The following is a 220,535-nucleotide window of genomic DNA, read 5'->3' on the forward strand; positions in this document are numbered from 1 at the left end:
ACGAGGATCGCCAGGTGGTCGAGGAAAACCAGCGCGGCATCCTGTCGCCCGCCTATCAGCCCGGACCCTATTCGCCGACGCAGGAAGCGGGCGTCATCCACCTGATCGATTGGTATTGCGGGCTGATGGCGCGCAGGCTGACCCCCACAAGCGTCGCGGCGGAGTAAGACAGGCATGAAGAAGCCACGCCTGAACTGGGCCGCCGAGCCGTGGTCCGACGACGAAATGCTGGAATGCACGATGGTGGTGCCGGAAACGCCGGACACGGCCAGCTTCACCTTCCGGGCGCCGTCGGGGGCGTGGTTCGATTACCAGCCCGGCCAGTTCATCACGCTGGACCTGCCCGTCGATCCCGCGCGCGGGCCGGCGGGCAATGTCCAGCGGACCTATACCATCTCGTCCTCTCCCTCGCGGCCCTTGTCGATCTCGGTCACGGTCAAGGCTCAGCCGGTGTCGGTGGGGACGCGGTGGATGCTGAACAACCTCAGGCCCGGCGTGCGGATCAAGGCATACGGGCCAAGCGGCATCTTCACCTTCCACAACCATCCGGCCCGGAAGTACCTGTTCATCTCGGCCGGGTCAGGCATCACGCCGATGATGTCCATGGCCACCTGGGCCTGGGATTCGGGCCAGGCGCCCGACATCGCCTTTGTTCATGCCGCGCGGCGCCCGTCCGACATCATCTTCCGCAGCCGCCTGGAACAGTTCGCCAGCCGCACCCCCGGCCTAGCCCTGCATTTCACGGTCGAGGAACAGGACAGCTTCGGCGCCTGGCCCGGGTATCGCGGGCGGCTGAACCAGATCATGCTGGGCCTGATGGCGCCCGATTACCTGGAACGCGAAGTGTTCTGCTGCGGCCCGGAACCCTTCATGCTGGCAGTGCGCGAGATGCTGGTCTCGCTGGGCTTCGACATGGACCATTACCACCAGGAAAGCTTCGGCGCCCCCATCAGGACCGAAGCCGATGCCCCGGTCATCGACGACATCGCCCCCGAGGAAGGGGCAAAGGCCCAGATCACCTTTGTCAGCAGCGGCGTCACCGCCCCTTGCGCGGAAACCGACACGGTCCTGGCTGTCGCCAAGCGGTCGGGGCTGAACATTCCGTCAGGCTGCACCTTCGGGCTGTGCGGCACCTGCAAGATCAGGAAACTGTCGGGCGAGGTTCACATGGTCCACAACGGCGGCATCAGCGACGACGATATCAACGAGGGTTACATCCTGGCCTGCTGTTCCCACCCCATGGGCCGGATCGAGGTCGAGGTCTGAGCGCAGCCGCGTCGCGGCCCGCGCGTGCCTTCTGGTTCCGATAACGGAAAAGTTGGATAAATCCTCCCGCTGCGGGCAATCTGGTCTTGATCTTGCTTGGGGCGAAAGGCATTCGGGTTCTTGTTCCCGAATGCCTCGTGCAGCTTGTCCTCCGTGCCTGGAAGGTCAGGGCTACGCGGCCATGTGCCGGGAAAGGCGTCATATTTACTGAGGTGAGGGCAAGGCGACAATGGCCGAACACAATCTGTTCCTGTTGCTGGCTTGCCTTCCCTTCGCGACCTCGCTGATCCTTTGGACCCTTCCGCAATCCGCGCGCGGCGCATCGACCTGGCTGTCGGGCCTGTCGCTGGCGGCGGGGCTGGCGATCCTGGCGGGGTTCCTGCCGGGCATCCGCGGGGGCGGCGTCCTGCGCGCCAGCATGGAATGGGTGCCCTCGCTGGGGATGAACCTGGCCCTGCGCATGGACGGCTTTGCCTGGCTGTTTACCACGCTGGTGCTGTCCATCGGCATCCTGGTGGTGATCTATGCGCGCTATTACATGGGTCCGGGCGATGCCCTGCCGCGCTTTTTCGCGCTGCTGATGGCCTTTACCGGGGCAATGCAGGGGATCCTGATTTCCGGCAACGTGCTGGGAATGGTGGTCTTCTGGGAACTGACATCCTTCATGTCCTTCCTGCTGATCGGCTTCTGGCACCAGGGGGCTGCCGCGCGGGACGGGGCGCGGACCGCGCTGATCATCACCGCGCTTGGCGGGCTATGCCTGTTGATGGCCATGCTGATGCTGGGCCAGGTCGCCGGCAGCTATGACCTGGGGATCATCCTGCGGTCGGGCGACGCCATCCGGGCGCATCCCTGGTATGGTGCGATCCTGGGCCTGTTCCTGCTGGGCGCCTTTACCAAGTCGGCGCAGTTCCCGTTCCATTTCTGGCTGCCCGGTGCCATGGCGGCGCCGACGCCGGTATCGGCCTTTCTGCATTCCGCGACGATGGTGAAGGCGGGCGTGTTCCTGCTGGTGCGGTTTTCCCCCGTCCTGGGCGGGACCGAGGCCTGGTTCTATGTCGTCACCAGCATCGGCATGGCCACGCTGATCCTGGGGGCGGCGGTGGCGCTGTATCGCCACGACCTGAAGGGGCTGCTGGCCTATTCCACGATCAGCCATCTGGGCCTGATCACCGCGCTTGCCGGGATCGGCGGGCCGGTGGCGATCCTGGCCGCGATATTCCACATCTGCAACCATGCGGTCTTCAAGGCATCCTTGTTCATGGCGGCGGGCATCATCGACCACGAAACCGGCACGCGCGACATGCGCCGCCTGTCCGGGTTGTTGCGGCCCATGCCGATTACCGCAACACTGGCCATCGTCGCCGCCGCGGCAATGGCCGGGGTGCCGCTGCTCAATGGCTTCCTGTCCAAGGAAATGTTCCTGGCCGAGGCGGTGGACTGGCACAACGGCACCTGGCTGGACAACGCCCTGCCCTATTTCGCCATTGTTGGCAGCACCCTGTCGGTTGCTTACTCGCTGCGCTTCATCGCGACCGTGTTCTTCGGCCCGCAAGCAACCAACCTGCCGAAAACCCCGCACGAGCCGCCCGCCTGGATGCGCCGCCCTATCGAGCTGCTGGTGATGATCTGCCTGTTGGTGGGTATCGTCCCGGCACTGACGCTTGGTCCCGCCGTCAATGCGGCGGCGCGGTCGGTGGCGGGTCTAGATATGCCTTACTACAAGATTGCAGTCTGGCATGGGGTGAACGCGCCCCTGATGCTCAGCCTGGTGGCCTCGGGGGTCGGGGCGCTGATCTATGCGTTCAGCGCGAAATCCATCCCTGCCGGTCCCGAAGGCCCGTTCCTTTTGCACCGGCTGCGCGGGCAGCGCATCTATGACTGGCTGCTGTTCCGCCTGACCTGGCGGCTGCCGCGCCTCGCCCACGGCCTGCTTTCGACCGAGGCGTTGCAGCCGCAACTGCGCCTGCTGGTGCTGATCGCCATCGCGGTCGCGGAGGCATCGCTGTGGACGGGGCTGACCTGGGCGCCCGAACTGCGGCTGCTTGCCCCGAACCCGGCATTCGCGATGCTGTGGACCGTCGGCGCCGCCTGCGCCATCGGGGCTGCCTGGCAGGCCAAGTATCACCGCTTTGCCGCCCTGGTCCTGGTGGGCGGCGCGGGGGTCGTGACCTGTCTGACATTCGCCTGGTTCTCGTCGCCCGACCTGGCCCTGACGCAGTTGCTGGTCGAGGTGGTGACGACGGTCCTGCTGCTTCTGGGCCTTCGCTGGCTGCCCAAGCGCCGGTCCGAGATCGCCGAGGACAAGCTGCTGCCCGCCAAGATCCGCCGCAGTCGCGACCTGGTAATTGCCGTCGCGGGCGGCTTGGGCATGGCCTCCATCGCCTTCGCCGTGATGACGCGCCCGGTGGTCAGCAATGTGGGCGACTGGTTCCTGGGCAACGCCTATTACGAAGGCGGCGGCACCAATGTCGTGAACGTGATCCTTGTCGATTTCCGGGCCTTTGACACCTTTGGCGAAATCGCCGTGCTGGCGATCGTGGGGCTGACCGTCTATGGCCTGCTGCGCCGGTTCCGCCCCGCCCCCGAAAGCGTAGAGGCCCCCTATCAGCAGACTGTGGACGACAGCCCGTCGCTGGACGATTACCTGTTCGTGCCCTCGACCGTGATGATCTGGATGTTCCCGATCCTTATCATGGTGGCCGGATATTTCTTCTTCCGGGGCCATGACCTGCCGGGCGGGGGCTTTGCCGCAGGCGTGACATTGGCCATCGCCTTCCTGATCCAGTACATCGCCACGAACGTCCGCTGGGTCGAGGCGCGCATCACCGTTCTGCCGATCCGCTGGATGGGCTTTGGCCTGCTGGGGGCGGTGTCCACCGGCATGGGCGCCTGGCTGTTCGGCTATCCATTCCTGACGGCCTATGCGCGCTATGTCCATGTGCCGCTGGTGGGCGACGTCCCGGCGGCGACCGCGCTGCTGTTCGACATCGGGGTCTTTTCCACCGTGGTCGGCGCGGTCGTGCTGATGCTGATCGCCATCGCCCACCAGTCGCTGCGTGCCAGCCGCAGGCGCGAAGCGGACGAGATCGCCGCCAAGAAGGAAGCCGCCTGATGGAGATCATCCTGTCCGCGGCCATCGGCATCCTGTCGGCATCCGGCATCTGGCTGCTGCTGCGGCCGCGCAGTTTCCAGGTGGTCATCGGGCTGTGCCTGCTGTCCTATGCGGTCAACCTGTTCATCTTTTCCATGGGCCGCCTGACGCCGGGCGCGCCGCCCATCATGCCCAAGGGGGGCTTCGTCGATCCCACCCTGTATGCCGACCCCCTGCCCCAGGCCCTGGTGCTGACGGCCATCGTCATCAGCTTTGCCACCACGGCGCTGTTCCTGGTGGTGATGATCGTGTCGCGCGGGCTGACCGGCACCGACCATGTCGACGGGAAGGAGCGCAGCCAGTGATCGGCGAACATCTTATCATCGCGCCCATCCTGATCCCCTTCGTCGCGGGCGCGCTGATGCTGCTTTACGACGACCGGCAGCGGCAGGCGAAATTCTGGCTGAGCCTGATTTCGGTCGCGGCGCAACTGCTGATCGCCGTCGAGCTGGTGGTGCGCGCCAAGACCGGCGGCGATATCAGCGATGCCGAGGGGATCAGCTTCTATCTGCTGGGCGACTGGTCCGCGCCCTATGGCATCGTCTTGGTGCTGGACCGGCTGGCGGCAATGATGCTGGTCCTGACCGCGCTGCTGGCGATCCCGTCGCTGGTCTATTCCGGCGCGGGGTGGGCCAGACAGGGTCCGCATTATTATTCCTTGTTCCAGTTCCTGCTGGTCGGCCTGAACGGCGCCTTTCTGACCGGCGACATCTTCAACCTGTTCGTGTTCTTCGAAATCCTGCTGGCCGCGTCCTATGGCCTGCTGCTGCACGGATCGGGGCAGTTGCGGGTTCGGGCGGGGCTGCATTACATCGCGATCAACCTGGCCGCATCCCTGCTGTTCCTGATCGGGGTCAGCCTGATCTATGGCGTCACCGGCACACTGAACATGGCGCATCTGGCGAACCTGGTGTCGTCGATGCCGGGCGAGGATCGGCCCCTGCTGCACGCGGGCGTGGCGATCCTGGCGGTGGCCTTTCTGGTCAAGGCGGGCAGCTGGCCGCTGAACTTCTGGCTGCCTACCGCCTATATGGCCGCCGCTGCCCCGGTCGGCGCGATGTTCGCGATCATGACCAAGGTGGGCGTTTACGCGATCCTGCGGCTGGCGATGCTGCTGTTTGGGGAAACCGGCGGCGCATCGGCGGGTTTCGGGGCAAGCATCCTGATCGTCCTGGGGATGATCACGGTACTGTTCGGGCTGCTGGGCATCCTCGCCTCGCAGGGCCTGGGGCGAATGGCCGCGCATTCGGTGCTGATCTCGTCGGGGACGGTGCTGGGAATCACCGGATTTGCGCTTGCGGGCGGCGGACAGGCGATGCTGGCGGGCGCGCTGTATTACATGGTCGGGTCGGTGCTGGCGACCGGCGCGCTGTTCTTGCTGATCGAGCCGATGAACCGCGAGGACGGCGGCATCGCCGCCATGCTGGCCTTGACCGCCGACGCATACGGCGTCGACGACAGCGACCTGGACGAGGTGCCGGACGTGGGCCTGGCGATCCCGGCGACGATGACCGTTCTCAGCATCTGCTTTGCGCTGTGCGTGCTGATGCTGGCGGGCTTGCCGCCGCTGCCGGGCTTTATCGGCAAGATCGCGATGATCCAGCCGCTGATCGCGCAGTCCGCATTGCCGGCGGGCCTGGCCTGGGCCTTTGTCGCGCTTCTGATCCTGTCCGGTTTCGCCACGCTGATCGGCATGGCGCGGATCGGCATCCAGACCTTTTGGGCCAATGACATCCCGCTGCCGCGCGTCCTTGCCCTGGAGATCGCCCCGGTGATCGCGCTTTTGGTGATCCTGTCCCTGATCAGCTTCCGGGCCGAGGCGATGCTGCGCTATACCACCGGCACCGCCCATGCGCTGCACGATACGGCGGCCTATGCCTATGGCGTCTTTGCCACGCCCCGCGCCGCCGACCGGCCCGAGGACGAAACGGATGCCGGGGAGGACCAGCCATGAAACGGCTGTTCCCCCATCCGGTCCTGTCGCTCTGCATGATCGGCCTGTGGCTGATGCTGACACGCTTTTCGCTGGGCTATCTGATCCTGGGAACGGGTTTGGCTCTGATCGCGGGCTGGGCCTATGCCGCGCTGCATCCCGCCACGCCCCGGATCCGGCGCTGGCGGACGATTCCCCGGCTGTTCGTGACCCTGATCGTGGACGTGATCCGGTCGAATATCCAGGTCACCCGGCTGCTGCTGACCGAAGGACGCGGCACGCGCAAATCGGCCTTTATCCAGATCCCCCTGACGGTCAGGGACGAAAACGCCCTGGCGCTGCTGGCGATCATCCTGACGGCGACGCCCGGCACGGCCTGGCTGGAATACGGATCGGACACCGGCATCCTGACCCTGCATATCTTCGATGGCAGCCAGGCCGATCATTACCACGAGATGGTCGGCCAGACCTATGAACCCATGCTGATGGAGATCTTCGAATGAGCGAGATTATCCTGTCTCTTGCCCTGGCTTACGCCCAGATCGCCCTGGCTCTTGCGGGCTGTCTTGTCGGCACGCGGCTGTTGCGCGGCCCGCGTGCGCAGGACCGGGTTCTGGCGCTTGATGCGCTGTATGTCTCCATCATGCTGCTGTTCCTGGTGACGGGCATGCAGCTTGGCACCGCCTTTTTCTTCGAGGCGGCCATGGTCATTTCCATCATGGGTTTCGTGTCCTCGGTCGCGCTTGCCAAGTTCCTGTTCCGCGGCGAGGTGATCGAATGAGCCCGCTGCAAGCCGTCCCCCTTGTCGTGGCGATCCCGGTCGCCTTTTTCGTCGTGCTTGGCGCGACCTTGACCCTGATCGGCGCGCTTGGCTTTGCGCGGCTGCATTCGTTCTATGACCGGCTCCACGCTCCCACGCTGGCGACCAGTTGGGGAACGGGCAGCCTGATCATTGCATCCGCGCTGATGTTCAGTTTCATCGACGGGCGGGCGATCGTGCATGAATTCGTGATCGGCTTCTGCATCGTCGTGACGGCGCCGATCACGCTGATGATGCTGGGCCGGGCGGCCCTGGAACGCGACCGGGCCGAGGGGTCCGACATCCTGCCCCCCGAAATGCGGACCCGCCCCGAGCAGGGCGACAAGACGGCCCAGGGCTGACATGCGCGCCCTGTTTGCAGCCGTCGCCTTGTCCCTGGCCACCGCCATGGCCCAGGCGGATGCGCCGCTGATCGTGCTGGACCAGACCCGATTGCCCTTTGACCTGGGTCCGGGCCATCCGGCCAACAACCCGGCAAGCCCCGCCAATTCCCCCAATGCCGCCTGGAATTCGTCGGGCAATACCGCCAATGCCGGCACCACCTGGCAGAACCGGCCCGGCAATCCCGATAACGAACGGCGCCTGATCATCACCGCCGACGGCAATGTCCTGGGATATTACGCGGCCAATCCCGGCGGCGTCCTGAACCTGTTCGACGTGAACGGCCGGCGCATCGCCTATCGCCCCGCCACCGGCACGCGCAGCCTGTTCACCGTGACAGGCCAGTGGTGCGGCACGGTCGATGGCGGGCGCGCCGATTTCGTGCTGGCCGTCACGCCCGCCTGCGCCGCGCGGTTTTCGCGCTGACCGACGCAAATCCGACACGTTCCTGCCCTAGACGAACCCTGCATTGCCCGGAGTTGAGACCATGACCGACGCACCAAAGGACTGGCTGGAAGCCGAGCTTATGGAAACCCTCGACGAGGATTACGAGATCGAGTTGGAAGACGCCGTCCTGTCCGAGGAAATCCGCCGCATCTATCGTGACAAGCGGCCCGAACAGATGGACCGGAAACTGTATTTCCGCGAATTGCTGCGCCTGCAGACCGAGCTGATCAAGCTGCAGGACTGGGTTTCCCATCACAAGGAAAAGGTCGTCGTTATCTTCGAAGGCCGCGACAGCGCGGGCAAGGGCGGCGCGATCAAGCGCATCACCCAGCGGTTGAACCCCCGCGTGGTGCGCACCGTGGCCCTGCCCGCCCCGTCCGACCGCGAAAAGACCCAGTGGTATTTCCAGCGTTACGTCCCGCATCTGCCCGCAGGCGGCGAGATCGTGCTGTTCGACCGCAGCTGGTACAACCGCGCGGGCGTCGAACGCGTGATGGGCTTTGCCACCGACGACGAGGTGGACCAGTTCTTCCAGGACGTTCCCGAATTCGAACGGATGCTGGTCCGGTCGGGGATCCGGCTGGTGAAATATTGGTTTTCCATTACCGACGAGGAACAGCAGATGCGCTTTCTGATGCGCATCCACGACCCGCTGAAGCAATGGAAGCTGTCGCCCATGGATCTGGAATCTCGCGTCCGCTGGGAAGCCTATACCAAGGCCAAGGAGGATATGCTGGAACACACCAACATCCCCGAGGCGCCCTGGTATATCGTCCCCGCCAACGACAAGAAGCGCGCCCGCCTTAACTGCATGAGCCACCTGCTGGATCTGGTCCCCTATACCGATGTCCCGTCGGAAGAGGTGACCTTGCCCGACCGAGTGTTCAACCCGGACTATGAACGCGACGTGCTGTCACGCGAACTGTATGTGCCGCAACGATATTGACGCGCCAGAGGCCGCCGATCCTCTTGCCCTTTGGTCAACGTGCGGTACAACAAAAGAATAGTTGCGTCCTTAATCCTTGAATGTTGTCCATGGCATCGTAAGGTGGGGAATGTTTCGCAATCTGTTGAACCGCCTGTTCACGGAAGACCCCGATCCGCGGCCCCTGGTTGCGGAAGACGCCGAGGTTGCGGTGGCCGCCCTGCTGGTACGCGTGGCGCGTTCGGACGATCATTACAATACGGCCGAAAAGCGGCGCATCGACGAAGTCCTGGCCCGGATCCATGGCCTTGGTCCGGTGGATGCCGCCGAACGCCGGGCCGTGGCCGAGATGATCGAGGCCGAAGCCCCCGACACCGTGCGCTTCACGCGCCTGATCAAGGAGCGTGTTTCGATCGAGGATCGGGCCGCCATCATCGGCGCCCTGTGGGAAGTCTCGCTTGCCGACAATCACCGCTCGGCCAATGAGGAAACGGCGATACGCCTGGTTGCCAGCCTTTTGGGCGTGACAGACCGCGATTCCGCCGTCCAGCGCCAACGGGTCGCGGGCGGGCGCTAGAACCCCAGCCTGTCGCGCAGCCCGTACCAGGCCATGCCGGCCACCAGCAGGGGGCTGCGCAGCATGGAGCCGCCCGGAAAGGGCCGGGTCGGGATCGCCGCCATCGCGTCGAAACCGTCACCCTGCCCCGCCACCGCATCGGCCATCAGCTTGCCCGCCAAGGTTGCAAGCGCCACCCCATGCCCGGAATAGCCGCCCGCCGACAGGCAGTTCGCAGCGGGCCGGGCGAAATGCGGCATCCGGTTCATGGTGATCGCCAAGGTGCCGCCCCAGGCATGGGTGATGCGAAGATGGGCCAGTTGCGGATAGACCGACAGCAGATGCGGGCGCACCAGGGCGGCAATGTCGCTGGGAAAGCGATAGCGGACAGTCTCGCCCCCGCCGAAGATCAGGCGGCGCTCGTCGTCCAGCCGCCAGTAATTGACCACGAACTTGGTATCGGCGGCGGCCGTGCGCCGGGGCAGAATCTCGGGGAAGTCCCTGCCCAGGGGTTCGGTCGCGACGACATAATTGTTGATCGGCATGACCCGCGCCGCGACCCGCGCATCCAGGCGGCCCTGATAGCCGTTGCCCGCAAGGATGACGTGATCGCAGACGATCCTGCCCGTGTCGCACAGCACGCGGCTTTTGGTCGTTGCCGTCCCATGTTCGATCCGATGGACATGGCTGCCCTCGTGGATGCGCACGCCCGCCGCCGCGGCCTGACCCGCCATGCCCAGCGCCAGGTTCAGCGGATGCACGTGTCCAGCACCCCAATCCACGTCACCACCGGCATAGGCCGTGCTGCCCAGATGCGCGGCCATGCCTTCGCGGTCCAGGGGCTGCACGCGGTCGTAATTGTAATGCGCCGCAAGATGCGCGGCCATATGGGCGCTGTGAGCAACCTCGGACAGGCTGCGGCAGGCATGGGCCACGCCGTCGCGAATCGACACATTGGACTCGGCCGCTAGGGACCGGACAAGCGTCTTGGCATCCTCGGCCAAGGCCCACAGCCGCCGGGCGGTGTCTCGGCCAAAGCGGCTTTCCAGCCAATCGACTTCTTGGCGCTGGCCCGATCCGATCTGCCCGCCATTGCGCCCGGATGCCCCAAATCCGACGCGATGCGCATCCACCAGCACCACGTCCCGACCCGCCCGCGCCAGATGCAGGGCGGCGGACAAGCCGGTATAGCCCGCGCCAACCACAGCCACGTCCGCCCGCGTTTCCCCCTTCAGCGGCGGGAAACGGTCCAGGGCCGTGCAGGTTTCGGCATAAAGGCTGGGCGGATATTCCCCGCGCCGGTCGTTGGCGTAAAGCAGCTTCATACGTTCAGCAAAAGGTGTTCGCGTTCCCAGGGGCTGATGACCTGCAGGAATTCCTTGTATTCGTTGCGCTTGACTGATTCGTAAACTGCCGTGAAATCCTCGCCCAGGACGCCGCGCATGGGCGCGCTGTCGGACATGATGTCCAGCGCATCGCCCAGGTTATAGGGCAGTTCGTCCTGCGACGACATATAGGCGTCGCCCAGGCATTCCCCGCGGGGGTTTTCCCCCTCCACCAGGCCCAGGTAACCGCAGGCCAAGCTGGCTGCGATGCCCAGGTACGGGTTGCAATCCATCCCTGCCAGCCGGTTTTCGACGCGCCGCGCCTCGGGTGACGAAATCGGCACGCGCAGGCCGGTGGTGCGGTTGTCGCGGCCCCATTCCAGGTTGATGGGCGCGGCAAAGTCCGGGACATAGCGGCGATAGCTGTTCACATAAGGCGCCAGCAGCGCCACTGCGGCGGGCAGGTGTTTCTGCATCCCGGCGATGAAATGCAGGAACTGCGGGGTTTCCGCCCCCCTTTCATCCGAAAAGATGTTCCGGCCCGTCGCCACGTCGATGATCGAATGATGCAGGTGCATGGCGCTGCCCGGCTCGCCCTCGATGGGCTTGGCCATGAAGGTGGCAAAACAATCATGGCGCAGCGCGGCTTCGCGGATCAGGCGCTTGAAATAGAAGATCTCGTCGGCAAGGGCGACGGGATCGCCGTGGTTCAGGTTGATTTCCACCTGGCCCGCGCCGCCTTCCTGAAGGATGCCGTCGATCTCGAACCCCTGGGCTTCGGCGAAATCATAGATGTCGTCGATGACCTTGCCGTATTCATCGACCGCGGACATGGAATAGGCCTGCTTGGCCGCCGCCCGCCTGCCGGTCCGGCCCATGGGCGGGATGATCGGCTGGTTGGGGTCGATGTTGCGGGCGACCAGGAAGAATTCCATCTCGGGCGCGACGACAGGCTTCCAGCCCCGTTCGGCGTAAAGACCGACGATCCGCTTCAGCACATTGCGCGGCGCGATCGGCACCGGGTTGCCTTGCTGGTCATAAGCGTCGTGGATGACCTGCAGCGTCCAGTCGGCCGTCCAGGGGGCGGCGGTCGCGGTGCTGAAATCCGGGGTCAGGATCATGTCGGGTTCGGTGAACGCGCCCGCCGGGTTGTCGGCCCATTCCCCCGTGATCGTCTGCAGGAAGATCGAGTTCGGCAGATAGAACTTGTCCTGGCGCGCGAATTTCGACGCGGGCATGGCCTTGCCGCGCGCCACGCCAGCGATGTCGGCCAGGATGCATTCAACCTCGTCCAGGCGGCGGCCGGCCACGAAATCGCGGGCGGCCTGGGGCAAGCCATCGATCCAATCGCTCATGCGGCACCTTTGGCGATAGGGCGGGGCTGCTTGAAGAACGCCTCGATCCGGTCGGCCACCGCGCTTGATCCCCCGGCCTCTCCCATGCGGTCGATGGCACGGTCCATCAGTTCCTGCGGAACCCTGCCCTTGCCGCGCTTGTCCATCAGCCCGCGGATGAAGTCGTCGGTAAATTCCGGGTGGGCCTGCACGGTATAGGCCCGGTCGCCATAGATCAGGGCCGCGTTCTCGCAAAACTCGTTGCGGCCCGCCACCTGTGCGTCCTTGGGCAGCACCACCACCTGATCCTGGTGCCAGGCATTCAGCCGCACGGTTTCCCCGCCCAGATCGTAATCATGCGTGCCAACGGCCCAGCCGCCCGGATGCTTGACCACCGTGCCGCCCAGAGCCTGGGCGATGATCTGGTGGCCAAAGCAGATGCCGACCAGCGGGACGGCCGCGTCATAGGCGTCGCGGATAAAGCGTTCCAGCGGGCGGATGAAGGGGTGATCCTCGTATGCGCCATGGCGCGATCCGGTCAGCAGCCAGCCATCGGCGTCGTGGACAGATGCGGGGAACTCCATCGCCTCGACGTGAAAAGTGCGGAAATCAAAGCCGCGCCCGTCCAGAAGCCGGACGAACATATCGGGATAGTCGCCCATGTCCTGCTTCAATTCGGCGGGCGCCTGGCCGCATTGAAGAATGCCGATACGCATGAAGAACCTGCGGTGTTGCTGTCGGCCATGAAGGTAGTCGCCCGGACGGGGGGGCCGCAAGGGGGCGTTTTTCGCGGTTTCCCGGCAAGCCCCGAATAAGGATCAATAAATAATAATATTAATTTTCCATGTTTGATTTAATATATTCAGGTCCGACAGGATTTTTAAAATGGACTTTTTATCGAGTATATTTGTGGTTTCGGGATTGCATCTTGCCGTGGCAATGACGCCCGGTCCCAGCACCTTTGCAATATGCTGCGCGGCCAGCACCGGATCGCGCCGGGACGGGTTGTCCGCGGCTGCGGGCGTCGTGACGGCAACGGGCCTGTGGTTCGGCATCGCGCTGTTCGGGGCGGGCACGGTGATTGCGTGGAACAACCAGCTTTTCCTGGGACTTCGGGTGGTTGCCGCGTTGTATCTGATCTGGATCGGCTTGCGGATGCTGCTTGTGCCTGCGGTTCCGGGCAGGGCCAAGGTCGGGGAACGGCCGTTCCTTGTCGGGCTTGTGACGGCGCTTGCCAACCCCTTTGCCATCGCCTTCTGGCTTGGCACGTTTCTGACCGCATTGCCCGCGACGGCGCCCGACCATCTTTATGCGCGGATATTCGGGCTGATAATCTTGCAAAGCCTGATCTGGTATTCATCCCTGGCAATCCTTTTTTCAACTGCCATGCGCGGCAGGACATTCGGGACGACGCGCCTTTTGCGGGGCATCACGGCGGGGGCGATGATCGCGGCAGGGCTGAACGCGCTGATCCCCGGCTGATCCGCCTGCGGCCTTTGGCTGTCTGGCGCGGGCCGCCGCAGGGCGCTAGGCTGGTTCCGGTTTGACAGGAGGACGCGATGCCCCATCTTCACCCCGACATCGACCCCGAGGGCTTGGACGAATTCTCGGTCGTGTTCACCGACCGGTCGCTGAACCATATGTCCCAGCGGTTCCAGGGGGTGATGCGCGACCTGTCGGCGACCCTGCGCCAGGTTTACGGCGCCCATCAGGTTGCCATCGTGCCGGGCGGCGGCACCTTTGCGATGGAATCGGTGGCCCGCCAGTTCGGCACGGGGCATGCGCTGATCGTCCGCAACGGCTGGTTCAGCTATCGGTGGACCCAGATCTTCGACATGGGCGGCTTTGCGCGCGACACGACCGTGGCAATGGCCCGGCCCGTCGGGAACGAACCCCAGCCCGCCTATGCGCCCCCTCCGATCGACGAAGTGGTGGCGAAAATCCATGAAGCACGGCCCGATGCGGTCTTTGCGCCCCATGTGGAAACATCGGCCGGACTGATCCTGCCCGACGATTACATCCGTGCCCTGTCAGAGGCCGCGCATGACGTGGGCGCGCTGATGGTGCTGGACTGCATCGCCTCGGGCGCGGTCTGGGTGGACATGGGGGCGACGGGCGTCGATGTGCTGGTCTCGGCCCCCCAGAAGGGCTGGTCGGCATCCCCTGCCGCAGGTCTGGTGATGCTGTCGGAACGGGCAGCCCAACGGCTGGCACAGACCGACAGCAACAGCTTTGCCCTGGACCTGAAGAAATGGCGCGCGATCATGGCGGCGTACGAGGACGGCGGCCACGCCTATCACGCGACCATGCCGACCGATGCGCTGCTGGGCCTGCGCGACGCGATGGAGGAAACGCGCGCGATGGGATTCGATGCCGCCCGCGATGCGCAATGGCGGCTGGGCAATGCGGTGCGGGCGATGCTGGCCGAACGCGGGGTCCGGTCGGTCGCGGCACAGGGATTCGCCGCGCCGGGGGTGGTGGTCAGCTATACCGACGATCCCGATATCAAGAACGGCCGGAAATTCGCCGCCGAGGGGATGCAGATCGCGGCAGGGGTTCCCCTAGCCGTGAACGAGGGCGACAGCTTCTCAACCTTCCGTCTCGGCCTGTTCGGGCTGGACAAGTTGAAGGACGTGGACGGCACCCTGGCCCGGCTGCGGGCGGCAATGGACAAGGTGATCCCCGCCTAAACATTCCCTGGTTTCTGGCAAAGGCCCGCCCTGGTGGCGGGCCTTTTGGTTTGCCCGGGGAATGATCTTCTCCTCTGCCCCCTCATTTCAGCAAATATATGCTCTTGCTAAACACGACTTTCCCTGTCGTTATTTGTGGAATAAGCGACCGACGAGTCAAAGGAGCGATCGAGATGACGATCCAGGGCCAGAACATCGATGCCAAGGCACGCCCGCTTTATTCCGTCCGGCTGATCGACCGCCGCACCGGCCAGGTCCATCGCGTGAACGGGGCGCCCCTTCTGGCGCTGAGCCGGGAACCCCAAGCGGCAGCCGCATCGCTGCTGGAAGGCCGCGACCCTGCCTTGTGGGAAGCCCGGATCGAATCGCTTTCCACGCATACCACCCGTTAACCATCGGCCCCGCCGACGCAGTTCTTTTCAGGAGACGGTCCATGTCGAAATCCAACACCAGCCGCATCGGCGCAACGCTGCCCGCCATCCTGCTGGCCCTGGCGATCGCAGCCCCGGCCCAGGCCGAGACGCTGCTGAACGTCAGCTATGATCCCACCCGCGAACTGTATCGCGACGTGAACGCGGCATTTGCCGAAAAATGGGCTGCCGACGGCCACGAGGCGCCCACAATCGAAACAAGCCATGGCGGGTCGGGCGCGCAGGCCCGTTCGGTCATCGACGGGCTGAACGCCCAGGTGGTGACGCTGGCCCTGGCCTCCGACATCGACAAGATCGCCGAGGCAGGCAAGCTGCCCGCCGACTGGCCGTCGAAGCTGCCCCACAATTCCAGCCCCTATACCTCGACCATCGTGTTCCTGGTCCGCGAAGGCAATCCCAAGGGAATCGCCGACTGGGGGGATCTGGTCAAGGACGGGGTCGAGGTGATCACGCCCAACCCCAAGACCTCGGGCGGGGCGCGGTGGAATTACCTAGCGGCCTGGGCCTGGGCGGAAAAGAACGGCCAGAACCCGCAGGACTTTGTGGGCCAGTTGTTCACCCATGTCCCGGTGCTGGATACCGGCGCGCGCGGATCGACCACGACCTTCGCCCAACGCGGCATTGGCGACGTGCTGCTGGCCTGGGAAAACGAGGCCTATCTGGCGCTTGAGGAAATCGGCGAGGATCAGTTCGACATCGTCGTGCCCTCGGTGTCCGTGCTGGCCGAACCTCCGGTCGCCATTGTCGAAGGCAACATCGCCAACGATGCGCAGCGCGAACTGGCGGCCGCCTATCTGGATTTCCTGTATTCGCCCCAGGGTCAGGCGCTGGCCTTCAAGCATTTCTACCGCGCCTGGGACGACAGCGCCGCCGCCCCCGAGGACGTGGCCCGCTTTCCCAAGCTGGATCTGGTCAGCATCGAGGATTTCGGCGGCTGGAAGAAGGTTCAGCCCGAACATTTCGGTGACGGCGGCATCTTCGACCAGATTTATACGACGAAGTGACGGCCATGACTGCGCGCCCCCTGGTCCACCGAACTGCGATGCCCGGCCTTGGCCTGTCGGCCGGCATCACCCTGACGATGCTGTCCATCGTCGTCCTGCTGCCCATCGGCGCCCTTCTGTTGAAGGGCGCCAGTTTCGGCCTTTCCAACGTGCTGGAGGTTATGGCCCGCGAACGCGTCCAGGCGGCGCTGTTCCTCTCGTTCAAGCTGTCGCTGCTGGCGGCGGCGTTCAACCTGGTCTTCGGCGTGCTTCTGGCCTGGGTTCTGGTCCGCTACAGCTTTCCCGGCAAGCGCATCCTGGACGCCGCCGTTGACCTGCCCTTTGCCCTGCCCACTGCCGTGGCGGGTATCGCGCTGACCGCGCTTTATGCGCCCAATGGCGCCTTTGGCGAACTGTTCCAGCAAATGGGGCTGAAGATCGCCTATACCCAGGCGGGCATCTTCATCGCCCTGGTGTTCGTGGGCCTGCCCTTCGTCACCCGTACCGTCCAGCCCGTGATCGAGGAAATCGACCGAGAGGTCGAGGAAGCCTCGGCCACCCTTGGCGCCAGGCGCCTTTACACGCTGCGCCATGTGATCCTGCCCATGCTGACGCCCGCCGCGCTGACGGGCTTTGCCTTGTCCCTGGCCCGCGCGGTGGGCGAATACGGGTCGGTGATCTTCATCGCGGGCAACATTCCCCTGCGCACGGAAATCGCGCCCCTGCTGATCGTGATCCAGTTGGAGGAATTCAACTATGACGCCGCAGCCGCCATCGGCATCGCCATGCTGGTGATTTCCTTCGCCATGCTTCTGGCGATCAACCTGATCCAGATCATCAGCCGAAGGAAAATGGGCCATGTCTGACGCCACCCTTCACCCCGCGCGCGCCTTTCGCGCAGCCACCCAGGAAGCGCCCCTTTTGCGCGCAGCCCTGATCGGGATCGCGGTCGCGGGCCTGGCCGTTCTGGTGTTCGCCCCCCTGGCCGTCGTCTTTGCCGAGGCCCTGAAGGACGGCTGGCTGGCGGCCGTGGAATCGCTGGGCAACCGGGATGCCCGGTCGGCGATCCAGTTGACGCTGCTGATCACCGCCATCGCCGTGCCGCTGAACGCCGCCTTTGGCATCGCGGCGGCCTGGCTGATCACCAAGTTCGACTTTCGCGGCAAGGCCTTCCTGATCACGCTGATCGACCTGCCCTTCTCGGTCAGCCCGGTGGTCGCGGGCTTGTGCATCGTGCTGCTGTTCGGCGCCAATTCGGTCGTCGGCGGCTGGCTGATCGCCCATGGCTGGCCCATCGTCTTTGCCATTCCCGGCATCGTCCTGGCGACCGTCTTTGTGACCTTTCCCTTTGTCGCGCGCGAACTGATCCCGGTGATGATCGAGCAAGGCCGGGCCGAGGAGGAAGCCGCCCTGACGCTTGGCGCATCCGGCTGGCGGACCTTCCGCACGGTGACCCTGCCCAACATCCGCTGGGCACTGCTGTATGGCACGCTGCTGTGCACGGCCCGCGCCATGGGCGAATTCGGCGCGGTCGCGGTGGTGTCGGGCAAGATCCGCGGCCAGACCGCGACCATGCCGATCACCATTGAGATGCTGTACAACGAATACCTGTCCGTCGCGGCGTTCAGCATGGCCGCGCTGCTCACCGCGCTTGCCCTTGTCACCCTGCTTCTGAAAACCCTGCTGGAACTGCGCCACGCCGACCAGCTTGCCGCCATTCGTCGCCATTGAAGGGAAACCGATCATGCATATCGACATCGACGAAATCGCCAAGACCTTCGGCGCCACGACCGCGCTGCGTCCCGTGTCCCTGAACATCCCATCGGGCGCCCTTGTCGCGCTTCTGGGTCCATCGGGGTCAGGCAAGACCACGCTGCTGCGGATCCTCGGGGGGCTGGAATTCCCGACCTCGGGACGGGTGCTGTTCAACGGCCAGGACGCGACCGGCATGACGGTCCAGGACCGCCGCGCGGGCTTCGTGTTCCAAAGCTATGCGCTGTTCCGGCACATGACGGTGTTCGACAACATCGCCTATGGCCTTCGCGCCCGACCCCGCAGCCAGCGTCCCACCAAGGCGGAAATCACCCGCCGCGTCACCAAGCTGCTGGACCTGATCCAGTTGCCCGACATCGCCACCCGCTATCCCACGCAACTGTCGGGCGGCCAGCGCCAGCGCGTGGCCTTGGCCCGCGCCCTTGCAATCGAGCCGCGAATGCTGCTGCTGGACGAACCGTTCGGCGCACTGGACGCCAAGGTGCGGCGCGAATTGCGCCAGGGCCTGCGCGACATCCATGACGAAACCGGCCTGACCACGGTCTTCGTGACCCATGACCAGGACGAGGCGATGGAGCTGGCCGACCTGGTGGTGGTGATGTCGATGGGCCGGATCGAACAGATCGGCAAGCCGCAGGACATCCGTGCCAAGCCCGCGACCGAATTCGTGCGCGACTTCATCACGGCCTGACCGGCAGGCGTCAGCCTTGCAACAGCGCCTTCGCGGCCTGCGTCGCCGCGTCGGTGATGCGATCGCCCGACAGCATCCGCGCGATTTCCGCCACGCGGTCGTCAGGACCAAGGGCCGTGACGGTGGACGTGGTCATGTCGTCCTGGACCGATTTCGACACCTGGAAATGGGTGGCGCCCAAGGCCGCGACCTGCGGCGAATGCGTCACCACCAGAACCTGCGCGTCGTCGGCCAGGCGTTTCAGCCGCCGCCCCACGGCATCCGCCGTGGCCCCGCCCACGCCCCGGTCGATCTCGTCGAAGATCAGCACAAGCGCGTCGTTGCCGCGCGCCAGGCACACCTTCAGCGCCAACAGGAATCGCGACAGTTCCCCGCCCGACGCGATCTTGTCCAGGGCGCCCGCAGGCGCACCGGGATTGGTGGCCACTGTGAAGGCCACGTCGTCGCGCCCATCGGGTCCGGGCTCGCCCCGCGTGACAAGCGTCTGGAAGACCGCGCGTTCCATCTTCAACGGCACCAGTTCGGCCGTCACGGCGCGGTCCAGGGCAACGGCCATGTCCGTGCGCGTGCGCGTCACGGCATCGGCTGCGGCGTCATAGGCGGCGTCGGCATCGGCCACCTGCCGTTGCAGCGCGGCAATCTGCGCCTCGCCCGCGTCGATCTGGCCCAAGCGGTCGCGCAATTCATCCGCCAGTCCGGCCAAGTCATCGGCCAGGACATTGTGCTTGCGGGCAAGCGCGCGCAGGGCGAACAGACGTTCTTCGGCCGCCTCAAGCTGGCCGGGATCCACGTCCAGGGCTGACAGCGCATCCTCGACCCCGCGATGCGCCTCGCCCAGTTCGACAAGGGCGCGGGACAGCGCGGCCAGCGGTTTGTCCAACCGCCCCTCGGCCCGGTCGGCGGCCCCCTCCAGCCAGCGGGCGGCATCGACCATTGCGCCTTCGGCCCCGTCGCCGCCCAGCATCTTCAAGGCGCGGGCCACATCCTCCCGGATGCGGATGGCGCCCTGCATGGCGCGGCGGCGGGTGTCCAGGGTCGCTTCCTCGCCCGCTTGGGGGGACAGGTCGTCCAGTTCGGCGACCGCATGGCGCAGGAAATCCTCCTCGGCCCGCGCGGCGGTCAGGCGGGCCTCGGCTTCGTCCAGGGCACGGCGGGCAGTGCGGCGGGCCGCCCAGGCATCGCGCACGGGACCAAGCGGGACAGCGCCGAACGCATCCAGCAGCGCGCGATGGCCGCGCGGGTTCAGCAGCCCCCGGTCGTCATGCTGGCCGTGGCGTTCGACCAGCACGTCGGACAGTTGCCGCAACACCTCGCCTGAAACGCGGCGGTCGTTCACAAATCCGGTCTTGCGCCCGTCCGCGCCGTTCACGCGGCGCAGGATCAGATCGTCGTCTTCCAATTCGATCCCGGCATCGGCAAGGATATCGCGGGCAGGATGGTTGACGGGCAGGTCGAACACCGCCGTCACCTCGCCCTGGGCGGCACCCTGGCGGACCAGATCGGCGCGGCCGCGCCAGCCCAGCACGAAGCCCATGCAATCCAGCAGGATCGACTTGCCCGCCCCGGTTTCCCCGGTCAGCACGTTCAGGCCGGGACCAAAGCCAAGCTCCAGCCGGTCGATCAGCAGCATATTGCGGATGTCCAGCGAACGCAGCATCGGCCGGTCCCTATCCCACGCGGGTGGGGGTCACAGCCACCGTCCCTGAATCATCTGGCGATACACATTCGTCAGCCAGTTGTCGCCCCGAACCTCGGGCGCCAATCCGCGCCCGCGCAACTGGCCGTAGGCATCCCCATAGAAGGGCGACGACTGGAAGTTATAGCCCAGGATCGCACCGGCCGTCTGCGCCTCGTCCGTCAGGCCCAGGGCCAGATAAGCCTCGACCAGGCGCAGCAGCGCCTCGGGTGTCTGGGTGGTGGTCTGGAATTCCTCGACCACGACGCGAAAACGGTTGATGGCGGCGGCATAATGCCCACGCTTGAGGTAATAGCGCCCGATCTCCATTTCCTTGCCGGCCAGGTGATCAAAGGCGAGGTCGAACTTCAGGATCGCACTGCGGGCATATTCGCTGTCGGGATACTGTTCGATCACGCTGCGCAGCGATTGCAGCGCTTGGAAGGTCAGGCCCTGGTCGCGCCCGACCTCGTCGATTTGGTCGTAATAGGACAAGGCCAGCAGATATTGCGCATAGGCCGCATCCTCGTCACCCGGATAGGTGTCGATGAAGCGTTGGGCAGCGCCGCGCGCTTCTTCGTAGTTCTGGGCGCGGTGATTGGAATAGGCTTGCATGATCAGCGCGCGCTTGGCCCATTCGGAATAGGGATACAGCCGCTCGACCTCGGCGAAATAGAACACCGCGTCTTCGGGCTTGCGGCTGTTTTCCAGCTCGAATTCGCCGCGCTTGTAGATTTCCTCGGCGGTGAAGCGGTCCAGGTTCCGCTTGTCGGAATCGGTTCCGCCGCGCCCGCAGCCCGTCAGAACCAGACCCGCCAGAACCGCCGCCATCACGGAAGCCGAGAATTTCGAGCGCGCCATCTTCACCCTGCCTGTGACTTCTTCCTTGCAGCCGTCCCATGCCGGACCGCGCTGCCCGGACCCTCTAGCACAGAACATCAGGGGGCGCAAAATGGCAATCCGTTGAATTTCACGCGCGTTTTCCACCACCGCTTGACGTGGCGGAAGGCCGCGCGGTCACGCAGCGGCCCAAGCCGTGGGGGCAAGGTCGTATGCCGCCACGCCCGCGCCCGGCAGGCGGTCCTCCAATGCAGGCGAACAGGTTTCCCACTGCCATGCCGTCGGATCGGCGAACAACGCACGCAGCAGACGGTTGGTCATGGCATGGCCCGCGCGGTGCCCGGTGTAACGCGCCAGCAGCGGCGCACCCGCCAGAGCCAGGTCGCCCATCGCGTCCAGCATCTTGTGGCGCACGGCCTCGTCCCGGTGGCGCAGACCGCCGGGCGACAGCACGCGGGCGCCGTCCACGACAACCGCGTTCAGATAGGTGCCGCCCAGGGCCAGCCCGTTCTTGCGCATCGCGTCCACATCGGCCTGGCGGCAGAAGGTGCGGCTGTCGGCCAGTTCGCGCAGGAATGCGCCATTGGCCATGTCCAGGCGCTTTTCCTGATGGCCGATGGCCGCATCGGCAAAGTCGATCTCAAAGTCGATTTCCAGGTGATCGGCGGGGGTCAGGCGGGCGAAAGCCTCTCCCTCGCGCACCTCGACCGGGCGCAGCACGCGGATGGCGCGCAGGTCGGCCTGCTGCAACGCGATTCCGGCGCGCAGGATGGCGCGCACAAAGGGGGCGGCGGATCCGTCCAGGATCGGCACTTCGGGGCCATCGGCCAGGATGCGGGCGTTGTGGATTCCCGTTCCGGCAAGGGCGGCCATCACGTGTTCGACGGTGGACAGGGTCGTGCCCTTGCCATCATCCAGCAGCGTGCAAAGCCTGGACGGCGTGACGCGATCCCACCGGGCGGGGATATCCACGGCAGGCGACAGGTCGGTGCGGCGGAAGACGATGCCGTGGCCGGCAGGAGCGGGATGGATCTCCAACCGGGCGGGGGCGCCGGAATGCAGCCCGACCCCCTGGAACATCACCGCTGTTTTCAACGTCGCCTGCATGACAACCTGCCTTCATCTGTATCGCAACGGGATTTCCCTTTGCTGTAACGGATGACCTAGGCCCAAGGGGGCAAGCGTTCAATTAACGAATTGTGACGGGGTGAAACATTCACCGTGGGACTTTGCCGCGGCAAAAGAAAAAGGCCGCATGACGCGGCCCTTTCTTGTCAGATGGGTGACCGGTTCAGTTGGCCTGGCGGCGCAGGAAAGCCGGAATTTCAACATTGTCCCCGGATGCATCCGGGCTGGCCAGATCGTCGAAATCGGCGTCCTGCTGGCGGGCGCGCACGGCCACGCGTTCATTGACGCGTTCTGAAATCGAACCGGCGGCAGGTTTCGGCGCGGCTTGGTCGGAATGGCCCGCCATCCGTTCCAGCATCCGGCCCAGACCCGCCATGCGGCTTTGCGCGCGCACGGGTTCCTGGGGCGCGGGCTGAGGCTGCTGGCGTTCGCCCTTGTTCTCGACCGCGCGGCGCAAACGCTCCAGCGTCTCGGGCGAGGCTTGGCCACGGGACGCCCCCTGCGGGGCACGCGGGGCGATAAAGCCTGCGTCCTCCTTGACGTTCAGAGCCATCGGCTGCGCGGCTTCCTTGCGCTGATAGGCCGGGGCCGGCATCTCGTCCTCGATCCGGGGGGCCGGCGCGACGGGCCGGGATTCGGCCAGCGGCGTGCCAACGCGGCGCGGCGGCAGGTCGTCACCCTGAGGCCCTTGGGGCGCGATCTCGACCCTTTGCGAAACCTGCGGGTTCTGCGTCAGGGGTTCGGCCATGGTGCGGCGGGGGGCCGGAACCTCGGCCATGGCGGCGGCGGCGTCGATGCCGGTCGCCACGACCGACACGCGGATGGAACCGTCCATGTCGGGGTCGAGCGTCGAGCCGACGATGATGTTGGCGTCGCTGTCCACCTTGTCGCGGATGACGTTCGCGGCCTCGTCCAGTTCGAACAGGGTCATGTCATAGCCGCCGGTGATGTTGATCAGCACGCCCTTGGCGCCGTTCAGGCTGACCTCGTCCAGCAGCGGGTTGGCGATGGCGCGTTCGGCGGCTTCCTGGGCGCGGTTCTCGCCCGATGCTTCGCCGGTGCCCATCATCGCCTTGCCCATCTCGTCCATGACCGACCGCACGTCGGCGAAGTCGAGGTTGATCAGGCCCGGCTTGACCATCAGGTCGGTCACGCCCTTGACGCCCTGGTACAGAACGTCGTCGGCCAGGGCAAAGGCTTCGGTAAAGGTGGTCTTTTCGTTGGCGATGCGGAACAGGTTCTGGTTGGGGATGATCAGCAGCGTGTCGACGACCTTGTGCAGCGCCTCGATCCCCTCGTCGGCCTGGCGCATCCGCTTGGTGCCTTCGAACTGGAAGGGCTTGGTCACGACGCCGACGGTCAGGATACCCATTTCACGCGCAGCCTGCGCGATGATCGGGGCCGCGCCGGTGCCGGTGCCGCCGCCCATGCCGGCGGTGATGAAGCACATATGGGCGCCCATCAGGTGATCGACGATATCCTCGATCGTTTCCTCGGCGGCCTTGGCGCCGATGGCGGGCTTGGCGCCGGCGCCCAGACCCTCGGTCACCTTCGGACCCATCTGGATGCGGTTGGCCGCGCGCGAAGCCGACAGCGCCTGCGCGTCGGTATTGGCAACCACGAACTCGACCCCGTCGAGGTTCTTCTCGATCATGTTGTTGACCGCGTTGCCGCCCGCGCCGCCCACACCGAAGACAGTGATACGGGGCTTGAGTTCGTCTTCGTCGTTCATCATCAGATTGAGGTTCATGGTTCCGCCTGTTTTTTTGCTATGTCGATCGGGTCATGACCTGCCGCCCGTCGAATCCCTCGTAATCAGTCTTCAATCCTAGCGGCGGACCGCCGCTGCGTCACTGTAAAAACGCGGGCAAACCCCAAAATCTGGTGGTGTTTGCAGGCCGTTTCGGCGGTATCTTGCCAATGCGGTTGAACGCGGTGCCGCGCCCGCGCCACCCCAAATTCCACCCCAGATCACCAGTTGTTCCTGAACCAGCGATACGCGCGGCGCAGGCTTCGGGTCGGGTAACTGTTGGCAGGCATTTCGAAATCCCACCATTCGTCCTGGGGATGGGCGGCGAACAGCGCCAGCCCCACGGCACTGGCAAAACCCGGATCGGTGAACTGATGGGCCAGCCCGTCGATGCGCAGGGGACGGCCGCAACGGATGTTCGGACCCAGGATGCGCGCGGCCAATCCGTCCAGGCCGGGGATCTGGCTGCCCCCGCCGGTCAGGACGATCTGCTGGCTGGGCATCGAGTCGAACCCGGCCGCGTCCAGAACCTCTCGCACGCCTTCCAGGATTTCCTCGACCCGGGGGCGCATGATGCCGATCAGGTCGGCGCGGCTGACAGACCGGCGATCGGCGTCCCATTCGCCCGTCCCCGTGCCGATTTCCAGCATGTCGCGGTCGTCGCGGCCTGTCGCCTCGACCCCGCCGTTGAGGGTCTTCAGCCGTTCCGCAACAGGCAGCGGGATCCGCAAACCCTGGGCGATATCCTGTGTGACCAGATGGCCACCCATTTTAACATTGTCTGCGAAGATCATGTGTTTCTTGACGAAAATAGACACGCCCGTGCCGCCGCCGCCAAAATCGATGCAGGCCGCGCCCAGTTCCTGTTCGTCTTCCACCAGCGACGCCCTGGCCGAGGCATAGGAGGCCGAGGCCACCCCCGCCAATTCCAGGTCGCAGCGACGGATGCACTGGACCAGGTTGCCGATCACGTCCCCATCCACGGTCAGCACGTGCATGTCGCAGGCCAGGCGGTTGCCGACGTGATCGCGCGGATCGCCAAGCCCGCTGCGGTTATCCACGGCAAAATTGACCGGCTGGGCGTGCAGCACCTCTCGCCCCCGGCCGAAATCGGGCGCGTCGCAGGCGGCCAGGACCGATGCCACGTCGTGATCATGGACCCGGCCCGCATCCAGAGAGATTTCCCCGGCCAGGCCATAGGATGCGGGGCGGCCGCCCGACAGGCAGGCGATGACGTGATCGACGCGCACGCCCGCGACCTTTTGCGCGGCGGCGACCACGGTGCGGATCGCGCGTTCGGTTTCGGCCATCACATCGATCTCGCCCCGGCGCATCCCGCGCGACCGGGTCGAGGCGGCACCGATCACCTTGAAGTTGACCTGCCCTGCCATTGGCCCCACGCCGTCGGTTTCCCGGAACGTGCCCGTGCCGTCGAAACGCAGCACCAGACAGGCGATCTTGGACGTGCCGATATCCAGGATGCCGATCACGCCGCGTTGCAGGGCCGCCCGGCGGATGTTCCGCATTGCCCGTTGCGTTTGGTACAGTTCCGCCATCGCCTAGCCCCCCTTCTTTTCGTCTTCCTGAACAACCTTGCCGTCCGGTCCCAGGACCGGCTGGCCGCGTGCGGCGCGAATCGTGTTGCGCGCGTCGATCCCCAACCGCATCACCGGGCGCGACGGATTGCGCAGATCCACGGCGGCAATGTCGCGGCCCAGCATATCCTGGGCGCGGTCCAGGGCGATCACTGCCTCCATCGCGATCACCGCGCCTTTCGCGGGCAGCATGATCCGCTGCCCGTGATCCAGCACCAGATCCCAGCGGCGCTCGCCCCGGCGGACCAGCCCGCGCACGCGGGGCAGGATCGGGCCGGCCGCGTCGATCAGGGCCAGGGCCTCGGGCACGGCCAGGTCAGCGCCATCGCCCGCGATCAAGGGCAGTTCGGGCCGCACATCGCGCGAGGTGACCGACGCGACGCGGTGGCCGGTCTTGTCCAGGATCTCGATCCCGCGGGCATGACGCCACAGGATCGCGGGTTCGCGTTCCTTGACCACGGCGGACAGGATCCCGCCCGGCTTGATGCGCAGGTCGATGGATTCGATCACGTCCAGCTGCATCACCTGCAACCGCAGGGCCGTCAGGTCGATGTCAAAGCTGGAGGCGGGCAGATCGACCGGCAACATCGCCCGCAACGCCGTGTCCACCACGGGGGACGCACCCTCGACCGTCATAGTGCGGACCTGGAATTCCTCGCGGCTTTGCACCTTGGTCATGATCTGCTGGACGCCATCGGACAACAGCGCCCGGCGGTCCTCGTCGGACAGCCAGATGCCTGCGGTCATGGCGACCAGAAAGGCCGGGACGCCGATCCGGACGGCACGGCGCCAGATCGGGCGCAGCCACATCCGTTCCAGACGGTATTGCAGCCGCGACGGCGCCGGGTCGCGCTTGACGCGGTCAGCCTGCAGCAAGGCCCGGTTCGGGCGGTGGTCGATCACTTCGGGCACAGCGCGTCCTCGACCATCCAATGCATCAGGTCCGGGAAGCCGATCCCGGCATGGGCTGCCTGTTCGGGCGCAAGCGAGGTCGGCGTCATGCCGGGCTGCGTGTTCACCTCGAGGATGATCAGCCCGTCCAGACCGCGCGCATCGTCCCAGCGGAAATCGGTGCGCGACAGCCCCCGGCAGCCAAGCGCGCGGTGCGCGCGGATCGCATAATCCCCGCAGGCCTGCGCGATGTCGGCAGGAATGTCGGCGGGGATCACATGGCGCGACCCGTCGACCGTGTATTTCGCGGCATAGTCATACCAGCCCTCGGTCACGATCTCGGTCACGCCAAGCGCCCGGTCGCCCATGACCGCCGTGGTCAGTTCCCGCCCGGGCGCATAGGTCTCGACCATCACATGGGCGGGCATCGTATCAGAAAGTTGCGGCGGCTGGTTGGCGCCGTCATGGACGATATAGACGCCGACGGACGACCCTTCGTCGTTCGGCTTGACCACATAGGGCGGTGTCAGGACGTGCCGCGCGCGCACCTCGTCAGCAGCGGCGATGACGCTGTCCACCACCGGCAGACCGGCCACGCGCAGCGCATCCTTGGCGCGGGTCTTGTCCATCGCCAGGGCGGATGCCAGCACGCCCGAATGGGTATAAGGCAGGCCAAGCCCTTCCAGGATCCCCTGGACGCAGCCATCTTCGCCAAACCGGCCATGCAGGGCATTGAAGACGACATCGCAGCGCAGATCCGCCAGCCGCGCGACCAGGGGGCCGCCGCGGTCAGGCCCCAGTTCGACCTCGATCACGTCATAGCCCGCCACCCGCAGCGCATTCGCGCATTCGCGCCCCGATGACAACGACACCTCGCGTTCAGCCGAGGGTCCGCCCATCAGAACGGCTACGGTATGGGCTGTCCTGCTCGACCTGCCCGCCACGTTTTGCCTTTCGCCCCGGTTGGTCCCGGGATTTCCTGTCCCCGCGCGGCCGGGTTGACCCCCGATCCTGCGCTTATCGGGCGAGGATAGCGGATGCGTGGAAATCGCAAAAGGACAATTTTAGCTATCCGCCAAAGATTGTTGGGAAATTCGTTAATCAATTCCCGGTTGATCCGGGCAACGGGTCGCCGATGCGGATCACCTCCCATTGCAGGGAGTGGCCGCTGTGTTCCAGCACGCGGCGGCGGACCAGTTCGCCCAAGGCTTCCAGTTCGGCGGCAGTCGCGCCGCCGGTGTTCAGCAGGAAATTCGGATGCTTTTCCGACATCTGCGCCCCGCCCCAACTGTGGCCGCGCAGCCCCGCCCGATCGATCAGCGACCAGGCCTTGAGGTCGTGGACATCATCCGCCCGACCTGTGGAACTGAACCCCGCCGGGTTGCGAAAGGTCGAACCGGCGCTGCGGTCCCGGGTGGGCTGGGTTTCGTCGCGGCGGGCCAGTTGATCGGCCATCATCGCGTGCAGGACGTCGGGATCGCCGGGTGGCGCGTGAAACACCGCCTCGGTTACGACGCAGCCTTGCGGCAGGTCGGCATGGCGGTAAGAAAATCCAAGCTCGTCACGGGTCAGGACGATTCGCTTGCCGGTCCGCGTGACGGCCCGCACCGAAATCAGGTGATCGGCGACATAGCTGCCATAGCAGCCCGCGTTCATGCACACGGCGCCGCCGATGCTGCCGGGGATCGTGCGCAGGAAGGTCAGGTCCAGCCCCGAATCCGCCGCCCGCCGCGCCACATGGGCATCCAGTGCGGCCGCGCCTGCGGTCACGCGGTCGCCTTCGACCGTGATGGCGTTGAAACCCCGGCCCAGGCGGATCACCACGCCCCGGATGCCGCCGTCGCGCACGATCAGGTTGCTGCCCACGCCCATGGGAAAGACCGGCACGGCAGGGTCCAGACCGCGCAGGAAATCGGCCAGGTCGTCTTCGTCGGCGGGTTGAAACAGCCAGTCGGCGGGGCCGCCAACGCGCAGCCAGGTCAGCGCGTCCAGGGGCCGGTCGGGGGTCAGGGTGCCGCGGGGGGTGGGAAGATCAAGGGTCATGGCACAGGGTCGTAGCCAGCGGTTCCCACCCCGTCAACGGGCGATGCCCGGGGGCGGCGCGATCAGGGGCCGGTCACTCAGCCGGCGGCACCATGTGCTTGGACACCCGGCGGCGCGGCGCGCGCAGCAGGACCCCGATGCCGATGGCAAGCCCCGCCACGCCCGCCATGGGACCGCCGTTCAGGGTCAGCCAGCCGAGGACAGGGATACCGATCAGGATCAGCGCCCAGAAGGCGCGGTTGCGGTGGCGTGCCTGCAACCGCCGCTGGATCGCGGCCAGGACTATCCAGCCCAGCACCACCGCAATCGTGATCAGCACGCCCTGCGTCATGCGGCCCGTCCCTGCAAGCGTTCCGGCAGGCTGTTGGCCCAGGTCGAGATCGTGCCCGCCCCCAGGCAGACCACCATGTCGCCGGGCCGAGCCTGTTCGCGCACCAGCCGTTCCAGATCGTTTTCGTCCAGGATGGCGCGGGCGTGGCGGTGGCCATGGGCGATCAGGCCCGCCACCAGGTCGTCGCGGTCGGCGCCGGGGATCGGATCCTCGCCCGCGGCATAGACCTCGGCGATGGCGACCACGTCGGCCTCGTTGAAGCAGGTGCAGAAATCGTCGAACAGGTTCGACAGGCGGGAATAGCGGTGCGGCTGGTGGACGGCGATCACACGGCCCTTGGTGGCCTGGCGCGCGGCCTTGAGGACGGCGGCGATTTCCACCGGGTGGTGGCCGTAATCGTCGATGATGGTGACGCCGTTGATTTCCCCCACGTGGGTAAAGCGCCGCCCCACCCCGCCGAACTTGGCCAGCGCCTCGCGGATTTCGGCCTTCTTGATGCCCAGGTGACGGGCGACGGCCACGGCGGCAAGCGCGTTCGAGACGTTGTGATCGCCCGGCATGGGCAGGCTGCATCCCTCGATCATCTCGATATCGCCTGTTTCCGTCGGCCCCTCGCCTTGCAGGGCGATGTCGAACAGCGCAATGCCGTTTTCATAGTGCAGGTTCATGGCCCGCACGTCGGCCTGGGCGTTGAAGCCGAAGGTCACGACACGGCGGTCGGTCAGCTTGCCCACCAGGGCCTGGACCTCGGGGTGGTCGGTGCAGCAGACGGCGAGGCCATAGAACGGGATCCCCGAGGCGAAGTTGTAAAATCCCTGGCGCAGCGCGTCGAAGCTGCCCCAGTGTTCCATATGCTCGGGGTCGATGTTGGTGACGATGGCGATGTCGGCGGGCAGGCGGTTGAAGCTGCCGTCGGATTCGTCGGCCTCGACCACCATCCACTCGCCTGCCCCGGCCCGCGCATTCGATCCATAGGCATGGATCACCCCGCCGTTGATGACGGTCGGATCCAGCCCGCCCGCGTCCAGCAGCGTCGCCACCATGGTCGTGGTGGTGGTCTTGCCATGCGTGCCCGCGATGGCGATGTTGGATTTCAGTCGCATCAGTTCGGCCAGCATCTCGGCCCGGCGGACGACCGGCAGGCCACGGCGGCGCGCTTCCTCAAGCTCGGGGTTGCCCTTCTTGATCGCGGTGGAAATCACCACGACGCCCGCCGCACCGATATTCTCGGCCCGTTGGCCCTCGAAGACGCGTGCGCCCAGGGTTTCCAGCCGGTCGGTGATCTTGGATTTCTTCGCGTCGCTGCCCTGCACGTCGTAACCAAGGGTCAGCAGCACCTCGGCGATGCCCGACATGCCGATGCCGCCGATGCCGATGAAATGGATCGGTCCCAGTTCGTGCGGCAGTTTGGTGGCGGCGTTCATCGGGCAATCTCCGTGACAAGGTCGTACAGGCGCCGTGCCGCATCGGGCCGGGCAAGAAACAGCGCGGCCGCAGCCATCTGGCTGGCGCGCGGGGGATCGTTCAAAATCGCGCGGATGTCGCGCGTCAGGCCCGGCGCGTCAAGCACCGATTCGGGATGGATCAGCGCCGCGCCCACTTCGGCCAGGGCCTGGGCATTGGCGGTCTGGTGATCGCCCGCGGCGGCTGCAAAGGGAATCAGGATCGCCGGGCGGCCGATCACGGTGATATCCGCCAGGGACGAGGCACCCGACCGGCTGATGACCAGATGGGCCGCGGCCAGTCGTTCTGGCACATCCGCGAAGAAGGGCTGCACCTCGGCGGCGATGCCGGCATCGGCATAGGCGGCAATGACGCGGGCCGCGTCCTCGGCCCGGGCCTGGTGGCTGACGCGCAGCCGGGCGCGCAGGTCATCCGGCAGGGCGGCAATGGCTGCGGGAACCACATCGGACAGGATCCGCGCGCCCTGGCTGCCGCCGATCACCAGCAGGTGCAGCGCCCCGTCGCCCGGCGGGGCATAGGGGGCGGCGGCATGGTCCAGCACGGTCTGACGGACAGGATTGCCGGTATGGACGCCCTCGACATTGGCAGGAAGATCGGTGGGCCAGGTGCCGCAGGCGATGCGCTGCACGCGGCCTGCGAACATCCGGTTCACCCGCCCCATGACGCCGTTCTGTTCATGGATCATCCGAGGCAGGCCCATGGTCACGGCGGCGGAAAGGGCCGGGATCGTGGGATAGCCGCCAAAGCCGATCACCACAGCGGGACGGTCGCGCCGCAGGCCCGTCCGCGCCGCCACGACGCCGGCGGCGATCTTCAGGGGCGCGGTCAGCTTGCCTGCCAGCCCGCCGCGCGCGGTCGTGGCGGACCGCACGATGCTGCGTTCGACGCCATCGGGAAAGCCGCCCGCATAGCGCGCGCCCCGGTCGTCGGTGGACAGGCGGACGCGCCAGCCCTCGGCCAGCAGCAGTTCGGCCAGGGCCTGGGCGGGAAACATATGGCCGCCCGTTCCCCCGGCGGCGATCAGGGCCAGCGGTGCGCTCATCCCCGGCCCCTTCGCAGGATTTCGGCCAGTTCGCCCTGCGGGCGAGTGCGGGTCAGGGCCAGCAGCATCCCGGCGGCAATGCCCGATGCGATGACGGATGACCCGCCATAGCTGACAAAGGGCAGCGTCATTCCCTTGGCGGGCAGCAGGCGCACGGCGACCCCCATGTTGATCAAGGCCTGGACGCCAAAGGCGCAGGCCAGGCCCGACCCGGCGATGCGCGCAAAGGCGTCGCGTTCGCGCAGCAACCGCAGCAAGGACCGCACGACGATGGTGCAATACAGCGCAATCACTGCCAGGACTAGGACGGTGCCGTATTCCTCGGCGGCCACCGCGATGATGAAGTCGGTATGCGCATCGGGCAGCGACCATTTCACGCTGCCCTCGCCCACGCCGACGCCAAAGAAGCCACCGTCCTGGATGGCCTTGGTGGCATAGCCGATCTGAGTGCGGGGGTCGATCTCGGGGTTGAGGAAGCCATTGATGCGGCGGGCAAAGTGTTCGGACGCGCCATAGGCGAAGACGCCCCCGGCTATTGCCAGTCCGGCCACGCACATCAGCAGCAGCATCGGCGCGCCTGCGATGAAATACATCACCAGCCAGGAAAACAGCACCAGCGATGCCTGGCCGAAATCGGGCTGCAAGGCCAGCAGGATCACCACCGCCATCGCCGTCAGAAAGGAATAAAGCCTGCCCGGCGGTCCGCCGATCGTTTGCGCGGCGGCCATGAACCAGGCGCAGATGGCCACAAAACCGGGTTTCAGGAACTCGGACGGCTGCATGGAAACGCCGGCAATGGACAGCCAGCGCGTGGCGCCCTTGCCGTGATCCTCGCCGATGAAGGGCAGCAGCATGATCAGCACGAAGGCCGCCGCAAAGCCCAATACCCCGATGCGCCGGATCTGGCGCGGTGACATCATCGAGATCACCAGCATCGTGACCAGGGCCATGGCCCCGAACACCCCCTGCCGCTGGACATAGTAGAAGCGCGGCAGATCGTTCTTTTCCGCCAGCGGCACAGAGGCCGCCAGCCCCAGAAGGATGCCGATGGCAAACAGCCCCAGCACGCAGGCCAGCGACCATTTGTCCAGCGTGCGCCACCAGCGTGGAAGAATCGGGTCGCCCGCCCCAACGGGCGTCGTGCCAAAGACCATCTCGGTCATGGGAATACCGCCGTCACTGCCTCAGAGAATCCGCCCGGTTTGTCCGGGTCTGCCGATTAGCATAGCGGGAAAATCGGGTCCGCGCTACTGGCGATTGGGTACAGGGTCACCCCAACATCGCCAGCCCCGGAAAGGTTTCCAGCAACCAATAGGAGAATGCCGAAAACGCCCCGGTCAGCAGCATCACGCCCACGACCAGCAACAAGGCGCCCATCACGCGTTCGATGACGCGCAGCCAGGGCTTGATGCGGTTCATCAGGCCGATGGCGCGGTTGATGAAGATCGCGGCCAGCAGGAACGGGATCCCCAGGCCCAGGGCATAGACCGCCAGCAGGGCGGTGCCCCGCGACAACTCTCCCCCGGTCGCGGCCAGCGACAGGATCATGCCCAGTTGCGGGCCGATGCAGGGCGTCCAGCCAAAGGCGAAGGCCAGCCCCAGCACATAGGCGCCAAAGGCCCCCCCGTCCTGCTTGCCCGCATTCACCCGCGCCTCGTGATCCAGGATCGGAATGCGGATGACGTGCAGGAAATGCAGGCCCATCACGATCACCATGACGCCCGCGGCCTTGGCCAGAAGATCCTGGTATTGCAGAAAGGCCCGCCCAAAGGCCGATGCGGCAAAGCCCATGATCAGGAATACCGTGGACAGGCCCAGCACGAAGAACAGCGCGGGCAGCACGGCGCTGCGTTCGTGCGTTTTCAGCCCGTTCACACCGACCCCCGTCATATAGGCCAGATAGGGCGGCACGATGGGCAGCACGCAGGGCGACAGAAAGGACAGGATCCCCGCCAGCAACGCGACAAGGGCGGCGGGCAGAAAGGCGGCGGTGGCAAGTTCGATTCCCAGCATGGCGGGCACCTTACCCGTTCGGGCGGCGCAAGCCATGGGTCATTGCGTCACGCCTTTGCGAAAGGGGCGCGGTGTGACCCGCGCCCCTTGCACCATCAGCGGTTGCCCGACCACCAGCCCCGGCGCTTGGGGCGGTCAGGGTCGGCTTCGGCCATTTCCGGCTCTCGCTCGGCCGGGCGGTCGTCGAATGATTCCGCCGGTTCGGAACCGGCGATTTTCGCCTCGACCGGGATGCCATGCGGCGCTTCGTCCTCGGCCTCGCCCTGCGCCGCCTCGGACGGCGCCGATTCGACAAGGACCGCTTCGATCACGGTTTCCTCGACCCCTACGGCGACCACACCGGCCGGCAGGAAATCCTCGGCCTGCGGTTCGGGCTGGGCCGCCTGGGGTTCGGTGGCGATTTCCGACAGGGGCACGATCTCGCCTTCATCGGGGGTTTCCGCGGGTTCGCGACGGGCGTTCAGGCCGGGCATGGCTTCGACAGGCTCGTCCGGCTGATCTTGCAGATCCACGACCTCGGGCAGACCCTCGGCCTGGGGCAGATCGCCGTTGCGGCGACGGTTGCGCGACCGCGACCGGCGGCGGCGGCCGTTTTGCCTGGAGTCGCCGGAGTCGCCCTCGGCGGCGTCCGCGTCGCCAAACGCCTCGGCGGTTTCGCCAGCCTCGGCGTCGTCCCCGTCCGTTTCGCCCGCGTCGCCATCGCCCGCTTCGCCTTCGGCCCGTTCGCCCGGCTTGCGCCGGCGGCGGCGGCGGCGGCGGCCCCTGCCCTCGCCAGTCTCATCCTCGGCCGACGCGGCCTCAGCGGCGTGCCCGGTCGTCTCCTCGGCACGCTCCTCCTCGGCCTCGGCTTCGATCTCCTCGGGCAGATCCTCGTCCTCGTCGTCGATCTGGGCCATCAGGTCGGCATCCACCGACAGGACGGGGGCCGTGACATCGGGGACGTTGCGGGTCGCGGTCTTGAACTTCTCGATGGCGAAATCGGGCGAGATCAGCGACGGATCGGCCTCCAGCCGGATCGACAGGCCATAGCGCGCCTCGATCCCGGCGATGTGTTCGCGCTTCTGGTTGATCAAGAAGTTGGCGACCGCGATCGGCGCCTTGACCAGCACCTCGCGCGAACGCTTGCGGGTGCCCTCGTCCTCGATGGCGCGCAGGATGGTCAGCGCCAGGCTGTCGTCGGACCGGATCAGCCCGGTGCCGTGGCAATGCGCGCAAGGCTGGGTCGTGGATTCCAGCATCCCCGGACGCAGCCGCTGGCGCGACATCTCCATCAGGCCAAAGCCCGAGATGCGGCCCATCTGGATCCGCGCGCGGTCGGACTTCAGCTTGTCCTTCATCCGCTTCTCGACCGCGGCGTTGTTGCGCCGTTCCTCCATGTCGATGAAGTCGATGACGATCAGCCCGGCCAAGTCGCGCAGGCGCAACTGGCGCGCCACCTCGTCGGCGGCCTCCAGGTTGGTCTTCAGCGCCGTTTCCTCGATCGAGCCTTCCTTGGTGGCCCGGCCCGAGTTCACGTCGATGGCGACCAGCGCCTCGGTCACGCCGATGACGATATAGCCGCCAGATTTCAGCTGCACGGTTGGGTTGAACATCCCCGACAGATAGCTTTCCACCTGATAGCGCGCGAACAGCGGCATCTGGTCGGTATATTGCTGCACGGACCCGGCATGGGTCGGCATGATCATCTTCATGAAGTCCTTGGCGGTGCGATAGCCGCGCTCGCCCTCGACCAGAACCTCGTCGATTTCCGAATTGTACAGGTCGCGGATGGTCCGCTTGATCAGGTCGCCTTCTTCATAGATCGCGGCCGGGGCCACCGACTTGAAGGTCAGGTCGCGGATCTGTTCCCACAAGCGCAGCAGGTATTCGTAATCGCGCCGGATTTCGGTCCGGGTCCGCTGGCTGCCCGCCGTGCGGATGATCAGGCCTGCGCCTTTCGGCACGTCCAGTTCGGACGCGATGTCCTTGAGCTTCTTGCGGTCGGCGATGTTGGTGATCTTGCGACTGATGCCGCCGCCGCGCGCGGTGTTGGGCATCAGGACGCAATAGCGTCCCGGCAGCGACAGATAGGTGGTCAGCGCGGCGCCCTTGTTGCCGCGCTCCTCCTTGACGACCTGGACCAGCATGATCTGCCGGACCTTGATCACTTCCTGGATCTTGTAGCGGCGCGGACGGGGCTTTTTCTGGACGCGGATTTCCTCGGCCACGTCCTCTTCGGCGACAGACTCAATTTCCTCGTCCTTGTCGGACGCGTCGGTCACGGCGGTTTCGCCGTCGTTGTCGTGATCGCCGGCGTCGGCCTCGTCGGCTCCGGTATCCTGGTCGTCCCGGGTGTCGTCTTCGGGCGCGGCATCGGCCGTGGCAACCTCGTCGCCCGTTTCGGCGCGTTCGGCCTGCGGCTTGCGGCGGCGATTGCCGCGCGTCGCCTCCTCGGCCTCCTGCGCCTCGGCATAGGCGCGTTCCTCGGCGATCAGGGCCGCGCGGTCGGCGGCGGGGATCTGGTAATAATCCGGGTGGATTTCCGCGAAGGCCAGAAAGCCGTGGCGGTTTCCGCCGTAATCCACAAAGGCCGCCTGCAGCGAGGGTTCGACCCGCGTGATCTTGGCCAGATAGATGTTGCCCGAAATCTGGCGCTTGTTTACGGTCTCGAAATCAAATTCTTCGACCTTGGTTCCGTCCACCACGACCACCCGAGTTTCCTCGGCATGGGTGGCGTCGATCAGCATTTTCTTTGCCATTGCTATGTCTTTCGCGCAGAAGCGCGCCCGGCGGCGCCAGCGGCACCCCCGAACGCAGACTGCGATATGATGATGGGGACACGGGCGCGGCAGGGGCTACGGCGATGCGGCGGGAAGGGCTGAATGCCCCCCCGTCCCGATCCTGTCCGTCCCGTGCGCGCGTCATCGCGTCTGTTCCTTACGGTTGACGCGAAGGCCAAAGCCTGTTGCGCCGCTGTCCGATATCGCCCGGCCGCATCGTGATGCGCCCCGGACGGGCTTTCCCGCATGACACGTGCCGCCTTCCGAAACCCGGTGCGAAAAATGCCACGCTGCGAAACTGTGGGCGTCGCGCAACCCCCGATTGCGGGCAGCAGGACGCATAGCCGCAACATAGAGGGCTAAGGGTGGAAAATTCAATGCCGAAAACGGCATGGCGCGGAATACGCGGGTTCTGGCCTGCGTAAACGAACCGCGCGCACCGTGCGTCACGCAGGCTTAACGCTTCTTTCACGCCGGTGTTGCACCCTGTGCCTATGCCCCGTGGCCGGGAGATCAGGAGAAAGCGTCATGCCGGTGGTCAAGGTCGATGCGGATCGCGCGCTGCCCGAGGGGCTGATCCCCGCCGCCCGCGCCCTGCCCGGCCATGCGCCCCTGATCGTGATGATCCACGGTTTCCGTTACTCTCCCGCCGCCGCTCATTGCGACCCGCACCGCCACATCCTGTCGCTGGACCCCGATCCTGCGGATCGCCGGGTGCTGTCCTGGCCCCGCGCCTTGGGATTTGGCGCAGGCGCGCCGGACGAAGGCCTGGCCCTTGCCTTCGGGTGGGAAGCACGCGGGATGCTGGGCCAGGCTTATGCCCGTGCCGGGGACGCCGGGCGGGCGGTCGCGGCCCTGGTATCGGATCTGGCCCAGCAGGCGGGTCGACCGGTCGCGCTGATCGGACATTCGCTGGGCGCACGGGTGGCCTTGCAGGCCCTGCATCATGCCGATGGCGGCAGCATCGGCCGGATCGTCCTGTTGACGGGGGCAGAGTTCCGCGACACCGCCGCCGCCGCCCTGGACAGCCCCGCGGGCCGCCGGGCCGAGGTGCTGAACATCACGTCCCGGGAAAACGACCTGTTCGACTTCGCGATGGAGATCTGGCTGGACCGAGGGCGCAGGCAGGCGCTCGGCTTTGGGCTGGACCGGCCCGCGGCGAACTGGGTGGACGTGCAGATCGACGACCCGGCGACGCTGTCGGCACTTGACCGGCTGGGCTTCGCGACCGAGCGTCCGTCGCTGCGCTTGTCGCATTGGTCGCCCTATCTTCGGCGCGGGCTGTTCGATTTCTATCGCACCGCCCTGGCGCAGCCCTGGGCCTTGCCCTTGTCGATGCTGCGCACCCGCCTGCCGGGACGGATACAGCCTCGCTGGTCACGGCTGCTGGCCGCGCCCGCGCAGATCGGCGGGGTGCGCGCCTGAGTCACTTCATGGCGTCGTCGGTCGGCACCTCGATCGCATGGGCGCGATACAGGCCCGCATTCGCCATAAGGAAGACAAAGATCACCAGCGGCATCCCGAAGGTCTTGAAGTAAACCCAGGTTGTTTCGGACATGGCGCGCCAGACCACCTCGTTGGCGATGGCCAGTCCCAGGAACAACAGCGCCATGCGCCCGGTCAGCTTGCGCCAGCCTTCGGCGTCCATGGGCAGGGCCTCGGACAGGATGGCTTGCAGCCAGTCGCGGCCCGCCACGAAGCTGAAGCCCAGAAGGCCCGCAAACAGCAGATAGATGATCGTGGGCTTGATCTTGAAGAAACGCGGATCGTTCAGCCAGACCGACAGCCCGCCAAAAACCACCACCAGGACCAGGGTGGCGATCTGCATGGGCGACAGCTTGCCCGTCAGCCGCCAGCGGACCAGCGTGGCAAGCGCCAGGGCCGGGATGAAGACCAGCGTGGCAAAGACCAGCGGCGTATAGGACTGGCCCCACAGCGCGACCGGGGTTCCCCGGTTCAGCATGAAGACCGCGAAGAACAGCAGCAGCGGTCCCCATTCCAGCACTTGCAGCACCCAGGCTTTCGGTTCCTTCATGGCGTCCTGTTCCCTTGCCCGTCAGACAGCGTCTTGTCCCGCATTGCAGGCGGGCGGTCAATCCAGCCGGATCGCCGCCAGGATCGGACCGGGCATCCCGTCACCGCCCTGTTCCCGCTGGACCAGCAGGGCGTGGCGGGTATCGGCGGGGAAACGGTCGTCCGCAGGCCCGTCGGGGCTGATGGTCACGCGCAGGGCGGCGATCCCGTCCCATTCCGCCAGCCGGTCCAGCGACAGGACGACATTGGTATAGGTGATGGCCTTGCCGCGATTTTCCCCCGCGGTCATGTGTACCTCGCGTTCGGGGGCATAGCGGACCAGCAGGATATCGACCCCTCCACCCAGGTCGGACAAGGGCATCAGTTCGATCACCTCGCCCCGGGGGGTGGTGTCGCGCTGGACGCTGATGGTGGCGGGGGATACGCGGCTGGCGTCGATCAGGCCCATCAGTTGCGCGGGCCCCAGCGCCACGGCGGTATCCTGGCCATCTACGATGACCTGCGGCGTATAAACCGACCGTTCCCCTGCAACCAGGGCATAGCGTTCTTGGCGCAGGGTGAATTCGGGCCGCGCGAAACTGTCGGCCCAGCCCAGGTAATCCCAGTAATCGACGTGAAAGGACAAGGGCAGGATGTCGGGTTCGTCCGACAAGCCCGCCAGCATGGCGTCGGCGGGCGGACAGGACGAACACCCCTGCGAGGTGAAAAGCTCGACCACCACGGGCAGCGCGTCGGGGTTCAGGCCAAAGGTCTCCATGGGCGGCACGCCGTCGCCTGCGGCAAAGCTGTTGAAGCCGCCCATGTCGGAGGGGACATGGGTGGACAGGGGCGACGGCTCGACCCGGCCCGCATCGTCGGGCGCGGCAATGACCGGCGCGTCGTCGCCATGGTCCCCACTGCCCGTGCCGGGGCCGGAGGCGCTTGCCGCCATGCCGCCGCCCTCAAGCGCGCCGGGTGCGGGATCGCCCCCTTGCGCGCCCGCGGACCCGCCGCCAAGCGCGATGGCCAGGCTGCAAAGGGATGCGGCGACAAGGGTTCTGGTCTTTGTGGCTGCCGTTCCGGTCAGCATTCCGGGGTCCGATGCGTGATTGATCTGTCCCCCTGCATAGCCCCCTGCGTGCGCCGCGAACAAATCAACGCTTCGTTAAGCAGGATGTGACCGTCATTCCGTGCCCCTTGAGCAACAGCCCGGCTTATGGTATGCGATTGCATACAATTCGCCGCGTGACGCCCTTGCGCAGCCCCGCCGCTTGGGGCAAAGCAGGGGCCATCCATGCCCGACCCATCCATTTCGCAGACAGGGAGGCCACCATGCCCATCCAGATCGGAACCGACACCGCCAAGACGCGCCGCAAGCTTTCGGCCGGCGGCAAGGATTACGCCTATTATTCCATCGCCGCCGCGACCGAGGCGGGGCTTGGCGACTTCTCGAAACTGCCCGCCGCGCTGAAGGTGGTGCTGGAAAACCTGCTGCGCTTCGAGGACGGCGGCTTTTCGGTGTCGGTCGATGACATCAAGGCCTTCGGCGAATGGGCCAGCCTTGGCGGCAAGAACCCGCGCGAGATCAACTATCGCCCCGCCCGCGTGCTGATGCAGGACTTTACAGGCGTTCCGGCTGTCGTTGACCTGGCGGCGATGCGCGACGGCATCCTGGGCCTGGGCGGCAATGCGCAAAAGATCAACCCGCTGAACCCGGTCGACCTGGTCATCGACCATTCGGTGATGATCGACGAATTCGGCAATCCGCGCGCCTTCCAGATGAACGTGGATCTGGAATACGAACGCAACATCGAACGCTACCAGTTCCTGAAATGGGGCCAGAAGGCGTTCCAGAACTTCCGCGTGGTCCCGCCCGGAACCGGCATCTGCCACCAGGTGAACCTGGAATACCTGGCCCAGACCGTCTGGACCGACACCGACCAGAACGGCGACTTGGTTGCATACCCTGACACGCTGGTCGGCACCGACAGCCACACCACGATGGTCAACGGCCTCGCGGTCCTCGGCTGGGGCGTCGGCGGGATCGAGGCCGAGGCCGCGATGCTGGGCCAGCCCGTGTCCATGCTGATCCCCGAGGTCGTGGGCTTCAAGCTGACCGGCCGCATGGTCGAGGGCACCACCGCCACCGACCTGGTGCTGAAGGTCGTGCAGATGCTGCGCAAGCACGGCGTAGTGGGCAAGTTCGTCGAATTCTATGGCGAAGGCCTGGACAACCTGCCGCTGGCCGACCGCGCGACCATTGCCAACATGGCCCCCGAATACGGCGCCACCTGCGGCTTCTTCCCCATCGACGACGAAACCCTGCGCTATCTGCGCAACACCGGACGCGACGAGGATCGGATCGCCCTGGTCGAAGCCTATGCCAAGGAAAACGGCTTCTGGCGCGGCGCAGATTATGCGCCGGTCTATTCCTCGACGCTGGAACTGGACATGGGCAGCATCGTGCCGGCGATTTCCGGCCCCAAACGCCCGCAGGACTATCTGCCGCTGACCGATTCCGCCCAGAGCTTCCGCAAGGTGGTCGCCGATTATCGCGGCGGTGCGCAGGATGATGGCGAGGTGATGGTCCGCGACGCCGTGCGCACCGTTCCGGTCGAAGGCACCGACTATAGCATCCGCGACGGATCCGTCGTGATCGCGGCGATCACAAGCTGCACCAACACCTCGAACCCTTATGTGATGATCGGGGCGGGCCTGGTCGCCCGCAAGGCGCGCGCGCTTGGCCTGAACCGCAAGCCCTGGGTCAAGACCTCTCTGGCCCCCGGTTCGCAGGTCGTGGGCCAGTATCTCGAGGCTGCCGGCCTGCAAGAGGATCTGGACGCCCTGGGCTTCAACCTGGTGGGCTATGGCTGCACCACCTGCATCGGCAACTCGGGTCCGCTGGGCGATCCGGCGATCACAAAGGCGATCCACGACAACGACCTGGTGGCGACCGCCGTGCTGTCGGGGAACCGCAACTTCGAAGGGCGCATCAGCCCCGACGTGCGCGCGAACTTCCTGGCCTCGCCCCCGCTGGTGGTGGCCTATGCCATCGCGGGCGACCTGAACATCGACCTGACCAAGGATCCGATCGGCCAGACGCCCGAGGGCCGCGATGTCTATCTCAAGGACATCTGGCCCACCAACCAGGAAATCGCCGACCTAGTCCACGCCACCGTCACGCGCGAGGCGTTCCAGTCGAAATACGCCGATGTCTTCAAAGGCGACGAACGCTGGCAGGCGGTCGAGGTCACCGACTCCGAGACCTATGACTGGCCGCCGACCTCGACCTATATCCAGAACCCGCCCTATTTCCAGGGCATGGCCAAGGAAGCGGGCGTCATCAGCGACATCGACGGCGCGCGCGTGCTGGCGATCCTGGGCGACATGATCACCACCGACCACATCAGCCCGGCCGGGTCGTTCAAGCCCACCACGCCCGCTGGCCAGTACCTGATCGAACGGCAGGTCGCGCCGCGTGATTTCAACAGCTACGGATCGCGTCGCGGCAACCACGAGATCATGATGCGCGGCACCTTTGCCAACATCCGCATCAAGAACGAGATGCTGGACGGGGTCGAGGGCGGCTATACCAAAGGCCCGGACGGCCAGCAGACTTCGATCTTCGACGCCTCGATGGCCTATCAGGACGCGGGCGTGCCGCTGGTGATCTTTGGCGGCGTCGAATACGGCGCAGGCTCCAGCCGCGACTGGGCGGCCAAGGGCACCAACCTGCTGGGCGTCAAGGCGGTCATCGCGGAATCGTTCGAGCGTATCCACCGGTCCAACCTGGTCGGCATGGGCGTCGTCCCGTTCGAGTTCCTGCCGGGCGAGAACCGCAAGACGCTGGGCCTGAAGGGCGACGAGACCGTGTCGATCCACGGCCTTGCGGGCGATTTCAAGCCGCTGTCGCTGGTGCCCTGCACCATCACCTATGGCGACGGCACGGTGAAGGAAATCCAGTTGAAAGCCCGCGTCGATACCGAGGTCGAGATCGAATACCTCAAGAACGGCGGCGTGCTGCATTACGTTCTGCGCAACCTGGCGAAAAGCTGACCCGTAGGGTGCGTGCTTGCACGCACCTTCGCGGCAAGACCAACGCCCCCGGTGCCGGCCAGCGGGGGTTTTTCATTGACGCAGGGCCACATCGCGGCCATATCGCGCCTTGCGCGGAGGGCTGGATGACCGCGGCAGCAATGTCGAGGAAAGTCCGGACTCCATGAGGCAGTGGTGCCGGGTAACGCCCGGCGGGGGCAACCCCAGGGAAAGCGCCACAGAGAACAGACCGCCCATGTCCGCATGGGTAAGGGTGAAACGGTGGGGTAAGAGCCCACCGGGGGGCTGGCAACAGCGCCCGCATGGCAAGCCCCACCAGGAGCAATGCCGAATAGGGACCGCGCGCGGGGGCAACCCCGCAGGGCCGCCTTGCCCCAGCAGGTCCGGGTAGGCAGCTTGATCCGGCGGGCAACCGCCGGGCCAGAGGAATGGTCATCCAGCCGCGCAGGCGGTGGACAGAATCCGGCTTACAGGCCCTCCGCGCAAATCACGGCCTGGCTTGGGGCGATTCGGGTTGACTTCGGCCCGCCCATGGCTAAAAGGCGGGCTTCAAACGAATTCCACGGGGTCTGCGCCGCGCGATTGCCCCGAAGCAGGAGCAATGACATGGCGAAGCCGACCACCATCAAGATCCGGCTGAACTCGACCGCCGGCACCGGCCACTTTTACGTGACCAAGAAGAATGCCCGCACGATGACCGAAAAGATGACCGTGCGCAAATTCGACCCGGTCGTCCGTCAGCACGTCGAATACAAGGAAGGCAAGATCAAGTAAGGATCCTGCCCGACGGGCTGGCCCCTTTGGGGGTTTTGGCCTGAACTGAAAGGGTGCCCTCGGGTGCCCTTTTTTCGTTGTGCGGCAGACCCTGCCCGGCCCTCGGAACCCGAAGCCCTTCTTTGCGCTATAGCTTTGGCGCCCCCGCTTTGGGGCTTGAACGCGAAAGGGCCTTTCGATGGTCAGAACGATGCTTTCCGCGGCCTTTGCCGCCGCTGTCACCCTGACGCCCGTCCATGCACAGGATCTGGGCGATATCGTGGGCGGGGTTGCCCTCCAGTATCTGGAACAGGAACAGGACCGCGCCGCCTTCGCGCAGGCGCAAGGCACCGATACACGGGCAGCCTATCAATCCTATCTGCGGCAGTTCCCGAACGGGGCCTATGCCGCGCAGGCGCGTGATCGCGTCCAGCAGCTTGGCGGAACGACAACCGCGCCAGCCGCCCAGAGCCAGGGCGACACGGCAGGGCTGTCCCGCCAGCAGCGCGTGCAGGTCCAGCGGCAACTGAACGGGCTGGGCTATAGCACGAACGGCGCGGACGGCAATTTCGGTCCCGGAACGCGCCGGGCCATCGCCTTGTGGCAACGGGACCGCAATTACGCGCAGACCGGCACCCTGAACGCCGCCCAGGCGAACGAGATCCTGCAAGGAACGGCCACCACCCGGCCCGCCGCGACGACCACCCCGTCCGTCGGCCCTGCCGGGAACGAGGCCGACCTGGGCCTTAGCCTCCAGCAGCGCCGGGCGGTGCAGGCCGGGCTGACCCAGCGGGGTTTCGACACCCGTGGCGTGGACGGCGTCTTTGGCCAGGGCACACGCAATGCCATCGCCTCGTGGCAGCGGGCCAACGACCTGGAGGCGACCGGCTATCTGACCGCCGCGCAATACGACCGGCTGGTGGCGCGCTGACCGCCCTTAGGGCAGGATGAACTCGACCCCGGGAAGGACCGCGATTTCCGCCACATCGGCGCGATACTGGTCGGTGACGCGGTCCACCAGATCCTGCGTCCATCCCGGCAGGTCGATCACCTGATCCAGCGCGGCGGGCAGGGCATGGGCCTCGATCATCTGCGCCGACAAGGCTCGACGCCTGGCGATGGTCATCTGGTCCTGCGCGGCCAAGGCTTCCTTCAACTGCCCCAGGCCGGTCTGGTCCAGGATCTCTTCCAGATACATCATTCCGCCTTTCAGCGGCGCGTCCGGGGGGATGCTGCCCACAAGGCGCGCGATCTCGGGCCAGATCAGGGGCACGTCCTCGTGGCACCAGATGACCACGCGGCGGCCGGGCACCGCGCGCAGCAGCGCCTGGATCGGATCGCGCCATCGCAGGTCCAAGGGACGGCGGCCCTGCATCAGAACGTGATAGCCGCCCCCGGTAAAGACCGGCAGCACCTCGGCGATCAGGGTGGCGGGGTTGCGGATGGCCAGAAAGAACTCGGCCTCGTGGTCGGGAAACAGGTTGGCCAGCGCCGCCGCCCTTGCGCCCATCTGCGGATACAGCCCCGTCTGCCCCACCACCCGGCCCGGCGCGCCCATGAAGGTCGGCGTGGAAAACACCGCGCGGTCGGGGGATTCGCTGTGCAACACCGCATCCAGCATGATCTGCTGCATTTCGGCTGTGGCGCGCCCCCCCTTCAGGGACATCAGCGCCTCCTCGAACAGGCCGCGGTGGCGGTTGGGGGTGACGATGTCGGTTCCGTGCTGCATCAGCCAGTCGCGGTTGTTCAGAAGCGTCTTGAGCAGCCTGTCCCCGTCCGTGCCATGCACCCCCAGGTGGAACACCATCTGCATATCGGCCCTGCCCCTTGTCTCACCTCAACCCTTGCGGGTGCCGTCGCACAGTAGCGAGGCGATCCGCACAGTCAAACCGCTTTCACCGCTTGCGGAAACCGCCCGCAGGGGCTAGGCAGAAGACGCCGCCCTTGCGCGTCACGCCGGTTTAGCTCAGCTGGTAGAGCAGCTGATTTGTAATCAGAAGGTCGCGGGTTCGATTCCTGCAACCGGCACCAATTCCAAAAGATCATCCCGAACGCACCCTCATGGGGCCTCACCGCATCATGCCCTGGTAAAGGATGCGGCGCGACGTCTTGGCTGACCCGTCCCCCTTGGACATCGCCCCCCGCACCCCCTATAACGCGCGCGACATCCAGACGCTGCGAAGGTGCATCACATGATCAAGGTCTTCGGCCATACCGCCCCCGATACGGATTCGACCGGTTCCCCCATCATCTGGGCCTGGTATCTGAACGAGGTCCGCAAGTCCCCCGCCCAGGCGGTCCTGCAAGGGGAACCCAACACCGAGGCCCTGTGGATGCTGAAGCGGTGGAACCTGGACAAGCCGCAGATCATCGCCGATGTCGCAGCCGGCGATCAATGCGTGATCGTGGACACCAACAACCCCGCCGAACTGCCCGCCAGCCTGGATCAGGCCGAGGTGATCGAGATCATCGACCATCACCTGCTGGCAGGCGGCATCAAGACCCGCACCCCGATCAACATCACCGTGCGCCCGCTGGCCTGCACCGCCACGATCATGCACGACCTGATGGGGGCGGACATGGCCCGCGCACCCGAAGCCATCAAGGGCGCGATGCTGACCTGCATCCTGTCCGACACGCTGGAATTCCGCAGCCCGACCACAACCGCCCATGACCGCGCCGTGGCCGAAAAGCTGGCCGCCGACCTGGGCGTCAACATCACCGACTATGCGACGGAAATGTTCGCGGCCAAATCCGACATCAGCGCCTTCAACGATGAAACCCTGCTGCGCACCGACAGCAAGGAATACGAACTGGGCGGCAAGCAACTGCGGATCACCGTCCTGGAAACCACCGCGCCGCAGGTGCTGCTGGCGCGCAAGGCCGCGCTGATCGCCGCCATGCCCCGTGTCGCCGCCGAGGATGGCGCGGACGAAGTCCTGTGCTTCGTCGTCGATATCCTGCGCGAGGAAGCGACCCTGCTGATCCCCAACGACTTCGTCCGCCGGCTTGCCGAACGCAGCTTTGGCGTGGCTGTCACCGGCGACAGCGTGGTCCTGCCGGGCGTGATGAGCCGCAAGAAGCAGATCATTCCGGTTCTTGCCCTGTAATGAGCAAGATCATCCAGTCGCTGTCCCAGATCGGCGCCGATTACGACGTGCTGTTCTGCGACCTGTGGGGCTGCCTTCACAACGGCAAGCAGCCCTATCCCGCCGCCGTCGCCGCCCTGCAAGCCTTTCGCGCAGGCGGCGGCAAGGTCGTCCTGATGACCAATGCGCCGCGTCCCAACCAGTTCGTGATTGCCCAGCTTGACCGCATGGGCGTGCCCCGCGACGCCTGGGACATCGTCGTCAGTTCGGGCGATGCCGCGCAAGAGGCGATGTTCGCGGGCGCCGTGGGCCGAAAGGTCTGGCACATCGGCACGGAAAAGGACGACGGTTTCTTCGACGACATTCCTGGCGAATTTGCCGACGCCCCGCCGATCCACCGGGTATCGCTGGAGGAAGCGGAAGGCATCGTCGCCACCGGCCCGTTCGACGAACTGACGGAAACGCAGGGCGATTACCACGACCGGCTGATGGCCGCGCGCGACCGGGGGCTGCCGATGCTGTGCGCCAACCCGGACGTGATCGTGGACATGGGCGAGACGCGGATCTATTGCGCGGGCGCCCTGGCGGAATATTATGAAGGCTTGGGCGGGCGGTCGCTTTACTTCGGCAAGCCGCATCCGCCGATCTATGACCGGGCGCGGCGGTTGCTGGACCTGGGGCCGGATGCGCGAATCCTGGCCATCGGCGACGGCGTCTTCACCGATGTGAAGGGCGCCCTGGACCAGGGGATCGACGCCTTGTTCGTGACGGGCGGCCTGGCGGCGGACGCGCTTGGGCCTGATGTCGAAAACCCCGACCTTGCCCTGCTTCTGGACTGGCTGGGCGGCCACGCCCTGGCCCCACAATACAGCATCGGCCGGTTGCGCTGACCGATCAGCCCTGCCGTCACGCGCGGCAGGAAAAGACGTGCACGGACGAGGGGATGCGAACCGCGTCCCCCTGTCCGAATGGGGCAAAGGCTGTTTCGATATCGGCGGCAATCGCCGCGCGATCCTCGGCGGTGGCGTTGCACAGCCTCAGCAGACGCGCCGCAGGTCCGACATGGGTGGCCAACCTTGCCGCGCCCGCAACCCCGCCGGGCGGGGTCAGGTCGATCTGCCAGGTCTCCCACCGGCCATCCGACAGGCCGGCCCGGTCCATCAGGTCCAGGACATGATGGGGATCGGCGAATGCCATCGGCCCTGGCGCAGTGGAGACCGGATCCGGCTCAGCCGCCAGCCGCTGCCCCGCCACCTGTTGCGGAATGGAAAACCAGGGATTTCGCTCCAATCCGTCCCAGGACACAAAGACCATCCGCCCGCCCTCCTGCAATGATGCCGCGAGGTTGCGGAACGCGGCCACGCTGTCGGCGAAAAAGCTCATCCCGAAGCGGGATATCAGGACATCGTGGCGTTTGGGGGAAAGACGCTCGACTTGGGCATCGCCCAGGCGAAACGTCGCGTTCGTCACGCCTTGGGCCACGGCGCGCTGCCGTGCGCGCTCCAGCATGGGCGCGGCGATGTCCAGGCCCAGCACCCTGCCCGCCGGAACCCTTCGCGCCGCCGCGATCGTGCTTGCCCCGGTTCCGCAACCCACGTCCAGGACATCCTGCCCGTCGGCGAATGCGGCCGCATCCAGAAGGACCGCCATGATCCCCTCCATGGTGGCGTCCAGGCTTGCCTCGTGATCGACCCAGGCCCGACCGGCGGGCGAGGTCCAGAATTCTGCCTGTGACTGGTTGCCGCTTTCCATCACTGCCGATCCTTTGCGAAAGGATATTATACTTTGGTGCTGTATATCAGAAATATTCTTGCGCGCAAAAAATTTCGCTGCTATGCAGCATCATTGCCCTGCTATCGGCCAAGCCCATGGAACGCAGCATGTTCGACAACCTTCCCCGCGGCACCATCGTCATCGAGGATCTGGAGGTGGGCATGACCCGCTATCTGCAAAAGCAGGTGACGGATCGCGACATCGACTTGTTCGCCGAGGTGTCGACCGACCGCAACCCGGTGCATCTGGATGATGATTACGCCCGCGACACCATCTTCGAGGGGCGAATCGCGCATGGGATGCTGACGGCGGGCCTGATCTCGGCGGTGATCGGGGAACAACTGCCGGGGCATGGCACCGTCTATCTGGGTCAGACGCTGAAATTCATGGCCCCCGTCCGCCCCGGCGACACTGTCCGGGCCGAGGTGACGGTGGAAACCATCGATCATGCGAAACGGCGGGTCACGCTTGCAACCCGCTGCCTCGTGGGTGATACGGTCGTCCTGAAAGGCGAGGCGGTCGTTCTGGCGCCAAGCCGCAAGTTCGACTGACGGGGCTCCTGGCAGCCCCAGTGGGGGCACCCTTTGCAAATCCACCGCGACTGGACTGGACTTCCGGCAGGCGCCCGCGGCGCATCCGTCGCCATGGGCAATTTCGACGGTGTCCATCTGGGCCATCGCGCAGTGATCGAGGCCGCGCGGCAGGCGGCCGACGCCCCCCTGGGCATCGTCACCTTTGAACCCCATCCCCGTCAGTTCTTCGCGCCCGACGCGCCGCCCTTTCGGCTGATGAATTCGGAATCCCGCGCAAACCGCCTGGCCCGGCTGGGGGTGGAGCAGCTTTACGAGCTGCCCTTTGGCGCGGTCCTGGCGGGCCTGTCGCCCGATGCTTTTGCGCGCGACGTGCTGGTGGGCGGCCTGGGTGTCGTTCATGTGACCGTGGGCGCGGATTTCGTCTTTGGCAAGGACCGGGCGGGCAATGTCGCGACCTTGCAGGATCTGGGCCGCCAGCTTGGCTTCGGCGTCACCGCCGTGCCGCTGGTTGGCACGGGCGGCCAGGATTACAGCTCCACCGCCATCCGGCAGGCCTTGGCGGATGGGCGCCCGCGCGACGCGGAACGGATGCTGGGCCACCTTCACCGGATCGAAGGTGAGGTGATCCATGGCAACAAGCGCGGCCGCCAGTTCGGCTGGCCCACCGCGAATATGCAGATGGACGACCTGCACCTGCCGCGCCTGGGCGTCTATGCGGTGGTCGTCGATGTCCTGACGGGGCCTGACAAGCTGTCCTGCCAGGGCGTGGCCAGCCTGGGCGTTCGTCCCATGTTCGGCCGCAACGCCCCGAACCTGGAGGTGCATCTGTTCGACTTTGACGGCGATCTTTATGGCCAGCACCTGTCCGTGGGCCTTGTCGAATTCCTGCGCGACGAGGCGAAGTTCGACAGCGTGCAGGTTCTGATCGACCAGATCGCGGCCGACGCGGACCAGGCCCGCGCGGTGCTGGCGGGCGCATGATGCGCGACCGGTTCTGGGAACTGCCCCTGCCCCAATTGCAGCCCGACGAATGGGAAGCCCTGTGCGACGGCTGCGGCAAATGCTGCCTGAACAAGATCGAATACGAGGATACGGGCGAACTGGCCTTCACCCGCGTGGCCTGCAAGCTGCTGGACGGTGACAAGTGCCAGTGCAGCAGCTATCCGAACCGCCACAACTTTGTCCCTGATTGCGTCGTCCTGACCCCCCGCAAGCTGGCCGAGATCGCCTGGTGGCTGCCCGCCACCTGCGCCTATCGTCTGCGCCACGAAGGACGGCCGCTCTACAAGTGGCACCACCTGGTCTCGGGCGACCGCGAAACCGTCCACAGCGCCGGCGCCAGCGTCCGCGGCTGGACCGTCAGCGAGGTCACCGTCAGCGAGGAAGACTGGGAAGATTACATCATTGAGGACTTGTCCTGACGCGACAGCCGCAGCTTTTCGCATAACGGTCGACAAGACGGCAGACGGCTAGCTTTCCTGCTGTCCCAGGCGTTCGAACCAGCCGGCATAGGGGGTATTCTTCACCATCCTGCGGTTCAAGTCCGGCGCGCCATCGTCCCACCAGACAGGCCCGCGCTCGCCCAGGGCGATCTTTGCTTCGTTGACGTCGCGATGCGCGCCGTCCTCGGCCGTCTTGTCGCCTGACATCCGCGCCGCCCCGACCGCCCGTCGCGCCGCCATCAGCGCCTTGACCAGCTGTTCCCGTTCCGCACCCGGCAAATGGGGGTTTGCTGCCCGCCACAACCGACCGCGGACGACGATATAGCGATTGTCGGGCGTCAAGGGCGGCATTTTAGGCAGGCTTGGATGGATGTGCAATCTGCGCCAATGCCCAAAGCCGCGTCACGGTTCCACGAATGGATCGCGAGGCTTGGGGTAGCTGATCTTTTTCAGGATTTGGCTCCGGCGGTAGGGATCGAACCTACGACCAATTGATTAACAGTCAACTGCTCTACCGCTGAGCTACGCCGGAACACGGGGGCCGTATAGCAATGGCACGGGGGGGCGTCCAGAGGGGGAAGAACGATTTTTTCACAAAGACATGAATCGGGTCTTCGCACCCAGCACATCAAGCGGGACCACTGCGCCAAGGTCGGCCAGGGCCAGCAGATGCGCCAGGACGTTGCGGGCGGCCGCGGGCATCAGCGCCGGGGCCACCTCATAGATACGGGCCGCAAGCGAGGCGGCATCCGCTGGGCCGTCGCGCAGCGCGGTCAGGATCTGGGCGCTGCGTTGGCGGCGGTGGGCGGCCAGGTCGGACAGGCGGGCCTGCGGGTCCGTTATGGCCTCGCCATGGGAGGGCAGCAGGCGCCGGGGCCGGTGATGCGCCAGCCGGTCGAGCGAACGCAGGTAATCCGCCAGATCACCGTCGGGCGGCGAGATGATGGTCGAGGACCAGCCCATCACCACGTCGCCGCAAAAAATCTGGTCGTCCCACAGCAGGCTGACATGGCCGCCGGAATGTCCGGGCGTGTGCAGGACTGTCAGGTGCCAGCCGTCCCCCTCGATCACCTGCCCGTCGTGCAGGACGATGTCGGGCGCGAACGACAGGTCCAGCCCCTCGCCTCCGCCGACGCCTTCATCCGCCAGCCGCCGCATCATCGGGGATCGCCCCGACAGCGCGCCGCCAAAGGCCAGGACCGGCGCCCCCGTCATCTGCGACAGTCGTGGCGCGCCCGCACTGTGGTCCAGATGGGCGTGGGTGACGATGATGTGGCTGATCCGGCCCTGCCCCGCTTCCGCGATCGCCGCCAGGTGGCCGGGATGGTCGGGGCCAGGGTCGATCACCGCGACATCCCTGCCGCCCAGCAGAAAGGTCGTCGTCCCCGGCCCGGTCAGCGGCGAGGGGTTCGGGGCCAGGATGCGCAGGGGGTCTTTCGTCCGTTCGTCCATGTCATTAGCCTTAGCACGACAGGCAGGGGTTTCCATGGCAAACCAGGCAGAGGGCGGCTGGCTCAAGGGGTTTCTGCCGCGCGGGCTTTACGGGCGCGCGGCCCTGATCCTGTTCCTGCCGGTCGTGGTCGTCATGCTGGTGGTCAGCGTCATGTTCCTGCAACGCCATTTCGAAGGCGTGACCCGGCAGATGACCACCAGCATGGCGCGCGAGCTGGCCTTTGTCGCGGCACGAATCGACCGCGCGGGCGGCCAGCGGGATGCGGGCTGCGAAATCGCCGTGCCTCTGGAAGTGACCATCGGTATGCCCACGGGCAGCCCCGAGGGCGACAGCCGCCTTTTCTATGACTTCTCGGGGCGCGTGGTGATCGAGGTCTTGCGCGAAACGCTGGGCAATATCCGCGCCATCGATCTGGCAAGCGACGACAAGCGGGTGATCGTCACGGTGGACGGCGCGGCCGGTCCCTATACGCTGGCCTTCGACCGACGCAGGGTCAGCGCGTCCAACCCGCATCAACTACTGGTGCTGATGGTCTTCACCTCGCTGCTGATGACCGGGATCGCCACGGTGTTCCTGCGCAACCAGTTGCGCCCGATCCGCCGCCTGGCCGAGGCGGCAGAAGAATACGGCAAGGGCCGGATGGCGCCCTATCGCCCGTCCGGCGCGTCCGAGGTGCGCAGCGCCGGCACGGCCTTTCTGGATATGCGCAACCGGCTGGAACGCCAGAACGAGCAGCGCAAGCTGATGCTGTCTGGGATCAGCCACGACCTGCGCACGCCCCTGACCCGGCTGCGGCTTGGCCTGTCGATGATGTCCTCTGACCAGCCGGTGGATGACGAGGAAATCGGGGCGATGGAGGCCGACATCGCGGAAATGAACCGCATGGTCGATGCCTTTCTGGATTATGCCCGCAACGATGCGCAGGACAGCCCGCCCGAGCCGACTCCGGTTGCCGAGTTCATGGACGCCATCGTGGCCGATGCGCAGCGGGCGGGCCAGCGGGTGACGCTGCGCAGCCTGGACGGCGACCGGGCGGGGCGCGCGACGTTCCGCCCCGACACGCTGCGCCGCGCCCTGGAAAACCTGCTGGGCAATGCCGCGCGATACGGCACCCGCGCCGAACTGGATGCGACCCTTGGTCCGCGCAGCCTGCGCATCGGGGTCGAGGATGACGGCCCCGGCATCCCCGACGACAGCGTGGATGCGGCGATGCGGCCCTTTACCCGCCTGGATCCGGCACGCGGGCAAGGCGGGGGCGCGGGTCTTGGCCTGGCGATTGCCGCGGATGTCGCCCGCGCCCATGGCGGACAGTTGCGGCTGGGCCGGGGGCAGCGGCTGGGCGGGCTGCGGGCCGAAATCGTCATCCCGCGATAGGCCGGGCGGAAATAGCGGGCATTTTGCGCGTCATATTGAATGCGGGGGGCCACAGCCCTAGATTGACGAAACGCAGGGGCCGTGTGCCGCCATGACGGGGCCACGGCTTCGGGCAGAAAGGAACGCCTAATGAACGAATTCGCATCTTCGACCTATCCGGTGCTGCCGCTGCGCGACATCGTGGTCTTTCCGCACATGATCGTTCCGCTATTCGTGGGCCGCGAAAAATCGGTCCGCGCCTTGGAAGCCGTGATGGAATCCGACAGCCCGATCCTGCTTGCCGCGCAAAAGGACGCTTCGGTCGATGAACCCGCGGAAGACGGCATCTTTCGCGCCGGTGTGCTGGCCAATGTGCTGCAACTGCTGAAGCTGCCCGACGGCACCGTCAAGGTGCTGGTGGAAGGGCGCGAACGCGTCCAGATCACCGAATTTGTCCCAAACGACGATCACTTCGAAGCGACCGCCATTATCCTGGACGAAACGCCCGGCGATTCCGCCACCGTGACCGCCCTTGTCCGCACCGTGGCCGAGGAGTTCGAGCGTTACGTCAAGGTCCGCAAGAACATCCCCGAGGAGGTCGTCTCCGCCGTGGCCGAGGCGAAGGAGCCCGGCAAGCTGGCCGACCTGGTCGCGGGCCACATGGGCATTGCCCTGGACCGCAAGCAGGATTTGCTGGACACGCTGGACGTGGCCGAGCGTCTGGAAAAGGTCTATTCCCATATGCAGGGCGAAATGTCCGTCCTGCAGGTGGAAAAGAAGATCAAGTCCCGCGTCAAGACCCAGATGGAAAAGACGCAGCGCGAGTATTACCTGAATGAGCAGATGAAGGCCATTCAGAAGGAATTGGGCGACGGCGAGGACGGCCAGAACGAGATTGCCGAGCTTGAGGAAAAGATCGCCAAGACCAAGTTCAGCAAGGAAGCCCGCGACAAGGCGGATGCCGAGCTGAAGAAGCTCAAGTCGATGTCTCCGATGTCGGCCGAGGCCACGGTCAGCCGCAACTACCTCGACTGGCTGCTGTCGCTGCCCTGGGGCGTGAAGTCGCGCACCCGCAAGGATCTGGTCGCCGCCGAAAAGGTGCTGGACGCCGATCACTATGGCCTGGAAAAGGTCAAGGAACGGATCGTCGAATACCTGGCCGTGCAGACCCGCAGCCAGAAGCTGAAAGGCCCGATCCTGTGCCTCGTCGGCCCTCCGGGCGTCGGCAAGACCTCGCTCGGCCGTTCGGTCGCCAAGGCGACGGGACGCGAGTTCATCCGCATTTCGCTGGGCGGCGTGCGTGACGAATCGGAAATCCGCGGCCACCGCCGGACCTATATCGGCTCGATGCCGGGCAAGATCATCCAAGCCCTGAAAAAGGCCAAGACGACCAACCCGCTCATCCTGCTGGATGAGATCGACAAGATGGGCCAGGACTTCCGCGGCGATCCTGCAAGCGCGATGCTCGAGGTGCTGGATCCCGAACAGAACGCGACCTTCGTGGACCACTATCTGGAAGTGGAATACGACCTGTCGAACGTGATGTTCGTGACCACGGCCAACAGCTACAATATGCCGGGGCCGCTGCTGGACCGGATGGAGATCATCAGCCTGTCCGGCTATACCGAGGACGAAAAGCGCGAGATCGCGCGCCAGCACCTGCTGCCCAAGCAGATCGCGGCGAACGGGTTGCGCAAGGGCGAATTCGAGGTGACGGACGACGCGCTGACCCACATGGTCCGCTATTACACGCGGGAAGCCGGGGTGCGTTCGCTGGAACGCGAGATCGCCAAGCTGGCCCGCAAAGCCGTGACCGAGATCCTGAAGGGTCAGGTCAAGTCCGTGACGGTCGATGCCGCCAAGGCCGAGGAATACCTGGGCGTGCGCCGCCATCGTTACGGCCTGGCCGAGAAAGAGGACCAGATCGGCGTGGTGACGGGCCTGGCCTGGACCTCGGTCGGGGGTGACCTTCTGCAGATCGAGGCGCTGCGCCTGCCGGGCAAGGGCCGGATGAAGACGACCGGGAAGCTGGGCGACGTGATGAAGGAATCGATCGACGCGGCATCCAGCTTCGTTCGTTCGATCTCGCCGGAAATCGGGGTGAAGCCCCCGGAATTCGACAAGCGCGACATCCACGTCCACGTGCCGGAAGGGGCGACGCCCAAGGACGGACCGTCGGCGGGCATTGCCATGGTGACCAGCGTCGTGTCGGTGATGACCGGCATCCCGGTCCGCAAGGACGTGGCCATGACGGGCGAGGTAACGCTGCGCGGCAACGTGCTGGCCATCGGCGGCTTGAAGGAAAAGCTGCTGGCGGCATTGCGCGGGGGCATCAAGACGGTGATGATTCCGGCCGACAACGAAAAGGATCTGGCCGAGATCCCGGACAACGTGAAGACCGGCCTGACCATCATCCCGGTCAGCAACGTCCGCGAGGTGCTGAAGCACGCCCTGGTGCGGATGCCAGAACCCGTTGAATGGGACGAGGCCGCCGAGGAAGCCGCCGAGGCCGCAAGGACTGCCGCCATGCGCGACGACCGATCTGCCGGTGGGGCCGTCGCACATTAAGCGATCCAGCAGGGCCGGGTAACACCGGCCCTGTTTTCATTGGATCTGCCGACCCCTGAATTGCGCCTTCCGTCCTAACCGTTACACCATGGTCATCCGATGAAACCTGCTGTCGCCCTTGCCCTTGCCACACTGGCCTTGTCCGCCGCCCAGGCCTGGGCTGCCGATCCCCTGGCCGGCACCTGGCGCACCCAGCCCGGCAAGGATGGCGGCTTCGGCCATGTCGAAATCCTCCCCTGCGGGGAGGGCCTGTGCGGCACCGTGGTTCGCACATTCAACGCGGCGGGTCAGGCGGTCGCGGCCAGTGACCTGGGTGCGTCCATCCTGGCCGATGTCCTGCCCACAGGCGGCGGCACCTATGGCAAGGGACGCATCATCAACCCGGAAACCGGACGCGGCTATACGGCGCGCTTGACGCTGCGAGGGGATCTTCTGGATGTCGGGGGATGCGTGATGATGATCTGCCGCAATGCCGGGACGTGGCAGCGGGTGAGGTAAACACCATCGCGCGGCGCAGGCCGAACGCTTGGAAATACGGGATGATTTTGGTGGAGCCAAGGTCCACCTAACTCCTGTGCCGCGCAGTTCCATCCCGTTCCAGTTTATCCAGCAATACCTGCACTTTTAGGCGAAACCTGTATCAGTCTGTTGCAATCCATTTCATCCTGTCCCACCATTGTTGGCGGGACAAATGGTGGGACAGGATATGCCTAAGCTATCGGTGAAGTCGATTGCCGCCCTCAAGCAGCCCGGCATGTATTCCGACGATGATACTCCTGGCCTTTATCTGCGGATCGGACCCACAGGCGCCAAGTCATGGATCCTCCGCACGCTCGTTCACGGAAAGCGCCGCGAAATGGGTCTTGGTTCGGTAAACGTGGTGGGGCTTGCCGAGGCGCGCGACCTAGCCCGCACTCACCGCAAGTCAGCCCGGCAAGGGGGCGATCCTCTTGCAGAACGCAAGCGCTCCAAGGGCATCCCGTCTTTCCACGATGCGGCGAAGTCCGTCCATGAGGCGCTATTGCCTACCTGGCGGAACAAGAAGCACGCGGAAACCTGGCTAGCGACGGTTGAAGCCTATGCTGTCCCGAAGATTGGTTCACGGCCGATCGACACAATCACCAGCGGCGATGTGCTGGAGATCCTCTCGCCGATCTGGACCACGACGCCCGAGACAGCAAAGCGGCTCAAGCAGCGCCTCAGCACGGTCATGGATTGGGCAAAGGGCAAGGGCTTCCTGACCTCAGGCAATCCTGTCACCGGCATTGAGAAGGCGTTGCCAAGGGTGGAGCGATCGAAGGTCCACATGGCGGCGCTGCCCTGGCGCGAGGTTCCGGACTTCATGGCCGATCTGGCAGGCCGCGAGGGAATATCTGCCCGGTGCTTGGAATTCATCATCCTGACCGCTGCGCGATCTGGCGAGGCCCGTGGGGCGCGCTGGGAGGAAATCGACTTCGCGCAAAAGGTCTGGACCGTGCCGGCCGAACGAATGAAGCGGAAGAAGCCGCATCGAGTGCCGCTCTCAGAGGCTGCGCTGGCCGTACTTGAGGGGGTTAGGGGTATGGACCCCATTTATTGCTTTCCCTCGCCCCAGCGCAGCCATACAGCGGGCGGGAAGCCGCTTTCCGACATGGTGTTCAAGTCGCTCTTTGCGCGGATGGAGCGCAATGGCTTCGTGACCCATGGTTTTCGGTCCTCATTCCGAGATTGGGCCAGCGAGAGCGCCCACGCCCCACGGGAGGTTGCCGAGGCCTGCCTGAGCCATGCAACGGGCAACGCCGTCGAACAATCCTATGCGCGGTCGGATCTTCTCGAACGGCGCCGCGGGCTCATGGATGCTTGGGGCCGCTTTGTCACCGGTGCGGCTGGCCAGGTTGTGGAGCTTGTCAGGGCGTGAAGCGGGATCAAGTAGTTGCTGAGTTGAAAAAGATAGGTCTCCAGCAAGCGTTGGCTAAGTCACCAATGCGAGCCCAAGCATTGATTGCCCAAGTTCTTAAGTCAGCCCAAATTCCAACAACGGATCAGCGGAAGGAAGAGGTCAAGCGGCTGTTAAGATTTCGCAAAGCGGTTCAGAAATTGCAGTCCGCTACTGCAGCATTGTCCCCTGGGTCTATGCAAATGCTTGATTGGGGAGGGGAGCCCAACCTTCTCAAGCTCCAATCAGCACTAGAGGCGCTTGAGCCGGGCTTCGCACTGGCACTTGAGGCCGCAAAGCATGACGTCGGACCTGAAGGCAAGAGAGGGCGGAAGCCTCTTGCCTCAGCGCAATCAGTGGCGGCGGCATGTGCAGAAATCTGGGTTCTCGCCTACGGAGAAACGCCAGGATACGGCAGGCATGCAGAGCGACATAGCGAGGCCACGGGAGAGTTTTGTCGGACAGTGGGTCGCATCCTTAAGATCTTAGGCATCCAAGTCGGTGATGTTGCTCACCAATGCCAAATTGCAGTTCAACAGGCAGATGTGAACGGGATCCTTCTCGGGGCGATGAATGAACGCAGGTGGGGCCCCTCGATCTTTGATTTTGCTGCCGCTCAATCCGAAAAATTGCGGTAGTCTTCTTTGAATTGTTCCATTTGGCCGAGATGGCATTAATCGAGAGATGGTGTGGGCACCGATATGGAGAGTGCCCATGCAAACCCACAACCGTCCTGAACTTCTGACCGTCCGCGATGTGGCTGCGATGCTGAGCTTAGGTGTCAGCACCGTATGGAGGCAGGTGAGAAAGGAGCAGCTACCCCGTCCAGTTCGGGTAGGCGGCTCCACTCGTTGGCGCCGCGTTGACATCGAAGCGCTGTTCGCCCCCGCTGAATAAGAACCGCCACCCTCGGGCATAAGGGCGGCGGCGGTATTGCTATCCAGGGCATCGAACACCTTGGAACATAATGCCCAGCGCCCTTGCCTGCAACGAAGAAGGCAAGAGCAATGGCTCATCCCAGATCTTCAAACGTAACAGCACCCAGCCCCCAGGGGGTTTCGGAGGGGCGCCCGATTGAACTTGGAGCGATCCCGAAAAACAGCCGCGAGGTGATCCGCATCACAGCGGAACACTTCAAAGGGCGGGACATCATCAACTTTCGCGTCTGGTATCGCGACGATGCAGGGGAGATGCGACCAGGCAAACAAGGGCTCGCGTTCCGCACTGATTTGCTACCGGCCGTCCTAAAGGCTCTGGGCCAGGTTCATTCAGGGGGCGATCATGCGGATTGACCTTCCTGTGAAACCGGCCTTGCTGTCCTATTGCCGCAAGCTGGTGGCCGAGGGTGCCGATCCCTGCGAACTGGTTCACGTCTACCGAGGCCGAACCCTATGCTTTCAGCCCGTTCAGCTTGCCACGTTCGCCAAGCTGGCCACGGAAGAACGTAGTGACGGATCCATCCGGTTCGTCCGCCACCGCGAAACCGCCCCTCAAAGTTACGTATACGCCTCAGCCACGGCTATAACGGAAGGGTGCGCCCATAGGTGACGCCCACGTTCTGTCCGTTGATGCGCGCAAGCTCATGCGTCGGATCGTGGCTGAGTGCCTAAAGGCGCAGGGCCTTCCCTCGCATCGCCAGAGTGTATCAGCCGCTATCGAGCTAATTGAGGCAGGTTTCGCTGTCATCAGGTCCGACGGCGAAAACCACTGGCTGGAGGCGACCAATGGCTAAAAGGAAGAAGGTTGGTACCCTGCCGCAGTTCGTGCCGATGCTGCATCAGACAATGGACTGCGAGGCATGGCAGGCCCTGACCCCGCCTGCAAAGGCTCTGTATCCCTTCATCAAGCGCCGCGCCGGTCACCATGGCGCGAGCAACGGGGCGGTGATCTGTAGCGTCAGGGAGGCAGCCGGGTATCTGGGCGTTCACAAAGACACCGCCGCACGCGCCCTCCAGGACTTGCAACGCAAGGGGTTCATTGTCGCCGTCCATGTAGGCTGCCTGGGCATCAATGGGGAAGGCAAGGCGACAACTTGGCGACTGACGGAAATGGGCGCCTTTGGGGAGCATCGTCCATCAAAGGAGTTCGAGAGGTGGTCTCCCGGCAATGACTACCCGGTCGCGGAGGGTAAACGCCATGCAGCCTTAAAACAAAACCCTGTCCTATAAAACCGACAGGCCCGTCCTAAAAAAGCGGACGTTTTGGGCGAGCCTGTCCTGCAATTTAGGACAGCCTGTCCTAATAAGCCGGACGTTTTGGCCGATTTTCAGGCTGAGCCTGTCCGGGTTCCTAGGACACTATAGAGATCTTACCACATCCCCCCTCGTCTTTTGGGCGTCTTGTGTCCTGCTTTGGCAGGCTTCGCCCGGTTTCCCCCATCAATCACCTCCCAAAGGAGCCAAAAATGGCACGCACATTCCCCACCTATGAAACCCCGCAGGGGCCAGTCAGAGATTTCATCAGATACTTGGCTGAAGACACAGAGCCGCCGAAGGACCAGCCGCTTGCCGAGGCAATAGCTCACGCGCGCCAGACCATAGCCGAGGGCGGAGACTTCTTATGCGACATGGGCGACGGACTTGGTCCTCGTCACGCCTCGAAGATCCTTGACGAGATGGAAGCTCCTGCCCGCTGTGCTTTGCTGTTCGAGCGGATCAGGACGGACCTGCGGCAGAAAGTCCAAATGCTGGAGGCGGCAAATGACGTTCTTCATTAACCCCCCGCCCAGCACCGTTTCTATCAAGGCGCGCGGCACCGATACGCCGCTCACAGGCTTCTGGGGTGGCGTCAGCGCGGCAACGGAACAAAGCTTGCTGCAGGCCAATGCCAACTTTCGGCGCGGCCGCGAAAGGATCCAGCAACGGGATATGCTTGCGGTCGAGGCCGCGCGCCACATGGGGGCAGACCGGATTAGTCAGATGGTCGAGGGGTTCAACGAGCGGGCGCGGGCGGCGGGAATGCAGGAACGCCAAATGCCCGAGGACTTGGCGGACCTCCCCAGCATCTTCGGCCCGAACTTCAGCAAGCAGGTTCTGGACGAGGCGCGCAAGGATCCCGAATGGGGCGGGCCGGACGTATCTGACGAAGTGGTCGAGCAGCGGCTGAACGACCAGTTCCAAAAGGAAAGGCGCGATCTGGCTGAAACCTTGGCCACGATGCCAGGCGGGGCAAATCGTCCGATCGCGGAAATCATCGGCGCCTTTGGTGCTGATCTTCTCGACGTGCGCAACTGGCCGTTCCTTGTCGCTGGAGGTGCCCCCGGCTCCCTTGCCCGCATCATGGGCCGGGAGGCGATGCTGAACGTCGCGGCCGAGGGCGTCACCATGCCGGATCGGTTTGACATGGCGAAGCGGCTCGATATCCCTGAGCCTGATGTTGCCATGACGCTGGCCTATGCGGCGGCGGGCGGTGCGATCTTTGGCGGCGCTGTTGAGGGGCTGGCGCGGGGGATCACCTATTGGCGGGGGACACGGACAGGGAAGCCGTCGGATCGCGTGGCGGACTTCGATCAGCAACTGAACGTGGACATCGTGGAGGACGCGCTTGCCGATCTGCGCCACCCATTCGAGTATGTTCGGGACACGGTTGTCGAAACGCCGCCGCCCCTAAACCTGCGGCTGGAAGATTTCGCGGATCAGTCGCCCCTGTCGGGGTTGCGTGTGGAGCGTCCAACTGGAGAACGTGTCGCCCTTGGTTTCGACGACTGGTGACGCCCCCCGCTGCAGGGGGAGATGTGAGGTTGCCCCGCGCATCAACAGCCCTTCCCCCGGCGCCGTCCCGCCCTAACATCGGCCCTGTGGTGGAGCAGTTAGAGGTCCACCGGATCGACGCTTTCGCGCGCAACATTGACGCGGAAGCCTTTGCTCAGCGAGACGCCTTGCTGGACCTTGCGCGCCGCCGCAGGGCGGAGGCAGGAGAGGCCGTCCCAAGCTACGAGGCGGATACGGTTGCCACCAGGGATGGGGCTGTTCAGGAAGTCGACCGGCTGGAAGCAGAACTCGCCCAGACTTAGGGCAAGAAGGCCCGCTCAGAACTCCGCAGCAGGATCCAGCGGGCGCGGGCTGACCTGGGGGAGATCGGAGGCCTGCAAGGACAGGGCGCCAGCGTGACGGATAAGGCCCGCCTACCCGCTCTTGAGGCAGATCAGGCACTCATCGTCGGGATGGGGGAAATAGGCCCTCGTATCAACGCTGCCCGCGCACAGGCTGCGGCACAGATCGGTGACACTCCATCGCCTCCGGGAGGACAAGTCGAACCAGCTTTGGAGCGCGCGGACTATGACACCGCAGTGGCCGAATACGAGGCTTCGCGCCGGCATGCGGCTGCCTATGGCCGGGAACTAGACGAAGGCATTGTTTGAAATGCCTGCCGCTCCTGGCTGGGTGGACACGCCCAAGGAGCGCGAAACCATCGCGGCCTATCAGACAGATGATCTACGCACTTGGGTCGAGCGCAACGGTGACAGGATGATCGGAGATCGCAGCGTGTCGTCAATCCTTGACGAACTGGACGCTGATGACGAATTCGTCGCAGTCGCCGAACTGTGCGGCCGGCGCTCCGCTTAGGCATATCGGCTGCTGTGGTGAGAGGCTGCGCAGAGGGCGGTAAGGGGACGGGAGCCATCCTTACCCCCGGAACCGCTTAACCCGGCCCAGCGCAGCCCCAGACGTAATGCTGCTGCTGACTGTGCAGGGCGACTGATAGGTGGGTTTGCAGACAGGGGGACTAATGAGAGCATGGGAATGCCTCCCGCAATGCCGAGTGGACGAGGCTAAATGCAGGCTCGTGTCGCTCCTGTGGATTGCGCGCGAGATAGTCGACCACAACATCCATCAACTGAAAGAACGTGCCGCCGCTGACCGGGGCGCAATACCCCGTTGCTCTATACGTCAGATCGACGACGTTTCTCTCATCCGCGTGTCCCAAGGTGGTCAGGCTGTAAGCGGTTCCTGCTTGGATCCCCATCCTTACGCCCGTTACAAAGCCGTAGCAGAAGCCTTGCCCCTTGGGAGAAATGCACTGCTCATACAAGGTGTTCCCACTCAGTTCCTGTGCATAGGCAGAGGACACAGCCAATAGCGCCACAGCTATTGAAGCCCACCTCATTTTCCTTCCTTCAGCGCTACGCCGGGGCCATTTGCCAGATCGCCGTTGTCCAGGAACTGCGCCCCGCGCTGTTCTAGGGTCATTCGCACGAGCTGAACCGTAGATGCCTTGCCCTCCCCCCTGTCCAGCTTGTTGACGGTGTTCCTGTGCAGACCCGTCATCTCAGCAAGATCAGGATTGCTCAGGCCAAGGATCGCCTTTGCCGCTTTGAACTGTTCTGGGGTCATCACTAAATCCGTGTGTCATTAGCATATTTTCAGTGTTGACAACATGTATCAACAGACCTCATTTTATGCTGACGATACACGTTGTCCATGCCTTTAACCTCCACCCACCTGAAAGGGAAAACCATGACTGTTCACACCGTCAATCTGGCTGACGAAGCTCAGACGGAAATCCTGCGCCTGTTCCGGCGGCATCAGGCCCTCACCGAAGAAGCCGAACGTCACATCCAGTCTGGCCACGATGATGAAGACGGACAGCGCTTTGCTGCCCAGATCGCGGACCTTGAGGACAAGATGCAGGCGCTGCCCAGCACGTGCGCCGCTGACTTCGCTGCCAAGGCGATCGCACTCACGGGCATCGGGCAATCTCTCCCTGACACAGAGACGGATCCGTTCTGGGTCGAGGCCCGGGCGCTGGTGGAGCAAGGCGCGGCGCCCGCAATGCCGGCCACCCGGCTTGGGCGGTTGAAATTCGCAGCCGACACGCTGGGGATCGATATGCCCGACAATCTCACCCCTGATCTGTTGGCGGAGGATGCCGCCCCGCAGGCCGAGGTTCTGAAATTCTGTGCCGCCTCCGGGGTGAGCCTGGATTTCATCTATCTGGGCGACATCAGGCCGATGCTGTGGGTCAACTTCAACCGCAGGTTTGATCAGCAGGGAGCCGCGGCATGACACCGTATGTGCAACGGTTTGCAGGCAACGACGGGATAACGAGCGAAGATTTTCTTGGCCTCGTCGCACAGGCGGACGACGACCTGAAATTTATCATCATGCTGATGGGGTACGCGCATAGGCGTGGAGACAACAAACTCTTCGATGGGCTGATGGCGCTCGGTCACATGAAGGCGACCACCGCTCATCAGGAAAGCCCAATCGTTGTCAGTTCTGCAGGCCTACCAAGCATGGACGCAATCGCACAGGAACGCGAACGCGTTTGGTGGGGTCGGCTTGCTTGGCAAATCCTTGAGGCGAACGACAGGCCGCGATGGGAATTTCTGACCGGCCTGATGCAGCGCCGAATGGCTTGCTAGAACCCGCGCCCGGCTTTGGTCGGGCGTTTTCATTTGACCCAAGCAGCGTAGCAACATGGACGGATCATACGTCACGAATAGAAGCTGGTCCGACCGCTTCATCCCGGAAATCCGCAGGATCGTGGGTGTCCATCTATTGCAGATCGCGCCCGATCATCTGGACATGCGCCAAGTCACCGATCTGCTGATGCTTGATGGCAGGGACGTGCGGATTGCTGCCCGCGTTCGGCGCCATGGCTACGCCGGCCGATACCCCTACGATTTCACAATCCGTTCGCGCCTCCCTTCCGGCAACCAGACCGAAGTAGCCAAGATCGTGAACGGAGAAGGGGACTGGCTGTTCTACGGCCACGCCAACGCTGCCGAGACAGGCTTTGACCTGTGGTGGCTGCTGGACCTTCGCTCCTTCCGCGCTGGGTTGATCCGCCAGGCGTCTAACAGCTTCCCGATATCGTCAGGCGATCGCCGCAACCAAGACGGCACCTGCTTCAAGTGGTTCGACATCAGATCCTTTCCTAACGAACCGCCCCTCGTGCTTGCAACATCGGGGCCTGGGCCCGCGGTTATGGCAGCACGCGCGTGCTGATTTTTTGATGCCCCAAAGAGGGGCGCAGCAGCATCAACCCGGTCGGCCAGACCTTTCCAGAAAGTCAGGGCTCCTGTTCCTTAAGCGCCCTAAGCCGCAAGTAATTATAGGCGAATCATTGCCTGCCCATTTAGGAATGAAATTGTATTCTCCGAGTCCGGTTTGGTTATGCGTCAATTCCTTGCAGCGATTTTCATTTGCTTTTGCCTTCCAGCATTTGCCGACGGTGAACCGACCGCAGCAGGCGAACCAGCCCTCGCGGTTGGTGCCCTCACAGCAGAAGACATCGCCACAGCACGACAGCGGCTTTTGAACTTGGCAGACTTTCGACTAGAGGCGGTGCTGCTGGACGCCGCTTGCTGCAAGGTGTGCAGCAAGGGTCAGGCTTGCGGGGACAGCTGCATCAGCCGCAGCAAACAGTGCCGGAAAGGGCCAAGGTGTACCTGTGACGGATGAGGGAGGCAGCGAACCCGAAGAGGCATCAGCGCCGCACGCGGGGGAGGTTGATGCCCTCCGAGACGCGCTGCTGAACACGTTAATCGAGTTTCCTCTTTGCATACATGTGGACGGAGAGGGGTTGGCCGATACCATCTGGGAATACGAGAAAGCCGCCGCCCGGGCACATCCGGCTGTGGCGGAGGTTGTTCGCGAGGCCGTGGCAAGGCTGAGGGGATGACCGCTCCGCCCGTGCAGGGCTTTTCATGCCTGCTAGGAACAATGCGGTCTAACGCGTGTTGACCCGCACTCCCTGTTGGACTCACGCCCGCCCTCACCGGCGGGGCCTTTTCATGCGCTGGACAGACTTACGGACAGCATGTCCTCGTCGCGCTGTGTACTCCCCACATCCGGCCCCGTAGTCGCGTGTTTCCAGTTGGCGGGGCTGCGCCAATCCATCTGCGCTGATCCCCCCAGTCGCGACTCGGCCGCATTTGCCGCCTATCTGTGTGGCAGATTTACCCTCACCAGAAAGCAACGTCGCTGCCGGCACGGATCGTTATTTACAGAACGTCTAACCAAGGCCTATCTGCGGTTGAGGCTGCGTAAGCACTTCAACCCAGAAAGACCTCCGGCGCCACGATACGCCGGAGGTTTAACTTTTCTCAACTGGAACTGTTCAACAGAATGGTTAACGCTCCCGCTTGCCCCACCCACGACGATGGGGCTGTGGTAGAGAGTAGTGCCCCGCTTCGGCGGGGCTTTTTGCTGCGCATGTGGGCTATCGTTAGCCTCCCCTTAACCTCGCCGCAGTAGCATGACGAACAAAGAGGAGAGGATCATGACCCATCGCATAACGACATTTGAGGTCCTTCGGGCCAATCTGTCGGCAGCCGGAACAACACTGATGCTGTGCCGCGCGAACATCGGCCGGATGAACCTTTCGGACGAAGAGAAGGCAGACACGCTCTGGCGGATCGAACGCCAGATCACTGAGTTGGAAGGCATGCGCCTGGAGATGACCCGCCCGGCAACCCACAAGCGGTGCGCTCCAACAACGAGGAAACCCCACCTCTGGTCTGTGGATTGATCCTGTCTGACCTTCTGCCTGCTTTTCTTCGTCTCTACGGCACCTGCCCTTCGACAATCGCGGAAATCGCAGCACCCTGGGGCGCGCTGGTGGTGATCTGGTGGCAACGAGGGAGGGACGTCGGACAGAGGTCACGGCAACTGCAATGCGGCGCAAGGTGATCAAGGCAGTGGAACTTTTGCAACCCTTGGCTAGCTCCAAGCCCTGTCCGCATTCGTACCAATGCCGCTGTTACTAAAGTGCTGCGATAGGCGGTGAAAATTAGCAACAAACGTCGCCGCAGCCCCGGTCACCTTGACGTGAATTTCCTCCTCCGCGCAAACAAGGCCAACAGCGGAGGGAAAAGTGACAGACGTATTCATAATCGGCGGCTCCAACAGCCTGATGAACAAGGGTTGGACGGCTCATGTCAATGAAGCCGCGTTGGGCGCCATCTCGAACATGTCGGTCGGCGCCGCGACCTCACTTATGGGTATTTTTCGCCTGCTGCGAGAGGAGGTTCCTGATGGGTCGACTGTCGTCTGGGAGTATGCGCTGAACGAGTCTAACCATTTCAGGTCTGGTCAGTCCTTGGAGAGTTTGCTGTATCACCTGGACTGGTTCATGGAGATCGCCCGGCGCAAAGCTATTCGTGTGCTGCCGCTGCTGCTGTGGACCAGAGCGGAGCAGGTCTCCGGGAAGCGAAACAGATACCGGCAGGCGTTGGAGCAGCGTTTAGAGGCTCATGGGCTGCCCATCATTGATGCGTTTCAGCCGGTGCAAGATTTGGCCGCGCAGCATGGCGTGGAGGTGGTAACCTACTTTGACGGAAATATGCATTACTCGTGCGAGACGCCATTTCCAAAGTATCTAGCTGGCCTCGTTCTTGCCGGAATAGAAGCCGCTGTTGTGCCATCTGCTCTTCGGCCCCTTCAAGACCTTGAACTTGCGCTTTGCACCCCAGAGGGAGAGGGCAGAGATTTCTCAAATAGCGTGTTCCGGGCCACAGTTTTTACGTCGTCCTGCCCTCTCCGGGTAAACGCTAGTGGGAAGTTGCTTGCTTCCTATGTTATCGCGGCAATGGATGCGGGAGCGGTGAGGATCGAAGCCGACGGTCTTCATGTTGGAACATATTCGTTGCAACGACCAACAGGCGGAAACGCCCGTATGCTACTCTTGAAGCATCTTGTTCATTGGCAGGCGGCCAATGAGATTGCCCAAGTCCAAAATACGCTTGCGATTTCCGGGGATGCTCCTGACGACGCGCCTATAGTACAGAACACCTTCGACTGGCGTGGTCAGTCTGACAGCTTGGAGCGCGCCGATGCGTATGTTTGTGCACTGATAGAGAGGGCTGTCTAGGGTGTGTTGACGTTCACCGGAGCCGAATGACGGTTGCGGCGAGAGCAATGAAGGCGCTGAAACTTTCATCAGTCTTGCAGCAGCGCATGGCGATGCCTCTGTATTCCTTGAGCCTGCCGTCCCTCGCGGCGCCAGAACGATTCGGGATCGCTGACCGATTCGGCATAAAGGCGGGCGTAATCGGCTGGCCCTACATGGGCCTTTTCAAAGCCCGCCGGAATTGGATGCTTTTCAATCGCTTCAGTCATCGTGGTCCCCTCCTCGCTGTCCTGCCGGTTCTTTCCCCTGCGATCTTTGCCAATCTGTTTTTAAGATCAGACGGCACACGCCGGTACAAAATAAATGTTAATGTTAATGCGCTATATACCTTAAATCCTTTTTTTAAAGGAAAAAATTAGTAAATATATTATCGAGTAAAACTATATGTTCGTAAATTCTTTACCTTTAGACCCCCTGATTGGGCTGTCATGTCTTCGTTGAAGCGTTTGTACTTGCCGCGGCGGGAGCACCTCGACAATGTCTGCGGCTGAGGTCAACGCCATCTGTGGCTGCTTCTGGCAAGGCATTACCAATGACGCGCATGAGCCGTATTTCCAGACCACTCGTCTTGGCGAGGGTGCTGGTCGGCCCCCGAAGATCGCAAGGAAGCGACCACCTGCTTGCGCTGTTTCTTGCGGTCGTTGCAGGGGCTTCCAATGCAGGGGGCTTCTTCGCGCTCGCGCAGTATACTTCGCACATGACGGGTTATCTGTCCCAAGTCGCCGATAATCTGGTAGTCGGCAACTTCCTGGTCCTGGTGACGGCACTCCTTGCAATCGTCTCCTTCATGTCGGGTGCTGCCGTCAGCGCCTTCCTGGTCAACTGGGCAAGGCACCAAAGGAACGGAAAGCATTTTGCACTTCCGCTGGCGGTAGAGGGGACATGTCTAGCATGCTTCGCCTTCGGCGGGGTGTTCACCAATGAAGCAGGTCGGATTTTTGCCTTGGCCTGGCTCTGCTGCATCATGGGAATGCAGAATGCCACGATCACCAAGATATCGGGTGCCAGGATACGTACCACCCATGCAACCGGGATGATCACGGATATCGGAATCGAAAGCGGGCGCGCCGTCTATGGCCTGCTCCGGCCAGAGAGCAGGGTGAAAGCCGACCGAGGGAAACTGCGCATTCTGTTGTCCCTGGTCGGGGCCTATGTCCTCGGAGGGGTGGTGGGCGCCACAGGCTATCTCCTTTTGGGTTTCTGCTTTGCCCTTCCTCTCGCCGCCCTACTGCTTGCCCTGTCCTTGCCTTTGCTCCTCACCAGGCCACCTCTGTATCAGCAGCGGTAACTGCACGACCATCTGCCACGAGGCGCTGCTCCTGTCTGCTGCCAGTCCTCATCAACTGCAATCGGCGAGATCCAAGCGCGTCAATGCAGCGCGGCGAATGACCGGAACGTCCCGTATAGCCACACGTACCCCAGGTCTGCGGATCACCCCTTCGGATCCTTTCCGGCAGCGTCCGAAAGGGATCGTCCAGAGGACAGTCTATGCGCTTTCCAAGTATACGTCAGGGCGTCGCCAGCGGCAGTTCTGTAGGCTTGAACTGCCGTTGCTAGTTTAATCTGATCCTAGTCAGCTTTTTGGGATTCCGGGTCATGTAGATGTTGATGATCTGCTCGGCTTCCACGTCGAGCGCAGTCGTTTGGAGTTCGCCGCCGATACGCCAGATGAACCCCGGTAGGCCGTCGATCATGGTGAAGTGAAGATACTCCATCTCATCTCCCCTTTTGCGCGACAGACTCTCGAACATCCGCATCAGCTTGTCGGACCCTTGTATGACATTCAGCACGTTGTAGACTTTGCCCCCGCCGTCGGAGTGCAGCGTTGCACCTTCTGCCAGTATGTTCGAAAGAGCAGTGCCATTCCCGGTCTTGCAGGCCTCGAAGAAAGCCTGGGTCAACTGCTCGCCGGTTTCACGCGGCACCGTGTAACGGGGACGGTCGACATGAACACGCCCCTAACGGGTATTATGGTTCGGCCCCGATGGCATCTGGCAGCTTGGACGGCGAGCGCGCTTCCAGCACTTCCTTGTCCCGCAGTTCCTTGGCCAGGCGGGCTTCGTAGAGTTTCCGTGTCTATTCGGCCCTTGGTCCAAGGGGCTCCACATGGCCGTTCTTGCCTCGACTGCTATGGCACCCGCTCCCACCGCCAGACCTGACCAGCCTCTTCGTCGATTGTGTCCCCGACCTGCCGGAAGCCAAGGTGGATGAGCACGGACGTGATGCGTTACGCTCGGGAAGCGTATGCGCGAAGATCTTCGGGAAAGGAGCATGTGACTGGGCAATGGAGATGAGCCCTGCTGCCATCGATCTTGCAATGCCCCGCCCCTCGGCATGAGGGAAGGTGAAATAGGCGATCTCAGCGAAACCCATGCGAGGGGGGCCGACGAAGCTGCAGCAGCCGACAACCTCCCCGTCGTCTGCCTTGATTCCGAGATAGCCGATCCAAGGCTCTGACGCCCCGGTGCGGTCGTATAACGCAAGTTGCGCGCGAGCGATGTCGCGAACCACCACGGCCACCTTGTTGTCAGGCAGGATCGGCCCCGCGTTGCCAAGGTCTTGACCGGCTCGCAGCGCCAGGGTCCGCGTCAGGGGCATGAGGTTGATGTCAATGGGCATGGCGTCTCCCGCTAGGAGTCTGAAGCTGTGCGAAAGGGTCTGCTTGTGGCCGCGGGAGGTTCGTCACGTCACCCGGAATGAGTCAGGCAGCGCCGCCAGGGAGGGACAGCCAGCGCAGCTGCAGCAAGTCTCCGGTAAAGCAGACGGCCACAAACATGAGGATTGCAGCAAAAGACCTATGAAGCGATTCTCACGTTTGCCAGACGAAACGGCCTTGAGCTTGACCCACGGCACCAAACCCACTCGCGCGGTGCAATGATCGAAGTCCTAGAGGCTGAAGTCAGCTCCGGTGAGGGTGATAGCGTAGGAGGCATCCGCAATGTCGATGGCGAAGTCAGCCCTGCCATCACCGTTCACGTCGCCCTGCACCCGCAGGCCGGTGGAGGTGTGGACGGCTCTCAGCTCCCCAGCCTGACCACGGAAAGCCACATCGGTGCCGATGAAGGTAAAGGCGTCGTTGGCGGCGATGCCCACCTTGGCGTCGATGCGGTCGAGCGCGATCGCATCCCAGCCGTCTTCGAAGTCGGTGACGAGGTCACGCGCGTCGGCGGTGGTGCCGCTGTCGGTGCTGGTTGTGAAGTGGAAGAAGTCGGCCTGCGCACCGCCAACTAGGACGTCGCGCCCGGTGCCGCCCACCAGGTTATCGGAGGAGGCGCCTCCGTTAAGTCTGTCGTTGCCGCCATAGCCGAACAGGAAATCCGAGCCCCCGTTGCCTTCGATGACGTTGCCGGCGGTCGAGCCGTAGACGATGTCGGCGCCTGAGCCGCCCTTGACGTTCTCGATGCTGATGACGGTGTCGGCGCCCGCCCCGGCGACATAGTCGCCGTCCACGGTACGGGCCGCGACGCGAAAGGCGCCTGGTGCGAAGGGCGCAAGGTCGTGGGCGACGCCGTCGAGGTTGATCTCGATGCCTGCCGTGGACCCGGTGGCGTCGTAGGTGTCGAGGCCCGTCCCGCCGTTGATAACGTCGAGCCCGTCGCCACCACCGGGGCCGGTGGTGGCCCCGACGCCGATCCAGGTATCGTCGCCGTCACCGAGCACCACAGTGTCGGAGCCGTCGTTGTCCTGGACCGTCTCGGCGCTTGCGCCGCCCGTAAGCTTGTCGTTACCGTCGCCGAGGTCGATGGTGCCATGGACAATGCCGCTTGTCGTGAGGCCACCCACAGTGCGGACGTTGGTGAAGGTGTCGTGGCCGTCACCAAGGGCGACGGACCCCATGATTGTGCCGGAGTTCGTCACAGTGTCGTTGTTGGGGCCGCCCTGATCAAGGATCCCATAGGCGCCCTCGAGGATCCAGGTATTGGTGATGGTGTGTGCGCCGGTTCCGACCAGGTAGATGCCGGCAAAGGTGCTTCCCGAGATCGTACCAGCGTTTTGAATGATGGCAGAGCTGCCAACCAACATACCAAAGTCGCCGCCCCGGACGCTTCCTTCCGCGCCCACGGTGATCATCGAGGCCCCAGTGTTGCCGGTATCGAGGGTCAGACCAGCGTCGTAGGAGGAAACGACGGAGCCGTTGACTCTGACGGTCCAGGCGCCGGTGTTGGCAAGATGCGCGCCGCTGGCGCGAAAGCCACCCGCCGCGACCAGAAAGGCATCGGTATCCACGGTAAGCGAGTCCGGGCCACTGCTGTCGGAGTCAAAGGCATGGTCACCATGCCATGACGCAGTTCGGCCGCGCTCTGGCGGAACTGAACATCGAGATCCTCTGTGCCAACTCCTCGCAAGCAACGGATGAGATTGACGGATGAGATTGAATAGACCCTTTCTGTGTGTACGTGCTATCTTCTGCACTGCAGGCGACCACGGGGCAAAGGACGGGGTGTGAGGTTCAAACCCCGGCGCGTGGCCAGATCATTGACGTTCCTCGTTTGTGGCGCCTGCACCGCGATCCGGCCCTCGCTTTCGCCACCCTTGGGTCAGGTGCCGATAGTCACACTCGGCCTGATCCGCAACGGCCCGATCGGCTTGTCGGCGTTCCGGGAGGTTGTACGCATAGGTGGCCCCGCGTTGGCCACGCCGCGCGGGAAGACCGGCCGCCAGTTCCAATGACCGCATCTTTCGAGTCATCAGCGCCGGCCGCGCCCAGGTGTAGTCTTCGCCTTTTGTCAGCATGTGCCAAATCAGAACGGTCAATTTCCGAGCCACTGCCACAACCGCAATGTGGGTGCCGCGGCGTGCGCGGATACGGTCGTAGAAAGCCCGCAAGGGACCCGGGACGCGAATGGCTTGCCACGCTGCTTCGACCAGGAGGTGACGGGCGCCCGATGGCCCACGCTTGGTGATCCGGCCATGATACGCCGGCCCTTCGCCGGATTGGCGGACGCTTGGGTTCAATCCGAAGTAGGCGACCAGCTTGTCGGGGTTGTCAAAACGTTCGATCCGGCCGATGGCCGCCATCACGCCGATTGCCACAACCATGTCGATGCCGGGCGCAGTCATGATCCGCTTGACGTCCTTATCGTCCAAAGCGGCGCGGGCGATGTCCTTCTCGACGCCTTTCTGAGCCTCGGTCAAGCGGTCATACTCGTCGATGTGGCGCGCAATTGCCTCGCGTTCGTCTTCAGGCAGATACTGCGCCTTGAGCCAGGCTCGACCCTTGATGCCAAAAAGATCCACATGGGGGCAGCGCGGGACGAGATGGGCGTGCAGGATGGATTGCACGATCCCTTTCAGGCGGACCCGCTGTTTGACGAGCTGGCTCCGGCGTGTGACCTGGCGCCGTCGCGCCAGTGTGGCCTCGTCCGGCACCCATACCTCCGGCAGGAAGCCTGCGGCGTAGAGCTGTGCCAACACGCGGGCATCAATCTTGTCAGTCTTGGTCTTCGCTTTGGCGATCAGGTATACTGGCAGCGGATTGGCGACCGCCACACGTGCGACATATGGCGTCAGGATTTCCACGAGCGCCGTGGCGTTCCCTGTCGCCTCGACAATCACGTGATCTGTTTTCTTCAGTGTCGCAGCGAAAGCGGCCAAGTGCTCGCGCGTCATCCCGATCCGCCCAAGACGCGTGAATTCCGCACCTTCAAGCGCCACCGCCTCCGCAAAGACCCGGTGAATGTCCAAGCCGATGATTCTCATGCTTTCCTCCCGTTTTTGGAACGAATGAGTCTTCATTCACGGGAGCGGCGGGCACGCGGCACCTACAGATCCGCGCTCGCAGCGCATCCGGGCAAGCCGCAGGGGCGACCACTTAAAGGCTCGGGCTCGCGGCCCATGCGTGTTGATCGGTCTGTCCGCACTCACGTGCTCCCCGCGCCCCAGAACCCGGATGGTCTCACCATAACGCCAATCGTGAAGAATCGGCAGGGCCTCGAAGCGCCGCTCTCATCATGCCGGATAAGGGCCGCGTCGAGCGCGCCAACCGCACCCTGCAGGACCGTCTGGTCAAGGAACTGCGGCTGGCCGGCATCTCCGACATGGAGACTGCCAATGCCTTTCTTCCGGGCTTCATGGCACGCCACAACGCGCAGTTTGCCAAGGTGCCACGCCGTGCGGACAACCTGCATCGGCCACTGAATGTCGAACCGGATCAGCTGCGCGACATCCTCTGCTATCGCGACGAACGCTATGTCAGCAACCAGCTGGCCTTTTCCTACGACCGGCTGCGGATCATCCTGGCCCCAAACGAGATCACCCGCGATCTGCCGGGCAAATACGTGGACAGCTATGAGTTCGCGGACGGCCGGCTGGAGTTCCGCTGGAAGGGTGTTTCGCTGCCCTACTCCGTCTTTGACAAGGATCAGCGGGTGACCCATGCCGCCATTACCGAGAACAAGCATCTGAGCGCGGTTCTAGAATACATCAAGGCCGAGCAGGACAAGGCTCCGCCGAAGGTGCACCGGGTTGGCAAGCAGCGGACCCGCTACACGCCCACGGGACGGCGCAACAACGGCTGGAACTCGCTGGCCGACCGCGCGGCAAAGGCGCGTGCCGCTCCACCCACGGAATGACGCTTCATCGGCCCATTGACGGTGGTATCTTTCGAAAAGGAAGGCGTGCGCGCCTTCTACTCGCCAAAGGAACGTCGAAAGCTGCGGCTCTGAACGCATGGCCGGTCACGGCTGCGATGGCGGATGTCTCCGCCCTGCCCGGCCATGCTTGGCCACCCTCGGTGAGACATTTCTGCTTTGCGCAGCCAAGGACATTTCAACTTGGTTGCAACAGGAGGCTACCTGCGGGGCATGACCCGCGCCTTCCAGCAAGGCCAGCTCAACCTGATGGGAAGCCTGATCGGCTTGAGCGAGCGGCGACGCCCAGAGCAAGCACCGTGATTGCCCCTCTTGCGGTGCTGCAGCCGCCTTTTTCATGGACCAATTTCCTAGCATTACAGTTGCATTCTCCTCTTCTGTCTGAATCCATGCGCTCTCATGATTGATGGAGGCTTGTGGATGGCGGGCTTGTCGGTCGAGGAGACACTGGAGCTTTGGGCCTCGTCGCTTCGTGCTGCGAAGGCTCGCATGCGCCCGCTGTTCACGCAGGCACGGGTTGCGGCATCGGCCGAACGGTTTCTCGACGGTTTGTTGGGCGAGGAACGGCGCAAGACGGGCTGGATGCGAGCGGAGGCGGCTGGAGATCCGGGTCCTTGGCGGCAGCAGGCCATTCTGGGACGCGCCCCTTGGGATGCCGATGCCCTGCGCGATATTGTTCGGGACTACACCTTGGACACCCTTTCTGATCCCGAGGCGGTGCTGGTGATCGATGAAACCGGCTTTCTGAAGCAGGGCCACGCGTCCTGTGGAGTAGCGCGCCAATACACCGGATCCGCAGGCAAGATCACCAATTGCCAGATCGGTGTTTTCGCCAGCTATGTTTCGCGCCATGGACATGCCTTTATCGATCGGGCGCTTTATCTGCCAAAAGCCTGGACTGATGATCTGGAGCGGCGAACCAGAGCCCATGTCCCCGAGGCTGTGCAATTCGCCACAAAACCTGCTCTTGCCCGCGCCATGATCGAGCGTGTGCTGTTGGCTGATGTCCCCTTCTCCTGGGTGGCTGCCGACACTGTTTATGGCGTCGGTGACATCGAAATGGCGCTGCGCCGTGCCGGCAAGGGCTATGTGCTGGGCGTGAGCGCCAGTCATTCCTTCACGTCCTGGGGCAAACCCCACGCGGTCCGCGGAACGGCAAGGGACATCGCGGAAGACTTGCCTCCAAAGGCTTGGCAGCGCCTTTCGGCAGGCTCGGGCACAAAGGGCGAGCGCCTCCACGACTGGGCCTACCTTGATCTGGCCGATCTTGATGCTGGCGACTTCAATGCCGATTTCCGCGGGGTCTGGACCCGAGGCCTGCTGATCCGCCGCAATATCTCTGATGGCGAGTTGACGTTCTTCACCACCTGGTGTCCGCAGGGCACGGGCATGGATACACTGGTGCGCGTCGAAGGACATCGATGGGCAATCGAGGACAGCTTCGAGACCGCAAAGAACGAACTCGGCCTCGATCACAACGAGACCCGCTCCTGGCACGGGTGGCACCGCCATGTGTCGTTGGTCATGCTGGCCTTTGCCATGATGGCGACCATTCGCCATCACGCCAATGCCGAACCGCCCAAAAAAACCATGCGCAGGATGCCAGCAAACCCAGGCTGATCAGCTGGTCAATCCAGGAGATCCGACGCATCGCCAATCGCTTGGCCCAACGTCAGATCGAACCGGCTCATATCATCGCATGGTCGATGTGGCGAAGGGCCCATCAAGCCGCGGCAAGGCAGGCCCACCTTCGACGAAAGGTGCAACTGTAATGCTAAGCCGGAATGCGTGCCAGTTCCCCCCATTGCGGGAAGAGGGCTTTCGCGCTGCAACCGAGGCTTCTATATGGGAGCACCGCCGCGACAGCGATTCCGCGCAGTGGCTGCGCTTGATGCGGACAAGAATGGGGACAGCCGGTGAAACCGGCGCGAAAGGATACGGGCATGGCATTCGGCGGGTTGTTTTCGACCGACATCGCAATCGACCTGGGGACGGCGAACACGCTGATCTATGTCAAGGGCAAAGGCATCATCCTGAACGAGCCCTCGGTCGTGGCCTATCACGTCAAGGACGGCAAGCGGCAGGTCCTGGCGGTGGGCGAGGATGCGAAACTGATGCTGGGCCGCACGCCCGGTTCCATCGAGGCGATCCGGCCCATGCGCGAAGGCGTCATCGCCGACTTCGACAGCGCCGAGCAGATGATCAAGCATTTCATCAAGAAGGTGTTCAAGCGCACCTCCTTTTCCAAGCCCAAGGTCATCGTCTGCGTTCCCCACGGCGCGACCCCCGTTGAAAAGCGCGCCATCCGCCAGTCGGTCCTGTCGGCAGGCGCGCGTCGCGCGGGATTGATTGCCGAACCCATCGCCGCCGCCATTGGCGCGGGGATGCCCATCACCGAACCCACCGGGTCCATGGTCGTCGATATCGGCGGCGGCACGACCGAGGTGGCGGTCCTGTCGCTGGGCGATGTGGTTTATGCCCGGTCCGTCCGCATCGGCGGGGATCGCATGGACGAGGCGATCATCAATTACCTGCGCCGCAACCAGAATATGCTGATCGGCGAATCCACGGCCGAGCGCGTCAAGACCAGCATTGGCACGGCGCGGATGCCCGACGACGGGCGCGGCGCCACCATCATGGTGCGCGGCCGCGACCTGCTGAACGGCATTCCCAAGGAAATCGAGATCAGCCAGGCCATGGTCGCCGAGGCCCTAGCCGAACCCATGCAAGCCATCTGCGAGGCCGTGATGGTCGCCCTGGAAGCGACACCCCCGGACCTTGCCGCCGACATCGTGGACCGCGGCGTGATCCTGACCGGCGGCGGGGCGATGCTGGGCGATCTGGATCTGGCGCTGCGCGAGCAGACCGGCCTGTCGATCACCCTGGCCGACCAGCCGATGAACTGCGTGGCGCTTGGCACCGGCAAGGCGCTTGAATACGAAAAGCAGCTGCGCCACGTCATCGACTACGACAGCTGAGCGGCGCGGCCGGGCAGGGGTCGCCTGAATGGCACGCAAGGGTCCAGACTTCACCACACCGGTGCGGCGCGTGCTGATCGCGCTGATGACCCTTGTGCTGGTCGCGCTGTTCCTGTTCTGGCGCATCGACAGTCCCCGGGCCGAGGCGATGCGCATCGCCATCATCGACCGGGTGGTGCCAGGTTTCGGCTGGGCCATGGCCCCCGTGACGAAAGCCAGCCAGATGATCGGCGGGTTCCAGTCCTATGCCCGGATCTATGAACAGAACCAGGAACTGCGCCGCGAATTGCAGAAGATGCAGGCCTGGAAGGAAGCCGCCGTCCAGCTGGAACAGGAAAATTCCAAGCTGATGGCGCTGAACAATGTTCGCATCGACCCGGCCCTGACCAGTGTCACGGGCATGGTGATGGTGGACAGCGGGTCGGCCTTTCGCCAGTCGGTGCTGCTGAACGTGGGCACGGATGACGGCATTGTCGAAGGCTGGGCCACGATGGACGGGCTGGGGCTGGTTGGCCGGATTTCCGGCGTGGGCAAGCGCACCAGCCGCGTGGTGCTGCTGACCGACCCGTCGTCGCGCATTCCGGTATCCGTCCAGCCTTCGGGCGAAAAGGCGCTGCTGACCGGGGACAACACGTCGTTGCCGTTCCTGGATTTCATCGAGATGCCGGACAACGTGCGCCCCGGCGACCGGGTCGTCACCTCGGGCGACGGGGGCGTGTTCCCGCCGGGGTTGCTGGCAGGGCAGGCGGTCCAGGGCAGCGACGGGCGGATCCGGCTGCGGCTGGCCGCCGATTACGGACGGCTGGAATTCCTGCGCGTGCTGCGGTCCCATCCGGCTGAAACCGTGGTGGACAGCGGGGCGGTGATCGCACCCGGCGACCGGGGCCTGATCGGCCCGCAGATGCCCGCCTCGCCGGTCGAGGCGGCGGCCTCCGATCCCCTGGCGACGGGCACCGAATGATGAACCGGCAGATGCTGATTGGCACGGTCCTGTTCTGCGCGGCCACGGCGGTGCTGCTGTTCCTGCGGCTGCTGCCCTTGTCGGCGGGGGCGACTCGCTGGCCGGGCGCGGATCTGGAACTGTGCCTTGTGCTGGCCTGGGTGCTGCGCCGCCCCGACCAGTTGGCCGCACCGGTGATCGCCCTGGTCTTTGTCCTCCAGGGCATCATCCTGTTCCAGCCCCTTGGCCTTTGGGCCGCCATCGTCCTGGCCGGATCCGAGGCTGCACGCTTGCGTGAAGCCCGTTGGCGCGATGCGCCATTCATGGTTGAATGGCTGCGCACAGCCATCCTGATGGGCATGATGATGCTGGCTTATCGTATCATACAGGTGCTGTTCATGATGCCGGTTCCGGCCCTGGGTCAGGTGCTCCTGCATTTCATCGCCACGGTCGCCGCCTATCCGCTGGTCGTCCTGGCCGCGCGGATCCTGTTCGGGCTGCGCCGCACCACCCCCGTCCTGGCCGAGCAGATGAGGTTCGCGCGATGACCAGAACGCCGCGCCAGACGGGCGAAACGGGTGGGGGCATCGGCCGCCGGGGGCTGTTGCTGGGGGGTATCCAGTTGGGCGTGGTGACGACGCTGGCCTTGAAGCTGCGCTCGATGCAGGTCGAGCAGGCCGAGCAATACCGGATGCTGGCCGACGGCAATTCGATCAAGATCCGCCTGCTGGTGCCCGCGCGCGGCCTGATCCATGACCGCAACGGCATCGTCATCGCGGGCAACGAGCAGAATTACCGTGTCACCCTGACCCGAGAGGAAGCGGGCGGCGATGTGGAACCCGTCCTGCGCCGGCTGGCCCGGCTGATCCCCATCAGCGACGACCGCATGGCCGAGCTTCTGGAAGAATTTTCCAGGCGCAGCGCGGTCACGCCCATCGTCCTGGCCGACCGGCTGACCTGGGAACAGTTCAGTTCCATCGCCGTCAACGCCCCGTCTCTGGCCGGAATCACGCCGGAATCGGGCCTGTCGCGCGTTTATCCCCGCGCGGGCGACATGGCCCATGTGCTGGGCTATGTCGGGCCTGTGTCCGATTACGACCTGTCCAAGATCGAAGATCCCGATCCCGTCCTGATGCTGCCCGAGTTCCAGTTGGGCAAGGTCGGCTTCGAGGCCCGGCTGGAGGATCACCTGCGCGGCAAGGCCGGTCAGCGCCGAGTCGAGGTGAACAGCGCGGGCCGCGAGATGCGCCAGCTGTCGCGCCAGGAGGGCGACCAGGGCGCCACCGTCCAGATGTCCCTGGACGCGCGGTTGCAGAATTATGCCGCCCAACGCATGGGGCAGGAAAGCGCGGCTGCCGTCGTGATCGACGTGCATTCGGGTGACATCCTGACGATCTGTTCGTCGCCCAGCTTCGATCCCAACAAGTTCGTGCGGGGAATTTCATCGTCCGACTACAAGGCGCTGATGAACCACGACCACCGTCCCTTGGCCGACAAGACGGTGCAGGGGGTCTATCCGCCAGGCTCGACCTTCAAGATGGTCACGCTGCTGGCAGGGCTGGAATCGGGCGTGATCAATGCCGGAACGCGCTTTTACTGCCCCGGCCATACCGAGGTCGGCGGGCGGCGCTTTCACTGCTGGCGCCGGGGCGGTCATGGCAGCGTCGATGCGGTGACCAGCCTGTCGCACAGTTGCGACGTTTATTATTACGAACTGGCCCAAAAGGTCGGCATCGACCGGATCGCCGCCATGGCCCGCAGGCTGGGGCTGGGCCAGCGCCACGATTTGCCCATGTCCGCCGTGGCCGAAGGCATCGCGCCGGACCGGGCCTGGAAACAGGCGCGATATGGCCAGACCTGGCAGGTGGGCGACAGCCTGAACGCCTCGATCGGCCAGGGCTATGTCCTGGCCTCGCCGCTGCAACTGGCGGTGATGACCGCGCGCATCGCGACAGGGCGCGAGGTTCGGCCCCGGCTGGTGCGCGCTATCGACGGGGTGGCGCAGCCGGTCCCCGATTTTCCGGACCTGGGGTTGGATCCGGGGTTCCTGCGTATCGCGCGGATGGGAATGGACGCGGTGATGAATTCCGAAAGCGGCACCGCCCGCCGGATGCGCATCACCCGCGAGGAGTGGCGCATGGCGGGCAAGACCGGCACCAGCCAGGTTCGCAACATCACCGCCGCCGAACGCGCGCGGGGGGTGGTGTCGAACGATCAGTTGCCCTGGAATCGGCGCGACCACGCGCTGTTCGTCTGTTACGCGCCGTTCGACGCGCCGCGCTATGCGGCGTCGGTGGTGGTCGAACATGGCGGCGGCGGATCGGCGGTGGCGGCGCCGGTTGCGCGCGACATCATGCTGTTCGCCCTGGCGGACGGGTTGCCGCCGCTGGACGCCGTGCCCGGCGATCAGCGCGATGCGATGGAAGAACGCCACAACGCCATGCACCTGTTCACGCCGGATGCGCCCCGGCTGACGCGGGCCTGATCGTCATGTCCTATCTTGGCTACTCCGTCGCCCAGACACCGACCGGCATCCGCAAGATCCTGTATCTGAACTGGCCGCTGGTCTTCCTGATCGCCGCCGTGGCCTCGATCGGGTTCCTGATGCTGGTTTCGGTCGCCGGGGGCAGGGTGGACACCTGGGCCGAGCCGCAGATGTATCGCTTTGCCGCAGGCATGGTGATCATGATCGCCCTGGCCTTTGTGCCGATGTGGTTCTGGCGCGGCATTTCCATCCCCGCCTATGTCTGCTGCTTCCTGCTGCTGGTCGCGGTGGAACTGGTGGGCGAAATCGGCATGGGCGCGCAACGCTGGATCGACATCGGCCCGATCCGCCTGCAACCGTCCGAGCTGATGAAGATCTCGCTCGTGCTGCTGCTGGCGGCCTATTACGACTGGCTGGCCCCCCACCGGGTTTCACGGCCCTTGTGGGTGCTGATCCCGGTGGTCCTGATCCTGGCCCCGACGGCGCTGGTGCTGATCCAGCCCGACCTGGGCACCTCGATCATGCTGGTGGCAGGCGGCGGCATCCTGATGTTCGCGGCAGGCGTGTCCTTGTGGTATTTCGCCGCCGTGATCGCTGCCGCCGTGGGGCTGGTGGTGACCGTCCTGAAAAGCCGCGGCACGGACTGGCAGTTGCTCAAGGATTATCAGTTCCGGCGCATCGACACCTTTCTGGACCCGACCGCCGACCCTTTGGGCGCGGGATACAACATCATCCAAAGCCAGATTGCCCTGGGATCGGGCGGCTGGTCGGGGCGGGGCTTCATGCAGGGCACGCAATCGCGGCTGAACTTCCTGCCCGAAAAGCACACCGATTTCATCTTCACCGTCCTGGCCGAGGAATTCGGCTTCGTGGGGGCCATGTCGCTGTTGGGCCTCTACACCCTGATCATCGGCTTTTGCCTGTATTCCGCGCTGACCAACCGCGACCGTTTCGCGGCCCTGATCACCGTGGGCATCAGCGGGACGTTCTTTCTGTATTTCGCGATCAACATGGCGACCGTGATGGGGATGCTGCCCGCCAAGGGATCGCCCTTGCCGCTGGTCAGCTATGGCGGGACATCCTTGATGATCCTGATGCTGGGCTTTGGTCTGGTTCAGGCCGCCCATGTCCACAGGCCGCGATGATGCGCGTCCTGTTCGCCGCCCCCGATTCGCTGTGGCCCGACTGGGCGCCCGTCCTGACCCGGCTTGCCCCCGAGATGGACCTGGTGCGCGAGGCCGATCCCGCCAGCATCGACGCGATCATCTTTGCGCCGGGTGGCCCGGTCGGCGATTTGTCGCCCTTCGTGAACGCGCGTCTGGTGCAAAGCCTGTGGGCCGGGGTCGAACGCATCGTGACAAACCCCACGCTGACCCAGCCCCTGGCGCGGATGGTCGATCCCGGGCTGGCGCGGGGCATGGCGGAATATTGCACCGGCTGGGCGATGCGCGCACATCTTTGCATGGACGCCTATGCCCAGGATGGCGTCTGGCGCAACGACCTGACCCCGCCCCTGGCCGATGCCCGGCAGGTGACGATCCTGGGGATGGGAGAGCTTGGCCGCAGCGTGGCGGCGATGCTGGGCGGCATCGGCTTCCGGCTGGCTGGGTTCAGCGCCTCGGGCCGCGCGGTGCCGGGGGTGCGGGTCTTCGGTTCTGACGGCCTGGATCAGGCCTTGTCGCAGGCCGAGATCCTGATCACCCTTTTGCCCGATACACCGCACACCCGCGGCCTGCTGGATGCCGGCCGGCTGGCCCTGCTGCCCAAGGATGCCTGGCTGATCAATCCCGGACGGGGCACGGTGCTGGATGACGACGCGCTGCTGGCGGCCTTGGACAAGGGTCATCTGGGCCATGCGGTGCTGGATGTGTTCCGCGCCGAGCCGCTGGGCCCCCGCCATCCCTTCTGGTCCCATCCCCGCGTGACCGTCACCCCCCATATCGCCGCCGAAACCCGCGTGGAAACCGCCGCCCCCGTTGCGGTCGAAAATCTGCGCCGCGCCATGGCAGGCCGGCCGGTCCTGCATCTTGTGGACCGGCAGCGGGGTTACTAGGCTTCCCAACCAGTTAACTTTCGTTAACCCCCTGTCTGGATTTGCCTATTGCAGCATTTCTGCAAGGACCGCTATGTCTGGGCCATATGAACCTGCAACCCGGCTCCCTCATGACAGACGGCTCCCTCCGCCGCGTTCTGATGATCGAAACGCGTGATCTGCATGACCGCCTGGACCAGGCGATCGGCGTTTTCGACGAACCTGCGGACTATTGCGCCTTTCTGTCGGGCAGCTATGCCTTTCGCGCGGCCATCGAACCCGTTCTGGCCGATCAGGGCTGGCAGGTGCAGCGGCTTGCCCCCCTGATCGCGCAGGATCTGGCGGATCTGGACCAGCCGCGCCCCGACGTTCCCGCACCGCCTTCCCTTGCAAGCCCCGCCGCTCAGGCCGCCGCCTGCTATGTGCTGGAGGGATCGGCCCTGGGCGCGCGGCTGCTGGCGCGGCGCGCGGTAGACCAGGGGTTCACGGCGGATCACGGTGCCCGCCACCTGGCGGCGCAGACGGCATCGCCGCACCGCTGGCGGCAGTTCCTGGCCTGGCTGGAAGGGGCCGACCTTCCCGTGGCCCAGGCTGCATCCGCCGCGCGCGATGTCTTTGGGCTTGCGCTGCGGGCTTATGGCGTAAAGGCGCTTGCATGAACGAAAGCGCCGCCTTTGACGCATCCCTGGTCGGCAAGCCCATCGACCTGACCAATTGCGACCGAGAGCCGATCCACATTCCCGGCAGCATCCAGCCCCATGGCTGCCTTCTGGCCTGCGACAATGCCGCGCGCCGGGTGGTTTACCGTTCCGCCAATGCGGCGACGATGCTGAACCTGCCGGCCGATCCCCTGGGCCAGTCCCTGACCGAGGTGATCGGAGCCGATCACGCGCACAGGCTGCTCAACGCCCTGGCGATGTCGGGCCAGAACCCGCGCCCGGCCCTGGTTTTTGGCGTGCTGCTGAACGAACAGGTGCTGGACGTGACCATTCACCGCTTCCGGGGCCAGACCCTCATCGAGTTCGAGCCTGCCTCGGACCGGCTGGGGACGATCATCAGCCTGTCGCGCACGGTGATCGAACGGTTGCGCCGCACCGAGGACACCGAACGGCTGATCGCCCAGGCGGCGATGCTGATGCAGGCGCAACTGGGATACGACCGGGTGATGGTCTATCAACTGGGCGAGGACGGTGCGGGCAAGGTCGTGGCCGAGGCCAAGCTGGACGAACAGGAAAGCTTTCGCGGCCAGTATTTCCCGGCGGGCGACATTCCCCAGCAGGCCCGTGCCCTGTATCTGCGCAATCCCATTCGGGTGATCGGCGACGCGTCCTTTGTGCCGGTGCCGATCCTGGCCCAGGGACCGCAGGCCGAACCGCTGGACTTGTCCTATGCCCATCTGCGCAGCGTTTCGCCCATCCATTGCGAATACCTGCGCAACATGGGCGTGGCCGCGTCCATGTCGGTGTCGATCATCATCGACGGCGCCTTGTGGGGGCTGATCGCCTGCCATCATTACTCGCCCAAGGTGCTGACCATGGCCGACCGCGCGGCGGCGGAAATGGTGGGCGAGTTCTTTTCGATGCATCTGGACGCACTGACCCGCAAGCAGGCGCGCGACGCCGAACTGGCCGCGCGCCGGGCACTGGACGACCTGCTGGTCAATGTCACCCGGAACGAGGATGCGGGCCAGACCCTGCAAAGCCGGATGCCCGACCTGGCGGAACTGATCCCGGCCGAAGGCATCGCCATGTGGTTCGACGGCTGCTGGACCGCCCTGGGCCATGCCCCGGACGCCGCCCAGGCCGCGCCGATCCTGGCCCTGGCCGAAGGCTTGTCCGAGGCTCAGGTGTTTCATACCGACTGCCTGTCCGACCTGCTGCCCGATGCAGGTCCGTTGGATGTCGCCGGGGTGATGATCGTGCCCTTGTCGAAGCGGCCGCGCGATTTCCTGTTCTATTTCCGCAAGGAAGCCGTGCAGACGCTGGACTGGGCGGGCGATCCGAACAAGATCTATGCCACCGGCCAGTTCGGCGACCGCCTGACCCCGCGCAAGAGTTTCGCGATCTGGAAGGAAACCGTCCGCGGCAAGAGCCACCCCTGGTCCGAGGCCGACCGCCGCTTTGCCGAGGCGCTGCGCATCGCCGTGGTCGAGGTGCTGTTGTTCAACAATGAGGTTCTGGCCGACGAACGCACCCGCGCCGCCGTCCGGCAGCGCGTGCTGAACCAGGAACTGAACCACCGGGTCAAGAACATCCTGGCGATCATTCAGTCGCTGGTCAGCCGCAAGCCCAAGGACGACGAGGTTCTGGGCGATTACGCCGACGCCCTGCGCGGGCGCATCCAAGCCCTGGCCTTTGCCCATGACCAGGTGGTCCGCGACGACCAGGGCGGCTTGCTGGCCGACCTGCTGGGGGCGGAGCTTGGTCCCTATGCGGGCGACGGCAAGCCGATCCGGCTGGACGGGCCGGCGGTCGCCCTGGACGGTCGGGCCTTTTCGGTCATGGCGCTGATCCTGCACGAGATGGCGACCAATGCCGCGAAATACGGCGCCTTGTCGCGGCCAGGCGGTCATCTCTCGGTGGACTGGTCCCTCGACGGCGACGGTCATTGCCGCATCCGCTGGACCGAGGATGGCCTGGAAGGGCTGACGCCCCCGCAGCGGTCGGGCTTTGGCACCGCGCTGATCGAACAATCGCTGCCCTTCGACCTGGGAGGCAAGGCCCATATCGACTATCGCCCGCAGGGGATCGCCGCCGTTTTCACGCTGCCCGCCGATTTCGTGCGCCTTGCCGATCCGGGCCCTGCTGCCCGTGCGCGGCCCCAGGCGCCGGTCGTGGCGGCTGTCGGTCCCTTGTCCGGGCGGCGCGTGCTGCTGGTCGAGGATCAAACCCTGATCGCCATGTCGCTCGAGGCGGAATTGCAGGACAACGGCCTGCAGGTCACCGGACGCGCGGCCACGGTCGCTGCCGGCCTGGCCCTGATCAAGGCCGATCCGCCCGAACTGGCCGTCCTGGACGTGAACCTGGCGGACGAAAATTCCCTGCCCGTGGCCGAAGCCCTGCGCGCCCGCGCCATCCCCTTTGTCTTTGCCACCGGCTATGGCAGCGACATCGGCCTGCCCGACCGCTTTGCCAACACCCCCATTGTCAGCAAACCCTATCAGATCGGCGACATCCTGCGGAAACTGGCCGAGGCCGAAGCGCAGGCCCACTGACCCCCGGCGGGCGGGCAATCCCTGAACGCAAACCCGCCATGCGCACGCAATTATCGGGCTGTCTCGCATTCTCTTTCCGCAGTCTTTGCGATAGCGCAGGGTCTTTGGCGGGCATCTTCCGCGATGCCGCGCCGTTCCTGAACAAGCGGATCGACGAACCATGACTGATCAGACAATCCCCGCATCCCATGTTGCGCGTGCTGCCCCCGCCAATTCCCCGGCGCGGGTGCTGCTGGCCAGCCTGATCGGCACGACCATCGAGTTCTTTGACTTCTACGTCTATGCAACGGCCGCCGTGCTGGTCTTTCCGACGCTGTTCTTCCCGGCCAGCGATGCGACAACGGCGCTGCTGGCATCCTTTGCCACCTTTTCCATCGCCTTCTTCGCCCGGCCTTTCGGCGCGATCGTCTTTGGCCATTTCGGCGACCGGATCGGGCGCAAGGCCACGCTGGTCGCGGCGTTGCTGACCATGGGAATTTCCACCGTCATCATCGGCCTGCTGCCGACCTATGCCCAGATCGGCGTTGCCGCGCCCGCGCTGTTGGCGCTGTGCCGGTTCGGGCAGGGCTTCGGCCTGGGCGGCGAATGGGGCGGGGCCGTGCTGCTGGCGACCGAGAACGCGCCTGAAGGCAAGCGAAGCTGGTATGGGATGTTTCCGCAGCTTGGGGCGCCGGTCGGGCTGTTCCTGTCTTCGGGCTTTTTCTGGGTGCTTTTGCATTTCATGTCCCAGGAGGACCTGCTGGCCTGGGGCTGGCGGCTGCCTTTCCTGGCCTCGATCATCCTGATCGTCCTGGGCCTGTGGGTGCGCCTGTCGATCACCGAGACGCCGGAATTCGCCGAGGCCGTCAAGCGCGACCAACGCGTATCCGTTCCCGTGGTGGAACTGTTCCGCAATCACAAGCGCAGCCTGTTCCTTGGCACATTCGTGGCGCTTGTGACATTCGTTCTGTTCTATATCTGCTCGGCCTGGCTTTTGTCCTATAACGTCAAGGTCCGGCAGATCGCCTTCATGGACGCCCTGCTGATGCAGCTCTATGGCTCGGTCATCTTCGGGCTGGCGATCCCGCTGGCTGGCAAGATCGCCGATGCGACAGGGCGGCGTCCGTTCCTGGTGGTGGTCACGATCCTGATCGGCGGCTTTTCCTTTTTCCTTGCGCCGCTGATGGGCGGCGGGCAGGGCGGGCTTTATGCCTTTGTTACCGTCGGCATGTTCCTGATGGGCCTGACTTATGGAGTGATCGGCGCCGCCCTGGTCGCGCCCTTTCCGACGCGGGTGCGCTATACCGGGGCGTCGATCACCTTCAACTTCGCGGGGATCTTCGGGGCCTCGCTGGCACCCTATGCCGCGACCTGGTTGCAGCAAACCTATGGGTTGTCCCATGTCGGCTATTATATGCTGGCGGCATCGGTGATCACGCTGGCCTGCATCCTGGCCTCGGGACGCGACGAGGTTTGAAGCCGAGCGCGGCAGGAAGCCTGAGCGACTTGCGCAGGCGGCAGGCGTTCACGGTGCCGATCGGAGTTATCGGCGTCGTGCTGTTCTGGCTGTTGCACCTGCCGCTGCCGTTCCTGTTCGGGCCGATGATCGCATCGCTGGTGGCAGCCATGGCGGGCGTGCGGCTGGCAGGGCTGGGCCAGGCCACGGTTGCGGCGCGGTCGGTGCTGGGCGTGGCCATCGGCGCATCAGTCACGCCCGCCCTTGTGGCCGAACTGCCCACGATGCTGGCGTCGGTGGCGATCATCCCCTTTTATGTCGCGGCCATCGGTCTGGTCGGGGTGCCGTTCTTTCGCCGTTTTTGCGGCTTTGACCTGGTCACGGCCTTTTATGCCGCCATGCCCGGCGGGGCCGCCGACATGACCATCTTCGGGGCCGAGGCGGGGGCCAATATCCGCCAGGTGTCGCTGGTCCATGTCACGCGGCTGCTGGTCATCATGATCGTCGGGCCGCTGGTGCTGGTGGGCATCTATGGGGTCGAACTGACGCATCCGGTGGGCCAGCCCGCCGCCGACATCCCGTGGCGCGAACTGGCGGTCATGGTTGCCGCCGCCCTGCTGGGCTGGAAGGCGGCGGAACGCGCAGGACTGTTCGGCGCGGCGATCCTGGGCCCGCTGATCGCCGCCGCCGTCCTGTCGCTGGCGGGCGTGTTGCATATGCGCCCCCCGCAAGAGGCGCTGCTGGCCGCGCAATTCCTGATCGGGATGGGCATCGGCGTAAGTTACGTCGGCGTCACGATGCGCGAACTGCGCGAAACCGTCGCGGGCGGTGCGGTCTTTGTGCTGATCCTGGCGGTGATCGCGGGCGCGGTGACGGAATTCGTGACCCTGACCGGCCTTGCGCCCCCGGTCGAGGGCTTTCTGGCCTTCATGCCCGGCGGCCAGGCCGAGATGTCGATGCTGGCGCTGATCGCGGGCGCCGACCTCAGCTTTGTGGTGGTTCATCACATCACGCGGGTGATCCTGGTGCTGACCGGCGCGCCGATCCTGTTCAGGCTGCTCCGCCGCCGCGGGCGCGGCTGACCCCAGCGGATACCCCGCCCCCTCAGGCCAGCGTTTGCCGCAGCACCGCGATTAGATCGTGGAACCGGTCCCCTTGCACGATCACATGATCGCGCAGCGCCCGTGCCGCGCCATCGCCATCGCCCTTGCCGATCGCCGCGACAATGGCGTCATGTTCCGCGAACGACCGGCCCATGCGATTGCGAACCTGCAACTGCATCCGGCGATAGGGTTGCAGCATGGCGTGCAGGCGCGCGGCTTCCTGCATCAGAAAGGCATTGTGGGTGGCACGATAGATGCAGTGGTGGAAATCCGAATTGCGGGCGTAATAGGCCTCGATCTCGCCCGCCTGGGCCAAGCGGCGGCAGTCGTCATGGACCTGCCGGAAGGCGTCCAGTTCCGCGTCGTTGATGCGGCGGGCGGCCAGGCGGCCGCAGCTTGCCTCGACCTCGGCCATGACCTCGAAGCGTTCGGCCAGTTCCGCAGGCGTCCATTGGCTGACGAATGTCCCGCGCTTGGGCATGACGCGGACCAGGCCCGAGGCTTCAAGCTGCTGGAACGCCTCGCGGATGGGGGTGCGTGAACAGTCGAATTCCTGTTCCAATGCCTCGGGGTCCAGACGCGTGCCGGGAAGGTATCGGCCCTGGACAATGGCGTCCTCAAGCGCGCGCCTGATCCGCAAAGTGGTCGGAACACTGGCCAATGCCGTTTCTCCCGTCGCTGCCCACAGCATAGCCAAGCAGCAATGAAACATCCATCAGCAATCCTGTTATATACAACACATCCTGTTTGGCGTATAAAACCTGCGGGAGGAGGATTCGTGTGGAGGCGGATCCCCGACGCAGATCATGCAGGAAAAGGGGAAACGCCGCATGACACCACATCTGATTTCCATCTATGCGCTAGTGCTGATGTTCGTGATCGCGACCATCTGGCCGATCAACATGGGCGTCCTGGCCTTTGTCGGCGCCTTTCTGGTCGGCACGCTGCTGGCCGCGCAGACCACCAAGGATATCATCGCCGGCTTTCCGGGCGGGTTGTTCCTGACCCTGGTCGGTATCACCTGGCTGTTCGCCCTGGCGCAGAACAACGGCACGATCGACTGGCTGGTGCGCATGGCCGTGCGTGCGGTCAAGGGCCGGATCGGCGCGATCCCCTGGATCATGTTCGGGATTTCGGCGCTGCTGACGGCGGTGGGCGCGGTCAGCCCCGGTGCGGTCGCCATTGTGGCGCCCATCGCCCTGGGCTTTGCCTTCCGCTATCACATCAGCCCGCTGCTGATGGGCTTGATGGTGGTGCATGGCGCGCAGGCCGGGGGATTTTCGCCCATCAGCATCTATGGCGGCATTACCAACGGCGTCGTGCAGGAAGCGGGTCTGCCCTTGTCGGCGCTGACGACCTTTGCGGCCAGCTTCTTTGTCAACGCGGCGGTGGCGGCGATCCTGTTTATGGTCCTGGGCGGGCGGCAGTTGATGACCGCGCGGTCCGGCGCCGTGGAAACCGTGCGCGTCCCGCATATCGAAATCGCCCGGGCAGCCACCGGCCCCCAGATCTTTGGCGACAGCGAGGCCGAGGCGCTGAGCCGCCGCATCGGCGAGGAAGCGGGCGGCGATTCCAACCGCCTGGTGGCCGAGGTCGAGGAAGGCAACCAGCCCGACGGCACGCCTTATCAGATCTTCACCCTGGCGGGTCTGGCGCTGCTGGCGGTGCTGGTTCTGGCCTTCAACCTGGATATCGGCTTTGTCGCGCTGACCATCGGCCTTGCGCTGGCGTTGTGGAACCCGACCATGCAGAAACGCGCCATGGCGCAGGTCGCCTGGCCGGAAATCATGCTGATCACCGGCGTGTCCACCTATGTCGCGGTGCTGCAGGCCATGGGCACCATCGACTTCGTGGGCGACAGCGTGGCGGGCATGGCCTCGCCCCTGCTGGCGGCCTTGATGCTGTTCTTCATCGGCGCGGTGGTGTCGGCATTCGCGTCGTCCACGGCGGTGCTGGGATCGCTGATCCCGCTGGCCGTGCCTTTCCTGCAAGGCGAAAGCGGCGTCGGCGCCATCGGCTTCATCGCCGGGATGGCGGTCGCGTCCACCATTGTCGATGTCAGTCCGTTTTCCACCAATGGCGCCCTGGTCCTGGCCAACGCGCATGGCACTGACCGGCAGGCCTTCTTCCGCAAGCTGCTCAGCTATGGCGCCATCGTCACCGTCGTGGCACCGGTGGTGCTGTGGCTGATCTTCGTCGTGCTGCCGGGCTGATCCCGGCGGCCTTTCTCAAGGAGAGCGCCGTGACACGGACCGCGCAGACCCCCCGCACGAACCGCTTCGGCGATCTGTTCGACATGCTGACCGACCGGGGCCGCGCCCTTCTGCGCTGGCGCGACCCCGCGGGCCGTGTCACCACCCCGCCCGGGCTGCCCGAGATGGGCGAGCTGTTGCTGTCCCGGCGGGGCGAGGCGTCGGGCGTGGCCTTGGCCCGCGCCCTGGTCACGGCCTTCCAGGACGCGGACGAAGCGAAACGGCTGGAGTTCCTGACGGCCCTGGCGGACCACTTCGGTCCCGATCCCGATGCCGTCCGCAAAGCTGTCGAGGCGCTGCGCGACAACCGCTCCGTCGAGGCCATCGAGGCGCTGCACGATGCCGCCGAACCCCGCCGCCAGGAACTGTTCCGCCGCCTGAACCTGGCCCCCGGCGGCACGGCGGCCCTTGTGCGGATGCGAGAGGAACTGCTGCGCCATCTGAAGGACAGCCCCGGTCTGCGCCGGGTGGACAGCGATTTCGCGCATCTGTTCGCGTCATGGTTCAACCGGGGCTTTCTGTCGCTGCGACATATCGACTGGAACACCCCTGCCGCGATCCTGGAAAAGATCATCCGATACGAGGCCGTCCACGCGATCCAGAACTGGGACGACCTGCGCAATCGCCTGCAACCGACCGACCGGCGCTGTTACGGATTCTTCCACCCGCAGCTGGTGGACGAGCCGCTGATCTTCGTCGAGGTCGCGCTGACCCGCGACATTCCCGACACCGTGGCGCCGCTGCTGGATCTGGACCGAAAGCCCATCGACGCGGACCAGGCCAGCACGGCGGTGTTCTATTCCATCTCGAACACGCAGCGGGGACTGGCAGGGGTGTCCTTTGGCAATTTCCTGATCAAGCAGGTGGTCGAGGAACTGAAGGCCGAACTGCCCGACATCCGCACCTTTGTCACCTTGTCGCCGGTGCCGGGCTTTGCCGCCTGGCTGGAAAAGGCGCGGGCGGAGGGCGACCTGCTGGACGACGATCTGCGCGCCGCCCTGAAACCCCTGGACCAGCCGGGCTGGCACGTGGACCGCGATGCCGCGCAGGTGCTGCGCGAACCGTTGCTGGCCGCGGCCGCGATCTATTTCCTGCGCGCCCGCGACGCTAAGGGCCGTGCCGTCGATCCCGTCGCACGATTTCACCTGGGCAACGGCGCCTGCCTGGAGCGGCTGAATTTCGGAGGCGACGTATCGGCCAACGGCTTGAAGCAATCGCACGGGCTGATGGTCAACTACCTGTACGACCCCGACCGGATCGAGGCCAATCACGAGGCATTTGCCGAACGCACGGAAATCGCCGCGTCGGATGCAGTCCGCCGCCATTTGCCCGCGCGTGCCACCACGAAGGAAAAGCCATGAACGCCAACCTGTTCCACATCCTTGAAACCGGCGTCACGGACGCCCGCGCCGCCGCCATCGAGACCGCCGGTGGCGAGCGGATCAGCTATGCCGATCTGGTGGCGCGCGCGGGGCGGATGGCCAATGCGCTTGTGTCCCTAGGCGTTGCGCCGGGCGACCGGGTGGCCGCGCAGGTGGAAAAGTCGGTCGAGGCGATCATCCTTTATCTGGCCACCGTGCGCGCGGGCGCGGTCTTCCTGCCGCTGAACACGGGCTATACGCCCGCCGAGATCGACTATTTCATCGGCGACGCGACACCGGCGGTCTTTGTCTGCGATCCCGCCCGGGCCGATGCGCTGTCGGATGCCGCCGCACGGGCAGGCGCGCGAATCATGACGTTGGACTCGGACGGGAAGGGCAGTCTGACGGAGGCCGCCGCCAGGGCCTTGCCCGATTTCGCGACCGTCCCGCGCGAGGCCGATGATCTGGCGGCGCTTCTATACACCTCGGGGACCACCGGGCGCAGCAAGGGCGCGATGCTGACCCATGGCAACCTGGTGTCGAACACCCAGGCGCTGCAGGATGCCTGGCGCTATACCGCCGATGACGTGCTGATCCATGCCTTGCCGATCTTTCACACGCACGGGCTGTTCGTGGCGACCAACGTGACGCTGTTTTCCGGCGCCTCGATGATCTTCCTGCCCAAGTTCGACCCCGACCGGATCATCCAACTGATGGACCGTGCGACGGTGCTGATGGGCGTGCCCACTTTCTATGTCCGGCTGTTGCAGGACGACCGGCTGGACCGCAACGCAACCGCGCGGATGCGCCTGTTCATTTCCGGCAGCGCGCCGTTGCTGGCGGAGACGCACCGCGAATGGCAGGCGCGCACCGGTCACGCGATCCTCGAACGATACGGGATGACCGAGACGAACATGAACGCGTCCAACCCTTATGAGGGCGACCGGATCGCGGGCACCGTGGGAATGCCCCTGCCCGGGGTCGAGATCATCGTGACCGATCCCGACACCGGCGCGGACCTGCCGCAGGGCCAGATCGGCATGATCGAGGTGCGCGGCCCCAATGTCTTCAAGGGATATTGGCAAATGCCGGAAAAGACCGCTGCCGAGTTGCGCGACAACGGCTTTTTCATCACCGGCGACCTGGGGAAATTCGATGAACGCGGCTATCTGCACATCGTCGGGCGCGGCAAGGATCTGATCATCACCGGCGGCTACAACGTCTATCCCAAGGAGATCGAGACGGAAATCGACGCGCTGCCCGGCGTGACGGAATCCGCCGTGATCGGCCTGCCCCATGGCGATTTCGGCGAGGCCGTGACGGCGGTTGTTGTGCCTGCCACGGCCAATGCCCTGTCCGAGGGGGAGGTGCTGGCGTCGCTTGACGGGCGGCTGGCGAAATTCAAGCAGCCCAAGCGTGTGCTGTTCGTGGACGAACTGCCCCGCAACACCATGGGCAAGGTGCAAAAGAACCTGCTGCGCGACCGATACGCCAGCCTTTATGCGTAGGGTGCGTACTTGCACGCACCGCTCTGACGCCAAAGGTGCGTGACATCACGCACCCTACGGCGTGCGGGCCAGAAGCGCGCGAAGCTGCGACGGGAACAGTTGCAGGATCAGCGTTTCCGTCATGGCCGTGCCGCCGTGATCGACATAGGCGCGCAGGTCGATCGGCGCATCGCCCGTGTCATCGAAGGACAGGTCGAACAGCGCCCGCCAGTAATCCGTGCCCACGACGGGATAGACGGCGGTGTTCGACACCCGGGCCTGCGCCGTCGATACGGCAACGGCCAGCCCGTCCTGCCGGGTCAGCCCCTGAAGGTTCGGCCCGGCAAAATCGCAGACGATCTTGACCACCCCCTTGGGCCGGGGCTGGCCCGGCACCCCGCCCGCGCCGATGCGGGTGGCGGTGAAATGGGCAATGGGGCTGACAGCAGGGTTGTCGCGCACCCATTCCAGGCGATAGGCGAAATCGTGGCTCTGGCCCGCTGCCGTGGGGCCGGAAGGCTGCCAGAAGGCCACGATATTGTCGTGAATTTCGTCATCCGTGCGCAATTCGGTCAGCACCACCGAGCCGCTGCCCCAATCGCCCTGCGGCGTGATCCAGGCGCTTGCGCGCCGGTCATAGAAAACCCCGTCGTCCTGGTATTGCGCGAAATCCCGTTCCCGCTGCATCAGCCCGAACCCCGTGACCGATGGGGCGGCAAAGCTGTTCACCATGGTTCCCGGCGGGTTGTTCAGCGGCCGCCAGATCCGTTCGCCGCTGGCGGCCAGAATTTCCAGCCCGTCGGAATCATGCACCTCGGGGCGCCAGTCGGGGGCCACATGGGGCGTGTTCTTGCCGAACCAGAACATCGAAGTCAGGGGCGCGATCCCCAGCCGTTCCACCGCGTCGCGCAGAAACACCGTGGCGGTGATGTCCTGCGCCACGCCCTTGCCGCGCCGCGATTCGATGCGATAGGCGCCGGTCGCGCTGGGGCTGTCCAGCAGCGCAAAGGCGGTCAGATCGCCGTTTTCCGCCGGTTCCAGCCAGAAATGGGTGAACAGCGGAAACTCCTCGGGGCCGTCCGGGATCGCGGTGTCGATAGCAAGGCCGCGCGCGGACAGGCCGAACTGCCCGCTATAGCCCGACGTGCGCCAATAGGACGCGCCCAAAAAGGCCATCCAGTCGATCTTCGTGTCTGCGTCCTGGACCCGAAAGCCAGCGAATCCCTTGGTGCGGGTCAACTGGCGGGCCGGATGGCCTTCGGGGATGTCGAACAGGTCCAGCGAAAACGGCACCTCGGCCGCCATGCCATCCTTGACCGCGAAGATCCGGACGGGATTGCGGAAATACCTGCCCGGGAAAAAGGCCTGCACCGGCGAGACATCGCCTTGCCCCTGCCACAGGCTGCGGTCGGAACGGAAACGCACCTGATTATGCCGGTCGTAATCCACCTGGTCCAGGATTTCGGGATCGGCGATCTCCTCGGGGGCATAGGGTTTCGCAGCCAGGTCGCGCGCCATGTCCCGAAGCCGGTCAAAGGAAAATGGCTGGCTTTCCCCCGCCGCGTCCTGCGCCTGTGCCAGATGCGGCAACAGAAAGAACGCCCCGCCGCCCAGGGCGGCTTGCAGCAGGTGGCGGCGGTGGAAACGGTCGCTCGACATGAAAACCCGGTGGCTGGCATTTGCGCGGCAACAAATGTTTGCTTCTGGCGCAAATGCAAGCCCGAGCGCGAAGGTCGGCGGTCCCTTGCCATCGCATTGGGCAGGCACGCCAAGGCAATGCCGCCCGTTTGGCCGAGCCGCAGGCTGCGGCCCGGCCATGGGGTCACCAGATGAAGTCGTCGTTGTCCAGTTGATTCAGGCGCGTATCCTCGATCACCAGGGTGTTGCCGCCAGCGCGGATCACGACATCCGCTCCGTCTTGGCTGGCAGCCGAACGGATGCTGGCAAAGCTGTCGAAGCGGGCAAAATAGGAAACGTCGATTTCGTCGTCGCCGTTCTCGAAATCGGTGATCCGGTCGGTGCCGCCGTTGAAGACAAAGCGGTCGGCCCCTTCACCTCCGGCCATCACGTCGTTGCCGGCCCCGCCGTTCAGCACGTCGTTGCCTTCGCCGCCGATCAGCCGGTCGTTGCCTGCCTGGGCCAGCAGCACGTCGTCGCCTTCGCCGCCGCGCAGGATGTCGTTGCCCGCGCCCGACGTCATGCGGTCGTTGCCTTCGCCCCCGTCAATCGTGTCGCGCCCGTCCCCTGTGACGGCGTTGTCATTGCCCTCGCCCAGGGTAACCGCGTTATTGCCGCCGCCCGCGCGGACGGTGTCGTTGCCTTCGCCGGCATTGATACGGTCGCTGCCCCCGTCGGCCCAGATGACATCGTTGCCCGATCCGCCCCAAAGGACATTGTTGCCTGATCCACCCCGGATCTGGTCGTTGCCTTCGCCGCCGTCGATGGTGTCGTTTCCGCCCCCGCCCGACAGGGTGTCGTCGCCCGACCGGCCAAAGATCAGGTCGGCCAGGGTCGTGCCATTGTATCGGTTGTCGCCGTCGTTTCCGCGATAGGTCGCCATGTCAGTTTCTCCTGCAAGGGCGGTAAGGGGAAAGGCCGCGCTGCTCGCCCGTGGCAGCTGCGTCCCGTCAGGCGGGGCGGGCTGCACCCCGCCGTTACCGCCTGATGCAGCGTTTACGAGACAGGGCCGTGACTATTCCCGGCGGCGTGAAAATTTTCGGGCGGAACAGCAAAAAGGCCTCCTTGGGGGCCTTTGCGCCGCGATAGGTCGGCCGACGCGCTATTCTGCCAAGGCCGCCGCCTCGTCTTCCGGGGTCAAGGGATCGCCCGCGCCGGTCCTGGACAGCCATTCATCCAGTGCCGCGATGTCGCCGGATGCGGGGACATAGCCATCCATGGCCGTCATGTCGCTGGCGAACTGGCGTTGCCAGCCATCGCCGCCGCGGCAGGCGACGCTGACCGTCAGGCTTGCATCCTGCGCGGTTTCGTATTCCCGGCAGAAGGCACCATCCGCCGTGCGATAAGACGCGATCATCGTCAGGTCGCGCCCGTCCCCAAGCTCTATCCCCTGACCCGAGGGCAGGCTGTCCAGTGCCGCGACCTCTGCCTGCGGCAGGTCCGAGGGTGCGCCCCCGATCTGCCACCAGCCAAGCCCCACCACGGCCAAGGCCATCGCCGCAGCAAGCGCCGCCCAGGGCGCGCGGTTGGTATTGGCAGGCCCGGGGGCCGCCGTCGGGGTGACCGTGGCCTGGGCTTGGGCCTGGGCCGCGCTGCCCGCCGCGCGAATGCGGGCGATCAGGTCCTTGTCGGAAGGCACCGCCGGGGCAGCCGAGGACAAGGCCTTCAGCCGTGCCCGCGATTCGCTGAACAGCCGCAGCCGGGCCTGGGCCTCGGGGTCGTCGGCAATGGCCGCGGAAATGCGGGCGGCTTCGGCCTGCCCCAACTCTCCGTCGGCCAGGGCCATCAGGGTTTCGTCGTCAATCTGCACGGCCTGATCCTCTTGAACAGGTATCGTTGAAATACGCGTGGCCTGTCATCTTATTCCCAGCCTGTCCGACAGCGCCAGCCGGGCGCGGGACAGGCGGCTCATCACCGTGCCCTTGGGAATGTCCAGAACGGCGGCGGCTTCGGCATAGCTCAGTTCCTCGATGCAGATCAGGTGCAGGATCTCGGCCTGCTCGGGGGGCAGGGACTTCATGGCATCCTGGGTGGCGCGCAGCATCAGGCGTGCCTCGACGGCGCGATCGTTGTCATCGGGCAAGGCCTCGGGAATGTCGAAGACGTCGACCTCGACCCCCTGGGTGCGCTGGCGTCGCGTCACGTCGATAAAGGCGTTGCGGGTGATGCGGAACAGCCAGGGTTCCAGCCGCGCCGCCGGGTCATAGCTGGCGGACGCCCGGATTGCGCGTTCCACCGTGGTCTGGACCAGATCGTCAGCCAGATCGGCACGCCGGGCCAGCGACATGGCATAGCGGCGAAGATTGGGCAAAAGCCGGATCAGGGCCTCGCCGAAAGCTGCGTCCATGCCACCCCTCTTGGATTTTACGCGTTCCGGGGGAATATTTGCGGGTCTGTCGCGTCGATGTCCAGAAACGAACTGTCCAAGGGGACCGACCATGCCGAACCCGATGCTGTTTCTTGCCCTGGTGCTGCTGACCCTGATCAGCCAGCCGCAGGTCCAGTCCGATGGCTGGTCGCTGATCGCCACGGCCCTGGCGGACGACGACGGCGATGATGATGATGACGACGATGACGACGATGACGACGACCGGGTCGTCCGCCCGTCCCGTCCCGCCCCGGCGGCCCCCACGCCCTTGCCCACGCGCGCGGAAAACGAGGTTCTGGCCCGTGGCCTGTCCGACGCCGACCTTGCCGCCTTGCAGGCCGAAGGCTTTGCGCTGCTGCAAAGCCGCGTCCTGTCAGGCGGCGACAGCCTGGCGCGGTTGTTGAAGCCCGCCTCCCTGACCATGGATCAGGCCCGCGACAGGGTGCGCGATCTGGCCACCGGGGCAAGTGCCGATTTCAACCATTTCTATCGCAGCGAACAGGCGGGTGCGGGCACGCGCTGCGACACCGCCGATTGCCTGGCCCGCGACATGATCGGCTGGCCCGCAGGGCTGTCGGGCTGCGCCGCCTTGCCGCGCATCGGCATGGTCGATACCGGCCTGAACGCCGGTCACGCGGCCTTGTCGGACGCGAAAATTCGTGTCCACCGCATCGACACCCAGGCGCCGCCATCCGACCTGCTGCACGGCACCGCCGTGGCCGCGCTTCTGGTGGGCGACGGGGACAGCCGCAGCCCCGGCCTGGTTCCGGGGGCCGAACTGATCGCAGTCGATGCCTTTCAGAAGGTCGCCCAGGATCAGCGCGCCGACGCCTTTGCCCTGATCGAGGCTCTGGATTACTTGACAGCCCAGGACGTGCGGATCGTCAACCTGTCGCTGGCCGGGCCGCCGAATGCCGCGCTGGCCCGGCAGATTGCGCAAATGGCGGCGGAAGATATCCTGATGATCGCGGCGGCGGGCAATGGCGGTCCCCGGGCCGCGCCTGCCTATCCGGCGGCCTATGACCCGGTGCTGGCCGTCACGGCGGTCGATCGGCGGGGCCAGGTTTATCGCCGCGCGAACCGGGGCGAACACATCGACCTGGCCGCGCCGGGGGTGAATGTCTGGACGGCGGCCTCGATCAGCGGGGCGCGGACCAAGACCGGCACCTCCTTTGCCGCGCCCTTCGTGACGGCGGCGGCGGCGCTGATCTGGCAGCGCGACCCGTCGATGACGGCTGCGGATCTGCGCGACAGGCTGCGCAATGCGGCGCGCGATCTGGGACCGGACGGGCGGGACGCCATCTTCGGCGCCGGCCTGATCGCGGCCCCGCCGCCCTGCTGAGGGGGTTTTGGCAGGGCGCGCGGGTCATGCGACACCTGCCGCATGGGACGTTTTGTCTGGATGATATGCCTTTGCCTTGCCGGTCCTGCGGCGGCCCAAGGTCTGCGTATCGCCACCTATGATCCCGGTCTGACCCGCAAGGGACCGGGATTGCTGCTGCGCGATATCCGCCGGGCCGATCCGCAGGTTCTGGCCGCAGCCCGGGTGATTGCGGCGGCGGCACCCGATGCGATTCTGCTGACCGGGATCGACTGGGACCACGACGGGCTGGCATTGTCGGCCTTTGCCGAGGTGTTGGACCAGGCGGGCCACCCGATGCCGCACCGCTTCGCCGCCCGCCCGAACAGCGGAATGCCGACCGGGCTGGATCTGGACGGCGACGGGCGGGCCGGCGGGGCGGATGATGCGCAGGGCTTTGGCCAGTTCAGCGGCCAGAATGCCATGGCGGTCCTGTCGCGGCTGCCCTTGGGATCGGTCGCGGACCATTCGACGGCCTTGTGGCGCGATCTGCCGGGCAACCTGATGCCGCCCTCGGCGCCCGAAAGCCAGCGCCTGTCGTCCACCGCCCATTGGGACCTGCCGGTCCTGACCGATGCGGGTCCGCTGCACCTGCTGGCCTGGTCGGCCACCCCGCCGGTCTTCGATGGTCCCGAGGATCTGAACGGCCGCCGCAACCATGACGAGGCCGCCTTTTGGCTGCACCACCTGCCGGATGCGCCCTTTGTCCTGCTGGGCAATCCCAACCTGGATCTGGCCGATGGCGATGGCCGTGCGCAGGCAATGACCGCGCTGTTGGACCAGGCCCGTGATCCCCGGCCAAAGGGGGCTTTCCAGCCCGACCAGACCGGGGCCAATGCGGGGCAAAAGGGGGATCCGGCCCTGGATACGGCGGTCTATGACCCCGGCGGGCTGGGCAACCTGCGCGTGGATTACATCTGGCCTGCCAAGGCGCTGCGTGTCACGGACAGCGGGGTGATCTGGCCGGCGCCGGACGATCCGCTGGCCCCGGCAGTCGAGGCCGCGTCGAATCATCGGCTGGTCTGGGTGGATATCGAATGGGGGCCGGCGGCGGAACAAGCCGAGCCTTGAGGCTGGCGAAAAAGGGCAGGGTGAAATCCCCCTGCGCCGCCATATTGCCCGCAAGGCGGGGCTCTCTCTCGTTGACATCCAATGGGTTGCGCCGCGCCCTTTGCATGGCGCGTTCCGCCATCTCTGCTGCGCCCAAGGTTCAGTACCCCGGCCCCTTCTCCTCTGCGCGGCGGGCCGCCGACAGGGTCAGCAGGACCTCGGCCCGGCCGAATTCGCGGGCGGCGTCACGGCGGGCGGCGTCGAAACGCGGCAGCATCCGCGCGACCTCGGCCTCGGCCTGGTGCAGTTCGCGGGCGCTGCGGCCCGCCTGGGCATTGGCGATGCGCGCCTCGGCCACGGACAAGGGCGCGGTGCTGCGATAGCTTTGGTCAAGCGCGGTGCGCATGGCCCCCGCATGGTTCTGGGCCTGCGTCATATGCAGGCTGAAGGCCGCGAAGCGTTTCAGTTCGCGTTCCGCCTTGATCCGGGCGATGCGTTCCAGTTGCGCCAGCTTGTCGCTGTTCTTCACCACCCGGCCCTTGCCTTTTCGCGCATCTTTTCGGCAAACCGGATCGCGGCCGCAACGGCGGCGAACTGTTCGCGGCGGATTTCCTCACCCACCTCGACCGTGGCGTGGATCGCGCGGGCGCAGGGCGGGTCTGAAAAGATCGGCACCTTGTTGTCGCGCGCGCGTTCGCGGATCCGGGCCGCGACCTCGTCCGTGCCCTTGGCCAGGCAGACCGGCGCCCGCCCGCTGCCGCGTTTCCACTCCAGGGCCACGGCGTAATGGGTTGGGTTCACGATTACCACGTCGGCACGCGCGACATCGGCCAGCATCTGCTTGGTGGCAATCTCGACGGCACGCTGGCGGCGGGCGGCCTTGAAGTGCGGATCGCCTTCGGAATCCTTGTATTCGTCCTCCATCTCCTTGCGGGTCATGCGGTTCTTGCGGCGGTGGTCGAATGATTGCCAACCCATGTCCAGCCCCGCGAACAGGACCGAGATCGCAAGCGCCAGGGCCAGCACCCGTCCCAGCAGCACGCCCAGATCGGCGATCCAGCGATCCCCCGCCAGCGGGCTTGCCATCAGATGGCCCAGAAGCGCGCGGAACAGGAACCACCCGCCCGCGCAGACAAACGCCACCTTGCCCAGCGAGATCGCGAAATTGACCAGCCCCGACTTGCCGAACTTCTGCGACGCCGTCTTCATCGGGTTGATGCGGTTCATGTCGAATGCCAGCTTTCCGGGCGCGAAGACCAGCCCGCGCGCCCCGATCAGGGCCACGACCATCACCAGTGACGGCACGGCGGCAAGCGCCAGCACCGCCCAGCCCGCGTATTGGCCAAGCGCAACGGCCACGGTCCCGGTCGCACCGGGTGCCCACCCCTCGGATCCCAGCGCGCGCATGGACATCGACAGCCAGGCCTTGACCGCAAAGCCCCCGCCGACCGCGAAGGCCAACCAGACACCCAGATACATCGCCGCCACATTCAGTTCTGCCGACCGGGGAATGTCGCCTTTTTCGCGCGCCTTGCGCAGCTTCTGGTCGGATGCCTCGAAGGGCTTGTCGTCGTTTTCCTCGCTCATGGCGCCCCTGGAAGCACATGGCCCAGAATCGCGTCGGCCCACAGCGCGATCAGCACCGGCGCCAGCATGGCAAGCGCCGCCAGGGCCAGCATGATTGCCGCAGGCGATCCGATGAAGATCACCGGCAGGGCAGGCATAACGCGGTTGATGACGCCCGACAGCGCCTGGAACATGAATCCGCCCAGGGTAAAGGGCGCGGCCAGCAGCATCGCGATCCAGAAGCTGCGGGCGACAAGCCGGATCGCCTCGGCCGCCAGGCCATCGGCATCGGGCCAGCCCCCGGGCGGCCAGATCGCCAGACTGTCGGCCATCAGTTGCACCAAAAGGATCGGCAGGCCCAGGGCCATCAGCACCGCAAGCCCGGCCAGGTGGACCAGGTTGCCAATGGGATGGGGCGCGGCCTCGTTCTGGCCACCCACCAGTTGCGACAGCGACGCCGTGGCCGCAATGGCAGAGGTCGCGATGTCCAGCGACAGCGCCAGCAGCCGCAGTCCCATTCCGGCCGCCAGCCCGATCAGCGTTTCGCCCGCGGCCTGGCCCAGGGTGGACAAGGTATCGGCGGGCGGCAGGGCGGGCGGCACCAGTCCCGCCAGCATCGGCGTGACGGCCATGGCGGCGGCCGCGCGCACGCGGACCGGAACCACCCGTTCGCCCAGTCCCGGCAGGACCAGGACCAAGGCCTGGACGCGAAGATAGACCAGCACCCATGTCCAGCCAAAGCCCGGCAGCACTTGGGAAAGCCCGTCCCACATCACCCGACCTCGATGGTGCCGACCAGTCGCAGTTCGGCGCCGGGATCGATCTCCTCAAGCCCCAGGACGGGCAGGGCGATGCCGTTCGATCCCAGAACCGCGCGCAGCATCCGCCGCCGGTGATCGGGCGCGACCAGCACGGTCTGCAGCGCGGGCTCGACGGTGGCCATGGCGCGGCGTGCGGCCTCCAGCAGCTTGCGGGACAAGGCGGGGGTCATGGCGCCGCCGCCCGCGCGGCCTGTCTCGGTGTCGGCGCGGACGAACTCGGCCTCCCATGCGGGATGCAGTTGCAGGGCGGAAACGCCGCCCGCCGGATCGCTGTATTGCTGGGTGATCTGGCCCCGCAGCCGCTTGCGGACCAGTTCATAGATCATCTCGACCGAATCGATGCCTCGGAATTCGGCCATTGCGTCGACGATCAGCGGCAGGTTGCGGATCGAGACCTTTTCATCCAGCAGCGCGCGCAGCACCGCCAGCAGCGTTTCGGGCGAAACCTTGTCGGGGATCATGCCGTCGAAATAGCGCCGGTTGCGTTCAGCCCGCGCGCTGTCAGACAGGGTCTTCAACTCCTCGATCTGGCGCTGCATGGCGCCCAGAGTCAGCAGGGACGACAGGTTGGCCTTGACGACCTCCATCAGGTGGGTGGACAGAACCTCCATGGGGGTGACGACCGTGGCTCCTTGCGTTGCGGCATCGTCTTGGGCGTCGCGGTCGATCCAGCGGGCGGGGCTGAGGTAAACGGGTTCGCGCACCGCATCGCCCTGCAGACCCTGCAGGACGTGGTCGGGACCAAGCGCCAGGATCGCGCCGGGCCGCAGGCTGCCGCGCCCGCGCACGACGCCGTGGATGCGTATCTGGTAGTCGCCGGGATACAGGTCGTCGGTGTCGGTGATGCGCACGTCAGGCAGGATCAGGCCATAGGCGCGGGCGATGTGGATGCGCAGGTTGGTGATCCGGCTGCCCAGACCCCGCGCCTGGTCAAGCGCGATCAGCACCAGATCGGTGCCGATTTCCACGCTGATCTCGTCGGTGTCCAGCACGTCGCCGATCCGGGCGGCAGGGCGCGGGGCAGAGGTTTCTGGCGGCAGGTCGGGCAGGGCCGTCGAGGCCAGGACGGCTTTGCGGTGCAGCCGCCAGCCGCAATAGGCCATGGCCCCCGCGAATGCCAAAAACAGCAGCCGCGGCATTCCCGGCACAAAGGACATCAGCACCATCGCGGCCGCGACAACCGAAACGGGTTGCCAGCCGCGGATCAACTGGCTGGAAAGCAGCCGCGCGGTCGTGTCGGTGGCACCCCCCCGCGACAACAGCAGCGCCGCCGCCATCGAGGTGATGACGGCAGGGATCTGGCCCACCAGCCCGTCGCCAATGGTCAGGTGGGAATAGGTGGCCATTGCCTCGCCGACCGGCATTCCATGCGACAGGATGCCGATCCCCAGGCCCACCAGCAGGTTGACCAGGGTGATGACGATGCCCGCCACCGCATCGCCCTTGACGAATTTGGAAGCGCCGTCCAGCGAGCCGAAGAAGTTGATCTCCTGCTGGTCGCGCTGGCGGCGGGTCTTGGCCTCCTGGTGGTCGATGGCGCCGGCATTCAGGTCCGCGTCGATGGCCATCTGCTTTCCGGGCAGCGAATCCAGGGCAAAGCGCGCCGCGACCTCGGCCATGCGGCCGGAACCCTTGGTGATGACCATGAAGTTCACGATGGAGATCACGGCAAAGACCGTCAGCCCGACCATCAGCGACCCGCCCGCGACAAAGCTGGCGAAGCCGTTGATGATATGGCCGGCCGCCTCCGTGCCGGTATGGCCTTGGGTCAGGATCAGCCGGGTGGACGACACGTTCAGAGACAGCCGGATCACCAGCGTCACCAGAAGCAGCATCGGAAAGGCCTGGAAATCGGTGGGGCGTTCCACAAGGGACGCCATGACCAGGATCAGCACTGCCGCCGCGATCGACAAGGCAAAGCCGAAATCCAGGATCGCGGGCGGCAGCGGGATCACCATCGAGATGACGATCAGCACCAGGCACCCGGTCACAAGGACCGAGGTGTCGAAGGATTTCAGGCGATTGGCGCGCAGAACGGCGGTCATTCGGCACCTGCCTTTGCCGGGGCGGGGTCCAGAATGTCGGACAGCGCCCAGGGATCGCTGGTCAGAAGCCCTGCCCGGCGCAGGAAGACCAGGGCCTGAAGGCGCGCCTCGGGCGGCATCCGCATCAGCCGGGCGCGATAGTCCGGGGGCAGGGGTTCCCCGTCCAGCAGCCAGCCCGTCGCCTCGTCCGCCAGGGCGGCGGCATCGGGCAGCAGGGCCGGATCGGCCGGGGCGCTGCCCGACAGCGCGATCACCATCACCATCGCCCCAATCATCATGCGGCCTTCTTCAGGTCGCGCAACGCGGCTTCCAGCGTGTTAAAGCTGGGGCGGACATGATCGGGCACGGTCTGGCGCCCGACCTCGACGCACAGGGTGGTGGCGTGCTGGTGCAGGCCCGCGATCAGCACCGACTTGATCACGTCGAAGAAGGCCAGATCCTGCTTGATGACGCCGCCCAGCCTGCCTGCCAGGGGCGCCACGAAGCCATAGGCCAAGAACACCCCCAGGAAGGTGCCGACCAGGGCGCCGCCGATCATGCCGCCCAGCACGGCGGGCGGCTGGTCGATCGCGCTCATGGTCTTGATGACCCCCAGGACGGCTGCGACGATCCCAAGCGCGGGCAGGGCGTCGGCCATGGTTTGCAGCGCGTGGGGCACGTGCATCGCGTCCTCGCGCAGGCCTGCCAGGCGGCGCGACAGCATATCCTCGACCTGATAGGGATCGTCATAGTTCAGGCTGGCCGATCGCAGCGTGTCCGCGATCAGCGAGACGACCTCGTGATCGGCCAGAAGCCGGGGATAGGCCGTGAAGATGGGCGATTCGGTCGGGTTCTCGATATGCTGCTCCAGGGCCACGGGGTTTTCGCGCGCGATCTTGAGCAACTGGAACATCAGGCACAGCACATCCTGATGGTCGGATTCGGTCCATTTCGGCCCTTTGAAGGCCTGGATGATCCCTTTCGGGGTATGTTTCAGCGTATGGCCGTCGTTGGACAACAGATAGGATCCGATGGCGGCGCCGCCGATCATCATCATCTCGAAGGGCAGCGAGTGCGTGATCACCCCCATCTTGCCCCCGGCCAGGATATAGCCGCCAAAGACCATGGCGAAGGTGACGACGATTCCGACGATGCCGAACATGGCTTTCTCCTTCAGTCGTTCTGGACGCTGCGGGCGCCCATCTGGGCGGTCAGCAGGGCAGCCTGGCGCGGCTCGACCGCCGCGATGATGCGGGCGCCAGTTTCGGGCTGGACGCGCATCAGGATCTCGGCGGCGAAATCGGGGGGCAGGTTGGTCAGCACCGCCGCGGCCTCGGCGGGCTTCATCTGGTCGTAAACGGCGACCAGGCGGTCGATATCCGCACGCACGGCTTGGGACGCGCCGTCGCGGCGCGACTGGATGCCGGATTTCTGCTGGCGCAGTTCGGTGGCGCGGGCACGCAGCGCGGCCTCGGCGGTGGCGATCTCGGCCTTGCGGGTGTCCATCGCCTCCATGTAGCGTTCGATCCGCAGCGCGCGGTCGCGCAGTTCGGTCGCAAGCGCCATGGCTTCCGGCACGTCGGTGCAGCCTTGCAGCAGGTCGCCCGAACTGGCGGAGGCCGCGAAAAAGCGCGACACATCCCCGGCCTGCCAGATCGCGGCCCCGGCAGGGACGGCAAAGGCCAGCGTCAGCGCGGTCAGGATGGATTTACGCATCGCCGTTCACCACGCGCTTGCGCAACCGGCGCATGGGGATGACGGGCGCGGGCTGGGCCGCAGGCGCCTGGGCCTGGGTGATCTTCTGGCGCAGATCCCACAACGCGCGTTCCTTGCGCGCGGATGCGATTTCCGCCGACAGCGCCCGGCCTGCCGCCGTGGCTTCGTCCTTGGCCTCGCGGATCGCGCGGTCCAGGCGGTCCACTTCGGACGCCATGATGGCGATGGCGCCGCCCAGGCCGGTTTCCAGGTTGTTGAGCCTGCGCAGGCGGCGCGACAGGATCAGGCAAAAGGCGCCGAGGCCCAGGGATGCGGCCAGCAGGGCGGCCTGAAAGACATGGTCCAGTGTCATTTGAAGCGAAACTCCGTGATCAGCAGATCCTTGATGGCGTCCTCGCCCAAGACATAGCGGGTGCGCGCCAGCAGCTCGGCCCGGATGATCTCCAGAACGCCGCGCTTGTCATAGGCGGCGGGGTCGATGCCCGACAGGAAGCTGGTGAAGGCGTCGGACACGCGCGGCATCAGATGCGCGACCTCGGCCTGATGGGCGCTGTCGGTTTCCAGGCTGGCCGCGAGAACCAGGCTTTGTCCCGATCCGCCGGGGATGATCAGGTCGACGGTGGGAACCGTCACGAACACCACCGCCGGTCCCTTGGGGGCTTCCTCCTTGGAGGCCATGATCGCAGCGGGCGACCACAACCCCAGATAGGTCGAGGCAAAGCCGCCCCCCGCGAAGGCCAGGGCGGCCAGGATCGGGATCAGCTTCTTCGTGCCGGATGCCTTGGCAGGCGGGTCGGCTGCCAGATTCGCGGTCGCATCGGTCATGGTGATTCTCCGTCGTGACAAGACGGAATTAGCACCCTGCGACTAACCAAATCTTAACGACGCCCATGTCATCAACACCGGGACACGAGGAACCTGACGCTGATTCGAAAGGGCCGGTTTTGCAAAAATTGCAGGACTATTGGACAGAGCGAAGCTCACAACAGAAAGCCATCCTGGTGGCGGCGTTTCTGACGACATTCCTGGCCATCGCGGGCTTTGCCTGGGTGGCGAACCGGCCCTCGATGAGCCTGCTTTACGGCGGCCTTGATGCCGCCCAGGCGGGCGAGGTCGTGGCCGGGATCGAGCGTTCGGGCGTGCCCTACGAGGTGCGTGGCGATTCGATCTGGGTCGATGCCGCCAGCCGCGACAAGCTGCGCATGGATCTGGCGGCCCAGGGTCTGCCTGCTGCGGGGGGCGCGGGCTACGAGCTGCTGGACGGGATGTCGGGTTTCGGCACCACGTCGCAGATGTTCGACGCCGCCTATTGGCGCGCCAAGGAAGGCGAATTGGCCCGGACGATCCTGGCCCTGCCCAACGTGAAGACCGCGCGGGTCCACCTGGCTATCGAGACCGGGCGCGGATACCGCCGCGACGGCCAGGGCAGCGCGTCCGTCACCATTGGCACCAACGGCCAGGGGGTCAGCCGCGAGCAGGCGGCGGCGCTGAAATACCTGATCTCGTCGGGTGTGCCGGGCATGACGCCCGAATCGGTCACGGTCATCGACGCCCAGCACGGCATCGTCGCCGCCGGAGAAGATGAGGCAGGCGCGGACCGCGCGGCCGAGATGAAGCGCAACGTCCAACGCATCCTGGAGCCCCATGTCGGCATCGGCAACGCCATTGTCGAGTTGAACCTGGATGTGGTCACGGAAACCGAGATGCTGACCGAACAGCGCTTCGACCCAGACAGCCGCGCGCTGATTTCCCAGGTGACCGAGGAAACGACGGATCAAAGCAACAGCACCGGCTCGGGTGCGGTCACCGCGGCCTCGAACCTGCCCGATGGCGACCGGGCCCAAGGTGACAAGTCCGAGGCGAACCGCCAGGAAACCCGACAGCAGGCCAATTACGAAGTGACCCGCGTGACCCGCGAGGTGTCGCGCCAGCCCGGATCGACCCGGCGCATGACGGTCGCGGTGCTGGTCAATGGCGTTCCCGAGGAAAATGCCGGGGGCGAGGTGCAGATGGTGCCGCGCAGCGAGGGCGAACTCGACGTGCTGCGCGAGCTGGTGGCGTCCGCCGTGGGCTTTGACGAGGCGCGGGGCGACCAGATCACCGTCAAGTCGCTGCCCTTTGCGGGCCTGGGACAGGATGGCACCTCTGCCGCGCCGGGCTGGATGGACCGGCTGGAACTGAACGGGCTGGCGCGCATCCTGCTGATCGGGCTGTTCGCCCTGGCGCTAGTGTTCCTGGTGCTGCGCCCGGTCCTGAAGGGCCGCGCCCGGCCCGCCCTGGACAACAGCCGCCCGGCGCTGGACGTGCCCGCCCTGACCGGCACCATCCTGCCCACGGTCGAGGTCATGCCGGAACCCATGGTTCCGCCTGCGCCGCCGCGCGCGCCCGAGCAACTGGCGCTGCCCCCGGCCGATCCGGTCGCCCGGCTGCGCAGCATGATGAAGGAACGCCATGACGAAAGCGTCAAGATCCTGACCGGCTGGATCGACAACAAGGAGAATGCGCTGTGACCCTTGCGGTATTCAAACTGGAATCCTTCAGCGCGGCGGTGGCGGCGCAGGGCGCTGCCCTGACCTTCAGCCGCGAGGCGCTGGACCAGGCCTTTGCCGACGGGCTGGCCGAAGGCATGGCCCGCCAGGGCGACGAACAGGCCCGCACCCTGAACGCCGGCCTGGATCGCCTGGCCCGGGCGCTTGCCGATGACGAGGCGCGCCGGGCCCACCTGCGCCGCGAGGCGGTCGAGGCCTTGGCCCCGATCCTGACACAGATCCTTGATTGCCTGGCCCCTGCCGCACAGTCGCGCCGCCTGGAAGAAGCGCTGACCGAGGAATTGCTGCGCTTGTCCCGTGCCGCCCCCCCCTTGCGCGCCAGCATCGCCTGCGGGCCGTCGTTGCGCGCCATGGTGGATCGCTGCCTGGCCGATTGCGGGCTGGGGGGGATCGAAGTCACCGCGACCGAATCCGATCGCATTTCCCTGTCGCTGCAAGGCGGCCGGATCGAACTGGAACCGGCGCGCCTGGCGGCGGACATCCGCGCGCTGCTGACCGAAATCAACGAGGCCAAACCGGAGGGAGACGAAACATCATGGACGCATTGAACCACCTGATCGACACCGACGCCATCAAGGTCGAGGTGACGGTGCGGTTGGGCCGCACGCGCCAGACCGTCGCGCAGCTTTCCTCGCTGCGGGCCGACGATATCCTGCTGCTGGATCAGTCCATCGACGAAGGCGTCGAGATCTGCGTGGGGGACAAGGTCATCGCGCGGGGCGAGTTGACGGCGGACGCCACCGCCGAGGATCGGCTGTGCGTGCGCATCCTGCCCGGCCCCGGCGCGGCATGATCCATCGCGCGGCTTTGGCGGCGGGGCTGGTGGTCCTGCCCACGGCAGTCCTGGCGCAGGATCAACTGGGCCAGATCGCCGAACAGGTGGGGCAGGGCCTGGGCCAGAACGCCGTGCTGCTGGTGGGCGCGCTGACGGCGCTGTCGCTGGCGCCTGCCATCGCCATCACCGTGACCTGCTTTCCCTTTATCGTCACCGTGCTGTCGATCCTGCGCCAGTCGATCGGGCTGCAATCCTCGCCCCCCAATATGCTGATCGTCAGCCTGGCGATGTTCCTGACCTGGTTCATCATGGACCCGGTCTTGCGCGAGGCGTGGTCCGTTGCGGGCGCGCCCCTGCAGGACGGAACCATCACCTTGGGCGAGGCGATCCGACGCGGCATCGTGCCGTTCCAGGATTTCATGGCGGCCCGCACCGACCCCGACACCCTGGCGGGCCTGGCCGAGATCGCGCCCGGCTCCGGCGACCGCAGTGCCCAATTGTCGGTGCTGATCCCGTCCTTCATGCTGTCCGAAATCCAGCGGGCTTTCGAAATCGGCTTTCTGATCGCGCTTCCCTTCCTGATCATCGACCTGGTGGTATCGGCCGTGCTGATGTCGATGGGCATGATGATGGTGCCGCCCGTCGTGGTGTCCTTGCCCTTCAAGCTGGCCTTTTTCGTGGCCGTGGACGGCTGGTCGATAATCGCGGGGGCCTTGGTGCGCAGCTATCAGTGACGCGCGTCTTGCGGGACGGGGCCGTTGTGGGGCAGATGCAGGCCAAGGCGGCGAAGGGCTGGGCATGGCGGCAGGAACCAACGGATGGCCGGGGACCGGCGCGCGATGAGCGTGGATCTGCGCGGCATCGGCGTGACCCTGGCCGGGCGCCCTGTCCTGGGGGGCATCTCGGCCTGCGTGACCGAGGCGCGGGTGGGTATCGTCGGGCGCAACGGCTCGGGCAAGACCACGCTGGCGCGTGTGATATCCGGGCTGATTGCGCCGGATGCGGGAACCGCCCGGATCGGCGGCATCGACATGGCCCAGGATCGCCGAGCTGCGCTGAAAACCGTCGGAATCATTTTCCAGAACCCAGATCACCAGATCATCTTTCCATCCGTAATCGAGGAAATTGCTTTCGGCCTGGCCCAGCAAGGCGTGCCCCAGCGTCAGGCCGAAGCTGCCGCACAGGCCATGCTGGAGCGTTTTGGCAAGGCACATTGGGCCAATGCCGCCACCCACAGCCTGTCGCAGGGGCAAAAGCAATTGTTGTGCCTGATGTCGGTGTTGGCGATGCAGCCCCGTGTGATCGTCATGGACGAGCCGTTCTCGGGCCTGGATATCCCGACGCGGCTGCAACTGATGCGCTATCTGGACGGGATCGCCGCACAGGTGGTGATGGTCACGCATGATCCCGCCCAGGTGCGCGGCTTCGACCGTATCCTGTGGCTGGAAGAAGGCCGCCTGCTTGCCGACGGCCCGCCCTCGACTGTGCTTCCTGCTTTCGAGGGCCGGATGCTGGAATGGGGGGGCCTTGATGATCTCTCTCACCTCGCCGGCTAGAACCTGGGCGCATCGCATCCCGGCGGGGGTCAAGCTGCTGGCGCTGTCCGGCCTGACCATGGCCCTGTTCCTGCTGGACGCTGCGGGGCTGGCCCTGGCCATGCTGGCGGTTGTGATCTTGTATCTGACAGGGGGCACGGGTTTCGCCGCACAGGGCGTGCGCCATCTGCGGATGCTGTGGCCGTTTCTGCTGCTGATCGCCGTGTGGCATGGCGCAACCGGGCAGGTCCAGGCGGGCCTTGCCATCGCCCTGCGCCTGCTGGCCGCGCTGGCGCTGGCGAATTTCGTGACCATGACCACACGTCTGACCGATATGATCGCCGTTTTGACTTGGCTGCTTACGCCCATGCGCCGCCTAGGCCTGTCCACCCGCGCAGTGGAACTGGCCATTGCCATGGTGTTGCGCTTCACCCCCATGCTGGTGGAAAACGGCCAAAGGCTGGCGATGTCCTGGCGTGCGCGGTCGCGCAGAAAGCCGGGCTGGCGCATCGTGATGCCGATGGCCGCCTTGGCGCTGGACGACGCCGATCATGTCGCCGAAGCTTTGCGCGCGCGGGGCGGGATTGTGCCCGATACAGGCCCGGGGAGGGGCTGAAACAATGGAACGCAACATGACCCGGATCGCGCTGTTCGCCGCGCTGATCGCAGCCCTGGGGCTGATTCCCAGCCTGACGCTGGCCTTTGGCGTGCCGATCACGGCGCAAAGCATGGGGGTCATGCTGGCTGGTGCGATCCTGGGCGCGAAACGCGGCGCGTTGGCCGTGCTGTTGTTCATGGCGCTGGTGGCGCTGGGCCTGCCGCTGCTGGCGGGCGGGCGCGGGGGGCTGGGGGCCTTTGTCGCGCCGACATCCGGGTTCTTCCTGGGCTGGCCGGTCGCGGCCTTCGTGACCGGGCTGATCGTCGAACGCTGGCGCGGCGCACCGCTGGCGGTTACGGTCGCCATCGCCTCGATCATCGGGGGGATCGTGGTGATGTATGCCTTTGGCATCGTCGGAATGTCGGTCACCCTGGGCAAGACCTTGGCGGAATGTGCGGCCTTGGTCACGGCCTTTGTTCCGGGCGACATGATCAAGGCAGTGCTGGCCGGGTTGATCACCCAGGGGCTGGCTCGGTCGCGCCCTGCCAGCCTGCTGTCGCGTCAATAGGGCCGCGCGGATTTTTTGGTGCAAGATCATACAAGTCTTTGACCTGTCACGCGGCAGGGCTATGCTTTGCGGCGATTGACCGGCGCCCCGGGGGGCGGCCATATCGGGGGACCACACATGAGCAGACTTGATCGCCGCGGGCTTTTGAAAGGCGCGGCTGCAACCGCGGGACTGACGCTGGCCGCGCCGTGGATCGCGCGGCCGGGACTGGCGCAAGGCGCGGGCACGCTGAACATCTTTGCCTGGGCGGGCTATCTGAACGACGAGATCCTGGGCGCCTTTGAAAAGGCAACGGGAATCAAGCCGAACTATACGGGCTATGGCACCAATGACGAACTGCTGAACCAGTTGCGCGCCAACAATGGCGGAGGCTTCGATCTGATCTGGCCAACCGTGGACCGGGTGCCGAACTATGTCGAATATGGCTTGGTCCAGCCGCTGGACGAATCAAGGATCGAGGTCGCAAAGGTTCTGCCCTCGGCGTGGGAAAACTCGACCAACCTGGGCGCGGTCGTGGACGGCAAGCGCTATCAGGTGCCGACCGACTGGGGGACCGAGGCGGTGGCCTTCGACCGCGACCAGATGCCGCTGGAATACGGCAGCGCCTCCTATGGCGACATCTGGGGAGAGGCTGCGGCGGGCAAGGCCACCGTGCGCGCCCATTCGGCCCTGGTGGGCCTGGGCCTTTGGCTGGAGGCCGAGGGCAAGCTGCCCCGCCCGTTGCTGGACGCCTTCAAGACACCCGAAGCGCAGACCGAGATCTTTGACGTGATCCTGGCCGAGGCGGTCGCGCGCAAGGGCAACATCATCCAGTTCTGGAACAACGAGAACGAAGCCCAGGGCGCCTTCCGCGTGAACGGCGCGGCCGTTGGCCAGACCTGGGACTCGACGGCCGCCGCCCTGGCCAAGGAAGGGATGCCGGTGGGCTTTGTCGCGCCCAAGGAAGGCGCGCTGGCCTGGATGGAGGGGCTGTCGATCCCTGCGGGCGCTGCGAACCTGGATGCGGCCTATGCCTTCATCAACTGGTTCCTGACGCCCGAGGCGGGGGCGATGTACACCAACGCGACCTCGATCAACTCGACCGCCGTGGGATCCGCCGATCTGTTGTCGGATCAGGCCAAGGCCTTCTTCGCCGCCGCTTATCCCGGCGATGCGCTGGACAAGCTGTGGTGGTGGCCGATCCAGGAAAGCTGGTATGTGACAAAGCGCAACGAATATCAGGACCGCTTCCTGTCTGCTTGACGAAAGACCGGGACAGGGGGCTTCCCCTGTCCCCACCAGAAAATCGGGGGATGGATGTCGCATTCGGTAGAGCTTGACGGGATCGGGATGACTTTCGGGTCAACGCGCGCAGTCAGCGACGTGTCCTTCCAGGTTCAGGCGGGCGAGTTCTTTTCGATCCTGGGGCCGTCGGGCTGTGGCAAGACCACCATCCTGCGCATGATCGCGGGATTCCTGGAACCCACCGAGGGACGCGTGCTGATCGGCGGGCGCGATATGCGGGGCCTTGGGCCCAACCAGCGGCCGACCGCGATGATCTTCCAGTCCTTGGCGCTGTTTCCGCTGATGCCGGTCTGGGAAAACATCGCCTTCGGGTTGGAGGCGCGCGGCGTCGGCAAGGCTGAACGCCGAAAGCGCGCCGACGAGTTGCTGCGCCTGATCGCGCTGGAGGGATACGGCGACCGGATGCCGGGCGAATTGTCGGGCGGGCAGCGTCAGCGTGTCGCCATTGCCCGCGCGCTGGCGGTTGAACCGGGCGTGCTGCTGCTGGATGAGCCGCTGTCCGCCCTGGACCTGAAGCTTCGCCAGCATATGCGGGCGGAACTGCGCAGCTTGCAGAAACGCACGGGCGTCACCTTCATCTATATCACCCATGACCAGTCCGAGGCGCTGGCCATGTCCGACCGTGTGGCGGTGATGAGCAGCGGTTTGCTGCAACAGGTCGCCACCCCGCGCCAGCTTTACGACAACCCGGCCACGCCTTTTGTCGCCCGCTTCGTGGGGGAAACCAATGCCATCGCGGGCCGGGTCAGCGCCATTGGCGAGGGCATGGCGCGTGTCGATACCGCCCTGGGGCCGCTGCACGGGCGCGCTGACCGGGGCCTTGCCATCGGCCAGGCCGCAACCCTTTATGTCCGGCCCGAGGCGCTGATCCCCGGTGCCGGCGCCAACACATTGCGCGCGCGGGTAGGCCGCATGGATTTCGAGGGCGCCTTTGCCCTTGTCCACGGCCAGTTTTCCGACGGCGCGGCCTTGACGGCGGCGGTGCCGTCCACGCGGCTGGGGGACGCGCCCGCGCCGGGGACCGATGCCAGCTTTTCATTCGCCCCGGAACACGCCGTGGTCCTGGCCGATGCGTGATCTTTACGCGCGCTTCGGCGGGGGCCTGGCGACGATCTTCCTGTCGCTGGTGATGATCTGGCTGGCGGCGATGGTGCTGGCGCCGAACCTGATGATGATCGACTATGCCTTGCGCCCGAACCTGCCGCCTGCGCAGCAGGGCGGACCGCAGGATGTCCGGTCGCTGGACAATTTGCTGTACCTCGCCAACGAGGGCGTGCATCGCGCCATCTTCTTCAAGACCATCTGGGCCAGTGCCCTGGTGGCCCTGGTGACGTTGGTCGTCTGTTATCCGGTGGCCTTCTGGATGGCGCAGCGCGCCACCGTGGGACAATTGTCCATCGCTCTGATGCTGGTCATCATCCCGTTCTTCATCAACGAGGTGTTGCGGACGCTGGCCTGGTTCATCCTGCTGGCCTATCGCGGGCCGCTGAACGCGGTCTTGCAGGGGATCGGGCTGATCGACGCGCCCATCCGCTGGCAGGGGAACGGCGGTGTGCTGGCGGGGATGGTTTACGCCTATATCCTGTTCATGCTGCTGCCGATCTATAACGCCATCGAATCCTTGGACAAATCGCAACTGGAGGCCGCGCGGGATCTGGGCGCCTCGACGGTGCGGACCCATCGCCGCGTGGTCATTCCCCATGCCAAGGCAGGGATCGCCACGGGCTGCGTCTTCACCTTCATGCTGGCGGCCGGATCCTATGTCGCGCCCGCGCTGCTGGGCAGCCCCGGCAGCCGCTGGTTCACCGAGATCATCTATAACTGGTTCTTCGAGGGCGGCGACTGGAACCGGGGCGCGGCCTATGCGCTGACGCTGCTGGTCCTGTGCCTGGCGGTCGTTCTGGTCACGCTGCGGCTGTTCCGTGTCAACCTGACGGATGTGGCGAAATGACGGCGGACCGGATCTTTCGCGGGCTGTTCGTCCTGTATCTGCTGGCCTTCGTGCTTTACCTGTTCGCGCCCTTGGTGATCATGGGCGTTGCGGCCTTCAACGAAAGCCGCTTTCCCACGGTGATCCCCTGGCAGGGCACGACGCTGGACTGGTTTTCCGCGATGTGGGCCGATGCCGCGATGTGGAGGGCGTTGTGGACATCGGCCATCGTGGCGGTGCTGGTGGTGGCCGTGGCGTTGCCGGTGGGGACGGCGGCGGCGCTTGTGCTGACCACGCTGCACTCGCGGGCGCGCAGCGTGGCCTATGCGGTGATGGTCTCGCCCCTGCTGACGCCGGGGGTGGTGATCGGGATTTCCACCCTGATCCTGTGGCGGCAGGTAGGCGTGGGCGGCGGCATCGCCCTGATCGTGGTGGCGCAGACGACCTTCATCATCTGCTATGTCATGCTGATGGTGATGGCGCGCCTGCAACGCTTTGACCGCACGCAGGAAGAAGCGGCCCTTGGACTGGGGGCCTCGCGGGTGATGGTGTTCCGCCGGGTGCTGCTGCCCTTCCTGCGGCCTGCGCTGCTGGCGTCGGGGGGGCTGGCAATCCTGCAATCGGTGGAAAACTACAACACCACCCTGTTCGTGCGCGGCTTTGAAACCCCCCTGACCGTGTTCATCGCCACAAAGGTCCGCACCGGCCTGACCCCCGCCGTCAACGCCCTGGCGCTGATCATCATCGCCGTCACGATCATCGGTGCCGTCGCCTGGGAAATCGCGCGGCGCAGGCAGGTCACAGCCCGGCCGCGTTCCTGATCGGGCTGCGCGACATCTGCGCCACCGCATCGCGCAACCGCTTGGCCAGGGGCGACAAGGGACGGCGCTTCAAATCCAGCAGGAAATAGGGCGACACCCGGATCGGCTGGGGCGTCGGAATGATCGTGAACCCGGCCTTGACCGGCGGCTGGATCAGCAGTTCCGCGACCTCTTGCGAGGCGGGCGTGATCGCATCCGTCTGCGCCAGATAGGCGATGGTCAGCAAAAGCGAAGGGCTGTTGACGATGTTGTCGGGTTCCGACAGCCCGACGCTGGCGAAAGCTGCCAAGGTCGCCTCCCGTATGGGGGAACCGCGCTGCTGCATGATCCATTCCTGGCCCACCAGTTCGGTCAGCGTGACCAGCCGCGCACGGGCCAGGGGATGATCGGCCCGCGCCATCAACGCTACCTTTTCATCCGACATCGGCAGGATGTTGAAGCTGTCGCTGTCGAATTCCGGCAGGATCCGGCCCAGGACGAAATCCATTTCCCCCGCGCCAAGCTGCATCAGCAGATCGCGCGACGGCATCACGTCCACGGTGATATCGGCGCCAGGGCTTTCTTCCTTGATCTGGCGGATCGCGCGGACAAGATAGCTGACCGCCGGTCCCGTCACCGCCCCCACCCGCACCGACCCGGCATAGCCGCCCCGCAGGGCGCGCACGTCGGCCTCGATGCTGGCCATTTCGCGCAGGATCACGCGGGCGCGGCGCAGCACGGTGGTGCCGATCTCGGTCGGCTCCATCCCCTTGGGCTGGCGGATGAACAAGGGCGCGCCGATCCGGCGTTCGGCCTCGGCCAGCATCCGGGATGCGGCGGGCTGGGTCATGGCCAGCGATTCTGCCGCCATCTGCAACTGGCTGTGCAGGGCGATTTCATGGATCAGGCGCAATTGCGCAGGCTTCAACGCATGGAATGACATATCAATTCAGCTATGTGGATGTGCTGTTTTCTCATTTTACCGTTATGACAGACCTGCGCTAGAACTTTCTGACCTATGGAGGATGCGCAGCCAACGATGCCGCGCAAGGGAGGATACAGATGAAGTTCAGAACCGCTGCGGTCGCGCTGGCGATCGGGGTATCTTGGCTTGCCACCGGCGCCATGGCCGAAACCATCGGCATCGCCATGCCGACGAAATCCTCGGCCCGCTGGATCGACGACGGCAACAACATGGTCAAGCAGTTGCAGGAAGCGGGCTATGACACCGACCTGCAATATGCCGAGGATGACATCCCGAACCAGTTGGCCCAGGTCGAGAACATGATCACCAAGGGCGTGAACGTTCTGGTGATCGCCGCCATCGACGGCACCACCCTGTCGAACGCGCTGGAAAACGCCGCCGCTGCCGACATCAAGGTCATCGCCTATGACCGGCTGATCCGCGGGTCGGAGCACGTGGACTATTACGCGACCTTTGACAACTTCAAGGTGGGCGTCCAGCAGGCGACCACGCTGGTCGATGGCCTGAAGGAACGCTTCCCGGACGTGAAGCCTTGGAATGTCGAACTGTTCGGCGGCAGCCCCGACGACAACAACGCCTTCTTCTTCTATGACGGCGCGATGTCGGTATTGCAGCCGCTGATCGACGACGGGTCCATCGTGATCGGGTCGGGCCAGACGGGCATGGAAACCGTGGGCACGCTGCGCTGGGATCCGGCGGTCGCGCAGTCGCGGATGGATAACCTCCTGTCCTCGAACTATGGCGACAAGCAGGTTCATGGCGTGCTGTCGCCCTATGACGGGCTGTCCATCGGCATCCTGTCGTCGCTCAAGGGCGTGGGCTATGGGTCGGGCGACATGCAGATGCCCATCGTCACCGGCCAGGACGCCGAGGTGCAGTCGGTGAAGTCCATCGAGGCAGGCGAGCAGTATTCGACCATCTTCAAGGACACCCGCGAGCTGGCCAAGGTCACGGTGGGCATGGTGGACGCTGTCCTGAAGGGGACCGAGCCGCAGATCAACGACACCGAAACCTATGACAACGGCGTCAAGGTCGTCCCGTCCTATCTGCTGGAGCCTTTGCCGGTGACGAAGGACAACTGGAAGGACGTGCTGGTCGGGTCCGGCTATTACACCGAAGACCAGTTGAAGTGATGCTTGCGGGGCGCGGGCCAAAGGGTTCCGCCCCCCGGTCACCGGCACCTTGGGAGGGGATGCGAATGACGAAGCTGAGACAGATGCTGACCGTTGCCGCGATGGCGATGGCGGTCCCGCTGGCTGCGGTGGCGGCCGACGAAAAAGTGGGCATCTCGATGCCCGAAAAGATCACCGCGCGCTGGGTTGCGGACGGTGAGAACATGGTCAAGCAGTTTCAGGAGGCCGGGTATCAGACCGACCTCCAATACGCCAATGACGACATCCCGGCGCAGCTGAGCCAGATCGAGAACATGATTACCACGGGCTCGAAGGTGCTGGTCATCGCGGCGCTGGACGGCACCACGCTGTCGAACGCGTTGGAAAGCGCCAAGGCGGCGGACATCAAGGTCATCGCCTATGACCGGCTGATCCGCGACACGCCGAATGTCGATTATTACGCCACCTTCGACAACTTCAAGGTCGGGGTCCAGCAGGGCACCTCTCTCGTGGAAGGCCTGAAGGAGCGTTTTCCGGACCAGAAGCCCTGGAATGTCGAGTTGTTCGGCGGCAGCCCCGACGACAACAACGCCTATTTCTTCTATGACGGCGCGATGAGCGTGCTGCAGCCGCTGATCGACAGCGGAGAGGTCGTCATTCCCTCGGGGCAGATGGGGCTCGACAAGGTCGGCACGCTGCGTTGGGACGCGGCCACGGCGCAGTCGCGGATGGACAACATCCTGTCCGCGAATTACGGCGACAAGGAGGTTCATGGCGTCCTGTCGGCGAATGACGGGCTGGCGCGCGGGATCATCTCGTCCGTCAAGGGCGTGGGCTACGGCTCGGGCGACACGAAGATGCCGATCATCACCGGCCAGGACGCGGAAATCCCCGGCATCAAGGCGATCATCGACGGCGAACAGTACTCGACGGTCTTCAAGGATACGCGCGAGCTTGCCAAGGTCACGGTCGGCATGGTCAACGCCATGCTGGAAGGCAAGGAACCCGAGGTGAACGACACCGAGACCTATGACAACGGCGTCAAGGTCGTGCCGTCCTTCCTGCTGGAGCCTGTCGCGGTCACGGCGGCGAACTGGAAAGAGGTTCTGGTCGACTCGGGCTATTACACCGAAGACCAGTTGAAATAAGCCCCGGCGGTCCCGGCCCGCGCTGGGACCGCTTCACGATGGGAGGAACGCGATGACGGCCATCCTTGAGATGCAGGACATCACCAAGACGTTTCCCGGCGTCAAGGCGCTGAGCAATGTGAACCTGTCCGTGCGCGAAGGCGAGATCCACGCCATCTGCGGCGAAAACGGCGCGGGAAAATCGACGCTGATGAAGGTGCTGTCGGGTGTTTATCCCCATGGCAGCTATGACGGCGAAATCCTGTATGACGGCAAGCCCACGCGGTTCCGCGACATCCGCGACAGCGAACACGCGGGCATCGTCATCATCCACCAGGAACTGGCCCTGGTGCCGCTGCTGTCGGTGGCCGAGAACCTGTTTCTGGGCAACGAGGTCGCGACCGGCGGCGTGATCAACTGGCCGCTGGCCTATCAGAAGACCGGGGAACTGCTGCGCAAGGTCGGCCTGACCGAGGCGCCGACCACCAAGGTCGAAAAGCTGGGCGTCGGCAAGCAGCAGCTGGTGGAAATCGCCAAGGCGCTTGCCAAGAACGTGCGCCTGCTGATCCTGGACGAACCCACCGCCGCGCTGCAGGAAAACGACAGCCAGAAGCTGCTGGACCTGATGCTGGAACTGAAGGCGCAGGGCGTCACCCAGATCATCATCAGCCACAAGCTGAACGAAATCCGCCGCGTCGCCGACCGCGTGACCGTGATCCGCGACGGATCGACGGTCTCCACGCTTGACCGCAGCGAGATCAACGAGGACCGCATCATCCGCGACATGGTTGGGCGCGACATGGCCCACCGTTATCCCGACCGCACGCCGAAGATCGGCGAAATGCTGATGGAGGTGCGCAACTGGTCCGTCATGCATCCCGACCAGCCTCGCCAGGTGATCCGCGACGTATCCATGTCGGTGCGCAAGGGCGAGATCGTGGGCATCGCAGGCCTGATGGGATCGGGGCGCACGGAATTCGCCATGAGCCTGTTCGGCCGCAGCTATGGCCGCGACATCAAGGGCGAGGTGACGCTGGCAGGTGCCAAGCCCGATCTGTCGACGGTGTCGAAAGCCATCGACGCGGGGCTGGCCTATGTGACCGAGGATCGCAAGGCCCTGGGCCTGATCCTGGACGAGCCGATCCTGCGCAACATATCCCTGGCGAACCTGGAAGGTATCTCCAAGGGGGCGGTCCTGTCGCGCGGGCGCGAACAGCAGGTGGCCGAGAAATACCGCAAGGCCATGAACATCCGCACGCCCAGCGTCTTCCAGCGGGTCGTGAACCTGTCGGGCGGCAACCAGCAGAAGGTGGTCTTGTCCAAGTGGCTGTTCACCGATCCCAAGGTGCTGATCCTGGACGAACCCACCCGCGGCATCGACGTGGGCGCCAAGTTCGAAATCTACAACATCATGAACGAGCTTGCGGCCCAGGGCCACGGCGTCGTCATGATCAGTTCGGAAATGCCCGAGCTTCTGGGCATGTGCGACCGCATTTATGTGATGAACGAGGGCCGGATCGCCGGTGAACTGGCCCAAGCCGAGGCCAGCCAGGAACGGATCATGGCCCTGATCCTGCAAGACGGAATGAAGGGGGAGGCCGCATGAGCACTGCCGAGACGGACAAACCCGCAAGGGCAAAGACAGGCATCGGCGCCCATCTGGGCAGCCACCTGCGCGAAAACGGGATGATGCTGGCTCTGGTGGCCATTGTCCTGTTCTTCTTCATCATGGTGCGCGCGACCCAGGGCGTCGATTTCCTGTCCGCGCAGAACATCACCAACCTGTTCCTGCAGAACTCCTATGTCATCATCATGGCACTTGGGATGCTGCTGGTGATCGTGGCGGGTCATATCGACCTGTCGGTGGGGTCGGTGGCGGCCTTCACCGGGGCGGTGGCGTCCATGCTGCTGGTCAAGATGCAGTTGCCGGTGCTGATGGTGATCCCCATGGTGCTGGTCGTGGGCGGCCTGATCGGCGCGGCCCAGGGATACTGGATCGCCTATTGGCGCATCCCGTCCTTCATCGTGACGCTGGCGGGGATGCTGGTGTTTCGCGGCCTGACCTTGTGGCTGCTGGGCGGCCAGAACATCGGCCCGTTCGAGCGGTCCTTCCAGTCGCTGTCCACCGGCTTCATTCCCGACCTGTTCGGCCCGGACAAGCCCAACTTCACGGCGCTGGTCCTTGTGGGCCTTGCCGCCGCTGCCATTGTCTGGGCGGGTGTCCGGGGCCGGGCGCGTGAAGCCGAATTCGGCATCGCGCCCGAACCCGCGGGCTTTTTCTGGGCGCGCAATGCCGTGGTGGTGATCGCGCTGCTGTTCGTGGGCTGGAAGCTTGCCAGCTTCCGGGGACTGCCCAATGTGCTGCTGATCATGTCGGTGCTGATCGTGCTGTATGCCTTCTTCACCGAAAGCACGACCACCGGGCGGCGCATCTATGCCCTGGGCGGGAACGAGAAGGCGGCGAAGCTGTCGGGCATCAAGACCGAACGGCTGGTCTTCTTCACCTTCGTCAACATGGGCGTGCTGGCGTCCCTGGCCGGGATGATCGTCACGGCGCGCCTGAACAGCGCCACCCCAAAGGCGGGCGTGGGCTTCGAACTGGACGTGATCGCGGCTGTGTTCATCGGCGGGGCGTCGATGACGGGCGGGTCGGGGCGCATCATCGGCGTCGTGGTCGGCGCGCTGATCATGGGCGTGATGAACAACGGGATGTCGATCATGGGAATCGGCATCGACTATCAGCAGGTGATCAAGGGGCTGGTGCTTTTGGCCGCCGTGATCTTCGACGTTTACAACAAGAACAAGCAAGGCTGAGCCATGTTTCTGTCGCAACTGAAAAGCCCCGGCGGCGACCGGGCTGTCGCCGCACGGACGGACGACCGCGCGTGGATCGTGCCGGGCGCCACCTCTACCCGCGATCTGGCCTGGGCCGCCATTGCCGCCGGCCGGGGATTGGAAGCCGAGGTTCTGGCGCGGGGTCGGGGTGAGGCCGTCGATCTGGCAGCCGCCCTGGCTGACAGCCGGGTGCTGCTGCCGCTGGATCACGATGACACGGCGCATCTGCACCTGACCGGCACCGGGCTGACGCATCTGGGCAGCGCGGCCACGCGCAATTCCATGCACGCGAAATCGGATGCGGAATCCCTGACCGACAGCATGAAGATGTTCCGCATGGGCCTGGAAGGCGGCAAGCCGCAAGGCGGGGCGGCCGGCGTGCAGCCCGAATGGTTCTACAAGGGCAATGGCGTGAACGCGGTCGCGCCTGGCGCGGCTCTTGTCTCGCCCGGCTTTGCCCTGGACGCGGGAGAGGAGCCGGAAATCGCGGGCCTTTACCTGATCGGCCCGGACGGCACGCCCTTTCGCCTGGGCTTTGCGCTTGCGAACGAATTTTCCGACCATGTGACCGAACGCGGCAATTACCTGTGGCTTGCCCATTCCAAGCTGCGGCCTGCCAGTTACGGACCCGAAATGCTGGTGGGCGATCTGCCGCAGCATGTCGAGGGCACCAGCCGCATCCTGCGGAATGGCCGGGCGATCTGGGAAAAGCCTTTTCTGTCGGGCGAATCCAACATGTCCCATTCGCTGGCAAACCTGGAACACCATCACTTCAAGTACGCGCTGTTCCGCTGCCCCGGCGACGTGCATGTGCATTTCTTCGGCACCGCCACCCTGTCATTCGCCGACGGCATTAAGGCACAGGCGGGCGATGTCTTCCAGATCGAATCCCCGGCCTTCGGCCTGCCGCTTTCAAACCCGCTTGACCAGCAGAACGGCGAAGCCCTTGTCGCCGTCGCCACACTTTGAGGCCGAAAATGACCTTTACACCCGCCCCCTGGCCCCGCCAGCTTCGTTCCCAGCATTGGTATGGCGGCACCTCGCGCGACACGATCTATCATCGGGGGTGGATGAAGAACCAGGGCTGGCCCCATGACCTGTTCGACGGGCGCCCCGTGATCGGCATCCTGAACACCTGGGCCGACCTGACGCCTTGCAACGGCCATCTGCGCGAACTGGCCGAAAAGGTGAAGGCGGGCGTTTGGGAGGCCGGCGGCTTTCCGGTCGAGGTGCCGGTCTTTTCGGCATCGGAAAACACCTTCCGCCCGACGGCGATGATGTTCCGCAACCTTGCCGCATTGGCGGTCGAGGAAACCATCCGGGGCCAGCCCATGGACGGCGCGGTCCTGCTGGTGGGCTGCGACAAGACCACGCCGTCGCTGCTGATGGGGGCCGCGTCCTGCGACATCCCGTCCATCGTCGTCACCGGCGGGCCGATGCTGAACGGCTATTTCCGGGGCGAGCGCGTGGGTTCTGGCACGCATCTGTGGAAGTTCTCGGAAGCCGTGAAGGCGGGTGAGATGACGCAGGAGGAGTTCCTGGAGGCCGAGGCATCGATGTCCCGGTCCTCGGGCACCTGCAACACCATGGGCACGGCCTCGACGATGGCATCCATGGCCGAGGCGCTTGGCATGGCGCTGTCGGGCAATGCCGCGATCCCGGCGGTGGATTCGCGCCGCCGCGTCATGGCGCAGCTTTCGGGCCGCCGGATCGTGCAGATGGTCAAGGACGACCTGAAGCCCAGCGACATCCTGACCCGCCAAGCCTTTGAAAACGCCATCCGCACCAACGGCGCCATTGGCGGATCCACCAATGCCGTCATCCACCTGCTGGCCATCGCGGGCCGAGTGGGCGTCGATGTGACCCTAGACGACTGGGACCGCTGCGGCCGCGACGTGGCGACCATCGTGAACCTCATGCCGTCCGGCCAATACCTGATGGAGGAGTTCTTCTATGCCGGCGGCCTGCCGGTGGTGCTGAAGCGCCTGGGCGAATCCGGGCTGCTGCACAAGGACGCGCTGACCGTCAGCGGTGCCTCGATCTGGGACGAGGTCAAGGATGTCGTCAACTGGAACGAGGATGTGATCCTGCCCGCCGATCGCCCGCTGATGGCCCAGGGCGGCATCGCGGTGCTGCGCGGCAACCTCGCGCCCAAGGGCGCGGTGCTCAAGCCCTCTGCCGCCAGTCCGCATCTGCTGGTCCATCGCGGCCGCGCGGTCGTGTTCGAGGACATCGACGACTACAAGGCCCGGATCGAGGACGAGGCGCTGGATATCGACGAAACCTGCGTGATGGTGATGAAGAACTGCGGTCCCAAGGGCTATCCCGGCATGGCCGAGGTGGGCAACATGGGCCTGCCGCCCAAGGTGCTGCGCAAGGGCATCACCGACATGGTGCGCATTTCCGACGCGCGCATGTCGGGCACGGCCTATGGCACCGTGGTCCTGCACACCAGTCCCGAGGCTGCGGCGGGCGGCCCCCTGGCCGTGGTCCGCGACGGCGACATAATCGAACTGGACGTGCCGAACCGCCGCCTGCACCTGGATATCCCGGACGAGGAACTGGCCGCGCGCCTGGCCGCGTGGCGCCCCAGCCATGACCTGCCGGCCAGCGGCTATGCCTGGCTGCACCAGGCCCATGTCGAAGGGGCGGATACCGGCGCGGATCTGGACTTCCTGAAAGGCTGCCGGGGCAATGCGGTCGGGAAGGACAGCCACTGATGAAGATCGCGCTTGTCGGCATCGGAAAGATCGCCCTGGACCAGCACGTCCCTGCGCTGAACGCCAGCCCGGACTGGGAACTGGCCGCCACCGTCAGCCGCCGTGGCACGGTCGAGGGTGTCGAGGCCTTTGCCGACATCGGTGCCATGCTGGACGCGCGCCCCGACATTCCGGTCGTCAGCCTGTGCCTGCCCCCCGTGCCGCGCTTCGATGCGGCCCAGGCGGTGCTGCGCGCGGGCCGTCACCTGATGCTGGAAAAGCCCCCCGGCGCGACCCTGGCCGAGGTTCATGCGCTGTGCGATCTGGCAGATCGGCAGGGCGTCACGATCTTTGCCACCTGGCATTCGCGCATGGCGATGGCCGTGGCCGCAGGGCGTGACTGGCTTGCCGGGAAAACGATCCGGGGAGGCCGCATCACCTGGCGCGAGGATGTGCGCAAATGGCATCCCGGCCAGGACTGGATTTTCGAGCCCGGCGGCATGGGCGTCTTTGATCCCGGCATCAACGCCCTGTCGATCCTGACCGAAATCCTGCCCCAGCCCCTGCGCCTGCTGTCCGCCGACCTGGATTTCCCGGCCAACCGGCAGGCCCCCATCGCCGCGCGCCTGACATTCAGCCAGGGGATCAGCGCCGATTTCGATTTCCGCCAGGAAGGCCCGCAAACCTGGGACATGGAATTTGAGACAGACGCCGGGCAGCTTGCCCTGCGGATGGGCGGAAACCGGCTGGAGGTCGATGGGCGGCACATCCAGGGCGTCGATGACATCATGGGCGAATATCCCGCGCTCTATGCACAGATGGCAAAGCTGGTTGCCGCAGGAAAATCCGACACGGACCTTGCACCCATGGTGCTTGTGGCCGATGCCTTCACCCTCGGGCGGCGCAACATCGCCGCGGACTTCAATTTCTGAGGATACAGCAATGACCTTCATCCCCCACGGCAAACATCTGATCGCAGGCGAATGGCTGACGGGCGAGGGGACGTTCCAGTCCTCGCCCGCTCATGGCACCGCGCATGACTTTAGCGCCGGTACGGTCGATCTGGTCAACCGCGCCTGCGAGGCCGCCGAGGATGCCTTTGGCGCCTATGCCGCCACCAGCCGCGAAGACCGGGCACGGTTCCTCGAAGCCATAGCCGACGGGATCGAGGCGCGGGCCGAGGCGATCACCGCCATCGGCACGGCGGAAACCGGCCTGCCCGAGGCGCGGCTGCAAGGCGAACGTGGGCGCACCACGGGCCAGTTGCGGCTGTTCGCGGACCATATCCGCAAGGGCGATTACCTGGACCGCCGCGTTGACACGGCGCTGCCCGACCGCCAGCCCCTGCCGCGTCCCGACCTGCGGCTGATGCAGCGGCCCATCGGGCCGGTCGCGGTCTTCGGCGCCTCGAACTTTCCGCTGGCCTTCTCCACGGCGGGCGGGGACACCGCATCCGCGCTTGCCGCAGGCTGCCCGGTCGTCGTCAAGGGCCATCCCGCCCATCCCGGTACCGGAGAGATCGTGGCCGAGGCGATCCATGCCGCCATTCAATCCACCGGAATGCCCGCGGGCGTCTTCAGCTTCATCCACGGCGACAGCCATGCAGTGGGCGCGGCCCTTGTCCAGCACCCGCTGATCAAGGCCGTGGGCTTTACGGGCAGCCTGCGCGGGGGGCGGGCACTGTTCGACCTGTGCGCCGCCCGTCCCGAGCCGATCCCCTTCTTTGGCGAACTGGGCAGCATCAATCCCGGCTTTGTCCTGCCCCAGGCCCTGGCCTCGCGCGGTGCAAAGCTTGCCGAAGGCTGGGCGGGCAGCCTGACCATGGGCGCGGGCCAGTTCTGCACCAATCCCGGCCTGATCGTGATGCCCAAGGGCGTGCTGGCCGATGCCTTCGCCAAGGCGGCGGGCGACGCGCTGTCCAAGGTCGGGCCGCAGGTCATGCTGTCGGACGGCATCGCCGAAGCCTATCGCACCGGCGCCAACCGCGCCGCGGGCGTGGCCACCCCCATCTTCGAGGCACAGGCCGAGGGCCGCAACGCGCTGCCCTCGATCTACAAGACCTCGGCCGAGGAATTCCTGCGCGACCATACCCTGGCCGAGGAGGTCTTCGGTCCCCTGGGCGTGATCGTCACCGTTTCGGGCGAGGATCAGATGCTGGACGTGGCCGAGGCCATGGAAGGGCAACTGACCGCGACGCTGCATCTGGACGACGGCGACATGGACATGGCGCGTCGCCTGATGCCGCTTCTGGAACGCAAGGCAGGCCGGATCCTGGCGAACGGCTGGCCCACCGGGGTCGAGGTCGCGGATGCCATGGTTCACGGCGGTCCCTATCCGGCATCGACCAATTTCGGCGCGACCAGCGTGGGGACCATGGCGATTCGCCGTTTCCTGCGTCCGGTCAGCTATCAGAACATCCCCGAGGCCCTGTTGCCCGAGGATTTGCGGGGCCTTTAGGCCCCGCACCATTCGTCCGGCGGGGCCGGCGAGATTATAAGAGAGGGAGGAATACCAATGACCATCAAGACCCTGCTCGGCACCGCCGCGCTTGTGGCCGTGACCGCCACCGGCGCCCTTGCCGAGGGCGAGACGGTCGGCTTTTCGCAGATCGGATCGGAATCGGGCTGGCGTGCGGCGGAAACCACGCTGACCAAGCAGCAGGCCGAAGAACGCGGCATCCAGCTGCAATTCTCGGATGCGCAGCAAAAGCAGGAAAACCAGATCGCCGCGATCCGGTCCTTCGTCGCGCAAGGCGTGGACGCGATCCTGCTGGCCCCAGTGGTGGCGACCGGCTGGGATTCGGTCCTGCAGGAAGCCAAGGAAGCCGAGATCCCCGTCGTCCTGCTGGACCGGCAGGTGGACAGCGCCGATGACCTGTACCTGACCTCGGTCGGGTCGAACCTGGTCCATGAAGGCGAGGTCGCGGGCGAGTGGCTGGCCAATGAGGTCGGCGACCGCGAATGCCGGATCGTCGAATTGCAGGGCACGACCGGATCCAGCCCCGCTATCGACCGCAAGACCGGCTTCGAGAACGCGATCAAGGACCACGCCAACCTGACCATCGTGCGCAGCCAGACCGGCGATTTCACGCGCGCCCTGGGCAAGGAGGTCATGGAAAGCTTCATCCAGGCCGAAAACGGCGGCAAGGACATCTGCGCGCTTTATGCCCATAACGACGACATGGCGGTGGGCGCGATCCAGGCCATCAAGGAGGCCGGGTTGAAGCCAGGCAGCGACATCCTGGTCGTCTCCATCGACGCCGTGCCCGACATCTTCAAGGCCATGGCCGACGGAGAGGCGAATGCCACGGTGGAACTGACGCCCAACATGGCCGGCCCTGCCTTTGACGCGCTTGCGGCATACTGGAAGGACGGCACCATGCCGCCGAAGTTCATCCAGACGGAATCCAAGCTGTTCACGCAGGCTGACGATCCGGCGGGCGAATACGAGCGCCGCAAGGGCCTGGGCTATTGACTGCCCTTGCCGGGCCGCGCGCAAGCGGCCCGGCATCCATGACGAAGGGGAAGGCGTCATGCTGCTGTCCATCCGGTCTCTGACCAAGACATTTCCGGGAACGCGCGCGCTTGACGCGGTCGATTTCGACCTGCGCGCAGGCGAGGTTCACGCCCTGCTGGGCGAAAACGGCGCGGGCAAGTCCACGCTGATCAAGTGCCTCACCGGCGCCTATCGCCGCGACGAAGGCACCATCAGGCTGGACGATGCGCCCATCGATCCGCGTTCCACGGCCCATGCGCAGGAACTGGGCATCGGCACGGTCTATCAGGAGGTCAACCTGCTGCCGAACCTGACGGTGGCGCAGAACCTGATCTTCGGGCGCGAGCCGCGCCGGTTCGGGTTGATAAACAGCCGCGCGATGCGGGCCGAGGCACGGGCGATGCTGGCCGAATACGGGCTGTCGCTGGACGTGGACCGCGACCTTGGCACCTATTCCGTGGCCATCCAGCAGATCATCGCCATTGCCCGCGCGGTGGCGCTGTCGGGCAAGGTGCTGATCCTCGACGAGCCGACCGCATCGCTGGACGCGGCCGAGGTGCGGATGGTCTTCGACGTGGTGCGGTCCTTGCGCGAACGGGGCCTTGGCATCGTCTTCGTGTCGCATTTCCTGGATCAGGTGTTCGACCTGACCAACCGGGTGACGGTGCTGCGCAACGGGCGCAAGATCGTGACGGCCGACACCGCCAGCCTGGACCGCGTCCGCCTGATCGAACATATGCTGGGCCGTGAACTGGAAGCCGCGACGAGCGATCAGTCGTTGTCGCGCGGTCCCCGTCCGCCGATGCTGGATTTTCGCGGCATCGGCCGCCGCGGCACCGTCGAGCCGTTCGACCTGGCCGTTGGACAGGGCGAGGTCGTGGGCCTTGCCGGCCTGTTGGGGTCGGGCCGAACCGAATCCGCCGAACTGCTGTTCGGCCTGCGCAACGCCCATTCCGGCGAAGCGCGCGATCAGCAGGGTCCGCTGGACCTGCGCAGCCCGCGCAGCGCCATCGCGGCAGGCTTCGGCTTCGTCCCCGAGGAACGCAAGACCGACGGCATCGTGGCCGATCTCTCGGTGCGCGAGAACATCATCCTGGGCCTCCAGGCCCGTCGCGGCTGGGCGCGGCCCATTCCCCGCGCCGACCAGAATCGGCTGGCCGACGATTACATCAAGCGCCTGGACATCCGCACGGCGGGCCGGGACAAGCGCGTCGGCGACCTGTCGGGCGGAAACCAGCAAAAGGTCGTGCTGGCCCGCTGGCTGGCGATGAACCCGCGCTTCCTGATCCTGGACGAGCCGACGCGCGGCATCGACGTGGGCGCGCACGCGGAAATCGTGCGGCTGATCCACGAGCTGGTGGAACAGGGCATGTCGCTGCTGGTGATCAGCAGCGAGATCGACGAACTGATCGCCGTATCCGACCGCGTGATCGTGCTGCGCGACCGCCGCCATGTCGCCCAACTGACGGGGGACCAGATCGCGCCGAACCGCATCATGGGGGCCATCGCCGCCACCGAGAGGGCCGCGTGATGGAAATCCTGAAGCGCCTCGCCCCGCAACTGATCGCGCTTGCCGCCCTGGTCGCGGTGGTGACGGCCTTTTATCCGGCCTTCCTGAATATCGCCATGAACGACGGCCGGCTGGTCGGCCCTGTCATCGACGTGCTGAAGCGATCCGCGCCCGTGGCGCTGCTGGCGGTGGGCATGACGCTGGTCATCGCCACGCGCGGCATCGACCTGTCGGTGGGCACGATCATGGCGATCTGCGGCGCGGTCGCCGCCGCGGCCGTGGCGGCGGGCTGGGGCCTGCCTGCCGCGCTGATCCTGGCGCTTGGCGCGGGTGCGCTTGCGGGGCTGTGGAACGGCGTGCTTGTGGCCATTGTCGGCATCCAGCCCTTTGTGGCCACGCTGATCCTGATGACCATGGGGCGCGGCGTGGCGCAACTGATCACCGAGGGTCGGATCCTCACCTTTACCGATCCCGGCTTTGCCTGGATAGGGTCGGGCGCAGTGGGGGGACTGGCCGTGCCCACCTGGATCTGGATCGCCACCGCCATTGCCGCCGCCCTGCTGATGCGCCGCACCGCGCTTGGCCTGCTGGTGGAAGCCATCGGCATCAATCGCCGCGCCAGCACGCTGGCAGGCGTCAACGCCACCGTGCTGCTGATCGCGGTCTATGTCGCATCCGGGCTGTGCGCCGCCCTGGCGGGGCTGATCGTGACCGCCGACATCCGTGGAGCGGACGCCAACAACGCAGGCCTGTGGCTGGAACTGGACGCGATCCTGGCCGTCGTGATCGGCGGCAATTCCTTGCTGGGCGGGCGGTTTTCCATTGCGGCATCCGTCATCGGGGCGCTGATCATCACCACGATCAGCATCGGCATCCGCCTGATCGGCTTTCCGTCGGAATACAACCTGATCATCAAGGCCGGGCTGGTGCTGGTGATCCTGATCCTGCAATCGCCGCGCATCAGCGCCGAATGGCGGTTGTGGCGCGACAGCCACCGCGCGCAACGCGACGCACAGTTGCAGAGGCCCACATGAACATCCGCGCGCTGCCGCTTTATGTCACCATCGGCATCTTCCTGCTGGCCTATGCGGTCTTCTGGCTGCAATTCCCGAACATCCTGTCCACGCGGGTGGTGGGCAACCTTTTGACCGACAATGCCTATCTGGGCATCGTCGCGGTCGGCATGACGCTGGTGATCCTGTCGGGGGGCATCGACCTGTCGGTGGGGTCGGTGATCGCGTTTTCGGGGGTGTTCATCGCCGTGATGCTGCGCGACACGGGGCTGCACCCGCTGGCGGTCTTTGCCCTGCTGCTGGCGCTGACCACCGCCTTTGGGGCGGGCATGGGGTTCCTGATCGACCGGCTGGCGATGCCCGCCTTCATCGTCACGCTGGCGGGAATGTTTTTGGCGCGGGGCGCGGCCTATATCCTGTCCATCGATTCCGTCCCCATCCAGCATCCCTTCTATCAGGCGCTGCAAGGGGCCTATTGGCTGATGCCGGGCAAGGGGCGGCTGACGCTGATCGGGGTGCTGATGGTCCTGACCTTCGTGCTTGGCATGATCGTCGCCCACAAGACCCGCTTCGGCGCATCCGTCTATGCCCTGGGCGGGGGCGAGGCCGCGGCCCGGCTGATGGGCGTCCAGCAGGGCCGCACGACGGTGCTGGTCTATGCCTTTTCGGGCGCGATGGCGGGGCTGTCGGGGATCGTCTTTTCCATTTACACCGGGTCGGGCTATTCGCTGGCGACGGTAGGGACGGAACTGACGGCCATCGCCGCCGTGGTGATCGGCGGCACGCTGCTGACGGGGGGCGCGGGCTATATGTTCGGCACCTTCGTGGGCGTGCTGACCATGGGGCTGATCCAGACCTATATCGTCTTTGACGGCAGCCTGTCGTCCTGGTGGACCAAGATCGTCATCGGCATCCTGTTGCTGGCCTTCATCCTGCTGCAAAAGGGCCTGCTGAAACTGTCGCAGATGCGGCTTTCCCGGGCAGCATAGAAGGGGGACATGATGATCCACGACAACCGCCAGTGCCAACTGGGCGAGGGGGCGTTCTGGCACCCCGAGCGATGGCAGTTCTTCTGGTTCGACATCCTGGGCAAGCGGCTGTTGTCGCAGGACGGTGGCAAGCCCTTGGAGTGGCAGTTGGACCGCATGGCCTCGGCGGCGGGATGGATCGACCGCGACCGGCTGCTGGTCGCGACCGAGACCGGGCTGGCGATCCTGTCACTGGCCGCTGGATCGCTGGCCGATGTGGCCGCGGTCGAGGCTGACAATCCCGCCACCCGGTCCAACGACGGCCGCGCCGACCGGCAGGGCGGGTTCTGGTTCAGCACCATGGGCCGGAACGGAGAGCCTGGTTTGGGCGCCATCTATCGGTATCACCGGGGCGAGGTCCGCAAGCTGCTGGATCCCATCACCATCCCGAACTCGATCTGCTTTTCGCCCGATGGGGGGACGGTGCATTATTCTGACACGGATCGTGGCATTGTCTGGCGGCAGGGGCTGGATACGGACGGCTGGCCGGTGGGCGAGCGTCAGGTTTACCTGGATCTGTCCGCTGCGGGCTGGTCCCCCGACGGCGCGGTGATCGACGCCAGCGGCGGGTTCTGCTGCGCGATCTGGGGGCAGGGGGCGGTCATGCGGTTCGATGCCGACCGCCAGCGGACCCATGAATGGAAGGTCGGCGGACAGCACTCCTCGTGCCCGGCCTTTGGCGGGCCTGACCTGACGCAATTGCTGGTCACGACCGCCCTGGACGGGATCGACAATCCAGACGAGGCGCAGGGCACGACCTGGCTGCTGGACAGCGGCTTGGCCGGGTTGCCCGAACCCCGGGTGATCCTGTGACGGCATGGAACTTGCCTGACGGACGCCGCGTGGACCGGCTGACGCTGCGCGGCGGCGGGCTGACCGCGCAGCTGCTGACGCTGGGTGCGACCGTGCAGGATCTGCGGATGGACGGCGTGGACCATCCGTTGGTCCTCGGCTGCCCCGATCCGGCGGATTACCTGGGGGACGGGCTTTACATGGGCGCCATCGTGGGCCGCTTTGCCAACCGCATCGGTGGTGCGCGCTTCATGCTGGACGGGCAGGAATACCGGACCGACCCCAACTTCAAGGACCGCCACACGCTGCACGGCGGATCGCGCGGGACCAACTGGCATCTGTGGCAGGTCGAGGAGGCCCGCGACGACAATGCCATCCTGTCGCTGGCCCTGGCGGACGGGGATTTGGGCTTTCCCGGCGCCATGACCATCCGCGTCCGGATCACCCTGCGCGAAGGCGGGCTGGTCTTCGACATCGAAGCCCAGGCCGATGCGCCGACGCCTTGCAACCTGGCGCATCACGGCTACTTCAACCTCGACGGCGGGGGCGATGTGCGCAACCACCGGCTGCGCGTCGCGGCAGACCGCTATCTGCCCGTCGACGACGACCTGATCCCGCTGCCGGGCACGGCGCCCGTCCAGGGCACGCGCTTCGATTTCCGGCAGGCCCGAGAGATCGTGCCGGGGGAATACGACCACAACTTCTGCCTGTCCAAGGGTCCCGCCGCGCCGCGCGTGGTGGCGGACCTGACCGGGCAAAGCGGCATCCGGATGCAGATCGAGACGGACCAGCCGGGATTGCAGGTCTATGACGGTGTGCATTTCGGCGGGCTTCCGGGGCTGGACGGCCGCAGCTATGACCGTTTCGCGGGCGTCGCCCTGGAAACGCAGGGCTGGCCCGACGCGCCGAACCGCCCCGACTATCCGGATGCGATCCTGCGGCCCGGCCAGGTTTATCGCCACCACGCGGCCTACCGGTTCAGCCGATGACGGCGCTGATCGGCATCGACTGGGGCACCACCTCGTTCCGCGCCTGGCGGATGGGCGCGGGTGGCGAGGTGCTGGAAAGCGTGGGCGACGGTCCGGGCATTCTTGCCGCGGCCGGTTTGCCAGGCGGGTTCCGCCAGGCCGTGCAGGACCGGATCGGCAGTTGGCTGGGAACAGCTCCGGTCATCGCGTCGGGGATGATCACCAGCCGCAACGGCTGGGTCGAGACGCCCTATCTGCCGCTGCCCCTTGATGCTGCGGCCCTGGCCGCGAACCTGACCCTGCACGAGGGCGTCCACTTCGTGACCGGCGCGGTCAGCGACCCCGGCGGTCCCGCCCCCGACGTGATGCGCGGCGAGGAAACCGAGATCATCGGCCATCTGGCGGGCGGCGGGGGCGACGGCCTGTTCGTCTTGCCCGGCACCCACAGCAAATGGGCCTGGGCGCAAGGCGGCAGGCTGGTGGCCTTTCGCACCGTGATGACCGGAGAGGTCTTTGCCGCCCTGCGCGATCACACCATCCTGGGCCGCCTGATCCAGCCGGGCACGGGCAGCGAGGATGCCTTTCGGCGCGGGGTCCAGGCTGGGCGGCAGGACGGCGCACTGCTGGGCCGCATCTTCGCGGCCCGGACACTGGCGCTGATGGACCGGCTGGCCCCGGATGACATCGCCAACTATCTGTCGGGCCTGCTGATCGGGGACGAGGTCGCGCAAGGGACGCGGGACGCAAGCGGCCCGGTCACGATCATCGGGCGCGGCGATCTGGCTGCGCGTTACCAGACGGCATTCCAGATTATGGGTCTTGCAGCAAGGATCGCCCCGCCGGGCATGGCGCGGCGGGGCCTGTGGGAAATCGCCCGGATGGGAGGACTGACATGACCGACCTTGACACCGCCTTTGCCGCGAACCCGCTGATTGCGATCCTGCGCGGACTGAAACCTGACGAGGCCGCGGATACCGCCGCCGCCCTGACCGGCGCGGGTTTCACGATCCTGGAGGTGCCGCTGAATTCGCCCGACCCTCTGGACAGCATCAGGCGCATGGTCACGGCGGCCCCGGATGCGATCGTCGGCGCCGGCACGGTGCTGACACGGGATCAGGTGGGCCGGGTCGCCGATGCGGGCGGGCGGATCATCATCGCCCCGAACTTCGACCCTCGTGTCGCGGTCGAGGCGCGGCGCCTGTCCCTGGCCTATTGCCCCGGTGTCGGCACCGTCAGCGAAGCCTTTGCCGCCCTCGAGTCAGGAGCGGCCGCGCTCAAGCTGTTTCCGGCGGAAATGATTCCCCCTGCCGCTGTCCGGGCTATGCGCGCGGTGCTGCCGCGCGAAACCCGGCTGTTGCCAGTGGGCGGCATCGACCCGTCAACCATGGCGGGCTATGTCCGGGCGGGGGCGAACGGGTTCGGACTGGGATCGGCGCTTTACAAGCCAGGTCAGGATGCGGCGGCCACCGGCCGGCGGGCGCAGGATTTCATGGCCGCATGGCAGGCCTTGGGCGACCTGACTTAAGTTAACTGCCGGACCCGGCCGGGAACATTGCCGGCGGGCGTGCGTTTCAAGCCAAGCGCCGCAGGGGAAGGCGTGTCATACAATCCGGGAGAAACAGATGAAGCCCATTTACACAGGGGTTGTCGGCGCTGCCTTGCTGGCGATGACGACCGTTGCCGCACAGGCCGATTGCGCCGCAGAACTGGCAAGCCTGACGGAAGGCGCCTCGGCATCCGAAGGGATCGCCAAGGATGGATCTCTTGCACCGCTGGAAGGCGCTTCTGATGCGGCCGCAGGAACGGATGGTGCAGCCGCCGATGCCGCAGACACGGCGGAAGCAGCGGGCATGAACAGCGCAGCACCGACGGATACCCCGGCCAGCGGCACCGCCGCGACGGACACCGCCGCTTCGGGCACCGCCGCGACCGATACTGCCACGACAGGCACTACTGCGACGGACACCGCTGCTTCGGGCTCTGCCGCGACTGATACTGCTGCGACGGGCACTACTGCTTCGGGCACCGCCGCGACCGATACTGCTGCGACGGGCACCTCTGCGACAGGCACTGCGGCAACGGACACTGCCGCAGCGTCGGGCAGCGAGGGGATCGCCAAGGATGGATCCCATGTGCCGCTGGAAGACGCCTCCGGTCAGCAGGCCGGCGTTGCCATGTCGGGCGCCGATGCCCAGGCACAGCAGGAAGGCCAGCCCACTGCTGCCGAACAGGCGACCGGCGCCGCCGGCGATGCCTCGACCCGTGACGCGCATATCCAGGCCGCACGCGACGCGCTTGCAGCGGGCGACGAAGATGCCTGCATGAAGGCCGTGCAGGCGGCCCAGTCGTCCTGATGAAAGGGTGGCCGGGGGCAGCGTCCCCGGCTGCCTTGCCGGTTCATCGCCCATCCGGGCGAATAAGACTGGAATGCCGCGCCGCTTTCTGGTGAGAGAGGCGCCATCACAGCCTGGCCCCGGATGGACGACGCGATGAGCATACATCTTTACCCGAACGATCTTCCCGACGACCTGACCCTCGGCCCGGTCGTCGCCATCGACACGGAAACCATGGGCCTGGATCCCCGGCGCGACCGGCTGTGCCTGGTGCAGCTTTCCCTGGGCGACGGCGATGCGCATCTGGTCCAGATCGAACGCGGGCAGACCGAGGCGCCGAACCTGTGCCGGATGCTGACCGATCCGAAGGTTCTGAAGCTGTTCCATTTCGGGCGTTTCGACATTGCCGCCCTGGAAAATGCCTTTGGCGTGGTGACCGCGCCGGTCTGGTGCACCAAGATCGCCTCAAAGCTGGTGCGGACCTTTACCGACCGGCACGGGCTGAAATATCTGCTCAGCGAATTGGTGAATGTCGACGTCAGCAAGCAGCAGCAGACCAGCGACTGGGGCGCCCCCGACCTGACCGACGCGCAACTGGAATATGCCGCATCGGATGTCTTGCACCTGCACAAGCTGAAGGAAGCGTTGGAAGAACGGCTGCGGCGGGAAAACCGCATGGGCCTGGCGCAGGCCTGCTTCGATTTCCTGCCCGCCCGTGCCCATCTGGACCTGTTGGGCTGGGGGGATGAAAACGACATCTTCCGGCATTAAGTGCGGCAAGGCCGGGCGCTTCGACCCCGGAGTGCCCGAGGATATTTGCACCAAGATGAAAGCAGGCAGGTTGACGGATTATCTGGACACGGCGCGGCGGGTGATCCTGACCGAGGCGCAGGGGCTGGCCGTCCTGGCCGAGGGGCTGAACGGCGATTTCGCCCGCGCCGTCGATCTGATCCTGGGCGCGCAGGGACGCGTCATCGTGTCCGGCATGGGCAAGTCGGGTCATGTCGGGCGCAAGATCGCGGCGACGTTTGCCTCGACCGGAACGCCTGCGCAATTCGTTCATCCGGCCGAGGCAAGCCATGGCGACCTGGGCATGGTCACGCAAGCCGATGTGGCCCTGGTTCTGTCCAACAGCGGCGAGACGCCGGAACTGGCCGACCTGATCGCCCATACCCGCCGGTTCAAGATTCCGCTGATCGGCGTCGCCTCGCGGGCCGAATCGACGCTGCTGCGGCAGGCGGACGTGGCCCTGGTCCTGCCCGCCGCGCCCGAGGCCTGCGGCAGCGGCATCGTGCCCACCACCTCGACCACCATGACCTTGGCGCTTGGCGATGCCCTGGCGGTTGCCCTGATGGAACACAGGCAATTCACGCCTGAACATTTCCGCACCTTCCATCCCGGCGGCAAGCTGGGCGCCCGCCTTGCCAAGGTGGGCGACCTGATGCACCGCGATATGCCCCTGGTTCCCGCCGATGCGCCAATGTCGGACGCGCTGCTGGTGATCAGCCAGAAGGGATACGGCGTGACCGGCGTCACCGATGGGGCGGGGCATCTGGCCGGCATCATCACCGACGGCGATTTGCGTCGCCATATGCAGGGACTGCTGGACCACCGCGCGTCCGAGGTGATGACCCCGAACCCACGCGTGATCGCGCCCGACGCCCTGGCCGAATCCGCCCTGGCGCAGATGCAGGACCGCAAGATCACCTGCCTGTTTGCGGTGGCGGACGGAATGCCCCAGGGGATCCTGCATATCCACGACTGCCTTCGCGCCGGGATCGTTTGACCCATGAACCGGACACGCACCGTCCGCTGGCTGCGCGTGCTGCTGCCGTTGCTGGCCTTGGCGATGCTGTCCACGCTGTTTCTGTTTTCGCGCGGGAGAGACGGCGAATCGCAGATCCCCTATGCCGATGTGGATGCCGAGGCGATGGCCCGCGACCCGCGCCTGGTGGCCCCGGAATATGCGGGCGTGACACCGGACGGCGCCCAATTGACCCTGCGCGCGACCGAGGCCGCGCCCGCTGACGGCGGCGGCAGCGCCCGCGACCTGCGGCTGGACTGGCACCGGCCAGACGGCTTGCGCGCCGACCTGACCGCGCCCCGGGCCGGGCTGTCGGATGGCGCGATCCGGCTGGACGGAGGGGTGCGGATGACGACATCCTCGGGGTGGACGCTGGATGCGGACAGTGTCGAGGCCGCGACCGACCGATCACGCATTGCCGCGCAGGAGGGCGTGCAGGCGCAGGCCCCCTTTGGCAGCTTGACCGCCCAGCGGATGGAGCTTGCGCCGGGCGAAGGCCAGGACGCTTCAATCTTGAATTTCTCGGGCGATGTCCGTCTGATATACCGGCCCTGACCCACCAGAAGGACAAGCCATGCTGCGCCCCCTGCTGACAGCCCTGATCCTTGCGGCCGCCCCCGCGGCGGCGCAGAATGTCGCCTTTGGGGGCATCCGCGCCGATATCTCTGCCCCGGTCGAGGTTGCGGCGGACAACCTGTCGGTCAACCAAGCCGACGGCAGTGCGGTATTCACCGGCAATGTCGTTATCGGACAGGGAGAGATGCGCCTATCCGCCGACAGCGTGACCGTGATCTATGCCGAGGGCGGGCAAAGCCGGATCCGGTCGCTGGATGCCAAGGGCAACGTGACCCTGGTGTCGGGCCAAGACGCGGCCGAGGCCCAGGCTGCGACCTATGACGTGGAATCGGGCAATGTCACGCTGACCGGCGATGTGGTGCTGACCCAGGGGCAGAACGTGCTGACCGGCAACACCATGCAGGTGAACCTGGAATCGGGCACGGCGCAGGTCCAGGGCCGGGTGCGGTCCGTCCTGCAACCGGGCGGCAACTGATGCGGGGTGCGGCGGGGCGAACGGGCGACGGGCTGCGGGTCCGGGGCTTGCGCAAGTCTTATCGCAACCGTCCGGTGATCCGCGACGTGTCAGTCGATCTGGCACGCGGAGAGGTCGTGGCCCTGCTGGGTCCGAACGGATCGGGCAAGACCACTTGTTTTTACTGCATCGCGGGACTTGTGCCGCCCGATGCGGGACAGGTGCTGATCGACGGGCGCGACGCCACGCGCTTGCCGATGTTTCGCCGGGCGCGCATGGGCATCGGCTATCTGCCGCAGGAAATGTCGATCTTTCGCGGGCTGTCGGTCGAACAGAACATTATGGCCGTCTTGGAGGTCGTGTACGAGGATCCCCGCCACCGCCGTGACCGGCTGGAGGAACTGCTGGGCGATTTCTCCATCGAGCACCTGCGCGCCGCACCCGCGATGGCGCTTTCGGGGGGCGAGCGGCGGCGGGTTGAAATTGCGCGCTGCCTTGGCTCGGACCCCAGCTTCCTGCTGCTGGACGAACCCTTCGCGGGCGTCGACCCCATCGCCGTGGGCGAGATTCGCGGGCTGGTCCACGACCTGAAATTGCGCGGCATCGGCGTGCTGATCACCGATCACAACGTGCGCGAAACGCTGGGCATCGTGGACCGCGCCTATATCCTGCACGACGGGCACGTGCTGATGTCGGGCAGCACCGCGGAAATCGTCGCCGATCCCAAGGTGCGCGAAGTCTATCTGGGCGAAGGTTTCCAACTGGCCTGAGGCCAGGGCGCCCACGAAATCGTCTCACGGGAACGTGCGCCCCGTTGACAGAACCGATCCGCTGTCACCAGATTGATTCATGCGGGTGCGGCAGGAACCGTATCCCGCCACCCCCGTTTCCGCCCTGTGCCGGCAGACGGGCCGGCGCAGACGGGAACGGGCAACCGAGAGGAAAGACGATGCGCTATACCATCAGCGGAAAACAGATCGACATCGGCGAGGCACTCAGCACGCATGTGAAGACGCAAGTGGGCGAAACCATCGACAAGTATTCGCAGCGTCCTACTGACGCCACAGTGACATTTTCCAAAGATGCCCACCAATTCCTGTGCGATTCCGTGGTTCACCTGTCCACCGGGCTGAACGTGACCGCCCGTGGCGCTGCGACCGAGATCTATGCCGCATTCGAAGCCTGCCGCGAAAAGATGGACAAGCAGCTTCGCCGTTACAAGCGCCGTTTGAAAGATCACCACAAAGACAGGTCGGGGCCGGTTGAATTCGGCCAGGCAGGGACGTATGTGCTGGCCGCTGACGAGGATGAGTGGGAAGCGCAGGACAGCGGCCTGCAACCGATCATCATCGCCGAGATGGAGACCCGTGTCCCGACCCTGTCGGTTGGCGATGCGGTGATGCAGATGGAACTGTCGGGGACGCCGCTTCTGGTGTTCCGCAACGAAAAACACGGGGGCGTCAATGTGGTCCACCGCCGCGACGACGGCAATGTGGGCTGGATCGACCCGCGCGGCAACAGCTGAGGCTGCCGGCGGAACGCCTGAACCGATGCGCCCCTGCCTTTGCGGGGGCGCTTGATCCTTGGGAAAGACGCAAGCCATGCAGTTGACCGAAATCCTCAGACCAGGCGCCGTGCGGTCGCTGGGACAGGTAACGTCGAAAAAGCGCCTGTTCCAGGAATTGGCCGACCTGGCCCATGCCGAATACGGCCTGAACGCGACCGAGGTTCTGGACGCGCTGCAGGAACGCGAAAGCCTGGGGCCAACCGGCGTAGGGCAGGGCGTGGCGCTGCCCCATGCGCGGCTGCATGGATTGGATGCGGTCGTGGGCCTGTTCGTGCGCCTGGACAAGCCCCTGGATTTCGACGCAGTGGATCGCCAGCCGGTCGATCTGATCTTTGGCTTGCTTGCCCCCGAAACCAGCGGCGTCGATCACCTCAAGGCGCTTGCCCTGGTGTCCCGCACCCTGCGCGACACCGACTTGCGGGCCAAGCTGCGCGCCAACGATGATCCGGTGGCGCTGCACGCTGTTTTGGCCACCCAAGGCGTCAAGGCCGCATAAAGGTTAGGCTCGGCGGCGATTCGGTCCTATACAAGGCTTCCACCCAAGGAAGGAGGCCGACAATGACCAAGCCGATCACTGACCAGCCCCAGGCCAAGGGGGCGGCCCGCCTGCGCGAATTTACGCGCCACGAACGGGAATCGCGCACCCACCCCGCCATCGCGATGCTGCGATCCCGCCCGCAAACCCGCAGCGAAGAAAACCGCAAGGTCGTCGAATACGCGCGGATCGAGCGCGGGAAGACGGGTTGAGGCCCAGAGTATGGGCCGTCCGGAAAAGGGCGGCCTTTTCTTGGGGCAGGACGCCGCCTGTCGCTAGTCGTCCCGGCTCGGACCGTCGATCACCCGCTCCGCGGAAGCGAAATTAGAAACCGACACCAAGTCTCTTGAGGACAGGCCGCTGCTGGCAAGGTCATAGGGACTGTGCAAACGGCCAGCCTCGACCTCGACCTGGGCCGCCTTCGAGATTCCTGGCGCAGATTCAGGCCTTTCATGGGCGTCTTGCGCCGAAACTGCCTGGGCAGTGATCGAAAGCAGGGATGCAGTGGCGACATATATGAGTAATCTTGACATGACGAACTCCATTATCCGAGGCGCTGTGCGCACTCGGTTGTTCAAGGGTGAAAGTGCGGTCTCATCTAGGCAACATTCATTTCAGCGGCGCGGGATGAGACAGCACCAGGGTTGCCAACGCCGAAGCCTGACGGCGTTGGGATGGTGCTTATTCTGAATAGCCTCGTAGCCGTTCCAAGCCTGCAAAGGCTTGACGGCCTGCCCATTGCTGGGTCCGTGATTGCAATGTCGCGGTCAGGAACGGTTGCGACAGCCTAGAGGCACGCAACCGGCGTGTAGCTGATCGGTTTGCCCGACCTCAAGCCTAAGCTTGACGCCGATCGCGCACCAAGTTGACTGGGCTTTTCTTGACGGATCAAAGGCATGTTGCTTATTGCTTGTGAAATCCTGCCATTAGAATTTCCTATTTACAGTTGACCATGCTGCCGAAGCTTCTGCGGTCTGAAAGGCAAATTCCTCACAGGTATCCCAGAAAGCAAGTCCAAGCAGATCGCATGAACGGCGGCATGAGATATATTATATTGCAACTATCTGAATTTACAATTCACGTAATTGGTATGTATCAATTGCATATTGCTGTTTTTAGGTAATGCCACGGGAAATAATAAATGTTTTTATATTATTTATAACCTCTGATTGCGCAAATGATAGGCTCTGCATGGCATTATCAGGATAATGATGATCTGAAGAAATGCTGGTCGCTGATGTCAGTCAATTTCACCCCAAGAGGCGTGCTTTCACCTGCCCAGCAGTGGCAGTGAAAGAGGGCCACCCCTGTTGGGGCAACCATCCTTGTCCTTACGCCCTGACCAGACGCTCGTAATCTTCGGCCACCTGCCGCGTCGTCTGCCCGACCTGGAAATGCCAGTCCCCGATCTGACCGACCGGCGTCACCTCGGCAGCGGTTCCGGTCAGGAAGCATTCCTGGAAATCCTCCAGTTCCTCGGGACGGATGCGGCGTTCGTGGACCGTGGTGCCGTTGTCCTTCAGCATCTGGATGATGGTTTGGCGCGTGATGCCGTTCAGGAAGCGGTCGGCCTGCGGGGTATGGACCTCTCCGTCGCGGATGAAGAAGATGTTGGCGCCGGTCGCCTCGGCCACATAGCCTTCCCAATCCATGAACAGCGCATCCGAACAGCCCTTGGCCTCGGCCGCGTGCTTGGACATGGTGCAGATCATGTAAAGGCCCGCAGCCTTCGCCGCGGTGGGGATGGTTTCGGGCGACGGGCGCTTCCATTTGGCCACGTCCAGCTTGGCGCCCTGCCACTTGGCGTCGCCGTAATAGCTGCCCCATTCCCAGACGGCGACCGCCATGCGAACCGGATTGCGCACCGCCGAAACGCCCATGTCGGGGCCGGACCCGCGCCACATCACCGCGCGGACATAAGCGTTGGTCAGCCCGTTGGCCTGTAGCACGGCCTCTTTCGCGGCGTCGATCTGCTCTGCTGAATAGGGCGATTCCATGTCCAGCAGGCGGGCCGATTCGATCAGCCTCAGGGAATGTTCGTGGCCCTTGAAGATCTTGCCGTCATAGCAGCGCTCGCCCTCGAAGACCGAGCTTGCATAATGCAGGGCATGGGTCAGGATATGTACATTCGCGTCGCGCCAATCGACCAGTTCGCCGTCCATCCAGATCTTGCCGTCGCGATCGTCGTATGCGCCCGTCATCATTCTCTCCAAAATCAGTCCGGGATTTTGCGGATCTTGCGCGGGTCCGCCCGGGATCGGCCCTTTTGTTGCGCGAAGCCCTTGACGCCTAGCAATCGAATCTTGGAAAGTCAACAAGACTGCCCTATCAGTGCGGCATTGGGAAAGGATGGACCATGGTCGAGACGCTTCGCGTTCATACCCTGATGGGCGAGGATCTGCTGTTTCTGACCGATGATCAGATCCGGCGCGGGATCGAGGCGATGTTCTTTGCCTATCGTGCCTTTACCGCCGATCCGGACCTGATCCTGACGGGAATGGACTACGGGCGCGCCCATCACCGTGCGCTGCACTTCATCCACCGCGATCCGGGCCTGACGGTCACCGCCCTGCTGGCGGTGCTGGGGGTGACCAAACAGTCGCTGAACCGCGTCCTGCGCACCTTGATCGAGGATGGGTTGGTTGAAAGCCGCGTGGGCCGGCGCGACCGACGCGAACGCCACCTGCACCTGACGGCCGAGGGCGCGGCCCTGGAACGCCGCCTGTCCGAGGCGCAGCGGGCGCGGATGCGCCAGGCCTATCGTGCCGCCGGGCCGCAGGCGGTGGCGGGCTTTCGTCAGGTGTTGGAGGCGATGATGGACCCCGAGACGCGGGCGCAGTATCAGTCCATGAAGGATCTGCCCGAATAAAGGCCTGCCATGAGCCAGTCTGATGCCCATCTGCTGATCGTCGACGACGACGAACGCATTCGTGCGCTGCTGGGGCGTTTCTTGCGCAAGAACGGATTCCTGGTGACGCTGGCGCGCGACGCGGCGCAGGCCCGGCGGCTGCTGGCGGGGCTGGACTTCGACATGATCGTGCTGGACGTGATGATGCCGGGCGAGGATGGATTTGCCCTGACCCGCAGCTTGCGCGAAAGGTTGACCACGCCCATCCTGCTGCTGACCGCGCGAGGCGAGACCGAGGACCGGATCACCGGGCTGGAGGTAGGCGCCGACGACTACCTGCCCAAGCCCTTCGAGCCGCGGGAACTGCTGCTGCGCATCAACGCCATCCTGCGGCGCATCCCCGCGCCCGAGATGCACCAGCCGAAATTCCTGACCCTGGGGGCGCTGCGATACGACATAGACAAGGGCGAATTGTGGCAAGGGGAAAGCCACCTGCGCCTGACCGGCACGGAACAGGCGCTGCTGCGGCGCCTTGCCGCCAGCCGGGGCGAACCCGTCAGCCGCGCCGACCTGATCGACGATCTGGGCCGGGGCCCCGGCGACGAGGCCGAGAATTCCGAACGCGCCATCGACGTGCAGATCACCCGGTTGCGCCGCAAGATCGAACCCGATCCCAGGGAACCGCGATTTTTGCAAACCGTGCGCGGCACCGGCTATATGCTGGTGGTGGACTAGTGGACCGGGTGATCTGGCAGGGGGCCGAACTGGACGGGGAAACCGCGCTTGCCTTGCTGGAATGGCAGGCGGAAATGGGCGTGGACGAACCCATGCTGGACGCCCCGCTGGACCGCTTCGACCTGGCGGCCCCACCGGCGCCTGTTCAGCCGCAGATCCCCTTGGCCCCCCCTCCGGCGCCCGCCCTGTCCCTCACGTCCGAGGGTGACGACCTGCCTGCCCGTGTGTCCCAGGCCGAGGCTTTGGCGGCCGCTTGCGACACGCTGGACGCCCTGGCTGCCGCGCAGGAACGCTTTGACGGGATCGAGCTGAAGAAAGGCGCGCGGAATTTCTGCTTTGCCGACGGAAATCCGGCGGCCCGCGTCCTGATTCTGGGCGAGGCGCCGGGAGACGAGGAGGACCGTCAGGGCCGTCCCTTTGTCGGTCGCGCGGGGCAGATGCTGGATCGGATGGTCGGGGCCATCGGATTGTCGCGCCAGGCAACGGATGCGGAAAAGGCGATCTATATCACCAACGTCCTGACCTGGCGTCCGCCCGGCAACCGCGACCCCCGCCCGGACGAGATTGCCGTCAGCCTGCCGTTCCTGCGCCGCCATATCGACCTGGCCGCGCCCGACCTGATCGTGCTGATGGGCAACATCGCCTGCGACGCAGGCCTGGGTCGGCGCGGCATCCTGCGCCTGCGCGGCCATTGGGACCAGGCGTTCGGCCGTCCCGCGCTGCCCATGACCCACCCGGCCTATCTGTTGCGCAATCCCCCTGCCAAACGGGAAGCCTGGGCCGACCTGTTGTCGCTGTCGGCGCGGCTGGACTAGCCCGCGCAGCCCCGCATCTCGACCGCGCCATCGTCGTTCACCAAGGTGAACACCAGCCGGTCCCGTGGCAGGTCGAAAGGGGCGGCCTGGGGCGGGACGAAATCGGCCGTCAGCGTCGTGACGCCCCCATCCGTGCGCAATTCGGTTCCCGAAGCCCAGACTTCGGGATCTGCCAGCTCCATTGCCGCCAGGGCGACAGGGCCGGGCACGGTGGCAGTGACGCGCATCCCGTCGTCGATCGGTTCCAGCGTGCAGGCGGGGCGGCCGGGGTCGGGCCGGGGCACCCGGTCCATGGCCGACTGGATCACGGGGTCGGGGGTGGCGGTCGCCGCATCCCCTCTCAGAACGACATGGGCGGGAACGCAGATATCCTTGCACAGCCCGAAATCCACGGTGACCGCCAGATCGACGGCTTGGCCGGGATCGGCGGGACGCGCGGTAAAGGGCAGGACCAGCCGGTCGTGATAGCCAAGCGCCACGCCCTCGCCGGACGGGACGGCCTGGGGTGCAGGCCAGTGCAGGACCAGTTCGCCCAGGTTGTCCGATCCCGACCAGTCGAAGACCGGGGGCAGCCCGCTGTCGCCGGGATTGCGCCAATAGGTCTTCCAGCCGGGGTCCAGCCGGAACTCGATGGCCCCGATGCGGCTTCCATCTGACTGGGTCCATCCCGGCAGGATGCGCGCGCCGGTCAAGCCCGGGGCCGGGCTTTCGGCGGCCAGGGGCAATGCGGCCAGGCACAGGCAGGAAAGGGTCAAGGCGGAACGGATCATGGCCCAAGCAGTAGCGGTTGGCGGGCCCCGGATGAAGTCACAATTCTGCGCAGGCCTTGCAACAAGACCCGCCAAAGCCGATTTTGGAAGGGAAGGAGAACAGATGAGCAGTCCCGACATTCACGGCAACCGGTCCGGCGGCACCCCTTCTGGCAGCGCGGACCATTCCAACCTGACCGGCAAGATCCTGATCGCCATGCCGGGCATGGCCGATCCGCGCTTTGAACGGTCGGTCGTTCTGATCTGCGCCCATACCGACGAGGGCGCGATGGGCCTGGTCCTTAACCGCCCGCTGCCCGAGATCGACTTTGGCGATCTTCTGGAACAGCTTGGCATCTCTACCGACGCCTCGGCCCGGCGGATCGAGGTGCGGTTCGGCGGCCCGGTCGAACCGGGACGCGGCTTCGTGCTGCACAACGTCCCCGAACATGGCGACGACCCGGAAGGGCGGCTGCGCATCGGCCGGACGCTGGCGATGACCACCACCCGCGACATTCTTGAGGATCTGGCGAATGGCCAAGGCCCGGATTCGGCGGTGCTGGCGCTTGGCTATGCCGGATGGGGTCCGGGACAGCTTGAAGACGAGATGCTGCAAAACGGCTGGCTGACGGGCGACGGCGCCGATGAACTGATCTTCAGCGCCGCTCACTCCGACAAATGGCAGGCGGCCCTGCGCGCCCAGGGCATCGACCCGTCGCTGCTGTCCGCTGCGGCGGGCCGGGCCTGAGGCACCGCCTATTCGGCGGCGCTTCTGCGGGGCAGCACCCAGTTCGGGCGCGGGAAATGGCAGGTATAGCCGTTCGGGAACCGTTCCAGGTAATCCTGGTGTTCGGGTTCGGCTTCCCAGAAATCCCCCACCGGCTCGACCTCGGTCACGACCCTGCCCGGCCACAGGCCCGACGCGTTGACATCCGCAATGGTGTCCTCGGCTACCTGCTTTTGGTCGTCATCCGTGTAATAGATCGCCGAACGATAGCTGGGACCGATGTCGTTGCCCTGCCGGTTCGGCGTGGTCGGATCATGGATCTGGAAGAACACCTCCAGCAGCTTGCGATAGGTGATGATGCCGGGATCGAAGACGATCTCGATCCCCTCGGCATGGTTGCCGTGGTTGCGATAGGTGGCATTGGGAATGTCACCGCCGGTATAGCCCACGCGCGTCGTGATGACGCCCGGCAGCCGCCGGATCAGATCCTGCATCCCCCAGAAGCAGCCGCCCGCAAGAACCGCGCGTTCGGTCATTGGCCCGCCTCCTCGACCTGGGGCAGGTATTGTCCGTAACCCTCTGCCTCCATCCGGTCCTTGGGGACGAACCGCAGGGACGCGGAATTGATGCAGTACCGCAGGCCCCCGGCCTCGCGTGGGCCGTCTGGAAAGACATGGCCCAGATGGCTGTCGCCGTGCTTCGACCGGACCTCGATGCGGACCATTCCGTAGGAAACGTCACGGTGTTCGGTCACGTTGCCCTCGATCGGCTTGGTGAAGGCAGGCCAGCCGCATCCGGAATTGTATTTCGTGGTCGACACGAACAGCGGTTCGCCCGAAACGATGTCCACATAAAGGCCAGGTTCGAAATGATGGTCGTATTCGCCGGTAAAGGCGCGTTCGGTGCCGTTTTCCTGGGTGACGCGGTATTGTTCGGGCGTCAGCCGGGCCACGGCATCGGGGGTCTTCTGATAGGCCATGCTTGTCCTCCGCTGGTCCTTTGTCGTCCCCATATGGGGACGCCGGGATCAGATCGCAAAGGTCAGCCGAAGATTGCGGCGCGGGCTTCGGCATATTCGGCCGCCAGGCGGTCGATGCGCGTGGCGGCGGGCACGATGTCGCGCACGGCCCCGATGCCCTGGCCGGATCCCCAGACCTGGCTCCAGGCCTTGGCCTTGGAGGCGTTGCCGCCAAAGTTCATGGCCGACGGATCGGCCCCTTCCAGGGCGTCGGGATCCATTCCCGCCGCGCGGATCGATGGCGCGAGGTAATTCCCGGACACCCCCGTGAACAGCGACGAGGTGACGATATCCATGGCGCCGCTGTTCACGATCATCTGCTTGTAATCGGGGGTCGCATTCGCCTCGGTCGTCGCGATGAAGGGGCTGCCGATATAGGCCAGATCCGCCCCCATGGCCTGGGCTGCCAGCACCGCCCGCCCTGTCGCGATGGCGCCCGACAGCAGCAGCGGTCCGTCAAACCAGTCGCGGATTTCCTGGATCAGGGCAAAGGGCGACTGCGGCCCCGCATGGCCGCCTGCGCCCGCCGCCACCGCGATCAGCCCGTCCGCGCCCTTTTCAATGGCCTTTCTGGCAAACACGTTGTTGATCACGTCATGCAGCGCGATCCCGCCGCAATCATGGGCGGCCTGGTTCACCTCGACCCGCGCGCCCAGGGACGTGATCCAGATCGGCACCTTGTGGCGGTGGCAAATCTCGATGTCGCGCTCCAGCCGGGCATTGCTGCGATGGACGATCTGGTTGACGGCAAAGGGCGCTGCGGGCCGGTCGGGATTGGCCTGGTTGTGGCGGTCCAGTTCGGTGGCGATGCGGGTCAGCCAGGCGTCCAGCAAGGGCTGTTCGCCATCCTTTTCGCGCGCGTTCAGCGCGGGAAAGCTGCCGACGATGCCCGCCTTGCATTGCGCGATCACCAGATCCGGTCCCGAGACGATGAACATGGGCGAGGCCACGACGGGAATGCGCAGGCTGGACAGGATGGGGGGCAGCATGAAATCCTCCGAATTTCGGGCACGATGGCTTGCCGGCTGGCAGCGGGCAACCCTGACGCGACGGAAAAACTCACGCCATGGTGAACCTTATGGCACGGCGGGGGGTTGGGTCTTGTCACCCGTTGCAAAGGAGAATGCGCGCCGATGCAGCCGCTTGCCCTGTCTGTCCCCAGCTTGACCGCTGAGACTGCCCTGTTCCTGGATTTCGATGGTTGTCTGGTTGACATCGCCCCCCGTCCGGACGCGGTGGTGATCCCGCCCGGCCTTCCCCAGCGGCTGGCGCGCCTGCACAGCGCCTTGGGCGGCGCAGTGGCGTTGGTGTCGGGACGCGACGTTGCCGACCTGCGCGGCTATCTGCCCGACTTTCCGGGTGCCATTGCCGGCAGCCACGGGGCGGAACTGTCACTGTCGGGCCATTTGATCGAAACCACCCATCAGGTCGATCTGGACCTGGCTGCGCTGCACCAAGCGGCTGCGGACGCGGTGGCGGCCCATCCCGCGATCCTGGTCGAATACAAGCCGCATGGCGTCGCGTTGCATTACCGCGCCGATCCCGCCCTGCGCCCCGTGGTCGAGGATGTGACGGCACGGCTGGCCGAGTCCCATCCGGGCATGATGCTGCAGCCGGCCAAGATGGCGGTGGAACTGCGACCGGCGGGCACCGGCAAGGACGGCGCCCTGGACCGGCTGATGGGCATGGCCCCCTTTGCAGGCCGCGTTCCGGTCTATGCGGGCGACGATCTGACCGATGAGGTGGCGATGGCCCGCGCGCAGGCGCTTGGCGGCCAGGGCATCAAGATCGGCGCGGGCGATACGGTGGCCCGTCATCGGCTGCCCGATCCGGCCGTGCTGGCCCATTGGCTGGACGATGCCTTGAAAGGGCTGCGCTGATGCCGCGTCTGGTTGCCGTATCGAACCGCATTCCGCTGGGTGACAATCCCTCCGGCGGGCTTGTGGTGGCCCTGGAAGATGCGCTGCGCACATCGGGCGGGCTGTGGGTCGGTTTTTCGGGCGAGACAGTAGACGAGCCTTCCGACGAGCTGACCTTTCACGAGGGGGCGGCCTTTGGGCGCGCGTCCTTTGACCTGACACCGCAGGATCACGAAGAATACTACTTGGGCTATTCCAATTCCGTCTTGTGGCCGGTCTGCCACGGGCGTGCGGATCTGATGCGGATCCTGCCGGAATATCTGGAAGGCTATCGCCGCGTGAACGAACGCATTGCCCGGCTGCTGGTCCCGCATTTGCGGCCCGACGACCAGATCTGGGTGCAGGATTACCAACTGTTTCCTTTGGCCCAGGAGTTGCGCAAGCAGGGGTTCAAGGGGCTGATCGGCCATTTCCTGCACATCCCCTTTCCGGGCCCCACCGATTGCGCGACCCTTCCCAACCCGGACGAAGTGTTCGAATGGCTGGCCCATTACGACCTGGCAGGCTTTCAGGCGCAGCGCGACCTGGACCATCTGGCGGCAAGTGCCCGGGCGCTGACCGAGTTCGAGCAGGTATCGGACAATGAATTCCGCATTGCGGGCCGCAGCATCCGCACCGGCGTCTTTCCCATTGGCATCGACGCCAAGGCCTTCATCACCGAAGCGCAGGCCGCCCGAGAGCAGGACCGGATGCGCACCCTGACCGGGTCGCTGTCGATGATCGGGGTGGACCGGCTGGATTATTCCAAGGGTATCCCGCAAAGGTTCCGGGCGTTCCAGTACCTGCTGGAAAACGACCCTTCGCTGACAGAAAAGGTGATGCTGCTGCAGATCGCGCCGCCGACGCGGGAATCCGTCGATGCCTATCAGCAGATCCGCGAGGAAACGGAACATCTGGCGGGCCGCGTCAACGGCCAGTTCGCCACCGTCAACTGGACGCCGATCCGCTTCATCCACCGGCCGATTCCACGGAACGAGCTTGCGGGCCTGTATCGCCAGTCGCGGATCGGCCTGGTGACGCCCTTGGCCGACGGGATGAACCTGGTGGCAAAGGAATATGTCGCGGCCCAGGATCCGGCCGATCCGGGCGTTCTGATCCTGTCGCGCTTTGCCGGCGCGGCCGAGGCGATGACGGAGGCCCTGATCATCAACCCGCATGACCCCGGCGAACTGGCCCAGGCCATGCAGCAAGCCATCACCATGCCGCTGGACGAACGCCGCGCACGCCACGCGGCCTTGCTGCGCGGGGTGGTTGAACAGGATGTCGGCTGGTGGTCGGCCACCTATCTGGAGGCGCTTTCCCAAGCCCGTGCGTAATATTCACCTTGGCAAAATATTCCGGGGGGTTCGAGCTGGCCCCCTTATGCAGCGTCAGTCGTGCTTGCGGGCCTTGTCCAGGGCACCATGCACCCTGTTGATCCGCGCGGCCATCGCCATCGACTTGCGCCGGTGATAACGGCGCACGATCGGGACCGTCAGATAAAAGGTCACCACTGCCGCGATCCCGCCCAGCACTGCGCCGCCTGCCGCATAGGGCAGGAAAATCTCGTGCCAGAACTCCGACAGCCCGCTCCAACTGGTTGGACCGGGGCCTACGACAGACATGATGTTGTGCCAGGTTTCAGCCGTGGCATGGGCGAATTCGCGAAAGATCACCTGGGGCGACATATCGCCCGGCAGGCCCAGCAGCGTCCGTCCCAATCCCACCGCGGCAAGCGCGATGAAAGGCGTGGTCAGCGGATTGCCCGCGAAGGTGCCTACGAAAGCCGCCAGCACATTCCCCCGGATCGCCAGCGAAACCAGGGCGGCCACGATGAAGTGAAAACCGTGCAAGGGCGTGAAGGACAGGAACACCCCGGCCGCCAAGCCCCGCGCAATGCGGTGGGGCTGGTCGGGCAGCCGGCGGATACGATGCCAAAGATAGGCAGTGGACCGGCGAAAGCCGCCGCGCGGATAGACCAGTTCGCTGGCCAGTTGTCCGTATGTGCGCGGCTTGCTGCGCTTGAACACGGTTTGTGCTTCCTTATGCCCCAGGCAACGCCCGTGTCACGGCTTCTTTGCTATATCGCGGATACGTGCAACCTGTGCGACATCGCTTTCCGCCTCGAGCGCGGTCAGAAGGTTGTGCAGATGTTCCTGGTCCCGCAACTCGATCTCGACCTCGATGCGATAGAAGTCGGGCTTGCGGTCCTTGAATTCAAGGTTCGAGATATTGGCCCCCTGCGCGCCGATCAGCCCGCAGATGCGGCCCAGGACGCCCGCGTCGTGGCGGATCGTCAGTGACAGCAGCGTCGAATAGGCGGCTGGATGGCGGCCCGCGCGCCACTGCACGTCGACCCAGCGGTCGGGCATATCCTCGTATTCCGCAAGCACGGGGCAGTCGATGGCATGGATCACCACGCCCTTGCCGCGATAGGTGATGCCGACGATGCGTTCGCCGGGCAAGGGGCGGCAGCAAGGCGCGCGCTTGAAATCGGCATCCGCCTCGACCCCTGCAAAGGGGCGGGTGCCATCGATCTCGTCCTGGTGGGCGGCCAGGTCGGGATACAGAACCTGCAGCACCTCCTTGGCCGAATTTTCCGCGCTGCCGATCCGCGCCAGCAGTTCGTCGCCGTCCGCCAGGCCCATCTGCTTGGCTGCAGTCCGCAGCGCCTTGTCCGTGACCTTGCGCCCGACGTGTTCGAAGCTGACGCGCACCAGTTCGCGGCCCAGGCGGATGAAGCGGTCGCGGTCTTCCTCTCGCAAGGATCGGCGGATGGCGGATTTGGCCCGGCCGGTGGCGACGATGTCCAGCCAGGTCGATTGCGGGCGCTGGCCCGATGCCGAGATGATATCGACCGACTGCCCGTTTTTCAGCCGCGTCCACAAGGGCACGCGGATCCCGTCCACCTTGGCACCGACGCAGGAATTGCCCAGCCGCGTATGGATCGCATAGGCAAAGTCGATGGGCGTCGCCCCCTTGGGCAGTTGCAGCACGTCCCCCTTGGGCGAAAAGCAGAACACCTGGTCCTGGTACATTTCCAGCTTGACGGCTTCCAGGAACTCGTTGTGGTCCTCGTCCTCGAACCGGTCTGTCAGGCTGTCGATCCATTCTGCGGGATCGACGGCAAAGGGGTTCTTGGTGCGCGTCCCGTCGCGATAGGCCCAGTGCGCCGCAACGCCGGATTCGGCCACCTCGTGCATCTGGCGGGTGCGGATCTGCACCTCGACCCGCTTGCCGTCGCGGCCCGACACGGTGGTGTGGATCGACCGATAGCCGTTCGATTTCGGCTGACTGATGTAATCCTTGAACCGTCCCGGAACGGCGCGCCAGCGTTGGTGGATCACGCCAAGCGCGCGATAGCAGTCCATGTCGGACCGGGTGATGATCCGAAAGCCATAGATGTCGGACAGCCGCGAAAAGGCCAGCTGCTTTTCCTGCATCTTGCGCCAGACCGAAAAGGGCTTCTTGGCGCGGCCAAAGACATCGGCCTCGATCCCTTCCTTTTCCAGCACGACGCGGATGTCGGCGGTGATCTGGCCGATGATGTCACCGCTGTCCCTTTGCAGGCTGACAAAGCGGCGGATGATGGAATTGCGGGCCTCGGGGTTGATGACCTTGAAGGCAAGGTCTTCCAGTTCCTCGCGCATCCACTGCATCCCCATGCGCCCGGCCAAGGGTGCGAAGATGTCCATCGTCTCGCGCGCCTTCTTGACCTGCTTTTCGGGGCGCATGGACCGGATGGTGCGCATATTGTGCAGACGGTCGGCCAGCTTGACCAGGATCACGCGCAGATCGCGCGACATGGCCATGAACAGCTTGCGGAAATTCTCGGCCTGCTTGGACTGGGCGGATGACAGTTCCAGATTGGTCAGCTTGGTGACGCCATCGACCAGATCGGCAATCTCGGGACCAAAAGTGGTGACAAGGTCTTCCTTGGTGGACCGGGTGTCCTCGACCGTGTCGTGCAAAAGGGCGGTGACGATGGTGGCGTCGTCCAGCCGCATTTCCGTCAGGATGGCAGCGACGGCAATGGGATGGGTAAAATAGGGTTCCCCGGAATGGCGGAACTGCCCTTCATGCATCCGCATCCCGTATTCATAGGCGTCGCGGATCAGGGTGGCGTTGCTGCGGGGGTTATAGTTGCGGACAAGCGCGATAAGGTCTTCGACGTCGATCATTCTTTGCCGAAGACCCCTGTTTTCCCGGCTTTAACGCTGGTTCGCTTCCAGCATCATGCGCAGCATCCGTTCCTCGGATTCCTCGTCGGCGGGACGAGGACGATCCACCTCGGCACCCAGCAGGAGGGCCATGGCGTCTTCTTCCGGCTCATCGACCTCGATCTGGGTTTGGGTCGATTCGATCATCCGCTCGCGCAGATCGTCCACCGGCTGCGTTTCCTCGGCGATTTCGCGCAAGGCGACGACCGGGTTCTTGTCGTTGTCGCGGTCAACCGTAGGCTGGCTGCCGGCGGTGATTTCACGGGCGCGATGCGAGGCCAGCATCACCAGATCAAAGCGGTTCGGGACTTTGTCAACGCAGTCTTCAACCGTTACGCGGGCCATGTCTCACCTGTGCAGTTGCGAATCAGATATCCGGGGCGAAACCGAGGTTCTGGACGCCATGAACAGAATTGTCAAGCATTGGCCAAGCCGCTGCCCGGCGCAAGCGGCGTCATGCCCTCCAGGGCATCGGGTCCAAGTTCCGCCAGCATCCGCGACACCGGCTTTCCGGTCAAGGGGTGGCGCCAGCCGGGCGCGATCTCGGACAAAGGGGCCAGCACAAAGCCGCGATCCCCCATCCGGGGATGGGGCAGGATCAGCCGGTCGGGCGCCAAGACCCCCTGCCGGTCCGCAGGCAGGTCGATCCAGTGGCGCAAGGTCGCGGTGTCAGGCAGGATCAGGTCGTCAAGGGCGATCAGGTCCAGGTCCAGAACCCGGGCAGACCAGCGGCCGGTGCTGCGGTCGCGCCCGAAGTGCGCCTCGATCCCGTGCAGACGGTCCAGCAGATCCTGCGCGGCAAGGCTTGTGCGGATCGCTGCGGCCGCATTGGCGTATTCCGGTCCCGATCCCGGCGGAAAGGCGGGCGTGCGCCAGATGCGGCTGATCGCCGCTATTGAAATATCCGGTTCACCGTGCAAGATCGCCAAGACATCGCAAAGGGTCCGGGCCGCGTCGCCCGCGGCGGACGGCAGGTTCGCGCCCAGGGAAACGATACCGAAAGACAAGTTTTCCATAGGCACCTGTTCGTTCTATGAAGACCTGTGGCGAGGCCATTGCGCACGCATCGCCCGCGTGTTGAACGAACAGTCTCATTGAAGGCAACAGGAATGTTTTACAAGGACGATCGCTTGGCGATCTTCATCGACGGAGCCAATCTCTATGCCTCGGCCAAGGCCTTGGGATTTGACATCGATTACAAGCTGTTGCGGCAGGAGTTCGACCGTCGGGGCAAGCTGATGCGCGCTTATTACTATACCGCCCTGATGGAGGGAGAGGATTATTCCCCGATCCGTCCGCTGGTCGACTGGCTGCATTACAACGGTTATTGCGTGGTGACAAAGCCTGCCAAGGAATACACCGACACCATGGGCCGGCGTAAGATCAAGGGCAACATGGACATCGAACTGACTATCGACGCCATGCAGCTTGCCCCCCGGCTGGACCATGCGGTGATCTTTTCCGGCGACGGCGATTTCCGCCCCCTGATCGAGGCGCTGCAGCGCCAAGGCGTGCGCGTGTCGGTCGTGTCCACCATCCGCAGCCAGCCCCCGATGATCGCCGACGACCTGCGCCGTCAGGCCGACAACTTCATCGAACTGGATGCGCTGCGCGATATCGTGGGGCGACCGCCGCGCGAACAGCAACCGGCAGAGGGCTGAGAACTTGTGCCCGGCCTTTGCCTGAAAGGCCGGGTATCGTCAGGATATTGTCTGGCAAGGCAAAGCCCTGCTTCAGACCAACCGTCCTTCTTCCATCGCCGCCCGGACAAAGCCTGCGAACAGCGGCGCGGGTTCGAACGGCTTTGACTTCAACTCGGGATGAGACTGCACGCCGATGAACCAGGGGTGGTCGGCATATTCGATCACCTCGGGCAGCTTGCCGTCGGGCGACATACCGGAAAAGCACAGGCCCGCCTGTTCCAACTGCTCGCGATAGGTCGCGTCCACTTCATAGCGGTGGCGGTGGCGGTCCTCGATTTCGACAGCACCGCCGTAAACCTCGCTGATCCTCGAATCAGGGGCCAGGATGGCGGTATAGGCACCCAGCCGCATGGTGCCGCCCTTGTCGTCCGTCACCTTGCGCTGCACGGTATAGTTGCCCTGCACCCATTCCTTGAGGTGATAGACGACCGGCGTGAAGCGGGTCTTGCCGGCTTCGTGGTCGAACTCCTCGGACCCCGCGTCGGGCATTCCGGCCAGGTTGCGGGCGGCCTCGATCACCGCCATTTGCATTCCCAGACAGATGCCCAGATAGGGCACCTTCTTCTCGCGCGCGTATTTGGCGGCGGCCAGCATCCCTTCGGTCCCGCGTTCGCCAAAGCCGCCGGGCACGATGATGCCGTGGTATCCGTCCAGCAGATGCGCGCCTTCGCCTTCCAGCTTCTCGCTGTCCACCCAGTCGGCACGCACGCGGACGCGGTTGGCCATGCCGCCATGGGTCAACGCCTCGGCGATGGATTTGTAGGCGTCCTCAAGCTGGGTGTATTTTCCCACGACCGCGATGTTCACCTGGCCCTCGGCGTTCTCCAGCCGGTCCATCACGTCCTCCCATTTCGAGAGATCCGGACGCGGGGCGGGGCTGATGGCAAAGGCGTCCAGAACGGCGCGGTCCAACCCCGCGCGATGATAGGCCAGCGGCGCCTCGTAGATGGTCTTCAGGTCATAGGCCGGGATCACGGCGTCCGGGCGGACGTTGCAGAACAGCGCGATCTTGGCGCGTTCCTTTTCCGGGATAGGGTGTTCGGACCGGCAGACCAGCACATCCGGGGCCAGACCGATGGATTGCAGTTCCTTGACGCTGTGCTGGGTGGGCTTGGTCTTCAATTCGCCCGATGCCGTAAGATAGGGCAGCAGCGTCAGGTGCATCAGGATGCATTGGCCGCGCGGGCGTTCATGGGTGAACTGGCGGATCGCCTCGAAGAAGGGCAGGCCCTCGATGTCGCCCACCGTGCCGCCGATCTCGCACAGCATGAAATCGACCTCGTCGTCGCCGATGGCAAGGAAATCCTTGATCTCGTTCGTGACGTGGGGGATCACCTGGATGGTCTTGCCCAGGTATTCGCCCCGCCGTTCCTTTTCCAGCACGTTGGAATAAACGCGGCCGCTGCTGATGCTGTCGGTGCGGCGCGCGGAAACGCCGGTGAAGCGTTCGTAATGGCCCAGGTCCAGGTCGGTTTCCGCGCCGTCGTCAGTGACGAACACCTCGCCATGTTCAAAGGGCGACATGGTGCCGGGATCGACGTTCAGGTAGGGGTCAAGCTTACGCAGCCTGACCGTGAAGCCCCGTGCCTGCAGCAACGCGCCCAGTGCCGCCGAAGCCAGGCCCTTGCCAAGCGAGGACACGACGCCGCCGGTGATGAAGATGTAACGCGCCATGAAGGCCCCCGTGATTTCGCAAATTCCGAATGGCTGCGGACCGTCGGACAGCCAGCATCACGGGATCCGAGATATAGCCGATTCGCCCCGTGGCCGCAAGGAACCGCAAGTTGATGTGGGGGCGGAAAGATGCCGCCCCTAGTTGTTGTGTGGTTCAGTTCGCCGGTGCTTGGGCCGGTGCGGCGGGTGCCGGTGCGGCGGGCGTCGGTGCCTCGGCTGCAGGAGGCGCCACGGGTTCGACCGCGGGGGCCGCAGCCTCGGGCGCAGGGGCGGGGGCGTCAGCCGCCGGGGCGTCGGGCGCGGGCGGGGTCAGCGGATCGCCCGCCGTGCCGGTCGTGGGCGGCGGCACATAGGCCGGCGCCTGCGGCAGCGTGGATTCCTGACGGCTTGCGGGCACGCCCAACTGGTCCATGATCGAGCTGTTGGACACCTGCCGCGCGGCGATGATGGTCAGCGCGATCGAGGTCACGAACAGCGCGATGCCGAAGATCCAGGTCAGCCGGGTCAGGGCGTTCGCGGCCTGGCGCCCGGTCATGACGCCGCCACCGCCGCCGCCCATGCCCAGCCCGCCGCCTTCGGACCGTTGCAGCAGCACCACCCCGGTCAGCAGAACCGCGAGGATCAGATGGATGGTCAGGACGACGTTTTCCACGGCTTTCGGCCTTTCACATTCGGACGCGCCTATCTAGTCACCCGGGCGGATGATGGCAAGCGGAGTGTCCAATGCCCGCGCCGATGATCGGGCGCGCGGGATCCAAGGTCGGAAAGGGGGCCGCGAGGTGCAGAGGGGGCGCCGCCCGAGGGCACGGCGCCTTCTTTCCTGTCAGGAACGATGCTGGCCCTTGTCCTTGCCGCTTTGTGACGCCCGTGCCGCTGGACGAGGGCGGCCTTCCGCGCTACCTCGGGGCCATGGAAAACGCGAAACCGCCCCTGATGCTGTATCTTGCCGCGCCGCGCGGGTTTTGCGCCGGCGTGGACCGTGCCATCAAGATCGTCGAACTGGCGCTGCAGAAATGGGGCGCACCCGTTTATGTCCGCCACGAGATCGTGCACAACAAGTTCGTCGTGGACGGGCTGCGCGACCAGGGCGCGATCTTTGTCGAGGAACTGGACGACGTTCCCGATGACCGCCCGGTGATCTTTTCCGCCCATGGCGTGCCCAAGGCGGTGCCTGCCGAGGCGCGGCGGCGCAACATGATCCACGTGGACGCGACCTGCCCGCTGGTGACCAAGGTCCATAACGAGGCCGCGCGCCATCATGCCGAGGGCCTGCAGATGGTGATGATCGGCCATGAGGGTCATCCCGAGGTGCTGGGCACCATGGGCCAACTGCCCCCCGGCGAGGTGATCCTGGTCGAAACCGTTGCCGACGTGGCAGCCATCACGCCCCGCGATCCCGGACGGCTGGCCTTCATCACCCAGACCACCCTGTCGGTCGATGACACGGCGGAAATCGTGGCGGCCTTGCAGGCGCGGTTCCCGGCTATCGTGGGTCCGGCCCGCGAAGACATCTGCTATGCCACCACCAACCGCCAGGCGGCGGTCAAGGCGGTCGCGCACAAGATCGATGCGCTGCTGGTCATCGGGGCGCCGAATTCGTCGAACTCGAAGCGCCTGGTCGAGGTCGGGAGGGCCGCGGGCTGCGCCTATGCGCAGCTGGTGATGCGCGCGGACCAGATCGACTGGCGCGCCATCGACGGGGCAACGGCCGTTGGCGTTACCGCCGGCGCAAGCGCCCCCGAGGTGCTGGTGAACGAGGTGATCGACGCCTTCCGCGCCCGCTATGACGTGACGGTCGAGATCGTCGAGACGGCGCAGGAAAACGTCGAATTCAAGGTGCCGAAGGTGCTGCGCGAAAGCGCCTGAGGCACGCGCCGGGGGCGCTTCGCCCCCCGGACCCCCCGAGGATATTTCAGCCAAGGCAAAGCAGATGAGACTTTTTTCCATGCCGTCCTCGGGCAACAGCTACAAGGTGCGGCTGCTGCTGTCCCTGTTGGGGCGGACGGTCGAGACGGTCGATGTCGAATACCAGACCCGGGCCCTGGACCACGCCTGGGAAACCGGGCGGCTTCCCTTTGGCAAGGCGCCGGTGCTGGAGCTGGACGACGGGCGGCTGCTGCCGGAATCGAATGCGATCCTGTGCTGGCTGGGCGAGGGGACGGGGTTTGTCCCTGCCGACCCGTTCGGGCGGGCGGAAATGCTGTCCTGGATGTTCTGGGAACAAAACCAGCATGAAGGCGTGATTGCCGTGCGCGCCGCGCTGCTGACCTATCCCCATCGCCGTGCGCAGGCCACGCCCGACCGGATGGCCGCGCTGCTGGACAGCGGCCACGCCTTGCTGGGGGTGATGGAGGATCGGCTGGCCGCCCGAGATTGGCTGGTCGGTGACAGAGTCAGCCTGGCCGACATCTGCCTTTATGTCTATACCCACACGGCGGGCGAACGCGGCGGCTTTGACATGGCGCGGTTTCCGGCGATCATCCGCTGGCTTGCCCGTGTGGCGGCATTGCCGGGATATGCGGGGCTGGATGGCTGAGCTTTTCGCCTGGACCGATGGCGCGTGCAGCGGCAATCCCGGCCCTGGTGGCTGGGGCGTGTTGATGCGCGCAATGGACGGCGGCACCGTTGTCAAGGAACGCGAACTGGCGGGCGGCGAGGCACTGACCACCAACAACCGGATGGAGTTGATTGCGGCGATTTCCGCGCTTGAGGTTCTGGCCCGGCCAAGCACCATCACCATCACCACCGACAGCGCTTATGTGAAGAACGGCGTGACCCAGTGGATCCACGGCTGGAAGCGCAACGGCTGGAAGACCGCCGACCGCAAGCCGGTCAAGAATGTCGAGTTGTGGCAGCGCCTGGATGACGCGCAGCGGCGCCATAGCGTGACCTGGGCCTGGATAAAGGGTCATGCGGGCCATCCCGAAAACGAACGCGCCGACGAACTGGCACGCGGCGGCATGGCACCCTTCAAGCCCGCCAAGGCCGTGGGGTGACGCCGGGCGTCCTGATCCTGCTGCTGGATTATGCCGCGGTGCTGGTCTTTGCGCTGACTGGCGCCCTGGTCGCCAGCCGGGCGCAACTGGATCTGGTGGGCTTTATCTTCTTTGCGACGCTGACCGGCATCGGCGGCGGCACCACGCGCGACATGATCCTGAACCGCGATGCGGTGTTCTGGGTGCAGCAGCCCGAACTGATCCTGCTGACATCGGGCGCGGCGGTGCTGGTGTTCTTTACCGCGCATCTGTTCGAAAGCCGCTACAGCCTGATCGTCTGGCTGGACGCATTTGCTCTGGCGGTGGCTGTCCCCGCCGGCGCGGGCGTGGCCCTGGCGGCGGGCGTCAGCCCCATTGTCGTCGTGGCCATGGGTGTCGTGACTGGCACCTTCGGCGGGCTGATCCGCGATGTGGTGGGCAACGAACTGCCCATGGTGCTGAAGCAGGGCGAACTGTATGTGACTGCGGCCTTTGGCGGCGCGGTTGTTGCCGTGGCGCTGATCGGGGTGGGAATGCCCCGACCGGTGGCGCTGATCTTTTGCGGCCTGGTCGTGATCGCCCTGCGCGCGGGCAGCCTGCTTTTGGGGTGGAGCCTGCCGACCTATCGCGCTCGTCCGCCTCGGCGTTAACGCAGGCTGGGAACCCCCATCCGGCGTTCCCGCAGATCCTCGACCCCCATGCGCAATCCGGCACCGATCCGGTGCGCCAGGGCCGACCAGGCACGGGCGGCGTCCGGGGGCAGGGTGCGGCGCAGGGTTTCATCGAACAGCCCCAGCCAGATCGGAAAGTGATCCGCCCGCACATCCCCCGCCTGCATATGCACACGCATCGGATTGCCGTCATAGCTGCGTTCATACAGGATCGCGTTGCGCCAAAAGGCGGCAATCTTCGCCTCGTGACCGGGCCAGTCGGCGATGTGGCCTGCAAAGATGGGGCCAAGCACCTCGTGTCGGCGGACGGCGCCATAAAAGACGGCGACGACCTGGTCGATCTGGTCTGCGGTGACGTCAAAGCGGGGCGGGATCATGGCAGAGGAATCCGTTTGGTCAGACCCCATGTGGCGCGGCGGGGGACGCGACGCAAGGGCGCGGTTTGACGCATCGGATGGCCGCTGCTATCCCCGCGCGCCTGCCCGGAAGGATTCCCAATGACCCATTACACCGACGCCCTGACCCAGCTTGGCGCGAAAGCCGACCTTCCCGCCAGTCCCGGACAGGCGGTGCTGGAACGCGTCCCGAACCCCCAGGCGGACGAGGTTTACGCGGTCCGCTTTACCCAGCCCGAATTCACCAGCCTGTGCCCGATCACCGGCCAGCCGGATTTCGCGCATCTGGTGATCGATTATGTGCCAGGCGAGTGGCTGGTGGAATCCAAGTCGCTGAAGCTGTTCCTGGGCAGCTTCCGCAACCATGGCGCCTTTCACGAGGATTGCACCGTCGGTATCGGCAAGCGGCTGGTGGATGCCATCGCACCGCAATGGCTGCGCATCGGCGGTTACTGGTATCCGCGCGGCGGGATGCCCATCGACGTATTCTGGCAAACGGGTGCTGCGCCTGCGGGGCTGTGGCTGCCCGACCAGGGCGTGGCGGGCTATCGCGGACGCGGTTAGCGAAGGTTTCGCCACAGCATCAGCATGGCTTCCGACAGATCGCCCGCCCGCGCCAGCAGGTGTTCGCGTTCCAGGCCCGGTCCGGGCTGGGCGCGGTCCAGCCGGTCCAGCAGGCGCAGGATGCGGCGGCGATGCGTGCCGGCCCAAAGCTGGACCGGATCGGCGATCAGTCCGGCAAAGGTCGTGACCAGGGATCCCGCCACGGCCAAGGCGACGCCGGTCAGCAGGACCTCCCACGGGGACAGTTCCACGGGAAAGGCCCAGTACCAGGCTTTGCCAAGGCTGTCGCCCAGCAGGAAATCGCGGACTGCAGTGGAATGGGCGCGGATCTCGGCCAGCGGACCGGCCAGAGAGATCACGCCCGGTGTCGCACGGCTGAACAGCAGCCAGCCGCCTGCCAGCACGATGATCGAGGTGGTGATCTCGGACACGGCATTGCGGGTTTCGGCCAGGGCGGCGGCTTCGCGGCGGACGGCGACCGACGGGGCGTTGGGACCGATGCCCGATGCGTCCAGGTCGGCCACCAGGCGGATCAGGTCTGCCGCGATCACCCGGCCCATGTCGGATGGCAAAAAGACCCGCCGCGCGCCCAGCCAGGCGCCCGCGCGTCTTGCCCCCAGGCGCGGCAGCGTCCAGGCCAGCAGCCGGGTCAGCAGAAAGACCGGCGACAGCATCACGTTGACCGGCGCACGCAACAGATCCCAACCAAGCGCCGCGCGGTGCAGGCGCAGGCTGCCGCGCGGCCCGTATCGGTCGCGCACGAAGCGCGTTACCGCATCTTTGCGGCGGCGAAGCACATCATCGGTCAGGGTTGCGGGCACGCGGGCGGGTTCCTATAGAGGTCGGCATGGAATTTCTGGCGTTCGGACCCCGAATTAGCAACCCGGCGGCGTGAGGTTTCGCGCCGCCGGGTCGCCTGTATGTCCGAACCCTCCGCACCAAGGAAGCCCCGATGGCCGCCGATACCTCTGCCGATCCCGTCACCGCCGACGCCCCCGACTACCGCGATACCGTGTTCCTGCCGCAGACCGAGTTTCCCATGCGCGCGGGCCTGCCGCAGCGCGAACCCGAATGGCTGGCCCGCTGGGAACGCATCGGCATCTATGACCGCCTGCGCGAACGCGCCGAAGGGCGCGCGCCCTTCATCCTGCATGATGGCCCGCCCTATGCCAACGGCCACCTGCATATCGGCCACGCGCTGAACAAGACCATCAAGGACATCATCGTGCGCAGCCACCAGATGATGGGCCGCGACGCGCGCTATGTCCCCGGCTGGGACTGCCACGGGTTGCCGATCGAATGGAAGATCGAGGAAAAATACCGCGCCGAGGGCCGTGACAAGGACGCCGTGGACGTGGTCGAGTTCCGCCAGGAATGCCGCCGCTTTGCCGACGAATGGATCGACATCCAGCGTCAGGAATTCAAGCGCCTGGGCATCACCGGCAAGTGGGACGACCCCTATCTGACGATGGATTTCCATGCCGAGGCGGTGATCGCGGCCGAGTTCATGAAGCTGGTGATGAACGGCGCCCTGTATCAGGGGTCCAAGCCCGTGATGTGGTCGCCGGTGGAAAAGACCGCCCTGGCCGAGGCCGAGGTGGAATACAAGGACCACACCAGCCACACGATCTGGGTGCGTTTTAAGGTTTCTAAAGCGGAACAAAAAGCTCGATTTGCTTCTGACGGCCCAATGCCATCCATTGGAGAGTTCGATAATGCTTCGGTCCTGATTTGGACCACTACTCCTTGGACGATTCCTCAGAACCGCGCGGTCGCTTTTAACGTCGGCATAGAATACGCATTTTACGACGTTGTGGAAATTGAAGAAAATAGCACTGCCCGAGTAGGTGAACGTGTAATACTTGCTAAGAAGCTTGCACACGACGTTTTCAAAGCAGCCCGAGTGACCAAATATTATCAAGGGCGAGACTTAATTGCTGGCGATCTTGCTGGTCTTACCCTAGCCCACCCCTTCCGCGGCGTCGAGGGCGGCAATGGCGAATGGGACTATGACGTGCCCCTTCTGCCCGGCGACCATGTCACCGACGATGCGGGCACGGGCTTCGTTCATACCGCCCCCAGCCACGGCGACGACGACTATCAGATGGGCCTGCGCTTCAAGCTGCCCATGACCTATAACGTCGAACCTGACGGATCCTATCGCGCCGACCTGCCGCTATTCGGCGGGCAGGCGATCATCGACGCGGATGGCAAGGACGGCCCCGCCAATGTCAGCGTCATCAAGCAGCTTGCCTATGCGGGTGCGCTGCTGGCCAAGGGCAAGATCAAGCACTCCTATCCCCATAGCTGGCGATCCAAGGCGCCGCTGATCTATCGCAACACGCCGCAATGGTTCGCGGCCATCGACAAGCCGCTGACCGACGGCATGAACGACTATGGCGACACGATCCGCACACGGGCGCTGACCAGCATCGACAAGCTGGTGAAATGGTGGCCGCAGACCGGGCGGAACCGCATCCATTCCATGGTGGAAAACCGCCCTGACTGGGTGCTGTCGCGCCAGCGGGCCTGGGGCGTGCCGCTGACCTGCTTCGTGCGTCGCGGTGCAAAGCCCACCGGCGACGATTTCCTGCTGCGCGACCAGCGTGTGAACGACCGCATCATCGCGGCGTTCGAGGCGGACGGCGCCGATGTCTGGTATCGCGATGGCTTCAAGGCCCAGGTTCTGGACGGCATCGTGAACCCGGACGATTACGATCAGGTCACGGACGTGCTGGACGTGTGGTTCGACTCGGGTTCAACCCATGCGTTCGTGCTGCGCGACCGGGCGGACGGGGCACCCGACGGGATCGCCGACGTCTATCTGGAGGGCACCGACCAGCATCGCGGCTGGTTCCAGTCGTCCTTGCTGCAAGGCTGCGCGACCAAGGGACGCGCGCCCTATCGCAACGTGGTGACGCATGGCTTCACCCTGGACGAAAAGGGCATGAAGATGTCCAAGTCGCTGGGCAACACCATCGTCCCCGCCAAGGTGATCGAGCAATACGGCGCCGATATTCTGCGCCTGTGGGTGGCGCAGGCCGATTACACCGCCGACCAGCGGATCGGGCCGGAAATCCTGAAAGGCACCGCCGACAGCTATCGCCGCTTGCGCAACACGCTGCGCTTCCTGCTGGGCGCGCTGGATGGGTTCACGGATGCCGAAAAGATCGACCCGGCCCAGATGCCGGAGTTGGAGCAGTGGGTGCTGCACCGGCTGGCGCAACTGGATCACGCGGTGCGCAAGGGATACGACCAGTTCGACTTCCAGGGCGTGTTCCAGACGCTGTTCCAGTTCTGCACCGTGGATCTGTCGGCGTTCTATTTCGACATCCGCAAGGACGCGCTTTACTGCGATGCGCCCGGCGACCCGCGCCGCCGCGCCGCGCGGACGGTGCTGGACACCGTGTTCCACCGCCTTGTGACCTGGCTGGCCCCGATCCTGCCCTTCACGACCGAGGATGTGTGGCTGTCGCGCTTCCCGTCTGACGACGACAGCGTCCACCTGCACGACTTCCCGACCACGCCCGCCGATTGGCTGAACGAGCCTCTGGCCGCGAAATGGGACCATGTCCGCCGCGCCCGCCGCGTTGTCACCGCCGCATTGGAGGTCAAGCGCACCGACAAGACCATCGGCGCCAGCCTGGAGGCCGCGCCCGTTGTCCATGTCGAGGACGCCGACATGTTGGCCGCGCTGAAATCCGTGGATTTCGCGGATGTCTGCATCACCTCGGATCTGTCGCTGACGCTGGACCCGGCCCCGGCGGAGGCGTTCCGCATGGCGGAGACCCCCGACATGGGCGTGGTCTTTGAACTGGCGGAAGGCGAGAAATGCCAGCGATGCTGGAAGATCCTGCCCGATGTGGGGACGCACGACCATCCCGGGGTCTGCGCCCGCTGCGACGACGTGCTGGCATGACCGATCCCGGCCCGCGCGGGATGGATCTTGCGCGGGCCATTCTTGACCAGGTGGAACGGCTGCGTCCCGGCACGACCTGCTGTCCCAGCGAAATCGCGCGCGACCTGGCCGCCGACTGGCGGCCGCTGATGCAGCCGATCCGGGATCAGGCCTTGCTGCTGGCGGACCAGGGCTTGCTGAGCATCACCCAGGGCGGGACGCGCATCGCCGGGCCGGATATCCGGGGACTAATCCGCCTTGGACCCGCCCCATCAACCGAGGACCGCGATGTATAAACCTGCAAGCGACCGTTACGACCGGATGCAATACCGCCGCTGCGGGCGGTCCGGGCTGCTGCTGCCCGCAATCAGCCTGGGGCTGTGGCACAATTTCGGCCATGACACGCCCCACCAGACCAAGCGAGACATCTGCCGCACGGCCTTTGATCTGGGCATCACCCATTTCGACCTGGCCAACAACTATGGCCCGCCCCCCGGCAGCGCCGAGGAGGCCTTCGGGGACATCCTGCGCACCGATTTTGCCGGACTTCGCGACGAACTGGTCATCAGCAGCAAGGCCGGATGGCGGATGTGGCCCGGTCCTTATGGCGAATACGGAAGCCGCAAATACCTGGTCCAATCCTGCGACCAGTCGCTGAAGCGGATGGGCCTGGATCACGTCGATATCTTCTATTCCCATCGCTTCGATCCCGACACGCCCCTGGAGGAAACCATGGGCGCGCTGGATCATATCGTCCGGTCGGGACGCGCGCTTTACGTGGGCATCAGCAGCTATAACAGTGCCCGCACGCGCGAGGCGGTGGCGATCCTGCGCGACATGGGAACGCCCTGCCTGATCCACCAGCCCAGCTATAACCTGCTGAACCGCTGGATCGAGCGTGACGGGTTGCTGGACACGCTGGATGATGCGGGCATGGGCAGCATCGTCTTTACGCCGCTGGCCCAGGGGATGCTGACGGGCAAATACCTGAACGGCATCCCTGCCGACAGCCGCGCGGCCCAGGGCAAGTCGCTGGCGCAGGATTGGCTGACGGATGACATGATCCAGCGCCTGAACGGGTTGAACGACCTGGCGGCCGCACGCGGGCAAAGCCTGGCGCAGATGGCTGTGGCCTGGACCCTGCGCGACGGCCGCGTGACCAGTGCGCTGATCGGCGCCTCGCGTCCGTCGCAGGTTGCGGATTGCGTCGGCGCACTGGATCGGCTGGATTTCACCGCCGAAGAACTGTCCCGCATCGACGATCTGTCGGCAGGCGGCGATGTGAACATCTGGCGCGGATCGACCGAGGACGCGGGCGAGGGGTAAGGCGACAGGGCGGCCCGTCCCGTGCTAGGCTGGTCCCGGATCAGCCGCAGGGGGCCGCCGCCATGCCTGTTGTCAGCATCAGCCTGATGAACGTTCCGGGGACCGAGGCCGCGGTGGGCTGGGCCGGCACCCATTGCATCATCGCCGACCGTCCCGAGGGCAAGGCGGGGGGCATGGGCCTGGGGTTCAACGGCGCGCAGTTGCTGGCCTTGGCGATTGGCGGGTGCTTCTGCAACGACTTGCGCTATATCGCGCACAGGCGAGGGGTCTGTGTCGCCTCGTTCGCGGTCAAGGTGCATCTGACGATGGAGGGCGATCCGCCAATCGCCACCGGGGCCGAGATGGTGGTGCAATGCGCCATGGATGACGGATCCGACCCGCAGCCCTTGATCGACGAGGCCAGGACCAGTTCGATGGTGGGCTGCTCCCTGCAGCGTGGCATCCCGGTTTCAATTTCGGCAGCACAGGGCGGCTAGTCCCACCACCAGCCGTTCTTTTTCAGCGTCTGCCGGATCGGCTTTTCCTTGGACGGCAGCCCGCCCGCGAACAGCGGCCGCACCTTGTCGCGGCCCTTGCCCTGATAGATCAGCTTCTTGGCCGGTTCCCATTCCCGCAGCCTCTTCTTGATGCGGTTGGGCGCGGTGGCGGTTTCCAGCACGTCCAGCACCGCGTCGGATTCGCGTGCGTAAAGCAGCGGCAGGTTGCGGTAATGGCAGCTGACAGTGCCATCAAGCCCGGCCAACTCAACACCGGGGCGCCCGCCGCCCAGGCTGTGGACGACCAAGGGCAAGACCACCTGGTCCAGCCAGGGGTTCAGGCTTTGGCAGGCCAGCTCATCGGGTGGGTCGCGGCGCACGGACAATGCCCAGTCCAGGAATCGCTGGGAAAAGGCCGCAGGATCGGGACCGCAGAACCAGCCTGCGTTGAAATACAGATAGCGTTCCCAATGCTCGTCCGGCTGCGACAGGTCCAGGGACGACGCGAAGTCCAGGCCAAAGCGGTCATAAAGCGATTTCCAGATCGCCGCATATCCGGGCCCATACAGCGGCGGTTCCGGCCACGTCCCCTCGCGGCGCATCGATGCTGCGGGGCGATTGCCGAAAGGCACCTGATCCAGGGGGCCGGTGATCAACGTGTCGCTGTCGAAAAAGACAAAGGGGCTGTCGGGGGGCAGGATCGACAAGGCCTCGATCTTGTTGCCGTAAGGATAGGCTGCTCCGAAATGGCGGGCGGAAAAGGGCGTGACCTCGGCCCCCAGGCTGTCCAGCAAGGCGCGGGTATCGTCCCCGATCCGCGTATCATGGCCCGCCCATGCGCCTTCGGGCTGGGGTTCCGCCACGATCAGGCGGCCGGTGAAATCGGGGGCAGCGTGGCGCAGGCTGGCGGCGAAGATGATCGCCTGGAATTCCAGGCGACCGGCCTGGGCCACGATCAGCAGATTCGACGCAGCCATCAGCGTGCCAGCAGGTCGAAGACGGTTTCCTTGGGCCGGCACAGCCGTGCGCCCGCCGGGCCGAAGACCACGGGGCGCTCGATCAGCGCGGGGTGATCCGACATCGCCTGGATCAGCGCATCATCGGACAGCTTCGGGTCGCCCAGACCCAGTTCGTCGTAAGGCGTGTTCCTGCGCCGCAGCAGGTCGCGGGGGGCCATGCCCAGCCGGTCCAGGGCCGCGCGCAGTTCGACAGTCGAAGGCGGCTGCGCCAGATAGTCGCGCACCGTCACATCCGCCCCGGCATCCCGCAAGGCTTGCAGCACAAAGCGCGAGGTCGAGCATTTCGGATTGTGCCAGATGGTATAGTCGGACATGAGGCCCCCAAACGTGGCACAACCCTAGCGCGTAACGTCCGGAATGGGAAGCGCACTGGTCGCCTTGATCTCCTCCATCGACAACAGGGCGGTGACGTTGTGGATCTTCACCTCGCCGATCAGCGACTGGTAGAATCGGTCATAGGCGCGCGCGTTCCTGACCTGCACCTTGAGGATATAGTCGATGTCGCCCGCCAGCCGGTGGGCCTCGATCACCTCGGGGCGCTCGCGAAGCGCCTTGAGGAACCGCGCGGCCCAGGTCTTGTCATGTTCGCTGGTGCGGATCAGCACGAAGAAGCAGGCCTCCAGCCCCAGGGCCTCGGGGTCCAGGATCGCGACCTGGCGGCGGATCACGCCAGCCTCTCGGAGCTTGCGGATCCGGTTCCAGACGGGGGTCTTGGACGCGCCCACGCGGTCGGCGATCTGGTCCAGCGACAGGCTTGCATCCTCTTGCAGCAGGGACAGGATTTTGCGATCCACCTCGTCCAGCCGGAAATTCGTTTTGGTGGCACCGGCAATCTGTGGAAGCTGTTCTGACATGGGGAACCATCGGGATTGAATGTCCTTATTTTCCCGACCCTATCGTAAAGATCCAGAACAAAATTCTATATTGCTAGAACCTATCGGAAAGGGTCCGTGTCATGAGCAAAGCCTTCACCCCGACGGCCGCGAAACCCGGCGTCATCACCGCAAACGATCTGCGCGAAGGCCATAACGTCTGGATGTGCGAGGATGGCTGGACCGCCGATCCCGCCCACGCGACCCTTTTCGAGGACGAGGCCATCGCCGATCTGGCGCTGCTGAAGGCGGTGGGCCAGTCCAACATCGTCGTCGGCCCCTATCTGGTCGAGGCACGGCGCGGCCCCAACGGTCCCGAACCCGCCCATTTCCGCGAAGCGTTCCGGCAGCGCGGGCCGTCGAATTACTTCCACGGCATCCAGACCCTGAAGCAAGCCAACCTGACCGAGGCCAGCAATGTTTGATGTTCGTCCCGTCGAAACCGACTATGTGCGCCACCGTGCGGCCCAGTTCCGCGCCCAGGTCGAACGTCGCCTGGACGGCAGCCTGACGGAAGACGAATTCCGGCCCCTGCGCCTGATGAACGGCGTTTACCTGCAACTGCACGCCTATATGCTGCGGATCGCCATTCCCTATGGCACGATCAGCCCCGACCAGATGCGGATGCTGGCCCATCTGGCTGAAACCTATGACAAGGGCTATGGCCACTGGACGACGCGGCAGAACATCCAGTTCAACTGGCCCCGGCTGGTGGATATCCCCGACATGCTGGACAAGCTGGCATCCGTCGGGATGCACGCCATCCAGACCAGCGGCAACACGATCCGCAACGTCACGACCGATGCCTTTGCGGGGGCTGCCGCCGACGAATACATCGACCCGCGCCCTTATGCGGAACTGCTGCGCAGCTGGTCCACCGACCACGCCGAATTCCAGTTCCTGCCGCGCAAGTTCAAGATCGCCATTACCGGCGCGGCCCGCGACCGCGCCCTGGTTGCCGCCCATGACATCGGGCTGCGCCTGATCCAGAAGGACGGCCAGACGGGCTTCGAGGTCTGGGTGGGCGGCGGTCTGGGCCGCACCCCCATGCTGGGCAAGGTGATCCGCGACTTTCTGCCCGAAGCCGACCTGCTGGCCTATATCGAGGCGATCATCGCGACCTACAACCTGTCGGGACGCCGCGACAACAAGTACAAGGCCCGCATCAAGATCACCGTCCACGAACGCGGCCTGGATGTCTTCAAGGCCGAGGTCGAGGAGGAGTTCCAGAACCGCCGCCGCGACTTCCACGGCGCCGACCGCGAGGCGCTGGCGATCTTCCGCGACCGCTTTGCCGCCCCCGCCTTCCGCAATGCCGGAACCGAGGGTTACGAGGCCGAGCGTGCGAAGAACGGCGCCTTCCGCAGCTGGACGGACACCAACCTGCACGCCCACAAGAGCCCCGGCTATGCCAGCGTGATCGTGACCTTCAAGACGCATGGCGAAACGCCGGGCGACGCCGGTGCGGACCAGATGCGCCTGCTGGCCGATCTGGCGGAACAGTATGGCCATGCCGACCTGCGCATCAGCCACGACCAGAACGTCGTGCTGCCCCATGTCCACAAATCGGACCTGCCCGCCGTTTATTCCGCCTTGCAAAAGGCCGGGCTGGCGGTGGCGAATGCCGGCCTGACCAGCGACATCATCGCCTGCCCGGGCATGGACTACTGCACGCTGGCCACCGCCCGCTCGATCCCCATCGCGCAGGATATCGCCACCCATTTCAAGGACAATGGCCTGGAAGACGAGATCGGCAAGCTGAACATCCGCATCTCGGGCTGCATCAACGCCTGCGGACATCACCATCTGGGCCATATCGGCATCCTGGGGCTGGACCGGGCAGGGGTGGAAAACTATCAGATCACGCTGGGCGGCGATGGTTACGACATCCCGGCCATCGGCGAGCGTGCCGGCGCGGGCTTCCCGATCGAGGAGGTCGTCCCGGCCATCGACCGCCTGATGCGCGCTTATCTGGACCTTCGCACGGACGCATCCGAACGCTTCATCGACGCCTATCGGCGGCTTGGTCCGGCCCCGTTCAAGGCCGCGCTCTATCCCGAGCCTGCCCATGCTTGATGACAGCCTGGACAGCCGCGCCGCGCGGTTGAACGACCGATACCGGCACCATGCCGCGACCGAGGTTCTGCGCCGCGCCGTATCCGACCCCGACCTGGGCCGGGTGGCCCTTGTGTCGTCCTTCGGGGCGGAATCGGTGGTGCTGCTGCACATGGTCAGCCGGGTGGCGCCGGGCCTGCCGGTGCTGTTCATCGACACGCAGATGCTGTTTCCGGAAACGCTGGAATACCAACGCGACGTGTCGGCCAGGCTGGGCCTGACCAATGTGCAGGTGATACGCGCCGATCCGGCGCAGGTCGCGCGCCAGGATCCCGACGGGACGCTGCACCAGTTCGACGCCAATGCCTGCTGCGACCTGCGCAAGACCGTGCCGCTGGAAGGCGCGCTGTCGGGCTATGACGCCTGGATCACGGGTCGCAAGCGGTTCCAGAACAGCGACCGCGCGGCACTCGAATTCTTCGAACCCGAGCAGCCCTTGCGCCTGCGCATCAACCCGCTGGCCCATTGGCGCAGTGAAGATGTCCAGGAATACATGATCGAGAACAACCTGCCGCGTCATCCGCTGGTGGCCCGCGGCTATCCGTCCATCGGCTGCGCGCCCTGCACGTCCCCCGTGAAGCCGGGCGAGGATCCGCGCGCAGGGCGGTGGCGGGGCAGCGACAAGTCCGAATGCGGCATCCACTTCATTGGCGGCAAGATCGTCCGCGGAAAGGTTCCGGCATGACCGAACGGTTGAACAGCGAACGCGTGATCGCGCGCGACGACGGCTTTCACCCCCTGGTGGACGAGGCCGAGGAAACCCTTGCCCCCGATACCCCGCTGGCCGACCTGGCCCAGCATCTGGACCGCGACCTGATCGCCATCGAATTTCCGTCCTTTACCGATGGGCGTGGCTTTTCGCTGGCCCGCCGTTTGCGTGAACTGGGCTTCAAGGGCCGCCTTCGCGCCTCGGGCCGCTTGATCGCGGATCAATACGCCATGGCCCGCCGCGTGGGCTTTGACGAGGTCGAGGTGGCCCCCGACATCGCCGCCCGCCAGCCGCAGGACCAGTGGATCGCCCGGACCGACTGGAAGGCCTTCGACCACCGCGCCCAACTGGCGGGCTGAAGGGGTTTCGCCCCGCCGCCCCATCGACTAGAACAAGCAGGACTTCCCATGACCCTGGACATTCCCGTGGCCGACGCTGCCCCCAAGACCGTTTCCAAGACGCTTCCCGACGCCCAGACGGTGACGGCGGTCAGGCATTGGACGGACAGCCTGTTCTCGTTCCGGGTGACGCGGCCCGCCAGCCTGCGATTCCGGTCGGGCGAATTCGTGATGATCGGGCTGCTGGGCGACAACGGCAAGCCGTTGCTGCGCGCTTATTCCATTGCCAGCCCCAACTGGGACGAGGAACTGGAATTCTATTCGATCAAGGTGCCGGACGGGCCGCTGACCTCGAAGCTGCAGCACATCAAGCCGGGGGACGAGATCATCCTGCGCCCCAAGCCCGTGGGCACGCTGGTGCTGGACGCGCTGCTGCCCGGCAAGCGGCTGTGGTTCCTGGCGACCGGCACCGGCATCGCGCCTTTCGCCAGCCTGATGCGCGACCCCGAGACCTTCGAGCGGTACGAACAGGTCGTGATGATGCACACCTGCCGCACGGCCGAGGAACTGTCCTATGGCCGCGAATTGGTGGAAAACCTGAAGCACGATCCCCTGCTGGGCGAGATTTACGGCGAGGAATTCGCCAGCCGGCTGATCTATTACCCCACCACCACGCGGGAGGCTTCGCCCCGGATGGGCCGGATCACCGACAACCTGACTTCGGGCAAGGTATTCGCGGATCTGGGCCTGCCGCCGATCAGCCCGGAAACCGACCGCGCCATGGTCTGCGGCAGCCTTGCCTTCAACGTCGACGTAAAGACGGTGCTGGAAGGCTTTGGCCTGCGCGAAGGGGCTAATTCGGACCCCAAGGAATTCGTGGTCGAAAAGGCCTTCGTGGGCGACGGCGTCTAGGTCACATCCCAAAAACGGCACGAAGGGCGCGGCATCGACTGCGCCTTTTTTCATGGGTTCTTTCCGCCGATCACGCAGCGGTCACGCTGATGTTTGGAACCCGTGTCTTCATCCGCCGGTTAGATCCTCAACAGATGAAGCCGTTCCAGGGAAGGGAATTGCCATGCGCCGCATGATCCACAACACCACCGCCATCGTGGCCTGCCTGTCGCTGCTGGTGCCGCCAATGGCCCAGGCCCAGGGCGCACCGGCCGAGGGGGAACAGCCGCCCGTTCCGCCTGCCCAGGAACAGCCCGCCGAAACCCAAGCCGAACCGGCGGCTGAAGCCCCTGCCGAGGCTGCGCCCGAATCCGCCGAAGCCCCCGTCGAGGAAGCTGCCCCCGAAGCAGCCGAACCTCCGGTAGAGGAACCGCAGCCCGCCCCCGAGCCGACCGAGGCGCCTGCCGAACCGGAAGCGCCCGCCCCGGTCGAGGACGCCCCCGAACCTGCGCCTGAGCCGCAGGCCGAACCGGCAGAGGCTGCCGAACCCGCCGCTGCGCCAGAGCCGCAGGAAGCCGCACAAGAGGCTGAGCCGGAGGAGGCCCAGGCACAGCCTGAATCCGCCGAACGCCCGGCCCCGGCCCAACGTGAACAACAGGAAGAACGGCCCGTGCAGGCCGAACGTCCTGCCGATCAGGAAGGCAAGTCGCAGCGTGCGCAAGACCGTGCCGAACGGCAGGCCGAGCAGGAGCAGTCCACGGCCGAGGGCCAGGCCGAACGCCCGGTAGAGGCTGCCCGCGAACAGAGCGGGGAACGCCCTGCCGCAGCCGATGCGGCCCGTCAGCAAGACGAGGAACGCCCGGCCGAGGCCGCCGCTGCCCGCGAACAGCAAGCCGACCGTCCCGAACCGGCCCCGGCAGATGCCGAGGCCCCGCAGGCAGAAGGCGGCGACCCCCTGGGTGAGGCGCTCCAGGCTGAACAGCAGGGCGAACAGCCGGCCCCTGAGGCCGAGAATGAACCCGCCCAAGCCGAAACCGAGACGGATGCGGCACCCGCCACGCCCGACGAGAATACGTTGCGCGACGCCTTGGCCCGCGAACAGGCGGAACCTGAATCCCCCGCCAGCGAGCAGGCGGCAGGCCAACCTGCCCAGGCAGCACCCGCGGCCGCGCCCGAAGTGGATGCGGCCCCGACCGAAGGCGCCCAGCAGGCCGCCGAGGAAACCGGTGGATCTACGGCCGCCGCCCTGGATGACGACCAGGAAGGTGAGATCGTCGAACAGGAGATCACCGAGGAAAACAGCCGCTCCTCGTCCGAGGATTTCGCGACCAGCCTGCGCGACGCCCTGGCCCCGCAAGGGGAACAGCCTGCCGCGCGCGAGGAGGATGACGACGACAACAACGACCTGGCCAAAGCCCTGCTGCTGGGCCTGGGCGCGGTTGCGGTCGGCAGCTATCTGAACAACAACCGCCAGGTCGCGCTGAGTGCCCCCGACCGGGTCGTGGTGACCCGCGCCGACGGCAGCCAGGAGGTGATCAAGGACGAGGTCGCCCTGCTGCGCCAGCCCGGATCCACCGTGGCGACCGAGAACTTCGATGACGGATCGTCGCGCACGGTCGTGACCCGTGCCGATGGCAGCCGCGTCGTGACCATCCGCGACGCGGATCTGCGCGTGCTGCGCCGCACGCTGGTTTCCCCCGACGGCACCCAGACCCGCCTGATCGACGACACGGCCGAGGTCGAACCCGTCGATCTGGCCACCCTGCCGGCCCCCGCGCCGGTCACGGCCACCGGCGTGTCCCAGGACGAGGCAGCCTTGCGCGAAGCCTTGCAACGGCAAGTGAATGTCGACCGCCGTTTCACGCTTGGCCAGGTGCGGTCCATTCCCCAGGTTCGCGCCCTGGTCCCGCCGGTCACGATCGACGCCATCACCTTTGACACCGGATCGGCGGCGATCTCTCCTGACCAGGCCACGCAGCTGTCGACATTGGGCAGCGTGATCCAGGACGCTGTTGCGCAGAACCCGCAGGAGATGTTCCTGATCGAAGGCCATACCGATACGGTCGGCGCCGATGCGGCAAACCTGGCGCTGTCCGACCGCCGCGCGGAATCGGTGGCCCTGGCCTTGTCCGAGTATTTCCAGGTGCCGCCCGAGAACCTTGTCGTGCAAGGCTATGGAGAGCAATTCCCGCAGGTGCGCCAGGAAGGCGATGTGCGTGAAAACCGCCGCGCTGCGGTCCGGCGGATCACCGATCTGCTGCAAACGGCGCAGGCACAATAAAAGGAAAGGCCCCGGTCATTGCCGGGGCCTTTTTCTGACGCCTAAAGGTGGCGGGGGAATTCGATCTTGGGGCATCGGTCCTGAATGACCGTGATGCCCCTGGCCTCGGCCCGTGCTGCTGCGGCATCGTTGCGAATGCCCAGTTGCAACCAGATCGACTTCAGGTCGGGAAGATGGGCCAGGGCCTCGTCCACGATGGGGCCGACGGCCTCGGATCTGCGGAAAACGTCCACCATCTGCACATGGGCCGACTTCGGGATATCGGACAAGCTGGCATAGACCGTTTCCCCCAGGATCATGCCTCCAGCCTGACCGGGGTTCACGGGAATGACACGATACCCGTTCGCCTGCAGGAAACGGGCCACCCCCCAGCTGGGCCGTGCCTCATTGGGCGACAGTCCTACAACCGCAATCACTTTTATGCTGCGGACAATCCGCGCAATATCTTCGTCGTCCTTGAAATCGACTTCCATGACGGGTCTCCCCTCCTCGTCCAAAAGTTGTAGGCACCATTACATATAAAAGGCGCCCGGTCCAGATTGCTGGCCGGGCGCAAGTCGCGGAACGAGGGACAGTGATCTGAACATGACGGTTCCAAGTCATGTTCCACAGTGTAAATAGGCAACACCCCCCAAAAGTTCCAGCGATGTCGCAATTTCGTGATGAAAATCCGCTAAAAAAGCGTCAGGGTTTCCAGCGCTCTCGGGCCCGGGACAGAACCTCGCGCGGCGCTTGCTGCAGCTTGCGGACCGCCCTGTTCGATCCCACAAGATATAGGCGGTTTTCGATAATGACGAAGTGGCGCGGATCACCGGCCACCCGTCGCCCTTCGGACAGCGCAACCGGGCAAAGCCCGCCAAAGGCCGGGGCGAAGCTGCGCGGATCGGCCTCGAAGCGGTTGCGGTTTTCCTCGGTCGCGAAATGCCAGACCTTGCCCTTCCACAGCGTCGAAATGTCGCCCCGTCCCGGAATGGGCCGCCCGCTTTCCAGAAAGCCCACCGCATCGAATCCGTCGATGGCCCAGTCCTGGGCCATGACCGGCAGGGCAGGTGCCAAGGTCAGCATCAGCGAGAGAAGCAGCGTTTTCATGGGTCAGGCAATTTCCTGGCGGCAGGATGCCTCATTGGCAGCACCCGCCGCGATTCTCAACGCCGGCGCGCGGATTGTCGCAGGGATGTGATCCCTAGGACATGCTGGCCGCATAGAGCGCCACCGCAGCCGCGTTCGACACGTTCAGCGATCCGAAATCTGCCGCAAAGGGAATGCGCGCGACGTGATCGCAGCTTTTCATGGTCAGATCGCGCATCCCCGGCCCTTCGGCCCCCAGGACCAGGCAGATTGCGCGGCCTGGCAGGCCTTCCAGCAGGTCGGGCAGGGGGGCGTCGCCTGTCCCGTCCAGCCCGATCAGGATAAAGCCCATGCCCTTCAGTTGCGAAAGCGCCTCGGCAAGGTTGGGTACGCGCAGATAGGGCTGGCGTTCCAGCGCGCCCGAGGCGGTCTTGGCAAGCGCGCCGGTTTCGGGGGCGGAATGGCGGGCGGGGGCGATGACGGCGCGGGCGCCGAATACCTCGGCCGACCGCAGGATGGCGCCGATGTTGTGAGGATCGGTTACCCGGTCCAGGGCCACAAGCAGCGGCCGCCGTTCGCCGGGCGCCTGGCGCAGCACCACATCGCTGAGGCCGCCCCATTTCAGCGGACGCACCTCCAACGCGGCGCCCTGGTGGACGCTGTCGGGGGCCAGGGGCACGGCCTTGCCGAAGACCCGGGGGTCGGTGATCTCGGGTTCCATCCCGTGCAGGTCGCCCAGGCGGTCCACCGCGTTGGGGGTCACCACCAGCCGCAGCTTTTCGCGCGCGGGATTGGCAAGCGCGTCGCGCACCGCGTGCAGGCCGAACAGCCACACGGTTTCCGCGGCCCCCGCGCGGCGGGCACGTTCCTTGTCGATCACCCAGGTGGGTTTCTTGGGCTTTCCCGGTCGATCACTCATGCGCAGGGTCCTTTCGGCTGGCCCCCTTCATCGCGCGTCCTGCGGCCCTTGCGCAAGGCCCGGAAATCCGCTTGACGCCCCGTGCCCCGCCCGCTAATGACCCCCCACGCCGACTGGCTCGGCGGGCGACGTGCTGCAAGGTGCGGCAGCGGACTGTAACTCCGCCGGGGAGACCCACGCCTGGTTCGATTCCAGGGTCGCCCACCATTCCCCCCCATCTTGACGCCATTGTTCCCATGCGATTGTCTGGCCGCATTGCGGGGGCCATGCATTGCAGATCGACGATTTCATCCATCGCTGGCAAAAGTCCGGCGGCAGCGAACGCGCCAATTTCCAGCAATTCGCCATCGAGCTGACGCAGCTTCTGGGCGTCCGCAGCTTCTGGGCGTCGATGCGCCCAAGCCCGCCACGGCGGACGGGCAAAGCGACGATTACCGTTTCGAACGGCCCGTGACCTTCATCCATACCGGCACGCAATCGCGGGGCTTCATCGACCTGTATCGCCGCCATTCCTTCGTGATGGAGGGCAAGCAGGGCACCGGCGCCAGCCCCGCCGACCAGTTGACCCTGCTGCCCGATGCCCCCGCCCAAAGGCAGGGCCATGGCCTGCGGGGGACGCGCCGCTGGGACGACAGCATGCTGCGCGCCCGCGGACAGGCCGACAGCTATGCCCGTGCCGTGGCGCGAGAGGACGGCTGGCCGCCCTTTCTGCTGATCGTGGACGTGGGCCACGTGATCGAGGTTCATGCGGATTTTTCCGGCCAGGGGCAGGGCTATACCCAGTTCCCCGATGGCAACCGCTATCGCATCACGCTGGACGACCTGCGCTGCGACAAGACCCGTGACCGGCTGCGGCTGATCTGGACCGATCCGGCCAGCCTGGATCCCGCGCGGGTCAGCGCCGATGTGACGCGCAAGGTGGCGGGGCACCTGGCGGAACTGGGCCGGTCCTTCGAATCCCAGGGCCATCAGCCGGACACGGTGGCCCGGTTCCTGATGCGCGCCCTGTTCACCATGTTCGCCGAGGATGTGCAGCTGATCCCCGACGGCGCCTTCTCGAAACTGCTCGGCGACCGGCGGGGCAATCCCGAACACGCAGCGCCCATGCTGCAAAGCCTGTGGGCCACGATGAATGCGGGCGGGTTTTCCCCGGCGCTGTCCTGCGACCTGAAACGCTTCAACGGCGGGCTGTTCCGGGACGCGACCGCGCTGCCCCTGAACGAGATCCAGTTGTCCCTGCTGATCCAGGCCGCGTCCCACAACTGGCGCGAGGTCGAGCCCGCCATCTTCGGCACCCTTCTGGAACGCGCCCTGGACAAGCGCCAGCGGCACAAGCTGGGCGCGCATTACACGCCCCGCGCCTATGTCGAGCGGCTGGTGAATCCCACGGTGATCGAACCCCTGCGCGCGGAATGGCGCGACATCCAGGCCGCCGCCTTGACGCTGGCCGGCCAGGACAGGCTGTCGGACGCCCGCGCGACCGTGCGCGGTTACCACCAGCGGCTGTGCAACGTCACCGTGCTGGATCCGGCCTGCGGGTCGGGCAATTTCCTGTATGTCGCGCTAGAACTGATGAAGCGCCTGGAAGGCGAGGTGATCGTCCTGCTGCGCGACCTGGGCGAGGATCAGGGCGCCCTGGCCCTGACCGGCCACACCGTCGATCCGCACCAGTTCCTGGGGATCGAGGTGAACCCCTGGGCCGCCGCCGTGGCCGAGCTGGTGCTGTGGATCGGCTATCTGCAATGGCATTTCCGCACCCATGGGAACGCCAGCCATTCCGACCCGATCCTCAAGGACTTTCGCAACATCGAAAACCGCGACGCCGTGCTGGACTGGGACGGCACCCAGGCCCGGCTGGACGCGGCGGGGGCGCCGGTGACGCGGTGGGACGGGGCGACGACCATCACCCATCCGGTGACGGGCGAGGCCGTGCCCGATCCGGCGGCGCGGGTCGCGGTGATGGATTACACGCATCCCCGGCCCGCCACATGGCCGCAGGCGGATTTCATCGTCGGCAACCCGCCCTTCATCGGGGCCAGCCGGATGCGCGACGCCCTGGGCGACGGTTATACCGAGGCGCTGCGCCGCGCTTATCCCCGGATGCCCGAAAGCGCGGATTTCGTGATGTTCTGGTGGGACAAGGCGGCGTTGGCCCTGCACGGGGGCAAGACCCGGCGGCTGGGGCTGATCACGACCAATTCCCTGCGCCAGACCTTCAACCGGCAGGTGCTGGAACCGCATCTGAACGACCCCAAGAAGCCCTTGTCGCTGGCCTTCGCCATTCCTGACCACCCTTGGGTCGATGCGGGCGACGGGGCGGCGGTGCGCATCGCCATGACCGTGGCCGAGGCGGGATCGGCGCCGGGGCGACTGTTTACCGTCGCATCCGAGGCGAAGGGCAATGAGCGGGCCGAGGGTCGCGACGTGGTCCTGTCCGGTCAGGTGGGGAAGATCTTTTCCAACCTGCGGATCGGCGCGGATGTGGCGGGGGCCAAGGCGCTGAAGGCGAATGATGGCATCTCATCGCCGGGCGTCAAGCTGCATGGCGCAGGCTTCATTGTCACACCGGGAGAGGCGCGGGCGCTTGGCCTTGGCGTGGTGCCGGGGCTGGACAGGCATATCCGCGAATACCGCAATGGCCGCGACCTGACTGCCGCCCCGCGCGGGGTCATGGTGATCGACCTGTTCGGCCTGTCGGAAACCGAGGTGCGGACGCGGTTTCCCGCTGTCTATCAATGGGTGCTGGACAAGGTGAAACCTGAAAGGGACCAGAACAACCGCGACAGTTATAGGCGGAACTGGTGGGTGCATGGCGAGCCGCGCAGGGATCTGCGACCCGCGCTTGAGGGGTTACCCCGCTATGTTGCAACGGTTGAAACGACCAAGCATCGCCTGTTCCAGTTTCTTGGATCGCAGACCTTGCCAGACAATATGCTGATCGCGATCGGCACTGACGACGCCGCCCTGCTCTCTGTCCTCTCCAGCCGCTTCCATGTCGTCTGGGCCTTGAAGTCAGGCGGAACGCTTGAGGATCGCCCCCGTTACAACAAATCGCTCTGCTTCGACCCCTTCCCCTTCCCGGATCCGACCGAGGCGCAGAAAACCCGGCTCCGCGCCCTGGGCGAGGAACTCGACGCCCATCGCAAGGCGCAGCAGGCCGCGCATCCCCGGCTGACCCTGACCGGAATGTATAACGTGCTGGAAAAGCTGCGCGCGGGCGAACGCATCGAAGGCCGCGACAAAGAGATCTATGACGCGGGCCTTGTTGGCATCCTGCGCGACATCCACGACCGCATCGACGCCGCCGTGGCCGACGCCTATGGCTGGCCCGTGGACCTGTCTGACGACGACGTCCTGCACCGCCTGGTCGATCTGAACCGCACCCGCGCGGCCGAGGAGGCCTCGGGCCATGTCCGCTGGCTGCGCCCCGAATACCAGAACCCCGCAGGCCAGGCCGCCGCCCCCAAGGGCCGCCAATCCGAACTGGACATGGACGCGGCGGCCGATCCCGCCGACAAGGCGCTGTGGCCCAAGACCCTGCCCGAACAGATCGCCGCCGTCCGCGCCGCCCTGTCCGACCTGGGCGATGCCACCCCCGACCAGGTCGCCCGCCACTTCAGGCGCGCCCGCGCCGCCACCGTCCAGCCGCTTCTGGACAGCCTTGCAGCGCTTGGCCAGGCAAGGACACTGGGCCACGGGCGTTACGCGATATAGGGCATTGGTGACCCCGACAGGACTTGAACCTGTAACCTGCCCCTTAGGAGGGGGCTGCTCTATCCAGTTGAGCCACGGGGCCGCCTTTGCCCTTGTGACCGCAGACGCGGCATTTGGCAAGGTTGTCGCGGGGTCGAACGGGCGCTAACATCGGGCAAAGACCTGATCCTCCGGTGCCCGATGAACGTCCCCAGACCCCGCCGCCCCCTGACCCTGCGCGATGTATCCGAGGCATCGGGCGTGTCAGAGATGACCGTCAGCCGGGTTCTGCGCAACCGGGGCGACGTGTCGGCGGCCACCCGCGAAAAGGTGCTGACGGCCGCCAAGACGCTGGGATATGTCCCCAACAAGATCGCGGGCGGCCTGGCCAGCCAGCGGGTGAACCTGGTCGCCGTGGTGATCCCGTCGCTGTCGAACCTGGTCTTTCCCGACGTGCTGGGCGGGGTTTCGGCGGAACTGGACGACACCGGCCTGCAACCGGTGATCGGCGTCACCAACTATTCCCCCGCGCGCGAGGAGATGGTGCTGTATGACATGCTGTCCTGGCGCCCCTCCGGCGTGATCCTGGCGGGCCTGGAACACAGCAAGGCATCGCGCGCCATGCTGGAAAATTCCGGGATACCCGTGGTGGAGATCATGGACGTGGACGGCGAGGGCATCGACACCATCGTCGGCATTTCCCACCGCCGGGCGGGCCGGGAAATGGCCGCGCGGATCCTGGCCGCCGGTTATCGCCGCATCGGCTTTGTCGGCACCCATATGCCCGAGGATCACCGCGCCCGCAAACGCCTTGCGGGATTCGAGGAAGGCCTGACCGATGCGGGCGTGACGCTGGAAGCGCGCGAATATTACCAGGGCGGATCGTCGCTGCTGAAGGGGCGCGAATTGACCGAACGCATCCTGACCCGCGCGCCGGATCTGGATTTCCTGTATTTCTCGAACGACATGATCGGGGCAGGGGGGCTGCTGCATTGCCTGGACAAGGGCTATGACATTCCGGGCCGGATCGGGCTTGCCGGGTTCAACGGCGTCGATCTGCTGGACGGGCTGCCGGTGCGGCTGGCCACGACCGATGCGCGCCGGGTCGATATCGGGCGGCGCGCGGCCCGGCTGGTTGCGGGCAAGGACACCATCCCCGAGGATCGCATCGTCGCGCTGACGCCGACCTTTCTGCCGGGCGATACGATCCGCCATGCGTGACGCTTGTGGCAGGCGCGGGGCATGATTAAGTCTGCGGTCATGCATATTCCCTATCTTGACCGTTTCATGACCAAGGGCCCCCGCGTGTCGGTGGTCCGCCTGCACGGCGCCATCGGCATGGCCGGGCGCGGCGGTTCGCTGTCGGACGCGGCCCTTGCCCCGGTGATCGAGCGCGCCTTTCGCAAGGGCAAGCCGGTGGCAGTGGCGCTGTCCATCAACTCGCCCGGCGGATCGCCGGTGCAATCCTCCCTGATCGCCGCCCGGATCCGGCGTCTGGCGGACGAGACGAAGACCCCCGTCCATGCCTTTGTCGAGGATGTGGCGGCATCCGGCGGATACTGGCTGGCCTGCGCGGGCGACCGGATCTGGGCCGACGAAAGCTCGATCCTGGGGTCGATCGGCGTGATCTCGGCCGGGTTCGGGTTCCAGGATCTGATTGCCCGATGGGGGATCGAGCGGCGCGTGCATACCGCTGGCCGGTCGAAATCCACGCTGGACCCGTTCCGCCCCGAACGCCCCGAGGATGTCGAACGCCTGCACAACGTGCTGGAACCGATCCACCAGGCCTTCAAGGACCACGTGACCGCGCGGCGTGGCGACAGGCTGGCTACGGACCGCGACCTGTTCACCGGCGAATTCTGGGCCGGCCGGCAATCGGTCGATCTGGGGCTGGCGGACGGCATCGGCCATCTGGTGCCGCAGATGAAGGCGCTTTACGGCGACAAGACACGCTTTGTCGTCCATGCCCCGCGCCAGTCGCTGTTCTGCAGGCTGGGCCTGTCGGCAGGCACCGTGCTGGACGCAGCCCAGGAACGCGCCGCATTCGCCCGCTTTTGTGCCGGGGGATGAGCGTTCGGATCGTGGTCATCTTCCTGCTGGTGATGGTCGCCTTGGCGCTGCTGCGCGGCCCGGCCTTTCGCCGCGGCATCCGGCGGATCTTGGGCATCCCGCCGTCCCGCCGCAGGCCGCGCGACTAGGACGCTTCAGGTTGTCCCCGTGCAGGTAAGATTCGTTAAGCAAGGGTCTGAAACTGCGCAAGTTTCACCAACTGGCAGGGGAAGGATTAAGTTTCCCTATGAAAACAACGGCCTGGGTATCTGCCCAAAATAAAGGCAAAGTCACCGTTTTGTAACGATTGCTGGTCAGGACGGCCCTGCCTCACAGGACTCTCACAGAGTTATCCACAATGGCGGTGGACAGCTTTGCCCTTGTAATCACACCCCGGAACTTGCAGCCCGCGACGGGAATCACCTATCTGACAGATATGACACAAGGCACCACCCCCAAGACCGGCCATGCGCTGATCCAGGACTATCTGCGGCAACTGGACCGCAGCCCCGGCGTCTACCGGATGCTGGATGCCCAGGGCGGCGTTCTGTATGTCGGCAAGGCGCGGGATCTGCGGGCGCGGGTGTCGAACTATGCCCGGCCGTCGGGCCATTCGGCACGCATCGCGCGGATGATCCGCGAAACCTGTTCGATGATGTTCCTGACCACGCGCACCGAAACCGAGGCGCTGCTGCTGGAACAGAACCTCATCAAGCAGCTCAAGCCGCGCTACAACGTGCTGTTGCGCGACGACAAGTCCTTCCCGAACATCCTGGTCGCGAAATCCCATGCCTATCCCCAGATCAAGAAGCATCGCGGGGCCAAGTCGGAAAAGGGCGATTACTACGGGCCCTTTGCCAGCGCGGGGGCGGTCAACCGGACACTGACGCAGTTGCAGCGCGTCTTCCTGCTGCGCAACTGCACCGACGCAACATTCGAATCGCGCACCCGTCCCTGCCTGCTGTTCCAGATCAAGCGGTGCAGCGCGCCCTGCGTGGGCCGGATCAGCGCCGATGATTACGGCGCCCTGGTGTCGGATGCCGAACGCTTCCTGCAGGGCAAGACGACCGTGATCCAGGCGAACCTGGCCCGCGACATGGCCGAGGCGGCCGAGAACATGGAATACGAACGGGCCGCTGCCCTGCGCGACCGGATCAAGGCGTTGACCGCCGTGCAGTCCGTGCAGGCCATCAATCCCAAGCGCGTGGCTGAGGCCGACATCGTCGCCCTGCATATGGAAAGCGGCCAGGCCTGCGTTCAGGTCTTCTTCATCCGCGGCAACCAAAGCTGGGGCAACCGCGACTTCTATCCCCGGCTGGGCGGCGTCGAATCCCCTGCCGAGGTCATGCAGGCCTTCCTGCTGCAATTCTATGACGACAAGCCACCGCCCCGGATGATCCTGCTGTCGCACGTCCCGGACGAGCCTGACCTGACGCAGCAGGTGCTGTCCGAACGTGCCCACCGCCGCATTGTCGTCGGCGTCCCGCAGCGGGGCGAGAAGTTCGAGCTTGTGGAAAACGCGCTTCGCAATGCCCGTGAAAGCCTGGCCCGCCGCATGTCCGAAAGCGCCACCCAACTGCGCCTGCTGGACGGCGTGGGCGAGGCCTTCGACCTGCCCGCCGCCCCTCGCCGGATCGAGGTTTACGACAACAGCCACATCATGGGCACCAATGCCGTGGGCGGCATGATCGTGGCCGGGCCGGAAGGCTATATCAAAAGCCAGTACCGCAAGTTCAACATCAAGGGGACCGAGATCACGCCGGGCGACGACTTCGGCATGATGAAGGAAATGCTGGGCCGCCGCTTTGTCCGCCTGCTGAAGGAAGACCCCGACCGCCAAACCGAATCCTGGCCCGACCTGCTGCTGATCGACGGCGGCGCGGGGCAGGTGTCGGCCGTGGACGGCATCCTGGCCGAACTGGGGGTCGAGGATATTCCGGTCGTCGGCGTCGCCAAGGGCATCGACCGCGACCAGGGCAAGGAGGAATTCCACCGCCCCGGCCGGGCGCCCTTTGCCCTGCGCATGAACGACCCGGTCCTGTATTTCATCCAGCGTCTGCGCGACGAGGCGCATCGCTGGGCCATCGGCACCCATCGCGCCAAGCGCGCCAAGGCGGTCATGGCCAACCCCCTGGACGAGATCGCAGGCATCGGCGCATCCCGCAAGCGCGCCTTGCTTCAGCATTTCGGCAGCGCCAAGGCGGTCAGCCGCGCGGGCCTGGCCGATCTGCAAGCAGTCGAGGGAATCTCGGCCGCCATGGCGCAAAAGGTCCATGACCATTTCAATGCGCGGGGCTGACAGCGGCCCGTTTCCGCCCTGTCCCAATGGAATGATGTCCCAAATTGTCGCAGCCAAAGGGAACAACAGTCGCTGCAACAATCACGCCCGCGACTAAAGTGCCGCTAGGTCAACGGCTTGCAGCGGCTTTCAGGACGACGCGAATGCCGCCTCCTGCAGCGCAATGTCTTGCGGTATCATGGTACCGCATGGTTGGGCGTGGATCACGTTATGGTTGCCCCGCTCAACCTGGGAAAGAGGCTATCATGACTCATTTGCCCGCATCTGGCATCGTTGCCCTCCGGTTCCTGCCCGCCGGCCTGCCCAAGGCCGCACGTGGGGACGAATACAAACCCCATCTGACGGAACTGACAGGCACGGTGACCGACAATTACAGCAGCGGCAGCGATCCGGTGCTGTGCGTCAGCGATGCCGAGGGCCGCAACTGGACGGTGGAACTGGCAAGCCGCGCCCGCAACGCCCAGATCGGCCTGACGGACGCCGCCGCGATGCCCGGCGATCCCATCAGGATCATCGGACACCGCACCCGCCGCTTTGGCGAACAGCGCATCAAGGCGGTGCACCTGACCATTGCCGGCCGTGCCTTTGCGCTGATCGAAGGCGCGCTCGGCTGACCTTTGGCGCGGCGCATTTCGGTGCGCCGCCCCTTTCCAAGTCCGGCGCCACGGACTAGCTTGCCCGTTATGCGCTGGACCGTCCCCAATATCCTGACCCTTCTTCGGCTGATCGCGGCGCCCGCCGTGCCGCTGATGTTTCTGTATTTCAGCCGGCCCTTTGCCGACTGGGCAGCCCTGGCGCTGTTCATGATCGCGGCGGTGACCGACTGGATCGACGGCTATCTGGCGCGAAGCTGGCAGCAGGAAAGCCGCTTCGGCGCGGCCATGGATCCCATCGCCGACAAGGCCATGGTGGTGATCGCCATCGTGGTCATCACCGGCTATTCCGGGATGAACCCCTGGCTGATCCTGCCCGCCACCCTGATCCTGTTCCGAGAGGTCTTCGTGTCCGGCCTGCGCGAATTCCTGGGATCGAACGCGCGCCTGCTGAAGGTGACAAAGCTGGCGAAATGGAAGACCACCACGCAGATGGTCGCCATCTCGGTCCTGTTCCTGGGCACGGGGCTGGCCTATGTCGAACATGGCCGCCCGCCGCGCGTAGGGGAAACGAACCTGCCCTGGTCGTCGTCCTGGGCGGATCTGGCGACGCAGGTGGGGCTGTTGCTGATCTGGATCGCCGCGATCCTGACGGCCTGGACGGGTTGGGATTATTTCGTCAAGGCGCGCCCTTACCTGCGCGAACCCGGCCATGACGCTTGATGTCCTGTATTTCGCCTGGCTGCGTGAACGCATCGGCCAGCCCCGCGAACGGATCGAGACCGACGCCGCCACCGTCCGCGACCTGATCGCCGAGCTTGCCGCCCGCGACGACTGGCACGCCGCCGCATTCGCCGATCTTGCCGCCGTGCGCTGCGCCGTGGACCAGCAGCTTGCCGACCTGGACGCACCCCTTGCGGGTGCCCGAGAGGTCGCGTTCTTCCCGCCCATGACCGGCGGCTGAAGCCGATGTCGGCCCGCGTCCAGACCGTCCCCTTTGACCTTGCCGCCGAACTGGCGGGCTTTGGCGCGGGCGCGGGGGCCATCGTCACCTTCACGGGCGTGGTGCGCGACGACACCGGAACCATGGCCGCGCTGGAGATCGAGCATTATCCCGGCATGACCGAACGCGCGCTGTCCGATTACGGCAGCGAAGCCGCCACCCGCTTCGCGCTGACCGACTGGCGCATCGTCCACCGCCATGGGCGGTTGGCCGTGGGGGAACCGATCATGATGGTCGCCACCGCCGCCCGTCACCGCCAGGCCGCCTTCCAGGCCGCCGATTACCTGATGGACTGGCTGAAATCCCGCGCGCCGTTCTGGAAGCGGGAAATCGGCCACGACGGCGCCGTTCGCTGGATCGATGCCAAGACCAGCGACGAAGACGCCTTGTCGCGATGGTAGGCCCCTTGGTCCGGCCCGAATTGCGTGCATGGACCGCCCGCTGGTCCGAAGCCCTCGTGGCCGTCGCAATCCTGCTGGCCGGATCGTGGCTGGCGCTGCGGGGCGGCTGGTTCTTCGCGGCCCTTGGCGCCATTGCCGTGGTGGTCGGGTTGTCGCTGCTGATCGGGGCGCTTCGCAGAATGCCCTTTCGCCGCCGCATCGACGCCCCCGGCCTGGTCGAGGTGGACGAGGGCGCCATCCGATATTTTGGCGCGTCCGTCCTGGGCGGCGAGATCGCCCTGCGCGATCTGGTCGAGATCCGCCTGCTGCGGCTCAAGGGCCGGGGCCATTGGCGGCTGCGCAGCGCCAGCGGGGAAGCCCTGCTGGTGCCCGTCGATGCTGCCGGATCGGACGCCCTGGCCGATGCCTTTACCGCCTTGCCGGATCTCGACATGGGCGCGGTGTCCGCCGCCTTGGCCCATGTCGCCGACCAGCCGGACGCCGTGCGCACCGTTTGGCGGAGAGCGGGTTGAGGCGGGTTGACTTGGCCCGCGCCGCGCGCCACCTGTGACCGTCGCAACTTCTCGAAAGGCCTCGCCTCATGTCGATACCACAACAGGGCGGAGGCCCGATCGAAAGCCGCGACCAGCTGGCCGCCTATATCGCCAGCGGCGAAAAGCCGCGCGAGGATTGGCGCATCGGGACCGAGCATGAAAAGTTCGGCTATGACAAGGCGAACCTGTTGCCGCTGCCCTATGAGGGGGCTTGTTCGATCCATGCGATGCTGGCGGGCCTTCAGGAACGCTTTGGCTGGGCACCGGTCATGGAACAGGACAAGCTGATCGGCCTGGAACGCAACGGCGCCAACATCAGCCTGGAACCGGGCGGGCAGTTGGAACTGTCGGGCGCGCCGCTGGAAACCATCCACCAGACCTGCGACGAGGTGAACGGGCATCTGGCCGAGGTGAAGGAGATCGCCGACCGCATCGGCGCGGGCTTCATCGGCCTGGGCGCAGCCCCGATCTGGGGCCAGGACCAGATGCCGATGATGCCCAAGGGCCGCTATCGGCTGATGACCGACTACATGGATCGGGTCGGCACCCTGGGCAAGCAGATGATGTACCGGACCTGCACCGTGCAGGTGAACCTGGATTTCGGCAGCGAAGCCGACATGGTCCAGAAGATGCGCGTGGCGTTGTCGCTGCAACCTGTCGCCAATGCGCTGTTCGCCAATTCGCCCTTCCTCGACGGCAAGCCCAACGGCTGGAAAAGCTGGCGCGCCCATATCTGGCAGAACCTGGACGGGGCACGCACGGGAATGCTGCCCTTCGTGTTCCGCGATGGGTTCGGATACGACGCCTGGGTGGATTACGTCCTGAACGTGCCGATGTATTTCGTGTATCGCGACGGGAAATACATCGACGCCCTGGGCCAGTCGTTCCGCGATTTCCTGGACGGCCGCCTGCCCGCCCTGCCGGGCGAGGTGCCCACGCTGTCGGACTGGGCCGACCACATGACCACGGTTTTCCCCGAGGCGAGGGTCAAGAAATACATCGAGATGCGCGGTGCCGATGGCGGTCCGTGGCGGCGTCTTTGCGCGCTGCCTGCCCTGTGGGTCGGGCTGATCTATGACCAGGGGGCGCTTGATGCCGCCTGGGATCTGGTCAAGGGCTGGGACGACGATACACGCGAGGCCTGGCGGCGAGAAGCCGGGATCCACGCGCTTGATGCGCAGGTGAACGGCGTCAGGATGCACGACCTGGCCGGGCAGGTGGTCGAGATCGCCGAAGGGGGCCTGAAGAACCGCGCCCGCGCGGGCGCAGGCGGACTGGTTCCGGACGAGACGCATTTCCTGAACGCCATCAAGGAAAGCCTGGACAGCGGCAAGGTCATGGCCGACGAATTGCTGGACAAATACCACGGCGAATGGGGTGGCGACCTGACCCCGATCTATGGCGAATATTCGTATTGATGGTGCGCGGCGCCCGGAAGCATTGCTGCATCCCTGCGATCCGACCGCAAGGACTGGGTGAGGCGGATTCTCTCATCCTGCAGGTGGATGGGATCATCGGCGCGTCGTAATCTTCGGGTCGGGATGGACGGTGTGATCCATCTCGGCGGCGGCCATTTGTAAGCACCAGCCAACGCACCCGATCCGTCCTTCGGGTGACGCACGACAATATGACCCCGCCCTGTCTTGCGGCAACGGCGCGCGGGTGGCAGTGCCATTGGCAGGTAACCGGAAAGGGACGGGGCGATGAAGACGGATGCGATGGTGTGGGTGCAGCGGATCGTGGGCGCGGTCTTTGTCACGGGGGTCGTGGCCCTGATCGGGGCCATTGTCACCCAGGTCGGCCAGGCCGAGGGGCTGCCGCCTTTGCCGATCTTCGTGGGCATCCTGGGGGTCGTGGTGCTGATCCTGCTGGCGGGGGGGTGCTTGGCGCTGATTTCGCTGGCGATATCCGCGCGGCGCGGGGCCGATGCGCTGCGCCGCATGGCGGGATCGGGTGCGGCAGCCCCCGCCCCGGCGCGGGTTTTCAGCCAGGCGCCCCTGCGCGAGGTCGTGGCAGAGCCGCAGCCTGAACCCGTTCCCGTCCGTCCGACGCGTCCCATGGGCCGGACCCTGGTGGCCGAACGCTAGCTTTTCTTCCCGATCCGTGGTTCGGATCCGTCCAGCAGGCGGGCGATGTTCGGGCGGTGGCGGACAAAGATCAGCACCGCCATGAACAGGCTGACGGCCATCAGGTCCGTGCGGCCCAGCCCCCAGGCAAAGACCGGCGACAGCGCGGCGGCCAGCAGAGCCGACAGGCTGCTGATCCGGCTGACGACCGCCGTCAGCAGCCACACCCCGCAAGCGATCAACCCCAGCGGCCAATGCAGGGCGATCAGCGTGCCCAGGAATGTCGCGACACCCTTGCCGCCCTTGAAGCCCAGCCAGATGGGAAAGCAATGGCCCAGAAAGGCCGCGCCACCCGCCAGCATCGCCGCCGTATCGCCGCCGAAATGACGCGCGATCAGCACGGCGATGGCGCCCTTGCCCGAATCCAGCAACAGCGTTGCCAGGGCGGCAGGCTTGTTGCCGGTGCGCAGCACGTTGGTCGCGCCGATATTGCCCGACCCGATCTTGCGCAGGTCGCCCAGTCCCAGGGCGCGCGCGATGACCATTCCGAAGGGAATTGAACCCAGCAGATAGCCGAAGGCGGTCCACAGGATCAGGGTCATGCCTTGTCTCCGAACACGCGGCGGCCTGCGACCCAGGTGCCGATCACCCGGCCCTCCATCCGCGCGCCATCGAAAGGAGTGTTCTTCGATTTGGACAGCAGGGTAAACCGGTCCAGCACGAAGGGCGCGTCGGGATCGAACAGCACCAGGTCGGCAGGCGCGCCCACCGCCAGCCGCCCGCCCGGCAGGCCCAGCCGTTTCGCCGGGTTCAGCGACATCGCCCGCCACAGTTGCGGCAAGGACAACCCGCCCTGGTGATAAAGCCGCATCGCCGCAGGCAGCAGCGTCTGCAGGCCCACGGCGCCGGGGGCTGCGGCCTCGAAGGGCAGGCGCTTGGATTCCTCGTCCTGGGGGGTGTGAAAGCTGGCGATTACGTCGATCACGCCCTCGGCCACCGCCTCGACCATGGCCAGACGGTCGTCCTCGGACCGCAGGGGCGGGGTGAAGCGGAAGAAGGTGCGGTAATCGCCCACATCGTATTCGTTCAGCGTCAGATGGTGGATGGAAATTCCCGCCGTCACGTCCAGCCCCGCATCCCGCGCCCGGCGCAGGGCAGGCAGCGACCTGGCGGTGGTGATCTGGTCCGCGTGCCAGCGGCAGCCGGTCATGGCGACCAGGGCGAGGTCGCGGTCCAACCCGATGACCTCGGCCATGGGGGACACGGCGGGGATGCCATAGATCGAGGCGAACTTGCCGCTGGTGGCTGCCGCCCCCCGCGAAAGCCCTGCGTCCTGCGGGTGACCCACGATCAGCGCGCCCAGGCCGCGCGCATAGGTCATGCAGCGCGACAGCAGCCGCGTGTCCGCGACCTGCCGCACGCCGTCGGTGAATGCCACGGCGCCCGCATCGGTCAGGAACCCGATCTCGACCATTTCGCGCCCTTCGCGGGCCTTGGTCAGGCTTGCCATGTGGCGGATGTTCACGGGCGCGTCGGCGGCGCGCCGGGTCACGAATTCCAGCGATTCTGGCGTGTCGATGGGCGGCAGGGTGTCAGGGCGCGCGACGATGGTGGTCACGCCCCCGGCGGCGGCGGCCAGGCCTGCGCTGCGGAAGGATTCCTTGTGCCGCTCGCCCGGCTCTCCGATCTTGACGCCCCAGTCGATGATGCCGGGTGCAAGCGCACGGCCGTTGCAGTCGATGACGGTCGCGCCTTCGGGGGCGTCCGCGTCGATGTCTTGGATCATGCCGTCGCGGACCAGCAGGCTGCCCGTGGCATCCGTTTGCGCCTCGGGGTCGATCAGGCGGGCGTTCTGGAAGCAAAGCGTGGTCACAAGGCGGTCTCCGTCCTGTCGGTCTGGCGCGATTGAATGTCCCGGATCATGGCGGCGATCCCGTCAGCGCCCGCGATGCCAATGAAGCCCGCCTCGCGCTGCGGCCTGGGCGGGCGGTTGCCCTGCCACGGCGGTTCCACGATGACCGAGCCGGGATCCTCGGGGTGAACCGTCAGGTCCAGATCGGGCGTGATGTCCCATTCCCGAAGCGCCTGTCCGTCATGCGCCAGCATCCGCCGGTCGGTCAGCGCGTAACGGCTGCGGCGCAGCCGGGCGATCTGGAACCGGCGGGGCAGGATCTTGCAGGTCAGCCCGACCGCCAGGGCCACGATGCCGATGCCGCCAAAGCCTGCGACGAAATCCGGCTGCGACCGGCCCAGGAAGGCGATCAGCAGGAACAGCAGGCTGCCCAGCGACAGGATCGTGCCCAGCAGGGACCAGAACCGCACCGGCAGGTCGGGACGCCCCGCGCCGATGGCACGGCCTTGCCACAAAAGCCGTTCGCCGGGATGCAGCAGGGCGGTCCAGTCCACTTCCCCGAAGGCCTGCGGCATCACGCCATCACCCCTGCAGCCGCCCGCCCGCGTTCGGCGCGCAAATTCCGTGCCAGAAGGTCAAGCGCCGCCATGCGGACCGCCACGCCCATCTCCACCTGGTCCTGGATGACGCTGCGATTGATGTCGTCGGCGATGGTGCCGTCGATTTCCACGCCACGGTTCATGGGACCGGGATGCATGACGATGGCATCGGGTGCGGCGCAGGCCAGCTTTTCGGCATCCAGCCCGAAGCGGTGGAAATATTCACGTTCCGACGGGATGAAGCCGCCGTCCATGCGTTCCTTTTGCAGACGCAGCATCATCACCACATCGGCGCCGCGCAGCCCCTCGCGCATATCCTCGAACAGCTCGACCCCCATCTCTCCCGCGCCCGCGGGCATCAGGGTGGCGGGGCCGATCAGGCGCAAACGGTTTTCCATCTTGCCCAGCAGCAGCAGGTTCGACCGGGCCACGCGGCTGTTGGCGATGTCGCCGCAGATGGCGATGGTCAGGCGGTGCAGCCGCCCCTTGGCCCGGCGGATGGTCAGAGCGTCCAGCAGCGCCTGCGTCGGGTGTTCGTGCCGTCCGTCGCCTGCGTTGATGACGGCGCAGTTCACCTTTTCGGCCAGCAGGTTGACCGCGCCCGACTGGGGGTGGCGCACCACAAGCAGGTCGGGCTGCATGGCGTTCAGCGTCAGGGCGGTGTCGATCAAGGTTTCGCCCTTTTTCACCGACGAATGCGCCACGGCCATGTTCATAACGTCGGCCCCCAGCCGCTTGCCCGCCAGTTCGAAACTGGCTTGGGTGCGGGTCGAGTTCTCGAAGAACATGTTGATCTGGGTCATCCCCGCCAGCGCGTCGGCGTGTTTCACCGTGCGGCGGTTCAGGGCGACGTAATCCTCGGCCAGATCCAGAAGGGTGACGATCTCGGGCGGGGACAGGTGGTCGATGCCAAGCAGGTGACGGGCGCGGAAGGTCATGGGCGGCCTTTTGATCGGGGTCGCGTTTCTATCGCAGATGGCCCGCCATGCGGCAAGCGGCAGGGTCAGCCCGGCTGCTGCCTGCGGCGGGGCAGGTCGGCCATGATGCGGCGGCGGGCATCATCGGACAATCTGGACCAGGCGGCGATTTCGTCCAGGCTGCGCAGGCAGCCGGTGCAAATGCCGGATGCCGGCTCGATCACGCAGACCTTGATGCAGGGGGATTCGATCATCGGACCAGATACCGCAGCCGGTCAAGTGCGCCTTGCAGGATGTATCCCGCCGCCACCTGGTCGATCACCTCGGCCCGGCGCTTGCGCGAGGTGTCTGCCTCCAGCAGCGCGCGTTCGGCAGCGACGGTGGACAGACGCTCGTCCCAGAAGCCGATGGGCATCTCGGTCAGGTTCGACAGGTTGCGGGCAAAGGCCCGGGTCGATTGCGCGCGCGGGCCTTCGCTGCCGTCCATGTTGCGCGGCAGGCCCAGGATCAGGCCCACCAGCCTGCGATCCTTGGCGATGGCCAGCAGTTCGGCAGCATCCAGCGTGAATTTCTGCCGCCGGATCACCGTCAGGGGGGACGCCACCTGGCGCAACCCGTCGCTGACGGCGACGCCGATGGTCTTGGTGCCCAGATCCAGCCCGGCGATGGCGCCCACGGGGGGCAGGGCGCCTGCAAAATCGGCGATCTCCAGATGGATCATTGGACAAGCCCCGCCTGGACGGCCCCCTGGCGGACGATCTCCAGGGCCTCGGGCTGGCTGGCAAAGCGCGTCTGCGCCTCGGTCCAGATGGCGCGCGCCTGGTCGGTATTGCCGATTACCACAAGCGAGGAAATCAGCCGCGCCCATTCATCAGGCGTGCCGCCCTGCTGGGCCAGCCGCGCCTCCAGTTGCGACACCATGCCCGCGACCATCTGCTGGCGCTCTTCTGGTGTCATGTCCCCGGCTGCTGCCACCGCATCGGCATCGGGGCCGGGCATGGGAGAGGGGGGGACATAATCGGGCTGGCCCGCCAGCCAGGCCAGATCGGCGATGGCGGTGCGGATCGGCGCGATCCAGGGGGCGTCCTCTGGGCCTTCCTCCAATAGTTGGCGCCACAGCGGGAAGGCCCGGTCGGGACGGTCGTTCTGCAATTGCAGCATCCCCAGCAGATATCGCGCCTGCGGATGGGCAGGATCCCTGCCCAGGGCGCGGGCCAGGACTTTCTCGGCCTCGGGCGTGATCAGGCCGCCTGCGGCTTCGATCATCAGGGCCGACAGGCGGACCAGTTCGTCAGCGGTTGCCCCCTCGCCGCGCAGATCGACCAGCCGTTGTTGCGCCTGGCGCGCGGCAGGCAGGTTGCCCAGCCGGATCTCGTTCGTGGCAAGCAGGGCCAGGCCTTGCGGATCATCGGGGTTCCGGGCCACTGCTTCGCGCAACTGCTCGATCAGGGCCGCGAAATCTTCGGGCACCTCCACCGGCGCGGGGGCCGGGGCCCTTGCCTCGGCCTCGGACTGGCTGGGGCGGTTTTCATAGACCTGCTGGGACTGGGCGATGCGCTGCGCCACCGGCAGGTCGCCCCGGCCCGGCTGGCCTTCGCGCAGATACAACCCCACCGCGCCCGCAAACAGCACCGCCAGCACGCCAAGGACCACAAGCCCGCGCCCGCCCGCACCGCCCGCCGTCACTTGGGACAAGCGCCGGTCGGCATCCAGAACCTTGCGCCCGATCTCGGTTCGCAGGCGGACGGCATCGTCCGGCGCGATCACGCCGCGTTCCAGGTCACGCTCGACCTCTTGCAACTGGTCGCGGTACACGCGCAGGTCAAAGGCCGCCGCAGGCTGGGCGGCATCGCCCCGGGCACGCAGCAGGGGCGCCATGATGGCCAGGCCCACGGCCCCTGTCAGCGCGGCGCAGATGATCCAGAACATGTCAGCCCCTTTGTTCGAACCCACCTTTTAGGGTGCTTTGGCCCGTTCGGAAAGCGTCAGCCTGTCGCATTCGGCCTGGACCCCCGCAACTGCGGGGTGTGACACATTGACCACGAACCCGCGCATCGGGAATTGCGCGGGAACCGGAAGGGCTTGGCCCTCATTGTCCGGGTGTGGAATGTTGAACCGAGAGGGAAAAGAATGGCCGAACCCAACAGCAATCGCATGTATATCATTATCGGCGCCATCGTCGTTGTGGTGGCGCTGTTGTTCTTCTTCATGTCGGGCGACGACACGGCGACGGACGCGACCGCGACCAGCGACACGACCACAGGCACCGCCACCACGACGGTACCCGCCGGCACGACCACCACGACGCCCGCCGACACCGCCGTCGACGATGCGGTCGAGGTCGAGCCTGCCGCGCCGGGCACGACCACGGCCCCGGCCAACTGAGCCGCGAAGGCCCGCCAAGGCTTTTGCCTTGGCCTAAATATCCGCGGGGGTCCGGGGGCAGCCAGCCCCCGGCCTTCGCCGTTCCGGGGTCCGCCCGCATGGTCAGGAACCCGGCCATTCCCCTTGCGTTGATCAGATGAATGCGGGACTGTGCGCCGGACCCAAAGGTTCAATCCCTTACGAAAGGACAGAAAAATGGCTTTCACGCTTCCTGATCTTCCCTATGCGCATGACGCACTGGCCGAAGGCGGCATGTCCAGGGAAACGCTGGAATACCACCACGACAAGCACCACAAGGCCTATGTGGACAAGCTGAACGAGCTGGTCTCGGGCACCGAATGGGACGGCAAGTCGCTGGAGGACATCGTCAAGGGCACCTATCAAAAGGACGCGGTGGCGCAGAACGGCATCTTCAACAATGCCAGCCAGCACTGGAACCACGCGCAGTTCTGGGAAATGATGACGCCCAAGCCCGGCGCCATGCCGTCCGAGCTGGAAAAGGCGATCACCGAATCCTTCGGCTCGATCGATGATTTCAAGAAGAAATTCACCGAAGGCGGCGTGGGCCAGTTCGGGTCGGGCTGGGTCTGGCTGGTCAAGTCCGCCGGCGGCGGGCTGGAAGTGACCAAGACCGAGAACGGAGTGAACTCCCTCTGCCACGGTCAGACGGCGCTGCTGGGCTGCGATGTGTGGGAACACAGCTATTACATCGACTTCCGCAACGCGCGGCCGAAATACCTGGAAAACTTCCTGTCGAACCTGGTGAACTGGGAAAACGTCGCTTCGCGGATGTAACCCCCTGCACCGTCTTGCAAAGGCCCGGCCGCTGTGCCGGGCCTTTTGCCTTCTGCAAGGCCCCATTGGCTTTTCGGCCCGTGCCGGTATAAGACAACGCGCAAGACACTGCGGAATGCGGGACATGGCCAACCAGAACGACAATTTCATCGACGAGGTCTTTGACGACCTGCGCCGCGAACGCCTGTTTCGGCTGTTCCGCCGCTGGGGCTGGGTGGCCGGCCTAGTGATCCTGGGCATCGTCGCGGGCGTCGTCTGGCGTGAATACAGCCAGGCACGGGACCAGGCGCGGGCGCGGGCCTGGGGCGATGCCGTTCTGGCGGCGGAAAGCTCGGGCGATCCGGCAGCGATCATGGGGGTCGATCCGCAGGGCGCCGAATCCCGCCGCATTCTGGGCGCGATGATCGCGGCCTCGGAATGGTCCGACAAGGGCGACGACGCTGCCGCAACCGATGCGCTGCGCAATGTGGCAGGCGATGCCGCGGCGGGAACAGTCCTGCATGACCTTGCCGAACTGAAGCTGGTGATGCTGCAAGGCGACGCGATGGACCTCGCGCAACGCGACGAGATCCTGTCGCGCTTGTCCCAAGCCGGGGCGCCGTTCGAACTGCTGGCCCTGGAACAAAAGGCCATCGCCTTGGTCGGCGCGGGCCGGCCCGATGACGCGGTGAACCTGATCCGCCAGATCCAGCAAAAGGACGGCACGACCGAGGCCTTGCGCCTGCGCCTGTCCGAGATGATGATCGCCCTGGGATTTGAACCGGAACCGTCCGACAATATGCCCGCGGGCTGATCGCCAATGACAGATACGAGGGAGAGGCGAGGAATGACCGCCACGCTGCGACTGACCCTGGCCCTGGCGGCCACGCTGGGCCTGGGGGCTTGCGGCGAACGGGACACCATCCTGCCAGGCCAAAGGCTGGATCCGCTGGCCGTGACCTCGCCCGATGGTCCCGCGATCGACGGCCCGGCGCCCGTCACCTCGACCGCGCTGTTGCTGGCGGCACCTGTTGCCAATGCTGAATGGACGCATCGGGCGGGCAATGCCGCGCATCAGCCGGGGCATCTGGCCGTGGGCGCGGGGACCAGCCGCATCTGGACCGCGAATATCGGCGACGGCAGCGGCAAGCGCCATCGCATCAGCGCCGACCCCGTCGTGGGGGGCGGGCTGGTCTTCACGCTGGACAGTCGCACGCGCGTGACCGCGACGACCACCGGCGGCGCCACCGCCTGGACCAGCGACATCGCCCCGGCCCTGGAAACCCGCGACAGCGTGTCGGGCGGCGGCCTCGCCTATGAGGGCGGGCGTGTTTATGCAACCAGCGGCTTTGGCGAACTGGTCGCGCTTGATGCGGCCTCGGGCCGCGTGCTGTGGCGCCAGCGGGTCGATGCGCCGATCGGCGGCGGTCCGGCGGTGCAGAACGGCACAGTCTATGTCCTGGGGCGCAACGACATCGGCTGGGCGGTCCGCGCGGCCGATGGCAAGGTGCTGTGGCAGACTTCGGGCACGCCCTCGACCGCAGGGGTGATGGGTGTGTCTGTCCCGGCGATCCAGGGCAATACGGTGGTCTTCCCCTTTGCATCCGGCCAGCTTCTGGCAGCCGATCGCGAAACCGGCGCAACGCTGTGGACCGCTCAGATCGGCGGGATACGGATCGGGCGCGCCATTGCCAACATCCGCGACGTGACCGGCGATCCGGTGATTTCGGGCAACGTGGTCTATGGCGGCACCTCGTCGGGCCGCATCAACGCCGTCGAACTGGACAGCGGGATCGAGGCCTGGTCCGCGCGCGACGGGGCCAACAGCCCGGTCGTCGTGGCGGGCGGGTCGGTCTTTGCCGTCAACGACCAGGCCGAACTGATCCGGCTGGACGCCGCGACCGGCGGCGTGATCTGGCGCGTCCCCATGCCCTATTACACAACCGAACGCATCCGCAGGCAGGACCGGATCCATGCCCATTTCGGCCCCGTGCTGGCCGGGGGACGGTTGTTCGTCGTGTCCTCGGACGGGGTGATGCGGGTCTTCGATCCAAATTCCGGCGCCCTGACCGGCCAGGCGCAAATCCCCGGCGGTGCCGCCGCCGCCCCTGCCGTTGCGGGCCAGACGATCTATGTCGTCTCGCGCAGCGGCCAATTGCACGCATTCAGATGACATTCACCCTCGCGATCGTCGGTCGGCCCAATGTCGGCAAATCGACCCTGTTCAACCGCCTTGTCGGCAAGCGCCTGGCCCTGGTCGATGACCAGCCCGGCGTCACCCGCGACCTGCGCGAAGGCGCCGCCCGGCTGGGCGACCTGCGATTTGTCGTGATCGACAGCGCCGGCCTGGAAATGGCCGAGGACGACAGCCTGCAAGGCCGGATGCGCCGCCTGACCGAGCGTGCCGTGGACGAGGCCGATGTCTGCCTGTTCGTGATCGACGCGCGCATTGGCGTGACGGCAGCGGACGAATATTTCGCCGATATCCTTCGCAAGCGTGCGAAACACGTGATCGTCGCCGCCAACAAGGCCGAAGGCCGGGCAGGCGAATCCGGCGCGATGGAGGCCTGGGGCCTTGGCCTGGGAGAGCCGCTGCGCATTTCCGCCGAACATGGCGAGGGGATGGACGACCTGTATCGCGTCCTGATGCCGTTGTCCGACCAGATCGAGGCTGAACGGCCGACCCCGGTCGCCGCCGAAACCGACGTGGATCTGTCCGAGGCCGATGCCGAAAGCGGCGAAGGGGCCGAGGATTGGCGCCCGTCTGCCGCGCGTCCGTTGCAACTGGCGGTGATCGGTCGGCCCAATGCGGGCAAGTCCACGCTGATCAACAAGATCATCGGCGAGGACCGGCTGCTGACCGGACCCGAGGCCGGGATCACCCGCGATTCGATCAGCGTTGCGACCGAGTTCATGGGCACGCCCATGCGCATCTTCGACACCGCCGGGATGCGCAAGCGCGCCAAGGTCACGGACAAGGTCGAAAAGCTGTCGGTGGCCGATGGGTTGCGCGCCGTCCGCTTTGCGGAAGTCGTCGTGGTGCTTCTGGACGTGGCGATCCCCTTTGAACAGCAGGATCTGCGCATCGCCGACTTTGCGGAAACCGAGGGTCGGGCAGTCGTGGTGGCCGCGAACAAGTGGGATCTGGAAGACGACAAGCCGCAGAAACTGAATGAGCTGCGCGCGAACTTCGAAAAGCTGCTGCCGCAGTTGAAGGGCGCACCATTGGTCACCGTGTCCGCGCGCACCGGCAAGGGGCTGGACCGGCTGCACGCCGCGATCCTCAAGGCACACGAGGTCTGGAACCGCCGCATTTCGACCGCGCGCCTGAACCAGTGGCTGGGGGCCATGACCGAAAGCCACCCGCCCCCCGCGCCCGGCGGGCGCCGGATCCGGTTGCGCTATATGACGCAGGTGAAGACCCGACCCCCGGCCTTCGTGGTCAAGGCGACCCATACCGACAAGCTGCCAGACAGCTATCAGCGGTATCTGGTCAACGGCCTGCGCCAGGATTTCGATATGCCCGGCACCCCGATCCGGCTGTTCTTCCGCGACCAGGGGGGGGACAATCCCTTCAAGGAAAAGGCCAACAAGATCAGCCAGTCTGGCGCCTTGTCCAAGCACAAAAACCGGCAAAAGCCCAAGGGGGCCTAGGTCGCCGCGCGCACCAGCACGACTCCCATGCCCGATATGCCGATGATCGCGGCCAGGGCGACACCGGGGCTGCTGCCCATGGTCGAAATGGCGACCGCGCAAAAGGCCCAGATGATCGCCAGCGAAAAGCCCAGCGACCGTTCCAGCCGTTCCTGGGCGATCATGCCGATCACCGCGCCGGGCAGGATTGCCAGGATGGCAGTCTGTGGCGTGGTCAGGGACATGGGTACGCCGATCAGGGTGGCGACGGTCGCGGTGCCAAGCGCCACGCTCCACCCCGCGAGAAAGGCGGGGGCGGGTCGGCGCTGGCCCCGCGCGCGGATCGCTCCCGACAGGGCCGCCGTCAGCATCAAAAGCGCGCCCAGCGTCGCCAGGGGTTTGTGCAGGCCCGCCAGCCAGGGCCAGGCCGCCCCGCCCATTAGGGCCAGGCTCAGCGGGTGCCAGGCTGGGTGGGGCCCATGGTCGAACGGATCCAGGTATTGCCCGACCCCGTCCAGCAGCAGCAAGCCCCACAGCACGATCAGCAAGGCCCACATGAGCAGGTTCTGCGGCTGCACGTAAAGCTGCGGCAGGGTGGCCATCGGAACGGCGATGCCGTTCCCGAACAGGTCATAGCTTGGCCCCTGGAACAGGTCGGGCGTGACGATCTGCACGGCAGGCCGGCCCAGTGTCGCCAGCGACAGCCCGCTGGCGACAAAGATCGTCACCGATCCAAGATAAAAGATGTCCGCCGTTCGCGCCATGACTGCCAACGCCTCGGTCGGCGGCCCAGTTTCGGTAAACTTGCCGGATCGCGGATTGTTTTCACGTCAGCTCAGCTTGCCGTCCGCCCCCAGCATCGTCGCCCCACCCAGATAGGGGTGCAGCGCGGCGGGAAGAATCACCGACCCATCCGCCTGCTGGCCATTTTCCAAGACGGCGATCAGTGCACGGCCCACGGCCAGGCCCGACCCGTTCAGCGTATGGACGAATTCCGGCTTGCCGGTCTGGTCCGACCGGTAACGGGCGTTCATCCGCCGCGCCTGGAAGTCGCCGCAATAGCTGACGCTGCTGATTTCGCGATACTTGTCCTGGCCGGGCAACCACACCTCGATGTCATGGGTGATGCGCGCGCCAAAACCCATGTCACCGGTGCACAGGACAATGGTGCGATAAGGCAGTTCCAGACCTTCGAGCACCGCCTCGGCGCAACGGGTCATGCGGTCGTGTTCGGCCACGCCCGTGTCGCCATCGGTGATCGACACCATCTCGACCTTTTCGAACTGGTGCTGGCGCAGCATTCCGGTGGTGTCGCGGCCCGCGCTGCCTGCCTCGGACCGGAAGCACTGGGAATGCGCGACCATGCGGCGGGGCAGAGTGGCGTGTTCCACAAGATCGCCATGCACAGTGTTGGTCAGAGTCACCTCGGAGGTGGGGATCAGCCAATAACCCTCGCGCGTCAGATAGCTGTCCTCGCCGAACTTCGGCAACTGGCCGGTGCCGACCATCATGTTTTCCAGGACCAGCACCGGGGTCCAGGTTTCTTGCAGGTCATGCTGGGTGACGTGCAGATCCAGCATGAACTGGGCAAGCGCCCGGTGGATGCGCGCCACGCCGCCCTTCAGCACCACGAAGCGGCTTCCCGACAGTTTCGCGGCTGTCTCGAAATCCATGCCGGGCCGCACGCCCGCGATCTCGAAATGCTCGACAGGGGTGAAATCGAAGGCACGCGGGCTGCCCCAGCGGCGCAGTTCCACATTGTCCGCCTCGTCCGCGCCGTCGGGCACACTGTCCAGGGGCAAATTGGGAATCTCCATCAGCAGGTCGCGCAACCGGCCATCCAGCAGGGATACCTCGGCCTGCATCCGGGTGATGTCGGCCTTTTTCTCGGCCACAAGCCCGCGCAGACGCTCGAACTCGGCATCCTCGCCCCGCGCCTTGGCGGCACCCACGTCCTTGCTGGCGCGGTTCTGGTCGGCCTGGGCCGTTTCCGCCGCAACGATCCGTGCGCGGCGATCGGCGTCCAGCGACAGGATGCGGTCCGACAGGGGGGCAAGCCCGCGCCGCGACAAGGCCGCGTCAAAGGCTGCGGGGTTTTCCCGGATGGCACGGATGTCATGCATGATCGTCACCGTCGCTGAAAGAATGCTGGCCGTTGCCTAGCCGATGCGCGGCACCTGGGAAAGCCCGCTCATCGCGCCTGCTCCAGCAGGGCTGACAGGGCCGGATAGAATTGCGGGGCGGCCATGTGGCCTTCCAGCCTGCCGACCTCGGATCCCCCGTCCAGCAGGATAAAGGTGGGCGTGACAAAGGGGCCCCGGGCCAGGGCCAGGCCGTCGGGGTAGGGGCCATGGATATCCACCCGCATCAGGGGCGCGGCGCGGCCCGCATTCGTCGCGGCGTATCCCGGCCCGATGTTGCGGTCCCAGGCTTCGCAATAAACGCAGCCCTCTTTCTCGACCATCAGAAGGCGCAGTGGACCCGCGGCAGCGGGCAGGGCGAACAGCACAAGGGCAAGGGCGGCAAGGATGCGAGTCATGGCAGATATTATCACGGTGCGGCGAAGGCTTGGCAATCGTTCCCCGCCCCCCTATCCCTTTGATCCATGGACAAGCTTCTGGAACCCCTGGTCACAGGCGACCGGCGCGCCCTGTCGCGGGCGATCACGCTAATCGAATCGACACGCCCCGACCATCGCGCCCGCGCGGTCGCCCTGCTGGCCGACCTGCCCGACCGCCAGTCCTTGCGCATCGGGCTGTCGGGCACGCCCGGCGTCGGCAAGTCCACCTTTATCGAGGCGTTCGGGACCATGCTGACCGAACAGGGCTTGCGCGTGGCGGTGCTGGCGGTCGATCCGTCCTCGACCCGGTCCGGCGGGTCCATCCTGGGCGACAAGACCCGGATGGAGACGCTGGCCCGCAACCCCATGGCCTTCATCCGCCCCACGCCTTCCAACGCGCAGCTTGGCGGCGTGGCACGGCGCACGCGCGAGGCGATCCGCCTGTGCGAGGCGGCGGGCTATGACGTGGTCCTGATCGAAACCGTGGGGGTGGGCCAGTCCGAGACCCTTGTGGCCGAGATGTGCGACCTGTTCGTGCTGCTGCTGGCCCCGGCGGGGGGCGACGAATTGCAGGGCGTCAAGCGCGGCATCATGGAAATGGCCGACCTGATCCTGGTCAACAAGGCCGATGGCGAATTGCTGGGTACCGCGCGCCGCACGGTGGCCGATTACGCAGGCGCGTTGCGGCTGTTGCGCAGGCGTCCCCAGGATCCGCAGGGCTTTCCCAAGGCGCTGCCGGTATCGGCCGCGACGGGCGACGGGCTGGCGGGCGCCTGGGACCAGATGCAGGCCTTGGCCGGGTGGCGGCGGGACCAGGGCCATTTCGCATCCAATCGGGCGGAACAGGCGCGGCAATGGTTCGTGGCCGATGTGCGCGCAGGCTTGTTGGCGCGGCTGGAAACGGCTGCCGCGCGCGACCGGCTGGCCTGCCTGGGCGATGCGGTGGCGGGCGGCAGCAAAGCCCCGACCGAGGCGGCGCACGCCATGCTGGACTGGCTGGCGCGGCAGGAATAAACGCCCGATTTTGCGGCCCATGGCGGCGGCGAATCGGTTAGTGTCGGGCATGGACAGGGGGAAACGTCATGCTGGATTTGCCCGATACCGACACGCTTTATGCCGCCCTGCTGGCGCGCGATCCGGCCTGGGAAGGCCGCGCCCTGGTGGGCGTGACGACCACCGGCATCTTTTGCCGCCTGACTTGCCCGGCCCGAAAGCCCTTGCCGCAGAATTGCCGCTGGTTCGCCACGCCCGATGCGGCGCAGGCGGCGGGATTCCGGCCCTGCCGCCGCTGTTATCCGCTTGGCCCCACGGCCGAGGGCGATGCCCTGGTGGGCGACCTGATCGCGCGCCTGGAAGCCAGGCCCGGCCATCGCTGGTCCGAATCCGACCTGCTGGCGCTTGGGCACGACCCCTCGACCGTGCGCCGTGCGTTCAAGCGTCATTTCGGGCAAAGCTTCCTGGACATGGCCCGCGCCGCCCGGCTGAAGGGGGGAATGGGCCGCCTGGCGAAAGGATCGGCGATGATCGACGCACAGTTAGAGGCCGGGTTTGATTCGGCGTCGGGCTTTCGCGGGGCTTTTGCACGGCTGTTCGGCCATGCCCCACACCAGATGCGGCAAGGGTCGGACCTGCTGGCCGACTGGATCGACACCCCCCTGGGCGGCATGATCGCCATCTGTGACGACCAGGCACTGCACTTGCTGGAATTCATCGATCGCAAGGCCCTGCCCGATGGGCTGCGGCGCCTGTCCACCCATGTGGGCGGCCGCGTGGGCCTGGGCCGGACCGCCACCCATGACCTGACCGAGGCGCAGTTGTCCGCTTATTTTGCGGGCCGGGCACCACGCCTGGATGTTCCCGTCACCCTGCACGGCACGCCGTTCCAGCAGCAGGTCTGGCGCGCCTTGCAGGATATCCCCGCAGGCCAGACGCGCAGCTATGCCCAGCTTGCCCATGCCATTGGCCGTCCCACGGCCACCCGCGCCGTCGCCCGCGCCAATGCCACGAACCGCATCGCCCTGGTCGTGCCCTGCCACCGGGTGATCGGCGCGGACGGCACGCTGACCGGATATGCGGGCGGGCTGTGGCGCAAGGAAAAGCTGATCGGGATCGAGCGTCGCTATGCCTGATTCGGGTTGACGGCCTACGCAGGTTCCATTAGGGACGCGCAAACGGAATTCAGGGCGCTGCCTCGCGGCGCCTTTTCACTTTGGGACGGAACCCCTGCCGGGACCGCCCGCATAGCAAAGACGAAGGATCAACACCATGTCGCGCGTCTGCGAACTGACCGGCAAAGGCCCGATGAGCGGTAACAACGTCAGCCACGCCAACAACAAGACCCGCCGCCGGTTCCTGCCGAACCTGAACGAGGTCACGTTGACGTCGGAAAAGATGAACCGCGGCTATTCGCTGCGCATCTCGGCGGCTGCCCTGCGTTCGGTCGATCACCGTGGCGGCCTGGACGCCTTTCTGGCAAAGGCCAAGGATACCGAACTGTCGGACCGCGCCCTGAAGATCAAGCGCGAGATCGCCAAGGTCGAAGCACAGGCCTGATTGGCGCCCTGATTGCGGCAATATGCCCCGTCGTTCCTGCGGCGGGGTTTTTGCGTATCGATTGCCTTTACCCCGCGCATCAGGGATGGTCGCGCCATGAAACGCCCGGTCCATCTTGCGCTGATTCTGTGCCTTGTCCTGACCGGCATCGGCCTGGGCGCGGCGCGCGGGACCGTAGTGCGCGCCGAACAGGTCGTGCTGTGCACGGGTCATGGCGTGGTGCTCGTCGATCACCCCGACGGGACGCGGCAAACGCAGGTCTGCCCCGACATGGCGCTGTCGCTGTTGTCCGCCCTGCCGGGGGGAACGCTGGATCTGGCGCTGTCCCCCGGTCCTGCCAGGCTGAATCGGCCCGGTCTTGTTCTACATGCGCAGGGGCGTCCATCGCCGCGTCCCGCGGCGCGCGGTCCTCCGTCACCAGGGATTTCCGAACCATTCCCTGTTTGACACAAAGGACGAAATCATGATCCGCATCATTCTTGCCGCAACCGCGGCCCTTATCCCTGTTGCCGCGTTCGCACATGACGGGCTGGCCATCCGCGACGCCTATGCCCGCAGCGCCAATGCGCAGACGGGCGCAGTTTTCCTGGTGGTCGAAAACCACCGCAAGGTGGAATGCCGCCTGACCGGCGTTTCATCAAGCGCCGCCGAGATGGTCGAACTGCACACCCATGCCGAGGCCGACGGCGTGATGAAGATGCAGAAGATCGAGGGCGGCATCGTTATTCCCGCAGGCGGCGAACACGCGCTGGCGCGCGGCGGCGACCATGTGATGCTGATGGGGCTGACCTCGCCCTTGGCCCAGGGCGACAGCATTGCCCTGACGCTCGATTTCGGCGATTGCGGCACCCAGCAGGTCGAGGCTGCGGTGGACAACGACCGCGCCGCTGAGGCCGAGGCAACTGCCGCCCACAAGGGCCACTAGCCCAGCATCTGCTGAACCTTCGGTCCAAGCGCCGCGGCCATCAGCCTGATGCCCGCGGCGTTCGGATGGACGCCGTCGGCCAGCAGATAGCTGCGGTGATCCGCCTTGGGCAGGGCTGCGATGGGCGCGTAAAGGCTGGGCAGCAGCACCGCACCGTGACGTTCCGCCAGGCGCGGCCAGATCGCCCGCCACGCTTGCCGCCAGGCCTGCTCGCCCGGGATAGGGTTCAAGCCGACCAGCAACAGCGGGCGCCCGCCCTGACCGGCCTGGGCCAGGATCGCGTCCAGGTTCGCCTCGGCCCGCGCGGCGGACCAGCCCAGCAGCATGTCGTTGCCACCCAGTTCAACGATGACCGCATCGGGGCGGTGGCGGCCCAGCGACAGCCCGATCCGCACGCGCCCGCCATAGGTGGTGTCGCCCGACAGCGCCGCCGGGACCATCTGTGCCGGGGGGCCGTGGCGATCCAGCCATGCCTGCAACTGCGGCACCATTCCCGCGCCCCGCGCCACGCCATAGCCCGCAAACAGGCTGTCCCCAAAGGCCAGCACGCGCGGGCGCGGCGGGGCGGCGCCTGCCAGGGCCATGGCGCCCGTCCCGGCCAGCAGCCCGCGGCGCCCGATCATCGCACACCCCGCAGCCGCAAGGCGTTGCCTACCACGCAGACCGACGACAGCGCCATGGCCCCAGCCCCCAGCATGGGGGACAACTGCGGCCCGCCGAACGGCACCAGCACCCCCATGGCGATCGGAATCAGTGCGGTGTTATAGGCAAAGGCCCAGAACAGGTTCTGGCGGATGTTGCGCATCACTGCGCGCGACAGGCGGATGGCGCGCGGCACGCCCCCCAGGTCGCCCGACATCAGCACCAGATCGGCCGATTCGATGGCAATGCTGGTGCCGGTGCCGATGGCGATACCGGTTTCGGCGGCGGCAAGGGCGGGTGCGTCATTGATGCCGTCGCCCACGAAGACCGATCCCGCGCCCATGTCGCGGATCGCGGTCAGCTTGTCTCCGGGCATCAGGCCCGCCTGCACATGGTCGATGCCAAGCTGCACGGCCACAGCCTGGGCCGTGGCAGGAACGTCGCCCGACAGCATGGCGGTTTTCAGGCCCATGCGGTGCAAAGTGGCGATGGTGTCCGGCGCCTCGTCGCGGATCCGGTCGGCCAGGGCAAAGCTGGCAACATGGCGGTCATCGACAGCCAGATGAACCGGGGTGGCGCCTTGGCGGGCCATGTCTTCGGCGGCATTGCGCAGGCCGGGGGCCGCGTCGATGCCGTTTTCGGCCAGCGCGGAAAGATTGCCGATCAGCAGGCGGTGCCCCTGGACCAGGCCCGTAAGACCGCGCCCCGCCGTGGCCCGGACCTCGGCCGCGGGCGGCAGATCCAGACCGCGCGCCACCGCGCCCGCGACGATGGCCGCGCCCAGGGGGTGTTCCGACCGCGCCTCGGCACCCGCGGCAAGGCGCAGGGCGTCGTCTTCGGAAATGCCGTCCACATGGACCGCAACCAGTTCGGGATGCCCGCACGTCAGGGTGCCGGTCTTGTCAAAGCCGATCAGTCGGGCGTTCGACAGGCGCTGCAAGGCCTCGCCCCGGCGGAACAGCACGCCCAGTTGCGCGCCCCTGCCGGTGCCGACCATGATCGAGACCGGAACCGCCAAGCCCATCGCGCAGGGGCAGGCGATGATCAGCACGGCCACGCCTGCCACGACCGCGTGGGCCAGGTCGGGACCGAAGACCAGCCACAACAGGACCGTCAGGGCGGCCAGCCCGATCACCACGGGCACGAAGACGCGGGTGATCCGGTCCACCAGGGCCTGCACCGGCAGGCGGGCGTTCTGCGCCCCTTCCACCATGGCGACGATGCGGGACAGGGTGGTGTCCGATCCAGTGGCCGTGACGCGATAGGTCAGCGCGGCGCTGCCGTTCACCGTGCCGCCTGTGACGGGATCGCCGGGGGATTTCTCGGCAGGCACGGGTTCCCCGGTCAGCATGGCTTCGTCGATATGGCCCCGTCCTTCGGTCACGATGCCATCGACGGCCACGCGTTCGCCCGGTGCCAGCAGGACCAGATCGCCCGGCCACAGATCGGCGACAGCCATGGGAACGGGCTTCCCGTCGCGCAGGACAGTGGCGCGGTCGGGCGCCAGTTCGATCAGGGCGCGGATCGCGGCGCCTGCCTGGCCCTTGGCCCGCGCCTCGAGCCAGCGGCCCATGAGGATCAGGGTGACGATCACCGCCGCAGCCTCGAAATAGACATGGCGGGATGCGGGCGGGATCAAGCCGGGGGCCAGCACCACGACCGCCGAATACAGGAACGCCGCCCCGGACCCGAGCGCCACAAGGCTGTTCATTTCAGGGCCGCCGCGCAGCAGGGCCGGGATGCCTGTCGCAAAGAACCGTCGGCCCGGCCCGGCAAGCACGGCGGCGGTCAGGATCATCTGCATCCAGTTCAGCGGCGCGGTGCCGACAAGGCCATGCAGCCAGTGGTGAAAGCCGGGGATCAGATGGCCGCCCATTTCGGCCACAAAAACCGGCAGGGTCAGGGCGAGGGCGGCCAAGAAGGCGCGCTGCAGCGTCGCGGCCTCGCTTTCCGTCCGGACGGGCGTGGCTTCTTTCGGGATGGCTGCCGGATAGCCCAGCCTGGTCACGGCCTGGGCCAGGTCGGCGGCCGACAGGGTGGGTTCGTGGCGGATGCTGGCGGTGCCGGCCAGCAGGTTGACCTGCGCATCCGCCACGCCGGGACGGGCGGACAGCGCGCGCGAGACGCGGCCCGAACAGGCGGCGCAGCTCATCCCCTGGATGGACAGGCGAGTGGTGATCAGGTCGGACGGGTTGCCCGGAACGGGCAGGTCAGCGGATTGAACGGTCATGACGGTTTCCTGAGATCGTGCGAAGGGTGCAGGACGGGATCAGGAAACGGGGCGGCGCCTGCGGGCGCCTGGGGGCCTGTCGCGGGAATTGCGCGGCGATCAGCGCGCGCGGGTCGGTGCGCGGTGCGTGCCGGGGCCGGGCATTGGTCACGCGCGCCTCCTGGTGACAGCGGCAGGCGCGGTCGCCTTGGCCCCGGCACAGATGCGCGGGCCGCCGCAGGGGACGGCGCTTGGCATGGCAGCAGGGGGGCGTGACGGGAACCATAGTTCGCAGATGTGTCTGCGGCAGCCCTGGGTCAAGGCCTATTTCCAGCCTTTGATACGTCGTCGTGAGTTGCCAGATGGACCTTACCCTTGCTATGCGCGTTGCCAGAGCAGAAGAACACGAGATTGACAGGATCACCATGAACCGCCGTGAGCTTATGTCGTTGGCCGTGCCGCTGATGGCCGCCGCCTATTTCGCCCCCTCGCTGGTGTTCGCACAAGAAGCGGCCCGCGATCCCTATGCCCCGACCGAGGTTGCCATCCGCGAGGATTTCGAGGTCGGCAGCATCGTCGTGGTCAGCAAGGACTTCTTCCTGTATCACGTCATCGCGCCGGGCCGGGCGGTCCGCTATGGCGTGGCCGTGGGCACGGCCGAGCTGGTCTGGAAGGGCCGCGCCACCGTGGGCCGCAAGGTCGAATGGCCGTCCTGGACGCCCACGCAAGACATGATCAAGCGCAAGCCGCAGCAATACGCCAAATGGGCCAACGGGATGCCGGGCGGGCCGCAGAACCCGCTGGGGGCGCGGGCGCTGTATCTGTATAACGCCCAAGGCCAGGACACCGCGATCCGCATCCATGGCACGACCGAACCGGGCTCCATCGGCCGGGCCGTGTCGAACGGCTGTCTGCGGATGCGCAACGAGGCGGTGATGGCGCTGTATGACCAGGTTCCGATCGGGGCGCCGGTCTACGTCTACTGACTTGGCCCTGACGCTGACGCGCCTGTCGGATCCCGCGCTGGCGGGGTTCGATGACATCGTTGATGTCAGATCGCCCTTGGAATATGCCGAGGATCACCTGCCCGGCGCGATCAACCTGCCCGTGCTGGACGACGGTGAACGGGCGCGGGTGGGCACGATCTACAAGCAGGTTTCACCTTTCGATGCGCGCAAGCTGGGCGGCGCCATGGTTGCCGCCAATGCCGCGCGCCATATTGCCGGGCCCTTGGCGGACCGTGACGGAAGCTGGCGCGGGTTGGTTTATTGCTGGCGCGGCGGGCAGCGGTCGGGCAGCTTTGCCACGATCCTGTCGCAGATCGGCTGGAGGGTGGACCGGATCGAGGGCGGCTACAAGGCATGGCGCGCGCTTGTGGTGGACCGGGTGCAGAACCGGCCCGTTCCCGCCCCGGTGATCGTGCTGGACGGCAATACCGGCAGCGCCAAGACCGCAATCCTGGCGCGGCTGGCCAAGCGAGGCTGGCAGGTGATCGACCTGGAAGGCCTGGCGAACCATCGGGGCAGCCTGTTCGGCGGGCAGCCCCAGGGCCAGCCCAGCCAGAAGCTGTTCGAGGGGCGCCTGGCGGTCGTCCTGGAAGGGCTGGACCCGTCCCGCCCCGTCGTCGTCGAGGCCGAAAGCAGCCGCATCGGCGATATCGTGGTGCCGAAATCCTTGTGGCAGGCGATCTGCGCCGCACCCCGGCTGCGGCTGGACGTGCCGGTTGCGGCGCGGGCGGGTTACACAGCCGCGACCTATGGCGACATGGTGGACGATCCCGCTCGGGTCGAGACGATCGTTTCCGCGCTGTCACCCCTCCATCCCGCCGAGCGGATCGAAGGCTGGCGCGCCGCCGTTGCCGCGCAGGACTGGCGCGGTCTGGCCGAAGGGTTGCTGCGCGATCATTACGACCCGCGCTATCTGAGGCACCGCCTGCGCTACGCCGAGCGTGAACGGGCGGTCGTCGTGCTTGATGCCCTGCATGATCTGGACGCGGCCGCGGCACAGGTCGAGGCGGCACTGGCGCGCCTGACCTGAAGCCTTGCCGCAGGTTGCCGGGGCAGGAGCCTCCGGCGGGGATATTTGAGTGAAGAAGAAACGTCAGGCGTCGCGCAGGAAGCGGCGCAGGATGCGTTCCAGTTTGGCCGCGCCCAAAGGGGCCATGGCCTTGGTGTGGTCGTGACTGATGGATTCGTCGGACAGGCCCGCGCCCATGTTGGTGATGACCGAAATGGCAGCGCAACGAAGCCCCAGAAAGCGGGCCAGGATGATTTCCGGGACGGTGGACATCCCGACGGCATCGGCGCCGAGGATTTTCGCGGCACGGATCTCGGCCGGGGTTTCGAAGCTGGGGCCAGAGAACCAGCAATAGACGCCACCCGGAAGCTTGGTTCCCTCGGCTTGGGCGGCCTGGGTCAGGGCGGCGCGCAGGCGCGCGTCATGGGCGTCGGTCATGGGGACGAAGCGGGCGTCGGTCGGCTCTCCGATCAGGGGATTGGTGCCGGCGAAGGCGATGTGGTCGTCCAGCAGCATCAGGTCGCCCGGCGGGATGTCGGGGCGCAGCGATCCGGCGGCGTTGGTCAGGAGCAGCTTGTCGGTTCCAAGGGCGGCCAGCGTTTCCAGCGGAAGCCGCATGGCATCGGCCCGCCCCGATTCGTAGTAATGCGACCTGCCGCCAAAGACCGCAACGCGGCGGCCTTCCAACTGGCCGATCACCAGTTGCGGCATATGGCCCGACACGCCCGCATGGGGAAAGCCCGGCAGGTCGTCATAGGGGATCGCCACCCCGTCCACCGTGCCGGACAGGTGCCCCAGGCCCGATCCCAGGATCAGCCCGTATTCCGGCGGCTGGTCGCCCGCGCGATCCCGGATCAGGCGGGCCAGCTCAACGCTCTTTGACATAGGGTTCTCCTCCGGCGCGGGGCGGAATGGCGCGGCCGACGAAACCGGCAAGGATGATGACGGTCAGGATATAGGGCAGGGCGTTCATGAACATCGACGGCACGGTGATCACGCCCAGATCCAGGTTCGGATAACGGTTGGCGATGGCCTCCAGCAGACCGAAGAGGAAGGTCGCCCCAAGCGCGCCCCACGGCCGCCACTTGGCGAAGATCAGCGCCGCCAGGGCGATAAAGCCGCGCCCGGCGGTCATTTCCTTGACAAAGCCCGCCGACAGCCCGGTCGCCAGATAGGCCCCCGCCAGCCCGCAGAGCAGCCCGGCAATGGCGACTGCGGCAAAGCGCAGCCGCGTCACCGACACACCCGCCGTATCGACCGAGGCGGGGTTTTCCCCCACCGCCCGCAGGCGCAGGCCGAAGCGCGTGCGATACAGCACCCACCAGGTCAGCGGCACCATCAGGAAGGCCACATAGACCAGGATCGTGTGGCCTGATATCACCTCGGCATAAAGCGGGCCGATGACCGGCACGCCCCGCAGCGTCTCGGCCAGGGGCAGGGTGATTTCGCCAAAGCGCGGGGTGGCCGTCAAGGCCGACGCGCCGTCCGGTCCGGTCACGCCCGACAGCCAGGTGTGGAAGGGGGAAACCTGCGCATCCAGTTCGGCCCCCGGCGTCAGGCTGGGGGTGCGCCCGCCCAGGCCGAAGATTTTTTGCCCCAGCAGCACCGTCAGCCCCGAGGCGAGGAAGTTGATCGCCACGCCCGAGATCAACTGGTTGCCCCGGAAGGTGATCGAGGCGATGCCATGGATCGCCGACAGCATCAGCGCGCCCAGAAGCCCTGCGCAGGCGCCCAGCCAGACATTGCCGGTCAGCGCGGCCACGGTGGCGGCGCTGAATGCGGCCATCAGCATCTTGCCTTCCAGCCCGATGTCGAAGACCCCGGCGCGTTCGGAATAAAGCCCCGCCAAGCAGGCCAGCAGCAAGGGCGTCATCAGCCGCACCGCGCTGTCGAGGATTTGCAGGACGGTGTTCAGATCCATCACGCGCCCCTTTTCCGCATCGCCATGAACATCCGTTCAAGGGGCATCCGCACCATGTTGTCCAAGGCGCCCGTGAACAGGATCACAAGCGCCTGGATCACGATGATCAACTCGCGCGGGATGCTGGTCCACAACGCCAGTTCGCCCCCGCCTTGATACAGGAACCCGAACAGCAGGGCTGCCAGGAACACGCCCAGCGGATGGTTGCGGCCCATGAGCGCCACGGCGATGCCGATGAAGCCCGCGCCCTCGACCGCGTTCAGGACCAGGCGCTCCGCCTCTCCCATGACACTGTTGATGGCCATCATCCCGGCCAGCCCGCCGGATATGAGCATGGCGATCACCGTGATGCGGACCGGATTGATGCCCGCATAAAGGGCGGCGGGTTCGGATTTGCCAAAGGCGCGGATTTCAAATCCCAGGCGCGACCGCCAGATCAGCAGCCAGACCAGAACGCAGGCGATCACGGCCACGAAGAAGCTGATGTTGACGGGCGTGTTCTTGCCCCATTCGAAACCAAAGCTCAGCGCCATGTCGGACAGCTGGGGCAGGTGCGTTTCGTTGGGAAAGCGGGCCGAGGCCGGGTCCATGCTGCCCACCGGGCGCAGCAGGTTCACCAGGATGTAATTCAGCGCGGCGGCGGCGATGAAGTTGAACATGATCGTGGTGATCACGATATGGCTGCCGCGTTTCGCCTGAAGCCAGGCAGGGATCAGCGCCCAGGCCGCCCCGAACAGCGCCGCGCCCACCATCGCGGCGGGCAGGGCAAGCGCCCAATGCGGCAAGGGCAGAAGCAGCAGCGCCAGGGCCACGCCCAAGCCCCCCATGGCGGCCTGTCCTTCGCCGCCGATGTTGAACAGGCTGGCGTGATAGGCTACCATCACCGCAAGCCCGGTGAAGATGAAGTTCGTCGCATAATAGAGCGTGAAGCCCCAGCCATAGCTGGAGCCGAGCGCCCCGTCGATCATCGTCGTCAGCGCCTCGACCGGGCTTTCGCCGATGGCCAGGATCACAAGCGCCGAAATCGCCATCGCCAGCACCAGCGAGATCAGCGGTGTCAGGATCAGATCGGCCCATTTCGGCATCTTTTCCATCGGCCTAGCGCCTCATGCCGTGACACAGCGCCAGAAAGCTGCGGGCATCGGCGATCTGGTCCCAGCCGATCGCATCGCCGTTGCCCGCCATGCGGGCCAGGCTGCGGGCACGGGGGACCGCGCCGCCCGCGCCGGGATAGCCGCGCACGGCCAGCAGGTTTTCATCGGACCGTGACTGGCCCTGGCGCGCCTCTCCGGTGCAGCGGCTGCCGTCTGACAGCGCGGCAAAGGCGATGGCGACGCGGCCCGTGACCTGGGGCGCGGTTGCGGCCCCGGCGGGCATTTCCACCGGGGCATGGTCCGCGCAGGCGGTGCCGCGCGCATCGGTCACGCAATTCCACCCAAAATCCTTCTGGTAATCTGACCCCTTGATCGGATCCGCCACGGCCCAGCTGCCGTCCGGGTTGCGGGCGCGGGTCTGGGCGCGGGCCTCGGCCGCCATGACCAGGCGGTCGGGCGCCGCGCCATCGGGCCAGATGTCCATCTTGGGCATCCGGGGCATCGGCACGGTGCTGCATCCGGCAGCGAGGAGAAAGGACAAAAGGCGGGCGATACGGGCAGGCGTCATTCACATTTCCCGGGAAAGGTCGTGGGTCTGGGGGTCGGCATCGGCGTCAACGCCCGCCATCAACAGGCCCAGGTCGCCCGTCGTCGTCTGGCCGGGCAGGCGTTCGCCCATGATGCGGCCGTCGAACATCACCGCGATGCGGTCGGACAGCGACAGGATCTCGTCCAGTTCGACGGATACCAACAGGATCGCCTTGCCCGCGTCGCGCAGTTCCACGATGCGCTTGTGGATGAATTCGATCGCGCCGATGTCAACGCCGCGCGTGGGCTGGCCGATCAGAAGCAGGTCTGGGTTGCGCTCGATTTCCCGGGCGACGACGATCTTCTGCTGGTTGCCGCCGGAAAAGTTGCGTGCGGCCAGATCGCAACTGGGCGGGCGGACGTCGAAGCGGGCGATCTTGCCCTCGGCATCGCGGCGGATGGCGTCGCGGTCCATCAGCGGGCCGCGACCGTATTCCGGTGCGTCGTGGTATCCGAAGGCCACGTTCTCCCAAGCCGCGAAATCCATGATCAGGCCTTCGGCCTGGCGATCCTCGGGGATGTGGCCGATGCCTTGGCGGCGGCGTTCGGCGGCGTTGCAGGCGGTGCCGCCAAGGGGAAGGGGGGCGCCGTTCACGCGGACCTCGCCCGACAGCGTGCTGCCCTTTTCGGGATATCCGCCCATGATTTCCAGAAGCTGGGTCTGCCCGTTGCCGGACACGCCCGCGATCCCCAGAATCTCTCCCGCCCGGATGTCCAAATCAATGCCGCGCAGCCGTTCGACGCCCGCCGTATCCACCATGCGCAGGCTGCGGATTTCCAGGACCGACTTGCCGGGTGTCGCTGGCGCCTTCTGCACGTTCAGCAAGACCTTGCGGCCCACCATCAGTTCGGCAAGCTGTTCGGGGCTGGTTTCCGCCGTCCTGACGGACGCCACCATCTCTCCTCGCCGCATGACGGATACGGTGTCGGTGATCTCCATGATCTCGCGCAGCTTGTGGGTGATCAGGATGATCGTCTTGCCCTCGGCCCGCAGGCCTTCCAGGATGCGGAACAGGTGGTCGGCCTCGGCCGGGGTCAAGACGCCCGTCGGTTCGTCCAGGATCAGGATGTCGGCCTGGCGATACAGCGCCTTGAGGATCTCCACCCGCTGCTGGTGTCCGACCGACAGGTCTTCGATGCGGGTATCGGGATCGACGTTCAGTTCGTAATCCTGCGCCAGTTGCCGCAGGACGCCGCGCGCCTTGGACAGCGACGGGCGCAGCAACCGCCCTTCCTCGGCCCCCAGGATGATGTTTTCCAGAACGGTGAAGTTCTGCACCAGCTTGAAGTGCTGGAACACCATGCCGATGCCCGCACGGATCGCGGTCTGGCTGTCGGTGATGGTCAGGGGACGGCCGCCCACCAGAATCTCGCCCGCGTCGGGCTTGTAGAAGCCGTAGAGGATCGACATCAGCGTCGATTTGCCCGCGCCGTTTTCACCGATGATGCCATGGATCGTGCCGCGTTCCACGCGCAGGTGGATGTCGCGGTTGGCCTGCACGGGGCCGAAAGCCTTGGAAATGCCGCGCAGTTCAATCGCCGCAGGGGCGGCCGTTCCGGGCCGCCCCTGTGTCTGCGCCATCGCCGCCACCTACTGGACCGGGCAGGCGTTGTCGGTCATGTAGTCATGGACCGCGATTTCCCCGCCGACGATCCCCGCGCGCGCCTCATCCACGGCGGCCTGCATTTCCGGCGTGATCAGCGGCTTGTTGTTGTCATCAATGGCCACGTCCACGCCCTCGGCCTTGAGGTCCAGAACCTTGACGCCCGGCTCGACGCCGTTCTTGAAGGCGTCATAAACCGCCGTGTCCACGCGTTTCACCATCGAGGTCAGCACCTTGCCCGGATGCAGGTGGTTTTGGTTGCTGTCCACGCCAACCGACAGGATCCCTTCGTCGGCGGCGGCTTGCAGGATGCCGATGCCGGTGCCGCCCGCCGCCGCATAGATCACGTCGGCGCCCTGGCTGATCTGGGCCTTGGCAAGCTCGCCCCCTTTGACCGGGTCGTTCCAGGCGGCGGGGGTGGTGCCGGTATAGTTGATCAGGACGGTTCCGTCAGGCTTGGCGGCCTTGAAGCCCTGGGCAAAGCCGCATTCGAACTTGTGGATCAGCGGGATGTCCATGCCGCCGATAAAGCCCACGGTGCCGGATTTCGACGCCTGCGCCGCCATGATCCCGGCCAGATAGCTGCCCTGTTCCTCGGTAAAGACGATCGACTGGACGTTGGGCTGTTCCACCACCATGTCGATGATGGCGAACTGGGTATCGGGGTAATCGGGGGCAACCTGGTTCAGCACGTCGCCAAAGGCGAAGCCGGTCATCACGATGGGGTTGGCACCCGTTTCAGCCAGGCGGCGGAGCGCCTGTTCACGCTGCGCCTCGGACTGCATTTCCAGTTCCTTGTAGGTGCCGCCGGTTTCCTCGGCCCAGCGTTGCGCGCCGGTGAAGGCCGCCTCGTTGAAGGACTTGTCGAACTTGCCGCCAAGGTCGAAGATCAGCGCCGGTTCGGCCAGGGCCGCAGCGCCCGTCAATGCCGTCAGCGCCACGCCCGCAAGCAGCGATTTCGTCAGGGACATAAGGAAACCTCATCCTGTTGTTGCGCGCGATTCAAGCCGCCCGCGTGATGGCCCCGATTAGGGCGCATCGCCCCCTGCCGGTCAACCGCCTTGTTGGACGGGTTCCAGGGTCAAGGCCATGACAATGGCGTCAAGATCGGGCCCATAATACCGCCGCCTGCGGCCGGATTCCTGCCAGCCTGTCCCATGATAAAGGGCTTGGGCGGGGGCATTGTCGGCGGCGACCTCCAGAAAGGCGCGGGTTGCCCCCCGGTCCCGTGACGTGGCGGCAAAATCGTCCATCAGGTCGCGTGCGATGCCCTGTCGGCGGGATTGCGGGGCCACGGCCAGGGTCAGCACCTCGGCTTCGTCAACAACAAGGCGTCCCAGCAGGAAACCGTCCGGGCGGGTCAGCAGGAAGGCATGGGGACTGGCCAGCAGATCCGCAAACTCGGCCACCGTCCAGGGCCGGGGGCGGGTGAAGCAGCGCGCGTGCAGCGCCGCAAGCCGGTCTGGCGTCACGGCAGGATCAAGGGTGCCACGTCCCGCGCAGGGGCGGCATCGGCCGGGCGCAGATACAAGGGCGCCGGGCGCGGGCCGGGGTCAGCGCGGCGGGCCAAGGCGATGCGCGCAATGGCCACCGCAGGCTGGACCACCGGCAGAGCGGGCGCGAGGCCGGGCGGCAGGGAATCCTGCGTGGCCTGCCCAGGCTGGGTTTCGCCCCTGCCAAAGTCCTGCCACACCACCTGGTCCGCCCGCAGCGGCAGAACGATGCGGCAGGGGCGGGGCAGGCCATGGGCCGCCGCATCTGTCGTGGTCACGCCCACGGCAGGAATGCCAAGCGACAGTGCCAACCCGCGCGCGGCCGCGACCGCAATGCGGATGCCGGTAAAGTTCCCCGGCCCGATGCCCACGCCGATCACGTTCAGATCCCGCCACGCCAGGCCGGTTTGGGCCAGAAGCTCTTCCAGCAGCGGAAACAGCCGTTCGGCCTGGCCCTTGGTCATCTCCTCGGACAGATGCGCCAGAACGGTGTCGCCCCGCAACAAAGCGGCCGCGCAATGCGCGGCCGATGTGTCAAAGCCCAAGGCAAGGGAATCAGGCAACCGGCCGGACCTCGACCACCTCGGGGATGTAATGGCGCAGCAGGTTCTCGATCCCCATCTTCAGCGTCAGGGTGGACGACGGGCAACCCGCGCAGGCGCCCTGCATATGCAGATAGACGACACCCCGGTCGAAACCGTGGAAGGTGATGTCGCCACCGTCCTGGGCGACCGCCGGGCGGACGCGGGTGTCCAGCAGTTCCTTGATCTGGACCACGATTTCCGAATCGGGACCGTCATGGCTGGCATGGCCAGATTGTTCCGCCTTGCCTTCGACCGATGGGGCGCCTGACTGGAAATGTTCCATGATCGCGCCCAGGATCGAGGGCTTCAGGTGATCCCAGGGCTGGTCATCGGCCTTGGTCACGGTCACGAAGTCACGGCCCAGGAAAACGCCCGTCACGCCGCCCACGGCAAAGATGCGCTGCGCCAAGGGCGACTTGGCGGCGGTGTCGGGGGCGGGAAAGTCGGCGGTGCCGTTGTCCAGCACGATGTCGCCGGGAAGGAACTTCAACGTCGCAGGGTTCGGTGTGGTTTCTGTCTGGATGAACATGGCCAAGGCTCCTTTGGAACGGATATGGCGACGCGGGGCCTGCAGGTCAAGCAGGGCGGGGGTCAGGTGATCGCTTCCAGCCGTTCCTTCGAGATATCGGCGGGTACGATGGTGATCGGGCAGGGCAGGGTCGCCGCATCGCGCAACAGGCGCGTCAGCACCGGGTTCTGGACCGACCGGTCCGATCCCAGGCCCATCGCGACAATGCCCACCTCGGGGTCTTGGGCCAGATAGGCCAGCAGTTCCTCGGCCGGATCGCCCTCGCGGATGATCAGTTCCGGTTCCACTTTCGGCCGCATTCTCATCCACTTGGCGAAAACTTCGAAATGCGCCTCGATCCGTTCGTAGGCCTCGGCGCGCATCACTTCGGCCACGCCGAAGCCGTGCTGGATTTCATTCGGGGGGATGACCGCCAGCACCGTCACCGCGCCCCCGGAATTGGACGCGCGCATGGCCGCAAAGCGCATCGCGTTCAGGCATTCCCGGCTGTCGTCCAGCATGACAAGAAATTTCCGCATCACCCGCCTTCGAATTGCCCTTTTCCGGCCAGACAGTGGCCCCTTTGCCATGGTCGCGCAAGTCATTCGGCAGATTGGCGCTGCCACGGTTTCCATGCTTTCGTCGATATGCTACCCGACAGCGAAGAACGAGTTGTTGCAGGGCAGGTATCGTGACGATCCACCATGACTGGGACAAGGGCGAAGCAGCATATGTTCCGGCCACCAGCTTAACCTGGCTCATGCATGAGGCGAGGGCGGCGGGCATCAAGCCATTGCCCCGGCGCAAGCGTTTGTTCGATGTCACGCTGGCCCTGCTTCTGCTTGTCCCCTTGTCGTTCATCATGGCGTTTGTTGCGCTTGTACTGTTGATCGTTCAAGGCAGACCCATCTTTTATGCCGCGCCGCGCATGAGTTCGCCGAACCGGACCTTCATGCATCTGAAGTTCCGCACGATGATGCAGCAGGACGGCGATTTCGGGGTGACGGGCGCCCACAAGAACTGGCGCATAACGCCGCTTGGACATTTCCTGCGCCGCACCCGGATCGACGAGATGCCGCAGTTGTTCAACATCCTGTCCGGCGACATGAGCTTTGTCGGGCCGCGCCCGACCATCCGTGAATATGCCGAACGCTTTCCCGCCGTTTATGGGCAGGTTCTGCGAAACCGCCCCGGTGTGACGGGGCTGGCCACGCTGATCTATCATCAGCACGAGGGCAGTATCCTGGCCAGGTGCCGCAGCGCCGAGGAAACCGAGACCGCCTATCAAAGGCGCTGCCTGCCCACGAAGTTGAAGATAGACCTGATATACCAGAAAAACCGGACAATGGCCCTTGATATCTGGATCATGTGGCAGACATTGGTCGTGGTCTTTTCGAAAAACCGGCGGCCGCGCAGGCGGAAATGATCCTGAACTGCCGATGGAGCATGGTTTGGCCCCGATAGCATGAACACCCGCAAGGTTCTTGTTACCGGAGGAGCTGGATTTATCGGAACCCACCTGGTTGACCGCCTGATTGGGCAAGGCAACCACGTTGTCGTTCTGGACGATCTTTCCACGGGAAAGCCGGAAAACATCCATGCAAAGGCATCCTTTGTGCGGGGAAGCATCCTTGACGGACCTTTGGTGCGCGACCTGGCATCGGGGGTGGACGGCATTTACCACCTGGCTGCCCGTGTGTCTGTCCAGGCCTGCATAGACGACTGGCTGGATGCGCACAGGGTCAACCTGGATGGCGCCCTTA

At 65.6% G+C, this 220,535-nt stretch carries 233 protein-coding genes, 4 tRNA genes, 1 other RNA gene and 1 pseudogene (2 of these 239 running past the window's edge); 151 read left to right on the forward strand and 88 right to left on the reverse strand.

The features are described from left to right. The 11 genes from Q5701_RS03635 to Q5701_RS03685 form a co-directional block, all read left to right on the forward strand. Positions 1–167 carry the final stretch of an aromatic ring-hydroxylating oxygenase subunit alpha gene (locus Q5701_RS03635; protein ID WP_306753804.1) on the forward strand. Its footprint begins 1,066 nt before the window's first position, so 167 of the gene's 1,233 nt are visible here — the last part of the coding sequence; its start codon lies beyond the left edge, outside the window; the stop codon is at positions 165–167. A 7-nt stretch (positions 168–174) separates the two neighbouring features. Continuing rightward, positions 175–1,266, forward strand: coding sequence for an FAD-binding oxidoreductase (locus tag Q5701_RS03640; RefSeq protein WP_306753805.1), 1,092 nt, complete (start codon positions 175–177; stop codon positions 1,264–1,266). Between the two features lie 229 nt (positions 1,267–1,495). Continuing rightward, positions 1,496–4,381, forward strand: coding sequence for a monovalent cation/H+ antiporter subunit A (locus Q5701_RS03645; protein WP_306753806.1), 2,886 nt, complete (start codon positions 1,496–1,498; stop codon positions 4,379–4,381). After that, entirely contained in the window at positions 4,381–4,725 is a 345-nt protein-coding gene (locus Q5701_RS03650) for a Na+/H+ antiporter subunit C (protein ID WP_306753808.1), read from the forward strand. The genes Q5701_RS03645 and Q5701_RS03650 overlap by 1 nt, the downstream gene beginning before the upstream one ends. After that, positions 4,722–6,374: a monovalent cation/H+ antiporter subunit D gene (locus Q5701_RS03655; RefSeq protein ID WP_306753809.1), complete on the forward strand. Its 1,653-nt coding sequence runs from the start codon at positions 4,722–4,724 to the stop codon at positions 6,372–6,374. Before Q5701_RS03650 ends, Q5701_RS03655 begins: the two co-directional genes overlap by 4 nt. Further along, on the forward strand, positions 6,371–6,856 hold the full coding sequence (locus Q5701_RS03660; RefSeq protein WP_306753810.1) for a Na+/H+ antiporter subunit E: 486 nt from the start codon (positions 6,371–6,373) through the stop codon (positions 6,854–6,856). Before Q5701_RS03655 ends, Q5701_RS03660 begins: the two co-directional genes overlap by 4 nt. After that, entirely contained in the window at positions 6,853–7,134 is a 282-nt protein-coding gene (locus Q5701_RS03665; RefSeq protein WP_234853574.1) for a K+/H+ antiporter subunit F, read from the forward strand. Before Q5701_RS03660 ends, Q5701_RS03665 begins: the two co-directional genes overlap by 4 nt. Continuing rightward, positions 7,131–7,514 (forward strand): monovalent cation/H(+) antiporter subunit G, encoded by a 384-nt coding sequence (mnhG, locus tag Q5701_RS03670; protein WP_306753812.1) that lies wholly within the window; start codon positions 7,131–7,133, stop codon positions 7,512–7,514. The genes Q5701_RS03665 and mnhG overlap by 4 nt, the downstream gene beginning before the upstream one ends. 1 nt (position 7,515) lies before the next feature. Continuing rightward, on the forward strand, positions 7,516–7,980 hold the full coding sequence (locus Q5701_RS03675; RefSeq protein ID WP_306753813.1) for a hypothetical protein: 465 nt from the start codon (positions 7,516–7,518) through the stop codon (positions 7,978–7,980). A gap of 61 nt (positions 7,981–8,041) precedes the next feature. Beyond that, positions 8,042–8,947 (forward strand): polyphosphate kinase 2, encoded by a 906-nt coding sequence (ppk2, locus tag Q5701_RS03680; protein ID WP_306753814.1) that lies wholly within the window; start codon positions 8,042–8,044, stop codon positions 8,945–8,947. Between the two features lie 109 nt (positions 8,948–9,056). Beyond that, entirely contained in the window at positions 9,057–9,503 is a 447-nt protein-coding gene (locus Q5701_RS03685) for a tellurite resistance TerB family protein (RefSeq protein WP_306753815.1), read from the forward strand. On the opposite strand, the gene Q5701_RS03690 is transcribed toward Q5701_RS03685, so the two are convergent. From Q5701_RS03690 to Q5701_RS03700, 3 genes are read right to left on the reverse strand one after another with little or no spacing between them, the layout of a single operon-like run. Then, positions 9,500–10,807, reverse strand: a complete 1,308-nt coding sequence (locus tag Q5701_RS03690) for an NAD(P)/FAD-dependent oxidoreductase (protein ID WP_306753816.1) — start codon at positions 10,805–10,807, stop codon at positions 9,500–9,502. The genes Q5701_RS03685 and Q5701_RS03690 overlap by 4 nt on opposite strands. Continuing rightward, a complete protein-coding gene (locus tag Q5701_RS03695) occupies positions 10,804–12,162 on the reverse strand; it encodes a glutamine synthetase family protein (protein ID WP_234853580.1) in 1,359 nt (452 codons plus the stop codon). Before Q5701_RS03695 ends, Q5701_RS03690 begins: the two co-directional genes overlap by 4 nt. After that, on the reverse strand, positions 12,159–12,857 hold the full coding sequence (locus tag Q5701_RS03700; protein WP_306753818.1) for a type 1 glutamine amidotransferase: 699 nt from the start codon (positions 12,855–12,857) through the stop codon (positions 12,159–12,161). Before Q5701_RS03700 ends, Q5701_RS03695 begins: the two co-directional genes overlap by 4 nt. A gap of 223 nt (positions 12,858–13,080) precedes the next feature. On the opposite strand from Q5701_RS03700, the gene Q5701_RS03705 reads away from it, so the two are divergent. From Q5701_RS03705 to Q5701_RS03735, 7 genes are all read left to right on the forward strand, one after another. Next, the gene (locus Q5701_RS03705; protein ID WP_306755333.1) at positions 13,081–13,623 is read left to right on the forward strand and encodes a LysE family translocator; all 543 of its coding nucleotides are present in this window, start codon (positions 13,081–13,083) and stop codon (positions 13,621–13,623) included. A 77-nt stretch (positions 13,624–13,700) separates the two neighbouring features. Further along, entirely contained in the window at positions 13,701–14,831 is a 1,131-nt protein-coding gene (locus tag Q5701_RS03710; protein WP_306753819.1) for an aminotransferase class V-fold PLP-dependent enzyme, read from the forward strand. A gap of 173 nt (positions 14,832–15,004) precedes the next feature. Beyond that, on the forward strand, positions 15,005–15,223 hold the full coding sequence (locus Q5701_RS03715) for a hypothetical protein (RefSeq protein WP_234853584.1): 219 nt from the start codon (positions 15,005–15,007) through the stop codon (positions 15,221–15,223). Positions 15,224–15,264: 41 nt separating this feature from the next. Beyond that, positions 15,265–16,266 (forward strand): sulfate ABC transporter substrate-binding protein, encoded by a 1,002-nt coding sequence (locus Q5701_RS03720; RefSeq protein WP_306753820.1) that lies wholly within the window; start codon positions 15,265–15,267, stop codon positions 16,264–16,266. 5 nt (positions 16,267–16,271) lie between these two features. After that, entirely contained in the window at positions 16,272–17,111 is an 840-nt protein-coding gene (gene cysT, locus Q5701_RS03725) for a sulfate ABC transporter permease subunit CysT (RefSeq protein WP_306753821.1), read from the forward strand. After that, entirely contained in the window at positions 17,104–17,976 is an 873-nt protein-coding gene (gene cysW / locus Q5701_RS03730) for a sulfate ABC transporter permease subunit CysW (RefSeq protein WP_306753822.1), read from the forward strand. The genes cysT and cysW overlap by 8 nt, the downstream gene beginning before the upstream one ends. Positions 17,977–17,989: 13 nt before the next feature. Continuing rightward, entirely contained in the window at positions 17,990–18,709 is a 720-nt protein-coding gene (locus Q5701_RS03735; protein WP_306753823.1) for a sulfate/molybdate ABC transporter ATP-binding protein, read from the forward strand. Between the two features lie 10 nt (positions 18,710–18,719). Here Q5701_RS03735 and recN read toward each other — a convergent pair whose 3' ends face one another. The 14 genes from recN to Q5701_RS03805 all read right to left on the reverse strand — a co-directional run bounded on the left by recN (position 18,720) and on the right by Q5701_RS03805 (position 36,219). Continuing rightward, positions 18,720–20,366 (reverse strand): DNA repair protein RecN, encoded by a 1,647-nt coding sequence (recN, locus tag Q5701_RS03740; RefSeq protein WP_306753824.1) that lies wholly within the window; start codon positions 20,364–20,366, stop codon positions 18,720–18,722. 30 nt (positions 20,367–20,396) lie between these two features. Beyond that, a complete protein-coding gene (locus Q5701_RS03745; protein WP_306753825.1) occupies positions 20,397–21,245 on the reverse strand; it encodes an outer membrane protein assembly factor BamD in 849 nt (282 codons plus the stop codon). Positions 21,246–21,401: 156 nt separating this feature from the next. Continuing rightward, on the reverse strand, positions 21,402–22,331 hold the full coding sequence (lpxC, locus tag Q5701_RS03750) for a UDP-3-O-acyl-N-acetylglucosamine deacetylase (RefSeq protein ID WP_306753829.1): 930 nt from the start codon (positions 22,329–22,331) through the stop codon (positions 21,402–21,404). A gap of 184 nt (positions 22,332–22,515) precedes the next feature. Then, positions 22,516–24,102: a cell division protein FtsZ gene (ftsZ, locus tag Q5701_RS03755; protein WP_306753831.1), complete on the reverse strand. Its 1,587-nt coding sequence runs from the start codon at positions 24,100–24,102 to the stop codon at positions 22,516–22,518. Positions 24,103–24,323: 221 nt separating this feature from the next. Continuing rightward, positions 24,324–25,658 carry a cell division protein FtsA gene (ftsA, locus tag Q5701_RS03760; protein WP_234853593.1) on the reverse strand — a complete coding sequence of 445 codons (1,335 nt, stop codon included), beginning with the start codon at positions 25,656–25,658 and terminating at the stop codon, positions 24,324–24,326. A gap of 3 nt (positions 25,659–25,661) precedes the next feature. Next, positions 25,662–26,609 carry a cell division protein FtsQ/DivIB gene (locus tag Q5701_RS03765; protein WP_306753832.1) on the reverse strand — a complete coding sequence of 316 codons (948 nt, stop codon included), beginning with the start codon at positions 26,607–26,609 and terminating at the stop codon, positions 25,662–25,664. After that, the gene (locus Q5701_RS03770; RefSeq protein ID WP_306755334.1) at positions 26,597–27,487 is read right to left on the reverse strand and encodes a D-alanine--D-alanine ligase; all 891 of its coding nucleotides are present in this window, start codon (positions 27,485–27,487) and stop codon (positions 26,597–26,599) included. Before Q5701_RS03770 ends, Q5701_RS03765 begins: the two co-directional genes overlap by 13 nt. Before the next feature lie 202 nt (positions 27,488–27,689). Continuing rightward, complete coding sequence (murB, locus tag Q5701_RS03775; protein ID WP_306753833.1) at positions 27,690–28,631, reverse strand: UDP-N-acetylmuramate dehydrogenase; 942 nt, start codon at positions 28,629–28,631, stop codon at positions 27,690–27,692. 73 nt (positions 28,632–28,704) lie between these two features. Next, on the reverse strand, positions 28,705–28,962 hold the full coding sequence (locus Q5701_RS03780; protein ID WP_306753834.1) for a DUF2484 family protein: 258 nt from the start codon (positions 28,960–28,962) through the stop codon (positions 28,705–28,707). Beyond that, positions 28,959–30,386 carry a UDP-N-acetylmuramate--L-alanine ligase gene (gene murC / locus Q5701_RS03785; RefSeq protein ID WP_306753835.1) on the reverse strand — a complete coding sequence of 476 codons (1,428 nt, stop codon included), beginning with the start codon at positions 30,384–30,386 and terminating at the stop codon, positions 28,959–28,961. Before murC ends, Q5701_RS03780 begins: the two co-directional genes overlap by 4 nt. Continuing rightward, complete coding sequence (locus Q5701_RS03790) at positions 30,383–31,468, reverse strand: UDP-N-acetylglucosamine--N-acetylmuramyl-(pentapeptide) pyrophosphoryl-undecaprenol N-acetylglucosamine transferase (protein WP_306753836.1); 1,086 nt, start codon at positions 31,466–31,468, stop codon at positions 30,383–30,385. Before Q5701_RS03790 ends, murC begins: the two co-directional genes overlap by 4 nt. Next, positions 31,465–32,631, reverse strand: a complete 1,167-nt coding sequence (gene ftsW / locus Q5701_RS03795; protein WP_306753837.1) for a putative lipid II flippase FtsW — start codon at positions 32,629–32,631, stop codon at positions 31,465–31,467. Before ftsW ends, Q5701_RS03790 begins: the two co-directional genes overlap by 4 nt. A gap of 106 nt (positions 32,632–32,737) precedes the next feature. Beyond that, positions 32,738–33,481, reverse strand: a complete 744-nt coding sequence (locus tag Q5701_RS03800; protein ID WP_234853600.1) for a cytochrome c biogenesis CcdA family protein — start codon at positions 33,479–33,481, stop codon at positions 32,738–32,740. Positions 33,482–33,576: 95 nt separating this feature from the next. Beyond that, positions 33,577–36,219 carry a ribonuclease E/G gene (locus Q5701_RS03805; protein WP_306753838.1) on the reverse strand — a complete coding sequence of 881 codons (2,643 nt, stop codon included), beginning with the start codon at positions 36,217–36,219 and terminating at the stop codon, positions 33,577–33,579. Between the two features lie 549 nt (positions 36,220–36,768). Here Q5701_RS03805 and Q5701_RS03810 point away from each other — a divergent pair. Further along, positions 36,769–37,665 carry a DUF726 domain-containing protein gene (locus Q5701_RS03810; RefSeq protein WP_306753840.1) on the forward strand — a complete coding sequence of 299 codons (897 nt, stop codon included), beginning with the start codon at positions 36,769–36,771 and terminating at the stop codon, positions 37,663–37,665. A 1-nt stretch (position 37,666) separates the two neighbouring features. On the opposite strand, the gene Q5701_RS03815 is transcribed toward Q5701_RS03810, so the two are convergent. Together Q5701_RS03815 and Q5701_RS03820 are read right to left on the reverse strand one after the other, a co-directional pair. Beyond that, positions 37,667–38,275 carry an inner membrane-spanning protein YciB gene (locus Q5701_RS03815; protein ID WP_234853603.1) on the reverse strand — a complete coding sequence of 203 codons (609 nt, stop codon included), beginning with the start codon at positions 38,273–38,275 and terminating at the stop codon, positions 37,667–37,669. A gap of 57 nt (positions 38,276–38,332) precedes the next feature. Beyond that, positions 38,333–39,343, reverse strand: coding sequence for a DUF1223 domain-containing protein (locus Q5701_RS03820; protein ID WP_306753841.1), 1,011 nt, complete (start codon positions 39,341–39,343; stop codon positions 38,333–38,335). Between the two features lie 242 nt (positions 39,344–39,585). Between Q5701_RS03820 and acnA the strand changes: the two genes are divergently transcribed. The 4 genes from acnA (at position 39,586) to Q5701_RS03840 (ending at position 43,993) form a co-directional block, all read left to right on the forward strand. Continuing rightward, entirely contained in the window at positions 39,586–42,309 is a 2,724-nt protein-coding gene (gene acnA, locus Q5701_RS03825; protein WP_306753842.1) for an aconitate hydratase AcnA, read from the forward strand. Positions 42,310–42,422: 113 nt separating this feature from the next. Next, positions 42,423–42,795: RNase P RNA component class A (gene rnpB / locus Q5701_RS03830), an RNA gene on the forward strand. A 120-nt stretch (positions 42,796–42,915) separates the two neighbouring features. Continuing rightward, positions 42,916–43,083 carry a 50S ribosomal protein L33 gene (rpmG, locus tag Q5701_RS03835; RefSeq protein WP_089389030.1) on the forward strand — a complete coding sequence of 56 codons (168 nt, stop codon included), beginning with the start codon at positions 42,916–42,918 and terminating at the stop codon, positions 43,081–43,083. Between the two features lie 178 nt (positions 43,084–43,261). Then, positions 43,262–43,993, forward strand: a complete 732-nt coding sequence (locus tag Q5701_RS03840; RefSeq protein WP_306753843.1) for a peptidoglycan-binding domain-containing protein — start codon at positions 43,262–43,264, stop codon at positions 43,991–43,993. Positions 43,994–43,999: 6 nt separating this feature from the next. On the opposite strand, the gene Q5701_RS03845 is transcribed toward Q5701_RS03840, so the two are convergent. Next, positions 44,000–44,875, reverse strand: a complete 876-nt coding sequence (locus tag Q5701_RS03845; protein ID WP_306753844.1) for a hypothetical protein — start codon at positions 44,873–44,875, stop codon at positions 44,000–44,002. A gap of 142 nt (positions 44,876–45,017) precedes the next feature. Here Q5701_RS03845 and Q5701_RS03850 point away from each other — a divergent pair. From Q5701_RS03850 to Q5701_RS03860, 3 genes are all read left to right on the forward strand, one after another. Further along, a tRNA-Thr gene (locus tag Q5701_RS03850) sits at positions 45,018–45,093 on the forward strand. 161 nt (positions 45,094–45,254) lie between these two features. Next, on the forward strand, positions 45,255–46,172 hold the full coding sequence (locus tag Q5701_RS03855) for a manganese-dependent inorganic pyrophosphatase (RefSeq protein WP_306753845.1): 918 nt from the start codon (positions 45,255–45,257) through the stop codon (positions 46,170–46,172). Beyond that, complete coding sequence (locus Q5701_RS03860) at positions 46,172–47,041, forward strand: TIGR01459 family HAD-type hydrolase (RefSeq protein ID WP_306753846.1); 870 nt, start codon at positions 46,172–46,174, stop codon at positions 47,039–47,041. Before Q5701_RS03855 ends, Q5701_RS03860 begins: the two co-directional genes overlap by 1 nt. A 16-nt stretch (positions 47,042–47,057) precedes the next feature. Here the strand turns inward: Q5701_RS03860 and Q5701_RS03865 are convergent, their stop codons facing one another. Further along, on the reverse strand, positions 47,058–47,903 hold the full coding sequence (locus Q5701_RS03865; protein WP_306753847.1) for a class I SAM-dependent methyltransferase: 846 nt from the start codon (positions 47,901–47,903) through the stop codon (positions 47,058–47,060). A gap of 128 nt (positions 47,904–48,031) precedes the next feature. On the opposite strand from Q5701_RS03865, the gene Q5701_RS03870 reads away from it, so the two are divergent. Genes Q5701_RS03870 through Q5701_RS03880 form a run of 3 tightly spaced genes read left to right on the forward strand, consistent with a single transcriptional unit; the run spans position 48,032 to position 49,878 of the window. Next, a complete protein-coding gene (locus tag Q5701_RS03870) occupies positions 48,032–48,475 on the forward strand; it encodes a MaoC family dehydratase (protein WP_306753849.1) in 444 nt (147 codons plus the stop codon). A 33-nt stretch (positions 48,476–48,508) separates the two neighbouring features. Then, positions 48,509–49,438, forward strand: coding sequence for a bifunctional riboflavin kinase/FAD synthetase (locus Q5701_RS03875; protein WP_306753851.1), 930 nt, complete (start codon positions 48,509–48,511; stop codon positions 49,436–49,438). After that, entirely contained in the window at positions 49,438–49,878 is a 441-nt protein-coding gene (locus tag Q5701_RS03880) for a YcgN family cysteine cluster protein (protein WP_234855815.1), read from the forward strand. Before Q5701_RS03875 ends, Q5701_RS03880 begins: the two co-directional genes overlap by 1 nt. Positions 49,879–49,926: 48 nt before the next feature. Here Q5701_RS03880 and Q5701_RS03885 read toward each other — a convergent pair whose 3' ends face one another. From Q5701_RS03885 to Q5701_RS03895, 3 genes are all read right to left on the reverse strand, one after another. Continuing rightward, positions 49,927–50,250 carry a hypothetical protein gene (locus Q5701_RS03885; protein WP_306753853.1) on the reverse strand — a complete coding sequence of 108 codons (324 nt, stop codon included), beginning with the start codon at positions 50,248–50,250 and terminating at the stop codon, positions 49,927–49,929. A gap of 106 nt (positions 50,251–50,356) precedes the next feature. Continuing rightward, a tRNA-Asn gene (locus Q5701_RS03890) sits at positions 50,357–50,431 on the reverse strand. Positions 50,432–50,490: 59 nt separating this feature from the next. Continuing rightward, positions 50,491–51,351, reverse strand: coding sequence for an MBL fold metallo-hydrolase (locus Q5701_RS03895; protein ID WP_306753854.1), 861 nt, complete (start codon positions 51,349–51,351; stop codon positions 50,491–50,493). A gap of 34 nt (positions 51,352–51,385) precedes the next feature. Here Q5701_RS03895 and Q5701_RS03900 point away from each other — a divergent pair, with 34 nt between their 5' ends. The 12 genes from Q5701_RS03900 to Q5701_RS03950 all read left to right on the forward strand — a co-directional run bounded on the left by Q5701_RS03900 (position 51,386) and on the right by Q5701_RS03950 (position 61,753). After that, positions 51,386–52,726, forward strand: a complete 1,341-nt coding sequence (locus tag Q5701_RS03900) for an ATP-binding protein (protein ID WP_306753855.1) — start codon at positions 51,386–51,388, stop codon at positions 52,724–52,726. Positions 52,727–52,855: 129 nt separating this feature from the next. Next, on the forward strand, positions 52,856–55,273 hold the full coding sequence (gene lon, locus Q5701_RS03905; protein WP_306753856.1) for an endopeptidase La: 2,418 nt from the start codon (positions 52,856–52,858) through the stop codon (positions 55,271–55,273). A gap of 99 nt (positions 55,274–55,372) precedes the next feature. Continuing rightward, positions 55,373–55,771 carry a DUF2147 domain-containing protein gene (locus Q5701_RS03910; RefSeq protein ID WP_306753857.1) on the forward strand — a complete coding sequence of 133 codons (399 nt, stop codon included), beginning with the start codon at positions 55,373–55,375 and terminating at the stop codon, positions 55,769–55,771. A 193-nt stretch (positions 55,772–55,964) separates the two neighbouring features. Beyond that, positions 55,965–57,170, forward strand: coding sequence for a tyrosine-type recombinase/integrase (locus tag Q5701_RS03915; protein WP_306753858.1), 1,206 nt, complete (start codon positions 55,965–55,967; stop codon positions 57,168–57,170). Beyond that, positions 57,167–57,826, forward strand: coding sequence for a hypothetical protein (locus tag Q5701_RS03920; protein ID WP_306753859.1), 660 nt, complete (start codon positions 57,167–57,169; stop codon positions 57,824–57,826). The genes Q5701_RS03915 and Q5701_RS03920 overlap by 4 nt, the downstream gene beginning before the upstream one ends. Positions 57,827–57,902: 76 nt before the next feature. Next, on the forward strand, positions 57,903–58,085 hold the full coding sequence (locus tag Q5701_RS22810; RefSeq protein ID WP_373568613.1) for a helix-turn-helix transcriptional regulator: 183 nt from the start codon (positions 57,903–57,905) through the stop codon (positions 58,083–58,085). 110 nt (positions 58,086–58,195) lie between these two features. Beyond that, complete coding sequence (locus Q5701_RS03925; RefSeq protein ID WP_306753860.1) at positions 58,196–58,480, forward strand: transcriptional coactivator p15/PC4 family protein; 285 nt, start codon at positions 58,196–58,198, stop codon at positions 58,478–58,480. Between the two features lie 432 nt (positions 58,481–58,912). Then, entirely contained in the window at positions 58,913–59,356 is a 444-nt protein-coding gene (locus Q5701_RS03930) for a helix-turn-helix domain-containing protein (RefSeq protein WP_306753861.1), read from the forward strand. A gap of 236 nt (positions 59,357–59,592) precedes the next feature. Beyond that, complete coding sequence (locus Q5701_RS03935) at positions 59,593–59,904, forward strand: hypothetical protein (RefSeq protein WP_306753862.1); 312 nt, start codon at positions 59,593–59,595, stop codon at positions 59,902–59,904. Continuing rightward, entirely contained in the window at positions 59,888–60,898 is a 1,011-nt protein-coding gene (locus tag Q5701_RS03940) for a hypothetical protein (protein ID WP_306753863.1), read from the forward strand. The genes Q5701_RS03935 and Q5701_RS03940 overlap by 17 nt, the downstream gene beginning before the upstream one ends. A gap of 29 nt (positions 60,899–60,927) precedes the next feature. Then, a complete protein-coding gene (locus Q5701_RS03945) occupies positions 60,928–61,200 on the forward strand; it encodes a hypothetical protein (RefSeq protein ID WP_306753864.1) in 273 nt (90 codons plus the stop codon). A gap of 370 nt (positions 61,201–61,570) precedes the next feature. Next, complete coding sequence (locus Q5701_RS03950; RefSeq protein ID WP_306753865.1) at positions 61,571–61,753, forward strand: hypothetical protein; 183 nt, start codon at positions 61,571–61,573, stop codon at positions 61,751–61,753. A 160-nt stretch (positions 61,754–61,913) separates the two neighbouring features. On the opposite strand, the gene Q5701_RS22815 is transcribed toward Q5701_RS03950, so the two are convergent. Together Q5701_RS22815 and Q5701_RS03955 are read right to left on the reverse strand one after the other, a co-directional pair. Then, positions 61,914–62,294, reverse strand: coding sequence for a Rap1a/Tai family immunity protein (locus Q5701_RS22815; protein ID WP_373568614.1), 381 nt, complete (start codon positions 62,292–62,294; stop codon positions 61,914–61,916). After that, complete coding sequence (locus tag Q5701_RS03955) at positions 62,291–62,521, reverse strand: transcriptional regulator (protein ID WP_306753866.1); 231 nt, start codon at positions 62,519–62,521, stop codon at positions 62,291–62,293. The genes Q5701_RS22815 and Q5701_RS03955 overlap by 4 nt, the downstream gene beginning before the upstream one ends. Positions 62,522–62,644: 123 nt before the next feature. Here Q5701_RS03955 and Q5701_RS03960 point away from each other — a divergent pair, with 123 nt between their 5' ends. The 7 genes from Q5701_RS03960 (at position 62,645) to Q5701_RS03990 (ending at position 68,331) form a co-directional block, all read left to right on the forward strand. Further along, positions 62,645–63,193: a hypothetical protein gene (locus Q5701_RS03960; protein ID WP_306753867.1), complete on the forward strand. Its 549-nt coding sequence runs from the start codon at positions 62,645–62,647 to the stop codon at positions 63,191–63,193. Beyond that, complete coding sequence (locus Q5701_RS03965) at positions 63,190–63,552, forward strand: hypothetical protein (RefSeq protein WP_306753868.1); 363 nt, start codon at positions 63,190–63,192, stop codon at positions 63,550–63,552. The genes Q5701_RS03960 and Q5701_RS03965 overlap by 4 nt, the downstream gene beginning before the upstream one ends. A gap of 55 nt (positions 63,553–63,607) precedes the next feature. Next, positions 63,608–64,138: a hypothetical protein gene (locus Q5701_RS03970; RefSeq protein ID WP_306753869.1), complete on the forward strand. Its 531-nt coding sequence runs from the start codon at positions 63,608–63,610 to the stop codon at positions 64,136–64,138. Between the two features lie 1,276 nt (positions 64,139–65,414). Beyond that, positions 65,415–65,663 (forward strand): hypothetical protein, encoded by a 249-nt coding sequence (locus Q5701_RS03975; protein ID WP_306753871.1) that lies wholly within the window; start codon positions 65,415–65,417, stop codon positions 65,661–65,663. A 345-nt stretch (positions 65,664–66,008) separates the two neighbouring features. Further along, positions 66,009–67,004 (forward strand): SGNH/GDSL hydrolase family protein, encoded by a 996-nt coding sequence (locus tag Q5701_RS03980; RefSeq protein ID WP_306753873.1) that lies wholly within the window; start codon positions 66,009–66,011, stop codon positions 67,002–67,004. Positions 67,005–67,051: 47 nt separating this feature from the next. Then, the gene (locus tag Q5701_RS03985; protein WP_306753874.1) at positions 67,052–67,402 is read left to right on the forward strand and encodes a hypothetical protein; all 351 of its coding nucleotides are present in this window, start codon (positions 67,052–67,054) and stop codon (positions 67,400–67,402) included. Positions 67,403–67,575: 173 nt separating this feature from the next. Beyond that, positions 67,576–68,331 carry a YoaK family protein gene (locus tag Q5701_RS03990; RefSeq protein ID WP_306753875.1) on the forward strand — a complete coding sequence of 252 codons (756 nt, stop codon included), beginning with the start codon at positions 67,576–67,578 and terminating at the stop codon, positions 68,329–68,331. A 265-nt stretch (positions 68,332–68,596) separates the two neighbouring features. On the opposite strand, the gene Q5701_RS03995 is transcribed toward Q5701_RS03990, so the two are convergent. From Q5701_RS03995 to Q5701_RS04010, 4 genes are all read right to left on the reverse strand, one after another. Continuing rightward, on the reverse strand, positions 68,597–68,968 hold the full coding sequence (locus Q5701_RS03995) for a sigma-70 family RNA polymerase sigma factor family protein (RefSeq protein WP_306753876.1): 372 nt from the start codon (positions 68,966–68,968) through the stop codon (positions 68,597–68,599). Positions 68,969–69,119: 151 nt separating this feature from the next. Next, complete coding sequence (locus Q5701_RS04000) at positions 69,120–69,662, reverse strand: GNAT family N-acetyltransferase (protein WP_306753877.1); 543 nt, start codon at positions 69,660–69,662, stop codon at positions 69,120–69,122. Between the two features lie 267 nt (positions 69,663–69,929). Continuing rightward, positions 69,930–71,270 (reverse strand): calcium-binding protein, encoded by a 1,341-nt coding sequence (locus Q5701_RS04005; protein WP_306753878.1) that lies wholly within the window; start codon positions 71,268–71,270, stop codon positions 69,930–69,932. A 246-nt stretch (positions 71,271–71,516) separates the two neighbouring features. Next, the gene (locus tag Q5701_RS04010) at positions 71,517–72,743 is read right to left on the reverse strand and encodes an IS110 family RNA-guided transposase (protein ID WP_306753880.1); all 1,227 of its coding nucleotides are present in this window, start codon (positions 72,741–72,743) and stop codon (positions 71,517–71,519) included. Between the two features lie 260 nt (positions 72,744–73,003). Here Q5701_RS04010 and Q5701_RS04015 point away from each other — a divergent pair. The 12 genes and pseudogenes from Q5701_RS04015 to Q5701_RS04070 all read left to right on the forward strand — a co-directional run. Continuing rightward, a pseudogene (locus Q5701_RS04015) lies at positions 73,004–73,615 on the forward strand (transposase family protein); the annotation flags it as partial. 438 nt (positions 73,616–74,053) lie between these two features. After that, the gene (locus Q5701_RS04020) at positions 74,054–75,253 is read left to right on the forward strand and encodes an IS701 family transposase (protein ID WP_306753881.1); all 1,200 of its coding nucleotides are present in this window, start codon (positions 74,054–74,056) and stop codon (positions 75,251–75,253) included. A 323-nt stretch (positions 75,254–75,576) separates the two neighbouring features. Continuing rightward, positions 75,577–76,611, forward strand: a complete 1,035-nt coding sequence (locus Q5701_RS04025; RefSeq protein WP_234854048.1) for a rod shape-determining protein — start codon at positions 75,577–75,579, stop codon at positions 76,609–76,611. 28 nt (positions 76,612–76,639) lie between these two features. Continuing rightward, the gene (mreC, locus tag Q5701_RS04030) at positions 76,640–77,572 is read left to right on the forward strand and encodes a rod shape-determining protein MreC (protein ID WP_306753882.1); all 933 of its coding nucleotides are present in this window, start codon (positions 76,640–76,642) and stop codon (positions 77,570–77,572) included. 11 nt (positions 77,573–77,583) lie between these two features. Further along, positions 77,584–78,099 carry a rod shape-determining protein MreD gene (locus tag Q5701_RS04035; protein ID WP_306753883.1) on the forward strand — a complete coding sequence of 172 codons (516 nt, stop codon included), beginning with the start codon at positions 77,584–77,586 and terminating at the stop codon, positions 78,097–78,099. Then, positions 78,096–80,036 carry a penicillin-binding protein 2 gene (gene mrdA, locus Q5701_RS04040; protein ID WP_306753884.1) on the forward strand — a complete coding sequence of 647 codons (1,941 nt, stop codon included), beginning with the start codon at positions 78,096–78,098 and terminating at the stop codon, positions 80,034–80,036. Before Q5701_RS04035 ends, mrdA begins: the two co-directional genes overlap by 4 nt. Before the next feature lie 5 nt (positions 80,037–80,041). Beyond that, positions 80,042–81,181 (forward strand): rod shape-determining protein RodA, encoded by a 1,140-nt coding sequence (rodA, locus tag Q5701_RS04045; RefSeq protein WP_306753885.1) that lies wholly within the window; start codon positions 80,042–80,044, stop codon positions 81,179–81,181. After that, positions 81,178–82,089 carry a 2-hydroxyacid dehydrogenase gene (locus Q5701_RS04050; RefSeq protein WP_306753886.1) on the forward strand — a complete coding sequence of 304 codons (912 nt, stop codon included), beginning with the start codon at positions 81,178–81,180 and terminating at the stop codon, positions 82,087–82,089. The genes rodA and Q5701_RS04050 overlap by 4 nt, the downstream gene beginning before the upstream one ends. Positions 82,090–82,229: 140 nt before the next feature. After that, complete coding sequence (locus Q5701_RS04055; protein WP_306753887.1) at positions 82,230–82,727, forward strand: biliverdin-producing heme oxygenase; 498 nt, start codon at positions 82,230–82,232, stop codon at positions 82,725–82,727. Next, a complete protein-coding gene (locus tag Q5701_RS04060; protein ID WP_306753888.1) occupies positions 82,724–85,282 on the forward strand; it encodes an HWE histidine kinase domain-containing protein in 2,559 nt (852 codons plus the stop codon). The genes Q5701_RS04055 and Q5701_RS04060 overlap by 4 nt, the downstream gene beginning before the upstream one ends. Positions 85,283–85,442: 160 nt before the next feature. Next, positions 85,443–86,738: an MFS transporter gene (locus tag Q5701_RS04065; protein WP_306753889.1), complete on the forward strand. Its 1,296-nt coding sequence runs from the start codon at positions 85,443–85,445 to the stop codon at positions 86,736–86,738. Between the two features lie 53 nt (positions 86,739–86,791). Continuing rightward, positions 86,792–87,799 carry an AbrB family transcriptional regulator gene (locus Q5701_RS04070; protein WP_306753890.1) on the forward strand — a complete coding sequence of 336 codons (1,008 nt, stop codon included), beginning with the start codon at positions 86,792–86,794 and terminating at the stop codon, positions 87,797–87,799. Between the two features lie 22 nt (positions 87,800–87,821). Here Q5701_RS04070 and Q5701_RS04075 read toward each other — a convergent pair whose 3' ends face one another. Continuing rightward, entirely contained in the window at positions 87,822–88,532 is a 711-nt protein-coding gene (locus Q5701_RS04075) for a GntR family transcriptional regulator (protein ID WP_373568615.1), read from the reverse strand. Positions 88,533–88,650: 118 nt separating this feature from the next. Between Q5701_RS04075 and Q5701_RS04080 the strand changes: the two genes are divergently transcribed. The 3 genes from Q5701_RS04080 to Q5701_RS04090 all read left to right on the forward strand — a co-directional run bounded on the left by Q5701_RS04080 (position 88,651) and on the right by Q5701_RS04090 (position 92,941). Then, complete coding sequence (locus Q5701_RS04080) at positions 88,651–90,033, forward strand: SLC13 family permease (protein WP_306753891.1); 1,383 nt, start codon at positions 88,651–88,653, stop codon at positions 90,031–90,033. An 83-nt stretch (positions 90,034–90,116) separates the two neighbouring features. Beyond that, the gene (locus tag Q5701_RS04085) at positions 90,117–91,433 is read left to right on the forward strand and encodes a malonyl-CoA decarboxylase (protein ID WP_373568645.1); all 1,317 of its coding nucleotides are present in this window, start codon (positions 90,117–90,119) and stop codon (positions 91,431–91,433) included. Next, positions 91,430–92,941 carry a malonate--CoA ligase gene (locus tag Q5701_RS04090; protein ID WP_306753895.1) on the forward strand — a complete coding sequence of 504 codons (1,512 nt, stop codon included), beginning with the start codon at positions 91,430–91,432 and terminating at the stop codon, positions 92,939–92,941. The genes Q5701_RS04085 and Q5701_RS04090 overlap by 4 nt, the downstream gene beginning before the upstream one ends. A 54-nt stretch (positions 92,942–92,995) precedes the next feature. On the opposite strand, the gene Q5701_RS04095 is transcribed toward Q5701_RS04090, so the two are convergent. From Q5701_RS04095 to Q5701_RS04110, 4 genes are all read right to left on the reverse strand, one after another. After that, a complete protein-coding gene (locus Q5701_RS04095; protein ID WP_306753896.1) occupies positions 92,996–94,579 on the reverse strand; it encodes an OpgD/OpgG family glucan biosynthesis protein in 1,584 nt (527 codons plus the stop codon). A gap of 163 nt (positions 94,580–94,742) precedes the next feature. Then, positions 94,743–95,480 carry a calcium-binding protein gene (locus Q5701_RS04100; protein WP_306753899.1) on the reverse strand — a complete coding sequence of 246 codons (738 nt, stop codon included), beginning with the start codon at positions 95,478–95,480 and terminating at the stop codon, positions 94,743–94,745. 219 nt (positions 95,481–95,699) lie between these two features. Next, the gene (locus Q5701_RS04105; RefSeq protein WP_306753901.1) at positions 95,700–96,407 is read right to left on the reverse strand and encodes an anti-sigma factor family protein; all 708 of its coding nucleotides are present in this window, start codon (positions 96,405–96,407) and stop codon (positions 95,700–95,702) included. Positions 96,408–96,452: 45 nt separating this feature from the next. Next, entirely contained in the window at positions 96,453–96,944 is a 492-nt protein-coding gene (locus Q5701_RS04110) for an RNA polymerase sigma factor (RefSeq protein ID WP_306753902.1), read from the reverse strand. A gap of 103 nt (positions 96,945–97,047) precedes the next feature. Between Q5701_RS04110 and Q5701_RS04115 the strand changes: the two genes are divergently transcribed. Both Q5701_RS04115 and Q5701_RS04120 read left to right on the forward strand, forming a co-directional pair. Further along, entirely contained in the window at positions 97,048–98,307 is a 1,260-nt protein-coding gene (locus Q5701_RS04115) for a S8 family serine peptidase (RefSeq protein WP_306753903.1), read from the forward strand. Positions 98,308–98,349: 42 nt separating this feature from the next. Continuing rightward, positions 98,350–99,396 (forward strand): endonuclease/exonuclease/phosphatase family protein, encoded by a 1,047-nt coding sequence (locus tag Q5701_RS04120; protein WP_306753904.1) that lies wholly within the window; start codon positions 98,350–98,352, stop codon positions 99,394–99,396. 139 nt (positions 99,397–99,535) lie between these two features. Here the strand turns inward: Q5701_RS04120 and Q5701_RS04125 are convergent, their stop codons facing one another. Genes Q5701_RS04125 through Q5701_RS04165 form a run of 9 tightly spaced genes read right to left on the reverse strand, consistent with a single transcriptional unit; the run spans position 99,536 to position 106,327 of the window. Then, a complete protein-coding gene (locus Q5701_RS04125; protein WP_306753905.1) occupies positions 99,536–99,904 on the reverse strand; it encodes a hypothetical protein in 369 nt (122 codons plus the stop codon). Then, positions 99,901–100,962: a flagellar type III secretion system protein FlhB gene (gene flhB, locus Q5701_RS04130; RefSeq protein WP_306753907.1), complete on the reverse strand. Its 1,062-nt coding sequence runs from the start codon at positions 100,960–100,962 to the stop codon at positions 99,901–99,903. The genes Q5701_RS04125 and flhB overlap by 4 nt, the downstream gene beginning before the upstream one ends. After that, positions 100,959–101,714, reverse strand: coding sequence for a flagellar biosynthetic protein FliR (locus Q5701_RS04135; RefSeq protein ID WP_306753908.1), 756 nt, complete (start codon positions 101,712–101,714; stop codon positions 100,959–100,961). Before Q5701_RS04135 ends, flhB begins: the two co-directional genes overlap by 4 nt. After that, complete coding sequence (locus Q5701_RS04140) at positions 101,714–103,807, reverse strand: flagellar biosynthesis protein FlhA (RefSeq protein WP_306753910.1); 2,094 nt, start codon at positions 103,805–103,807, stop codon at positions 101,714–101,716. The genes Q5701_RS04135 and Q5701_RS04140 overlap by 1 nt, the downstream gene beginning before the upstream one ends. Continuing rightward, positions 103,804–104,085, reverse strand: a complete 282-nt coding sequence (locus Q5701_RS04145; protein WP_306753911.1) for a hypothetical protein — start codon at positions 104,083–104,085, stop codon at positions 103,804–103,806. Before Q5701_RS04145 ends, Q5701_RS04140 begins: the two co-directional genes overlap by 4 nt. After that, positions 104,082–104,948 carry a flagellar motor stator protein MotA gene (motA, locus tag Q5701_RS04150; RefSeq protein ID WP_306753912.1) on the reverse strand — a complete coding sequence of 289 codons (867 nt, stop codon included), beginning with the start codon at positions 104,946–104,948 and terminating at the stop codon, positions 104,082–104,084. Before motA ends, Q5701_RS04145 begins: the two co-directional genes overlap by 4 nt. An 11-nt stretch (positions 104,949–104,959) precedes the next feature. After that, complete coding sequence (locus tag Q5701_RS04155; RefSeq protein WP_306753913.1) at positions 104,960–105,502, reverse strand: MotE family protein; 543 nt, start codon at positions 105,500–105,502, stop codon at positions 104,960–104,962. After that, entirely contained in the window at positions 105,495–105,854 is a 360-nt protein-coding gene (locus tag Q5701_RS04160; RefSeq protein ID WP_234854023.1) for a hypothetical protein, read from the reverse strand. Before Q5701_RS04160 ends, Q5701_RS04155 begins: the two co-directional genes overlap by 8 nt. Beyond that, entirely contained in the window at positions 105,851–106,327 is a 477-nt protein-coding gene (locus Q5701_RS04165; RefSeq protein ID WP_306753915.1) for a flagellar basal body-associated FliL family protein, read from the reverse strand. The genes Q5701_RS04160 and Q5701_RS04165 overlap by 4 nt, the downstream gene beginning before the upstream one ends. 65 nt (positions 106,328–106,392) lie before the next feature. On the opposite strand from Q5701_RS04165, the gene fliF reads away from it, so the two are divergent. The 11 genes from fliF (at position 106,393) to Q5701_RS04220 (ending at position 115,562) form a co-directional block, all read left to right on the forward strand. Beyond that, a complete protein-coding gene (gene fliF, locus Q5701_RS04170; protein WP_306753916.1) occupies positions 106,393–108,012 on the forward strand; it encodes a flagellar basal-body MS-ring/collar protein FliF in 1,620 nt (539 codons plus the stop codon). Beyond that, positions 108,009–108,599, forward strand: coding sequence for a hypothetical protein (locus tag Q5701_RS04175; protein ID WP_306753917.1), 591 nt, complete (start codon positions 108,009–108,011; stop codon positions 108,597–108,599). Before fliF ends, Q5701_RS04175 begins: the two co-directional genes overlap by 4 nt. After that, entirely contained in the window at positions 108,587–108,844 is a 258-nt protein-coding gene (locus Q5701_RS04180; RefSeq protein ID WP_306753919.1) for a FliM/FliN family flagellar motor switch protein, read from the forward strand. Before Q5701_RS04175 ends, Q5701_RS04180 begins: the two co-directional genes overlap by 13 nt. Continuing rightward, positions 108,841–109,560 (forward strand): flagellar type III secretion system pore protein FliP, encoded by a 720-nt coding sequence (gene fliP, locus Q5701_RS04185; protein WP_306753922.1) that lies wholly within the window; start codon positions 108,841–108,843, stop codon positions 109,558–109,560. Before Q5701_RS04180 ends, fliP begins: the two co-directional genes overlap by 4 nt. An 84-nt stretch (positions 109,561–109,644) precedes the next feature. Continuing rightward, positions 109,645–110,382 carry an energy-coupling factor ABC transporter ATP-binding protein gene (locus Q5701_RS04190; protein WP_306753923.1) on the forward strand — a complete coding sequence of 246 codons (738 nt, stop codon included), beginning with the start codon at positions 109,645–109,647 and terminating at the stop codon, positions 110,380–110,382. After that, positions 110,357–110,977: a CbiQ family ECF transporter T component gene (locus Q5701_RS04195; protein WP_306753924.1), complete on the forward strand. Its 621-nt coding sequence runs from the start codon at positions 110,357–110,359 to the stop codon at positions 110,975–110,977. The genes Q5701_RS04190 and Q5701_RS04195 overlap by 26 nt, the downstream gene beginning before the upstream one ends. A 4-nt stretch (positions 110,978–110,981) precedes the next feature. Next, the gene (locus Q5701_RS04200; RefSeq protein WP_306753925.1) at positions 110,982–111,527 is read left to right on the forward strand and encodes a biotin transporter BioY; all 546 of its coding nucleotides are present in this window, start codon (positions 110,982–110,984) and stop codon (positions 111,525–111,527) included. A gap of 117 nt (positions 111,528–111,644) precedes the next feature. Continuing rightward, positions 111,645–112,769 (forward strand): extracellular solute-binding protein, encoded by a 1,125-nt coding sequence (locus tag Q5701_RS04205; protein ID WP_306753926.1) that lies wholly within the window; start codon positions 111,645–111,647, stop codon positions 112,767–112,769. 87 nt (positions 112,770–112,856) lie between these two features. Further along, a complete protein-coding gene (locus tag Q5701_RS04210) occupies positions 112,857–113,888 on the forward strand; it encodes an ABC transporter ATP-binding protein (RefSeq protein ID WP_306753927.1) in 1,032 nt (343 codons plus the stop codon). Further along, positions 113,881–114,762: an ABC transporter permease gene (locus Q5701_RS04215; RefSeq protein ID WP_306753928.1), complete on the forward strand. Its 882-nt coding sequence runs from the start codon at positions 113,881–113,883 to the stop codon at positions 114,760–114,762. Before Q5701_RS04210 ends, Q5701_RS04215 begins: the two co-directional genes overlap by 8 nt. Further along, positions 114,759–115,562 (forward strand): ABC transporter permease, encoded by an 804-nt coding sequence (locus Q5701_RS04220; RefSeq protein ID WP_234854011.1) that lies wholly within the window; start codon positions 114,759–114,761, stop codon positions 115,560–115,562. The genes Q5701_RS04215 and Q5701_RS04220 overlap by 4 nt, the downstream gene beginning before the upstream one ends. Here Q5701_RS04220 and Q5701_RS04225 read toward each other — a convergent pair. Then, entirely contained in the window at positions 115,540–116,484 is a 945-nt protein-coding gene (locus Q5701_RS04225) for a LysR family transcriptional regulator (RefSeq protein ID WP_234854010.1), read from the reverse strand. The two genes, Q5701_RS04220 and Q5701_RS04225, sit on opposite strands and share 23 nt — an antisense overlap. Positions 116,485–116,603: 119 nt before the next feature. Here Q5701_RS04225 and chvE (Q5701_RS04230) point away from each other — a divergent pair, with 119 nt between their 5' ends. From chvE (Q5701_RS04230) to Q5701_RS04350, 25 genes are all read left to right on the forward strand, one after another. Then, positions 116,604–117,659, forward strand: coding sequence for a multiple monosaccharide ABC transporter substrate-binding protein (gene chvE, locus Q5701_RS04230; protein ID WP_306753929.1), 1,056 nt, complete (start codon positions 116,604–116,606; stop codon positions 117,657–117,659). Positions 117,660–117,724: 65 nt separating this feature from the next. Then, positions 117,725–118,786, forward strand: a complete 1,062-nt coding sequence (chvE, locus tag Q5701_RS04235; RefSeq protein WP_306753930.1) for a multiple monosaccharide ABC transporter substrate-binding protein — start codon at positions 117,725–117,727, stop codon at positions 118,784–118,786. 52 nt (positions 118,787–118,838) lie between these two features. Then, positions 118,839–120,371, forward strand: coding sequence for a multiple monosaccharide ABC transporter ATP-binding protein (gene mmsA / locus Q5701_RS04240; RefSeq protein ID WP_306753931.1), 1,533 nt, complete (start codon positions 118,839–118,841; stop codon positions 120,369–120,371). Beyond that, entirely contained in the window at positions 120,368–121,579 is a 1,212-nt protein-coding gene (gene mmsB / locus Q5701_RS04245) for a multiple monosaccharide ABC transporter permease (protein WP_234854008.1), read from the forward strand. Before mmsA ends, mmsB begins: the two co-directional genes overlap by 4 nt. A gap of 3 nt (positions 121,580–121,582) precedes the next feature. Beyond that, positions 121,583–122,569: an AraD1 family protein gene (gene araD1, locus Q5701_RS04250; RefSeq protein ID WP_306753932.1), complete on the forward strand. Its 987-nt coding sequence runs from the start codon at positions 121,583–121,585 to the stop codon at positions 122,567–122,569. Positions 122,570–122,577: 8 nt separating this feature from the next. Next, on the forward strand, positions 122,578–124,320 hold the full coding sequence (araD, locus tag Q5701_RS04255; protein WP_306753934.1) for an L-arabinonate dehydratase: 1,743 nt from the start codon (positions 122,578–122,580) through the stop codon (positions 124,318–124,320). Then, a complete protein-coding gene (locus Q5701_RS04260) occupies positions 124,320–125,231 on the forward strand; it encodes a Gfo/Idh/MocA family protein (RefSeq protein ID WP_306753936.1) in 912 nt (303 codons plus the stop codon). Before araD ends, Q5701_RS04260 begins: the two co-directional genes overlap by 1 nt. A 10-nt stretch (positions 125,232–125,241) precedes the next feature. After that, positions 125,242–126,756 carry an aldehyde dehydrogenase (NADP(+)) gene (locus Q5701_RS04265; protein ID WP_306753937.1) on the forward strand — a complete coding sequence of 505 codons (1,515 nt, stop codon included), beginning with the start codon at positions 125,242–125,244 and terminating at the stop codon, positions 126,754–126,756. 57 nt (positions 126,757–126,813) lie between these two features. Further along, entirely contained in the window at positions 126,814–127,773 is a 960-nt protein-coding gene (gene ytfQ, locus Q5701_RS04270) for a galactofuranose ABC transporter, galactofuranose-binding protein YtfQ (protein WP_234854003.1), read from the forward strand. A 58-nt stretch (positions 127,774–127,831) separates the two neighbouring features. Further along, positions 127,832–129,325 carry a sugar ABC transporter ATP-binding protein gene (locus tag Q5701_RS04275; RefSeq protein ID WP_306753938.1) on the forward strand — a complete coding sequence of 498 codons (1,494 nt, stop codon included), beginning with the start codon at positions 127,832–127,834 and terminating at the stop codon, positions 129,323–129,325. Further along, positions 129,325–130,338, forward strand: a complete 1,014-nt coding sequence (locus tag Q5701_RS04280; RefSeq protein WP_306753939.1) for an ABC transporter permease — start codon at positions 129,325–129,327, stop codon at positions 130,336–130,338. Before Q5701_RS04275 ends, Q5701_RS04280 begins: the two co-directional genes overlap by 1 nt. Then, positions 130,335–131,306 (forward strand): galactofuranose ABC transporter, permease protein YjfF, encoded by a 972-nt coding sequence (gene yjfF, locus Q5701_RS04285; RefSeq protein WP_306753940.1) that lies wholly within the window; start codon positions 130,335–130,337, stop codon positions 131,304–131,306. The genes Q5701_RS04280 and yjfF overlap by 4 nt, the downstream gene beginning before the upstream one ends. A gap of 9 nt (positions 131,307–131,315) precedes the next feature. After that, positions 131,316–132,158 carry an SMP-30/gluconolactonase/LRE family protein gene (locus Q5701_RS04290; protein WP_306753941.1) on the forward strand — a complete coding sequence of 281 codons (843 nt, stop codon included), beginning with the start codon at positions 131,316–131,318 and terminating at the stop codon, positions 132,156–132,158. An 11-nt stretch (positions 132,159–132,169) separates the two neighbouring features. Further along, positions 132,170–133,126 carry an aldose epimerase family protein gene (locus Q5701_RS04295; RefSeq protein WP_306753942.1) on the forward strand — a complete coding sequence of 319 codons (957 nt, stop codon included), beginning with the start codon at positions 132,170–132,172 and terminating at the stop codon, positions 133,124–133,126. Beyond that, a complete protein-coding gene (locus Q5701_RS04300) occupies positions 133,123–134,001 on the forward strand; it encodes a 2-dehydro-3-deoxygalactonokinase (RefSeq protein WP_306753943.1) in 879 nt (292 codons plus the stop codon). Before Q5701_RS04295 ends, Q5701_RS04300 begins: the two co-directional genes overlap by 4 nt. Continuing rightward, positions 133,998–134,630 (forward strand): 2-dehydro-3-deoxy-6-phosphogalactonate aldolase, encoded by a 633-nt coding sequence (locus tag Q5701_RS04305; RefSeq protein WP_306753944.1) that lies wholly within the window; start codon positions 133,998–134,000, stop codon positions 134,628–134,630. Before Q5701_RS04300 ends, Q5701_RS04305 begins: the two co-directional genes overlap by 4 nt. A gap of 97 nt (positions 134,631–134,727) precedes the next feature. Beyond that, the gene (locus Q5701_RS04310) at positions 134,728–135,459 is read left to right on the forward strand and encodes a hypothetical protein (RefSeq protein ID WP_306753946.1); all 732 of its coding nucleotides are present in this window, start codon (positions 134,728–134,730) and stop codon (positions 135,457–135,459) included. A gap of 135 nt (positions 135,460–135,594) precedes the next feature. Then, a complete protein-coding gene (locus tag Q5701_RS04315; protein ID WP_306753947.1) occupies positions 135,595–136,209 on the forward strand; it encodes a ribonuclease D in 615 nt (204 codons plus the stop codon). A 55-nt stretch (positions 136,210–136,264) separates the two neighbouring features. Beyond that, entirely contained in the window at positions 136,265–137,224 is a 960-nt protein-coding gene (locus Q5701_RS04320; protein WP_306753948.1) for a KpsF/GutQ family sugar-phosphate isomerase, read from the forward strand. 3 nt (positions 137,225–137,227) lie between these two features. Further along, a complete protein-coding gene (locus Q5701_RS04325; protein WP_306753949.1) occupies positions 137,228–137,797 on the forward strand; it encodes a hypothetical protein in 570 nt (189 codons plus the stop codon). Between the two features lie 19 nt (positions 137,798–137,816). Further along, positions 137,817–138,293: a lipopolysaccharide transport periplasmic protein LptA gene (gene lptA / locus Q5701_RS04330; protein ID WP_234853991.1), complete on the forward strand. Its 477-nt coding sequence runs from the start codon at positions 137,817–137,819 to the stop codon at positions 138,291–138,293. Next, positions 138,293–139,042 carry an LPS export ABC transporter ATP-binding protein gene (gene lptB / locus Q5701_RS04335; protein WP_306753950.1) on the forward strand — a complete coding sequence of 250 codons (750 nt, stop codon included), beginning with the start codon at positions 138,293–138,295 and terminating at the stop codon, positions 139,040–139,042. The genes lptA and lptB overlap by 1 nt, the downstream gene beginning before the upstream one ends. A 179-nt stretch (positions 139,043–139,221) precedes the next feature. Then, complete coding sequence (gene hpf, locus Q5701_RS04340) at positions 139,222–139,797, forward strand: ribosome hibernation-promoting factor, HPF/YfiA family (protein WP_234853989.1); 576 nt, start codon at positions 139,222–139,224, stop codon at positions 139,795–139,797. 76 nt (positions 139,798–139,873) lie between these two features. Next, positions 139,874–140,335 (forward strand): PTS sugar transporter subunit IIA, encoded by a 462-nt coding sequence (locus tag Q5701_RS04345; protein WP_234853988.1) that lies wholly within the window; start codon positions 139,874–139,876, stop codon positions 140,333–140,335. Between the two features lie 62 nt (positions 140,336–140,397). After that, positions 140,398–140,586, forward strand: coding sequence for a hypothetical protein (locus Q5701_RS04350; protein ID WP_306753951.1), 189 nt, complete (start codon positions 140,398–140,400; stop codon positions 140,584–140,586). A 1,119-nt stretch (positions 140,587–141,705) separates the two neighbouring features. Here the strand turns inward: Q5701_RS04350 and Q5701_RS04355 are convergent. Beyond that, complete coding sequence (locus tag Q5701_RS04355; RefSeq protein WP_306755336.1) at positions 141,706–142,575, reverse strand: branched-chain amino acid aminotransferase; 870 nt, start codon at positions 142,573–142,575, stop codon at positions 141,706–141,708. Positions 142,576–142,730: 155 nt separating this feature from the next. On the opposite strand from Q5701_RS04355, the gene Q5701_RS04360 reads away from it, so the two are divergent. From Q5701_RS04360 to Q5701_RS04370, 3 genes are all read left to right on the forward strand, one after another. After that, positions 142,731–143,243, forward strand: a complete 513-nt coding sequence (locus Q5701_RS04360) for a MarR family winged helix-turn-helix transcriptional regulator (protein WP_234853985.1) — start codon at positions 142,731–142,733, stop codon at positions 143,241–143,243. 9 nt (positions 143,244–143,252) lie between these two features. Beyond that, positions 143,253–143,957: a response regulator gene (locus Q5701_RS04365; RefSeq protein WP_306753952.1), complete on the forward strand. Its 705-nt coding sequence runs from the start codon at positions 143,253–143,255 to the stop codon at positions 143,955–143,957. Between the two features lie 74 nt (positions 143,958–144,031). Then, positions 144,032–144,772, forward strand: coding sequence for a uracil-DNA glycosylase (locus Q5701_RS04370; RefSeq protein ID WP_306755337.1), 741 nt, complete (start codon positions 144,032–144,034; stop codon positions 144,770–144,772). Here the strand turns inward: Q5701_RS04370 and Q5701_RS04375 are convergent. Then, a complete protein-coding gene (locus tag Q5701_RS04375) occupies positions 144,769–145,542 on the reverse strand; it encodes a protein-disulfide reductase DsbD domain-containing protein (RefSeq protein ID WP_306753953.1) in 774 nt (257 codons plus the stop codon). The two genes, Q5701_RS04370 and Q5701_RS04375, sit on opposite strands and share 4 nt — an antisense overlap. Positions 145,543–145,738: 196 nt before the next feature. On the opposite strand from Q5701_RS04375, the gene Q5701_RS04380 reads away from it, so the two are divergent. Next, positions 145,739–146,269, forward strand: coding sequence for a YqgE/AlgH family protein (locus tag Q5701_RS04380; RefSeq protein ID WP_234855837.1), 531 nt, complete (start codon positions 145,739–145,741; stop codon positions 146,267–146,269). A gap of 8 nt (positions 146,270–146,277) precedes the next feature. On the opposite strand, the gene msrA is transcribed toward Q5701_RS04380, so the two are convergent. The 3 genes from msrA to Q5701_RS04395 form a co-directional block, all read right to left on the reverse strand. Next, a complete protein-coding gene (msrA, locus tag Q5701_RS04385; RefSeq protein WP_306753954.1) occupies positions 146,278–146,784 on the reverse strand; it encodes a peptide-methionine (S)-S-oxide reductase MsrA in 507 nt (168 codons plus the stop codon). Continuing rightward, positions 146,781–147,227 (reverse strand): peptide-methionine (R)-S-oxide reductase MsrB, encoded by a 447-nt coding sequence (gene msrB / locus Q5701_RS04390; RefSeq protein ID WP_306753955.1) that lies wholly within the window; start codon positions 147,225–147,227, stop codon positions 146,781–146,783. The genes msrA and msrB overlap by 4 nt, the downstream gene beginning before the upstream one ends. A 62-nt stretch (positions 147,228–147,289) precedes the next feature. Further along, positions 147,290–148,255, reverse strand: a complete 966-nt coding sequence (locus Q5701_RS04395; protein WP_306753957.1) for an NAD(P)H-dependent flavin oxidoreductase — start codon at positions 148,253–148,255, stop codon at positions 147,290–147,292. Positions 148,256–148,429: 174 nt separating this feature from the next. Between Q5701_RS04395 and otsB the strand changes: the two genes are divergently transcribed. After that, positions 148,430–149,146 (forward strand): trehalose-phosphatase, encoded by a 717-nt coding sequence (gene otsB / locus Q5701_RS04400; protein WP_306753958.1) that lies wholly within the window; start codon positions 148,430–148,432, stop codon positions 149,144–149,146. Beyond that, complete coding sequence (locus tag Q5701_RS04405) at positions 149,146–150,501, forward strand: alpha,alpha-trehalose-phosphate synthase (UDP-forming) (protein WP_306753959.1); 1,356 nt, start codon at positions 149,146–149,148, stop codon at positions 150,499–150,501. The genes otsB and Q5701_RS04405 overlap by 1 nt, the downstream gene beginning before the upstream one ends. A 54-nt stretch (positions 150,502–150,555) precedes the next feature. On the opposite strand, the gene Q5701_RS04410 is transcribed toward Q5701_RS04405, so the two are convergent. The 4 genes from Q5701_RS04410 to folK all read right to left on the reverse strand — a co-directional run bounded on the left by Q5701_RS04410 (position 150,556) and on the right by folK (position 154,400). After that, positions 150,556–151,194 carry a DUF2062 domain-containing protein gene (locus tag Q5701_RS04410; RefSeq protein WP_306753961.1) on the reverse strand — a complete coding sequence of 213 codons (639 nt, stop codon included), beginning with the start codon at positions 151,192–151,194 and terminating at the stop codon, positions 150,556–150,558. Between the two features lie 36 nt (positions 151,195–151,230). Beyond that, positions 151,231–153,345 (reverse strand): RelA/SpoT family protein, encoded by a 2,115-nt coding sequence (locus Q5701_RS04415; RefSeq protein WP_234853976.1) that lies wholly within the window; start codon positions 153,343–153,345, stop codon positions 151,231–151,233. Positions 153,346–153,375: 30 nt separating this feature from the next. Next, positions 153,376–153,729, reverse strand: a complete 354-nt coding sequence (rpoZ, locus tag Q5701_RS04420; protein WP_234853975.1) for a DNA-directed RNA polymerase subunit omega — start codon at positions 153,727–153,729, stop codon at positions 153,376–153,378. Between the two features lie 71 nt (positions 153,730–153,800). Continuing rightward, complete coding sequence (gene folK / locus Q5701_RS04425) at positions 153,801–154,400, reverse strand: 2-amino-4-hydroxy-6-hydroxymethyldihydropteridine diphosphokinase (RefSeq protein WP_306753962.1); 600 nt, start codon at positions 154,398–154,400, stop codon at positions 153,801–153,803. Positions 154,401–154,493: 93 nt separating this feature from the next. On the opposite strand from folK, the gene Q5701_RS04430 reads away from it, so the two are divergent. Beyond that, positions 154,494–155,045, forward strand: coding sequence for a LabA-like NYN domain-containing protein (locus Q5701_RS04430; RefSeq protein WP_234853973.1), 552 nt, complete (start codon positions 154,494–154,496; stop codon positions 155,043–155,045). Positions 155,046–155,117: 72 nt separating this feature from the next. On the opposite strand, the gene pyrG is transcribed toward Q5701_RS04430, so the two are convergent. Further along, entirely contained in the window at positions 155,118–156,761 is a 1,644-nt protein-coding gene (pyrG, locus tag Q5701_RS04435; protein ID WP_306753963.1) for a CTP synthase, read from the reverse strand. A gap of 154 nt (positions 156,762–156,915) precedes the next feature. After that, positions 156,916–157,413 carry a preprotein translocase subunit SecG gene (gene secG / locus Q5701_RS04440; RefSeq protein WP_306753965.1) on the reverse strand — a complete coding sequence of 166 codons (498 nt, stop codon included), beginning with the start codon at positions 157,411–157,413 and terminating at the stop codon, positions 156,916–156,918. A 257-nt stretch (positions 157,414–157,670) separates the two neighbouring features. On the opposite strand from secG, the gene ispH reads away from it, so the two are divergent. The 4 genes from ispH to Q5701_RS04460 all read left to right on the forward strand — a co-directional run bounded on the left by ispH (position 157,671) and on the right by Q5701_RS04460 (position 160,386). Beyond that, positions 157,671–158,627, forward strand: coding sequence for a 4-hydroxy-3-methylbut-2-enyl diphosphate reductase (ispH, locus tag Q5701_RS04445; RefSeq protein WP_306753966.1), 957 nt, complete (start codon positions 157,671–157,673; stop codon positions 158,625–158,627). Positions 158,628–158,691: 64 nt separating this feature from the next. Next, complete coding sequence (locus Q5701_RS04450; protein WP_306753967.1) at positions 158,692–159,297, forward strand: glutathione S-transferase family protein; 606 nt, start codon at positions 158,692–158,694, stop codon at positions 159,295–159,297. Beyond that, complete coding sequence (rnhA, locus tag Q5701_RS04455; protein ID WP_306753968.1) at positions 159,290–159,757, forward strand: ribonuclease HI; 468 nt, start codon at positions 159,290–159,292, stop codon at positions 159,755–159,757. Before Q5701_RS04450 ends, rnhA begins: the two co-directional genes overlap by 8 nt. Beyond that, a complete protein-coding gene (locus Q5701_RS04460; protein WP_234853967.1) occupies positions 159,754–160,386 on the forward strand; it encodes a trimeric intracellular cation channel family protein in 633 nt (210 codons plus the stop codon). The genes rnhA and Q5701_RS04460 overlap by 4 nt, the downstream gene beginning before the upstream one ends. On the opposite strand, the gene Q5701_RS04465 is transcribed toward Q5701_RS04460, so the two are convergent. Further along, a complete protein-coding gene (locus tag Q5701_RS04465) occupies positions 160,383–160,784 on the reverse strand; it encodes a group III truncated hemoglobin (RefSeq protein WP_306753970.1) in 402 nt (133 codons plus the stop codon). The genes Q5701_RS04460 and Q5701_RS04465 overlap by 4 nt on opposite strands. Before the next feature lie 120 nt (positions 160,785–160,904). On the opposite strand from Q5701_RS04465, the gene queF reads away from it, so the two are divergent. Then, positions 160,905–161,366 carry a preQ(1) synthase gene (gene queF, locus Q5701_RS04470; RefSeq protein WP_234853965.1) on the forward strand — a complete coding sequence of 154 codons (462 nt, stop codon included), beginning with the start codon at positions 160,905–160,907 and terminating at the stop codon, positions 161,364–161,366. On the opposite strand, the gene Q5701_RS04475 is transcribed toward queF, so the two are convergent. Then, on the reverse strand, positions 161,363–162,187 hold the full coding sequence (locus Q5701_RS04475; RefSeq protein ID WP_306753973.1) for a DUF6635 family protein: 825 nt from the start codon (positions 162,185–162,187) through the stop codon (positions 161,363–161,365). The two genes, queF and Q5701_RS04475, sit on opposite strands and share 4 nt — an antisense overlap. Positions 162,188–162,318: 131 nt before the next feature. Here Q5701_RS04475 and ileS point away from each other — a divergent pair, with 131 nt between their 5' ends. The 4 genes from ileS to Q5701_RS04495 all read left to right on the forward strand — a co-directional run bounded on the left by ileS (position 162,319) and on the right by Q5701_RS04495 (position 167,066). Further along, on the forward strand, positions 162,319–165,285 hold the full coding sequence (ileS, locus tag Q5701_RS04480; protein WP_306753975.1) for an isoleucine--tRNA ligase: 2,967 nt from the start codon (positions 162,319–162,321) through the stop codon (positions 165,283–165,285). Continuing rightward, positions 165,282–165,560 (forward strand): DUF3253 domain-containing protein, encoded by a 279-nt coding sequence (locus Q5701_RS04485; RefSeq protein ID WP_306753977.1) that lies wholly within the window; start codon positions 165,282–165,284, stop codon positions 165,558–165,560. Before ileS ends, Q5701_RS04485 begins: the two co-directional genes overlap by 4 nt. Next, positions 165,553–166,590 (forward strand): L-glyceraldehyde 3-phosphate reductase, encoded by a 1,038-nt coding sequence (gene mgrA / locus Q5701_RS04490; protein WP_306753978.1) that lies wholly within the window; start codon positions 165,553–165,555, stop codon positions 166,588–166,590. Before Q5701_RS04485 ends, mgrA begins: the two co-directional genes overlap by 8 nt. 62 nt (positions 166,591–166,652) lie before the next feature. After that, positions 166,653–167,066: an OsmC family protein gene (locus Q5701_RS04495; protein WP_306753979.1), complete on the forward strand. Its 414-nt coding sequence runs from the start codon at positions 166,653–166,655 to the stop codon at positions 167,064–167,066. On the opposite strand, the gene Q5701_RS04500 is transcribed toward Q5701_RS04495, so the two are convergent. From Q5701_RS04500 to Q5701_RS04510, 3 genes are read right to left on the reverse strand one after another with little or no spacing between them, the layout of a single operon-like run. Then, positions 167,063–168,043, reverse strand: coding sequence for a GT-B fold glycosyltransferase domain-containing protein (locus Q5701_RS04500; protein WP_306753981.1), 981 nt, complete (start codon positions 168,041–168,043; stop codon positions 167,063–167,065). The genes Q5701_RS04495 and Q5701_RS04500 overlap by 4 nt on opposite strands. After that, positions 168,043–168,399, reverse strand: coding sequence for an arsenate reductase (glutaredoxin) (gene arsC, locus Q5701_RS04505; protein WP_306753982.1), 357 nt, complete (start codon positions 168,397–168,399; stop codon positions 168,043–168,045). The genes Q5701_RS04500 and arsC overlap by 1 nt, the downstream gene beginning before the upstream one ends. Positions 168,400–168,423: 24 nt before the next feature. Next, entirely contained in the window at positions 168,424–168,939 is a 516-nt protein-coding gene (locus tag Q5701_RS04510; protein WP_234853958.1) for an Lrp/AsnC family transcriptional regulator, read from the reverse strand. A 101-nt stretch (positions 168,940–169,040) separates the two neighbouring features. On the opposite strand from Q5701_RS04510, the gene Q5701_RS04515 reads away from it, so the two are divergent. The 6 genes from Q5701_RS04515 to Q5701_RS04540 all read left to right on the forward strand — a co-directional run bounded on the left by Q5701_RS04515 (position 169,041) and on the right by Q5701_RS04540 (position 175,291). Beyond that, a complete protein-coding gene (locus Q5701_RS04515; protein WP_234853957.1) occupies positions 169,041–169,382 on the forward strand; it encodes a DUF2849 domain-containing protein in 342 nt (113 codons plus the stop codon). After that, entirely contained in the window at positions 169,375–171,033 is a 1,659-nt protein-coding gene (locus Q5701_RS04520) for a nitrite/sulfite reductase (protein WP_306753983.1), read from the forward strand. The genes Q5701_RS04515 and Q5701_RS04520 overlap by 8 nt, the downstream gene beginning before the upstream one ends. Then, positions 171,026–171,757, forward strand: a complete 732-nt coding sequence (locus Q5701_RS04525) for a phosphoadenylyl-sulfate reductase (protein ID WP_234853955.1) — start codon at positions 171,026–171,028, stop codon at positions 171,755–171,757. The genes Q5701_RS04520 and Q5701_RS04525 overlap by 8 nt, the downstream gene beginning before the upstream one ends. Then, on the forward strand, positions 171,754–172,140 hold the full coding sequence (locus Q5701_RS04530) for a DUF934 domain-containing protein (RefSeq protein ID WP_306753984.1): 387 nt from the start codon (positions 171,754–171,756) through the stop codon (positions 172,138–172,140). The genes Q5701_RS04525 and Q5701_RS04530 overlap by 4 nt, the downstream gene beginning before the upstream one ends. 48 nt (positions 172,141–172,188) lie before the next feature. Beyond that, positions 172,189–173,031, forward strand: coding sequence for a ferredoxin--NADP reductase (locus Q5701_RS04535; protein ID WP_306753986.1), 843 nt, complete (start codon positions 172,189–172,191; stop codon positions 173,029–173,031). 163 nt (positions 173,032–173,194) lie between these two features. Then, positions 173,195–175,291, forward strand: a complete 2,097-nt coding sequence (locus tag Q5701_RS04540; RefSeq protein WP_306753987.1) for an OmpA family protein — start codon at positions 173,195–173,197, stop codon at positions 175,289–175,291. Positions 175,292–175,332: 41 nt separating this feature from the next. Here the strand turns inward: Q5701_RS04540 and Q5701_RS04545 are convergent, their stop codons facing one another. From Q5701_RS04545 to Q5701_RS04555, 3 genes are all read right to left on the reverse strand, one after another. Then, positions 175,333–175,764, reverse strand: a complete 432-nt coding sequence (locus Q5701_RS04545; RefSeq protein ID WP_306753989.1) for a CoA-binding protein — start codon at positions 175,762–175,764, stop codon at positions 175,333–175,335. A gap of 211 nt (positions 175,765–175,975) precedes the next feature. Next, entirely contained in the window at positions 175,976–176,380 is a 405-nt protein-coding gene (locus tag Q5701_RS04550) for a YHS domain-containing (seleno)protein (protein ID WP_306753990.1), read from the reverse strand. A gap of 94 nt (positions 176,381–176,474) precedes the next feature. Further along, positions 176,475–177,278, reverse strand: coding sequence for a TrmH family RNA methyltransferase (locus tag Q5701_RS04555; protein ID WP_306753991.1), 804 nt, complete (start codon positions 177,276–177,278; stop codon positions 176,475–176,477). Between the two features lie 123 nt (positions 177,279–177,401). On the opposite strand from Q5701_RS04555, the gene Q5701_RS04560 reads away from it, so the two are divergent. The 3 genes from Q5701_RS04560 (at position 177,402) to Q5701_RS04570 (ending at position 180,992) form a co-directional block, all read left to right on the forward strand. After that, positions 177,402–177,485: transfer RNA gene (locus Q5701_RS04560), tRNA-Tyr, on the forward strand. Between the two features lie 64 nt (positions 177,486–177,549). Beyond that, on the forward strand, positions 177,550–177,732 hold the full coding sequence (locus Q5701_RS04565) for a hypothetical protein (RefSeq protein ID WP_306755522.1): 183 nt from the start codon (positions 177,550–177,552) through the stop codon (positions 177,730–177,732). Then, complete coding sequence (locus tag Q5701_RS04570) at positions 177,660–180,992, forward strand: class I SAM-dependent DNA methyltransferase (RefSeq protein WP_306755338.1); 3,333 nt, start codon at positions 177,660–177,662, stop codon at positions 180,990–180,992. Before Q5701_RS04565 ends, Q5701_RS04570 begins: the two co-directional genes overlap by 73 nt. Before the next feature lie 5 nt (positions 180,993–180,997). On the opposite strand, the gene Q5701_RS04575 is transcribed toward Q5701_RS04570, so the two are convergent. Further along, a tRNA-Arg gene (locus tag Q5701_RS04575) sits at positions 180,998–181,074 on the reverse strand. Positions 181,075–181,172: 98 nt separating this feature from the next. Here Q5701_RS04575 and Q5701_RS04580 point away from each other — a divergent pair. The 11 genes from Q5701_RS04580 to Q5701_RS04630 all read left to right on the forward strand — a co-directional run bounded on the left by Q5701_RS04580 (position 181,173) and on the right by Q5701_RS04630 (position 189,936). Beyond that, a complete protein-coding gene (locus Q5701_RS04580; protein ID WP_306753992.1) occupies positions 181,173–182,192 on the forward strand; it encodes a LacI family DNA-binding transcriptional regulator in 1,020 nt (339 codons plus the stop codon). Between the two features lie 66 nt (positions 182,193–182,258). Next, complete coding sequence (locus Q5701_RS04585) at positions 182,259–183,041, forward strand: S49 family peptidase (protein ID WP_306753994.1); 783 nt, start codon at positions 182,259–182,261, stop codon at positions 183,039–183,041. Beyond that, positions 183,038–183,169, forward strand: coding sequence for a hypothetical protein (locus Q5701_RS04590; RefSeq protein WP_306753995.1), 132 nt, complete (start codon positions 183,038–183,040; stop codon positions 183,167–183,169). Before Q5701_RS04585 ends, Q5701_RS04590 begins: the two co-directional genes overlap by 4 nt. A gap of 287 nt (positions 183,170–183,456) precedes the next feature. After that, positions 183,457–185,319: an excinuclease ABC subunit UvrC gene (gene uvrC / locus Q5701_RS04595; protein WP_234853945.1), complete on the forward strand. Its 1,863-nt coding sequence runs from the start codon at positions 183,457–183,459 to the stop codon at positions 185,317–185,319. 245 nt (positions 185,320–185,564) lie between these two features. After that, on the forward strand, positions 185,565–185,933 hold the full coding sequence (locus Q5701_RS04600) for a hypothetical protein (protein ID WP_306753996.1): 369 nt from the start codon (positions 185,565–185,567) through the stop codon (positions 185,931–185,933). Between the two features lie 69 nt (positions 185,934–186,002). Next, the gene (pgsA, locus tag Q5701_RS04605; protein ID WP_234853943.1) at positions 186,003–186,635 is read left to right on the forward strand and encodes a CDP-diacylglycerol--glycerol-3-phosphate 3-phosphatidyltransferase; all 633 of its coding nucleotides are present in this window, start codon (positions 186,003–186,005) and stop codon (positions 186,633–186,635) included. Next, entirely contained in the window at positions 186,625–186,876 is a 252-nt protein-coding gene (gene moaD, locus Q5701_RS04610; RefSeq protein WP_234853942.1) for a molybdopterin converting factor subunit 1, read from the forward strand. Before pgsA ends, moaD begins: the two co-directional genes overlap by 11 nt. 5 nt (positions 186,877–186,881) lie before the next feature. After that, a complete protein-coding gene (locus Q5701_RS04615) occupies positions 186,882–187,316 on the forward strand; it encodes a molybdenum cofactor biosynthesis protein MoaE (RefSeq protein ID WP_306753997.1) in 435 nt (144 codons plus the stop codon). Continuing rightward, positions 187,310–187,828: a hypothetical protein gene (locus Q5701_RS04620; protein WP_306753998.1), complete on the forward strand. Its 519-nt coding sequence runs from the start codon at positions 187,310–187,312 to the stop codon at positions 187,826–187,828. The genes Q5701_RS04615 and Q5701_RS04620 overlap by 7 nt, the downstream gene beginning before the upstream one ends. Before the next feature lie 68 nt (positions 187,829–187,896). Continuing rightward, entirely contained in the window at positions 187,897–189,267 is a 1,371-nt protein-coding gene (locus Q5701_RS04625; protein WP_306753999.1) for a glutamate--cysteine ligase, read from the forward strand. Between the two features lie 285 nt (positions 189,268–189,552). Continuing rightward, on the forward strand, positions 189,553–189,936 hold the full coding sequence (locus Q5701_RS04630) for a hypothetical protein (protein WP_306754000.1): 384 nt from the start codon (positions 189,553–189,555) through the stop codon (positions 189,934–189,936). Here Q5701_RS04630 and plsY read toward each other — a convergent pair. The 7 genes from plsY to ccmI form a co-directional block, all read right to left on the reverse strand. After that, positions 189,933–190,517 carry a glycerol-3-phosphate 1-O-acyltransferase PlsY gene (plsY, locus tag Q5701_RS04635; protein WP_306754001.1) on the reverse strand — a complete coding sequence of 195 codons (585 nt, stop codon included), beginning with the start codon at positions 190,515–190,517 and terminating at the stop codon, positions 189,933–189,935. The two genes, Q5701_RS04630 and plsY, sit on opposite strands and share 4 nt — an antisense overlap. After that, on the reverse strand, positions 190,514–191,788 hold the full coding sequence (pyrC, locus tag Q5701_RS04640) for a dihydroorotase (RefSeq protein WP_306754003.1): 1,275 nt from the start codon (positions 191,786–191,788) through the stop codon (positions 190,514–190,516). Before pyrC ends, plsY begins: the two co-directional genes overlap by 4 nt. Further along, a complete protein-coding gene (locus Q5701_RS04645) occupies positions 191,785–192,345 on the reverse strand; it encodes a hypothetical protein (protein ID WP_306754004.1) in 561 nt (186 codons plus the stop codon). The genes pyrC and Q5701_RS04645 overlap by 4 nt, the downstream gene beginning before the upstream one ends. Continuing rightward, positions 192,342–193,304, reverse strand: coding sequence for an aspartate carbamoyltransferase catalytic subunit (locus tag Q5701_RS04650; RefSeq protein WP_306754006.1), 963 nt, complete (start codon positions 193,302–193,304; stop codon positions 192,342–192,344). The genes Q5701_RS04645 and Q5701_RS04650 overlap by 4 nt, the downstream gene beginning before the upstream one ends. A 65-nt stretch (positions 193,305–193,369) precedes the next feature. Then, entirely contained in the window at positions 193,370–193,537 is a 168-nt protein-coding gene (locus Q5701_RS04655) for a DUF1289 domain-containing protein (RefSeq protein ID WP_306754008.1), read from the reverse strand. Then, on the reverse strand, positions 193,534–194,004 hold the full coding sequence (gene ruvX, locus Q5701_RS04660) for a Holliday junction resolvase RuvX (protein WP_306754010.1): 471 nt from the start codon (positions 194,002–194,004) through the stop codon (positions 193,534–193,536). Before ruvX ends, Q5701_RS04655 begins: the two co-directional genes overlap by 4 nt. After that, entirely contained in the window at positions 194,001–195,212 is a 1,212-nt protein-coding gene (gene ccmI / locus Q5701_RS04665; protein WP_306754011.1) for a c-type cytochrome biogenesis protein CcmI, read from the reverse strand. The genes ruvX and ccmI overlap by 4 nt, the downstream gene beginning before the upstream one ends. Positions 195,213–195,413: 201 nt before the next feature. Here ccmI and Q5701_RS04670 point away from each other — a divergent pair, with 201 nt between their 5' ends. The 5 genes from Q5701_RS04670 to der all read left to right on the forward strand — a co-directional run bounded on the left by Q5701_RS04670 (position 195,414) and on the right by der (position 200,096). Beyond that, a complete protein-coding gene (locus Q5701_RS04670; RefSeq protein ID WP_306754013.1) occupies positions 195,414–195,668 on the forward strand; it encodes a hypothetical protein in 255 nt (84 codons plus the stop codon). Between the two features lie 195 nt (positions 195,669–195,863). Then, the gene (locus Q5701_RS04675) at positions 195,864–196,463 is read left to right on the forward strand and encodes a superoxide dismutase (RefSeq protein ID WP_306754015.1); all 600 of its coding nucleotides are present in this window, start codon (positions 195,864–195,866) and stop codon (positions 196,461–196,463) included. Between the two features lie 124 nt (positions 196,464–196,587). After that, complete coding sequence (locus tag Q5701_RS04680; RefSeq protein ID WP_306754017.1) at positions 196,588–197,256, forward strand: tetratricopeptide repeat protein; 669 nt, start codon at positions 196,588–196,590, stop codon at positions 197,254–197,256. Positions 197,257–197,289: 33 nt separating this feature from the next. After that, entirely contained in the window at positions 197,290–198,615 is a 1,326-nt protein-coding gene (locus tag Q5701_RS04685; RefSeq protein ID WP_306754019.1) for a PQQ-like beta-propeller repeat protein, read from the forward strand. After that, positions 198,612–200,096, forward strand: a complete 1,485-nt coding sequence (der, locus tag Q5701_RS04690; protein ID WP_234853926.1) for a ribosome biogenesis GTPase Der — start codon at positions 198,612–198,614, stop codon at positions 200,094–200,096. Before Q5701_RS04685 ends, der begins: the two co-directional genes overlap by 4 nt. Here the strand turns inward: der and Q5701_RS04695 are convergent. The 3 genes from Q5701_RS04695 to Q5701_RS04705 all read right to left on the reverse strand — a co-directional run bounded on the left by Q5701_RS04695 (position 200,093) and on the right by Q5701_RS04705 (position 202,614). Next, complete coding sequence (locus Q5701_RS04695) at positions 200,093–200,839, reverse strand: hypothetical protein (RefSeq protein WP_306754021.1); 747 nt, start codon at positions 200,837–200,839, stop codon at positions 200,093–200,095. The genes der and Q5701_RS04695 overlap by 4 nt on opposite strands. Positions 200,840–200,905: 66 nt before the next feature. Beyond that, a complete protein-coding gene (serS, locus tag Q5701_RS04700) occupies positions 200,906–202,198 on the reverse strand; it encodes a serine--tRNA ligase (protein WP_306754022.1) in 1,293 nt (430 codons plus the stop codon). 68 nt (positions 202,199–202,266) lie between these two features. Beyond that, positions 202,267–202,614, reverse strand: coding sequence for a thioredoxin domain-containing protein (locus Q5701_RS04705; protein WP_306754023.1), 348 nt, complete (start codon positions 202,612–202,614; stop codon positions 202,267–202,269). Between the two features lie 66 nt (positions 202,615–202,680). Here Q5701_RS04705 and meaB point away from each other — a divergent pair, with 66 nt between their 5' ends. From meaB to Q5701_RS04730, 5 genes are all read left to right on the forward strand, one after another. Beyond that, the gene (meaB, locus tag Q5701_RS04710; RefSeq protein ID WP_306754025.1) at positions 202,681–203,649 is read left to right on the forward strand and encodes a methylmalonyl Co-A mutase-associated GTPase MeaB; all 969 of its coding nucleotides are present in this window, start codon (positions 202,681–202,683) and stop codon (positions 203,647–203,649) included. A 68-nt stretch (positions 203,650–203,717) separates the two neighbouring features. Beyond that, positions 203,718–204,764, forward strand: a complete 1,047-nt coding sequence (locus Q5701_RS04715) for a bifunctional transcriptional activator/DNA repair enzyme AdaA (RefSeq protein ID WP_306754026.1) — start codon at positions 203,718–203,720, stop codon at positions 204,762–204,764. Between the two features lie 136 nt (positions 204,765–204,900). After that, positions 204,901–205,188: a 50S ribosomal protein L28 gene (rpmB, locus tag Q5701_RS04720; RefSeq protein WP_234853920.1), complete on the forward strand. Its 288-nt coding sequence runs from the start codon at positions 204,901–204,903 to the stop codon at positions 205,186–205,188. A gap of 96 nt (positions 205,189–205,284) precedes the next feature. After that, a complete protein-coding gene (locus Q5701_RS04725) occupies positions 205,285–205,635 on the forward strand; it encodes a hypothetical protein (protein WP_306754028.1) in 351 nt (116 codons plus the stop codon). A 16-nt stretch (positions 205,636–205,651) separates the two neighbouring features. Beyond that, positions 205,652–206,113: a copper chaperone PCu(A)C gene (locus Q5701_RS04730; RefSeq protein ID WP_306754030.1), complete on the forward strand. Its 462-nt coding sequence runs from the start codon at positions 205,652–205,654 to the stop codon at positions 206,111–206,113. Here the strand turns inward: Q5701_RS04730 and Q5701_RS04735 are convergent. The 3 genes from Q5701_RS04735 to Q5701_RS04745 are packed head-to-tail and all read right to left on the reverse strand — an operon-like array spanning position 206,110 to position 209,250. Beyond that, the gene (locus Q5701_RS04735; RefSeq protein ID WP_306754031.1) at positions 206,110–206,736 is read right to left on the reverse strand and encodes an arylesterase; all 627 of its coding nucleotides are present in this window, start codon (positions 206,734–206,736) and stop codon (positions 206,110–206,112) included. The two genes, Q5701_RS04730 and Q5701_RS04735, sit on opposite strands and share 4 nt — an antisense overlap. Then, a complete protein-coding gene (locus Q5701_RS04740) occupies positions 206,733–208,985 on the reverse strand; it encodes a heavy metal translocating P-type ATPase (RefSeq protein ID WP_306754033.1) in 2,253 nt (750 codons plus the stop codon). Before Q5701_RS04740 ends, Q5701_RS04735 begins: the two co-directional genes overlap by 4 nt. Next, positions 208,966–209,250 carry a hypothetical protein gene (locus Q5701_RS04745; protein ID WP_306754034.1) on the reverse strand — a complete coding sequence of 95 codons (285 nt, stop codon included), beginning with the start codon at positions 209,248–209,250 and terminating at the stop codon, positions 208,966–208,968. Before Q5701_RS04745 ends, Q5701_RS04740 begins: the two co-directional genes overlap by 20 nt. Positions 209,251–209,389: 139 nt before the next feature. Between Q5701_RS04745 and Q5701_RS04750 the strand changes: the two genes are divergently transcribed. Both Q5701_RS04750 and mnmH read left to right on the forward strand, forming a co-directional pair. Further along, a complete protein-coding gene (locus Q5701_RS04750; protein WP_234853915.1) occupies positions 209,390–209,950 on the forward strand; it encodes a L,D-transpeptidase in 561 nt (186 codons plus the stop codon). Between the two features lies 1 nt (position 209,951). Next, positions 209,952–211,001 carry a tRNA 2-selenouridine(34) synthase MnmH gene (gene mnmH / locus Q5701_RS04755; RefSeq protein ID WP_306754035.1) on the forward strand — a complete coding sequence of 350 codons (1,050 nt, stop codon included), beginning with the start codon at positions 209,952–209,954 and terminating at the stop codon, positions 210,999–211,001. Positions 211,002–211,064: 63 nt separating this feature from the next. Here mnmH and Q5701_RS04760 read toward each other — a convergent pair whose 3' ends face one another. From Q5701_RS04760 to Q5701_RS04805, 10 genes are all read right to left on the reverse strand, one after another. Continuing rightward, positions 211,065–211,865 carry a purine-nucleoside phosphorylase gene (locus Q5701_RS04760; protein WP_306754036.1) on the reverse strand — a complete coding sequence of 267 codons (801 nt, stop codon included), beginning with the start codon at positions 211,863–211,865 and terminating at the stop codon, positions 211,065–211,067. Continuing rightward, positions 211,849–212,901: an ABC transporter permease gene (locus Q5701_RS04765; RefSeq protein WP_306754037.1), complete on the reverse strand. Its 1,053-nt coding sequence runs from the start codon at positions 212,899–212,901 to the stop codon at positions 211,849–211,851. The genes Q5701_RS04760 and Q5701_RS04765 overlap by 17 nt, the downstream gene beginning before the upstream one ends. Next, the gene (locus tag Q5701_RS04770) at positions 212,901–213,995 is read right to left on the reverse strand and encodes an ABC transporter permease (RefSeq protein WP_306754039.1); all 1,095 of its coding nucleotides are present in this window, start codon (positions 213,993–213,995) and stop codon (positions 212,901–212,903) included. The genes Q5701_RS04765 and Q5701_RS04770 overlap by 1 nt, the downstream gene beginning before the upstream one ends. Positions 213,996–213,999: 4 nt before the next feature. After that, the gene (locus Q5701_RS04775; protein ID WP_306754040.1) at positions 214,000–214,563 is read right to left on the reverse strand and encodes a hypothetical protein; all 564 of its coding nucleotides are present in this window, start codon (positions 214,561–214,563) and stop codon (positions 214,000–214,002) included. Continuing rightward, a complete protein-coding gene (locus Q5701_RS04780; protein ID WP_306754041.1) occupies positions 214,564–216,165 on the reverse strand; it encodes an ABC transporter ATP-binding protein in 1,602 nt (533 codons plus the stop codon). A gap of 9 nt (positions 216,166–216,174) precedes the next feature. Continuing rightward, positions 216,175–217,158 carry a BMP family lipoprotein gene (locus Q5701_RS04785; RefSeq protein WP_234853908.1) on the reverse strand — a complete coding sequence of 328 codons (984 nt, stop codon included), beginning with the start codon at positions 217,156–217,158 and terminating at the stop codon, positions 216,175–216,177. A gap of 81 nt (positions 217,159–217,239) precedes the next feature. Beyond that, a complete protein-coding gene (gene rimI / locus Q5701_RS04790; protein ID WP_306754042.1) occupies positions 217,240–217,659 on the reverse strand; it encodes a ribosomal protein S18-alanine N-acetyltransferase in 420 nt (139 codons plus the stop codon). After that, positions 217,656–218,243 (reverse strand): tRNA (adenosine(37)-N6)-threonylcarbamoyltransferase complex dimerization subunit type 1 TsaB, encoded by a 588-nt coding sequence (gene tsaB, locus Q5701_RS04795; RefSeq protein ID WP_306754043.1) that lies wholly within the window; start codon positions 218,241–218,243, stop codon positions 217,656–217,658. The genes rimI and tsaB overlap by 4 nt, the downstream gene beginning before the upstream one ends. Then, positions 218,236–218,793, reverse strand: a complete 558-nt coding sequence (locus tag Q5701_RS04800; RefSeq protein ID WP_234853905.1) for a NifU family protein — start codon at positions 218,791–218,793, stop codon at positions 218,236–218,238. The genes tsaB and Q5701_RS04800 overlap by 8 nt, the downstream gene beginning before the upstream one ends. A gap of 62 nt (positions 218,794–218,855) precedes the next feature. Then, positions 218,856–219,311, reverse strand: coding sequence for a universal stress protein (locus tag Q5701_RS04805; RefSeq protein WP_306754044.1), 456 nt, complete (start codon positions 219,309–219,311; stop codon positions 218,856–218,858). Positions 219,312–219,532: 221 nt separating this feature from the next. Here Q5701_RS04805 and Q5701_RS04810 point away from each other — a divergent pair, with 221 nt between their 5' ends. Both Q5701_RS04810 and Q5701_RS04815 read left to right on the forward strand, forming a co-directional pair. Beyond that, the gene (locus tag Q5701_RS04810; RefSeq protein ID WP_373568646.1) at positions 219,533–220,198 is read left to right on the forward strand and encodes a sugar transferase; all 666 of its coding nucleotides are present in this window, start codon (positions 219,533–219,535) and stop codon (positions 220,196–220,198) included. Positions 220,199–220,237: 39 nt separating this feature from the next. Then, positions 220,238–220,535, forward strand: partial view of an NAD-dependent epimerase/dehydratase family protein gene (locus tag Q5701_RS04815; RefSeq protein ID WP_306754046.1) — the start only. The gene runs 659 nt beyond the window's last position; 298 of the gene's 957 nt are visible here — the first part of the coding sequence; it begins with the start codon at positions 220,238–220,240; the stop codon falls past the right edge of the window.

Source organism: Paracoccus actinidiae (assembly GCF_030863885.1).
Classification (GTDB): domain Bacteria; phylum Pseudomonadota; class Alphaproteobacteria; order Rhodobacterales; family Rhodobacteraceae; genus Paracoccus; species Paracoccus everestensis.

What these genes read in the sequence shown, in the direction of transcription:
- Q5701_RS04515 (WP_234853957.1), top strand. Translation starts at nt 169,041, where the DNA reads ATGAGCAAAGCCTTCACCCCGACGGCCGCGAAACCCGGCGTCATCACC.
- Q5701_RS04090 (WP_306753895.1), top strand. Translation starts at nt 91,430, where the DNA reads ATGAACGCCAACCTGTTCCACATCCTTGAAACCGGCGTCACGGACGCC.
- Q5701_RS04370 (WP_306755337.1), top strand. Translation starts at nt 144,032, where the DNA reads ATGGGCGTGGACGAACCCATGCTGGACGCCCCGCTGGACCGCTTCGAC.
- Q5701_RS03870 (WP_306753849.1), top strand. Translation starts at nt 48,032, where the DNA reads ATGTTCGACAACCTTCCCCGCGGCACCATCGTCATCGAGGATCTGGAG.
- chvE (WP_306753930.1), top strand. Translation starts at nt 117,725, where the DNA reads ATGACGAAGCTGAGACAGATGCTGACCGTTGCCGCGATGGCGATGGCG.
- Q5701_RS04055 (WP_306753887.1), top strand. Translation starts at nt 82,230, where the DNA reads ATGATCGAAACGCGTGATCTGCATGACCGCCTGGACCAGGCGATCGGC.
- Q5701_RS03915 (WP_306753858.1), top strand. Translation starts at nt 55,965, where the DNA reads ATGGTGGGACAGGATATGCCTAAGCTATCGGTGAAGTCGATTGCCGCC.
- arsC (WP_306753982.1), bottom strand. Translation starts at nt 168,399, where the DNA reads ATGTCCGACTATACCATCTGGCACAATCCGAAATGCTCGACCTCGCGC.
- Q5701_RS04520 (WP_306753983.1), top strand. Translation starts at nt 169,375, where the DNA reads ATGTTTGATGTTCGTCCCGTCGAAACCGACTATGTGCGCCACCGTGCG.
- araD1 (WP_306753932.1), top strand. Translation starts at nt 121,583, where the DNA reads ATGTTTCTGTCGCAACTGAAAAGCCCCGGCGGCGACCGGGCTGTCGCC.
- lptB (WP_306753950.1), top strand. Translation starts at nt 138,293, where the DNA reads ATGCGGGGTGCGGCGGGGCGAACGGGCGACGGGCTGCGGGTCCGGGGC.
- Q5701_RS04415 (WP_234853976.1), bottom strand. Translation starts at nt 153,345, where the DNA reads ATGATCGACGTCGAAGACCTTATCGCGCTTGTCCGCAACTATAACCCC.
- Q5701_RS04620 (WP_306753998.1), top strand. Translation starts at nt 187,310, where the DNA reads ATGGTAGGCCCCTTGGTCCGGCCCGAATTGCGTGCATGGACCGCCCGC.
- Q5701_RS03865 (WP_306753847.1), bottom strand. Translation starts at nt 47,903, where the DNA reads ATGGAAAGCGGCAACCAGTCACAGGCAGAATTCTGGACCTCGCCCGCC.
- serS (WP_306754022.1), bottom strand. Translation starts at nt 202,198, where the DNA reads ATGCATGACATCCGTGCCATCCGGGAAAACCCCGCAGCCTTTGACGCG.
- Q5701_RS04585 (WP_306753994.1), top strand. Translation starts at nt 182,259, where the DNA reads ATGACCAAGGGCCCCCGCGTGTCGGTGGTCCGCCTGCACGGCGCCATC.
- uvrC (WP_234853945.1), top strand. Translation starts at nt 183,457, where the DNA reads ATGACACAAGGCACCACCCCCAAGACCGGCCATGCGCTGATCCAGGAC.
- lon (WP_306753856.1), top strand. Translation starts at nt 52,856, where the DNA reads ATGAACGAATTCGCATCTTCGACCTATCCGGTGCTGCCGCTGCGCGAC.
- Q5701_RS03955 (WP_306753866.1), bottom strand. Translation starts at nt 62,521, where the DNA reads ATGACCCCAGAACAGTTCAAAGCGGCAAAGGCGATCCTTGGCCTGAGC.
- Q5701_RS04655 (WP_306754008.1), bottom strand. Translation starts at nt 193,537, where the DNA reads ATGATCGAATCCCCCTGCATCAAGGTCTGCGTGATCGAGCCGGCATCC.
- Q5701_RS03690 (WP_306753816.1), bottom strand. Translation starts at nt 10,807, where the DNA reads ATGAAGCTGCTTTACGCCAACGACCGGCGCGGGGAATATCCGCCCAGC.
- Q5701_RS04145 (WP_306753911.1), bottom strand. Translation starts at nt 104,085, where the DNA reads ATGATGATTGGGGCGATGGTGATGGTGATCGCGCTGTCGGGCAGCGCC.
- ytfQ (WP_234854003.1), top strand. Translation starts at nt 126,814, where the DNA reads ATGACCATCAAGACCCTGCTCGGCACCGCCGCGCTTGTGGCCGTGACC.
- Q5701_RS04060 (WP_306753888.1), top strand. Translation starts at nt 82,724, where the DNA reads ATGAACGAAAGCGCCGCCTTTGACGCATCCCTGGTCGGCAAGCCCATC.
- araD (WP_306753934.1), top strand. Translation starts at nt 122,578, where the DNA reads ATGACCTTTACACCCGCCCCCTGGCCCCGCCAGCTTCGTTCCCAGCAT.
- hpf (WP_234853989.1), top strand. Translation starts at nt 139,222, where the DNA reads ATGCGCTATACCATCAGCGGAAAACAGATCGACATCGGCGAGGCACTC.
- Q5701_RS04315 (WP_306753947.1), top strand. Translation starts at nt 135,595, where the DNA reads ATGAGCATACATCTTTACCCGAACGATCTTCCCGACGACCTGACCCTC.
- mreC (WP_306753882.1), top strand. Translation starts at nt 76,640, where the DNA reads ATGGCACGCAAGGGTCCAGACTTCACCACACCGGTGCGGCGCGTGCTG.
- Q5701_RS04215 (WP_306753928.1), top strand. Translation starts at nt 113,881, where the DNA reads ATGCGTGATCTTTACGCGCGCTTCGGCGGGGGCCTGGCGACGATCTTC.
- Q5701_RS04025 (WP_234854048.1), top strand. Translation starts at nt 75,577, where the DNA reads ATGGCATTCGGCGGGTTGTTTTCGACCGACATCGCAATCGACCTGGGG.
- ileS (WP_306753975.1), top strand. Translation starts at nt 162,319, where the DNA reads ATGGCCGCCGATACCTCTGCCGATCCCGTCACCGCCGACGCCCCCGAC.
- Q5701_RS03965 (WP_306753868.1), top strand. Translation starts at nt 63,190, where the DNA reads ATGACACCGTATGTGCAACGGTTTGCAGGCAACGACGGGATAACGAGC.
- Q5701_RS04305 (WP_306753944.1), top strand. Translation starts at nt 133,998, where the DNA reads ATGACCGACCTTGACACCGCCTTTGCCGCGAACCCGCTGATTGCGATC.
- Q5701_RS03815 (WP_234853603.1), bottom strand. Translation starts at nt 38,275, where the DNA reads ATGAAGGAACCGAAAGCCTGGGTGCTGCAAGTGCTGGAATGGGGACCG.
- meaB (WP_306754025.1), top strand. Translation starts at nt 202,681, where the DNA reads ATGGACAAGCTTCTGGAACCCCTGGTCACAGGCGACCGGCGCGCCCTG.
- flhB (WP_306753907.1), bottom strand. Translation starts at nt 100,962, where the DNA reads ATGAGCGAGGAAAACGACGACAAGCCCTTCGAGGCATCCGACCAGAAG.
- Q5701_RS03895 (WP_306753854.1), bottom strand. Translation starts at nt 51,351, where the DNA reads ATGGACGAACGGACGAAAGACCCCCTGCGCATCCTGGCCCCGAACCCC.
- Q5701_RS03855 (WP_306753845.1), top strand. Translation starts at nt 45,255, where the DNA reads ATGATCAAGGTCTTCGGCCATACCGCCCCCGATACGGATTCGACCGGT.
- Q5701_RS04750 (WP_234853915.1), top strand. Translation starts at nt 209,390, where the DNA reads ATGAACCGCCGTGAGCTTATGTCGTTGGCCGTGCCGCTGATGGCCGCC.
- Q5701_RS04805 (WP_306754044.1), bottom strand. Translation starts at nt 219,311, where the DNA reads ATGCGGAAATTTCTTGTCATGCTGGACGACAGCCGGGAATGCCTGAAC.
- Q5701_RS04075 (WP_373568615.1), bottom strand. Translation starts at nt 88,532, where the DNA reads ATGTTTCATTGCTGCTTGGCTATGCTGTGGGCAGCGACGGGAGAAACG.
- Q5701_RS03805 (WP_306753838.1), bottom strand. Translation starts at nt 36,219, where the DNA reads ATGGCAAAGAAAATGCTGATCGACGCCACCCATGCCGAGGAAACTCGG.
- Q5701_RS03705 (WP_306755333.1), top strand. Translation starts at nt 13,081, where the DNA reads ATGACGCCCGGTCCCAGCACCTTTGCAATATGCTGCGCGGCCAGCACC.
- Q5701_RS04735 (WP_306754031.1), bottom strand. Translation starts at nt 206,736, where the DNA reads ATGATCGGGCGCCGCGGGCTGCTGGCCGGGACGGGCGCCATGGCCCTG.
- Q5701_RS04810 (WP_373568646.1), top strand. Translation starts at nt 219,533, where the DNA reads ATGCATGAGGCGAGGGCGGCGGGCATCAAGCCATTGCCCCGGCGCAAG.
- Q5701_RS04225 (WP_234854010.1), bottom strand. Translation starts at nt 116,484, where the DNA reads ATGTCATTCCATGCGTTGAAGCCTGCGCAATTGCGCCTGATCCATGAA.
- Q5701_RS04100 (WP_306753899.1), bottom strand. Translation starts at nt 95,480, where the DNA reads ATGGCGACCTATCGCGGAAACGACGGCGACAACCGATACAATGGCACG.
- Q5701_RS03790 (WP_306753836.1), bottom strand. Translation starts at nt 31,468, where the DNA reads ATGAGCGCACCGCTGGCCCTGATCGCCGCCGGGGGAACGGGCGGCCAT.
- rnhA (WP_306753968.1), top strand. Translation starts at nt 159,290, where the DNA reads ATGGCTGAGCTTTTCGCCTGGACCGATGGCGCGTGCAGCGGCAATCCC.
- ftsA (WP_234853593.1), bottom strand. Translation starts at nt 25,658, where the DNA reads ATGGCGGAACTGTACCAAACGCAACGGGCAATGCGGAACATCCGCCGG.
- Q5701_RS03940 (WP_306753863.1), top strand. Translation starts at nt 59,888, where the DNA reads ATGACGTTCTTCATTAACCCCCCGCCCAGCACCGTTTCTATCAAGGCG.
- Q5701_RS04545 (WP_306753989.1), bottom strand. Translation starts at nt 175,764, where the DNA reads ATGGAAGTCGATTTCAAGGACGACGAAGATATTGCGCGGATTGTCCGC.
- folK (WP_306753962.1), bottom strand. Translation starts at nt 154,400, where the DNA reads ATGGAAAACTTGTCTTTCGGTATCGTTTCCCTGGGCGCGAACCTGCCG.
- Q5701_RS03650 (WP_306753808.1), top strand. Translation starts at nt 4,381, where the DNA reads ATGGAGATCATCCTGTCCGCGGCCATCGGCATCCTGTCGGCATCCGGC.
- lptA (WP_234853991.1), top strand. Translation starts at nt 137,817, where the DNA reads ATGCTGCGCCCCCTGCTGACAGCCCTGATCCTTGCGGCCGCCCCCGCG.
- moaD (WP_234853942.1), top strand. Translation starts at nt 186,625, where the DNA reads ATGACGCTTGATGTCCTGTATTTCGCCTGGCTGCGTGAACGCATCGGC.
- Q5701_RS04510 (WP_234853958.1), bottom strand. Translation starts at nt 168,939, where the DNA reads ATGTCAGAACAGCTTCCACAGATTGCCGGTGCCACCAAAACGAATTTC.
- Q5701_RS04260 (WP_306753936.1), top strand. Translation starts at nt 124,320, where the DNA reads ATGAAGATCGCGCTTGTCGGCATCGGAAAGATCGCCCTGGACCAGCAC.
- Q5701_RS04725 (WP_306754028.1), top strand. Translation starts at nt 205,285, where the DNA reads ATGAAACGCCCGGTCCATCTTGCGCTGATTCTGTGCCTTGTCCTGACC.
- Q5701_RS04765 (WP_306754037.1), bottom strand. Translation starts at nt 212,901, where the DNA reads ATGGATCTGAACACCGTCCTGCAAATCCTCGACAGCGCGGTGCGGCTG.
- Q5701_RS04010 (WP_306753880.1), bottom strand. Translation starts at nt 72,743, where the DNA reads ATGAGAATCATCGGCTTGGACATTCACCGGGTCTTTGCGGAGGCGGTG.
- Q5701_RS04195 (WP_306753924.1), top strand. Translation starts at nt 110,357, where the DNA reads ATGATCTCTCTCACCTCGCCGGCTAGAACCTGGGCGCATCGCATCCCG.
- Q5701_RS04675 (WP_306754015.1), top strand. Translation starts at nt 195,864, where the DNA reads ATGGCTTTCACGCTTCCTGATCTTCCCTATGCGCATGACGCACTGGCC.
- Q5701_RS04450 (WP_306753967.1), top strand. Translation starts at nt 158,692, where the DNA reads ATGAGACTTTTTTCCATGCCGTCCTCGGGCAACAGCTACAAGGTGCGG.
- lpxC (WP_306753829.1), bottom strand. Translation starts at nt 22,331, where the DNA reads ATGCAGGCGACGTTGAAAACAGCGGTGATGTTCCAGGGGGTCGGGCTG.
- Q5701_RS04780 (WP_306754041.1), bottom strand. Translation starts at nt 216,165, where the DNA reads ATGGCGCAGACACAGGGGCGGCCCGGAACGGCCGCCCCTGCGGCGATT.
- Q5701_RS04280 (WP_306753939.1), top strand. Translation starts at nt 129,325, where the DNA reads ATGGAAATCCTGAAGCGCCTCGCCCCGCAACTGATCGCGCTTGCCGCC.
- Q5701_RS03770 (WP_306755334.1), bottom strand. Translation starts at nt 27,487, where the DNA reads ATGGGCGGACCCTCGGCTGAACGCGAGGTGTCGTTGTCATCGGGGCGC.
- Q5701_RS04200 (WP_306753925.1), top strand. Translation starts at nt 110,982, where the DNA reads ATGGAACGCAACATGACCCGGATCGCGCTGTTCGCCGCGCTGATCGCA.
- acnA (WP_306753842.1), top strand. Translation starts at nt 39,586, where the DNA reads ATGCCCATCCAGATCGGAACCGACACCGCCAAGACGCGCCGCAAGCTT.
- Q5701_RS03925 (WP_306753860.1), top strand. Translation starts at nt 58,196, where the DNA reads ATGGCTCATCCCAGATCTTCAAACGTAACAGCACCCAGCCCCCAGGGG.
- ccmI (WP_306754011.1), bottom strand. Translation starts at nt 195,212, where the DNA reads ATGTTCTGGATCATCTGCGCCGCGCTGACAGGGGCCGTGGGCCTGGCC.
- Q5701_RS04220 (WP_234854011.1), top strand. Translation starts at nt 114,759, where the DNA reads ATGACGGCGGACCGGATCTTTCGCGGGCTGTTCGTCCTGTATCTGCTG.
- Q5701_RS04650 (WP_306754006.1), bottom strand. Translation starts at nt 193,304, where the DNA reads ATGACCTTCCGCGCCCGTCACCTGCTTGGCATCGACCACCTGTCCCCG.
- Q5701_RS03900 (WP_306753855.1), top strand. Translation starts at nt 51,386, where the DNA reads ATGGCAAACCAGGCAGAGGGCGGCTGGCTCAAGGGGTTTCTGCCGCGC.
- Q5701_RS04590 (WP_306753995.1), top strand. Translation starts at nt 183,038, where the DNA reads ATGAGCGTTCGGATCGTGGTCATCTTCCTGCTGGTGATGGTCGCCTTG.
- Q5701_RS04140 (WP_306753910.1), bottom strand. Translation starts at nt 103,807, where the DNA reads ATGACCGCCGTTCTGCGCGCCAATCGCCTGAAATCCTTCGACACCTCG.
- Q5701_RS03840 (WP_306753843.1), top strand. Translation starts at nt 43,262, where the DNA reads ATGGTCAGAACGATGCTTTCCGCGGCCTTTGCCGCCGCTGTCACCCTG.
- Q5701_RS04625 (WP_306753999.1), top strand. Translation starts at nt 187,897, where the DNA reads ATGTCGATACCACAACAGGGCGGAGGCCCGATCGAAAGCCGCGACCAG.
- Q5701_RS03990 (WP_306753875.1), top strand. Translation starts at nt 67,576, where the DNA reads ATGACGCGCATGAGCCGTATTTCCAGACCACTCGTCTTGGCGAGGGTG.
- Q5701_RS03930 (WP_306753861.1), top strand. Translation starts at nt 58,913, where the DNA reads ATGGCTAAAAGGAAGAAGGTTGGTACCCTGCCGCAGTTCGTGCCGATG.
- yjfF (WP_306753940.1), top strand. Translation starts at nt 130,335, where the DNA reads ATGAACATCCGCGCGCTGCCGCTTTATGTCACCATCGGCATCTTCCTG.
- rpmB (WP_234853920.1), top strand. Translation starts at nt 204,901, where the DNA reads ATGTCGCGCGTCTGCGAACTGACCGGCAAAGGCCCGATGAGCGGTAAC.
- Q5701_RS04800 (WP_234853905.1), bottom strand. Translation starts at nt 218,793, where the DNA reads ATGTTCATCCAGACAGAAACCACACCGAACCCTGCGACGTTGAAGTTC.
- Q5701_RS04210 (WP_306753927.1), top strand. Translation starts at nt 112,857, where the DNA reads ATGACTTTCGGGTCAACGCGCGCAGTCAGCGACGTGTCCTTCCAGGTT.
- Q5701_RS04300 (WP_306753943.1), top strand. Translation starts at nt 133,123, where the DNA reads ATGACGGCGCTGATCGGCATCGACTGGGGCACCACCTCGTTCCGCGCC.
- mgrA (WP_306753978.1), top strand. Translation starts at nt 165,553, where the DNA reads ATGTATAAACCTGCAAGCGACCGTTACGACCGGATGCAATACCGCCGC.
- Q5701_RS04080 (WP_306753891.1), top strand. Translation starts at nt 88,651, where the DNA reads ATGACACCACATCTGATTTCCATCTATGCGCTAGTGCTGATGTTCGTG.
- Q5701_RS03695 (WP_234853580.1), bottom strand. Translation starts at nt 12,162, where the DNA reads ATGAGCGATTGGATCGATGGCTTGCCCCAGGCCGCCCGCGATTTCGTG.
- Q5701_RS04485 (WP_306753977.1), top strand. Translation starts at nt 165,282, where the DNA reads ATGACCGATCCCGGCCCGCGCGGGATGGATCTTGCGCGGGCCATTCTT.
- Q5701_RS03745 (WP_306753825.1), bottom strand. Translation starts at nt 21,245, where the DNA reads ATGGCGCGCTCGAAATTCTCGGCTTCCGTGATGGCGGCGGTTCTGGCG.
- Q5701_RS03645 (WP_306753806.1), top strand. Translation starts at nt 1,496, where the DNA reads ATGGCCGAACACAATCTGTTCCTGTTGCTGGCTTGCCTTCCCTTCGCG.
- Q5701_RS03810 (WP_306753840.1), top strand. Translation starts at nt 36,769, where the DNA reads ATGCCGGTGGTCAAGGTCGATGCGGATCGCGCGCTGCCCGAGGGGCTG.
- Q5701_RS04495 (WP_306753979.1), top strand. Translation starts at nt 166,653, where the DNA reads ATGCCTGTTGTCAGCATCAGCCTGATGAACGTTCCGGGGACCGAGGCC.
- Q5701_RS04670 (WP_306754013.1), top strand. Translation starts at nt 195,414, where the DNA reads ATGGCCGAACCCAACAGCAATCGCATGTATATCATTATCGGCGCCATC.
- Q5701_RS04785 (WP_234853908.1), bottom strand. Translation starts at nt 217,158, where the DNA reads ATGTCCCTGACGAAATCGCTGCTTGCGGGCGTGGCGCTGACGGCATTG.
- Q5701_RS04730 (WP_306754030.1), top strand. Translation starts at nt 205,652, where the DNA reads ATGATCCGCATCATTCTTGCCGCAACCGCGGCCCTTATCCCTGTTGCC.
- Q5701_RS04355 (WP_306755336.1), bottom strand. Translation starts at nt 142,575, where the DNA reads ATGACGGGCGCATACGACGATCGCGACGGCAAGATCTGGATGGACGGC.
- Q5701_RS04160 (WP_234854023.1), bottom strand. Translation starts at nt 105,854, where the DNA reads ATGACACTGGACCATGTCTTTCAGGCCGCCCTGCTGGCCGCATCCCTG.
- Q5701_RS04395 (WP_306753957.1), bottom strand. Translation starts at nt 148,255, where the DNA reads ATGCTGCCCCCCATCCTGTCCAGCCTGCGCATTCCCGTCGTGGCCTCG.
- fliF (WP_306753916.1), top strand. Translation starts at nt 106,393, where the DNA reads ATGTCATCAACACCGGGACACGAGGAACCTGACGCTGATTCGAAAGGG.
- Q5701_RS04165 (WP_306753915.1), bottom strand. Translation starts at nt 106,327, where the DNA reads ATGACCGATGCGACCGCGAATCTGGCAGCCGACCCGCCTGCCAAGGCA.
- queF (WP_234853965.1), top strand. Translation starts at nt 160,905, where the DNA reads ATGACCCATTACACCGACGCCCTGACCCAGCTTGGCGCGAAAGCCGAC.
- Q5701_RS04050 (WP_306753886.1), top strand. Translation starts at nt 81,178, where the DNA reads ATGATGCGCGTCCTGTTCGCCGCCCCCGATTCGCTGTGGCCCGACTGG.
- Q5701_RS04320 (WP_306753948.1), top strand. Translation starts at nt 136,265, where the DNA reads ATGAAAGCAGGCAGGTTGACGGATTATCTGGACACGGCGCGGCGGGTG.
- Q5701_RS04035 (WP_306753883.1), top strand. Translation starts at nt 77,584, where the DNA reads ATGCTGATTGGCACGGTCCTGTTCTGCGCGGCCACGGCGGTGCTGCTG.
- Q5701_RS04120 (WP_306753904.1), top strand. Translation starts at nt 98,350, where the DNA reads ATGGGACGTTTTGTCTGGATGATATGCCTTTGCCTTGCCGGTCCTGCG.
- Q5701_RS04535 (WP_306753986.1), top strand. Translation starts at nt 172,189, where the DNA reads ATGACCCTGGACATTCCCGTGGCCGACGCTGCCCCCAAGACCGTTTCC.
- mmsA (WP_306753931.1), top strand. Translation starts at nt 118,839, where the DNA reads ATGACGGCCATCCTTGAGATGCAGGACATCACCAAGACGTTTCCCGGC.
- Q5701_RS04550 (WP_306753990.1), bottom strand. Translation starts at nt 176,380, where the DNA reads ATGAAAACGCTGCTTCTCTCGCTGATGCTGACCTTGGCACCTGCCCTG.
- ppk2 (WP_306753814.1), top strand. Translation starts at nt 8,042, where the DNA reads ATGACCGACGCACCAAAGGACTGGCTGGAAGCCGAGCTTATGGAAACC.
- Q5701_RS03975 (WP_306753871.1), top strand. Translation starts at nt 65,415, where the DNA reads ATGACCCATCGCATAACGACATTTGAGGTCCTTCGGGCCAATCTGTCG.
- Q5701_RS03860 (WP_306753846.1), top strand. Translation starts at nt 46,172, where the DNA reads ATGAGCAAGATCATCCAGTCGCTGTCCCAGATCGGCGCCGATTACGAC.
- Q5701_RS03735 (WP_306753823.1), top strand. Translation starts at nt 17,990, where the DNA reads ATGCATATCGACATCGACGAAATCGCCAAGACCTTCGGCGCCACGACC.
- Q5701_RS04685 (WP_306754019.1), top strand. Translation starts at nt 197,290, where the DNA reads ATGACCGCCACGCTGCGACTGACCCTGGCCCTGGCGGCCACGCTGGGC.
- Q5701_RS04380 (WP_234855837.1), top strand. Translation starts at nt 145,739, where the DNA reads ATGCCGGGCATGGCCGATCCGCGCTTTGAACGGTCGGTCGTTCTGATC.
- Q5701_RS04345 (WP_234853988.1), top strand. Translation starts at nt 139,874, where the DNA reads ATGCAGTTGACCGAAATCCTCAGACCAGGCGCCGTGCGGTCGCTGGGA.
- Q5701_RS04180 (WP_306753919.1), top strand. Translation starts at nt 108,587, where the DNA reads ATGGACGCATTGAACCACCTGATCGACACCGACGCCATCAAGGTCGAG.
- Q5701_RS04530 (WP_306753984.1), top strand. Translation starts at nt 171,754, where the DNA reads ATGACCGAACGGTTGAACAGCGAACGCGTGATCGCGCGCGACGACGGC.
- Q5701_RS04155 (WP_306753913.1), bottom strand. Translation starts at nt 105,502, where the DNA reads ATGCGTAAATCCATCCTGACCGCGCTGACGCTGGCCTTTGCCGTCCCT.
- Q5701_RS04360 (WP_234853985.1), top strand. Translation starts at nt 142,731, where the DNA reads ATGGTCGAGACGCTTCGCGTTCATACCCTGATGGGCGAGGATCTGCTG.
- rpmG (WP_089389030.1), top strand. Translation starts at nt 42,916, where the DNA reads ATGGCGAAGCCGACCACCATCAAGATCCGGCTGAACTCGACCGCCGGC.
- Q5701_RS04430 (WP_234853973.1), top strand. Translation starts at nt 154,494, where the DNA reads ATGTTTTACAAGGACGATCGCTTGGCGATCTTCATCGACGGAGCCAAT.
- Q5701_RS04065 (WP_306753889.1), top strand. Translation starts at nt 85,443, where the DNA reads ATGACTGATCAGACAATCCCCGCATCCCATGTTGCGCGTGCTGCCCCC.
- Q5701_RS04115 (WP_306753903.1), top strand. Translation starts at nt 97,048, where the DNA reads ATGCTGTTTCTTGCCCTGGTGCTGCTGACCCTGATCAGCCAGCCGCAG.
- Q5701_RS04365 (WP_306753952.1), top strand. Translation starts at nt 143,253, where the DNA reads ATGAGCCAGTCTGATGCCCATCTGCTGATCGTCGACGACGACGAACGC.
- cysT (WP_306753821.1), top strand. Translation starts at nt 16,272, where the DNA reads ATGACTGCGCGCCCCCTGGTCCACCGAACTGCGATGCCCGGCCTTGGC.
- der (WP_234853926.1), top strand. Translation starts at nt 198,612, where the DNA reads ATGACATTCACCCTCGCGATCGTCGGTCGGCCCAATGTCGGCAAATCG.
- Q5701_RS04525 (WP_234853955.1), top strand. Translation starts at nt 171,026, where the DNA reads ATGCTTGATGACAGCCTGGACAGCCGCGCCGCGCGGTTGAACGACCGA.
- ispH (WP_306753966.1), top strand. Translation starts at nt 157,671, where the DNA reads ATGGAAAACGCGAAACCGCCCCTGATGCTGTATCTTGCCGCGCCGCGC.
- Q5701_RS04760 (WP_306754036.1), bottom strand. Translation starts at nt 211,865, where the DNA reads ATGTCAAAGAGCGTTGAGCTGGCCCGCCTGATCCGGGATCGCGCGGGC.
- Q5701_RS04580 (WP_306753992.1), top strand. Translation starts at nt 181,173, where the DNA reads ATGAACGTCCCCAGACCCCGCCGCCCCCTGACCCTGCGCGATGTATCC.
- fliP (WP_306753922.1), top strand. Translation starts at nt 108,841, where the DNA reads ATGATCCATCGCGCGGCTTTGGCGGCGGGGCTGGTGGTCCTGCCCACG.
- Q5701_RS03710 (WP_306753819.1), top strand. Translation starts at nt 13,701, where the DNA reads ATGCCCCATCTTCACCCCGACATCGACCCCGAGGGCTTGGACGAATTC.
- rpoZ (WP_234853975.1), bottom strand. Translation starts at nt 153,729, where the DNA reads ATGGCCCGCGTAACGGTTGAAGACTGCGTTGACAAAGTCCCGAACCGC.
- Q5701_RS03715 (WP_234853584.1), top strand. Translation starts at nt 15,005, where the DNA reads ATGACGATCCAGGGCCAGAACATCGATGCCAAGGCACGCCCGCTTTAT.
- mmsB (WP_234854008.1), top strand. Translation starts at nt 120,368, where the DNA reads ATGAGCACTGCCGAGACGGACAAACCCGCAAGGGCAAAGACAGGCATC.
- Q5701_RS04205 (WP_306753926.1), top strand. Translation starts at nt 111,645, where the DNA reads ATGAGCAGACTTGATCGCCGCGGGCTTTTGAAAGGCGCGGCTGCAACC.
- msrB (WP_306753955.1), bottom strand. Translation starts at nt 147,227, where the DNA reads ATGGCCTATCAGAAGACCCCCGATGCCGTGGCCCGGCTGACGCCCGAA.
- Q5701_RS04715 (WP_306754026.1), top strand. Translation starts at nt 203,718, where the DNA reads ATGCTGGATTTGCCCGATACCGACACGCTTTATGCCGCCCTGCTGGCG.
- Q5701_RS03960 (WP_306753867.1), top strand. Translation starts at nt 62,645, where the DNA reads ATGACTGTTCACACCGTCAATCTGGCTGACGAAGCTCAGACGGAAATC.
- Q5701_RS03700 (WP_306753818.1), bottom strand. Translation starts at nt 12,857, where the DNA reads ATGCGTATCGGCATTCTTCAATGCGGCCAGGCGCCCGCCGAATTGAAG.
- msrA (WP_306753954.1), bottom strand. Translation starts at nt 146,784, where the DNA reads ATGACCGAACGCGCGGTTCTTGCGGGCGGCTGCTTCTGGGGGATGCAG.
- Q5701_RS04085 (WP_373568645.1), top strand. Translation starts at nt 90,117, where the DNA reads ATGCTGACCGACCGGGGCCGCGCCCTTCTGCGCTGGCGCGACCCCGCG.
- Q5701_RS04740 (WP_306754033.1), bottom strand. Translation starts at nt 208,985, where the DNA reads ATGACCGTTCAATCCGCTGACCTGCCCGTTCCGGGCAACCCGTCCGAC.
- plsY (WP_306754001.1), bottom strand. Translation starts at nt 190,517, where the DNA reads ATGACCCTGATCCTGTGGACCGCCTTCGGCTATCTGCTGGGTTCAATT.
- Q5701_RS04275 (WP_306753938.1), top strand. Translation starts at nt 127,832, where the DNA reads ATGCTGCTGTCCATCCGGTCTCTGACCAAGACATTTCCGGGAACGCGC.
- ruvX (WP_306754010.1), bottom strand. Translation starts at nt 194,004, where the DNA reads ATGATCCATCTGGAGATCGCCGATTTTGCAGGCGCCCTGCCCCCCGTG.
- recN (WP_306753824.1), bottom strand. Translation starts at nt 20,366, where the DNA reads ATGCTGCGTTCGCTGGACATCCGCAATATGCTGCTGATCGACCGGCTG.
- Q5701_RS03985 (WP_306753874.1), top strand. Translation starts at nt 67,052, where the DNA reads ATGAAGGCGCTGAAACTTTCATCAGTCTTGCAGCAGCGCATGGCGATG.
- Q5701_RS04350 (WP_306753951.1), top strand. Translation starts at nt 140,398, where the DNA reads ATGACCAAGCCGATCACTGACCAGCCCCAGGCCAAGGGGGCGGCCCGC.
- murC (WP_306753835.1), bottom strand. Translation starts at nt 30,386, where the DNA reads ATGAACGCCGCCACCAAACTGCCGCACGAACTGGGACCGATCCATTTC.
- Q5701_RS04095 (WP_306753896.1), bottom strand. Translation starts at nt 94,579, where the DNA reads ATGTCGAGCGACCGTTTCCACCGCCGCCACCTGCTGCAAGCCGCCCTG.
- Q5701_RS04775 (WP_306754040.1), bottom strand. Translation starts at nt 214,563, where the DNA reads ATGACGCCTGCCCGTATCGCCCGCCTTTTGTCCTTTCTCCTCGCTGCC.
- Q5701_RS04375 (WP_306753953.1), bottom strand. Translation starts at nt 145,542, where the DNA reads ATGATCCGTTCCGCCTTGACCCTTTCCTGCCTGTGCCTGGCCGCATTG.
- Q5701_RS04745 (WP_306754034.1), bottom strand. Translation starts at nt 209,250, where the DNA reads ATGGTTCCCGTCACGCCCCCCTGCTGCCATGCCAAGCGCCGTCCCCTG.
- Q5701_RS03935 (WP_306753862.1), top strand. Translation starts at nt 59,593, where the DNA reads ATGGCACGCACATTCCCCACCTATGAAACCCCGCAGGGGCCAGTCAGA.
- Q5701_RS04265 (WP_306753937.1), top strand. Translation starts at nt 125,242, where the DNA reads ATGACCTTCATCCCCCACGGCAAACATCTGATCGCAGGCGAATGGCTG.
- Q5701_RS04705 (WP_306754023.1), bottom strand. Translation starts at nt 202,614, where the DNA reads ATGACTCGCATCCTTGCCGCCCTTGCCCTTGTGCTGTTCGCCCTGCCC.
- Q5701_RS03675 (WP_306753813.1), top strand. Translation starts at nt 7,516, where the DNA reads ATGCGCGCCCTGTTTGCAGCCGTCGCCTTGTCCCTGGCCACCGCCATG.
- Q5701_RS03780 (WP_306753834.1), bottom strand. Translation starts at nt 28,962, where the DNA reads ATGACGCAGGGCGTGCTGATCACGATTGCGGTGGTGCTGGGCTGGATA.
- Q5701_RS04310 (WP_306753946.1), top strand. Translation starts at nt 134,728, where the DNA reads ATGAAGCCCATTTACACAGGGGTTGTCGGCGCTGCCTTGCTGGCGATG.
- Q5701_RS04500 (WP_306753981.1), bottom strand. Translation starts at nt 168,043, where the DNA reads ATGGCTGCGTCGAATCTGCTGATCGTGGCCCAGGCCGGTCGCCTGGAA.
- Q5701_RS04680 (WP_306754017.1), top strand. Translation starts at nt 196,588, where the DNA reads ATGGCCAACCAGAACGACAATTTCATCGACGAGGTCTTTGACGACCTG.
- Q5701_RS03720 (WP_306753820.1), top strand. Translation starts at nt 15,265, where the DNA reads ATGTCGAAATCCAACACCAGCCGCATCGGCGCAACGCTGCCCGCCATC.
- Q5701_RS04290 (WP_306753941.1), top strand. Translation starts at nt 131,316, where the DNA reads ATGATGATCCACGACAACCGCCAGTGCCAACTGGGCGAGGGGGCGTTC.
- Q5701_RS03665 (WP_234853574.1), top strand. Translation starts at nt 6,853, where the DNA reads ATGAGCGAGATTATCCTGTCTCTTGCCCTGGCTTACGCCCAGATCGCC.
- cysW (WP_306753822.1), top strand. Translation starts at nt 17,104, where the DNA reads ATGTCTGACGCCACCCTTCACCCCGCGCGCGCCTTTCGCGCAGCCACC.
- rodA (WP_306753885.1), top strand. Translation starts at nt 80,042, where the DNA reads ATGTCCTATCTTGGCTACTCCGTCGCCCAGACACCGACCGGCATCCGC.
- mnhG (WP_306753812.1), top strand. Translation starts at nt 7,131, where the DNA reads ATGAGCCCGCTGCAAGCCGTCCCCCTTGTCGTGGCGATCCCGGTCGCC.
- pyrG (WP_306753963.1), bottom strand. Translation starts at nt 156,761, where the DNA reads ATGGCGCGTTACATCTTCATCACCGGCGGCGTCGTGTCCTCGCTTGGC.
- ftsZ (WP_306753831.1), bottom strand. Translation starts at nt 24,102, where the DNA reads ATGAACCTCAATCTGATGATGAACGACGAAGACGAACTCAAGCCCCGT.
- Q5701_RS04770 (WP_306754039.1), bottom strand. Translation starts at nt 213,995, where the DNA reads ATGGAAAAGATGCCGAAATGGGCCGATCTGATCCTGACACCGCTGATC.
- Q5701_RS03970 (WP_306753869.1), top strand. Translation starts at nt 63,608, where the DNA reads ATGGACGGATCATACGTCACGAATAGAAGCTGGTCCGACCGCTTCATC.
- mrdA (WP_306753884.1), top strand. Translation starts at nt 78,096, where the DNA reads ATGACCAGAACGCCGCGCCAGACGGGCGAAACGGGTGGGGGCATCGGC.
- Q5701_RS03800 (WP_234853600.1), bottom strand. Translation starts at nt 33,481, where the DNA reads ATGCTGGGAATCGAACTTGCCACCGCCGCCTTTCTGCCCGCCGCCCTT.
- murB (WP_306753833.1), bottom strand. Translation starts at nt 28,631, where the DNA reads ATGACCCTTGATCTTCCCACCCCCCGCGGCACCCTGACCCCCGACCGG.
- Q5701_RS03640 (WP_306753805.1), top strand. Translation starts at nt 175, where the DNA reads ATGAAGAAGCCACGCCTGAACTGGGCCGCCGAGCCGTGGTCCGACGAC.
- Q5701_RS22810 (WP_373568613.1), top strand. Translation starts at nt 57,903, where the DNA reads ATGCAAACCCACAACCGTCCTGAACTTCTGACCGTCCGCGATGTGGCT.
- Q5701_RS04615 (WP_306753997.1), top strand. Translation starts at nt 186,882, where the DNA reads ATGTCGGCCCGCGTCCAGACCGTCCCCTTTGACCTTGCCGCCGAACTG.
- Q5701_RS04325 (WP_306753949.1), top strand. Translation starts at nt 137,228, where the DNA reads ATGAACCGGACACGCACCGTCCGCTGGCTGCGCGTGCTGCTGCCGTTG.
- Q5701_RS04020 (WP_306753881.1), top strand. Translation starts at nt 74,054, where the DNA reads ATGGCGGGCTTGTCGGTCGAGGAGACACTGGAGCTTTGGGCCTCGTCG.
- Q5701_RS04555 (WP_306753991.1), bottom strand. Translation starts at nt 177,278, where the DNA reads ATGAGTGATCGACCGGGAAAGCCCAAGAAACCCACCTGGGTGATCGAC.
- Q5701_RS03880 (WP_234855815.1), top strand. Translation starts at nt 49,438, where the DNA reads ATGCGCGACCGGTTCTGGGAACTGCCCCTGCCCCAATTGCAGCCCGAC.
- Q5701_RS04630 (WP_306754000.1), top strand. Translation starts at nt 189,553, where the DNA reads ATGAAGACGGATGCGATGGTGTGGGTGCAGCGGATCGTGGGCGCGGTC.
- Q5701_RS03660 (WP_306753810.1), top strand. Translation starts at nt 6,371, where the DNA reads ATGAAACGGCTGTTCCCCCATCCGGTCCTGTCGCTCTGCATGATCGGC.
- Q5701_RS04405 (WP_306753959.1), top strand. Translation starts at nt 149,146, where the DNA reads ATGCCGCGTCTGGTTGCCGTATCGAACCGCATTCCGCTGGGTGACAAT.
- Q5701_RS03685 (WP_306753815.1), top strand. Translation starts at nt 9,057, where the DNA reads ATGTTTCGCAATCTGTTGAACCGCCTGTTCACGGAAGACCCCGATCCG.
- Q5701_RS04695 (WP_306754021.1), bottom strand. Translation starts at nt 200,839, where the DNA reads ATGGCGCGAACGGCGGACATCTTTTATCTTGGATCGGTGACGATCTTT.
- Q5701_RS04110 (WP_306753902.1), bottom strand. Translation starts at nt 96,944, where the DNA reads ATGGACGCAGCTTTCGGCGAGGCCCTGATCCGGCTTTTGCCCAATCTT.
- chvE (WP_306753929.1), top strand. Translation starts at nt 116,604, where the DNA reads ATGAAGTTCAGAACCGCTGCGGTCGCGCTGGCGATCGGGGTATCTTGG.
- Q5701_RS04600 (WP_306753996.1), top strand. Translation starts at nt 185,565, where the DNA reads ATGACTCATTTGCCCGCATCTGGCATCGTTGCCCTCCGGTTCCTGCCC.
- Q5701_RS04465 (WP_306753970.1), bottom strand. Translation starts at nt 160,784, where the DNA reads ATGATCCCGCCCCGCTTTGACGTCACCGCAGACCAGATCGACCAGGTC.
- ftsW (WP_306753837.1), bottom strand. Translation starts at nt 32,631, where the DNA reads ATGACCGAGATGGTCTTTGGCACGACGCCCGTTGGGGCGGGCGACCCG.
- Q5701_RS03885 (WP_306753853.1), bottom strand. Translation starts at nt 50,250, where the DNA reads ATGCCGCCCTTGACGCCCGACAATCGCTATATCGTCGTCCGCGGTCGG.
- pgsA (WP_234853943.1), top strand. Translation starts at nt 186,003, where the DNA reads ATGCGCTGGACCGTCCCCAATATCCTGACCCTTCTTCGGCTGATCGCG.
- Q5701_RS04190 (WP_306753923.1), top strand. Translation starts at nt 109,645, where the DNA reads ATGGCCGGGGACCGGCGCGCGATGAGCGTGGATCTGCGCGGCATCGGC.
- Q5701_RS03910 (WP_306753857.1), top strand. Translation starts at nt 55,373, where the DNA reads ATGAAACCTGCTGTCGCCCTTGCCCTTGCCACACTGGCCTTGTCCGCC.
- Q5701_RS03820 (WP_306753841.1), bottom strand. Translation starts at nt 39,343, where the DNA reads ATGCTGACCGGAACGGCAGCCACAAAGACCAGAACCCTTGTCGCCGCA.
- Q5701_RS03845 (WP_306753844.1), bottom strand. Translation starts at nt 44,875, where the DNA reads ATGCAGATGGTGTTCCACCTGGGGGTGCATGGCACGGACGGGGACAGG.
- Q5701_RS22815 (WP_373568614.1), bottom strand. Translation starts at nt 62,294, where the DNA reads ATGAGGTGGGCTTCAATAGCTGTGGCGCTATTGGCTGTGTCCTCTGCC.
- Q5701_RS04135 (WP_306753908.1), bottom strand. Translation starts at nt 101,714, where the DNA reads ATGTGGGACGGGCTTTCCCAAGTGCTGCCGGGCTTTGGCTGGACATGG.
- Q5701_RS04540 (WP_306753987.1), top strand. Translation starts at nt 173,195, where the DNA reads ATGCGCCGCATGATCCACAACACCACCGCCATCGTGGCCTGCCTGTCG.
- motA (WP_306753912.1), bottom strand. Translation starts at nt 104,948, where the DNA reads ATGTTCGGCATCGTCGGAATCGTCGTCACCTTCGCCATGGTCTTTGGC.
- Q5701_RS04000 (WP_306753877.1), bottom strand. Translation starts at nt 69,662, where the DNA reads ATGCCCATTGACATCAACCTCATGCCCCTGACGCGGACCCTGGCGCTG.